Raw genomic sequence first — 230,686 nt, 5'->3', positions numbered from 1 at the left:
GTCCCGCTGCGAGTGGGAGGTGGTTCGGGGGGTGGTGCTCATGGCTTCAGTAAACAGTTGTGCGCCGGGCCCCGCAATGCTGTAGTGTCGAACTCAGTGAACAATTGTCACCACACTTGTTCACCCACTGCTTCTACGAGTTGGGAGAAAGAGGAACTGATGATCTTCCTCGTCGCAGCGTTCCTCCTGCTGGGCGTCCTGGTCGGGCCGCCGGCCCAACTGCCGCCCGCCGTAACCGTCTCCGCAGCCGCGGTCATCGCCGCCTGGCTGCTGGTCTTCACCGTCCGCGAGCGCACCCGCCGCAACCGGAAGAGGAGCTGACCATGAGCACTGTCCTGCTCCGCAAGGGCCGTACCCGGACCGGGGACGCCGACGACATGGCCGTGGCTTCGTTCGTCATGGGCCTGGTCGGACTGCTGGTCTTCAACGTCGTCCTCGGCCCCTGTGCACTGGTGCTGGGCGGGCTGGCACTGGCCCGCGGCACGAACCGGCGCGGCCGCGCCATGCTGGGCACCGCGTTGGGCGCCGCCGATTTGCTCGTGCTCGCCGTACTGGTGACGGCGAACGGCACCGTCTCCTGGAGCTTCACGGGCTGACGGCGCCCTGCTGGCCGTCGTCATTGCGCGCACCGCCGAAGCGGCGGTCGCGCTGGGCGTACTCCAGGCAGGCCGCCCACAGGTCGCGCCGGTCGAAGTCCGGCCACAGGGTGTCCTGGTAGACCATCTCCGCGTAGGCGCTCTGCCAGATCAGATAGTTGGACGTACGCTGCTCGCCCGACGGCCGCAGGAAGAGATCCACGTCCGGCATGTCGGGGTAGTACAGATACTTCGCGAACATCTTCTCGCTGACCTTGGCCGGATCCAGCCGGCCCGCCGCCACCGCCTCGGCGACAGCACGCGCCGCGTCCGCGATCTCGGCACGGCCGCCGTAGTTGACGCAGAAGTACAGCGTCATCGCGTCGTTGTCCTTCGTCTGCTCCTGGGCTACCTGGAGCTCCTGGACGACGGACTTCCACAGCTTCGGCATCCGCCCCACCCAGCGGATGCGGATACCCAGCGCGTCCATCTCGTCCCGCCGGCGGCGGATCACGTCGCGGTTGAAGTTCATCAAGAAGCGCACCTCTTCCGGGGAGCGCTTCCAGTTCTCGGTCGAGAAGGCGTACAGCGACAGGTTCTTCACGCCCATCTCGATGCAGCCCTTGAGCACGTCCATGACGACGCCCTCACCGACCTTGTGGCCCTCCGTGCGCGGCAGCCCCCGCTGCTTGGCCCACCGGCCGTTGCCGTCCATGACGACCGCCACATGGTTCGGGACCAGCTCGCCCGGGATCTTGGGCGGCCGGGCACCCGACGGGTGCGGCTCGGGCGTCGCGTACTCGCGCTGCTGCGACCAGGACAGCATTCCGCGGCGTGCCATTCGGTACTCAACTCCAGCGGGCGGGACTCGCAGGGACAGTGCTGACCCGCCCGAGCCTAACCGCTACTGGCCGCCCGCCGCCTGCCGGACGTAGCGCAGCGAGCGCAGCCCGCGCTCCAGATGCCAGTGCAGATACGCCGAGACCAGCCCCGAGCCCTCCCGGCAGTGCCGGGCCTCGGCGGCGTCTGCGGTCTCCCAGTCGCCGGTCAGCAGTGCGCCCAGCAGCCGCAGCGCCTCCGGGGACGGCACCACACTGCCCGGCACCCGGCAGTCGACGCACACCACACCGCCCGAGGCCACGGAGAAGAACCGGTTCGGCCCCGGCAGCCCGCACTTGGCACAGTCCGCGAAGCTGGGCGCGTAGCCGCCCATCGCCAGGGACCGCAGCAGAAAGGCGTCCAGCACCAGACCCGCGCTGTGCGCCCCCGAGGCGAGGGTGCGCAGGCCGCCGACCAGCAGCAGATACTGCTGCACATTCGGCTCGCCCTCGTGGTCGGTGAACCGCTCGGCCGTCTCCAGCATCGCCGTCCCGGCGGTGTAGCGGTCGTAGTCGGCCACGATGCCCTGGCCGTACGCGGCGATCGTCTCCGTCTGCGTACAGAGCGGGAGGCCGCGCCCCACCAGCTCGCTGCCCCGTGCGAAGAACTGCACGTCGACGTGGCTGAAGGGCTCCAGCCGCGCGCCGAACTTCGACTTCGTCCGCCGGACGCCCCGCGCCACGGCACGCACCCGCCCGTGCCCCCGGGTGAGCAGCGTGATGATGCGGTCGGCCTCGCCGAGCTTCTGCGTGCGCAGGACGATGCCGTCGTCGCGGAACAGGCTCATGGCCTCATTCTCGCGTACCCGGTGTGATGAGTCCGGACTCATAGGCGGCGATCACCAGCTGTGCGCGGTCCCGCACGGAGAGCTTGCCCATGATCCGGCTCACATGGGTCTCCGCCGTGAGCGGCGACAGCGAGAGGGTCTCGGCGATCTCCGTGTTGTTGAGGCCCCGCCCGACCAGGGCGAGCACCTGCCGCTCGCGGGCCGAGAGCGCGCCCAGGGCCTCGGGACACGGCGCCGTCACGGCACCATCCGCGGGGGCGCGCAGCACGCGGGCGATCAACCGGGCCGTCGGTCCGGGCGAGAGCAGCGCATCCCCCGCCGCGACGGTACGGATCGCCTCCAGCAGCTCGGCGGGCCGGGTGTCCTTGACCAGGAACCCGGAGGCCCCGGCGCGCAGCGCGTCGACCACGTGCTCGTCGGTGTCGTAGGTGGTCAGGACGATCCGGATGGGGCCCGCGCCCTCGCGGAGCCTGCTCGTCGAAGCGGTTTCCGTCATGACAGGGCTCCCCTCGGTGCGGCGGAAGACGCGAGTGCGGAGGTGGACGGCCGGGCGGGCAGCAGGGCGGTGACGGCGAACCCGGGCCCTGGAGCGCGCGGTCCGGCCTCCACGGTGCCGCCGACGCTGCGGGCCCGCTCCCGCATCCCGGCGATGCCGAACCCGCCGGGACCGCCGGTGTCCTGTCCCGGAGCGGGAGCGGCACCGTCCGGGCCGTCGTCGACGACGGAGACCCGCAGCGCCTCTCCCACGGCCTCCACCACGGCCCGTACCCGGACGGCGGGCCCGGCGTGCCGCACCGCGTTGGTCAGCGCCTCCTGCGCAGCGCGATGAGCGACGCCGCGGCGACGGGCACGCCGCGCAGCGACTCCTCGCGGGTGCGGTGCATCAGGAAGATGCCGTAGTCGACGCCGAGCGCGACGAGGAGGACGAACGTCATCAGCGGTATGCCCGGGTCGAGCCCCTCGAAGCCCAGCAGCGGCCCGAAGGCCAGCCCGCCCAGGCCCAGTGCCGCGCCCCAGGTGGAGACGACGGCGGCCGTCAGGATGAGCGGCGCGACCAGGCTCTCCGCCGCTCGCCTCCCCTTCGTCGCCCGTGCGACCGAACCCGGCGCTTCCGCCCCGGAAGGCCCGGGGCCCCGGTTACTCCCGCTGTCGTACTCCCGCCGACGCACCTGCGGCGCGCTGGGCGCTCAGTGCGCGGCGGAACCAGTGGAACGAGGCTCTCGGGGTGCGCTCGAGAGTCGTGTAGTCCACATGGACCAGGCCGAACCGCCGGCTGCAGCCCTCGGCCCATTCGAAGTTGTCCAGCAGCGACCAGACGAAATAGCCGCGTACGTCGATGCCTTCGGCCAGCGCGGTGTGCAGCTCGCGCAGATGGGCGTCCAGGAAGGCGATACGGGCGCTGTCCTCGGTACGGTCCGGATACGCGCAGCCGTTCTCCGTGATCATGACGGGCGGCAGCCGGTCGCCGTACCGCGCGCGGAGAATCCGCAGCGTCTCGGGGAGCCCTTCGGGTACGACGGCCCAGCCGAACCCGGTGCGTTCCCTGCCGGGCATCTCGTGGAGGGCGAAGGGGAGTTCGGCGGGGATGTCGACGCCCGCGAACCCGGCGCCGGGACCGTCCGCGATCCCGTCGCCCGGGCCGTCCGCCGGCCCGCCGGTGGACTCCGCGGCGCCGACCAGGGTTGGCTGATAGTAGTTGACGCCGTACCAGTCGAGCGGTTCCGCGATCGCCCGCAGGTCGTCGTCGACCGGCCCGGGCAGCAACTCGGCCAGCCCCTCGGGATAGCGCCCCAGCAGCAGCGGGTCGGCGAAGAGCCGGTTGGTGAGGGTGTCGTAGAAGTCGGCCGCACCGGTGTCGGCCGTACTGTCCGAGCACGCGTGTACGGGACCGTGCGAGTTGGCGACGCCGATGGAGCGGGCGCCCTCGGCCCGCAGGGCGCGCACGGCCAGGCCGTGGCCGAGCAGTTGGTGGTGCGCGGCGGGCAGCGCCTCGAACAGCAGCCGCTTTCCGGGCGCGTGCACCCCGAGGCCGTAGCCGAGCAGGGTCACCTCGGCGGGCTCGTTGAGCGTGGTCCAGTGCGCGACGCGGTCCTTGAGCCGGGCGGCGACCTCGGCTGCGTAGTCCGCGAACCGCAGCGCGGTGTCACGCAGCAGCCAGCCGCCGCGCTCCTCCAGCGCGAGCGGGGTGTCCCAGTGGAAGAGGGTGGGCACCGGCTGGATGCCGGCCTCGCACAGGGCGTCCACGAGCCGGTCGTAGAAGTCGAGCCCCGGCGCGTTCAGCGGCCCCGTGCCGGTGGGCAGCAGGCGGGGCCAGGAGAGGGAGAACCGGTAGGCGCCGACGCCCAGTTCCCGCAGCAGCGCCACGTCCTCGGGCCAGCGGTGGTAGTGATCGGTGGCGACGGCCGCGTCGCTGCCGTCCTTGATCCGGCCGGGCTCCCTGGTGAAGGCGTCCCAGGACGACGGCCCGCGCCCGTCCTCCGCCACGGCGCCCTCGATCTGGAAGGCGGAGGTGGCCACACCCCACAGGAAGCCGTCGGGGAAGGCGGGGAGCGGCTGAGAGGGCGTCATCGGCGCTTCAGGAGGGGGTGCGGGCCTGGGCCAGCAGCCGGTCCACGTCCTCGGCTCCGATCTCCAGCGCCCGTCCGATGGTGGCCAGCACCTCGCGCTCGGCCGCGCAGTACACCCCGTCGGCGAGCGCGATCCGCGCACCTTGCAGCAGCAGGCTCTCCCGGCCGGGCACGGCCAGATGCGGGGTGAGCGGCGCCAGCACCTCGTGCAGTTCGATCTCCAGGGAGATCCTGCCGTGGCCCTGCTGTCTGCTCTCCGCGGTGAGCGCGGCGAGCAGCGCGGTCAGCTCCTCTTCGGTGCAGCCGGGGAAACCGGCGGCCCGCACCGTCTCGGCGGCCGTCTCGCGGGCCGCCCGCGCGTCCGAACCGCCGGCAGCCAGCACGGCGAGCGCCACGCTGTGCACCGCCTCGCGCAGCATGCCGGCCAGCCGCGAGGTGGTGGGCCGGTCCAGGGCCTCGGCGCCGAAGTGGCCCCGGCAGGCCACGCATTCGACCACGGGCCCGGCCGGGCCGCGCGGCAGAAGGGGAAGGCCCAGGACGACGAACCGGCGCCGTCCCGCACGCCGGCGGTAGCGGCGGTCGCCGCCGCAGCCGGGGCAGAAGAAGTCGCCGTCGTCGAGGGTGCGCCAGCTCGTGCGGACCCCTACGAGACGTACACGGAAGGGTCGTTGGCGCATGGCCTCGCACCTCCATCACGATTCGGCAACGTCGCCGGGTGACGTGATATTAACCACAGCCGGGCGCCGGAGACAGCCCTTGGAGAGTTTTTCAGCCCCGCACGTCACATACCCCCACACCCGCCGCCCCAACAGCGGCGCGGGGAACTGCGCGAGCGACCACGACGCACCCGCAGCCCGCAGACGCCGCAAGGGGCACCCCTCACCGGAACAAGCCCCCGGGCGGGCCGCCACCGGAATGCCGGCCGGCCCGCCCGAAGAACGTGCGGCTCAGCCCCGATACGCGCGGTTGACCGCCGACACAGCGGCCTTGATGGAGGCCCGCACGATGTTGGCGTCGATGCCCACACCCCACAGCACCTGGCCGCCGATGGCGCACTCGATGTAGGCGGCGGCCTGCGCTCCGACGCCCTCGCTCATGGTGTGCTCCACGTAGTCCAGCAGCCGCACGTCCACGTCGATGGCGTGCAGCGCGTCGAAGAAGGCGGCCAGCGGGCCGTTGCCGGTGCCGCTGAGCACCACGGGCTCGCCGTCGACCACGGCCTCGACGGTCAGCGCGTCGGCGCCCTCGCTGGTGGTGGAGGTCTGCGCGCCGCGCAGCGCGATACGGCCCCAGCTCTTCTGAGGGGTCGGCAGGTACTCGTCCTGGAAGGCCGCCCAGATGTCGGCGGGTGTGACCTCGCCGCCCTCGGCGTCGGTCTTCTCCTGGATGATCTTGGAGAACTCCACCTGCATGCGGCGCGGCAGGTCCAGGTGGTGCTCACCCTTGAGGACGTAGGCGATGCCGCCCTTGCCGGACTGCGAGTTGACGCGGATGACGGCCTCGTAGGAGCGGCCGACGTCCTTGGGGTCGATGGGCAGATAGGGGACGGCCCACTCGATGTCGTCCACGCTGCTGCCCGCCTTCGCCGCGCGGGCCTCCATGGCGTCGAAGCCCTTCTTGATGGCGTCCTGGTGGGAGCCGGAGAAGGCGGTGTAGACCAGATCGCCCACGTACGGGTGGCGCGGGTGGACCTCCATCTGGTTGCAGTACTCGTAGGTGCGGCGGATCTCGTCGATCTGCGAGAAGTCGATCATCGGGTCGACGCCCTGGCTGAACAGGTTCATCCCCAGCGTCACCAGGTCGACGTTGCCGGTGCGCTCGCCCTGTCCGAACAGGCAGCCCTCGACGCGGTCGGCGCCCGCCATCACGGCCAGCTCGGCGGCGGCCACCGCCGTGCCGCGGTCGTTGTGCGGGTGCACGGACAGGCACACGTGCTCGCGGCGGGACAGGTGACGGCCCATCCACTCGAACCGGTCGGCGTGGGTGCTGGGCGTGGAGCGCTCGACGGTGGCGGGCAGATTGAGGATGATCTCGCGGCCGTCCTCGGGCTGCCATACGTCCATGACGCCCTCGCAGACCTCCAGCGCGAAGTCCAGCTCGGTGTCGGTGAAGATCTCCGGGCTGTACTGGTAGCCGAAGGCGGTCCGGTCGTCCAGCAGCTTCTCGGCGTACTCCATCACCAGCCGGGTGCCGTCCACGGCGATCTGCTTGACCTGGTCGCGGGTGCCGCGGAAGACGACCTCGCGGAAGACCGGCGCTGTCGCGTTGTACAGGTGGACCGTGGCGTGGTGGGCGCCCTTCAGCGACTCGACGGTCCGCTCGATCAGCTCCTCACGGGCCTGGGTGAGGACGGAGATCGTCACGTCCTCGGGGATCGCGTCCTCCTCGATGATGGAGCGCACGAAGTCGAAGTCGGTCTGGCCCGAGGAGGGGAAGCCGACCTCGATCTCCTTGTAGCCCATCCTCACCAGCAGGTCGAACATCTCCCGCTTGCGGGCCGGGGACATCGGGTCGATCAGCGCCTGGTTGCCGTCCCGCAGGTCGGTCGACAGCCAGCGGGGGGCCTTGGTGATCCGGTTGTTCGGCCAGGTGCGGTCGGGCAGGTCGACGGCCTCGTACTGGCCGTACCTGTGGACCGGCATTCCGGAGGGGCGCTGGCGTACGGAAGCCGCGGTCAGCGGGGTGGCGCGGCCGATGGGGGCCTGTGTGGCGCGGGCAGGCCGGGCGGGCTGCTGGGATGTCATGGCGTTCGGGCTCCTGTGAGGTAGCTGTTCCAAGACCGACGACAGCACTCGACTCCGCGGGGAGGGGGTCGGCCTTGTGGTGGCTACAGACCCTCGCCGCGGCAGCTAAGAAGAAGCAGCCCGAAACGCATGATGTTCGCAGCATAACGGAGGTCCGGCGGGCAGCCGGGGGCGTATCACCATGCGGGATACCGGAGGGCACCACCGGGGCGCCGGTGAGCGGGGTTCCGGTCGCGCTGTGCAACACGTTCAACACCGTTTCGCCACCGTTTTGCGCGAATCATGGCCGCCACCGGTGACAGGTCGGTAACTCAGTGCCACATTGCTCAGTATGAACGCACACCGCGCGCACTCACCGCAGATCCATCCCGTCTTCTGCACGATCGTGCCTCCGCACCTCCTCGACCAGGTGTCCAGAAACAGCGACGACGTCCTCTCCCGGCCGGCTCGGCGCACTCTGGAGCGGGACGCGACCCAGCGCACCCGGCGCCAGATCACCACAGTGCGTTACGGCCTCCTCGCCTCCGCGCCCGCCGCGCCGGACGTCGACCCCGCCGACCGCAAGCCGCAGCGCACCATCTCCGACGCGGAGCACAAGGAGCAGCTCCCCGGCGAGACGGTCCGCGAGGAGGGCAGCGAGGCGGTCCAGGACGCCTCGGTCAACCGGGCCTACGCCGGGCTGGGTGCCACCTTCGAGCTCTTCCTGACCGCCTTCGACCGCTACTCGATCGACGGCGCCGGGCTGCCCCTGGACGCGACGGTGCACTATGGCGACGAGTACGCCAACGCCTTCTGGGACGGCGAGCGCATGGTGTTCGGCGACGGGGACGGGGAGATCTTCCGCGACTTCACCCTGCCGGTCGACGTCATCGGGCACGAGTTGACCCACGGAGTGACGCAGTACACCGCCAATCTGGAGTACCAGGGCCAGTCCGGGGCGCTCAACGAGTCGGTCTCCGACGTCTTCGGCTCCCTGATCAAGCAGCACAGCCTGGGCCAGGGTGCGCAGGAGGCAGACTGGCTGATCGGCTCCGGGCTGTTCACCGACCGGGTGGAGGGCGAGGCGCTGCGCTCCATGAAGGCCCCCGGCACGGCCTACGACGACGATGTGCTCGGCAAGGACCCGCAGCCGGCGACGATGGACGACTACGTCAACACCGGCGCCGACAACGGCGGCGTGCACATCAACTCGGGCATCCCCAACCACGCCTTCTACAAGCTCGCCGTCGACCTGGGCGGCAACGCCTGGGAGCGTGCGGGCCAGATCTGGTACGACACCCTCACCGGCGGCTCGCTGCAGCCGGACACCGACTTCGCGGCATTCGCCGCGGCGACCACCGAGGCCGCCAAGTCCCGCTACGGCGACGGCAGCGACGAGCACGAGGCGGTACGCAAGTGCTGGTCCGAGGTGGGTGTGACGGCAGGCTAGGAGCCCGCTGAAGCACTCGGCCGAATCCGGCCCGTCGGCACTTAACGTTCGGGCGGATCGCCGGGAAGATGGATGTATGCGTATCACTGTCATCCGCACGGGTGGCTTCGGCGGGCTCACCCGCCGGGCCACCCTCGAGACCGCGGGCCGGCCCGACGCCGGGGAACTTGCGCGCCTGGCCGACCAGGCGGTGCGCGAGGGCCTCGGCGAGGCGCCGATGGGCGTGCCCGACGGGTTCCACTACGAGGTGCGTACCGAGACCGGGGACTCGGTCGCCACCGCCCACTTCGCCGACCCCAAGCTCACCGAGGCACAGTCCGCGCTGGTGAGAAAGGTGCTCAAGGAAGGAGCATGACGCCCCTGCCCTGAGGGCGCCGGTCAGGGCGGGTAGTACCTCAGGTCAGGGCAGGTAGTACATGGGGTTGGGGAGCTTGACCCTGCGGTCGGCGTGCCCGCCCTTCAGGTCGCTGTACTGGTCGCCGAAGTTGGCCAGGATGTCGTAGCCCTGGTCCTCGATGTGCTCGCGTGTGCCCGACTTGTACTCGACGGTGGTGCAGTCGCTGCCGCAGTCGAGGTAGGGGGGCGGGTTCTCCTCGTTCTTGAGGAAGAAGTGCTCCTTGTCGACCGGGTTCTTGTAGCCGACCTTCTTGAGGTTCCGCACGCTCCAGTCGCGCTGGTACTCCTTGCGCCCGGTCACCAGGAACACCGTGATGCCCTTGCTGTCCGCCCAGTTGACCAGCTTGCGCATGCCGAAGACCGGGTCCATGTTCGTGGTGCGCAGGTACTCGTCCTGCGCCTGCGGCGTGAAGTGGTAGCCGATCTCGCGCTCGAAGTTGTAGGTGAGCAGCGTGGTGTCGTCCACGTCGAACACCACGGCGGGCTTCTTGTGCGGCTTGTGAGCAGACTTGTACTTGTGCAGATCGCTTTCGAGGTCCTTGCGGGCCTTCGCGGCGATGCGGCGCGTCTGCTTGGCGTAATTGCTGTGCGGGGAGGCGTAGTGCTCGCCGTCCTCGGTCTCGATGTCGCCGTAGTACGCCTCGATCTTGGTCTTCACCTGATCGAGGTTGGGGATCTCCTTGTCGGTCCTGGGCACCGAGTGCTCGGCCGTCGCCTGGCCGATCCCGAGGAACGCCGTGCTCGCCACGGCGGTGACGGCCACGAGGGGCAGAACTGTACGGAGGGAACGGGACATCGGGGCGGCTCCTCGCGGCGACTCGGCACGGGCAAGAGATCCCCGGGAACGTAGCAGCGCGCCCAACAGCGCATCTACGCGCGAAGATTCAATGATTCGCAAAATCCCCTGTCGCCCCGTAAGGGGCGCGGGGAACTGCGCGAGCAACCACACACCACCCGCAGTCGGATACACCGGACAGGGCACAAGATCTCGTCCGGACACGGAAGAGACACAGGCCGCACGCCCGGAAGCACTATGGTCGGTGACACGCACGCGCGCAGGCGCAGGCGCCAGAAGGCAAGTCAGTCACGGGGAAGGCACGGTGAGCACGGTGAGCACGCGCAGGCCCCCGGCGGCCGGTCAGCACCCAGGTGCCCCCGGCCGTATCGCACCGGCGAAGGGCTCCCCGCGGCAGCCGCCCCGTGCGGCGCTCTCCCGCCCGCTGTTCGACCCGTTGGCGGCGGTCCGCGCCGCAGGCGACCCGCGCTGGGACGTCTATCTGACCGGCACCGTCTTCCTCGACATCATCTTCACCGGGCTCGACTCGGCACCCGTACGCGGTACCGAGTCCTGGGCCCGCGGTATGGGCTCCTCGCCCGGCGGCATCGCCAACATGGCCACCGCGCTCGCCCGGCTCGGCCTGCGTACCTCGCTGGCCGCCGCGTTCGGCGACGACATGTACGGCGACTACTGCCGCGAGGAACTGGAGGCGGGCGAAGGCATCGACCTCTCCCTCTCGCACACCGTCCCCGGCTGGCACTCGCCCGTGACCGTCTCGATGGCGTACGAGGGCGAGCGCACGATGATCTCGCACGGGCACGAGGCGCCACCCAAGAACGCCGCCACCGCCTACGACCCGGACGCGCCCGAGTGCCCGCCCCCGGCCACCGCCTGTGTCTCCTCGCTGGTGCCCGGCCGCGCCCAGGAGTGGATCGCGACGGCCGCCCGGCGCGGCAGCCGGATCTTCGCCGACGTCGGCTGGGACGAGACCGGCCGCTGGGATCTGGCAGCCCTGGCGGAGCTGCCCCACTGCGAGGCGTTCCTGCCCAACGCCGTCGAGGCCATGCGCTACACCCGCGCCGAGACCCCGCAGGCGGCCGCGCACGCCCTGGCCGAGCGGGTGCCGGTGGCCGTCGTCACCATGGGGGCCGACGGCGCCTACGCCGTGGACGCGGGCAGCGGAGAGACGGCCACCGTGCCGGGCATCGCCGTTGAGGCGCTGGACACCACGGGCGCCGGTGATGTGTTCGTGGCGGGCTTCGTCACCGGCAGCCTCGCCGGCTGGCCGTTGGCCGACCGGCTCGCCTTCGCGGGGCTGACCGCCGCGCTGTCCGTGCAGGAGTTCGGCGGTTCTCTCTCGGCGCCCGGCTGGCCCGAGATCGCGGCCTGGTGGCACCGGGTGGGCTCCCAGGAGCCCGGCTGCCGCCACTACGGCTTTCTGAGCCGCATCCTCACGGATTGCTCCGCCTCGAGGCCGCCCCGCCGCGCGGTGCCCACGCTGGGCTTCCGTGAGCGGGAGGGCTGACGGCGTCCGCCGGGTGTGACAGCGGGCAGCGCCCTCACCAGCCCGTACGAAAACCAGGCCGGGCCGGCCCGGAGCGCGTCGTACCCTGGAGCCGTAGTGGAAGTACGGCGCAGCGAGGGAGATGAGCAGGCCCCAGAGGCCGCCCATGACGCAGACAACCCCATCCCAGGCCGGATCCGGGCAGGAGACAGCCCGCTTCACCGTGCCACCCAGCCACCCCATGGTGACGGTGCTGGGCTCCGGAGACTCTCTGCTGCGCGTGATCGAGGACGCGTTCCCCGGTACGGACATCCATGTCCGGGGCAACGAGATCAGCGCCACCGGTAACGCCGCGGAGGTCGCCCTTGTCCAGCGCCTTTTCGACGAGATGATGCTGGTGCTGCGCGCCGGCCAGCCGATGACGGAGGACGCGGTGGAGCGCTCGATCTCCATGCTGCGCGCTCAGGAGAACGGCACGGGCGCCGTCGACGAGACGCCGGCCGAGGTGCTCACCCAGAACATCCTCTCCAACCGGGGCCGCACGATCCGTCCCAAGACGCTCAACCAGAAGCGCTATGTGGACGCCATCGACAAGCACACGGTGGTCTTCGGGATCGGCCCGGCCGGCACCGGCAAGACGTATCTCGCGATGGCCAAGGCGGTGCAGGCCCTCCAGGCCAAGCAGGTCACGCGCATCATCCTGACCCGGCCCGCGGTCGAGGCGGGCGAGCGGCTCGGCTATCTGCCGGGCACGCTCTACGAGAAGATCGACCCATATCTGCGGCCGCTGTACGACGCGCTGCACGACATGCTCGACCCCGACTCGATCCCCCGCCTGATGGCGGCCGGCACGATCGAGGTGGCACCACTGGCCTATATGCGGGGTCGCACCTTGAACGATGCGTTCATCATTCTGGACGAGGCGCAGAACACCAACCCCGAGCAGATGAAGATGTTCCTCACCCGGCTCGGCTTCGACTCCAAGATCGTGATCACGGGCGATGTGACGCAGATCGACCTGCCGGGCGGGACCAAGAGCGGGCTGCGCCAGGTGAGGGAGATCCTGGAGGGCGTGGAGGACGTCCACTTCTCGCAGCTGACCAGCACGGACGTGGTCCGGCACAAGCTGGTGGGCCGTATTGTCGACGCGTACGACCGCTACGACAACGCCCAGCAGCAGGCTGGCCCCGCCGAGGGCGACGGCGCGAGCGGCAGTGCGACCGCAGGCCGTGGCCACCGCAAGAGGAAGTGACCGGCAGACACCATGTCGATCGACGTCAACAACGAGTCCGGCCGCAGGGTCGACGAGGAGGCGGTGCTCGACATCGCCCGCTACGCTCTGGCCCGGATGCGTATCCATCCGCTGTCCGAGCTGTCGGTGATCGCGGTCGACGCGGACACCATGGAGCAGCTGCACCGGCAGTGGATGGAGCTGCCGGGGCCCACGGATGTGATGTCCTTCCCGATGGACGAGCTGCGCCCGCCGTCCCGGGACGAGGAGGAGCCCCCGCAGGGCCTCCTCGGTGACATCGTGCTGTGCCCCGAGGTGGCCGAGAAGCAGGGCGCCGACGCGCCGACGAAGCACTCCATGGACGAGGAGCTGCAACTGCTCACCGTGCACGGGGTGCTGCACCTGCTCGGGTACGACCACGAGGAGCCCGGCGAGCGGGCCGAGATGTTCGGCCTGCAGTCCGCGATCGTGGACGGCTGGCGCGCCGAGCGCGGCCTGTCCGGGCCCTCCCCCACACCCACCACGACGTCGTGAGTGCTCCGCTCGCCGCCGCCGTCTTCCTGCTGGTGATCGTGGCGTGGCTGGCCGCCTGCGCCGAGGCGGGACTGGCGCGCACCACCAGCTACCGGGCTGAGGAGGCGGTACGCCAGGGCCGGCGCGGCGGCGCCAAGCTGGCCGCGGTCGCCGCGGAGCCCACCCGCTACCTCAACCTGGCACTGCTGCTGCGGGTGGCCTGCGAGGTGGCGGCCGGCGCGCTGGTGACCTACGCCTGTCTGCGGGCCATCGACGGCACCTGGGAGGCGCTGGCCGTCGCCATAGGGGTGATGGTCTTCGTCTCCTATGTCGCCATCGGGGTCTCGCCGCGCACCATCGGCCGCCAGCATCCGCTGAACACCGCGACGGCCGCCTCGTACGTCCTGCTGCCGCTGGCCCGCATCCTGGGCCCGGTGCCGCAGTTGCTGATCCTGCTCGGCAACGCGCTCACGCCGGGGAAGGGGTTCCGCAAGGGACCGTTCGCCAGTGAGGCGGAGCTGCGCGCCATGGTGGATCTCGCCGAGCGGGAGTCGCTGATCGAGGCGGAGGAGCGGAAGATGGTGCACTCCGTCTTCCAGCTCGGCGACCGGCTGGTGCGCGAGGTGATGGTGCCGCGTACGGACCTGATCACCATCGAGCGGTTCAAGACGATCCGGCAGGCGCTGACGCTGGCGCTGCGCTCGGGTTTCTCGCGTATCCCGGTGGTCGGGGAGAGCGAGGACGACGTGGTGGGCATCGTCTACCTCAAGGACCTGGCGCGGAAGGTGCACATCAGCCGGGACGCGGAGAGCGAGCTGGTCTCCACGGCGATGCGGCCCGCCACCTTCGTCCCCGACACCAAGAACGCGGGCGATCTGCTGCGGGAGATGCAGAAGGACCGCATCCACGTCTCCGTGGTGATCGACGAGTACGGCGGCACGGCCGGGATCGTCACCATCGAGGACATCCTGGAGGAGATCGTCGGGGAGATCGCCGACGAGTACGACCGAGAGCTGCCGCCTGTCGAGGAGCTGGGCGAGGGCCGCTACCGGGTCACCGCGCGGCTGGACATCGGCGACCTGGGCGAGCTGTTCGGGCTGACGGGGCTGGACGACGAGGACGTGGAGACGGTCGGCGGACTGCTGGCCAAGTCGCTGGGCCGGGTGCCGATCGCGGGTGCGACCACCACGGTCGATGTGTCCCAGGACCACTCCGACCCCACCCTGACGGGGCTGCGGCTGACGGCCGAGTCCCCGGCGGGCCGCCGGAACAAGATCGTGACGGTGCTCGTGGAGCCGGTCCGCGAGCCCGTGCTCGCGGACGGCGGGGAGGGCGCGGCGGGCTCTGCCCCCGGCGAGGGCTGAGGCCCCGGCGGTCGATGTCCGGGCGGTTGCCGTCCGGGCGGTCGGTGTCAGAGGCGGCACCTACGCTTTTCGACCATGACGCCGGACGAGCTGAAAGCCTGCTGCCTGGAACAGAACGCCGCATGGGAGGACTTCCCGTTCCCCGGGAATCCGGAGCTTTCCACATTCAAGGTGGGGGCGAAGATCTTTGCCATCAGCGCCCTGGACCAGGCCCCGCTCCGGGTCAGCCTCAAATGCGATCCGGAGATCGCCCTCCAGCTGCGTGAGACCTACCCGGCGGTGCGTCCCGGCTGGCACCTCAACAAGCGCCACTGGAACACGGTGACCCTCGACGGAAGCATCCCCGACCGCGCCGTACGGGAGATGATCGAGGACTCCTACGACCTGGTGGTCGCCGGGCTGCCCCGGTGGGAACGGCTGCGGCTGGGGCAGGCGTGAGGGGGCGGATGAGCGGTGCCGTCCGCCACCTGTTCGGGGGCCGTCGGCTCGCGGGCCGGCGCTGCGGCTGATGGGTTGGGGGCAGAGGCCGTCCGAAAGGCGATCCGATGCGCGCTGCACGCTGCTCCCCCCTCGTCGGCGCCCTGGCCGCCGCCACCCTGCTGGCCCTGGCGGGCTGCGGCGACGGCGACGGCGGGAGCTCCGGCGAGACACCGTCGCCGTCACCCCCGCCGTCGAAGTCCGACGCCAGCCCGACAGGTTCGCCCTCGCAGGCGGACGGGCCGCTGAGCGAACAGCAGACCCGCGCCGCACTGCTGGCCGAGGGGAACCTGCCCGCCGGATGGCACCACGCGGACCTGGACGACACCACCGCGGCGGGCGACGCACCCGACGATCTGAGCACCAAGGACCGCAACTGCAAGCAGCTGTTCGACACGCTCGGCGGCGACCTGGACCGCCACGAGGCACGGACCGACGCCTCCCGCGACTACCGGAAGAGCGCGAACGGCCCGTACCTGGCCACCGAGGTCGCCTCCTACGACGAGGAGGGCGGCGACGGCTCGAAGCGGGCCCTGAGCACCTTCAAGAGCGTGCGCGCCAGCTGTGAGAAGTTCACCGCGAAGAACAACGCGGTCACCGTCGACTTCACCGTCTCCCGGCTGCGGGTCGATCCCGGTACCGACAGCGCCTGCGCCCGGCTGCGCGGAACCGCCCAGGGCGGCCCGGCCGACGGAGAACAGCTCACTCTCGACCTGGTGCTGGCGCGGGTGGAACAGTCCACGACCGGCCTTGCGCTGCTGTCCGTCGGGGACGGCGACAAGTCCCTGACCACACGGGCGGCAAGAACCGCCACCACACGCCTCAAAGCCGTCGCACAAGGCCGCACCCCTTCCCCGACGGTGCCCCCGCCGGAGGGCGACTGAGCGGCTGGGGGCGGGGTGCCTCTTGCCCCTTAGCTGCTGCCCCGCGAAGCTCGCCGGCGCCGGGCCAGGGTGAGGGTCACCAGGAGGGCGGTGGCCAGGAGGACGAGCGTGTCGGCGGCGAGGCCCAGTTTGATGCCGCCCAGGGTGGCGGCGTCAGCGGGGGTGCCGCTGCTGCGCAGGGCGCCCGCCCAGCCGACGGACAGGGCGCTCAGCAGCGGGATGCCCAGGGCCAGGCCGAGCTGCATCGCGCTGGTGACCAGGGAGGTGGCGCGGCCCTGGTCGGCGTCGTCGAGGCCCGAGGTCGCGGTGACGCCGTAGGTGACGACGGCCACCAGGTGCAGGCCGCTCGCCAGCGAGACGGCGACCACGACCAGCCACAGCCCGCTCCCGGTGCCCAGGCCCAGCAGCGCCGCCGTCAGCGCGCCCTGGCCGAAGAGGCCCAGCGCGAGGGTGCGCGGGGCACCGATTCGGCGCGCTATCCGGGGTGCGAGGGCGCCGCCCGCGACGGAGGCGAGGCCCTGTACGCCGAAGACGAGCCCGGAGACGAGCGCGGAGACGCCCAGCAGATCCTGGAGGTAGAGCGTCATCAGGAAGACGACTGCGGTCATCATCGAGACGGTGACGAGCCCGGCGAGGTTGCCGAAGGCGACCGAGGGGCGGCGCAGCATCCACAGCGGCAGCAGCGGCTCGGCACTGCGGGACTCCACCCGCACGAACAGGACGAGCAGCAGCAGGCCCGAGACGATCGCGACCAGCACATCGGGCCGCGAGAAGCCCTCCTCGGCCGCGGTGGACAGCCCGTAGACGATGCCGAAGAGCCCACCGGTCACGGTCAGTGCCCCGGGCACGTCCAGCCGGGTGCGCTCACCGCGGCTCTCGGTCAGCAGCCGTGGTGCGGCCAGCAGCACCAGTACGCCGCCCACCCCGAGCAGGCCCATGGTGGAGCGCCAGCCGAGGGTGTCGGTGAGGACGCCGCCGACGACCATGCCGACGGTGAAGCCCAGCGCCATCAGGGAGCCGTTGATGCTCAGCGCCTTGGTGCGCTTGGGGCCCTCGGCGAACGAGGTGGTGATCAGCGCCATGCCGGTGGGCACCAGCGCGGCCGCGCCGAGCCCCTGCAGGGCGCGCCCGGCCAGGAAGAGCGGCGCGGTCGGCGCGAGTGCGGCCAGTACCGAGGCGCCGGTGAAGAGGGCCAGCCCGGTCAGGAACGTACGGCGACGGCCCAGTTGGTCGCCGAGGCGGCCGAAGAGCAGCAGGAAGCTGCCGGTGGGCAGGGCGAACGCGGTCACGGCCCACTGGAGTCCGGCCTCGCCCAGTCCCAGGTCGGGGCCGAGGACGGGCAGCGCGACATTCAGTACCGAGAAGTCGAGCGCGACGAGGAACTGCGAGGCGCACAGCACCACCAGCAGCAGGATCTCGCGCGGGGTGAAGCGGTGGGACACGGGCGCGGGTTCGGAACGGACGGAGGAGGTGTCGGTGACGGTTTCGGTGACCGGCGCGGGCGCGGTCGTCTCCGGTACGGAAGCGGTCGTTGGCATGATCACAGCCTGCTGGCGCGGAACACCCCGTGGGGAGCTGCTGTTTATGGTGGTGCCCGCACCACCAGTCAGGAGGGGGATCAGGTGGCCAGTGCCACGAGGAGTCGAGCGGAGCGGAACCGGCGCGGTGAGGAACTGCGCACGTTCCTGCGCTCCCGCAGAGCCCGGGTCTCCCCGGCGGAGGCCGGACTGCCCGAGGGCGGTCCCCGGCGCAGGACGCCCGGGCTGCGCCGGGAGGAGGTGGCCGTACTCGCCGGGGTGGGTGCCTCCTGGTACCAGTGGCTGGAACAGGGCCGGGACATCACCGTCTCGCCGCAGGTGCTCGACGCGGTGGCGCGGGTGCTGCGGATGAACCCCGCCGAGCGCCGCCACCTGTACGTCCTGGCGGGGCTGAACCCGCCGCTGCCCGAGTCCGAACACGACCGCGACCACCTGTGCGCCGGGATGCAGCGGCTGATGGACGGCTGGATGCCGTACCCGGCGCACATCATGGACCCGTACTACAGCGCCGTCGGGCTGAACGAGTCGGCACGGCTGGCGTTCAATCTGGAAGTGCAGAACAACTGCATCATCAACTTCTTCTGCGACGAGCGCTACCGCGCCCGCGCCGTCAGCTGGGAGGAGAACGCGCCGGTCGTCGTCGCCGAGCTGCGTGCCTCGCTGGCCGAGTGGCCCGAGGACGAGGGGTTCCAGCTGCTGCTGGAGGAGCTGCTGGAGAACAGCACCGAGTTCCGCGCGCTGTGGGAGCTGGGGGATGTGTGCCGCCCCGGTCAGCGGCTCAAGGAGCTGGACCATCCGGTGGTGGGCGCGCTGTACTTCGAGTCGACCACGCTCCAGGTGCCGGCCCGGCCCGACCTCAGGCTCATCCTGCACAACCCGGTGCCCGGCACCGGCACGGCGGAGAAGCTCCAGCGGCTGGCGGAGCCGGGTGTACGGCGTGCGGCGATGCGCCAGGTCGCGGGCTGAGCCACCCGGCAGCGCTGTCGGTGGCACCGCATATGCTCGCCGTCATGAGTGACCAGAGCACCGCCGGGCTGGACCCGGAAGACCGCAAGATCGTCACCCTGGCGCGCAGTGCCCGCGCGCGCAACGCCGTCCCGGAGGGCGCCGCCGTACGGGACGAGACGGGGCGCACCTATGTCGCCGGGTCGGTCGCGCTGCCCTCGCTCCGGCTGTCCGCGCTGCGCACGGCCGTGGCGATGGCGGTGGCCTCGGGCGCCACGTCCCTGGAGGCGGCGGCGGTGGTCTCCGACGCCGAGCAGGTCCCGGCCGAGGATCTGGCGACCGTACGGGACCTGGGCGGCCCGGCCACCCCCGTACTCCTGGCGGGGCCGGACGGGGAGGTGCACACCACGGTGACGGCGGGCTGAGGCCTCACCCCGCACACCCCGCGCCGCCGTCAGGGACAATGGTCGTCATGAACGCATCTTCCGCCCCCGCCAGCAAGACAGAAGGCGGCCTCCCTCACGAGGACCGACCGCACCGGTCGGGCTTCGCCTGCTTCGTCGGCCGCCCCAACGCGGGCAAGTCGACGCTGACCAACGCGCTGGTGGGCACGAAGGTCGCGATCACCTCCACCCGGCCGCAGACCACCCGGCACACGGTGCGCGGCATCGTGCACCGCCCCGAGGCGCAGCTCGTCCTCGTGGACACCCCCGGTCTGCACAAGCCCCGCACGCTGCTCGGCGAGCGCCTCAACGACGTGGTGCGCACCACATGGGCCGAGGTCGACGTCATCGGCTTCTGCGTGCCGGCCGACCAGAAGATCGGCCCGGGTGACCGCTTCATCGCGAGTGAGCTTGCCGAGCTGAAGAAGCGCACGCCCAAGGTCGCCGTGGTCACCAAGACCGACCTGGTCACCAGGGAGGCGCTCGCTGAGCAGCTGCTCGCCGTTGACCAGCTCGGGCGGGAGCTGGGCATCGAGTGGGCTCAGATCGTCCCGGTCTCCGCCACCGAGGGCTCGCAGGTGGACCTGCTGGCCGAGCTGCTGGTGCCGCTGCTACCCGAGGGGCCGCCGCTGTACCCGGACGGCGATCTTACGGACGAGCCCGAGCAGGTCATGGTCGCCGAGCTGATCCGCGAGGCGGCGCTGGAGGGTGTACGGGACGAGCTGCCGCACTCGATCGCGGTGGTGGTCGAGGAGATGGTGCCCCGCGAGGACCGCCCGGCGGACCGTCCGCTGCTGGATGTGCACGCCAACATTTTCATCGAGCGGCCCAGCCAGAAGGGCATCGTCATCGGCCCCAAGGGCAAGCGCCTCAAGGAGGTCGGCAGCACCTCGCGGCGGCATATCGAGGCGCTGCTGGGGACGCCCGTCTTCCTCGATCTGCATGTCAAGGTCGCCAAGGACTGGCAGCGCGACCCCAAGCAGCTGCGCCGGCTCGGCTTCTGAGCCCTTAAGAGTGCTGCCCCGCGCAGGGGGTGTCAGGCCCGCTTGGGCACCGGGATGCGCATCAGGTCCCGCGCCGCCGTCAGTTCGCCCTCGAACCCGGCGGCCCGGGCCTCGGCGGCGAACAGCGCGGTGTCCTGGTAGCGCTGCGAGAAGTGGGTCAGCACCAGGTGCCGTACGCCGCACTCGGCGGCGACCCGACCGGCCTGAAACGCCGTCAGGTGACCGGAGACCTCGGCCAGTTCCGTGTCGGCCTGCAGGAACGTCGACTCGATGACGAGCATGTCGCAGCCGTCGGCCAGCTCGTGGACCCCCTCGCACAGCCGGGTGTCCATGACGAAGGCGAAGCGCTGTCCCCGCCGTGGCTCGCTGACCTCCTCCAGCCGTACGCCGCGCAGCTCGCCCTCGCGCTGGAGACGGCCGACGTCCGGGCCGCTGATACCGTGCGCCGCCAGCCGCTCGGGCAGCATCCGGCGTGCGTCCGGCTCCGTCAGCCGGTACCCGAAGGTGTCGATCCGGTGCGAGAGCCGCCGCGCCTCCAGGGTGAAGGGCACCTGCGGCTCATCGGCGCCGCCGGCGAGTATCCCGGGCTCGCTGATGGGCGCCTCGCGCAGCCGCACCGTGTCGTGGAACGGCGTGGCATGGCGCAGCCGCTCGAAGTAGGAGCGCCCGCTCGCCGGAAAGTACGCCGTCACCTCGTGCGGCACTCCGTCGAGGCTCATGTGCTGGATGACCCCGGGCAGTCCGAGCGTGTGGTCGCCGTGGAAGTGCGTCAGACAGATACGGGTCAGATCGTGGGCGGCGACGGAGGTGTGCAGCATCTGCCGCTGGGTGCCCTCACCCGGGTCGAAGAGGATGCCCTCGCCGTCCCACAGCAGCACATACCCGTTGTGGTTGCGCTGCCGGGTGGGCACCTGACTCGCGGTGCCCAGTACGACCAGCTCGCGGACCGACACCCGGGCTCACCGCCCCGTCTCGACGGACCTCACCCGGGCGGCCATTCGAGGCCACGGCCCCCGAGCACGTGCGCATGCGCGTGGAAGACCGTCTGGCCCGCGCCCGAACCGGTGTTGAAGACCACCCGGTACCCGGTGCCGGGGCCGCCGTCCGCCACCGCGATCTTCTCCATCGCCGCGACCTCACCGGCCTCCCGCACCACATCGGCCATCAGCTGGGGCGCGGCGGTCGCGAGGGAGGCCGCGTCCGGGTAGTGCGCCTTGGGAATCACCAGCACATGGGTGGGCGCCTGCGGGTTGATGTCCCGGAACGCGACGGTCGTGTCGGTCTCCCGCACCAGCGTCGCGGGCACCTCACGCGCGACGATCTTGCAGAACAGGCAGTCCGGCTGCGGTTCTCCGTTGGAAGCCATGCCGGGATGTTACCCGAGCACCCGTCAGCGCCCCGGCGTGCGGCTCGGGGCCCGCCGCGCCCCGCCCTCGTCCCCAGGACCGGTTCCGGGTCCGGGTCCCGGGCCCAGGACCGGGTCCGGGCCCAGGACCGGGTCCGGGCCCAGGACCGGGTCCGGGCCCAGGACCGGGTCCGGGCCCAGGACCGGGTCCGGGCCCAGGACCGGGTCCTGGGCCCAGGTCCGGCCCGCGCCCGGTCGCTCAGCTCCAGCGGCCGCAGCGGGCGAGCACAACGGCGGCGGCAGCCGTACCGGCCGTCGAGGTCCGCAGCACGCTCGGCCCCAGCCGGAACGGCGCGGCACCCGCCTCGGCGAACAGCTCCAGTTCCTCCGGGGCTACCCCGCCCTCGGGGCCCACCACCAGCACGATCTCCCCCGCCACCGGCAGCTCGGCGGTGGCCAGCGGGGTGCTGCCCTCCTCGTGCAGCACCCCGGCGAAGTCCGCGGACTCCAGCAGCTCGGCGACCCGGCGCGACGAGGCGAGCTCGGTCACCTCGGGAAAGCGGAGCCGACGCGCCTGCTTCCCGGCCTCCCGTGCCGTGTTCCGCCACTTGGCGAGCGCCTTGGCCGCCCGCTCGCCCTTCCACCGGGTCACCGCGCGCGACGCGGCCCACGGAACGACGGCGTCCACGCCCGTCTCCGTCATCGTCTCCACCGCCAACTCGCCCCGGTCGCCCTTGGGCAGCGCCTGGACGACGGTGAGGCTGGGGCGGGGTTCCGGCTCGTGGCGGACCTCGCGGACGTCGACCGTCAGCCGGTCCTTGCCCTCGGCGGCTGTCACGCTCCCGTACGCGCCCGTTCCCGCGCCGTCCGTCAGCACGACCTCCTCGCCCGGCCGCAGTCTGCGTACCGAGACGGCGTGCCGCCCCTCCGGCCCGTCCAGCACCACCGGGCCCGGACGCAGAAGACCGGAGTCGGCGAGAAAGACCGGCGCGCTCACGAAGCCGCCTCCGAGAGTGCGGCACGCGCCTCGGCGAGCTCCGCCACCAGCACCTCCACCAGTTCCCCGGCGGGCAACTCCCGTGCCAGCCGGTGCCCCTGACCCGCCCACAGCGCCATCGCCTGCGGGTCCCCCGCCTTCGCCGCCGCCCTGCGCAGGTCCGCCGTCAGATAGTGGAGCTGCGGATAGGCGGCGGGCGCGTACGGGCCGTGCTCCCTGATGAAACGGTTGACCAGCCCTCGCGCCGGGCGTCCGGAGAACGCCCGGGTCAGCTCGGTGCGGGTGAAGAGCGGATCGGTCAGCGCCCGCTTGTGCAGCGGATGTGCTCCGGACTCCTCGGTGGCCAGAAAGGCGGTGCCCAACTGCGCAGCCACCGCACCGGCGGCCAGGACGGCGGCGATCTGCTCTCCGCGCATCAGCCCGCCCGCGGCGACCAGTGGGAGCCGCACCGCCTCCCTGACCTGTGTGAGGAGTGACAGCAGCCCGATACCGCCGCTCCCCCGGTCACCCTGCGCGTCGTCGCGGTGGGTGCCCTGGTGTCCGCCCGCCTCTATGCCCTGCAGGCACACGGCGTGCGCACCGGCCGCCTGCACGGCCCGCGCCTCGGCGACCGACGTCGCGGTCACCATGGTGCGGGTGCCCAGCTCCGCGAACCGCTCCAGCGCCCGGGGGGCGGGGCAGCCGAAGTGGAAGGAGACGACGGGTACCGGGTCGTCGAAGAGGATCGCCAGCTTCGCCTCGTACGCGTCGTCCGTCATGCAGTCGGTGTCGCCCAGCTCCGTCTCGTACCAGGCGGCCTCACCGGCGAGCTGTTCGCGGTAGACGTCGACCGCGGACGGGTCGGTGGTAGGGGGCTGCGGCATGAAGAGGTTGACGCCGAACGGACGCCCCGTCAGCTGCCGGAGCTGCCGGATCTCCTCGTACATGGCCTCCGGCGTCTTGTAGCCGGCGGCCAGGAAACCCAGACCCCCCGCCTCGCTCACCGCGGCGACCAGCTCGGGACGGGAGACCCCGCCTGCCATCGGCGCCTGGATGACGGGATGCGCAGTCAGCTCGGAGATCGAGGGCGACGAGTTGGCCATGGCCACATCCTGTCACGCCCCCACCACGACCCGACCGCACCCATCCAGGGCGACCCCCGGACCCCCGGCCGGGTCAGCGGCAGCACCTCACCGCCCGTTGAAGGCATCCTTCAAACGGGAGAACAAGCCCTGCTGGCCCGGCTGACCCCACCCCCGGGGGACAACCCCCGGGCCCCCGGCCGAAACAAACAGCCGCCCCTCACCGCCCGTTGAAGGCATCCTTCAGACGGGAGAACAAGCCCTGCTGGCCCGGCTGGAACTGGCCCGTCGGGCGCTCCTCGCCACGCAGCTTGGCCAGCCGACGCAGAAGCTCCTCCTGCTCCGGCTCCAGCTTCGTCGGCGTCGTCACCTCCACGTGGACGATCAACTGGCCACGACCGCCCCCACGCAGGTGGGTGATACCCCGCTCATGGAGCGGAATCGACTGTCCGGACTGGGTGCCGGGCCGGATGTCCACCTCTTCCATGCCGTCCAGCGTCTCCAACGGCACCTTGGTGCCGAGAGCCGCAGCCGTCATGGGGATCGTGACAGTGCAGTGCAGGTCGTCACCACGGCGTTGGAAGACCGGGTGGGCGTTCTCGTGGATCTCCACATACAGGTCACCGGCCGGTCCGCCGCCCGGGCCGACCTCACCCTCGCCGGCGAGCTGGATGCGGGTGCCGTTGTCCACCCCGGCGGGGATCTTCACCGTCAGACTGCGCCGCGAGCGCACCCGGCCGTCGCCCGCGCACTCCGGGCAGGGGGTCGGCACCACGGTGCCGAAGCCCTGGCACTGGGGGCACGGCCGGGAGGTCATGACCTGGCCCAGGAAGGACCGGGTGACCTGGGAGACCTCACCGCGGCCACGGCACATGTCGCAGGTCTGCGCCGAGGTGCCGGGCGCCGCGCCGTCGCCGTTGCAGCTGTTGCAGACGACGGCGGTGTCGACCTGGATGTCCTTGGTGGTGCCGAACGCGGCCTCTTCGAGGTCGATGTCCAGCCGGATCATGGCGTCCTGGCCCCGGCGGGTGCGCGAGCGCGGGCCGCGCTGCGCCGCCGTACCGAAGAAGGCGTCCATGATGTCGCTGAAGTTGCCGAAGCCCGCGCCGAAGCCGCCGGCTCCGCCGCCCGCCGCGCCCGAGGCCGGGTCCCCGCCCAGGTCGTAGACCTGCTTCTTCTGCGGGTCCGAGAGCACCTCGTAAGCGGTGTTGATCTCCTTGAACCGCTCCTGGGTCTTCGGGTCCGGGTTGACGTCCGGGTGCAGCTCGCGCGCGAGTCTGCGGAACGCCTTCTTGATCTCGTCCTGCGAGGCGTCACGCTGCACGCCGAGGACCGCGTAGTAGTCCGTCGCCACTTATGACTCCGCCAGGATCTGTCCGACGTACCGTGCCACTGCGCGTACAGCTCCCATCGTTCCGGGGTAGTCCATGCGGGTCGGTCCGACCACGCCGAGTTTGGCGACTGCTTCGTCGCCCGAACCGTAACCGACCGAGACGACCGATGTGGAACTCAGTCCCTCGTGCTGGTTCTCATGCCCGATTCGTACGGTCATACCCGGGTCCTTGGCTTCTCCGAGCAGCTTCAGCAGGACCACCTGCTCCTCCAGGGCCTCCAGTACGGGCCGGATGGTGAGCGGGAAGTCGTGCCCGAAGCGGGTCAGATTGGCGGTGCCGCCGATCATCAGCCGCTCCTCGGTCTCCTCGACCAGGGTCTCCAGCAGGGTGGCCAGGACCGTCTGGATCGTGCCTCTGTCGTCGGCGTCGAACGCCTCGGGCAGGTCCTGCACCAGGGACGGGACCTCGGTGAAGCGCTCACCGACGACCCGGCTGTTGAGCCGGGCGCGCAGGTCCGCCAATACCGTCTCCCCGATCGGCGCCGGGCAGTCGATCATCCGCTGCTCGACCCGCCCGGTGTCGGTGATCAGCACCAGCATCAGCCGCGCGGGCGCCAGCCCCAGCAGCTCCACGTGGCGCACCGTCGAACGGGTCAGCGACGGATACTGCACCACGGCCACCTGCCGGGTGAGCTGCGCGAGCAGCCGTACCGTACGGCCGACGACGTCGTCGAGGTCGACGGCGCCCTCCAGGAAGTTCTGGATGGCGCGCCGCTCGGGCGACGAGAGCGGCTTGACCCCGGCGAGCTTGTCGACGAAGAGGCGGTACCCCTTGTCGGTGGGGATCCGGCCCGCGCTGGTGTGCGGCTGGGCGATGTACCCCTCTTCCTCCAGCGCCGCCATGTCGTTGCGGACGGTGGCCGGGGACACCTTCAGGTTGTGACGCTCCGTGAGGGCTTTGGAGCCCACCGGCTCCTCCGTCCCCACATAGTCCTGGACGATGGCGCGGAGGACTTCAAGTCGACGCTCGCTGAGCAAGGCGCACACCTCCCGTCCGGCCGCTGGTCTTCAGTCCCGTTCCTGGCGGTCTGTCTCTGGCACTCTTCGTGCCGGAGTGCCAAGTCCCTGAGCCAGTGTACGGCCGGTCACCACGGCCAGGGCAAGGGCCGCCTGATCGCAGGCCCGACGGTACCGCGCCACCGGGCCCCGCCCGCTCCTTTCGGTGCGCCGAGGGGCGGTGCGCCGAGGGCGCCGTCGCCGGGCTGCGGTTAGCGTCGTCCCATGCAGCCGTTCGGGGAAGACACCAGGCAGAATTCGTCGGCCGGTGACGCCGGCGACCGGCGCTGGGAGCAGCTCGCGCCCGGGGTGCTGCGGCGCAGACTGCCGCAGTGGGACGCGACGGTGGGCGCCGTCAGCGTCGAAGGCAGTGACGGCGGCGACGGCGGCGTGCTGCTGATCGACGCCGGGTCCTCGCTGCGGGAGGGCGCCGAGATCCGCGCGGATGTGCGGGCACGGCTGGGGAACCGGGTGACGCGGGTGGTCCTCACCCATCCGCACTTCGACCACGTCTTCGGCACGGCCGTCTTCTCCGGCGCCGAGGTGTACGCGGCGGTCGGCGCCGCCGAGCTGTTGAGCCGGAGCGCCGAGGTGCTGCGGGACGACGCCGTGGCGAACGGGCTGCTGGAGGACGAGGCCGCGGAGGCCGCCGATGTGCTGGTGCGCCCGCACCACGCGGTCAGCGGGCAGCTCACCCTCGATCTGGGCGGCGGGCGCGAGGCCGTACTGGTCAATGTCGGCCCCGCGCACACCGAGCACGACCTGGCCGTACTGGTGCCCGGCTCCCCCGACGTCGTCTTCTGCGGCGACCTGGTCGAGGAGTCCGGCACGCCCCAGGCGGGACCCGACGCGCACCCCTCACGCTGGCCCGCCGCGCTGGACCGGCTGCTCGCGCTGGGCGGCGAGGACGCGGTCTACGTACCGGGGCACGGGGCAGTGGTCGACGCGGAGTTCGTCCGGGCACAACGGGAGGAGCTGGCACACCGGTTCGCGTCGTACGGGATGTAGCCGCCCGGCACCGGGCGCGTAGCAGAATGTGCGGCATGCGCAGCAGCCGTTACGACAACCCCGACCTCACCCCTCCTTGGAGGCGGAAGCGGGCCGTGCCCGAGGTGGCCGCCGAGCCGGACCTGGTGGTGGAGGAGGTCAGCACCGGGTTCTGCGGGGCTGTCGTGCGGTGTGAGAAGACGGCCGAGGGCCCGACGGTCACCCTCGAGGACCGCTTCGGCAAGCACCGGGTCTTCCCGATGGCACCGGCGGGCTTTCTGCTGGAGGGGCGCACGGTGACGCTCGTACGCCCCCGGACCGGTTCCGGTGGCGGCGCAGCGGCCGCGGCGGCCGGGCCTCGGCTGACCGCCTCCGGCTCCCTGGCCGTGCCCGGCGCGCGGGCCCGGGTGGCGCGCGCCGGGCGTATCTACGTCGAGGGACGGCACGACGCCGAGCTGGTCGAGAAGGTCTGGGGCGACGATCTGCGGATCGAGGGGGTGGTCGTGGAGTATCTGGAGGGCGTCGACGACCTGCCCGCCGTCGTCGAGGAGTTCTCGCCCGGCCCCGATGCCCGGCTCGGGGTGCTGGTCGACCACCTGGTGCCCGGCTCGAAGGAGTCGCGGATCGCCGCCGAGGTGAGCGGGGACCACGTCCTGGTGGTGGGGCACCCCTATATCGACATCTGGGAAGCCGTGAAGCCGGAGTCCGCCGGCATCCGGGCCTGGCCTCGGGTGCCGCACGGCCAGGACTGGAAGACCGGGGTGTGCCGGGCCCTGGGCTGGCCAGAGAACACCGGCGCCGCCTGGCAGCGGCTGCTGGGCCGGGTCCGCTCCTACAAGGACCTGGAGCCCGCGCTGCTGGGCCGCGTCGAAGAACTGATCGACTTCGTCACCGTGTGACGGTGCGCACATCGGCCGCTGCCCCGTAGGACACCCGGCGGTGCCGGACAATGGGAGCATGCCCTCCGCACTTCCCGACGGCGAGCCCGTGCCCCGCGACGGTTCGCTGCCCCCGCAGGCGCTCGACGGCGCCGCCGGCCGCCCGCTCGGCTTCTATCTGCACGTCCCGTACTGCGCCACCCGCTGCGGCTACTGCGACTTCAACACCTACACCGCCACCGAGCTGGGCGGAACCTCCCGTGAGGGCTACGCGGAGCAGGCCGCCTGGGAGATCCGGCTGGCCCGCAAGGTGCTCGGGGACGATCCACGCCGGGTCGAGACGGTGTTCGTCGGCGGCGGCACGCCCACCCTGCTCCCCGCCGCCGATCTGGGCAGGATGCTCGCGGCGGTCAGGGACGAGTTCGGGCTGGCCGACGGCGCCGAGGTCACCACCGAGGCGAACCCCGAGTCGGTGGATCCGGACTACCTCGCCGAGCTGCGCGACCAGGGCTTCAACCGGGTCTCCTTCGGTATGCAGAGCGCCCGCCCGCACGTGCTGCGTGTGCTGGACCGTACGCATACCCCCGGGCGCCCCGAGGAGTGCGTCGCGGAGGCGCGCAAGGCGGGCTTCTCCCATGTGAACCTCGACCTGATCTACGGCACGCCGGGCGAGACGGACGAGGACTGGCGCGCCTCCCTGGACGCCGCGCTGGCCGCGGGGCCCGACCACATCTCCGCGTACGCGCTCATCGTGGAGGAGGGCACCCAGCTGGCCAGGCGTATCCGGCGGGGCGAGGTGCCGATGACCGACGACGACGTGCACGCTGACCGCTACTTGATCGCCGAGGAGCGCCTGACGGCGGCCGGTATGGAGTGGTACGAGGTCTCCAACTGGGCGGCCGGAGGCCAGCAGGCCGCCCGCTGCCGGCACAACGAGCTGTACTGGACGGGCGCCGACTGGTGGGGCGTCGGCCCCGGCGCGCACAGCCATGTGGGCGGCGTGCGCTGGTGGAACGTCAAGCACCCCGCCGGGTACGCGCAGGCCATGGCCGAGGGCCGCTCGCCCGGCGCGGGGCGCGAGCTGCTCACCGCCGAGGACAGGCGCGTCGAGCGGATCCTGCTGGAGCTACGGCTCAGCCGGGGCTGCCCGCTCTCGCTGCTCGCGCCCCAGGGTGCGCGGGCCGCTGAGCGGGCCCGGAAAGAGGGCCTGCTGGAACCGGGCCCGTACGACGAGGGGCGTGCGGTGCTCACGCTGCGGGGCCGGCTGCTGGCGGACGCGGTGGTCAGGGACCTGGTGGACTGAGCGGCGGGCCGGAGTTTCCCGGGGACCGGGGCGCAGCCGTTTCCCGGGGCCGGGGGCGCAGTCGTTTCCCGGTGCGGTCAGCCGTCGAGTACGGCCTCGGCCGGTTCCGGCACCCGCAGCACCAGCATGGCCAGGTCGTCGGCGGGCAGGTCGGGCGCGAAGGCGTACACCGCTCGGCGCAGGTGCTCGGCCGTGGCCGCCGCGTCCAGTCCCGTACAGGCGGCGAACCGGGCCGCGAGACCGTCACCGTCGTCGAACAGCCGGCGGCCGCTGCGGCGTTCGGTCACCCCGTCGGTGACGCACAGCAGGGTGTCGCCGGGACGCAGTGTGAAGGACTGGCACTCGTAGCTGACCTGCTGTGCGATGCCCAGGAGCAACTGGGGCCGCGCGGGCGTCCACACCGTCCCCGCGGCGTCCCTGACGAGCGGCAGCGGGTGCCCGGCGCAGGTGAGCGTGCAGTCCACCAGCCCGTCCCGGAAGGACAGTTCGCCGTAGACGACCGAGAGGAACCGCGCCTGCTCGCCCACCTCCCGGTTGAGCCTGTCCAGGGTCTCGGGAACCGAGTGGCCCTCCCTGGCGAGCAGCCGCAGCACGGGGCGGGCCAGTCCGGTGACCACGGCCGCCTCCGGGCCGTTGCCGCACACATCGCCGAGCGCGAAGCGCCAGCGGCCGTCGGGCAGCCGCAGCAGATCGTAGAAGTCACCGCCCGCCCAGGCGCCCTCGCCCGCCGGCTCGTAGACGAGCGCGGTGTCGAGCCCTGGCACGTGCATCTTCTCGCGGGGCAGCAGCCCGCGCTGGAGGATCTGGCTGATGTTCGCCTGGAGCGCGTAGCGGCGCGCGGAGAGCACGGCGAGCGCCACCCGGCGTGCGAAGTCCTCGACCAGTCCCAGCACTTCGTCCGGTATCCGCAGCAGCCCGGCGCGCCCGATCACCAGCGCGCCCACGGGGCGGCCGCCGACGACCAGCTCGCACAGGACCGAGGCGCCCTGCGGCGTACCGTCCGACGCTTCGCCGGGCCGGCACCAGGGGGACGCCTGGCCGGGCAGCACGCCGGCCGCGGGGACGGGCGGCTGTCCGGCGAGTTCGGCGCGCAGCTCCTCGATACGGCTCTCCTGCGCGTGCCAGACCCGGGCCAGCCGGGGCACCCGGGAGCGCTCGTCGTCCCGCAGCCATACGGCGCACCAGTCCGCGAAGCGCGGCACCATCAGCTGCCCGGCGAGCGAGGCGACCTTGTCCTCGTCGGTGTGCCCGGCCAGCAGGTCGGACGCCTCGGCGAGGAAGGAGAGCGCGCCGTTGCCGGTCCACTCGCGGTACCCGTCCGAGGGGGCGGCCGGGGCTTCGCCGGGGCAGGCCGCTCCGGGACCGGCCCCGCCGGGCGGGAACTCGCACGGCGCGGGGGTTCCGGACGGCGCGGGGAATTCGAGCGGCGGGAATTCGCCATACGCGGAGACTCCGGGCAGGCGCTCGCCGGGCGGGCAGTGGGACGCGATCGTGCCCGGCTCGTCCTCGTCGGCCGGCAGAGCGTGCGGTGCGGGACCGAGTTGGAACCATACGGCCTTACGGTCCCTGCGATAGCTGATGCCCCACTCCTTGGCCAGCGCCCCGACCAGCCGCAGCCCGTGGCCCTCCTCACCGTGCGCGGCCACCCGGCGGGCGGGGTGGCGGTCGGCGACCTCCGCGTAGACGACCCCGGCGGCGTAGCGGCACTCCACCTCGACCGAGGTGCCCGCGTGCACGACGGCGTTGGTCACCAGTTCGCTGACCAGTAACACCGTGTCCTCGGCGCAGGTGCCGCGCACGCCCCATCTGTCGAGCACGGCGTGTGCGAAGCCGCGCGCAGCTGAGGCCGCGAGCGCGTTGCCCGGCAGTTCGGTACGGATGGCGTGCGGCAGTTCACCGCCGGGCTGTAACGCATCCGACGGAGGTGCCGTGGCCGTGCTGTCCGCCCTGTGCTGCCTGTCCGCCGCTGTGGTGTCCGCCTCGTCCGCGCTGTCCATCGCACCCCTCCCCGGGCTCTCCCCCGGGCACTCCCCCCGGCCGTTCCCTCACCGCGCTCGGCGCGGTAGAGCAAGGGTGACAGAAGGGGCCCGGTCATACGCACGGAGTCACGGAAATCGTGGCCGAACACCGCCGTTTTCCGCTGTGAACGGTTGACATCGGGCAACCGCCGGGTACTCTGCTCGCCTTCCCAGGTCCCGTTCCCGGTCCTTGTCCAGGTCCATTCCCGGTCCTTTCCCGGTCCGCGATCGGCGCTCGGTGCGCGACCGGCCCGGAACCACGACAGCCAACGGGGCGGCAATGACCACAGAATCCCCAGCGCATACCGGCGGCGCCGGACATGACGCCGGCATCCTGCTCGTCGACGACATGGAGGACAACCTCGTCGCGCTGGAGGCCGTGCTCGGCGTCCTCGATGTGCCGCTGGTGCGGGCACGGTCCGGCCAGGAGGCGATGCGGGCGCTGCTGCGGCAGGAGTTCGCACTGGTCCTGCTGGATACGGCGATGCCGGGAATGGACGGCTTCGAGACGGCGCAGCGCATCAAGCGGTGCGAGCAGACGAAAGATGTCCCGATCATCTTCCTGACCGGGGACGAGACCGCGCAGGACGCCGGCTACGCCTACCGTGGCTACGCGATGGGCGCCGTGGGCTACTTGAGGAAGCCGTTCGACCCCTGGGTGCTGCGCACCAAGGTCGCGGTGTTCCTCGATCTGTACAGCAAGAACCGCCGGTTACGCCGACTGCTGGAGGAGGAGCAGCACCGGCTGGACGACTTCGCCGGCCGCCTGGCGGCGGTGGAGAGCCACCTGGCGGCCGGCGGTACGGCCGACACCGCCCGGCTGGCCCGCGAGGTCGCCGCGCTGGCCGAAGCGCTGGACGAGCTGCGCGGAGGCTGACAGCACCTCAGCGCTCCCGGGCGCCCTCGTACATCTCCTCGATCAGGTCGCCGAACTCCTTCTCCACCACCGGGCGCTTCATCTTGAGGCTGGGCGTCAGCTCGCCGTGCTCGATGTCCAGGTCACGGGGGAGGACGCGGAACTTCTTGATCGTCTGCCAGCGCTGGAGCCCCGCGTTGAGCTGCTCGATGTAGCCGTCCACCAGGCCGCGCACCTGTTCGGAGGTGACCACCTCGGCGTAGGGCTTGCCCTTGAGATCCTCGTGGTCGGCCGCCCAGGCGGTGATGGCCGGCTCGTCCAGGGTGATGAGCGCGGTGCAGTAGTTGCGTCCCGCGCCGTGCACCAGGATGTTGGAGACGTACGGACAGATCGCCTTGAACTGGCCCTCGACCTCGGCGGGCGCGATGTACTTGCCGCCGGAGGTCTTGATCAGGTCCTTCTTGCGGTCGGTGATCCGCAGATAGCCGTCGTCCGTCAGCTCGCCGATGTCACCGGTGTGGAACCAGCCGTCCTCCTCCAGCACCTCGGCGGTCTTCTCCGGCAGCTCGTGGTAGCCCTGCATGATGCCGGGACCGCGCAGCAGGATCTCGCCGTCCTCCGCGATCCGCACCTCGGTGCCGGGCACCGGCTTGCCGACCGTACCGGTGCGGAAGTTGTCGGTGCGGTTGCAGAAGCTGGCGGCCGAGGACTCGGTGAGCCCGTAGCCCTCCAGTACCGGGATGCCGGCGCCCGCGAAGAAGTAGCCGAGGTCGGGCGCCAGCGCGGCGGAGCCGGAGACGCAGCCGACCATCCGGCCGCCGAACGCGTCCCGCAGCTTGCTGTAGACGAGCCGGTCGGCGATGGCGTGCTTGACCTTGAGACCGGTGGGTGCGTCGGCGACCCCGGTACGGCGCTGGTTGTCCTGCGTCGTCCGCGCGTACTCACGGGCCACCTCGGCGGCCCACTGGAAGATCTTGTACTTGGCCGCGCCCCCGGCGCGCGCCTTCTGCGCGACACCGTTGTAGACCTTCTCGAAGATCCGCGGCACCGCGCACATCTTCGTCGGCTGGACGACCGGCAGATTCTCGATGATCTTGTCGACTCTGCCGTCCACGGCGATGACGTGCCCCGAGTCGATCTGTACGGAGATCAGCATCTTGCCGAACACATGCGCGAGCGGCAGCCAAAGGTACTGCACGTCGTCGCGGTGCAGCAGGCCCGTCTGCGGCACCGCGCGTGCCATGTACGACCAGGCGTCCTGGGCCAGCCGGACGCCCTTCGGCTTTCCCGTCGTACCGGAGGTGTAGATCAGCGTCGCCAGCTGGTCGGAGCGCAGGCCCTCCACCGTCTTGGTGATCGCGTCAGGGTGCTTCTCCCGGTAGGCGGCGCCGCGCCGCTCCAGCTCCGCGAAGCTCAGCACCCAGTCGCCCTCGGCGTCCTCGGCTCCGGGGTCCCCGTCGATGAGCACCACATGCGCCAGATGCGGCAGCTCGTCCCGGTGCGCGCGGACCTTGGCGAGCTGGTCGGCGTCCTCGGCGATCAGCACCCGGCTGTCGGAGTCGGCGAGGATGTAGGCCGTCTCGGCGGCGTTGGTGCTGGGGTAGACGGTGGTCGTGGCGGCGCCGGCGCACAGGATGCCCAGGTCGGAGAGGATCCACTCGATCCGCGTACTGGAGGCGATGGCGACGCGTTCCTCGGGGCGCACGCCCAGGTCCATGAGCCCGGCCGCGATCGAGAACACCCGCTCGGACGCCTCGCGCCAGCTGTAGGAGCGCCACTCGTCGGGCCCCTCGCTCTCGCCCGCGGGCCGGATCACCGGGTAGCGGTAGGCCTCCGCGTCGGGGGTGGCCTCGACCCGCTCCAGGAAGAGCGTGGCCACGGAAGGCGGCCGGTTCTCGATCAGGGACTGTGTGTCGCTCACGACATCCTCCGGGACCCGCGTCCTGCTTGTCGTCCTGCTTGGTGCTTGGCGTCCTGCTGCGTCCTGCTGCGTGCCGGCTCGCGCTTATTGACTCACGAGTAACTACTGAGCAGTGATCAGAGTAAAGGCAGCGGCCCCCTTACGTAAGGGGTCTGCCCTTACGTAAGGGGGCCGGGCCCCGAAGGGGCGCGGGGAACTGCTCCCCCAGCCTTCGGCCGGGAGGTGCCCCCAGCAGCCACAGCACACCGGCGGACTGCGACGCGCCACAAGCGGCAGCCGGGAACCAGCCCGCGCACGGCGGAGCACCCGGCGGAGTACGCCGCAGGCGACGGCGGACTACTTCTTCGCCTTCGCCTTACCGTCACCCGCAGCGTCATCGCTGGACAGCGCCGCGATGAACGCCTCCTGCGGCACCTCCACCCGGCCGACGACCTTCATCCGCTTCTTGCCTTCCTTCTGCTTCTCCAGCAGCTTCCGCTTCCGCGAGATGTCACCGCCGTAGCACTTGGCGAGCACGTCCTTGCGGATGGCGCGGATCGTCTCGCGGGCGATGACGCGGGCGCCGATGGCGGCCTGGATCGGCACCTCGAACTGCTGACGGGGGATGAGCTCCCGCAGCTTGTTGGCCATCCGGGTGCCGTAGGCGTACGCCTTCTCCTTGTGGACGATCGCGGAGAACGCGTCCACCTTGTCGCCCTGGAGGAGGATGTCCACCTTGACCAGGTCGGCCGTCTGCTCGCCCGTCGGCTCGTAGTCCAGCGAGGCGTAGCCGCGGGTCTTGGACTTCAGCGCGTCGAAGAAGTCGAAGACGATCTCCGCGAGCGGCAGCGTGTAGCGCAGCTCGACCCGCTCCTCGGACAGGTAGTCCATGCCCTGGAGGTTGCCGCGCCGCGACTGGCACAGCTCCATGATCGCGCCGATGAACTCGCTGGGAGCGATGAGCGTGGCCCGTACCACCGGCTCGTGCACCGTGGCGAGCTTCCCGGTGGGGAACTCGCTCGGGTTGGTCACCACGTGCTCGGTGCCGTCCTCCATCTCCACGCGGTAGATCACGTTCGGCGCCGTGGCGATCAGATCGAGACCGAACTCGCGCTCCAGCCGCTCCCGGATCACCTCAAGATGCAGCAGCCCCAGGAAGCCCACCCGGAAGCCGAAGCCCAGCGCCGCCGAGGTCTCCGGCTCATAGGTGAGCGCGGCGTCGTTGAGCAGCAGCTTGTCCAGCGCGTCCCGCAGCTCGGGGTAGTCGGAACCGTCCAGCGGATACAGCCCCGAGAACACCATCGGCTTGGGGTCCTTGTAGCCGGGCAGCGGCTCCTCGGCGCCCTTGGCCAGGAGGGTGACCGTGTCACCGACCTTGGACTGGCGGACGTCCTTCACACCGGTGATCAGATAGCCGACCTCGCCCACGCCGAGCCCGTCGGCGGGCGTCATCTCCGGCGAGTTCGCGCCGATCTCCAGCAGCTCGTGGGTGGCTCCGGTGGACATCATGCGGATGCGCTCGCGCTTGCTGAGCATGCCGTCGACGACCTTGATGTAGGTCACGACGCCGCGGTACGCGTCGTAGACCGAGTCGAAGATCATCGCGCGGGCCGGTGCGTCCGCGTTCCCGACGGGCGGGGTGACCTGGCGGACGACCTGGTCCAGCAGCTCCTCGACACCCTCGCCGGTCTTGGCGGAGACGCGCAGCACGTCCTCGGGCTCGCAGCCGATGAGGTGGGCCAGCTCGGCGGCGAACTTCTCGGGCTGCGCCGCCGGCAGGTCGATCTTGTTCAGCACGGGGATGATCGTGAGGTCGTGCTCCATCGCCAGATAGAGATTGGCGAGGGTCTGCGCCTCGATCCCCTGCGCGGCGTCGACCAGCAGGATGCACCCCTCGCAGGCCGCCAGCGAACGCGAGACCTCATAGGTGAAGTCCACGTGCCCCGGGGTGTCGATCATGTTCAGGACGTAGGGGGTGTCCGGATTGTCGGTGGGCGCCCAGGGCATTCGCACGGCCTGGGACTTGATCGTGATGCCCCGCTCGCGCTCGATGTCCATACGGTCGAGGTACTGCGCACGCATCTGCCTCTTGTCCACGACGCCGGTCAGCTGGAGCATCCGGTCGGCAAGCGTGGACTTGCCGTGGTCGATGTGCGCGATGATGCAGAAGTTTCGGATCAGCGCCGGGTCGGTACGGCTCGGCTCCGGCGCGTTCGTTGGGGTCGCGGGCACGCAGTGTCCTGTCGGTTCTGGCCTGTCGGTTTCGGGCTGTCGGCTCTTGCGGCGAGGTCTCGCACGTCCCGGTACGGCCGCACGGAGGCGCCCTCGGGGGCGCTCCCGGACGCGTTCGGGAGCCGGTGCGGGCCCCGTCGAGCCGGTGGTCGGGACGGTGTGTCGTATCCCATGGTCCCATGCGCGCGGGGTACCGCCCGGATTGGGAGGGCCGGTACCCCGACTGGTAGCCTGACCGACTGTGCCTGATGGCACTGGACGGTGCCTTCCGGCACCGAGTGTGAATCTCCGAACCGCAAAGGCTCATTCGTGGCGAACATCAAGTCCCAGATCAAGCGGATCAAGACCAACGAGAAGGCACGGCAGCGCAACAAGGCCGTGAAGTCCGAGCTGAAGACCGCGATCCGTCGCACCCGCGAGGCCGTGGCCGCCGGCGACACCGAGAAGGCGCTCGCAGCCCAGCGGCACGCCGCCCGGAAGCTCGACAAGGCCGCCAGCAAGGGTGTGCTGCACAAGAACAACGCTGCCAACAAGAAGGCGGCGCTGGCCAAGCACGTGGCCTCCCTCAAGGGCTGACCTCAGCTTCTCGGAGCTTCTTCGCGAAGCTCCTCGCAGCTCGTCGGTCTCCGACCGCTCGGACGTTGTGAGGCGGGCCCTCTCTCATCCGCCGTACGCCCGGGCAACCGCTTGAGACAGCGCGCCGCACGCGGCCTGCGTTCGCCACGCGGGTGCGGCGCACCACACAGTACGAAGCGAGGCCCCGTCCCGAGCCCCTCCCCAGGGCCCCGGGACGGGGCCTTCGCCATGTGGGGGCGCGTGGCCCGGGGCCTCGCGGACGGGCGCGACCGGCTCAGCGGGAGCGGGCGGGCCGGGCGCCGACCGGATCAGCGGGAGCGGGCGGCACCGGCGATGGTGACGACGGCCTTCTCCAGCGCGTACTCCGGATCCATCCCGCCGCCCTTGACCGCCGCGTCCGCCTCGGCGACAGCACGCAACGCCGCAGCCACCCCGTCCGGCGTCCAGCCGCGCATCTGCTGCCGTACCCGGTCGATCTTCCAGGGGGGCATGCCCAGCTCACGGGCCAGATCGCCCGGCCGCGCACCGCGCGGTGCCCCGGCCAGCTTGCCGATGGCCCGCACGCCCTGCGCCAGCGCGCTGGTGATCAGCACCGGCGCCACCCCCGTGGCGACCGCCCAGCGCAGCGTCTCCAGCGCCTCGGCCGCCTTCCCCTCGACCGCGCGGTCCGCGACGGTGAAGCTGGATGCCTCGGCCCGGCCCGTGTAGTAGCGCCCGACCACGGCCTCGTCGATGGTGCCCTCGACATCGGCTGTGAGCTGCGTACAGGCCGAGGCCAGCTCGCGCAGATCGCTGCCGATGGCGTCCACCAGCGCCTGGCACGCCTCGGGTGTCGCCGCCCGCCCCAGCGTCCGGAACTCCCCGCGGACGAACGCCAGCCGGTCGGCGGGCTTGGTCATCTTCGGGCAGTCCACCTGGCGCGCGCCGGCCTTCTTGGCCGCGTCCAGCAGCCCCTTGCCCTTGGCGCCGCCCGCGTGCACCAGAACCAGGGTGATCTCCTCCACCGGGGCCGGCAGATAGGCCTTCACGTCCTTGACGGTGTCCGCCGGCAGGTCCTGCGCCCCGCGCACGACGACCACCTTGCGCTCGGCGAAGAGCGAGGGGCTGGTCAGCTCGGCCAGCGTGCCGGGCTGGAGATCGCCAGGCGCCAGATCCCGCACGTCCGTGTCGGCGTCCGCGGCCCGCGCGGCGTCGATCACCGCACGCACGGCGCGGTCGACGAGCAGTTCCTCCTGCCCCACCGCCACGGTGACGGGAGCGAGCGGATCGTCCGAGGTCTTCTTACGCGTACCAGCCATCGCGACCAGCATCCCACGCCGCACCGACACCACGGCCCGTGGAGCTCCCCTGCGGGGCTGCCCTCCGGAGCCACTCTCCGGGGCGCCGTTGAGAGAATGCCCCGGTGAACGACGTACGGCATGTACTGGTGCTGCCCGACAGGGACGCGGCCGAAGAGGTCGCCGCCGAGCTCGAAGTGCGCCTCGGGCTCGCAGAGGAACCCGAACTGGTCCGCGAGGCGCTCGCCGGGGAGGACGACGCCGAGGACGCCCAGTGGCTGGTGGTACTGGAAGACCCGCAGGCCGCCTACGACCCCGCCGTGCTGGACTCCCTCGCCGCCGCCCACGAGGGCTGGCTGGAGCGCGACTGACCGTCCCGACGGCGAGGGGGCTGCCCCGCTGGGTCACCACGGCGGGGGTGCCGTCCGGGCGCCGCGTCAGGGCCAGGGCGCCGTGCCGGTCGGTCCGCGCCACGAGGGCCCCCGAGGCCGTCAGCTCGTTCAGCGTCTCCGGCGCCGGGTGGCCGTACGGGTTCTCCCGGCCGGCCGAGACCAGGGCCACCCGTGGCCGCAGCCGCCGCAACAGCTCCGGGTCCTGGAAGCGCGAGCCGTGGTGCGCGACCTTGAGCACATCGACCCGCGGCAGATCGGGCCGCTGGGCCAACAGCGCCTGCTGCGCCGCGGGTTCGAGGTCCCCAGGAAGGAACAGCCGCAGGCCCGAGGTACGGACGAGCAACGTGACGCTCGCGTCGTTGGCGCCCTCGCCGTCCCGCTCCTCTCCTCCCCCGCCCCCGTGGGCACCGACCCCCGTGCCGCCCGCAGCCGGGGACGGCGGCCACACCACCTCCCAGCGCAGGTCCCCGGCCCGGCGCCGCTCCCCCGCCCGCGCGCCGAGCACCGGGACCCCCGCCCGGCGCGCCGTGCCGCGTACGAACTCCGCCTGGGCCGGCGGCCGCGCCAGACCCGTGGTCTGGATCGCTCCCACTCTCCGTCCGCGCAGCACCCCCGGAAGTCCGGCCACATGGTCGGCGTGGAAGTGGGTCAGCACGACCAGCGGAACCGTGCGCACCCCCAGCTCACGCAGGCATCTGTCGACGGCTTGGGGATCGGGCCCCGCGTCCACCACGACCGCCCCGCCCGAGCCGCCCCGGTCCCCGTCCACGGCCAGCACCAGCGCGTCGCCCTGCCCGACATCACAGGCAACCATCCGCCAGCCCGTGGGCGGCCACCCGGTGAACGGCCGCACCAGCGGCGTCGGCCGCAGCACCACCACCAGCAGCACCAACGCGCAGGCGGCACACAGCCACCGCCGATACGGCGACGTCAGCCGGACCGCCACCACCAGCACCCCGACCAGGGTGGCCGCCAGCGCCAGCGCGCCCGTCCAGGTGGCGGGCCAGCCGATCTCCCCGCCCGGCAGCCCGGCACCCGCCCGCGCGATGCCCGCGATGGCCTCCACCGGCCAACCGGCCAGCCACGCGAGGCCCTTCGCCGCCGGCATCGCCACCGGTGCGGCCGCCAACGCGGCGAAACCCAGGACCGTGGCCGGTGCCACCGCGAACTCCGCGAGGAGATTGCACGGCACCGCCACCAGGCTCACGTGTGCCGCCAGCACCACGACCACCGGTGCGCAGGCCGCCTGCGCTGCGGCGGCGGCCGCCAGCGCTTCGGCCGGTCGGCCAGGACAGCCGCGCCGCCGCAGCGCCGCCGACCAGCGGGGCGCCACCGTCAGCAGGGACGCCGTGGCCAGCACGGAGAGCAGGAACCCGAAGTCCCGCGCCAGCCAGGGGTCGTAGAAGACCAGCAGCAGCACCGCTGCCGCCAGCGCGGGCAGCAGCGAACGCCGCCGCCCGGTACCGATCGCCCACACCGTGATCAGACCGCACACCGCAGCCCGCAGCACGCTCGGCTCCGGTCTGCACACCACCACGAAGCCCAGCGTCAGCAGCGCGGCCACCACCGCGGTAGCGCGCAGGGGAAGTCCCAGCCGGGGCGCGAGACCGCGTCGCTCCGCACGGTGCGCCAGCCCGGGTGGTCCGATCAGAACGAACAGCAAAATGGAGAGATTTGCTCCACTTACGGCCAGCAAATGGCTCATGTCCGTGGTGCGGAACGCGTCGGCCAACTCCTGGCTCAGCCGCGAGGTGTCCCCCACCACCAGGCCAGGCAGCAGCCCTCGCGCGTCCGCACCGAGCCCCGCGCTCGCCTCCCGCAGCCCGGCCCGCAGCTCGCCCGCAGCCCGCTGGACCGCCGTCGGCCCGGCGACGATCTGCGGGGGCCCAGGGCCCGTCCGCAGCACCGCCGCGATGTCCTGGCCCCCTCTCCGGCCGGAGGCGGGCGGCACCAGCTCGGCCCGTACCCGCAGGCGGGTGGAGGGAAGCAGCCGCAGCCATCCCGACCGCGCCGCCTTCGCCGCGCCTTCCCTTCCACCGCCCCCGCCACCGTCCTCCTCCACCCGGACGAGCAGCAGCACCGGGGTACGCAGCCGGGTCCTGGCACCGTCCTCGCCCACCAGCGCGACCGCCTGGGCCGGGGCCACCACCATCCCGGCCAGCTGCCGCGCGCCCCGCGTGCTGGGCCGGGTCAGCCGCGGGTCCTTGGTGAGGGTGACCTCGACGGTGGCCAGCGCGTGGCTGTCGGCCAGCCCGGGCAACGGCCCTCTGTGCAGATCAGCCGCATACAGCGCCGCGCTGCCACCCGCCGCCGCGGCACACAAGCAGGTGACCGCCGCGCCCACCAGCAGCCTCCGGCCCGGACGCCGCCGACGAGGCGCTGGTCGGTCCGGACCCGCGGGGTGGGAGGGGCGCGCGGGGTGGGAGGGGTGCGCCGAAGCCGGTGCGGTCGGCGTTGCGGCTGGAGCTGTGGCATGCGCGGTTGCCGGACGGCTCCCGCCGGCCCGTGCGCTCTTCATCGAACAGGCCAGCAGAGTCAGCCCCACCAGAGCGCAGAGAGCCACACCGATCGCGGCATGCTCCGCCGACGCGCCCAGCGCCAGGGCTGCCGCCGCCCAGGCCGCCAGAGCGGGCAGCACCAGCCGCAGGTCGGAGGGTTCTTCCCGGGGCGGCAGGCCGTCCGTCGCCGGGCCCGGGGACCGGCCCGGACCGGGCACCGGAACCCCGTCCTCCTCCGCGCTCCGTGCGTCCGGCGGCCCGCCGGGGCACGGTCCGGCACGTGCTCCGGCCGTCGGCCCGGCGCCGCTCATGGCGTCACCTGCGGCTTGATGTCCGCGAAGCGCTTCTCCCCGATGCCGTTGACATCCTGGAGCTGGTCGATCGAGCGGAAGCCGCCGTGCTCGGTGCGGTAGTCGATGATGTGCTGCGCCAGCACGGGACCGACGCCCGGCAAGGTCTCCAACTGCTCCTTGGTGGCCGAGTTGAGACTGATCGGCGCTCCCGAGGCGCCCGCCCCGCCCGCCGGTCCCTGCGCGGGGCCCGGTCCGGTGCCCGCGGCGGCCTGGGAGCCGCGGGGAGCGCCCACCACGATCTGCTCACCGTCCACCAGCAGTCGGGCCCGGTTCAGGCCCTTGGTGTCCGCTCCCTCGCGCACCCCGCCCGCGGCCTCCAGCGCGTCCTCAACCCGTGACCCGGCGGGCAGCCGCCGCACCCCCGGATTGCGCACCTTCCCGGAGACGTCGACCACCAGCCGCTTGCCGCTCGCGGCGCCGGTAGCGCCGGGGGCGGCCCCGCCTGCGGCGGGTGTCGCGGAGGCCCCGTTCTCCGTGGGAGGTGCCGAAGCGCCGTCCTCCGGGGCGCTCGGTGCGCTGGGGACCGCGACCTCCTGGGGCCGTCCCGTCCAGAAGTGGTGCACCGCGAAGCCGACTGCGACCAGCAGCACCAGACAGAGCGCCACCAGCGTCTTGGGCTCCATCCCGCACCGCACCCGCAGCCACACCGGCAGCCGCTCCTCCAGAGCGAGCCCCCAGCGCTCCCGCAACGGCAGCCGGCCGGCCGCCTCGTCCTGTTGCTCGGGCTCCTGCCGCTCCTCCCGCTGCTCGGCGAAGAAGCCGCCACCCACCCGCCCCGGCTCCGAGCCGTCCCCGGGCCCCGGCTCAGCGACCGCGTCGGGCCACCCCGGATCGGGCAAGGGCTCGGGGCGAGGACCGGGTCCCCGTACCGATGGCGGTCGTGCGGGCGGAGCCGCAACCGCAGTCGCAGCAGGAGCGGTAGCCGGGGCCGGCACAGGGGCCTGGAGGCCGCCGGAACCCGGCACCGCACGGCTCCGGTGGCCCCCGCGCTCCCTGCTGTCCCGCACAGCCGCACGGGCCGCCGCGATGGCCTCGGCACGCGGCATGACGGGGAGGGGAGCCGAGGCGAAGGCGAGGTCAGGAGCGTGACCTGGCCGTTCCGACCCCGGCAGCGTTTCCGGCACCGTCCTCGCGCGGGGCTCGGGGTCCGGGGGCTCGCTGGGAGGGGGTTCCGTCAGCAGCGAGCGGGCGCGTACCGCCGCGCGGGGCTCCGGAGCCGGCGGGCGCACCCGCCGTGGCCGGCCGTGTGCACCCCGTCGGCCCGGCCCAGGGCCAGGGGCCGCGCGAGGACCCCGGGGCGGCCGACGACGCGGAGGCCGCCTGATCCCGGCGCCGCCCCCGCTGCCGCCACCGCTCCCGGCCCTGGCCCCAGCCCCTGCTCCCGCTCCGGCCGCGCTCCCGCGACGGGCGCCCTCGGCTCCCCCACCCGCCGCGTACTCCGGCACCGCCTGCCCGCCCCGGACACCGGCTGACTCCACCGCTTCGGCTGCTTCTTCTGTCCCCGCTGCGTCTGCTGCTGCTCGTTCGCTCATGCCCACCGACGGTAGGAAGCCGGGCCCCAGCGCAGTGATCTTGCTCGATTCCGGTGGATAACCCGCGAGTTGTGGATAACTCGCTCACTCATCTGAGGGAGAGCACGGCCCCCAGCAGCCCAGGACCTGTGTGCGCGCCGATGACCGCGCCCACCTCGCTCACATGCAGCTCCCGCAGCCCCGGGACCCGCGTACGGAACCGCTCCGCGAGCTGCTCGGCGCGCTCGGCGGCGGCGAGGTGGTGCACCGCGATGTCGACCCGGGCGTCCCCGGCCCGCTCGACCACGATCTCCTCCAGCCGCGCGATGGCCTTGGAGGCGGTCCTGACCTTCTCCAGCATCCCGATCCGGCCGTCCGCCACCTCCAGCAGCGGTTTGACGGCGAGCGCGGAGCCCAGCAGCGCCTGGGCCGCGCCGATGCGGCCGCCCCGGCGCAGATAGTCGAGGGTGTCGACGTAGAAGACCGCCGAGGTGCCTTCGGCGCGCTTCTGCGCCGCCGCCACCGCCTCGTCCAGCGACGCTCCGGCCTCGGCCGCCTCGGCGGCCGCCAGGGCGCAGAATCCCAGGGCCATGGCCACGACACCGGTGTCCACCACGCGCACCGGCACCGGCGCCCGCTCGGCGGCCAGCACGGCGGCGTCGTAGGTGCCGGAGAACTCGGCCGACAGGTGCAGCGAGACAACTCCCGCCGCGCCCGCCTCGGCGGCCGCGCGGTAGGTGCGCGCGAAGGTCTCCGGGCTGGGCCGGGAGGTGGTGACGGGGCGCCGCTCACGCAAGGCGCTCGCCAGCGAGCGGGCGGAGATCTCGGTGCCCTCCTCCAGCGCCTCCGCGCCGAGCACGACGGTCAGCGGCACGGCCTCGATCCCGTGCCGCCGCAGCGCCTCGGGCGGCAGGTAGGCGGTGGAATCCGTGACGATCGCGAGGGGGCCGTGCATGGGACGGAGCGTATCGGGCGGCGGAACCGAGCGGTTCAGGAGGCGCTCCGCGGGCGGCGCTTCTCGAACGCCGTCACCGGGCCCTTCCGCTCGGCGGTGGGATCGGTCAGATCGGCCAGGGACGCCTGGAGACCGTCCTGCTCGGACGGCTCCAGCTCGGGCTTCCCGGGCTCCTCGCGCTGCCCCTCGGCGGGTACGGCGTCCGGCTGGGAGGCCTCAGTGGCCGAGGCCCCGGAAGACACGCCGTCGGCCGACGGGGCGCCGGCCGACGGCCTGTCGCGCGCGGGGTCGGGGCCCGGGGTCCAGTGCCGGAGAGCGCCGGACTCGATGTCGATGTGCTCGCGGAGGGATTTCAGCCCCTCCAGGTCGAACTGCCGTGCCCGGTCCTGGGCCGCGAAGCGCAGCGAGTCCGCCGACTCCTTGATGTGCCGCATCCGCTCCCGCGCCTCGGGCAGTCGGTCGGCGATCCGGGAGTGGTTCGGCTCGCGCTCCATCAGCAGCCGCAGTTCGCCGTCCAGGTGGCGGGCGTGTTCGTGCAGCTTGTCGAGGAGATCGACGGCTTCGGCGAGGCCGGGGTCGTTCCGCGCGCCCGCTTCCAGCGCGGCACGGGTGCCGTCGATCGAGGAGCGCAACTCCAGGCGGATGCGGGCGGCTTCGCCGACCGGGCCGGGCTGCGCCGAGCGGGCCTTGAGCAGCGTCTCCTCGGCCGTGCGCCGCACCTGCGCTCCGGTGCGCTCCACGCCGCGTTTGACGGCCCGGACGACCCGCAGCGTGACGATCGTGCCGAAGATGAGGACGGCCAGCACGAACATCAGGCCGATGACGACTCCCACGTCCACAGATCGCTCCTTCGTCGTCCGTCCGTCACCCGTCTCCGTTCAGCGTAAACGGGCGGGGGCGCCTCCGGGTTCCAGTCGACCCGGAGCCGCCCCCGTAACGTCCCGTAGGGGTCGGTTTTCCGCACGAACCTGCGCACGGACCGGCAGGACCTACGCGGGAACGATGTTGACCAGCTTGGGCGCCCGCACGATCACCTTGCGCACCTCGGCTCCGCCCAGCGCCTTGACGATCGCCGGCTCGGCCAGCGCCAGGGCCTCCAGCTCGGACTCGGAGGCGGAGGGCGACACCTCCAGCCGGGCCTTGACCTTGCCCTTGACCTGTACGACGCAGGTGACGGTCTCGTCCACCAGGTAGGCCGGGTCGGCGACGGGGAAGTCCTCGTGGACGACCGACTCCTCGTGGCCCAGCTTGCGCCACAGCTCCTCCGCGATGTGCGGAGCCAGCGGGGCGACCAGCAGCACCATGGTCTCGACCACGCTGCGTGGCACCTCGGTCAGCTTGGTGACGTGGTTGTTCAGTTCGGTGATCTTGGCGATCGCGGTGTTGAACCGCAGCCCGGCCATGTCCTGGGTGACACCGTCGATCGCCTTGTGCACAGCGCGCAGCGTGGCCTCGTCCGGCTCGCTGTCGACGACCTTCAGCTCGCCCGTCTTCTCGTCCACGGCGTTGCGCCACAGCCGCTGCAGCAGCCGGAACTGGCCGACGACAGCGCGGGTGTCCCAGGGCCGGGAGACATCCAGCGGGCCCATGGCCATCTCGTACAGCCGCAGCGTGTCGGCGCCGTACTCGGTGCAGATCTCGTCCGGTGTGACGGCGTTCTTCAGGGACTTGCCCATCTTGCCCAGCAGCCGGGTGACCTTCTCGCCCTGGTAGTAGTACGCGCCGTCGCGCTCCTCCACCTCGGCAGCGGGGACGGCGATGCCGCGTGCGTCCCGGTAGACGTAAGCCTGGATCATGCCCTGGTTGTACAGCTTGTGGAACGGCTCGGCCGAGGAGATGTGGCCCAGGTCGTGCAGCACCTTCGACCAGAAACGCGCGTACAGCAGGTGCAGCACGGCGTGTTCGGCACCGCCCACGTACAGGTCGACGCCGCCCTTGGGCTGCCCCTCCCGCGGGCCCATCCAGTAGCGCTCGACCTCGGGGTCGACCAGCTTGTCGTCGTTGTCCGGGTCCAGGTAGCGCAGTTCGTACCAGCACGAGCCCGCCCAGTTGGGCATGGTGTTGGTCTCCCGGCGGAAGCGCCGCGGGCCCTTGCCGTCGCCCAGGTCCAGGGTGACGTTGGTCCACTCCTCGTTGCGGGACAGCGGGGTCTCCGGCGAGGTGTCGGCGTCGTCCGGGTCGAAGGTGCGCGGCGAGTAGTCCTCGACCTCGGGCAGCTCCAGCGGCAGCATCGACTCCGGCAGCGCGTGGGCGATGCCGTCCTCGTCGTAGACGATCGGGAAGGGCTCGCCCCAGTAGCGCTGCCTGCTGAACAGCCAGTCGCGCAGCCGGAAGTTGACCGTGCCCTCGCCGATGCCCTCGCGCTCCAGCCACTCGGTGATGCGCGCCTTGGCCTCGGCGACGGTCAGACCGTCCAGGGAGATCTCGTCGTTGGCGGAGTTGATGATCCTCGCGTCGTACGAGCCGAAAGCGGTCTCCCACGTCGAGGTGTCGGTGCCCCGGCCGTCGGTCGGCTCGACGATGCAGCGGATCGGCAGCTCGAAGGCGCGCGCGAACTCGAAGTCGCGCTGGTCGCCCGCCGGGACGGCCATGATCGCGCCGGTGCCGTAGCCCATCAGGACGTAGTCGGCGATGAAGACGGGGATCCGCTCGCCGTTGACCGGGTTGGTCGCGTACGCGCCGGTGAAGACGCCGGTCTTGTCCTTGGCCTCGGCCTGCCGCTCGACGTCCGACTTCGAGGCGGCCTCGGCGCGGTACGCGGCAACGGCCTCGGTCGGCGTCGCATAGCCGCCGGTCCACACCTGGCGGGTGCCCTCCGGCCAGGCGGCCGGGGTGAACTGCTCGACCAGCGGGTGCTCGGGGGCCAGCACCATGTACGTCGCACCGAACAGGGTGTCCTGGCGGGTGGTGAAGACCGGGATGCGCTCGCCGTCGATGGGGAAGTCGACGCGGGCGCCCTCGCTGCGGCCGATCCAGTTGCGCTGCTGCAGCTTGATCGCCTCGGGCCAGTCCAGCTCCTCCAGGTCCTCCAGCAGACGGTCGGCGTAGGCGGTGATCCGCATGTTCCACTGCCGCAGCTTGGCCTTGAAGACGGGGAAGTTCCCGCGCTCGGAGCGGCCGTCGGCCGTGACCTCCTCGTTGGCCAGTACGGTGCCCAGCCCGGGGCTCCAGTTGACCGGTGCGTCGGAGGCGTAGGCCAGCCGGTACTCGCCCAGCAGGTCGGCGCGCTCCCGCTCGCTCAGCTCGCTCCACGGCCCCCAGCCCTCGGGGGTCTCACGGGTGCCGGAGGTGAACTGCTCGACCAGTTCGTCGATGGGGCGCGCCTTGCGGGCCTCGGTGTCGTACCAGGAGTTGAAGATCTGCAGGAAGATCCACTGGGTCCAGCGGTAGTACGAGGGGTCGATCGTCGCGAACGACCTGCGCTGGTCGTGTCCCAGCCCCAGGCGGCGCAGCTGCGCCTTCATCTGCACCATGTTCGCCTCGGTCGAGGCGCGCGGGTGTGTGCCCGTCTGGACGGCGTACTGCTCGGCGGGCAGGCCGAAGGCGTCGAAGCCCAGCGTGTGCAGCACGTTGTGCCCGGTCATCCGCGCGTAGCGGGCGTAGACGTCCGTCGCGATGTAGCCCAGCGGGTGGCCGACGTGCAGACCCGCACCCGAGGGGTACGGGAACATGTCCATGATGAACTTCTTGGGCTTGGCAGCCTGCTCCGGGTCGCCGCCCAGCGGGCCCTCGCCGGGGTTGGGCGCCTCGTAGGTGCCGTGCTTCTCCCAGAAGTCCTGCCAGCGTGCCTCGATGTCGGCGGCCAGCGCCGCCGTGTAGCGATAAGGGGCCGCGGTCTCGGCGGCGGTGGTCGTCTCGCTCATCGTCCTCAAAGCTCCATCGGTCGTCTCTGCCCAGCGCTCCTGAAACGAAAAAACCCCTCGCACAGGAGGGGGAGCCGCGCCGATTCCGGTCCGCGGGAGAGGGACCGGCGTGATTCAGCGCGGCTCGCTAAGCAGAAGGCGTACGGCACGCATAGCGCACAGGGTACCGCACCGACCCCGACCCCCTCACGGGGGAGCAACCCCGCCCCTTCACGAGGGGGAGCACCACCAAGGGGGTGCGGGTGGCGAAGCCCCCACCCGCGCGGCGAAGCCGCGCAAAAACAAAGGAAGCGAGGCAGCCTGCGCTCTCCGCAGGCACACCTCGCCTCTCGCTTCCGTGGAGCTAAGGAGAATCGAACTCCTGACCTCTTGCATGCCATGCAAGCGCTCTACCAACTGAGCTATAGCCCCAGATCTCTGGTCCGCCGGGGGCTTCCCCGCGGCGGCTTCGCCAGCTTACACGGGGTGCACCGCGTTGTGGCAAATCGCTTTCCCGGGCGCCGCCCCGGCGGGCGGTCACTCCCCGCCGCCGCCCACCCGGCGCGGGTCGGTACTGTCGGCCCGTGAGCACGTCGCACCAGGTCGCAGAGTCCAGATGGCCGCCGACGCTCCTGGGACAGGTCGGATTCGCCAGACATCTGCTGCGACGGCCGGTCACCCTCGCGATAGCCGCGTCCATGGTGTCCTTCGCCGCCTTCTGGGCCGCACAGCGCACGGCGAACGTCTCGATGATCGACCTCATGGTCTACCGGGCCGAGGGCTGGGCGGTGCGCAACGGTGACGACCTGTACTCGATGCGTGCCACCTACGCCGGCCTGCCCGCCACCTACCCGCCCTTCGCCGCGCTGCTGTTCCTCCCGCTGACGCTGCTGGACGTGGCCGACATGCGCGGAGCGGCGACGTTCGTCAACCTGGGCCTGCTGGTCGTGCTCACCCAGCTGTCGCTGCGGCTGCTGGGGCGCCCGGCGCGCGTCCCGCGCTGGGCGGCGGCGCTGGCGATCGCCTCGGCCGTGGTGTGGTGCGAACCGGTGTGGACGACGCTGCGCTACGGCCAGATCAATCTGCTGCTCGCCGTACTGGTGCTGTGGGACCTGACGCGCCGCCCGGGGCACCGCTGGGCAGGGGTGGGCATCGGCGTCGCGGCGGGGATCAAGCTGACGCCCGCCATGTTCGCCGTCTTCCTCGCGCTGTACGGGCTGGCCCGTGCCTGGCGTCGGCTCCGGCACACCGGGCGGCCGGCGAGCCTGTGGAACCCGTGGCTGCGGCAGGCGGCGGTCGCCACGGCGACCTTTCTGTGCACCGCGCTGCTGTCCGCCGTGGTGCTCCCGCACGACTCTTTGCGCTTCTGGGGTGGCGCCGTCTTCCAGTCGGGCCGGGTCGGGCGGACGGAGATCACCGACAACCAGTCCCTGAGCGGCGTCGCGGCCCGGCTGCTGCACACCGGTGAGCCCGGCGGGCTGTGGATGGCGCTCGCCTTCCTGGTGGCCGTTCTGGGCCTGGGCACGGCTGTGGCGGCAGCCCTCGCGGGACGGCGCGGGCTGCCGCACGCGAGGGCCTGGGCCGTCGTCGCCTGCGCGGTCACCACGCTGCTGATCAGCCCGATCTCCTGGTCGCACCACTGGGTGTGGTGCCTGCCGCTGATGCTGCTGCTCGGCGCTGAGGCGCAGCGCCGCGGCAGCCTCCGCTGGCTGGCCGGGGCGCTGCTGGCCGGGCTGGTGTTCTGCTCGTACGCGCTGTGGTGGGTGCCCCGGGACGCGGGGTCCGCGCACCCTCCCGAACTGCACCAGAGCGGAAGCGAGATGGTGCTGTCGGCCTGCTATCCCCTGGTGGGCGCCGTCTTCTTGACCGTCACGGCGGTGGTGGCGCTGCGCACACTGTGCGGCAGTGCGCCAGGGGGACGAATGTGAAGGAAACGGCGACGGTGTGACCGGTCTTCAGGCCGTGGTGAAGGACCTTCAGGCTGTCGCGAAGGAGTAGAAACGCTTCAGCGTGCAGTGGGCCTCCAGCAGGCGGCCGTAGATCGGCTCCCCGTCCAACTCGCGGTAGGTCTCGATCGGGTCGCCTTTTATGATCAGCGCCCGAGCGCAGTCCTCACACCAGTACTGGTAGGCACTGTTGACCGGCTCCATGTCACGGACGATCGGGGTGCCGCTGCCGCACCAGTCGCACTTCCTGCTGTGGGCGCCCATCGCTCAGTCAGCTCCAGATGTGGCCGCAAGCCGTGCACACGTAGGACACTCCTCCATTGTCGCCGAGCACTTGGGCGACGTTCGCCGAACCGCAGGACGGGCACTGCAGATTGCACGGGGCCTGACTGGGGTGCTCCGCACGGGGCGGGGGCCACATGGGCGCGGACCCGGGGCCGTCCCCGCCGAGGACCGTCGCCGACATCGCACTCGTCCCTCCCCTTCCCCTGGGCTTCCCCCTTCCAGCCGTCACGATTCTGCCACGTTCCGGCCTCTGGACTAAGGGCCGGTCAGCGATCGTGCGGCAATCCCCTCACCCGGCGCACCAGCGCGTTGAAGGGTCCCGCCGCGGCGCCGATGAGCGATCCGGTGACCAATGCCGCGCAGGTGACGGCGAGCGCGTGTGCCGAGGTGGCGGCCGACGGCACCGTACGCTCCGCGGTCTCCAGGAAGACGGCGCCGAACAGCGCCACCCCGCTCAGCAGTCCGAGTTGCGCGGTGGTCACCAGCAGACCGCTGGCGTCGGCCGCTTCGCTCTGTCGCACACTGGCCAGGGCGCGGGAGAGAACCGGGTTGTACGCGAGGGACATCCCGATGCCGCTGGCGGCCTGACAGACGTACAGCCAGGCGCCGCCGTCGCCACCGTCCGACAGCAGAGCCCCCAGCCAGCCGAAGGAGGCCGCGGCGATCAGGAACCCGGCCGAGGACAGGCGGGGGTGCCAGGACTGCGGCAGCCGCCGCCAGTTCGTACCGACCACCGCGAACAGCACCGCCGTCGGCACCATCGAGAACCCGGCGAGCAGCGCGCTCTTACGCAGGCCGGTCTGCAGATGCAGCATCACCACCAGGACGAACCCGGAGTTGACGGCCATCATGCAGAAGATGCGGACAACGGCGAGCGTCACGCCCGGCGCCCGCAGCACCAGCGGGGAGATCAGCGGCCTGGCGCCGCGCCGGGCCAGCAGCACCTCGTAGCGCCCGAAGACCGGTACGAGCACGGCGCACAGCGCCAGAGCCGCCCAGGCCCACAGCGGCCAGCCCCGCTCCCGGCCGAGCACCACCGGAACGGTGAACAGCAGCAGCACCGCACCGAGCAGCGCCAGACCCGGCAGATCCAGTGCCCGGCGCTCGTCGGCACCGCCCCTGGCCTCCCCTCGCGCGCCCATCAGCCAGGGCCCCAGCGCGAGCAGCACGACGCCCACCGGAACGTTGATCAGGAAGACCGGGCGCCAGCCCCAGCCGAACAGGTCGGCGCTGACCAGCACCCCGCCCAGCAGTTGGCCCGCCGCCGCGCCGACGCCGAGCACGGCGGCGTACGCGCCCAGCGCGCGCCCGCGCGCCTGCCCGGTGAAGGTGCGCTGGATGAGGCTGAGCACCTGCGGCAGCATGGCCGCGCCGCCCGTGCCCTGCGCCAGCCGGAAGGCGATGAGCTGGCCGGTTCCGGTGGCCAGGCCGCAGGCGAGCGAGGCTGCGGTGAACAGCGCAAGACCGGCCAGGAAGACCCTGCTGTGGCCCAGCAGGGCGCCCAGCCGGGCCCCGGTGATCAGCAGCACGGCATAGGCGATGGTGTAGCCGGCGATCACCAGTTGCAGCCCCGCACCGGAGGCGTGCAGGTCGGCGCGGAGGTCCGGGGCTGCGACGTTGACGATGAAGGTGTCCAGCAGCGCCATGAACTGGCCGGTGAGCACGATGGCGAGCAGCCAGCCGGGGCGGGGGCCGCGGCGGACGGTACCCCGGCCGCTGTCAGTGGCGTGCTCTTCACTGAGAATCCGACCGGCGAAGGGACGGCGTCCGGTGGCGGTGACGGCCACAGACGCAGCCGCGGCGGGATTCGGGACGGGAGACGGAGAAGCCGAAGACGAAGGAGCAGAGGTCATGCGCAGAGCCTGGCCGGGCCGGACCAAAGATCCCGAGAGCCCGGTGATCCTGGTACTGACAGCACCTGGCAGCCGGTGTGCGGCGGCCGGACGATGGAGGATGTGACAGTCATCGCCGAGACAGCAGCGGAGCCGCGGGCGGCGCGCAGCGCCGCCGGAACGACACGTCCCGGCGGGCGGCGCCGCAGGTCCGAACTGGCCACGTTCCTGCGCAGCCGCCGCGCCCGGGTCTCGCCCGCCGACGTCGGGATGCCTCCGGGGCCCCGCCGCCGTACCCCGGGGCTGCGCCGCGAGGAGGTGGCCCAGCTCTCCGGGGTGGGGGTGACCTGGTACACCTGGCTGGAGCAGGGCCGCCCGATCAACGCGAGCGCGCAGGTCCTGGACGCCGTGGCGCGTACGCTGCGGCTCGACGAGGCCGAGCGCGAGCATCTGTACCACCTGGCGGAGGTGCCCCACCCGCCGTCCCCCGAGCGGATCGCCGAGGCCGTCGATCCTGAGGTGCACCGCGTCCTGGACGCGATGGACCCGATGCCGGCCGTGGTCTACAACGGCCGGTACGACGTGCTGGCCGCCAACTCCGGCTACCGCCGGCTCTTCCCCGTCCTGGATCTGGTGGACCAGCCGGAACGCAATGTGCTGTGGCAGCAGTTCGTGGCGATGCCGCCGTGCTGCTGCGCGCTGCTCAACCGGGAGGCGGAGCTGTCGCTGATGGTGGCGACGCTGCGCGGCACCTACGGCAGGCATGTCGGCGAGCGGCCCTGGGAGGAGTTCATCAGCCGCATGTGCGAGGCGAGCGCCGAGTTCGCCGGGCTGTGGCGCAGCGGGGATGTCGCCCCTCCCGGTGCGCGGATCAAGCTGGTGCAGCACGCCTCGGTGGGCCGGCTGCGGCTCAGCTCGACCTCGCTGCAGATCAGCGGCGCCCCCGAGACGCGGATCGTGGCCTATGTGCCGCACGACGACGAGACCGAGAAGCGGCTCGCACGGCTGCGGAAGGTGGAGGACCCGTTGATCGGCTGCCCGGAGCACGCCCAGCCGCTCTCCCTCGTACAGGAGCGGCTGCTGCGCGCGAGCCGGCGCAAGGCGCGGGAGCTGGGTGGGGAGCCCGTGGCGGAGTGAGCGCACAAAAAATCCCGCCCTCCGCGTGGGAGGGCGGGATTCGAGAGGTCCGCGTGGAGCTAAGGAGAATCGAACTCCTGACCTCTTGCATGCCATGCAAGCGCTCTACCAACTGAGCTATAGCCCCGAGGACCGGCGCCGGAGCGCCGCGAACGAGATGCAGCTTAGCGCGTGGCCAGGCCGAATGAGAAATCCGCCCGCCCGCGGCCGGCCGCAGCGGCGTTCGGCGTTCTCCGTCCGCCCGCCGTCGGCCGGTCTCAGTCGTCGTCGCCGAGCACGGGCTCGGGCAGGCTGCCCGCGTTGTGCTCCAGCAGCCGCCAGCCGCGCACCGTCTCGCCCAGGACCGACCAACTGCAGTTGGACAGTCCACCCAGGGCCTCCCAGGTGTGCGACGGCAGTCCGATGAGCCGTCCGATGGTGGTGCGGATGGTGCCGCCGTGACTGACGACCACGAGAGTGCCGCCGTCCGGCAGCTTCTCCGCGCCACGCTCCACCACAGGGGCCGCCCGCTCCGCGACCTCGGTCTCCAGCTCGCCGCCGCCCCTGCGCACCGGCTCGCCCCGCTTCCAGGCGGCGTACTGATCGCCGTACCGGGCGACGATCTCCTCGTGGGTGAGGCCCTGCCAGTCGCCCGCGTACGTCTCGCGCAGACCCTCGTCGTGGGTGACGTCGAGCCCGGTGAGGGCGGCCAGCTCGGCTGCGGTGGCCGCGGTGCGCTTCAGGTCCGAGGCGAGGATGGCGTCCGGGCGCAGGGCCGCCAGCAGCCGCGCTGCCCGCCGCGCCTGGTCGAGTCCGGCCTCGGTGAGCGGGATGTCCGTCGAGCCCTGGAAGCGGCGTTCGAGGTTCCACGCGGTCTGGCCGTGCCGCCAGAGAACGATCTTGCGGTTCCTCACCGCCCCCGTGCCGTTCAGCGCAGCTCTCCGTCCAGCTCGTCCGCCGTCCCCGGCACCTGCTCCTCACCCGCGGCCACCGTGCTCGCGTGCTCGGCTGCCCTGCCGTGGGTCGCCTTGGCGTCCTCGGGCAGCTCCAGCTGGGGGCAGTCCTTCCACAGCCGCTCCAGAGCGTAGAAGACCCGCTCCTCGCTGTGCTGGACGTGGACGACGATGTCGACGTAGTCGAGGAGGACCCACCGGCCGTCCCGCTCGCCCTCGCGGCGGGCGGGCTTGGCGCCCAGCTCCTTGTTCAGGCGCTCCTCGATCTCGTCGACGATGCCCTTGACCTGCCGGTCATTGGGCGCCGAGGCGAGCAGGAAGGCGTCGGTGATGGCGAGCACGTCGCTGACGTCGTAGGCGACGATGTCGTGCGCGAGCTTGTCGGCCGCCGCCTGGGCGGCGGTGTTGATCAGCTCGAGGGAACGGTCCGTGGCGGTCACAGGCAAGGCTTTCGGGTCGGAAACATCTCGTCTTCCAGGGTCTCACGGCCGCGCACGGCATTTTCAGCCCTCGTAGTCGGCACCCAGCACCACCGTGACGTCCGCGTTGGCGGCGCCCTTGGCCTTGCGCACAGCGCTGCCGGGCAGCTCCAGCGTCTTGGCGATCTCCTCGGCCTTCGCCTTCTGCGCGGCCTCGGCGTAGGTCACCAGCGACCTGGTGCGGGCGGCTCCTGTGCCGCCCTTGACGACGGTGTAGCCGCCGTTGACCAGCGCGACGGAGGCGGCGTTGTACAGGCCCCGCTTGCCGGTGGCGTTCTTCAGGCTCACCCGGGGCGCCGCGTCGGGGTCGGAGTTCTTGACGCTGCCGCCGAGGATCTTCTTCACGATCTGTTCGCTGACCTGCGGGCTGAGCGTGCCATCGGCGCGCACGGGCAGCGTCCGGGTGCGGTAGTCGCCCTTCTTGGCATGGGTCGCCAGTTTCGCCAGCGAGGCGCCCAGCTGGGACTCCGACAGCGAGGGATCGGGGACCTGCCCGAGGGACTCGACGGTCTTGGTGGCCGCCCCCGCGTCGGTGGAGAGCTTCTTGAGGACCGCCTGCATGACCTGCCCGAACCGGGCCAGCTGCTTGGTCTGCGGCTCGCCAGGGGCGCGGTAGGTGGAGTAGGCGACGGCGGCACGCCCGTCCAGATCCCGCGCGCTGCCCTGCTCGACCTGCGGCCCTTCGCCGCGCTTGGCGCCCGGCACGGTGGTGTCGGCGTCCACGGAGATCCCGCCGACCAGCTCCACCAGGTTCTCCAGGAACGGGGCGTCCAGCCGCCAGGTTCCCTTGATGCCGGAGCCGAGCAGGGTGTTCAGGGAGTCGCGGGTCGGCCCCGCGCCCTGGTCCTCCACGGACCTGCCCAGCGTGGTCGTCTTCCCGTCCTCCGTGGAGACGGCCAGCGAGTTCGGCAGCAGCACGGTGGAGCCCTGGCCCGCGCCCTCGTTGTCCACGAGCAGCGCCGTCGAGCCGGCCTCGCCCCGCTTGCGCAGGTGCACCACGATCACGTCCCGCTGCTCACCGGCCGCCGCGCCGCCCTTGCCGCCGTCGTCGCCGGTACCGGGCAGCATCCCCGCGTACCAGAGGTAGCCCACGCCGCCCGCCAGCAGCAGGGCGAGGACGACCACGAGTGCGACGACGCGGTTGCGGCCCTTGCGCCTGGCCTCCTCGCGGCGCTCGGTGCGGCTCTCGGTGAACTTGAGCCAGTCGATGACGTCCTCGGTCTCGTCGGTGCTCTCCTCGACGAACGAGAACTGCTCGGTGCGGTAGTCGTCCTCAGCGCCGGAGGACGGCTTCGCGGGACCGGGGGCGGCTGCGGCTGGTCCGGACGGCGCCTCGGCCGCCGGGTCCCCGTACGGCTGCTCGTTGTACGACTGCTCGCCGTAAGACCGCTCGCTGTACGGCTGCTGCGCTGCGGGTCCGGTCTGCTGCGCTGCCGTCCCGTACTGCTGTCGGCCGTACTGGTCCTGCTGCGGGCCGTACTGCTCCTGCTGCGGCGGTCCGCCCTGCGTGGGCATTCCGGGCGCCCAGTCGGTCTGCTGCGCGGACTGCTGCTGTGCGGCCTGCTGCTGCGCGTAAGGGTCGTACGCGCCGGGGTGGGCGCCCTGCTGCTCCTGGTAGCCCGCGTAGGGGTCGTACCCGGGCTGCTGCTGGACGGGGGGCTGGGCGTAGGGGTCGTAGGACGGGTACGCGTCCTGACCGGCGTACGTGCCCTCCTGCGGGGCCTCCGGCCGGCGGTATACGGGCCGACCGTACTCGTCGTAGCCGATGATCTCGGGCTGCGGGCCGTACGGGTCGTATCCGTAGCCGTCGCTCACGCTCGCGAGTCCCCCTCCGTGCCGTCCCGGTACAGCGCGCGCTTGTTGATGTACCGCACGACGCCGTCAGGGACCAGGTACCAGACCGGATCGCCGCGTTCCACCCGGGCGCGGCAGTCCGTGGAGGAGATGGCCAGCGCGGGGACCTCCACCAGGGAGACGCCGCCCTGCGGCAGCCCCGGGTCGGCCAGCGCGTGGCCCGGACGGGTGACACCGATGAAGTGAGCCAGCGAGAACAGTTCTTCGGTGTTGCGCCAGCTGAGGATCTGCGAGAGCGCGTCGGCGCCGGTGATGAAGAACAGATCCGTGTCCGGATTGGCCTCGGCGAGCTCGCGCAGGGTGTCGATGGTGTACGTCTTGCCGCCGCGGTCGATGTCGATCCGGCTGACCGAGAACTGGGGGTTCGACGCCGTCGCGATGACCGTCATCAAATAGCGGTCCTCGGCGGGCGAGACCTGTTTGTGGCTCTTCTGCCACGGCTGCCCGGCCGGCACGAACACCACCTCGTCGAGGTGGAAACGCGCCGCCACCTCGCTCGCGGCCACCAGGTGACCATGGTGGATGGGGTCGAAGGTCCCACCCATCACGCCGAGCCGCCGCTTACCGGTCCCGGGCACTATGTCCTCTCCCATACGGGACGACTTTACGCTCAGCGATCCCTGCCGGGTCAGCGATCCCGGTTGAACCGGGTGGTGATCCACAGCAGCAGGAAGAGCGCGAGGAGCGCGCCGCCACCGGTCAGGTACGGGCTCAGGCTCTCGTGCTGACCGCCTTCACCGTGCTCGCCCCCCGAGGCGAGGGTCAGCAGGGCGTCGTGTGCGGTGCTGGGCAGAGTCATCGTCGGCGGTACCTATCCCTGAAGGCGCGGACAGTTGGCGTGCACCCGTCCCGGCGCCGCACACGGGTGCGGCGCGGAAGTGCGCAGCCACATCGTAAGCGGGGACCCTGAGGCGCCTCACGCCGACTCATCCGGAACGCAACGGGAAGGCCCCGCTCCGCGTCCCACCCTCTAGTGTGGACAGCCCAGTCGAAGAGGGGGATACACCATGACAGACGGCACAGGCGGCACGGAGCGCCTGCCGGGCCGCGAAAGGCGGCGTTTCGAGGGCATCTCGTCCCGCGCGTACGAGCACCCGACCGACCGCTCGGCCCTGGTCGCGCTGCGCAAGCTGAGCGGTTTCGACACCGCGGTCAAGGCGCTGAGCGGTCTGCTGCCCGAGCGGAGCATGCGGCTGTTGTTCCTCTCCGACTCGGTGCGGGTCAGCGACCAGCAGTTCGCCCATCTCAACGCGATGCTGCGGGATGCCTGTTACATACTGGATCTCGAGAAGATCCCACCGATGTACGTCACGCAGGACCCGAAGCCCAACGCGATGTGCGTCGGTATGGACGAGCCGATCATCGTGCTCTCCACCGGCCTGGTGGAGCTCCTGGACGAGGAGGAGATGCGCGCTGTCATCGGCCACGAGGTCGGACACGCGCTCTCGGGCCACGCGGTCTACCGGACGATACTGCTGTTCCTGTCCAACCTGGCCTTCAAGGTCGCCTGGATCCCGCTGGGGAACGTCGCGGTCATGGCGCTGGTGACGGCGCTGCGCGAGTGGTTCCGCAAGTCGGAGCTGTCGGCCGACCGCGCCGGGCTGCTGGTCGGCCAGGACCTGCAGGCGTCGATGCGCGGGCTGATGAAACTGGCGGGCGGCAACCACCTGCACGAGATGAACGTGGACGCCTTCCTGGCGCAGGCCGAGGAGTACGAGGCGGGCGGCGATCTGCGCGACTCGGTGCTGAAGATCATGAATGTGCTGCCGCGCTCCCACCCGTTCACCACCGTGCGCGCGGCGGAGCTGAAGAAGTGGGAGGCCAGCCGCGACTTCCAGCGGATCATGGACGGCCACTACCCCAAGCGCACCGACGACAAGGACACCTCGGTACGGGACTCGTTCAAGGAGTCGGCGAACCACTACTCCGAGACGGTGCGCAACAGCAAGGACCCGCTGATGGGCTTCGTCCGCGACCTGGCGGGCGGCGTGGGCGACGTCGGCGGCAGGCTGCGCGACACCTTCACCGGCCGGAGCGGCGGCGGCCAGGACGGCGGCAACGGCGGCAACGGCGGGGCTAACGGCTCGGGCGGGAAGGATGGTCCGGGCTCGGCTGAGCGCTAGCGGCCAGCAGCCCGCACGCCGAGGCGGCGGACCTGCCCCGCTCGAAGGGGTCGGTCCCCGCCTTGCCCGCGTCCTTGGCCCGCTCGCCCGCCAGCAGCGGCGTCAGCGCCTCGGCGGAGTCCCCGCCGCAGTTCATCGGGCCGGCCCGCATGGCGACCTGCCGCACGGTGACCTGGCGCTCGCGCAGGTCCTCCCGCTCGAACCGGAAGTGCACCTCCCGTCGTACGGAGAACAGGGACGCGCTCTTGCGGGCCTCCTCGCCCTTTTTCGCGCCGGCCGGGCGCAGGGCGTAGACGAACACATGGTCGGCGGTGACCTCGAGTCCGTCGCCGACCTCCTGCACCGCGAGCGTGCCGTCGACCCGTACCTTGGGGCTGGCAAGCGCCGCCTTGCCGCGGTCGAAGCGCACCATCCAGGCGGTGGCCGCGTGCCGCCCGTCGCTGCGCGGCTTCTCGACGCTGCGGTCGAACTGGTTCTGCTGACGCGGGTTCAGCAGTACCCGCACCGGCCGCACGGTGCCCCCGGTGAGCACCTTCGGGTCCAGCGAGCTCTCCACCACGTACTCCTTGGCCATGGTCAGCGCTGCCAGCACCTGGCTCTCGGAGAAGTGGTCACTGCTGCGAACGGGTGGCAGCGCCACTCCATCGGCCCCCGTCGCGAACCGGTCGGCGGGGCTGTTGTCGAACAGGTCCGCGGGGGTGCTGCCGGGCACCGGTGCGGTGGGTGCCAGCGGCAGTATTTCGCTGTGCAGGGGTTCAGCGCCGGCCCGTACGGGAGACCGGTACGGATTCCGTATGCCCATGTAGATGGCGGTGCCGAAGGCGAGCGCGGTCAGCAGCACCAGAACCAGGCCCTGCCGGGAGAAGCCCAGGCCCGTCCTGCCGTGGCGTTCCGCTTCCGGGCGGGCGCGGACCGCGGCGTGCTCCTCGTCCTGGAGGCGCTCCTGTGCCGAGAACTCCTGGAGGTGCGCAGCGTTGACGAACGACTCGTCGAACACCAGCGACCGGTATTCGTCGTCGCCGCCATTGCCGCCGTCGGGACCGCCGTCGGACGTCCCGTCGGGAGGATCTGCTCGCCCGGCCATGAGAACAGGGTAGGACCGACCGGGCGGAGGTGAACGGCGTGGCCCCGGCCAACTTGCGGGAACCGGGAGGGTCTGTTCCGAACCGTCCACCCGACGGCGGGAAGGCCGGGCGTGCTCAGCCGCCGGGTGGCTGGGCCGAGACGGTGGGCGGCGCTGCCGGTCCGTTCCGCTCAACGCCGGTGGTGGCCGGTGGCGGGGTGGGTTGCTGCCGCTGGTTGGAGGTGCCGCGGTAGACGGCCGAGAAGGCGAGCGCGACCATGCCGATCCCCATCACCACGGCGAGCACCCAGGCGACGGGCCGCTGCCAGCTGCGATGGCCGCGGTAGGGGCGCGGGCCGTCGCGGTAGGGCGCGTGGCGACCGTAGGCGCCGTGCGCGTAGCCGAAGTCGGCGCCGTGCTCGTAGGCGGGGTCCAGCTCCGGCGGGAAACCGTCGGAGCGCTCGTACTCCACGCGGTACTCGGAGCGGTCGAAGCGGCCCTCGTCGTCGTCCGGGTCGTCGTCGAAGCCCTCGTCCGCTTCGATCAGCTCGTCGGGCGGGAACTCGCCCTCGCCGCGCGCGTAGCCGACGTCCTCCAGCGCGCGGGGGTTCTCGCTCTCCGCGTGCGACTGGGCCGAGGCGAGTATCCGTTCGGCCGCGGTCGGCTCGTGGACCTCGGCGGCACGTACGAAGTCCTCGTCGAGTACCACGGAGGCGAACTCGTCGTCCGCTGCCCCGTGGTCGCGGTACTCGGGCTCCTCACCGTCCGGGAACGGCCCGCCCCCCACCTCGTCCGGCACGCGACCAGCGTAGACCTGCGCGGACGTTTTGGGCAGGGCCCGCGGGAAGCGGACGGAAATCCGCCCCTCCCCGCCCGGCGGGCGCTCAGTCGCGGATGTGGCCGTCCCCGGTGACCACGTACTTGGTGGTGGTGAGCTCGGGCAGCCCCATGGGGCCGCGCGCGTGCAGCTTCTGCGTGGAGATGCCGATCTCGGCGCCGAAGCCGAACTGGGCGCCGTCGGTGAACCTGGTGGAGGCGTTGACCATGACGGCGGCGGAGTCGACCAGGGCCGTGAAGCGGCGGGCAGCAGCGGTGTCGGTGGTGACGATCGCCTCGGTGTGTCCGGAGGACCAGGTGCGGATGTGCTCGACGGCCGCGTCCAGCGAGGGCACGACGGCGGCCGCGATGTCGTACGACAGATACTCGCTCGCCCAGTCCTCGTCGGTGGCCGGCAGCACGGTGCGCGCCGAGGCCCCGGCCACCGTCTGCCAGGCATCGTCGCCGTGCACGGTCACACCGGCCTCGGAGAGGGCTTCGAGAGCGCGCGGCAGGAAGGCGTCGGCGATCCCCGCGTGCACCAGCACCGTCTCGGCCGCGTTGCAGACGCTGGGGCGCTGCGCCTTGGAGTTGACGAGGATGGCGAGCGCGGTGTCGATGTCGGCGCGCTCGTCCACATAGACGTGGCAGTTGCCGGTGCCGGTCTCGATCACCGGCACTGTGGACTGCTCGACCACGGTCTTGATCAGCGAGGCGCCGCCGCGCGGGATGAGCACGTCCACCAGGCCGCGGGCGCGCATCAGCTCGGTGACGCTCTCCCGGCTCTCGCCGGGCACCAACTGCACGGCGTCCGCCGGGAGTCCCGCCTGCGCGACAGCGTCCCGCAACACGGCGACCAGCGCCGTGTTGGAGGCGTGCGCGGACGACGAGCCGCGCAGCAGTACGGCGTTGCCGGACTTGAGGCAGAGCGCCGCGGCGTCGACCGTGACGTTCGGGCGGGCCTCGTAGATGATCCCGACGACGCCCATCGGCACCCGCACCTGGCGCAGCTCCAGCCCGTTGGGCAGCGTGGAGCCGCGCCGCACCTCGCCCACCGGGTCGGGCAGCGCGATCACGTCGCGGACGTCCGAGGCGATGGCCGCGACCCGCTCGGGAGTGAGCGTGAGCCGGTCGACGACGGACTCGGCCACCCCGGCGGCGCGCGCCTTGGCGACGTCGTCGGCGTTGGCGGCGACGATCTCCGCCGTGCGGGCCGTGAGCGCCTCGGCGATGGCCAGCAGCGCGCTGTCGCGGGTGGTGCGGGGGGCCGGGGCGAGGTCGGCTGCCGCAGTCCGCGCGCGGCGGGCCGCCTGGCGGACGGGGGTGTCCGTGGTCTCGGATGCGCTCATGGCGCGCATGGTAGCCGGGGTGCGAGGCGGCCGCCTCGCCGTCTCAGAACGGGTGCACCCCCACCGGGCTCGCGGGTGGCGGACCGTAGCCCTCCGCGACGCGCTGCTGGTAGGTCTCGCGCCCGATCACCTCCAGCCCGACGATCTCCCAGGGCGGCAGTTTGGCCGAGGCCCGGTGCTCGCCCCACAGCCGCAGCGCCACAGCGGCGGCGTCGTGCAGGTCGCGGGCCTCCTCCCAGTAGCGGATCTCGGCGTGGTCGTTGGCGTAGCGGCTGGTGAGCAGGAACGGGTGGTCGTGCGCGAGCTGTTCGAGCGCGCGCCGTACGTCGGCCAGCGGCGACTCCCGCCCGGCGACGCTGAGCGTGATGTGCCAGAGCCGGGAGCCGACTCTTTCCTCGGGCTGGGGAGAAGACGCCATGTCGACGCTGGCCAGTCGTCTCACCGGTGGCCTCCTGGAGTGGTGCTGGTGCTGCTCGGGTGTCCGTGTGTGGTTCCTCGGGGACGCTGCGTGCACGTGCGGGTGCACGTGCCGCTCGCGGCGCCCGCGTCAAAGTTGACCAGTCCGAGGGCCGGCGCGGGGCCGTTTTGCGGAAGGTGTCCGTGGAAAGGCTGGACTTTTTCTCGTACTGCAACCGTCTGCAACCGCCCGGCCCGAAACAGCGGCGCGGCGGACGGCTCCTGTCAGTTGCGCAGCAGCACCAGGTCGTCGCGGTGTACGACCTCACGCTCGTAGGCGGGGCCCAGCTCCCTTGCCAGCTCGTGCGTGGTGCGGCCGAGCAGCCGCGGCAGCTCCTTGGCGTCGAAGTTCACCAGTCCGCGCGCGACGGCCCGTCCCTTGGCATCCCGCAGCTCCACCGGATCGCCCGCCGAGAAGTCGCCCTCCACCCCGGCGATCCCCGCGGGCAGCAGCGAGGTGCGGCGGTCCACCACGGCCCGTACGGCGCCCTCGTCCAGGGTGAGCGCCCCGGTGGGCGTGGAGGCGTGCGCGAGCCACAGCAGGCGTCCGGCCGCGCGCCGCCCGGTCGGGTGGAAGTAGGTGCCCGTGTCCCGGCCCGCCAGCGCGTCCGCCGCGTGCACGGCGGAGGTCAGTACGACGGGCACTCCGGCACCTGCCGCGATGCCCGCGGCCTCGACCTTGGTGACCATGCCGCCGGTGCCCACCCCAGCGCTGCCCGCGCTGCCGATGTCGATGCCCTCCAGATCGGCGGGGCCGCGCACCTGGGCGATCCGGCGGGTGCCGGGGGTGGCGGGGTTGCCGTCGTAGAGGCCGTCCACGTCGGAGAGGAGCACCAGCAGATCGGCGCGGACCAGGTGGGCGACGAGCGCGGCGAGCCGGTCGTTGTCGCCGAAGCGGATCTCGTCGGTGGCCACGGTGTCGTTCTCGTTGACGATCGGCACGGCGCCCATGGCCAGCAGTTGGTCGAGGGTGCGGTAGGCGTTGCGGTAGTGGGCACGGCGGCTGGTGTCGTCCGAGGTCAGCAGCACCTGGCCGACGCGGCGGCCGTAGCGCGCGAAAGAGGCCGTGTAGCGGGCCACCAGCAGCCCCTGGCCGACGCTGGCGGCCGCCTGCTGGCGTGCCAGGTCCCGGGGGCGCTTGGCCAGCCCCAGCGGCGCGAGACCGGCGGCGATGGCGCCGGAGGAGACCAGCACTGTCTCCCGGCCGGGAACCCCGCCCGGCTCGCCCTCGGGGCGCTGCGCGCCGATGTGCTTGGCGAGTACGTCGACGAGGGCGTCCACCCGGTCGGCGTCCAGCCCGCCCGCCGCGGTGGTCAGTGAGGAGGAGCCGACCTTGACGACGACGCGGCGCGCCTCCCGCACGGCCCTGCGCGCCGCGCGGTCACTCTCCGTGGCGCTCCCGGGCCCCTGGTGGCCGTCCCCCGCCGCGCCCGCCGCACGCCCTGTTCCGCTGTCTCCTGCCACGCCCGTACGTACCCCTCGCACCTGTGCCGCCGCGGCGGGCCGTGGGGCGCCGCTGTGCGCCCGCGGCCCGGGACCCGCCGCGCTCTTCTGTCGCAATCTACGTCAGCGCCGCTGAGCGCCGCTCATCCGTTTCGCGCAATGGACGCGTGAGGATGGTTACCTTTGACCAGGTAAGCACGTATCCAGGGCCGACGAAGATTGTCACTTGACCCGCGGGCGTCATACGGTCAGTGGTCGACCTTGGCCACCGCCACCGGCCACCCCTGAAGCCAGTTCCCCTGCGAACTTCGATCTCCACGCCAGGAGCCCAGCCCGTGCCCTCTGCCGGACTCTCCGCACGACGCGCCGTGCAGCTCGCGGCCCTGCTCGCACTCGCGGTGTTCTACACCGTGCAGCTCGCCGGCGCCCTGCTGCCGAACGTGCCCGTCTTCGTCACCGCCTCGCTGGCGGGACTCGCCCTCGACCTCTACCTGACGCACAAGCAGCCCGGGCTGCTGGCACTGCTCGGTAAGGTCCGTTTCGATGTCACCACGCGGCAGCTGCTGCGCGACATGCTCGTCGTCATCGGCCTGGTGCGCCTCCCCGAGGTCCCGCCGGACATCGAGCGCCCGCTCACCCTCCTGCTGCTGGCCGCCTACGCCGCGCACTTCCTGTGCCAGGCCGTGGCCCAGCTCGTGCGCCGCTCCCGCACGCTGCCCGTCGTGACGCGCAACATCGACACCTCCTCGCTCGACCTCACCCACGCGCCCTCCCGGCTGCTGGCCCGCCAGCCCAGCCGCCGGCTGCTGCGCTTCTCCATCCCGGGCACTGTGGGGCTGATGCTCAGCGCGGGCCTCTCGGCGCAGGAGTGGGGTCTCATCGGCGTGACGTGCACCCTGCTGCTGTCCCTGGGCAGCGCCGTCTACCTGGGCACCTGGCTGCTGCCCAAGAAGCGCTCCAAGAGCGAGCAGGAGGTGCTGGCGTGGCTGGACAAGTGGCTCGAGCGGTACCAGCCCACGGTCGGGATGTACTTCTCCGGCGGTGCGTCCTCCGCGTACCAGGCGAACATGTGGCTGAGCACGCTGGCCCAGCTGGACGGGCGGCCGCTGATCGTGCTGCGTGAGCGGTTCATGGTGCAGAAGATCGACGCCACCGACATCCCCATCGTCTGCATCCCCAAGGTCGCCCACCTGATGCGGCTGGAGCACTCCGCGCTCAAGGTGCTGCTGCACCCGGCCAACTCCGGCAAGACCTCCCAGGTGCTGCGCATCCCCACCCTCAAGCACGCCTTCATCAACCACGGCGAGTCCGACAAGCTCTCCTCCTGCAACCCCTACGCCAAGGCCTACGACCAGGTGTGGGTCGCCGGTGAGGCCGCCCGCGAGCGCTACCAGCTCGCCGAGGTCGGGGTGGACGACAAGGACGTGGTCGAGGTCGGCCGCCCCCAGCTGAGCCCGATCCAGCACGCCGACGAGCGCGCCGGAGCGCGCAAGAGCGAGTACACGACGGTGCTGTACGCGCCCACCTGGGAGGGCTGGGACGGCAACCCGGGCAACACCTCGGTACGGCTGGCGGGCGAGAACATCGTCAAGGCACTGCTCGCCGACCCGAAGGTGCGGCTGCTGTACAAGCCGCACCCCATGACCGGCTCGGTCGACCCCCGCGCGGGCGCCGCCGACCAGCGCATCCGCTCCCTGATCACCCAGGCCAACGCGGCACGCGGCGGCTCGCGCCGCGCCCCGGAGGCGGTCGCCGAGCTGGAGCGGCGCACCGCGGAGCTGGACCGGGTCTCCACCGCCGCCTTCCGCGGCAGCGCGGACGAGATGGAGCGGATGAAGATCCAGGGCACGCCCGAGGAGGGCAACGCCGAGCGGGTGCGGGCCGCGACCGAGGCGTGGGAGGCGGCCTACTGGGCGTCCTTCCCCGAGTCGGAGCACCAGATCATCGACGGCCCCCGGCCGGCCATCTTCACCTGCTTCAACCAAGCCGACCTGCTGATCTCGGACGTCTCGTCCGTCGTCTCGGACTACCTCAGCAGCGAGAAGCCGTACGCGGTGGCGAACACCAGCGGGATGACCGAGGACGAGTTCCGCGGCACCTTCCCGACCGTACGGGCCGGCACGGTGCTCACCCCGGACGCGGAGCAGATCCCGGCGCTGCTCGAGTCGGTGCGCCACCCGGAGAAGGACACCCTGGTGCGGGCCCGCAAGGAGCTCAAGACACATCTGCTGGGCCCCTCGGAACCGCCCTCGCTCGCCCGTTTCAACGCCGCGGCACTGGAGTTGGCGGACGAGGCAGAGGCTCGCAACGAGCGCGTGGCGCGGCGTACGACGGAGATCCCCGGGCAGCGGGAGGCGGAAGAGGCCGCCGAGGAGGCCGAGATGGAGGCTCCGGGCAGCGCCGACCCGGAGGACGCGGTGCCGACCTGAGGCGCCGAGGCGGGCCGCGCACGGCGTCCCGCCATTCCGGGCGGCGGCACGGCGTCCCACCTGTTCGGGTGACGTACGCGCGCTACACCGGCGCATAGGAGCACGAAACGGTGCGGGGCCCCGGGAGGAGATCACCTCTCGGGGCCCTTCCGTGTATCTACGTCACTTCTGTCCCACTCGTACCAGCAATTGGGATCATCGCCTGAAAATCGGGCTTTGCGCTCCCTACGCTCGCTGGCGACCCGGTCCGCACCATCCGCCGGGTTCCGCACCATCAGCCAGGAGGGGACGCACGTGACACGCCTGAGAACAGCCATAACACCCCTGGCCCTTGCCCTGGTGGCGGGGCTCCATCTCATGGCCCCCTCCCCCGCCACGGCCGCCGCTCCCGCGATGGCCGCCTCCCCCATGGCCGCGTCTCCCGGCACCGGCCCCGTCTTCAATCTGCCCAACGGCACCCCCGCGCAGCAGCGCGCCATCCGCAGCGATCTGCTGGCCCGCGTCAAGGCGGCCGCGCCCCGCTCCACGATCAAGGTGGCCCTCTACCACTTCTGGGACGCGGAGGTGGCCCGCGCTCTGGCCAGGGCGCACACCTCCGCCAAACGGCGCGTCAACGTCCAGGTGATGCTGGACGAGTCGAGTGTGAGCGCGATGCCCTCCAGTACCTCGTACGCGATCCTGCGCAAGGCGCTCGGCACCAACCGGGCGAAACGGTCCTTCGTCGGACTGTGCCCGAAGGGCAAGTCCTGTCTGGGCGATCCGGGTGCCGGACCGTCCATCGCGCACAACAAGTTCTGGCTCTTCTCCCGGACCGGCCGGCTGCGGAATGTCGTGGTGCAGACGTCGTCCAACCTGTCCAGCGGCAGCTACACCAAGTTCTGGAACGACGCCATGGTCGTCTCCCAGGCGCGTACCCACACCGCCTACAGCAGGTACTTCGACAAGCTCGCCGCGGCCGACTGGCGCGCCTGGCGCTACACCCGCGCGGGCGCCGGACCGTACACGGGCTACTTCTTCCCGCGCCCCGGGGGCGGCGACACCGTGACCGCCATCCTCGACAACGTCACCTGCCGCTGGAAGGACGCCCTCGGCAGCCATCGCACCAGCGTCCGGCTGGCCATGTTCAAGCTCACCCGGCAGCGCGTCGCCGACAAGCTCGCCGCGCTGCACCGGCAGGGCTGCGCCGTCGACATCGTCTACGCCCAGACCGACAGCGAGGACAGCACCGGCTCACCCGGCACCTGGGAGGCCCTGCACGCGCCCGGCGGCCCGGCGGTGCGGTGCCTGCACTACGACGACGACGGGGACTCGAGGACCTCCCGCGAGGTCCTCCACTCCAAGACGCTGATGATCTCCGGGCGTTACGCGGGCGCCCGGAACAACGTGGTGTGGACCGGCAGCCACAACTACTCGGGCCCGGCGCTCACCAGGAACGACGAGGCGCTGCTGAAGATCGACGACTCCGCCGTGCACGACGCGTATGTGCGGCACTTCCACCGGGTGCGTGGCTCGGCACTGCCCGGTCTGGCCGATGACACCCCCAGTTGCAAGGGGGTGAGCCCACAGCCCGAGCACTGATGACCGGCTGAGGGCCATGGAAGGGGCGCGGGGGTCAGCCCTCGAACGGGTCGAAGTCCTCGTACTCGCCCAGGGCCTCGTCGCGCTCCGCCTCGCGGTCGCGGCGGCGCTGGGCCGCCGGCCGGGGGGCTTCCATGCGGTGGTCCTCGCCCCGGCGGCCGAGCATTTCGGCGCCGGTGACCATGGTGGGCTCCCAGTCGAAGACGACGGCGTTGTCCTCGTCGCCGATGGCGACGCCGTCGCCCTCGCGGGCGCCCGCCTTCAGCAGCTCCTCCTCGACGCCGAGGCGCGCGAGCCGGTCCGCGAGGTAGCCGACGGCCTCGTCGTTGTTGAAGTCGGTCTGCCGCACCCAGCGTTCGGGCTTCTCGCCGCGCACCCGGAAGAAGCCCTCCTCGATACGGGTGACCGTGAAGCCCGCGTCGTCCACGGCCTTGGGCCGGATGACGATGCGGGTGGACTCCTGTACGGGGCGTGCCGCACGAGCCTCGTCCACCAGGCCCGCCAACGCGTAGGACAGCTCCTTGAGGCCCTGCCGGGAGACCGCCGAGACCTCGAAGACAGGGAAGCCGCGCTCCTGAAGGTCGGGCCGGATGATGTCGGCCAGGTCCTTGCCCTCGGGGATGTCCGTCTTGTTGAGGACGACGACGCGCGGCCGGTCCTCCAGACCGCCGTAGCGGGCCAGTTCGGCCTCGATGACGTCCAGGTCGGAGACGGGGTCGCGGTCGGTCTCCAGGGTGGCGCAGTCCAGCACGTGGACCAGCACGGAGCAGCGCTCGACGTGCCGCAGGAACTCCAGTCCGAGCCCCTTGCCCTCGCTGGCGCCGGGGATCAGGCCCGGCACGTCCGCGATGGTGTAGACGGAGCCGCCCGCGGTGACCACGCCCAGGTTGGGCACCAGGGTGGTGAAGGGGTAGTCGGCGATCTTCGGCTTGGCTGCGGAGAGCACCGAGATCAGCGAGGACTTGCCCGCGCTCGGATAGCCGACGAGCGCCACGTCCGCGACCGTCTTCAGCTCCAGGACGACGTCCCGCTCCTCGCCGGGCTCGCCCAGCAGCGCGAAGCCGGGGGCCTTGCGCCGCGCGGAGGCCAGCGCCGCGTTGCCGAGCCCGCCGCGTCCGCCGCGGCCCGCGACGAAGGTGGTGCCGGCGCCGACCATGTCGGCCAGCACCTCGCCGCGCTTGTCGAGGACGACGGTGCCGTCCGGCACCGGCAGCACCAGGTCCTTGCCGTCCTGCCCGGACCGGTGCCCGCCCTCGCCGGGCCGGCCGTTGGTGGCCTTGCGGTGCGGGCTGTGGTGGTAGTCGAGCAGCGTGGTCACATCCGGGTCGACGACGAAGATCACATCGCCGCCGCGCCCGCCGTTGCCGCCGTCGGGTCCGCCGAGCGGCTTGAACTTCTCCCGGTGCACGGAGGCGCAGCCGTGTCCACCGTTACCCGCGGCGACATGCAGCTCGACGCGGTCCACGAAGGTGGTCATAGGGGGTGTGCCTCCAAAGGCGTGCTGGGGGGTGTACTGCGCACGCAGCGCGCGAAGCCGCGCACTACGCACCGAGGGCGGACCCGCTTCCCGTGCGTACGCGGTGCCGTACGCACGGGAGGAGGAGGTCCGCCCTCGAGTGTGGAGAGTGTGCCGTCCGGCTGCTTACTTGGCGGCCGGGACGACGTTCACGACCTTGCGGCCGCGGTGGGTGCCGAACTGCACCGCACCCGCGTCCAGCGCGAACAGGGTGTCGTCGCCGCCGCGGCCGACGCCCTTGCCCGGGTGGAAGTGGGTGCCGCGCTGGCGGACCAGGATCTCACCCGCGTTGACGACCTGACCGCCGAAGCGCTTCACGCCGAGGTACTGCGGGTTGGAGTCGCGACCGTTCCGGGTGGACGATGCGCCCTTCTTGTGTGCCATCTCTCCTCAGTCCTTACTTCTTGGCCGGGGCGGGGATGTCGGTGACCTTCAGCGCGGTGTGGAGCTGGCGGTGACCGATGCGCTTCTTGTACCCGGTCTTGTTCTTGTACTTCTGGATCCGGATCTTGTCGCCCTTGTGGTGGTCCACCACCTCGGCCTGGACCTTCACGCCCGCCAGGACCCAGGGGTCGCTGGTGACGGCGTCACCGTCGACGACGAGCAGGGTGGAGAGCTCGACGGTGTCGCCGACCTTGCTCTCAGAAATACGGTCAACCTCGATGACGTCGCCCACAGAGACCTTCTGCTGGCGCCCGCCGGTGCGCACGATCGCGTACACGCGGAACTCTCTCTCGCTCGAATCGGAGCTCCTGACGCCAGCCGCCCGCCCGCGCCGGAGCGCGGATCTGATCCGGAAGGATTGAGCGGCCTCTCCCGGAGACCCGGGAGGGATTTGCTCAGGAGCAGCGCGCCCGGGTGAGGGCACGCCGACGGTCAAGGGTACCCCATACGGCCCCGGGGTCCGGCCCCGAGGCCCTGGCCGGGGCCCGGTGGGGGGTGGGGAGGGCTACCCTTCCCACCCCCACCGGATCACTCCTCGGAGGCCGAGGCGGAGACCGAGGTTCCGGCTCCGCCTTCCTGCTCGGCGGCGGCCGTCTTCTTGGCGGCGGACTTCTTGGCGGTCTTCTTCGCCGCCGTCTTCCCTGCCGCCTTCGCCGTGGACTTCGCCGCCGACTTGGCCGTCGACTTCGCCGTCGCCTTGGCCGTCGCCTTCGTGGCCGACTTGGCCGTCGTCTTCTTGGCCGCGGTCTTCTTGGCCGCCGCCTTCTTCGCCGGAGCCTTCTTGGCCGTCTTCTTGGCCGCGGTCTTCTTGGCCGGGGCCGTGGCCTCGCCCTCCTCGGCCGGCGCTGTGGTGGTGATCGTTCGGGTCACCCTGCGCCGGGGGCGGCGGGGAGCCACATCGGTGACGACCTCGCCCACCACCGGCTCGGGCTCGGGGGCGGCGGCCTCGGCGGCCGTCTCGTCCGCCGGGACGACCAGCACGGCAGCGGTGTCGTCACCGGCGGGGGGTGCCCCGGCCGGTGCGCTGACCTTGCGCGTGACCCGGCGCCGACGCCGCGCGCCGGTGGCCGGCTCGGCGGCGGCCGGCTCGGGCGCTGACGGCTCCGGGGCGGGCCCGGCCGGCTGCTCCGTGCCCGGTCCGGCGGCCGGTTCCCCGGCCGGTTCCGCCGTCGGCGCCGCCTCGGGGGCAGCGGGCACGGCCGGGGCCTCAGCCGGGGCGGAGACCCGGTCCCGTGCCCGTACCGGCTCGGTCACGGCGGGCTCCGCGGCGGCGCGCTCCGGCGCCACCGGCTCGACCACCTCGGCTGCCGCGCTCGCGGCCTTCGGCGACCCGGCGGGAGCGCCCGCCCTGCGGCTGCCGCGCCGACGGCCGCGCCCACCGCGTGCGGCGGCCGCCGCCTCCGCCTCGGCCGCGCTGTTGAACAGCTCCTCGTCCGGCACGAACTCCACCGGCACCGGTGCCGGGGCCGAGACGTCGGCGACCTCGGCCACCACCTCGGCGGGCTCCACGGCGGCAGCCGCGGGAGCGGTCGCCGGAGAGGGCTCGGGCTCGGCAGGGACGGGCTCGGCGGGAGTGGTCACAGGCTGCGGCTGGGCTGCCTGCCGACCGCCCTTGGCCTCGGCCTTGTCCGCCTTCTCCGCCTTGCCCTTGCCCTTCTTGCCCTTCTTGCCGCCACCGCCGGCGGTCATGGCCTGGTCCAGGTGGACGATGACGCCGCGCCCGTTGCAGTGCACGCACTGCTCGGAGAACGACTCCAGCAGCCCCTGGCCGACCCGCTTACGGGTCATCTGCACCAGGCCAAGCGAGGTGACCTCCGCCACCTGGTGCTTCGTACGGTCCCGGCCCAGGCACTCCAGCAGGCGGCGCAGCACCAGGTCGCGGTTGGACTCCAGGACCATGTCGATGAAGTCGATCACGATGATGCCGCCGAGGTCGCGCAGCCGCAGCTGGCGCACGATCTCCTCGGCCGCCTCCAGGTTGTTCCTGGTGACCGTCTCCTCCAGGTTGCCGCCCTGGCCTGTGAACTTGCCGGTGTTGACGTCGACGACGATCATCGCCTCGGTCCTGTCGATCACCAGCGAGCCGCCGCTGGGCAGCCACACCTTGCGGTCCAGCGCCTTGGCCAGCTGCTCGTCGATCCGGTACGTGGCGAAGACGTCCACCTCCGAGCTCCACTTCTGGAGCCGGTCGCCCAGGTCGGGAGCCACGTGCGAGACATAGCCGTGGATGGTCTCCCAGGCCTCGTCACCGCTGATGATGACCTTGGAGAAGTCCTCGTTGAAGATGTCCCGCACCACGCGGACGGTCATGTCCGGCTCGCCGTAGAGCAGCGTGGGCGCGTTGCCCTTCTGGGCCTTCTTCTGGATGTCCTCCCACTGCGCCTGCAGCCGCTCGACGTCCCGGCGCAGCTCGTCCTCGCTGGCGCCCTCGGCCGCCGTACGGACGATCACACCGGCACCCTCGGGGACGACCCGCTTGAGGATCTGCTTGAGCCGCGAGCGCTCGGTGTCCGGGAGCTTGCGGCTGATGCCCGTCATCGAGCCCTCGGGCACATACACCAGGTAGCGGCCCGGCAGCGAGACCTGGCTGGTCAGCCGGGCGCCCTTGTGGCCGATCGGGTCCTTGGTGACCTGCACCAGCACCGACTGGCCCGACTTGAGGGCCGTCTCGATCCGGCGCGGGCCGCCCGCCATGCCCAGCGACTCGAAGTTGACCTCGCCCGCGTACAGCACGGCGTTGCGGCCCTTGCCGATGTCGACGAAGGCGGCCTCCATCGACGGCAGCACGTTCTGCACCTTGCCGAGGTAGACGTTGCCGACGTACGAGGTCGACTGCTCCTTGTTGACGAAGTGCTCGACCAGCACATCGTCCTCGAGGACGGCGATCTGGGTACGCTCGCCGCTCTGCCTCACGATCATCTCGCGCTTGACGGCCTCGCGGCGGGCGAGGAACTCCGCCTCGGTGATGATCGGCACCCGGCGACGGCCCTGCTCACGGCCCTCGCGGCGGCGCTGCTTCTTGGCCTCCAGCCGGGTGGAGCCCTTGATGGCCTGCACCTCGTCGGAGGGCTCGTCCTTCTTCTTGCGCGGCTCGCGGACCTTGACGACGGTGCGCTCGGGGTCGTCAGCGGTCACCGTCTCGGTCGTCGCGGGCTCCGCGTCACCGGAACGGCGGCGGCGCCGACGGCGACGGCGGGAGCTGCTGCTGGACGGGCCGCCGGAGGGTGCGGTCGCGCTCTCCTCGCCGGCGGCACCGGCCTCGGCGTCCGCCGCGGCTTCACCGGCCTGGGCAGCGGCCGGCTCGGCTGCCTCGGCCTCCCGGTCGGCGGAGCGGTCGCGCTCGGCCTGCTCGTCGGTCTCGGCGCCCTCGGCCTGCTCGGCGCTCTCGCCACGGCGCCGACGCCGGCCGCCCCTGCGACGGCGGCGTGCGGGACGCTCGTCGGCCTGGGCGCTGTCCTGCTCCTCGGCCTCGGTCTCCTCGGCCTGGTCCTCGCGCTCCTCCTGGCCCTCCTCGCGGGCGGCGGTGGGAGCCGGCTCGGCCGACTCGGCGCGGCGCCGACGGCGACGGCGCGGGGCGCCCGCGCCCTCCTCCTCGGCTCCGGCCTCGAGCTCCGGCTCCGCCTCGGACTCCGCCTCGAGCTCGGCGCGGCGTTCCGCCTCCGCGGCAGCGGCTGCCGACTGCGGGGTCTGGAAGGCCGGCTCGGTGAAGACGGGCGGCTGGAACATCGCCATGGGCGGCGCGGTCCGCTTCCTGCGCCCCGCGCGGGCCTCGGACTTCTCGGCCTTCTCCGCCTTCTCGGTCTTCTCCGCCTTCTCGCCCTTGGCGGGCTTTGCGGATTCCTCGCCCGTCCCGGCGGTCTCGGCGGGAGCCTCACTCGCGGGGGCCGCGAAGCCCTTGGCGACCTTCGGCTCGGCGGCCTCGGTGCCCTTGCGGGCCGCACGGCGGCGGGTACGGGCGGGCGCGGGGGCCTGGTCGGCTGCCGCTGCCTGCTCGCCGGTCTCAGCGGTCCCGGGGGCGGCGGTCTTCTCCGCTTCGGTTCCGGTCCCGGTTCCGGCCTCCGCCTCGGCCGCTGCCTCGGTGGCGGCCGCCTTACGGGTGCTGGTACGGCGGCGGCTGCGGGTCTTGGGGGCCTCGTCGCCCTCTTCCGCGCCGGCCGCCTCGGTGGCCTCACCCGTCCCGGCGGGCGCGGCCGTCTCGGCGGGTGCCTCGGTGGCGGGCGTGGAGGCCGCACGGGTGGTGCGGCGACGCCTGGTCGTCGTGGGCTTCTGCTCCGGTGCCGTTTCCTCGGTGCCCTCGGCCTCCCCGGCCTGAGCGGCGGAGTCGGCAGCGGCGGCGGAAGCGGCCTTGCGGCTGGTGGCCCGGCGGCGCGTACGTGCCTTCGGCGCCTCGGCCTCCGCTCCCTCGGCTCCCTCGGTCTCGGCGGGCTGCGCGGTCTCGGCGGACTCCGCCGGGGCAGGCGAACCCGCCGGGGCCGTGGCCTTACGGGTCGCGCGGCGGCGGCCCGCGGCCTTCGGCGGCTCCGTACCGACCTCCACCGTGCCTGCGGCGGCCTCCGGCTGGGCTCCGGTACCGGTCGTACCGGTCTGCCCGGCCTCCGGTGCCTGTGCGGCCTCGGCGGGCTGCGCGGTCTCGGCGGACTCCGCCGGGGCGGGCGAACCCGCCGGGGCGGTGGCCTTACGGGTCGCGCGGCGGCGGCCCGCGGCCTTCGGCGGCTCCGTACCGACCTCGACGGTGCCCCCGGCGACGTCGGGCTGCGCGGCGGCAGCGGGCTGCTCGGTGCTGCCGGGCTGCTCGGCGGGGGTCGCCGGAGGCGGCGAACCGGCCGGTGCCGTCGCCTTGCGCGTGGCGCGGCGCCGGGTGCGGGCCGCGGGGGCCGGAGCGACCTCGGCGGGAGCCTCGGAGGGGGCGTCACCAGCGGCGCCGTCCTGACCGCTGTCCTGGCCCTCGGCGTCCTGGCCCTCGGCGTCCTGGCTCTCGGGGCCATGCGGGGTGTCGGCGGCGCTGTTCAGCACGGGCGGTGTCGCGGCCGTACCCGCCGTCTCGCCCGTGTCGGTGCCGGACGGCGGCCCCGCGGGGCGGCTGGCGGCGCGGCGGCGGCGCGGCGGCAGGGTGTCGCTCGGCGTGCTGAGCGCACCACCGGCGGTCTCGGGCGCACCGGCGGCTCCGCCGCCGACAGTGCTCCCACTGTCGACGACCGATCCGCCGGACGCGGTGGACGATCCGGGAACGCCGGACGTACCGGGTTCCGCTGAAGCGGCGCTACCGACTGCGGGTGCCTCGGCTTCGTTGGATTCAGTTGGTTCGAGCATGCGGGCATGTCTCCCGTCACGCTCCCGGGCGCCGCGCTCGTGGGGTCCGGGGCGGCCCGCCCTTGTGGGTGGGCCGCTCTCCGGGGCGCGGGCGCCGCACGGGAGCTCGTTGTCTCACTCGCCGGTTCCGGCCCTTGTCCGGCCCGGCTACGGCGAAAGTCTGCTGGTCTGTGCGCTCGCCTGCCGTACGGCTGCCCGGGTGGCTCCCTGGCGTGCGTCGTCGGCGGCGGCGCGGCTTCGGCGGCTGTCCTACGCGGTGCCGCCCGGCACCGTCGCGGCGCTGGAGATCCCTGAGCCGATGGGCTCCGGGACCGCGTCGCGGTCAGGTGCGAACGGGTCGGTCACCGTGCCGCTCTCCTCATCGAACGGCCCCTGCGCCAGCCTGGTCACCGCTGCGGGTGACGGCGGCGCCAGGTCGGCCGTAGCGCGGAGACCGGACAGGACGTCGTCGGGTCGTACGGCAGGTGTCACGTGTCGTACTACCAGGCGCAGTATCGCACAGGCCCCCTTGCCGGGCCTATCGGCGCCGGTGGAGGTGTCCGCCTCGGCGCTCGGCGCGGCGACCGTGAGCGAGCGGACGGCGGCCCGCGCGTCGAAGGAGCGGATGCCCTTCTTGGTCTGGCGCTGCACCTCGACCGACTCGGCGGCCAGGAACGCGTCCGCCGCCCCCTGTGCCTCGTGCGGGGTGACGCCGTCGAGGCGCAGCTCCCACACGGACGCCTGGAGGCGGTCGCTGAAGTCGGAGCCGCGCGCCTCGACGGCGTCGACGATGTCGAGGCCGTCCGGCATGCACTGGTCGAGCAGCGTGCGCAGCTGTTCGGGGTCGCGCTGCTGGACGAGGGCGATCTCCAGGTACTCGGCCTCGCTGCCGGTGCCCGTGGGGGCGGCGTTGGCGTAGCTGACCTTGGGGTGCGGGGTGAAACCGGCGGAGTACGCCATGGGTACCTCGGCCCGGCGCAGTGCCCTCTCGAAGGCGCGCTGGAAGTCGCGGTGACTGGTGAACCGAAGGCGGCCTCGCTTCGTGTAGCGCAGGCGGAGGCGCTGCACGGTGGGTGCGGGCGGCGGGCCTTCGGGCTGTCGCTTGCCCAGTGGTTCTCTCCTCGGTGCAGGGCGGCGCGCGGGGCACGGCCGCCCATGTCTTATGGGTCTGCCTTATGGGTCTGTCTTGTGCTCTTGTACGAAGGCGGAAGTCCGCACCGGCCAGGCCCGGCGCTCTCGGTGACGAGGCACCCCACCTGCGGCCGACGCAACCGGACGCCAGGGTTCCGCCGGCGGTGGCCGGGGGGCGTCCGCCCGGGCCGGAGCCCGGAACGCGTGTGCGTTTGTGCGGATGATCCTGCTGCCCAGGGTACGCGGCTGCCCTACGGCAGCGGCTCCCGCTCCTTGGAGCGGGGCGCTCCCCCGGCCTCCGGCCGGGGAGACCCCCACAGGGCACGCCGTATCTCTGCCCGCGTCGCGCGCGCCGATGCACGCGCAGCGCGCAGCGCTTCCCGCACCGGCCGTGCGGCGGCTCGCAGGGCGCGGCCCACCGCACGCGCGGCCTGGCCGAGCGGAATCCACACCCAGTCACGCAGCAGCCTGCCGACCGGCGTGACCACATACCGCCACACGCCCACGAAGGGGGCGATCAGCAGGACGTACAACACTCGTCCGAGGAACCGGAAGAGCGTCACCGTCACCCGTCCGGTCACCCGCCAGGCGACGGCCACGGCGTCCGCGAGCTCCCGTACGGCCAGCACGAGGCCGCGTGCCACGGGGGAGAGCACCCAGCGGTGGAGGGCGAGCGCGGGCACCACGAGCAGATACCGCCCCAGCCACACCAGTCCGGCGCCGACCGCCCGTCCCACCGGGGCCAGCACATACCGCCACAGCAGCACCGAGGGCAGCAGCACCAGGTGCCGGCCCAGCCAGGACAGCGCGCTGCCCAGGCCACGGAGCAGGACCAGCACCGCATGGCCGAGCGGGGTGAGGAGCGTGGCGTACACCCACACCAGCGGCACGACCACCAGGACCCGGACGGCAAAGGTGACGGCGACAGCGAGACCGCGGCCCACCGGCGCCACCACGTACCGCCACAGGGCGACCCACGGCCAGACGAGAAGAGCCCTGGCCGTCCAGGTCAGCACCAGCCCGATGCCGCGGAACAGCGGGGCGAGGACGGCGCGCCACAGCCGGCTCGCCGGGGCCGCCACCAGCGTGCGCCACAGCCACGCCAGCCCGCGTCCCACCGGGAGCAGCACCCCGCGCCGGACCGCACGCCCCGCCAGCACCAGCCCGTCCCACACCAGGCGGACGGGCAGCACCAGCACGACCATCACGACGCGCACCGGCAGCCTGACCGCTGCGATCAGACACCCTTCGGGTTCCTTGGTGCGCGCGGTGGCGCCGTGGCGTGGCTGGTATCCGTTCACGCTGGTGAGGACGGGGGCAGCCACGTCACCGGTTCGGCGGCCGGTGTGCGGATCCGGTGACGGGCCTGACCGAAGAGGGCTACTTGTTGACCACGCTCAGCGGCAGCAGCTTCTTGCCGGTGGGGCCGATCTGGATCTCGGTGTCCATCTGCGGGCACACGCCGCAGTCGAAGCACGGGTCCCAGCGGCAGTCGGGGACCTCGGTCTCGTCCAGGGCGTCCTGCCAGTCCTCCCAGAGCCAGTCCTTGTCGAGGCCCGAGTCGAGGTGGTCCCAGGGGAGCACCTCCTCGTAGGAGCGCTCGCGGGTGGTGTACCAGTCGACGTCCACGCCCGTGCCGTCCAGCGCCTCGGCGGCGGAGGACATCCACAGGTCGTAGGAGAAGTACTCGCGCCAGCCGTCGAACCGGCCGCCGCGCTCGTAGACCTCGCGGATCACCGCGCCGATCCTGCGGTCACCGCGCGAGAGCAGGCCCTCGACGATGCCGGGCTTGCCGTCGTGGTAGCGGAAGCCGATCGAGCGGCCGTACTTCTTGTCACCGCGGATCTTGTCCCGCAGCTTGCCAAGCCGGGCGTCCGTCTCCTCGGCAGAGAGCTGCGGCGCCCACTGGAAGGGGGTGTGCGGCTTGGGGACGAAGCCGCCGATGGAGACGGTGCAGCGGATGTCGTTGGACTTCGCGACCTCGCGGCCCTTGGCGATCACGCGGGTGGCCATGTCCGCGATCTGCAGCACGTCGTCGTCGGTCTCGGTGGGCAGCCCGCACATGAAGTACAGCTTCACCTGGCGCCAGCCGTTGCCGTAGGCGGTGGCGACGGTGCGGATCAGGTCCTCCTCGGAGACCATCTTGTTGATGACCTTGCGGATGCGCTCGCTGCCGCCCTCGGGGGCGAAGGTCAGTCCGGAGCGGCGGCCGTTGCGGGTCAGCTCGTTGGCCAGGTCGATGTTGAAGGCGTCCACCCGGGTGGAGGGCAGGGAGAGGCCGACCTTGTCCTCCTCGTAGCGGTCGGCCAGGCCCTTGGCGATGTCGCCGATCTCGCTGTGGTCGGCGGAGGAGAGGGAGAGCAGGCCGACCTCCTCGAAGCCGGTGTTCTTCAGCCCCTTGTCGACCATGTCGCCGATCCCGGTGATGGAGCGCTCGCGCACCGGGCGGGTGATCATGCCCGCCTGGCAGAAGCGGCAGCCTCGGGTGCAGCCGCGGAAGATCTCCACGGACATCCGCTCGTGCACCGTCTCGGCAAGGGGGACCAGCGGCTGCTTGGGGTAGGGCCACTCGTCCAGGTCCATCACGGTGTGCTTGCTGACCCGCCACGGAACGCCGGAGCGGTTGGGCACCACGCGGGAGATCCGGCCGTCGGACAGGTACTCGACGTCGTAGAAGCGCGGCACGTAGACGCCGCCGGTCTTCGCCAGCCGCAGCAGCAGCTCGTCCCGGCCGCCGGGGCGGCCCTCGGCCTTCCAGGCCCTGATGATCTCGGTGACCTCGAGCACGGCCTGCTCGCCGTCCCCGATCACCGCGACGTCGAGGAAGTCCGCGATCGGCTCCGGGTTGAAGGCCGCGTGCCCGCCCGCCATCACGATCGGGTGGTCCTCGGTGCGGTCCTTCGCCTCCAGCGGGATACCGGCCAGATCGAGCGCGGTGAGCAGATTGGTGTAGCCGAGTTCGGTGGAGAAGGAGACGCCCAGCACGTCGAAGGCGCCGACCGGGCGGTGCGCGTCGACGGTGAACTGCGGGACGCGGTGCTCCCGCATCAGCTTCTCCAGGTCCGGCCAGACGCTGTAGGTGCGCTCGGCCAGCACGCCCTCGCGCTCGTTGAGCACCTCGTAGAGGATCATGACGCCCTGGTTGGGCAGACCGACCTCATAGGCGTCCGGGTACATCAGCGCCCAGCGGACATCGCACTCGTCCCAGTCCTTGACGGTGGAGTTGAGCTCGCCGCCCACGTACTGGATCGGCTTCTGGACGTGCGGGAGGAGGGCCTCTAGCTGGGGGAAGACCGACTCGACGGGCATCACGGGCGCGCTTTCGTACAAAGGGACAGGGCCAGTCGTCCAGCGTAACGGTTGGCCGCGTGAGCCCCGCCGGGCCGCCGGGCGCCGGGAGGCCCGTGCGGTCCCCGGCGCCCTGGCCCGGCCCGGCTCACGCGGCTATGGGGCGCTGGGTGCGGATCGACTGGAGCAGCCCGACCGCGATCCACACCGCGAACATCGAGGTGCCGCCGTACGAGACGAACGGCAGCGGCAGACCGGCCACCGGCATGATGCCGAGCGTCATCCCGATGTTCTCGAACGCCTGGAAGGCGAACCAGGCGATCACACCGGCCGCCACGATGGTGCTGTACAGCTCGGTCGACTCGCGGGCGATCCGGCAGGCGCGCCAGATCAGGATGCCGAGCAGCACGAGGATCAGCCCGCCGCCCACGAAGCCGAGTTCCTCGCCCGCGACCGTGAAGACGAAGTCGGTCTGCTGTTCGGGGACGAACTGGCCGGTCGTCTGGGTGCCCTCGAAGAGGCCCTTGCCGGTCAGACCGCCGGAGCCGATGGCGATACGCGCCTGGTTGGTGTTGTAGCCGACGCCCGCGGGGTCGAGCGCCGGGTTGGCGAAGGCCGCGAACCGGTTGATCTGGTACTCGTCCAGCAGCCCCAGCGTCCACACCAGCACCGCTCCCCCGGCGCCCGCCAGGCACAGCCCGATGACCCAGCGGTTGGAGGCGCCGGAGGCGAGCAGGACGGCGAGCACGATGATGACCAGCACCATCACCGAGCCGAGGTCGGGCATCAGCAGGATGACCGCGATCGGCAGCGCCGCGAGGCCGAGCGCGTGCAGGACGGTGCGGTGATCGGGGTGCTCCCGGTCACCGGCGTCGACCTTGGCCGCGAGCAGCATCGCCATACCGAGGATCACGGTGATCTTGATGAACTCGGCCGGCTGGACGGTGAAGCCCCCGCCGAGGTTCAGCCAGGCGCGGGACCCGTTGATGGTGGCGCCGAGCGGGGTGAGGACGCAGACGGCGAGCAGCACGGTGATGCCGTAGAGCACCGGTACGGCGCTGCGCAGTCTGCGGTGGCCGAGCCAGACGGTCCCTATCATCAGCGCGAACCCGATGCCCAGGCTGATGACGTGCCGCACCAGGAAGTACTGCGGATCGCCCTGGTTGAGCTCGGTGCGGTTGCGGGTGGCGGAGTAGACCAGGAGCGAGCCGATGATCGCGAGCGCGACACCGGACAGCAGGATGACCCAGTCCATCCGCCACACGATCGAGTCACGCGCGGTCAGCCGGTCCCAGGCCGAGCGCCGGCGGGGGCCGTAGCCGCCGAGTGCGAATGTCCGGCTGCTCATGGGCGCTGACCTCCGGCGAGCACCCGGGTGTCGCGGGCCTGCTGGGCCCCGTCCCGGCGGCGCTGCTGCCGCTCGCCCTCGTTGCGTACGGCCTCGGCCTCGCCGCGGGCCCTGGGGGTCTCGCCGGGGGGCGAGGCGGACGGGCCGCCTCCGGTGGGCGAAGCGGACGGGCTCGCGGACGGGCTCGCTGACGCGTCCCGACCCCGCCGCTTGTCGCGCTCGGCGACGATGGTGCCGTCCTTGGAGATCTTCGGCAGCTTGGCCTGCGGCTTGGGCAGCAGCGCTTTCTTCTTGTCGATGCCGCCGTCCTCGCCCACGCCGTACATGGCGTCGTAGATCTTGCGTACGGCCGGTCCCGAGGCGCCGGAGCCGGTGCCGCCCTGGGAGATGGTCATCACGATGGTGAAGTCGTCGGTGTAGGTGGCCAGCCAGGAGGTGGTCTGCTTGCCCGCGACCTCGGCCGTACCGGTCTTGGCCCGCATCTTGATCTTGTCCTGCGGCCAGCCGGCCTCGCCGAAGCGCCAGGCCGCCGTGCCGTGGGTGGCCACGCCCTGGAGGGCCTTGTCCATCTGCTTGAGGGTCTTCTTGCCGAGCGGCAGCTTGCCGTGCGACTGCGGCTTGACCTCCTTGACCGACTTGCCGTCCGCGCTGACGACGGCCTTGCCCAGAGTGGGGTCGTAGAGGGTGCCGCCGTTGCTGAGGGCCGCGTAGATGGTGGCCATCTGGATCGGGGTGACGAGGGTGTCGCCCTGGCCGATGGAGTAGTTCACGCTGTCACCGGCGCGCATCTTCATACCGGATACGCAGTTCTCCTTGGCGATCCGCTCGGCGTAGCTGGGCCGGCCCTTGGCGTTGTCAGCCTGCTTGCACCAGGCGTCCTTGTTGGCCTCCCAGTAGTTCTTCTTCCACTTGCGGTCCGGGACGCGGCCCTCGACCTCGTTGGGGATGTCGATCCCGGTCTTCTCACCGAGGCCGAACTGGTGCGCGGTCTTGTAGAACCAGTCCTTGGCGCCCTTCTTGGGCAGGTTCCCGCCGTCCTTCTTCCACTCCTTGTAGGCGAGCCGGTAGAAGACGGTGTCGCAGGAGACCTCCAGCGCGCGGCCCAGGTTGATGCTGCCGTGGCCCTCGGACTCGAAGTTCTTGAAGACCTGGCCGCCGATCTTGAAGCTCGGGGAGCAGTCGTACCGGCCGTTGAACGGATAGCCCGCGTTGACGGCGGCCGTGGTGGAGACGACCTTGAAGATGGAGCCCGGTGCCGCGAGCCCCTGGACGGCGCGGTTGAGCAGCGGGTAGTTGGACTTCTTGCCGGTGAGCTCGGCGTACTCCTTGCCGGAGATGCCGCCGACCCAGGCGTTGGGGTCGTACTCCGGGTTGGAGGCCATGGACACGACGCGCCCGGTCTTGTTCTCCATCACGACGACGGCGCCCGCGTCGGCCTTGTAGTTGCGGCCGGTGTTCTTGTCGAACTTCTTGCGCGCTTCCTTCATCGCCTTGTCGAGCTGCTTCTCGGCCACGGCCTGCACCCGCGCGTCGATCGAGGTGATCAGGCTGGAGCCGGGGCGGGCCTTGTCGCTCTCCGCCTCGCCCATCACCCGGCCGAGGTTGTCCACCTCGTAGCGGGTCACCCCGGAGGAGCCGCGCAGCACGCTGTCGTAGGAGCGCTCCAGCCCGTTGCGGCCCACCTCGTCGGAGGGCAGGAAGGGCGAGTCGGTGTCCTTGGCCTTCTCGATCTCCTCGTCGGTGACGGGCGAGAGGTAGCCGAGCGCCTGCGCCGTATTGGCCCCGTACGGCGCCGGGTAGCGGCGGACGGCCTCCGGCTCGGCCGTGATCCCGGGGAAGTCCTCGGAACGCTCCCTGATCTGCAGGGCCTGCTTGGGCTTGGCGTCGTCGGTGATCGGGATCGGCTGGTAGGGCGAGCCGTTCCAGCAGGGCTGCGAGGTGTCGGCGTCGCAGAGCCGGACCTTCTCCCTGACGGTCTTGGGCGACATTCCCAGGACCTTGGCGAGCCGTTCGAGAACGGCCTTGCCGTCGTCGTCCTGCTTCATCAGCTCGGTGCGGGAGGCGGAGACCACCAGCCGGGCCTCGTTGTCGGCGATGGGCACGCCCCGCGCGTCCAGGATGGAGCCGCGCGTCGCGGGCTGGACGACCTGCTGGACGTGGTTGCCCTTGGCCTGCTTCTGGTACTCGTCCCCGTTGCGGATCTGCAGATACCACAGCCGGCCGCCCAGGGTCAGCAGCAAGGAGAGCACCAGGATCTGGATGGCGACCAGCCGGATGGTCACCCGGGAGGAGCGGCCGGTCTCAGGAATGTTTGTCACAGCCGCTTGACCCCCTTGATCTTGCCTGCCTTGCCGCCGCCCAGGTTCACCGTGTTGTTGCGCGAGGTGCGCTTGCCGGCCTTCAGCCCCTTGGCGGTCTTGCCGCTCTTCCCGCTCTTGCCGAGGAGGGTGCTGCCGGACGAGGCGCTCAGCCCGGTGCCGGAGGTCAGCCAGCCGTAGGCGCGCATTCCCCCGTCCGCGCTGCCGCCGCCGGGCTCGGCGCCGATCGGGTCCTTCTCACCGCGCCGCGCCAACGACATGATCAGCGGGACGACGAACGGCGCCAGCAGCAGGTCGTAGACCGTGGCGGTGATCAGCAGCCCGCCGAGGCCGACCTGGCGGGCCACGGTGTCCCCGACCAGCGCGCCGACCCCCGCGTACAGCAGCGTGGAGCCGATGGCGGCGGAGGCGACCACCAGCATGGGCACGGTCGCCGAGCGGTGCTGGCCGGCCTCCGGCTTGGTCAGCCCGGCGGCGTAGCCGATCAGGCAGAGCACCAGCGCGTAGCGGCCCACGGCGTGGTCGGCGGGCGGCGCGATATCGGCCAGCAGACCGGCGGAGAAGCCGACGAGGGCCCCCGCCGTGTGGCCGTAGACCAGGGCCAGGCCCAGGACGACGAGCAGCAGCAGATCCGGTACGGCGCCGGGCAGTTGGAGTCTGGCCAGAACGGTGACCTGGAGCATGAGGGCGACGACCACGAGAGCGGCCGAGAGCAGCATCCGGTTGAGGTGCACGGGGATCAGCTCCTGGGCGAGGGCGTACCGCTGGGCGTCTTGGTCACGGTCACCGTGGGGGCGGGTTTGGGCTTCGGCGGTTTCCTGGTCTTGAGGACCTCGTCGCGCGGGTCCTTGCGGGGCGGCTTGACGACGACGCCGACCACATCCAGCCGGGTGAAGCCGACATAGGGCCGCACCCGGACCGTGCGGGTCAGATCGCCCTTGTTGCGGTTGACCTTGACGACCTCGCCGACGGGCACCCCTGGTACGAACGGCTTGTCCTTGCTGGAGCCGAAGGTGACCAGCCGGTCGCCCTTCTTCACCTTGGCCTTGCCGTTGAGCAGCTGCACGTTGAGCGCGTTGCCGCCGCGCCCGGTGGCGAAGCCCAGCTCGTTGCTCTTCTCCATCCGGGTGCCGACGGTGAAGTCGGGGTCGTTGGCGAGCAGCACGGTGGAGGTGGAGGGGCCGACCGTGGTGAGGCGGCCGACCAGCCCGTCACCGTTGAGTACGGTCATGTCGCGGCGCAGCCCGTCCTCGCGGCCGGCGTCGATGGTGACGGTCCAGGAGAAGCCCTGTGCGGCACCGATCGCGATGACCTGGGCGCCCTTGACGCCGTAGCCGCCCGCGCCCGCGGTCTTGAGGAGCTTGTCCAGCTCCCTGGCCCGGGAGCGGTTGCGGTCGCTGGAGCCGAGCTTCTGGCGCAGCGCCGCGTTCTCCTGCTCCAGGCGGCTGATCTTGTCGTGGCGGGCACCCGAGTCGCGGACGGCGGCGATGGCGTTGCCGACCGGATCGACCGCCGAGGCCATGCCGTTCTCTACCGGGCCCAGGACGGAGGCGGCCGAGCGCCGCGCCCCGTCGAGCGGAGACTGCTCGCCCCCTCTGAGATCCACCGTGATCAGTGCGAACGCGATGGCGATCAGCAGGACGAGCAGCAGCCGGCTTTCTCGTGTGTCCCTCACGTGCGGCGGCCGAGCCTTTCTCTGGGGCAGCCCCGCGTCCGCGGGGTGCATGGCGGCGGCCGCCACTGCGTTCGAACGACCCGCCGCGTGAACGGTCAGTTATGGCGAACAGGTGCGCCGCGCGCTCAACGGCGCGGCTGGGCGTCGAGCACCTGCTGGAGAGCCTCGAACTCCTCCACGCACTTGCCGGAGCCCAGCGCGACCGAGTCCAGCGGGTCCTCGGCGATGTGGATGGGCATGCCCGTCTCGCGGCGGAGCCGCTCGTCCAGGCCGCGCAGCAGGGCGCCGCCACCGGTGAGCACGATGCCGCGGTCCATCACATCGCCGGACAGCTCCGGCGGGCACTTGTCGAGGGTGGTCTTGACCGCGTCGACGATCGCGTTGACCGGCTCCTCGATGGCCCTGCGAACCTCGGCCGCGGAGATCACCACCGTCTTGGGCAGCCCGCTGACCAGGTCACGGCCGCGGATCTCGGTGTGCTCGTCCTTGTCGAGGTCGTGCGCCGAACCGATGGTGATCTTGATGCTCTCGGCGGTGCGCTCGCCGAGCAGGAGGCTGTACTCCTTCTTGATGTGCTGGATGATCGCGTTGTCGAGCTCGTCGCCCGCCACCCGGATCGACTGCGCGGTGACGATACCGCCCAGCGAGATCACGGCGACCTCGGTGGTGCCGCCACCGATGTCCACCACCATGTTGCCGGTGGCCTCGTGGACGGGCAGCCCGGAGCCGATCGCCGCGGCCATCGGCTCCTCGATGATGTGCACCTGGCGGGCGCCCGCCTGGGTGGACGCCTCGATGACGGCGCGGCGCTCGACCCCGGTGATTCCGGAGGGCACGCACACCACCACGCGGGGCCGGGCGAGATAGCGCCGCTTGTGGATCTTCAGAATGAAGTAGCGGAGCATCCGCTCGGTGATCTCGAAGTCGGCGATGACGCCGTCCTTCAAGGGCCGTACGGCCACGATGTTGCCAGGGGTGCGGCCGATCATCTTCTTCGCCTCGGCGCCGACCGCCAGGATTCCGCCTGTGTTGGTGTTGATCGCGACGACGGACGGCTCGTTGAGGACGATCCCGCGACCCCTGACGTACACCAGCGTGTTGGCGGTCCCGAGGTCGACAGCCATATCACGGCCGATGAACGACATGTTGGTTCCCATGGATGCGTCTGGCCTTCCAAGTGGGGCGATGTGGTGTGCGGCTACGGAAGGAGGTGGACTACCGCGCTGGCATGCTCAAAGCGCGAGGCTTCCATCGTAGACGCGCTTGCTCGAACACGTGGAGACGGTTCCTCCGCCATTGTCGGCGGAAGTCCGAACCGCCACCGTAATGGTGACGTCGTGTCGGAGCCGAGCCCCCGTCCAATCCGACTCCAGCCCGCTGGTCGCCGTAAAGGCAAGGTGCGGTTCAGGAAAAACCAGGGAAAAAGATCTTCATCTCGCGCTCGGCGGACTCCTCCGAGTCCGAGGCGTGAATCAGGTTCTCGCGCACAATGGTCCCGAAATCGCCGCGCACCGAGCCGGGAGGGGCCGCGATCGGGTCGGTCGGACCCGCCAGCGCACGGATGCCCTCGATCACCCGTTCGCCCTCGACGACCATGACGACGGACGGGCCCGAGACCATGAACTCCATCAGCGGCTCGTAGAAGGGACGGCCCTCGTGCTCCGCGTAGTGCTGCTCCAGCGTGGCGCGATCCAGAGTGCGCAGCTCCATGGCCGCGACGGACCAGCCCGCCTTGCGCTCGATACGGCCGATGATCTCGCCAACCAGGCCGCGGCGGACGGCGTCCGGCTTGAGGAGGACGAGGGTGCGCTGGCTCATGTGTGCGGCTCCTTGGCTGCAAGTCGTACGGTGAGCAGAGGCTACCTGCGGCCTGCGACCAGGGCGTAACCGGGGATCACTTTTCCGCCGCCGCGGGTTCGGCCGGACCCTCGGCCGCGGCAGCGAAGCGGGCCTTCGCCTCGTCGACCTTTCTGCCGAAGTGCACCGAGGCCCACCACAGCCCGGCGAAACAGGCACCCAGGAAGAACATCGCCGGGACCACGAAACCGCTCGCGATCAGGGCGATCTGGAGCGCCCAGCCGAACTGCACGCCGCCCGGACGGGTGATGAGCCCGCACAGCAGTACGCACAGCGCCATGGCGATGCCGCTGACCGTCCAGACGGTCGACGTCGAAAGGTCACTCGTTCGCATCGCGACCAATCCGGCGAAACCGATGACGAAGAACTCACCGATCAGCGTGGACGCGCACAGTGTTCGCATCTAACGCCTCCCTCCCAGCAGCAGCCGGGCCTCGCCCACCGTGATGACCGAACCGGTGACCAGCACGCCGGCCCCCGCGTACTCGCCCTCCTCCTCCGCGAGGGCGACCGCCTCCTCCAGCGCCGCGTCCAGCCGCGGTTCCACCTGCACCCGCTCCTCGCCGAACACCTCGACGGCGACGGAGGCCAGCTCGTCCACATCCATCGCGCGGTGGCTGGAGTTCCGGGTGACGACGACCTCGGCGAAGATCGGCTCGAACGCCTCCAGCAGCCCGCGCACGTCCTTGCCCCCGCTGGCCCCGACGACGCCGACGAGCCGGCTGAAGTCGAACGCCTCGCTGACGGCCTGCGCCGTGGCCTGCGCCCCGCCCGGGTTGTGCGCCGCGTCCAGCAGCACCGAAGGGCTGGTACGCACCAGCTCGAGCCGGCCCGGCGAGGAGACGGAGGCGAACGCCTGACGCACCACGTCGATGTCGAGGGTGCGGGCCTGCTGCTGGCCGATACCGAAGAACGCCTCGACGGCGGCCAGCGCCACACAGGCGTTGTGGGCCATATGGGCACCGTGCAGCGGCAGGAAGACGTCCGGGTACTCGCCGCCCAGCCCGCGCAGGGTGAGCTGCTGGCCGCCGACGGCCAGCTGCCGGTCGACGACGCCGAACTCCATGCCCTCACGGGCGACCGTGGCGTCCACCTCGACGGCCTTCTTCAGCACCACCGACGCGGCCTCCACCGGCTGCTGGGCGAGCACCACGGTGGCGTCGGGCTTGACAATGCCCGCCTTCTCCTTGGCGATCTGCTCGGGCGTGTCGCCGAGCCGGTCGGTGTGGTCGAGGGAGATGGGGGTGAGGACGGCGACGCCCGCGTCGATGACGTTGGTCGCGTCCCAGGTGCCGCCCATCCCGACCTCGACGACGGCCACATCCACCGGCGCGTCCGCGAACGCGGCGAACGCCATCCCGGTCAGCACCTCGAAGAAGGAGAGCCGGTACTCCTGCTGCGCGTCGACCATCTCCACGTACGGCTTGATGTCCTCGTACGTCTCGATGAAGCGCTCGGCGGAGACCGGCGCCCCGTCGATGCTGATGCGCTCGGTGACCGACTGCACGTGCGGCGAGCTGTAGCGCCCGGTGCGCAGCTCGAAGGCGCCCAGCAGGGCCTCGATCATGCGGGCCGTGGTCGTCTTGCCGTTGGTGCCGGTGATGTGGATGGACGGGTAGGAGCGCTGCGGCTCGCCCAGCACATCGACCAGCGCGGCGATGCGCTGCACGGAGGGGTCGAGCTTGGTCTCACCCCAGCGGGTGGCCAGCTCCTCCTCCACCGTGCGCAGCGCACGGTCCACCTCGGGGTCCTCGGGCCTGGCCGGGACCACTTCCGGCTGCGGAGGGCCGGCCTGGGCCCGCAGGGTGCGGCTGCCCGCCTCGATCACCGCCAGGTCGGGGTCGCGGTCGGTCTCCTCCCCGACGATCTCCTCGAAGGAGGAGGGCTGGGACGAGTCGGGCTCGGGTTCGTGCGGCTGGGGCGTGTCGCTCACGCGCCCCAGTCTACGGAAGACCCTCCGGCGGTCGGGCCGGCGACCACTCCCACCGCAACATCGGGACAGGGATCAGGGAAGCCGCTCCAGCTGCTGCGTCAGCCGGGCGATGTCGGCCTCCGCCGCGGCCTTGCGGCCGCGGATCTTCTCCACCACATGGTCGGGGGCCTTCGCCAGGAACGCCTCGTTGGTGAGCTTCGCCCCGGTCTGGGCCAACTCCTTCTCGGCCGCCGCCAGGTCCTTGGTGAGCCGCTTGCGCTCGGCCTCCACATCGATCGTGCCCGACAGGTCGAGGCTGACCGTGGCTCCGGCGACCGGCAGCGAGGCCGTGGCCTGGAAGTCGTCCCCGGCGCGCTGGAGCCGCAGCAGCTGCCGGATGGCGTCCTCGTGGGCGACCAGCGCGGTGCCCTCCAGCTCCAGCGTGGCCGGGACCTTCTGGCCGGGCTGGAGGCCCTGGTCGGCGCGGAAGCGGCGGACCTCGGTGACCGCCTGCTGGAGCGTGGCGATCTCGCGCTCGGCCGCGGCGTCCCGGAACCCGGAGTCCTGCGGCCAGGCCGCGACGACCACGGACTCGCCGCCGGTCAGCGTCGTCCACAGCGTCTCGGTGACGAACGGGACGACCGGGTGCAGCAGCCGCAGCGTCACGTCCAGCACCTCGCCCAGCACCCGGCGGGAGACCTCGGCGGGCCTGCCGCCCTTGGCGAAGGTGGTCTTGGACAGCTCGACGTACCAGTCGAAGACCTCGTCCCAGGCGAAGTGCCGCAGGGCGTCGGAGAGCTTGGCGAACTGGTAGTCGTCGTAGTAGCCGTCGACCTCGGCCACCACCTCGTTCAGCCGGGAGAGGATCCAGCGGTCGGTGGCCGCCATCTCGCTCGCGTCCGGCAGCGGCCCGGCGACCGTGGCGCCGTTGATCAGCGCGAAGCGGGTGGCGTTCCACAGCTTGTTGGCGAAGTTGCGGGACGCCTTGACCCAGTCCTCGCCGATCGGCACATCGGTGCCGGGGTTGGCGCCGGAGGCGAGGGTGAAGCGCAGTGCGTCGGAGCCGTAGGCGTCCATCCAGTCCAGCGGGTCGACGACGTTGCCGAAGGACTTGGACATCTTCTTGCCGTGCTCGTCGCGGACGAGGCCGGTCAGCGCGATGGTGTGGAAGGGCGGCTCCTCCATCACGTACATCCCGAACATCATCATCCGGGCGACCCAGAAGAAGATGATGTCGTAGCCGGTGACCAGGACGTCGGTGGCGTAGAAGTTCTCCAGGTCCGGGGTCTGGTCCGGCCAGCCGAGCGTGGAGAAGGGCCACAGACCCGAGGAGAACCAGGTGTCCAGGACGTCCGGGTCCTGGTGCCAGCCCTCGCCGGTGGGCGGCTCCTCGTCGGGGCCGACGCAGACGACCTCGCCGTCGGGGCCGTACCAGACGGGGATGCGGTGGCCCCACCACAGCTGGCGCGAGATCGTCCAGTCGTGCATGTTGTCGACCCACTCGAAGTACCGGGACGACATGTCGGCGGGGTGGATCCGGACCCGGCCGTCGCGCACCGCGTCACCCGCGGCCTTCGCCAGCGGGGCGACCTTGACCCACCACTGCATGGACAGCCGCGGCTCGATGGTCGTCTTGCAGCGGGAGCAGTGCCCGACGCTGTGCACGTAGGGACGCTTCTCCTCCAGCACCCGCCCCTGCTCGCGCAGCGCCGCGACGATGGCCGACCGGGCCTCGAAGCGGTCCAGGCCCTGGTAGGGGCCGTGCGCCGTGATCACGCCGCGCTCGTCCATCACCGTGAGCATGGGCAGCCCGTGCCGGCGGCCGATCTCGAAGTCGTTCGGGTCGTGGGCAGGGGTGACCTTGACCTGCCCGGTGCCGAACTCGGGGTCGACATGGCTGTCGGCGACGACGGGGATGGAGCGGTCGGTCAGCGGCAGCTTGATCAGCTTGCCGATCAGGTGCTGGTACCGCTCGTCGTCCGGGTGGACGGCGATGGCGGTGTCACCCAGCATCGTCTCGGCGCGGGTGGTGGCCACCACGACGGTGTCCTCGCCCTCGCCGTACTTGAGCTGGACCAGCTCGCCGTCGTCGTCCTGATACTCCACCTCGATGTCGGAGATGGCGGTCAGACAGCGCGGGCACCAGTTGATGATCCGCTCGGCGCGGTAGATCAGCCCGTCGTCGAACATCTTCTTGAAGACGGTCTGGACGGCGCGCGAGAGGCCCTCGTCCATGGTGAAGCGCTGGCGGGACCAGTCGACGCCGTCGCCCAGGCGCCGCATCTGGCCGAGGATCTTGCCGCCGTACTCCTCTTTCCACTGCCACACGCGGTCGACGAAGGCCGCACGGCCGAGGTCCTGCCGGGACTTGCCCTCCTCGCCGAGCTGCTGCTCGACCTTGTTCTGGGTGGCGATGCCCGCGTGGTCCATGCCAGGCAGCCACAGCGCCTCGTAGCCCTGCATCCGCTTGCGGCGGGTGAGGGCGTCCATGAGGGTGTGCTGGAAGGCGTGCCCGAGATGGAGAGATCCGGTGACGTTCGGGGGCGGGATGACGATCGTGTACGGCGGCTTGCCGCTCTTGGCGTCCGCCTCGAAGTAGCCCCGCTCCACCCAGCGCTCGTACAGCTTCCCCTCTACCTCGGCCGGCGCGTACTGGGTCGGCAGATCTGCGGGAATGGCGCTGTTCGGCCCGTTGACTTCCGGGCTCTGCTGAGTGTTGTCGGTCACGACCGCCAGTGTACGGGCGCCCATGTCCCGGTCTCGAATCGGTTTGTGGACCGGTGCACCACGCCCCGGCTCCATCCGTCACTATGAGCCTCAGCGCATTCGGCTACTTGTTCACGGAGGGAAAGCGCCGCTCATGAGTAACAACCAGCCCGGCCCTTATGGCGGGCAGCCAGGGCAGCCCGGGCCGTACGGCCAGCAGCCGGGCCCGTACGGGCAGCCCCCGCAGCAGGGCGGCGCCAACCCGTACGGCGGCGCCCCCGGCCAGCCCGGATACGGCTACCCCCAGCAGGGTGCCCCGCAGCAGCCCCCCGGCCCGCCGCCACAGGCCGGGCAACCCGGCTATGGCTACCCCGGGCAGCCGGGCATACCCGGCCAGCAGGGCCAGCCCGACCCCTACGGCCAACCCGGCCCCTACGGCCAGCCCGGCCCCTACGGCCAGCCGGGCCCGCCGATGCCGCCGCAGGGCGGAGGGGGCAAGGGCAAGACGATCGGCATCGTCGTCGGCGCCCTGGTGGTCGTCGGCGCCATCATCGGCGGCGTCCTGCTGTTCACCGGTGGCGACGACGACAACGGCAAGGGCGGCGGGGGCGGCGGCTCCTCGGTCGCGGACGACGGCAAGAAGTACAAGCTGATCACCCCGGCGACGGTGGCCACCGAGTTCGACAAGAAGCCCGGCTCGGAGAACAGCTCCTCCAACGGGTTCAGCGAGTCCGACAAGGAGAAGTTCGAGCAGTTCGGCGTCAAGGACCCGAAGAACGTCTCGGCCAGCTACGAGAGCGGCAGCGGCTTGAACGCCAAGAAGCTCAGCTTCGGTGGTGTCTACGGCGAGATCGAGAACCCCGAGGCAGTGGTCAACGCCGCACTGCTGATGGTGGCGAACGAGGCCGAGAAGGACCCGAACACCAGCGGAGGCGGCAAGGCCGAGCTGGACGGCAAGCCGCAGGAGGTCCACCCCAGCGGGCTGGGCGACGACGCGGTGATGAAGTGCCAGAACGTGAAGTACAGCGCACCGCCCGGAAGCAGCTCCAGCGTCGACAGCTTCACCATGCCGTTCTGCATGTGGGGCGACCACAGCACCGTCGGCTTCGTGGTGACCGCGTCGGCGGCCGACGCGCTCAGCGGCAAGGGGACCTCGGTCACCGAGGCCGGTGAGACCACCGCCAAGGTGCGCGACGACGTCCGCGTCCCGATCGAGTGACGCCCTCCGGCGCCCGGTGGACCTCCGCCGGGCGCGGGCACCGCCCTGCGCAGGGCATTTGGGAGCTTATCCGGACAACTCGCTGAGAATTTTTCACGATTGGGTCCCCACCCGGCCCCGATTCGGCGCCCGGTGCGGCGCTCTCGTCGTGCATCCGTCAAGATGTGCGAGCGCGTTCAGCACATCAACGGAGGGGAAGCGCCGCCATGAGTCAGAACCAGCCGGGGCCCTACGGCCAGCAGGGGCCGTACGGTCAGCAGCCGCAGCAGCCGGGTCAGCCCGGACCTTACGGTGGCGCTCCGGGCCAGCCGCAGCAGCCCGGTTACGGCTACCCGCAGCAGGGGCAGCCGCAGCAGCCCGGCTACGGATACCCCCAGCAGGGCCAGCCGCAGCAGGGCCAGCCGCAGGGCGGGGCCCCGTACGGGCAGCCGGGTCAGCCCGGACAGCCCGGGATGCCGGGTCAGCCGCCGCAGCCGGGGATGCAGGGGCCGGCGAGCCCGGGCATGCCGATGCCGCCGCAGGGAGGCGGGGGCAAGGGCAAGACGATCGGCATCGTCGTCGGCGCCCTGGTCGTCGTGGGCGCCGTCATCGGCGGTCTGTTCATGTTCGGAGTCGTCGGCGGCGGCACGAAGTACAAGCTGACCACCCCCAGCACCCTGGCGGGCGAGTACCAGCGCGACGGCGACGGCAAGACCCTCAAGGGCAAGAAGGGCGCCTTCGGCCAGAGCAAGGACAAGATCCCCGGGATGTCCGCCGACGAGGGCGTGCAGGCCCGCTACAAGTCCGGCTCCACCAAGCAGCTCCAGTTCACCGGCGCCTACGGCTCGGTGGACGACCCGGAGGAGGCCGTGGACTGGGTCTTCGAGGAGTCGGAGAAGAACATGGGTTCGGCCGGCAGCAAGTCCCCCGGCGACCCCAAGACGGTCTCCCCCTCCGGCTTCGACGGCGACACGATGAAGTGCAAGTCCTACTCGGTGCTGACCCAGAAGGCCGACCTGTGCATCTGGGCCGACGGCAGCACGCTGGGCCAGGTCGTCCTGATGGACCGGAACGGCGGCGGCGACCTGGACAAGGCAGCCGAGACGACCGCGAAGGTCTTCAAGGACTCCCGCAGCGAGAGGTGAGCCGCGGATGAGCCAGCCCCCTGGACCTCCCGGGCCCTACGGCGCCGGCGGGTACGGGCACGGGCAGCAGCCACCGGGTCCCGGTGGCGGTCCATACGGGCCGCCGCCGGGGCCCGGCTACGGCGCTCCCGGCCCGTACGGCGCCTGGCCGCCCCCTCCGGTGCCGCCACGCCGCCGCGGGCTGGGCGGGGGTGCCATCACGGCCATCGTGCTGGGCAGTCTGACCCTGGTGGGCGTGGTGGTGTTCGCGCTGGCCGCACTGGTGCGCGCCACCCAGCCGCTGGGCACGGAGAAGATCGCGTTCCCGTCCACGCTGGAGGACGGGAAGTACCACCGGATGGACAACAACGCCCAGGTCGAGTCGCAGGAGCGGCAGCTGCAGGAGCAGCTGCCCAGCGACGGCACCGCCAAGGTCGCCACCTACTCGACCAGTTCGTCGGGCGACCCGACCGCGGGCGGGCTGGCGATCGCCGGTGCCTACGGTGACATCGACGTCTCCTCGTCCAAGATGCGCGACGACATGCTGGACGGCATGCAGCAGAATCAGGCCGCACAAGTGGTGGGACCGCGCCGCGAGTTCACGCCCGGTTCGGGCGAGGTGGAGATCTCCTGCCAGTTGACGCGGATCAGCCAGGGCGGCGCCTCCATCTACGCGCCGGCCTGCGCCTGGGCCGACGACTCGACGGCGGCCACCGTGCTGGAGATCAAAGTGACCAACACGACGCCGGGCAGCGTCGATCTGGAGGAGTTCGCGAGCGTCACGGCGCGCGTGAAGGACGATGTGACGGTGCCGAAGTAGGCCGAGCCGCAGCAGTGTGAAAGGCCCGCTCCCCCGAAGGGAGCGGGCCTTTCCCAGTGTTCGCGGCGGCGCTCAGGCGCTCTTCTCGTGGCGCTGCTGCTCGCCGTTGCCGCGGGCACGCGGCACCAGGGTCGGGTTCACATTGGAGTGCACGACGTCCTCGGTGATCACCACGCGCTCGACGTCCTTGCGCGAGGGCACCTCGTACATCACCGACTGGAGGACCTCCTCCATGATGGCGCGCAGACCGCGGGCTCCGGTGCCGCGCAGAATGGCCTGGTCGGCGATGGCCTCCAGCGCGGGCCGGTCGAAGTCCAGCTCGACGCCGTCGAGTTCGAACAGCCGCTGGTACTGCTTCACCAGCGCGTTCCTGGGCTCCATGAGGATCTGCAGCAGCGCCTCGCGGTCCAGGTTGTGCACGGAGGTGATGACCGGGAGCCGCCCGATGAACTCGGGGATCATCCCGAACTTCACCAGGTCCTCCGGCATGACCTCCTCGAACTGGTTGGTCGCCTCGATCTCCCGCTTGGAGCGGATGTCGGCGCCGAAGCCGATGCCCTTGGCGCCGGCGCGGGACTCGATGATCTTCTCCAGCCCGGCGAAGGCGCCGCCCACGATGAACAGCACGTTCGTGGTGTCGATCTGGATGAACTCCTGGTGCGGGTGCTTGCGGCCGCCCTGCGGCGGCACCGAGGCCGTGGTGCCCTCCAGGATCTTCAGCAGCGCCTGCTGCACACCCTCGCCGGAGACGTCCCGGGTGATCGAGGGGTTCTCGCTCTTGCGGGCCACCTTGTCGATCTCGTCGATGTAGATGATGCCCGTCTCGGCCTTCTTGACGTCGTAGTCGGCCGCCTGGATGAGCTTCAGCAGGATGTTCTCGACGTCCTCGCCGACATACCCCGCCTCGGTGAGCGCCGTCGCGTCGGCGATGGCGAAGGGGACGTTCAGCATCCGGGCGAGCGTCTGGGCCAGCAGCGTCTTGCCCGATCCGGTGGGGCCCAGCAGCAGGATGTTGGACTTGGACAGCTCGATGCCGTCGTCCCTGCCCTGGCCGTTCTCACCGGCCTGCACCCGCTTGTAGTGGTTGTAGACGGCCACCGAGAGCGCCTTCTTGGCGGCCTCCTGGCCGACGACGTAGCCCTCGAGGAACTCGTAGATCTCCCGGGGCTTGGGCAGCTCGTCCCAGCGCACCTCGGAGGACTCGGCGAGCTCCTCCTCAATGATCTCGTTGCAGAGATCGATGCACTCGTCGCAGATGTACACACCTGGACCCGCGATGAGCTTCTTCACCTGCTTCTGGCTCTTGCCGCAGAACGAGCACTTGAGCAGATCGCCGCCATCACCGATGCGTGCCACGAGGAGCTTCCCCTTCGCCTGGGATCCGTCAGGGTACGGACCGAGGTACGTGCTCTCCGACGGTACCTTGCCGGGCCGCCGGAATGGGCCCCCCTTGGAGCGACGGACCGACACATGTGGCGCGTGCCGGGTCATTCGTGCCGTTCCAAGGGGGCGCGGGTCGTGCGCTGACCCGTCAGACTCCCACGGAGGTCTTCCGGGTGGAGACGATCTGGTCGATCAGGCCGTACTCCAGCGACTCCTCAGCGGTGAGGATCTTGTCGCGCTCGATGTCGTTCGAGATGATCTCGCGGTCCTTGGTGGAGTGCTTGGTCAGCATCTCCTCCAGCTGCTCGCGCATCCGCTGGATCTCGTTGGCCGCGATCTCCAGGTCGGAGACCTGACCGCGCCCGGTCTCGCTGTAGGGCTGGTGGATCAGGATGCGGGCGTTCGGCAGCGCCATCCGCTTGCCGGGGGTGCCCGCGGCAAGCAGCACGGCAGCCGCTGAGGCCGCCTGGCCCATGCAGACCGTCTGGATGTCCGGCTTGACGAACTGCATCGTGTCGTAGATGGCGGTCAGCGCCGTGAACGAACCGCCCGGCGAGTTGATGTAGACCGAGATGTCGCGGTCCGGGTCCATCGACTCCAGGCACAGCAGCTGCGCCATGACGTCGTTGGCCGAGGCGTCGTCGATCTGCACTCCGAGGAAGATCACGCGCTCCTCGAAGAGCTTCGCGTACGGGTCGTACTCCCGCACGCCCTGCGAGGTGCGCTCGACGAAGCGCGGCACGACGTAGCGGGACTCGGGCGCGATGCCGGTGAACTCGGCCCGGGGGCCCGTCTGGAATGAGGTCATCGGGAGGTTCTCCTGAAGATGAGCTGGTGGCTGCGGTAGGGGCGGGTGCCGTACGGCGCTGTGGCGGGGCTCACGCACCCGTGCCGCCACCGCCGGGGAGCTGCGCGGCGTTGCCGTAGACCTCGTCGATGAGGCCGTACTCGCGCGCCTCCTCGGCCGTGAACCAGCGGTCGCGGTCCGCGTCGCGGGTCCACTGCTCGACGGTCTGCCCGCTGTGCGCGGCCGACAGCTCGGCCAGCCTCTTCTTGGTACGCAGCAGCTGCTCGGCATGGATCTTGATGTCGGTGGCCGAGCCCGCCAGGCCCGCGGAGGGCTGGTGGATGAGGATGTCGGCGTTGGGCAGCGCGAACCGCTTGCCGGGCGTGCCCGCGGTCAGCAGGAACTGCCCCATGGAGGCGGCCAGGCCCATGGCGATGGTGACGACATCGTTCTTGATGTACTGCATGGTGTCGTAGATCGCCATGCCCGCCTGGACCGAACCACCCGGGCTGTTGATGTACAGGAAGATGTCCTTGTCCGGGTCGGCGGCAAGGAGCAGAAGCTGGGCGGTGATCTTGTTGGCGATATCGTCGTCCACCGGCTGGCCGAGGAAAATGATGCGCTCGTCGAGCAGCCGGTTGTAGACCTGGTCGCCGAGGCCACCACCGAAGTTGGGCTCGCCGGCGGCGGAAGGCATCGGAAGCGTCACGTGTCCACCTGCTCGTGTCCGGACGGCCACGCGAAGCTGGCCGTCACTGGGGTCTTCGTCTACTGGGGACCCTAACGCGCCGGTCGTCGGCCGCCATCCCGGGCCGAGCGCATTTCGCTGTGAGCGCAGGTCCCCTGCCGGGGGCCACGCCGCCCGGATCCGGGCCCCGGCCCCCGCGGTCCGGCCGCGCGCCGCGTGCCCTGCCTCGGCCGGGCCGTGCGCCCGGTGGGTCCCTGGAGGAGCACCCGGGTGGGGCAGGCCGCCGCGGGCTGCGGCCGAAGCCGAACGGGGGGCGCCCGGGCGTGCACTCGCGCGCCCCGGCGCCCCCCGTTCGTGGGTCAGGCGGGCCGGATCAGCCCTCGGCCTTGTCGGCCTCGGCAGCCTTGTCGGCACCGGCGGGAGCCTCGGCCTCCGCCGCGGCTTCCTCGGCGGTCTCGGCGCCTTCGGCGGACTCGGCGGCCTCGTCCTCGTCCTCGTCGCTCAGGTCGACGACCTCGCCGTTGGTGTCCTTGACGGTGACGGCCTCGACCACGGTGGCCAGGGCCTTGCCGCGGGCCACCTCACCGACGAGGACCGGCACCTGGCCGCCCTCGACGACGGCCTGCGCGAACTGGTCGGGGCTCATACCGGAGGACTGCGCACGGCGCATCAGGTGCTCGGTCAGCTCTTCCTGGCTGACGTTGAGCTTCTCCTTGCTGACCAGCTCGTCGAGGACGAACTGCGTCTTGATGCCCTTCTCGGCCTGCTCCTTGAGCTCGGCGTCGAACTCTTCCTCGCTCTTGTCCTGCATCTTCAGGTACGAGCCGAGGTCCAGGCCGAGCTGGGCGAGCTGGTGGTTGACCAGGTTGTGCTTGCGGCTCTCGATCTCGTCCGCGAGCAGCTTCTCGGGCACGGGGACCTCGGTGAGCTCCAGGAGGGCGTCGAGCACCTTCTCCTGGGCCTGGGTCGCCTGCTCCTGCTTCTTCTGGTCGGTCAGCCGCCTGCGGCTGTCCTCGCGCAGCTCCTCCAGGGTGTCGAACTCGCTGGCGAGCTGGGCGAACTCATCGTCGAGCTCGGGCAGTTCGCGGGAGGAGACGGACTCGACGGTGACGTTGACCTCGGCCTCGCGGCCGGCGCCTGAGCCGCCCTTGAGCTCGGAGGTGAAGGTGGCGGAGCCACCGGCCTCCAGGCCCGTGACGGCCTCGTCGATCCCGTCGAGCAGTTCGCCGGAGCCGATGGTGTAGTCGACGCCCTTGGCGACGCCGTCCTCCAGCACCTCGCCGTCGATCCGCGCCTCGAGGTCGACCTTGACGACGTCACCCTCGGCGGCGGCGCGCTCCACGACCGAGGTCGAGGCGAAGCGCTCGCGCAGCTGCTCGACGGCCGCGTCGACGTCCTCGTCGGAGACCTCGGCGGCGTCGACCTCGACCTCGATGCCGGAGTAGTCCGGGATCTGGATCTCGGGGCGGACGTCCACCTCGGCGGTGAAGGCCAGCAGCTCGTTGTCCTTCAGCTCGGTGATGTCCACCTCGGGCTGGCCGAGCACATTGAGCTCACCCTCCTCGACGGCGGACTGGTAGAGCTTCGGAAGCGCGTCGTTGACGGCCTCCTCCAGGACGGCACCGCGACCGAAACGCTGGTCGATCAGGCGCGCAGGGATCTTTCCCTTGCGGAACCCGGGCACGGTGACCTGCTGGTTGATCTTCTTGTACGCCGCGTCGAGGCTGTCCTTGAGCTCCTCGAAGGGCACCTCGACAGTGAGCCGAACCCGGGTGGGGTTCAGAGTCTCCACGGCGCTCTTCACGGTCGGTCTCCTTGGGGCTGGCATTGGGGGTCTTGCTGATTCTTGGCTGCGCCCCGTATGCATGCAGACACGACACAGGCACGCGCGTCTTTCATAGTACGTGGTCGGGGTGGCCGGATTCGAACCGACGACCTTCCGCTCCCAAAGCGGACGCGCTACCAAGCTGCGCCACACCCCGTCGGTGCGACACGTAGAGTACATGTCGTAGGATGCGGTTCGTGCCGATCCGGCCGCCGAGCCGGTTCACGCGGGCGTAGCTCAATGGTAGAGCCCTGGTCTTCCAAACCAGCTACGCGGGTTCGATTCCCGTCGCCCGCTCGCCAGCACGAAGGCCCGGCCCCCGTTGCGGGGGCCGGGCCTTCGTCGTGGGTGGGTTCGCTGCGTTGTCGGGGCGCGGCACTCGGTGCGCGATGCCGGGGCGCCGCACTCGGTGCGCTGCGTTGTGCGAGTAGACGGTCACACCGGGTGCGGGTGCCGGGGAGCGCCCTGCCCCTGTCAGGCGTGCGGACCGCGGGTGCTCTGTGGCTTGTCGCGCAGTTCCCCGCGCCCCTTTGCCGGGGCGCCTGGGGGCTGATCCGGGCGGTGCCCTAGAGGCTGATCTGGTTGATGGTGTCGGCGACCGAGTTCAGGAACCGGTTGATGGACGGGGCCATGCCGGTGGAGGCGAGGAAGAAGCCGAAGAGTATGGCGACGATGGCGGGGCCGGGCTTGATGGACTTGCTCCGGATCATCACGACCAGGATGACCGCCAACAGCACGACTACGGACAGCGAGATGGCCACAACTGCTCACACCCTCATGGTCGGAACGCCTCACCCGGCCTTGGGGGCCTGCCACCGTGGCCGCACCCCCGCGCGCACAGCGCGCACCCATCGTGCCACCAACTCCCGTACGGGAGGACCCGGCTGAGGGCCCGCCGGTCTCATCATCGGGTAAATACTGATCTCTTAACCGGGGACAGTACGGGACAGTCCGGACGTACGGGGCACCGTCGGCGAGCCGGGGTGCGCTCGGAATTTCAGCCATCAATTCGGCTTGATCAATGCACAGCGGCTTGACGAATGCGGCGAATGCGCCAGCGCCGTGTGAACAAGATGTGCACCTGGTGCATAAAGTCCGGCACCTGGTGCCAACCGGCCCCGGTCCCGTGAATTCCTGGAGAGGGCCTGCGAATTGTGTCCTCCCTCACAGGGGGTGCCCGTCGGCGACCGGAGCCCCGCCACAGCCGCCTCAACGGCCCCGTGTCACACCCCGTCAGCTCCGCTTGGCAAGCGGGGAGGAATAGCGCCCGCAGAGGCGGGAAGGAGCAACGGGACGAGAAATTTACGGTTCACATGTTCAACCGCTATGGTGCGGCAGATGTTGCACGCTGGTTATGAGCGGGCGCCGCTCCCCCCCGTCCGCCAGGAGTCCCCCTCCCAGACGCCACCGGCGTCCGCGGAGCAGCCTGCGAAGACGCAGCCTGCCAAGGCGCAGAAGAAGCCAGCAGCCAAGCAGCGGGACCCGTTCTTCGACAACGCCAAGTACCTGACGATCGTCCTCGTCGGGATCGGCCACGCGTGGGACCCGCTGCGCCACGACAGCCGTACGGCCGAGGCGCTCTACTTCGTCCTCTACACGTTCCACATGCCGGCGTTCATCATCATCTCCGGCTATCTGTCCAGGAGCTTCGAGGGCAAGCCGAAGCAGGTCCAGCGGCTGGTCACCGGGGTCGTCGTCCCCTACCTCGCGATCCAGTTCCTCTACACGTACTTCATGCGGTGGGCCAACGACGACCCCGACCGTGAGTTCCACTTCCAGGAGCCCGGGTTCGCGCTGTGGTTCCTGTGCGCGCTGTTCATCTGGCGGCTGACCACCCCGCTGTGGAAGAGCCTGCGCTGGCCGATGCCGGTCGCTCTGGTGATCGGAGCCGCGGCGAGTGTGACGCCGAGCATCAGCGGCGATCTGAACCTGATGCGGGTCGCTCAGTTCCTGCCCTTCTTCGTCCTCGGCCTCCAGCTGCGCCCCCACCACTTCCAGCTGGTCAAGCGCAAGCAGACGCGGTATCTCGCGGTTCCGGTGACCCTGTGCACGATGGTCTTCGCCTACTGGGCCGTGCCCCGGATGTCCAAGGCCTGGTTCCTGCACGACAAGGCGGCCGCCGACATGGGCGTCCCGTCCTGGGCGGGCGCCGTGATGTATCTCGCGCTGTTCGGCTGCGGCCTGGTGATGACAGCCTGCTTCCTGTCCTGGGTGCCGCGTCGCCACATGTGGTTCACGGTGCTGGGCGCCGGCACGCTGTACGCGTATCTGCTGCACATCTTCTTCATCCAGAGCTCGCGGCAGTTCGACTGGTACGAGATGGACTGGGTGGACCACCCGCTCAGCCGGGTGGCCATCACGCTGCTGGCAGCCGTGATGATGACGGTGCTGTGCACTCCGTGGGTGACCCGGCTGTTCCGGTTCATGATCGAGCCCAAGATGGACTGGTTCTTCAAGCGGGACCCGGGTGCCATGGCCCGCCGCAGGGAGTCCGGCAAGCCCGCCTCCCACCGCAAGAAGTAGCCCCCCACGGCACGTCTCCGGCCCTCTCCCGCAAACGCGTGAGGGGGCCGCTTTGTTGGTCCCTCCTCGTCGGTTCCTTCTCGCCCCCGTTCGGCCGCTCTCACCCCCGTTCGGCCGCGTTTCGCACATCCGGACAGGGGGTGATCCGCGGCCACCCGGTTTGCCGCGCTCGTCAGTCGCGGCAGATCAGCAGCAGCGCCCGGTCGTCGTTGACGTCCCGTGCCACCGACTCGATCAGGTGCCAGGCGGCGCCGTGGAAGCTGGAGGCGACATAGCGGTCGGCCTCGCCCGTGAGGCGGTCCATGCCCTCGGTCAGATCGCGGTCGGCGGTCTCGACCAGCCCGTCGGTGAAGAGCATCAGCACGTCCCCGCGCCGCAGCGTCCCCTTGACCGGGTCGAACTCGGCACCGTCGTACACGCCCAGCAGCGGGCCCTCGGCGGCCTTCTCCTCCCATTTGCCGGAGCCGGCGTTGAGCTGCATCGCGGGCACGTGCCCCGCGGACAGCAGCTCGTAGTCGCCGCTGTCCAGGTCGAGGACGAGGTGTACGGAGGTGGCGAAGCCCTCCTCCCAGGACTGGCGCAGCAGATAGCCGTTGGCGGCCGGCAGGAAGGCGTGCGGCGGCAGGGAGCCCAGCAGGCCGCCGAAGGCCCCGGAGAGCAGCAGCGCCCGGGAGGCGGCGTCCATGCCCTTGCCGGAGACGTCGGTGAGGACGAGCTCCAGGGTGCGGCGCTGCGGTCCGGTACGCGCCGCGACGACGAAGTCCCCGGAGAAGGACTGGCCACCGGCGGGGCGCAGGGCCATCTCGTGGTGCCATCCGGCGGGCAGTTTGGGCAACTTGCTCTGCACCCGGATGCGTTCGCGCAGGTCGAAGAGCATGGTGCCGCCGCGCCGCCAGGGCACGCCGACGCGGCTGCGGAACTGGGCGACGAGCAGCCCGGAGAGCCCGGCCGCCGCCACCACCAGGATGGTGCCCGGTGTGACGCTTCCCGCGCCGCTTGCCGGGTCCCAGGGCCTGAGCAGCAGCGACTCCACCATGAGGCCGATCGCGGCGGCGGCGTACAGCGCCAGCAGGCTGGCGGGCCGCAGCAGCAGGCCGCCCGCGATCAGCGGCAGCACCAGTGCCTCGGGCGCGAACCACAGCGGATCGAGGACGGTGGCGCACGCCAGCGCCGGGACGGTGAGCAGGAGGCCGGCCAGCGCCACCCAGTCGGAGGCACCGCCTCTGAAGTAGTCGACGGCGGACCTGCGCAGGTTTGTACGGACCCGGTGCCATGCCTTGTACGCCTGGTGCGACCGGGCCGTCGCTGCTGAGATTCCCGCGCGGCGTTCCGCCATGCTCACGGAGCCTAGCCACCCCCTCGGCAACCCGTCGATTCCCGGCACTGGTCGGGGGGCGTACGGACGGTGGGCGCGCACAGGGGGCGGCGCGCCCGCGGGTAAAAACGTTCGCCCGCGTTCGAACTGCCTGCTAGTGATGGCGGTATGACAAGTGAGCCCCGGGTTCTCCAACCGTCGGAGTGGGACACCTGGTACGGCGCGCTGCTGAGCGCGTTCGCCTCCCAGCCCACGTCCGAGGAACATGAGCTGTACCGGTCGCTGACCGAGGTCGAGAGGTCGATCGGAGTCTGGGACGAGGACCGTCCGGTGGCGACGGCGGGACTGCTGTCCTTCCGGATGACGGTCCCCGGCGGCGCGGTCGTCCCCACCGCCGGGGTGACGATGGTCAGCGTGGCGCCCACCCACCGCAGGCGCGGTCTGCTGCGGGCGATGATGCGGCGGCAGCTGGACGATGTGCGTACGGCGGGCCAGGAGCCGTTCGCGGTGCTGACCGCCTCCGAGGCGGCGATCTACGGCCGTTTCGGGTACGGGCTGGCCGCCCGCTTCCTCTCCGCCCGTATCGACACCAGCAGGGTCGCGCTGGAGCTGCCCGAGCGGACGGCGGCCGAGGCCGAAGCGCTGTGTCTGCGCCAGTCCGACGAGGCCGCTTCGCTGCTCGCCGAGTGCGAGGCCGTCTACGCGCGGACGGTGCCCCGGCGTCCTGGGATGCTGCAGCGGCGCCCCGGCTGGGAGCGGACGCCGCTGCTCGACCCCGAGCGCAGCCGTGCGGGCGCCTCCCCGCTGCGCTGTGTGGTGGTGCTGCGCGACGGCGAGCCGGTGGGGTACGCGCGCTACGCGGTGAAGCTGCGCTGGACGGAGACGGACGCCGCGGACGGCGAGGTGCAGCTACGGGAGCTGGAGGCCCTCGATCCGGCCGGATATGCCGCCCTCTGGCGGTTTTTGTGGGGTATCGACCTGACGACATGGATCGTTGCCGAGAACCGGCCGCTGGACGATCCATGGCTGCACCTGGTGGACGACCCGCGCCGGTGCGGAACGACGGTGGGGGACTCGCTGTATCTGCGCCCGGTGGACGTCGGTGCCGCACTGGCAGCGCGCTGCTATGCGGCGCCGGTGGACGTGGTGCTGGAGGTCGAGGACGCGTTCTGCCCGTGGAACACCGGGCGCTGGCGGCTGTCGGGCGACGAGAAGGGGGCGGTGTGCGAGCCGACCCGGGACGCCGCCGACCTGTCCTTGTCCGTACGGGAGCTGGGCCGCGCCTACCTGGGCGGTACGTCGCTGACGGCGCTGGCGGGCGCCGGCCTGGTGGACGAGAAGCGCCCCGGCTCGGGGGCGCTGCGGACGGCGGCCGCGGCCTTCGCGAGCGAGACGGAGCCGTGGCTGCCGCACGGGTTCTGAGAGCGGTTCCCCGCGGACCGTGAACGGCGGAGAGGGGCGGCCCCTCAGCGCCGCTGGCAGGTGGGGCACCAGAAGAGATTGCGGGCCACCAGTTCGGCGGTGGCCACAGGCGTGCCGCACACCAGGCAGGGCTGTGCCGCCCGCCGGTAGACGTAGACCTCGCCGCCGTGGTCGTCCACGCGCGGCGGGCGCCCCATGGCCTCGGGGGTGTGCTCGTCCCGCACGGTGTCGATGCGGTTCTTGCGCACCCCATCGGTCATCAGCGCGACCAGATCCGACCAGATGGCTTCCCATTCGGCACGGGTGAGATCACGTCCGGCCCGGTACGGGTCGATCCCGTGCCGGAAGAGCACCTCGGCGCGGTAGACGTTGCCCACTCCGGCGACGATCTTCTGGTCCATCAGCAGCGCCGCCACGCTGGTGCGGCTCCGGGAGATCCGTGCCCAGGCGGCCTCGGGGTCCGAGGCGGGGCGCAGCGGGTCGGGCCCGAGCCGGTCGCTGACCGCCTGCTTCTCCGGCTCGGTCAGCAGCTCGCAGCGGGTGGGTCCGCGCAGGTCGGCGTAGTGCAGCGGGCCCGCGTGCGGCAGCGGGCCCGCGGGGTGCTCGCCGGCGCGGGTGGCCAGGCGCAGCCGGATCTGTCCCACGGGCGCGGGCGGCGGCCCCTCGCCGAAGCGGAAGGTGCCGTACAGGCCGAGGTGTATGTGTACCCAGCCCAGCGGTCCGAAGCCCAGGAACAGGTGCTTGCCGTGCGCCTCGGTCGCGGTCAGTGCCGCGCCGTCGAGCAGCGCGGCGCCGTCGGCGAACTTGCCCTGCGGGCTGGAGGCGTCCAGCGGGTGTCCGGCGAACCGGTCCGTGACATCGCGCGCGAGCCGGTGGATGGTGTGGCCCTCGGGCACGGCTCAGGGCTGGGGGTGGTGCGCCGGCACGGGCGGCAGCTGTCCGGTGCGCTCGTAGTCGGCGAGCATCCCGATACGGCGCTTGTGGCGCTCGCCCTCGGAGAAGGGCGTGTTCAGGAAGGTCTCCACGAAGGAGACGGCCTCCTCGGCGGTGTGCATCCGGGCGCCCACACTGACCAGGTTGGCGTCGTTGTGCTCACGGGCCAGCGCGGCCGTCTCGGTGCTCCACGCCAGGGCGCAGCGGGCGCCGGGGACCTTGTTGGCGGCCATCTGCTCGCCGTTGCCCGAGCCGCCGATGACGATCCCGAGGGAGCCGCTGTCGGCGACGGTGCGCTCGGCGGCGCGGAGGCAGAAGGGCGGGTAGTCGTCCTCGGCGTCGTGGATGTGGGGGCCGCAGTCGACGGGCTCATGGCCCGCGGCCTCGAGCCACTCGACGAGGTGGTTCTTCAGTTCGAAACCGGCATGATCGGAGCCGAGGTACACGCGCATGGGGGAGAGTGTGCCATCCTCGCCCGGCGCCCGGCCGCGCAGGGCGCGGCCAGGAGGGCAGCAGAAGCTGCTTCTCAGCCAAACGGCACTGTTTTCCCGATGTTCCGTAGGCAACAATCGGGATTCACCTCTTCCATAGGGGGCGGTAAGGGCCGTTACATGTGATCGCTCGATTCAAGAACGACGCATAGGAGCCGGCTGCCCCATGAGTTCTCAGCACACCCCGCACACGTCGGGGGAGCCGCCGCAATCACCCCGGAACGGCGGTGACGGCCTCCAGGCGGGCCTCAAGAACCGCCACCTGTCCATGATCGCCATCGGCGGTGTCATCGGCGCCGGGCTCTTCGTCGGGTCCAAGGCGGGCATCGCGGACGCGGGCCCCGGCATTCTGCTGTCCTACGCACTGGCCGGACTGCTCGTCGTCCTGGTGATGCGGATGCTCGGCGAGATGGCCGCCGCACACCCGACCTCGGGTTCGTTCTCCACCTACGCCGATCACGCGCTGGGCCGCTGGGCCGGGTTCACCATCGGCTGGCTGTACTGGTTCTTCTGGTCGGTGGTACTGGCCGTGGAGGCGACGGCGGCCGCGGAGATCCTGGAGGGCTGGGTGCCCTCGGTGCCGCAGTGGGGCTGGGCCCTGCTGGTGATGCTGGTGCTGACCGGCACCAACCTGATCTCCGTCGGTTCGTACGGCGAGTTCGAGTTCTGGTTCGCGGGGATCAAGGTCGTCGCGATCATCGCGTTCATCGCCGTCGGTCTGATCGCGTTCACCGGACTGCCGCCCGCCGACCACTTCGCCGGCGCCGAGAACCTGACCGGGCACGGCGGATTCCTGCCCAACGGGCCGGGAGCGATCCTCTCCGGCATGCTGCTGGTGGTCTTCTCCTTCATGGGCAGCGAGATCGTCACCCTGGCCGCCGCCGAGTCGCCGAACCCGGTCACCGCCGTCCGCAAGGCCGTCAACAGCGTGATCTGGCGGATCGGGCTGTTCTACATCGGCTCGATCTTCGTGATCGTCTCGCTGCTGCCCTGGGACGCCAAGGCGATCGCCACGGACGGCCCGTATGTGGCTGTCCTGGACATGTTGGACATTCCGTACGCGGGCACGGTCATGGACATCGTCGTACTGACCGCCGTGCTCTCCTGCCTGAACTCGGGCCTGTACACCGCCTCGCGGATGGCCTTCTCGCTGGGTGAGCGCAAGGACGCCCCGGCCGCCTTCGGCCGTGCCAACAGCAGGGGCGTGCCCACCGTCGCGATCCTGGCTTCGGTGGCCTTCGGGTTCGTCGCGGTCTTCTTCAACTACATCGCCAAGGACACCGTCTTCGAGTTCCTGCTGAACTCCTCCGGCGCCGTCGCGCTCTTCGTCTGGCTGGTCATCTGCGCCTCACAGCTGAAGATGCGGCGCCGGATCGAACGGGAGACTCCGGAGCGGCTGACGGTGCGGATGTGGCTGTACCCGTATCTGACGTGGGCGACCATCGGCCTGATCGTCTTTGTGATCGGCTACATGTTCACCGACGACGACGGGCGCACCCAGATGATCCTCTCGCTGGCCGTCGCGGCCGTGGTGCTGGTGGCGGCGCTGATCACGCACCGGGGCCGGCGGGGCGCGGGGGCGGCGGCCGTCGCACCGAAGGGTGCCCAGCCGGAGGGCAAGGGGCCGCAGGCCGCCGGGGCGTCCGTGCCGGAGCCCGCAGCCGAGGCGGATCCGGTGGACGCCGCGGGCGAGCCGGAGTCCTCGCGCCGCTGACCCCGCGACCTCCGCACACGGGTGAGGGCCCGGCGCAGTGCACGCCGGGCCCTCACCAGGAGCGGGGCCGAGCCCTCACGGGCGGCCAGGTGTCAGCTCTTGCGGCCCGCGAGCTTCCAGGCGGCGGGCAGCGCGCCCATCGCCAGCGCCGCCTTGACGGCGTCGCCGACCAGGAACGGCACCAGTCCGGCTGCGACCGCCTCACCGGCCGACATCCCGGTGGCGAGCGCCAGGTAGGGGACGCCGATCGCGTAGGTCACCGCCATGCCGACCGCCATCGTCCCCGCCGTACGCAGCGCGCCGCGGTCGCCGCCGCGGCGGGCCAGCGCACCCACGGCGGCGGCGGCCAGCATCATGCCGAACACATAGCCGAGCGAGGGCATCCCGGCCCCGGCCGAGGCGTCCGCGAACCACGGCACCCCGGCCATACCGGCCACCGCGTACAGCGCCAGCGCCAGGAAGCCCCGTGCGGCGCCCAGGCCCGCGCCGACCAGCAGCGCGGCGAAGGTCTGGCCGGTGACCGGCACCGGGGAGCCCGGGATCGGCACCGAGAGCTGGGCTGCTGTACCGGTCAGCGCGGCACCGCCGACGACAAGTGCGACATCCCGGACGCGAGCGCGAGCGGCGCTGGAGGCGGGCAGCAGATCCGCGAGCACGGCTCCCGGACGCGGCGTGGCTGCGGAGGTGAGGGCACTCATCTGGCATCTCCCTGAAGTGTGCGAGCTGGTAGGAGCAGGCACGGGCGCGCAGGACGACGGCCTCGTGCCCGACGACGCTAGCCGAATCGACTCGTGCGCCAAGCGTGAGCGGGGCGTGAGGTTGGCGACAGTACGGGCGCGCGCGGGGCCTGCTCACCCCCCGTTCACCTCGGCACATCCCGTCCGGCCGCGGTCCGCCGGCGAAAAAGGGCTGTCCGCAATGCGGAAACCGCTGCACGATTATTGCTGCTCGGGGGCGCCTCCCCAAGACTGGGCCCCCGGCGGTACCCCAGCAGTCTCCCCGGATGCTGTGGGGCACACGAAACCGCTCTGTTCCCGCTCACCACTTCGAACACACCAGGAACGGCCACTGATGACGCGCACCGAGACCTCCGACGCGCCACACTCCCCCGACGGGCCGGCCCGGCCCGACGCACCGCCGGACGGCACCGACCCCTCCCGTCGCTCCCTCGCGCACGGCCTCAAGCAGCGCCACCTCTCCATGATCGCGCTCGGCGGCGTCATCGGCGCCGGGCTCTTCGTCGGCTCTGGCGCCGGCATCGCGGCGGCGGGCCCCTCGATCGTCCTCGCGTACGCCGCCTCCGGCGCACTGGTGATGCTGGTGATGCGGATGCTGGGCGAGATGTCGGCAGCGCGCCCGGCCTCCGGCTCCTTCTCCGTCCACGCCGAGCGTGCCCTGGGCCCCTGGGCGGGCTTCACCGCCGGCTGGATCTACTGGACGCTGCTGTGCGTGGCCATCGCCACCGAGGCGACGGCGGCAGCCAAGATCATGACCGACTGGCTGCCCGCGACCGACCAGTGGATGTGGGTCGCGCTGTTCATGCTCGCCTTCTGCGCCACCAACCTGGCGCAGGTCCGCAACTTCGGCGAGTACGAGTTCTGGTTCGCCGCGATCAAGGTGCTGGCCATCACCGCGTTCCTGGTACTGGGCGTGCTCGCGATAGCCGGGCTGCTGCCGGGCACCGACTCGCCGGGCAGCAGCAATCTGACGGGTGACGGCGGCTTCTTCCCCACCGGCACCGACGGACTCATCGTGGGCCTGCTCGCCTCGGTCTTCGCCTTCGGCGGCCTGGAGACGGTGACGATCGCGGCGGCCGAGTCGGAGAAGCCGGTCTCCGGCGTGGCCAAGGCGGTACGCACCGCGGTGTGGCGGATCGCGATCTTCTACGTCGGCTCGATGCTGGTGATCGTCACCCTGATCCCGTGGCACGACAAGTCCGTGCTCTCCGGCCCCTACGCCGCCGTACTGGACTACATCGGCATCCCGGCCGCCGCGCAGATCATGAACGTGGTTGTGCTGATCGCGCTGCTGTCCGCCATGAACGCCAACATCTACGGCGCCTCGCGGATGTCCTACTCGCTGGTGGAGCGCGGCGAGGGCCCGGCCTTCCTCAACCGGGTGAGCGCGCAGGGCGTGCCGCGCTACGCGGTGATCGCCTCGTCCCTCTTCGGCTTCGTCGCGGTGCTGCTGAACCTCCTGTGGGAGAAGACGGTCTTCCAGTGGCTGCTGAACATGGTCGGCGCCGCCACGCTGGTGGTGTGGGGCTTCATCGCCGTCTCGCAGCTGATCACCCGGCACCGGCTGGAGCGCGAGGCTCCGGAGAAGCTGGTGGTGCGCATGTGGCTCTTCCCCGGGCTGACCATCGTCGCGCTGGCGGGTATCGCGGCCGTGCTGCTGCTGATGCTGCGCGAGGGCGACACCCGCACCCAGCTGGCCTTCACCGCGGGCCTGACGGTGGTACTGGCTGCCGCCGGTTACCTGCGGCAGCGCCGGAAGCCGCGTACACCGCTGCCTCAGGACTGACGGCTGCCGGGTGCTGGGGTGCCCCGGGCTGCCGGGTGCTGGGCTGCCGGGCTGCATGACGCGCCGCCCCGAAGTCGCCTGAGGGTTCAGGCGACTTCGGGGCGGCCGCTCATTTCTCCCCCTTGAAGCTCACCGGCCGGTCGTACCGCAGCTCGGTGAAGAGCTTCTTCGCCCGGGGCCTGTTCCACTTCACCGCACTGCCCTTGGCCGTTTTGAAACCGAGGCTCGCCACCGGAATCCTGACCTGCTTGCCCCGGCCCGCTGAGACGCCTCTCATCGCCTCGAACAGCGAGGTGAGGTCCCGCAGGCCGGTGTTCTTGTCCACGACGAGCGTCTCCAGTCCGGCGCTCATCGCCGGGTACGCCGTGAACGGGTTGAGCGCGACGCCCGGTTCGGCGGCCTTGTGGGCGAGCGCGGCCAGGAACTTCTGCTGGTTCCTGTTGCGGCCCAGGTCGCCGTCCGCCTCCTGGTGGCGCTGGCGGACGAACGCGAGCGCCTGGGAACCGTCGAGGATGTGGCAGCCCTTGGCCAGGTCCAGGCCCGACTTCTCGTCCTTGATGTGCCGGTCCACACACATCTTGACGCCGCCGACCGCGTCCACCACCCCCACGAAACCGGCGAAGCCGATCTCCGCGTAATGGTCGATGTGCAGACCGGTGTTGTGCTCGACGGTCCGCACCAGCAGGTCCGGGCCGCCCAGCGAGTAGGCCGCGTTCAGCTTGTTGCCCGCCGCGCGGTAGCGCCTGCCCGTCTCGGGGCGGACGAAGGACGGGATCGTCACCCACGAGTCGCGCGGCAGGCTCATCATCGTGGTGCCGTGCGCGCCGGTGTGCAGCAGGATCATCGAGTCGGTACGGCCGCCGACGGCCGCGCCGGTGTGCAGGTTCTTCTTGTCGTCCTCGGAGAGGCCCTCGCGGCTGTCGGAGCCCACGATCAAGTAGTTGGTGCCCTTGCCCCTCGGGGGCCGGTCCGCCACCTTGTCCAGGTCGACCTTGCGGTTGAGCCCGGAGTCGGCCCACACATAGGTGCCGCCCGACGCGACCAGCAGCACGCAGACCGTCAGCAGGAGCAGCCGCGTGATCCGGCGAGGCCGACGACGGCGGGCTCTGGCAGCGCGCGGGGATCTGTTCCTGGACAGGTTTCCAGGGGCGCCCGCTCCGGGGGCTCCGGCTCCCGGGGAGCGGGCTCCGCCTCCCGGGAAGCGGGCTCCGGCTCCCAGCGGGCGGGCCCCGGCGCCCGGGGTGCCGTTCGCGGGGACCCCGGCGCCGTGCTGCTGGTAGCCGCTTCGCTGCCGCGGGATCAGCGGGCGTTCCGCGTCACCCGGGCCGTAGGGTAGCGCGCCCGAGGGCTGCTCCGGATGCGCATCCCGCATGTGCGCGGCATGGCTCGGCCATGCCTCCGCCGGAATGATGCGCGGCGCACCCGCTTCCCCGTCGTAGTGGTGGTCCTCGGGCCACCCACCCAGCGGTTCACTCATGGATCACCTCGCTGTCAGCTCCGGTTCGGGTTGCGGCAGGCGCTGCCCGAGATGCTGGGCAGCGGTGCCGGAGCGGCGCATCCGGCCCCAGGTCAGCCGGCTGCCGAGCAGGATGGCGACCACGGACTGGATGACCACCAGATACATCAGCTGCCGGTAGACCAGGAGCTGGAACGGCATCGCCCACAGGGTCCGCATCCGCTCGCCGTCCAGCCGCAGCGCGTACCCGGCCGCCAGCAGTTGGACGACGAGGAAGCCGATCCACACCCCGGTCGAGCGCACGGGGTCGAGGAAGAGCACCCCGTAGAGGGCGAACAGGTCGACGATCGGCGCGATCAGCGGCAGCACGACCTGGAAGAGGGTGAGATAGCTCAGCGCGCGCCTGCCGAAGCGTCCGGCCGGGCCCAGTTCGACAGCCGCACGGCGGTGCTTCCACATGGCCTGGAGCGTCCCGAAGCACCACCGGTAGCGCTGGCGCCACAACTGGCCCAGCGAGCTGGGGACCTCCGTCCAGGCGACGGCGGACTCCTCGTAGACCACCCGCCATCCGGCCCGCCACAGGGCCATGGTCAGATCGGTGTCCTCGGCGAGGGTGTCCTCGCTGACCCCGCCGACGCCCATGAGCGCGTCCCGGCGGAAGGCCCCGATGGCGCCGGGGACCGTCGGCATGCACTCCAGCACCTCGAACATCCGGCGGTCGAGGTTGAACCCGAAGACGTACTCCAGGTGCTGCCACCGGCCCAGCAGTCTGCGCCGGTTGCCGACCTTGGTGTTCCCGCTGACCGCGCCGACGGCCGGGTGCGCCAGGGGCTGGATCAGCCGGTAGATGGCGTCCGGCTCGAAGACGGTGTCGGCGTCGACCATCACCACGATGTCGTAGGCGGCGTGCGCCAGCCCGGTGTTGAGCGCCGCGGCCTTGCCCGCGTTGGGCTGCCGCAGCACCTGCACGCGCGGATCGTTGATCCAGGTGGCCAGGTCGGCCGTACGGTCCGTCGAGCCGTCGTCGATCACGACGATCTGCAGGTGCGGGTGCGTGGAGGCGAGCAGCGAGTGGATGGTGGACTCGATCCCCGCCTCCTCGTTGTAGGCCGGGATGAGGACGGTCACCGGTTCGTGCACCTCCCTCAGCCAGGGAGAGCCGGGACGGAAGCGCGTCAGCCGCCTCACATGGGTGCGGGCGAAGAGGACGAGCAGCAACAGCCGCAGCAGCCCCAGCGCTCCCGCGATCCCCAGCACCCAGGCCATACCCCGCACGAAGGCGTGGCCGATCCGCTTGACCCAGACCAGCGCCGTGCCCTCCCACTTCTCGACGGTGGAGGCCGATTCGGCCGGTGGCAGCCGCAGCCCGGCCGAGACGGTGGTGAACCGGTCGACGTGCGGGCTCTCGAGCAGCTTCCTCGCCTCGTGGTACGCGAGGTCGGTCTGGCTGTACTGCCGGATCACGCCCTGCGCGGGTTTGCGGGACGCGCGGTCGGCGGCGACCAGGAGATAGCCGTCGGCCGCGGCGCGCCGCGCCGCCTTCCACTCGGCGCCGCACAGGGTGTCCACCGTGGTGGTCTGCGGCATCCGCAACAGCCTGGTGTGGGTACCCGCGGAGTGCGCCAGCGCCTTCCGGGTGAGAGTCAGCTCCATCCCGGCGCGCACCGATGACGAGGCCCCCAGGTCGGCACCCGTATAGGCGTTCGAGCCGATCTCATGGCCTGCGGCGCGGATCTTCCGCACCAGCTCAGGATGCTGGGCGGCCTTGGCGCCGCTCAGGAAGAACGTGGCGTGCGCCTGGTGCTCGCGCAGCAGAGCGAGCAGGCGCGGGGTCCACACCGGGTCGGGGCCGCCGTCGAAGGTGAGCGCGACGGTACGCGCCGGCATCGCGGAGGACTTCACCCGCCCTCCGTCGATACGCAGCACGGGACCGCCCTCGGCCACCGCGTCGGGTACGGGTTTGGTGCAGTCGCGGCGCGTCTTCGCGGCGTCGACCTCGTGATTGGTCCAGCCTTCGAACAGCAGCGCGGCGAACATGGCGGGCAGCACGAGGCACAGCAGCAGCCAGTGCGCGCGCGGGTCTCGGGATCGGGCGTGCCGACCTCGCGTCGGGCGGCTCATGCCCTCGGGGCCGGGGTGGGGGCCGTCACAGGCCGTCCGGCATGTCCCGGCCCGGGGCGGGGGCCGTCCGCCCCGGCAACGCGGAGGACGTCCGCACTGGTCCGGTACGAGACCTTTACGTACCGGCCGAAACCGTGCGGGCACGGCTGCTGGCGGCGAATTCTCTGCCGGCTTGTCTTCCTGCTGGCCTTGAACATGGTGGGCGAGTGTAGCCATGCTCGCGCCCGGGTATGACCACAAGCCGTTTGCGGCGCGGGGATCTTGTGGGTGCTGTAACACAAAAACTCCTCGTGACGCTGGAACAGTCAGAGGCAGCACTCCAAGGGCTGTGCCACCCCCTGACTAGTCATCGGCCAGTGGGCGCTTCCGCGCCGGAAAGGCGGTCGAGGACGCGGACCGAGCAGGAGCAACGGGTTGGCCTTACTCCGGCCTGCCCGAAATCGTCCTGAGTCCTGCCTGAATTCGCGCCTTCCAGGATGTTTCAGCAGGTCAGAAGGGTTCGACGGCGCGGATAACGGGATTGCGGCAGCTTTTTTACGCCAGCAGTACAGGCCCGTTGCGCCGGAATACGCATACTCGGCTGGGAATTACGGGGTGACGGAAGCACGGGCGAGCAGAGTGAGAATGCTGACACGGCCTCAACTCGTACCAGCAAGTAGCGAGTGAGGGGTTTCTCACTGCCACTCAGCGCCTTTCGCACCGCCTTCGCCGCCCCCTCCTTCCTCTCTCTCCGGCGCCGCTCTCACCGCCGCTTCCTCGCCACTTTACCCTTTTTCGCCGCGCTTACCGAGCTTTGGCTTTCAACGAACCGGCGGCGCATTCCCGTGCGACCAGAGGCCATTTCGCCTCGCCCCGCACCCCCGTGCCCCCATGCCCGGCCCGTCGCACCCCGGCTCCGCCCTCTCGCGCCCTCTTGCTGCTAACTTCTTGTTGCAAGTAATATGCAATAGCGAGTGAAGGGCGGGAGCATGTCGACAGCGACCTACACCTTGCCGGAGCTGCCGTACGACTACTCCGCACTGGAGCCGGTCATCAGCGGCGAGATCATCGAGCTGCACCACGACAAGCACCACGCCGGGTATGTGAAGGGTGCCAACGACACCCTCGAACAGCTCGCCGAGGCCCGCGACAAGGAGCAGTGGGGGGCCATCAACGGACTGGAGAAGAACCTGGCGTTCCATCTGTCCGGGCACATCCTGCACACCATCTACTGGCAGAACATGACCGGCGACGGCGGCGGTGAGCCGTTGGAGAAGGACGGCACGGGCGAGCTCGCGGACGCCATCGCCGAGTCCTTCGGCAGCTTCGCCAAGTTCAAGGCCCAGCTGTCCAAGGCGGCCGCCACCACTCAGGGTTCGGGCTGGGGCGTACTGGCCTACGAGCCGGTCACCGCGCGGCTCATCGTCGAACAGGTCTACGACCACCAGGGCAATGTCGGTCAGGGCTCGGTGCCCATCCTGGTCTTCGACGCCTGGGAGCACGCGTTCTATCTGCAGTACCGCAACCAGAAGGTCGACTTCGTCGAGGCGATGTGGCGCGTCGTCAACTGGCAGGATGTCGCGGCCCGCTACACCGCCGCCAAGGAGCGCGCGCACAACCTGCTGCTGGCCCCGTAGCCGTACGGAGCCGCCACCGCTTCCCCCCTCGTGATCGTCTTCTCACCGTTCCGGGGGCGGAAGACGACGGGGCCCCTTGTGTGGACGTGACACACAAGGGGCCCGTGCTCGGGGAACCGCGGCGGGGTCAGTCGAAGACGGGACCCACGTCGCGGGTGCGCTTGATCTCGAAGAAGCCGGGGGTCGAGGCCACCATCAAGGTGCCGTCCCACAGCTTGGCGGCGGCCTCCCCCTTGGGCGCCGGGGTCACCACCGGGCCGAAGAAGGCGATCCGCGAGCCGTCCGCGCCCGGTACGGCGATGACCGGGGTTCCGACCTCCTGCCCCACCAGGCCGATCCCCTCCTCGTGGGAGGCCCGCAGCGCGGCGTCGTAACGGTCGGAATCGGCGGCGTCCGCCAGCGAGGCGGGCAGCCCGGCCTCCTCCAGCGCCTCCAGGATCACCTCACGGTCCAGCTCCCGCCCGCCCGGGTGGACGCGGGTGCCCAGGGCCGTGTAGAGCGGGCCGAGCACCTCGCTGCCGTGCTCCTGCTCGGCAGCGATGCAGACCCGGACCGGGCCCCAGCCGCGCTCCAGCATCTCGCGGTACTGCTCGGGCAGCTCGTCCACCCGCTTCTCGTTGAGCACGGACAGGCTCATCACATGCCAGCGGACCTCCACCGGCCGGACCTTCTCCACCTCCAGCATCCAGCGGGAGGTCATCCACGCCCAAGGACACAGCGGGTCGAACCAGAAATCTGCGGGCGTCTTGTCCGTCATGTCTTCTCCTCGGCAGAGTGCTCGTGATCGGTACTGCTTGATCAATGCGGGGACAGCGATGGTGTGCAAGCGTGCGCGCACCGCGGCGCGAACCGCAGTGCGACTGTGATCTCGAACACCGACAACGTACGGGGCGGTCGACGGCATTCCCGGGTGTGCCCGCCGCAGGGCGCATGCGATCCTGAGCAGGTTGTCGACCAGGCGATCCGACCTGCGGCCGAGCGGCCGCGGCCGAACGGAGAGGGAGCGGCGTGCCCGGAGAGAACCTGACCCGCACCGAGGCCCGCGAGCGGGCAGCGCTGCTGACCGTGAACGGGTACGACGTGGCGCTGGACCTGCGCTCCGCCGTCGAACCTCCGCCCACCACCGGACCACGCACCTTCCGCTCCACGACGACGATCACCTTCGAGAGCGCCGAGGAGGGCGCCACCACCTTCGTCGACCTGGTGGCCCCGCACGTGCACTCCGTCACCCTCAACGGCGAGTCGCTGCCGGTGGACGAGGTCTTCGACGGCACCCGCGTCACCCTGCCAGGACTGCGGGCCTCCAACGAGGTGACGATCGACGCGCAGTGCGCCTACAGCCGCACCGGCGAGGGCCTGCACCACTTCCTCGACCCCGAGGACGGCGAGGTCTACCTCTACACGCAGTACGAGCCGGCCGACGCGCGCCGCGTCTTCGCCAACTTCGAACAGCCCGACCTCAAGGCGCCCTTCGACTTCACCGTCACCGCGCCCGCGAGCTGGACGGTGCTGAGCAACGGCGCCCAGCGGGGCGAGCCGCGCCCGGTCGACGACGGGAGGTGGGCACTGTGGCGCTTCGAGCGCACCCAGCCGATCTCGACGTACATCACCGCCGTGGTCGCAGGCCCGTACCACTACGTCACCGACACCTACCGGCGCACCCTCGAGGACGGAAGCGAGCTGGAGATCCCGCTGGGTGCGCTGTGCCGCAAGGGGCTGGCGCGCCACTTCGACCCCGAGGACATCTTCACCGTCACCAAGCAGGGCCTGGACTTCTTCCACGACCACTTCGACTACCCGTACCCGTTCGGGAAGTACGACCAGGCGTTCGTGCCCGAGTACAACATCGGTGCCATGGAGAACCCCGGCTGTGTGACCTTCCGCGAGGAGTTCGTCTTCCGCGGCAAGGTCACCGACGCCTCCTACGAGGGCCGCGCCAACGTCATCCTGCACGAGATGGCCCATATGTGGTTCGGCGACCTGGTCACCATGGAGTGGTGGGACGACCTGTGGCTCAAGGAGTCCTTCGCCGACTTCATGGGCGCCTTCGCGCTGGTGGGCTCCACCCGCTTCCGCGACGGCTGGATCACCTTCGCCAACCGCCGCAAGTCCTGGGCCTACCGCGCCGACCAGCTGCCCTCCACGCACCCGATCACCGCCGACATCCGGGATCTGGAGGACGCCAAGCTCAACTTCGACGGCATCACCTACGCCAAGGGCGCCTCGGTCCTCAAACAGCTCGTCGCCTACGTCGGCGAGGACGCCTTCCTGGAGGGTGCCCGCCGCTATTTCAAGCGCCACCAGTGGGGCAACACCCGGCTGGAGGACCTGCTGTCCGCGCTGGAGGAGACCTCGGGGCGCGACATGGCCGAGTGGTCCAAGGCCTGGCTCCAGACCGCCGGGGTCAACACCCTCACCCCGCAACTCACCTACGACGCGGACGGCCGCGTCACCGAGCTCGCCGTCCTCCAGGAGGCCGGGTCCGAGGCGCACCCCACCCTGCGCCCGCACCGCGTCGCCGTCGGCCTCTACCGCCGCGACGCCGCCCACGGCACCCTGGAGCGCTACGCGCGCGCCGAGGCCGATGTCGCGGGAACGCGTACGCCGGTCCCCGAACTGGCCGGAGCCGAGCGGCCCGACCTGGTGCTGGTCAACGACGCGGACCTGACGTACTGCAAGATCCGGTTCGACGAGGTCTCGCTGGCGACCCTGCGCGACCACCTGGGCGAGCTCACCGACCCGCTGGCGCGCGCGTTGTGCTGGTCGGCCGTGTGGAACCTGACCCGCGACGGGCTGATGCCGGCGCGGGACTTCATCTCCCTGGTGCTGCGGTTCGCCGGGCGGGAGACCGAGATCGGCGTGCTGCAGATGCTGCACGGTCAGGCCAGGCTCGCCCTCCACCAGTACACGGCACGTGACTGGCGCGCGGAGGGCGCCCGGCTGCTGTCCGAGGGAGCCGTCACCCAGCTGCGGCAGGCCGAGCCGGGCAGCGGCCACCAGCTGGCCTGGGCCCGCTTCCTGGCCTCCGTCGCCTCCGGCGAACAGGAACTGCGCCTCCTGCAGGGGCTGCTGGCCGGTACGGCCCGGATCGACGGCCTGGAGGTGGACCAGGAGCTGCGCTGGACGTTCCTGGAGCCGCTCGCCGCCGAGGGCCTCGCCGACGAGGCCGCCGTCGAGGCGGAACTGGCGCGGGACGACACCGCCTCCGGCAAGCGGCACCAGGTACGGTGCCTGGCCGCACGGCCCTCCGCCGCGGTCAAGGCCCAGGCGTGGGCCTCCGTCGTGGAGTCCGACGCGCTGTCCAACGCGCTGGTGGAAGCGACGATCTCCGGCTTCGACCAGCCGGGACAGGCCGAGCTGACCGCACCGTACGCGCCCCGGTACTTCGAGGTGCTGGAGTCCGTGTGGGCCTCGCGCTCGATCGAGATCGCCATGGCCATCGTGCGCGGCCTCTTCCCCGCGACACAGGGCGACCAGGCCACGCTGGACGCCGCCGACGCGTGGCTTGCGGGGCATCCGGACGCCGCACCCGCGCTGCGGCGCCTGGTCGCGGAGTCCCGCGACGACCTGGCCCGCGCGCTGCGGGCCCAGCGCACGGACGCGCCGGGGGTCTAGGGGCGGTCCGGCGGCGTCCGGGTGGGCGCCCCGAAGGCTGGGGAACTGCGCTCCCCCAGCCTTCGGCGGGCGCCCCGGGAGGTGCCCCCGAGCCACAACCCACCCGCACCCTGCGGCGGACCGCAAGGGGGCCGGGCCGGTGACGCTGCGGGCCGTCAGGCCACCGCGGGCGGCGGCCCTCAGGCCATCGCGGGGAGCGCTGGGCTGTGCCGGGCGGCCAGCCAGCGGGCGTAGGCGGGGCTGCCCCAGGCCACCTCCTCGTACGAGGCCCGCAGGTCGTCGAAGACGGCGTCCCCCTCCGCGCCCCGCCCCCAGCCGGTGCGGAATCCCACCAGCAGCCGGACACCGAGCGGGTCCCCGGCCAGCGGGACGATGGACATGCCGGGGCGCGGCCGGGACGTCGGCTGACAGGGGGTCACCACCTCCCCCGCGGCGACCAGATCGCTCGCCGACAGATAGTCGCCGTAGACCACCCGCGGATCGACCCGCGCGGCGGCGAACACCTGCCGCAGCCCGTCCCAGTCGCCGTCGACGGACGGGTCGACCATCCACTTCTCGTCCGCGAGCTCCGCGACGGCCACGGCCCGCCCGGCCCGCGCTGCTGGGTGGGTGGCGGGCACGGCGACGAACTGGGGCTCGCGCTGTACCAGGACGCGCAGTTCGATCCCGTCGGGCACCAGCAGCGGCGCGCCCTCGACCTCGTGCACGAACGCGGCGTCCAGCTGGTTGTCAGCGACCATCCGCAGCAGGGTGTTGGCGGAGACGTCGGTCTGGAAGGTGATGTCGAACTCCGGCAGCCGGCTGTGCAGTCGGCGCAGCCAGCCGGGAACGGCCCGGCTGCCGGTGCTGCCGAGCCGCAGCCGCGCTCCGGGTCCCGCCTGGCCGAGCCCGGCGGCGTCCTTGGCCTCCCGGATCAGCTCGGACATCTGCGCGACGATGGGCCTGGCGCGGGTGAGGACGGTACGGCCGAGCGGGGTGGGCCTGCTTCCGGTGCGCTCCCGGTTGAAGAGCCGGCCCCCGACGGCCTGTTCGATGCGCCTGAGCTGCGTCGTCAACGAGGGCTGCGTCATGCCGAGCTGACGGGCCGCCTTGTGCACGCTGCCCGTGTCGGCTATCGCACACAGCGCACGAAGGTGCCTCACTTCGAGCTCCACAGGCGGAGCATAACGGCGGTGTCGCACGTCCCACCAGACAGCGGCGGGCTGGTGAACGCGTCGCGAACCCCTGTGCGGCGGCGGGGGATTCACCGGTCCTATCGGCAGTTGGCATCATTCCGGTACGCCGTGCGCTCGAACAGACTCTCCCGCAGCAGAAATCCGTCCCAAGGGACCGGCGGCGCCCCCCACACGCCAACATCCCAGAGCGGCGCCGGTTCCCTCGGAATTCGAGGAGAGACCCCCCATGAGATACCGCAGATCGGCTCTTTCGGCGGCGCTCGGCCTGGGCGTGACCGTCGCTCTCGGAGTGGGCGCCGCACCGGCCACGGCCGCTGCCCCCGCCTCCCCGGCCGCGCACTCCAGCACCTCCTCCCACAGCACCACCGCCGGTTCCTCCAGCACACAGGGCTTCACCGGCGAGAAGCAGCGCGACAACGAGAAGTTCTTCAAGTTCATCGTCAAGGAAGCGCTCAAGAAACAGGCCGCCAAGCCCGGCATCCAGCAGGTCACCATCAACTACGACGCCAGCCGTGCCCCCTCGTTCCGCAACCAGATAGCCAACAGCACCGCTGTGTGGAACTCGGCCGTCTCCAATGTGAAGCTGGCCGAGGGCGGCAACGCCACCTTCGACTACCGCGAGGGGAACGACCCGCGCGGCAGCTACGCGTACACCGACGGGCACGGCAGCGGCTACATCTTCCTGGACTACGCGCAGAACCAGCAGTACGACTCCAACCGCGTGGTCGCGCACGAGACCGGCCATGTGCTCGGGCTGCCGGACCACTACGAGGGACCGTGCAGCGAACTGATGTCCGGCGGCGGCCCCGGCCCGTCCTGCACCAACGACCAGCCCGACGCCAACGAGCGGGCCCGGGTCGAGCAGCTGTGGGCGAACGGTGTGGCCGACGTCGTCTTCGAGAAGGCCGCCTTCAAGTGAGCAGCCTGAGCGGCACCGCCGTGTGAACCGCCCCCCGCAGGGTCGGCCCCCGGTCAGCACCGGACCGGGGGCCGACGCGTGGCGCGAGGGCGGGCGCCCACGCGTCCCCGCGTGAGGAGGTCAGCCCGCGGCGCCCGCCGCCTCGTCGGCGGCCTGGGCGCGCAGCGCCCGCTCGACACCCGCCCTGGACTCGGTCACCAGGCGGCGCAGCGCCGCGCCGGGCTCGGCCGAGGCCAGCCAGGCGTCGGTGGCGTCGAGGGTCTGCTGCGAGACCTGGAGCGCCGGATACAGGCCGATGGCGACCTGCTGCGCCATCTCGTGGCTGCGCTGCTCCCACATGCCCTTGACGGCGGCGAAGTAGCGCTCGGTGTAGGGCGCCAGCAGGGTGCGCTGGTCGGTCTGGACGAAGCCGGAGATGACGGCCTCCTGGACCGCGTTGGGCAGCGTGTCGCTCTCCACGACGGCCCGCCACGCCTCCGCCTTGGCCTCCGGGGTGGGGCGCGCCGCGCGGGCCGCCGCTGCGTGCCGTTCGCCCGCCGAGGTGGAGTCCCGCTCCAGCTCGGCGCCGATCTCCGCGTCGCCGGCCCGGCCCGTGGCCGCGAGCCGCTCCAGGAACGCCCAGCGCAGCTCCGTGTCCACGGTCAGGCCCTCGATGGCCGTGCTGCCCTCCAGCAGCCCGGCGAGTAGGTCGAGCTGCCCGTCGGTGCGGGCGGCGGCGGCGAAGGCGCGCGCCCAGGCGAGCTGGTGGTCGCTGCCGGGAGCCGCGGCACGCAGCTGCTCCAGGGCTGCCTCGGCCCAGCGGGTGAGCCCGGTCTCGCGCCAGGCCGGTGCCGCGTACAGGTCCAGGGCGAGCTTGACCTGGCGCTGCAGGGACTGGACGACGCCGATGTCGGACTCCTTGCCGATCCCGGAGAGGACCAGGTCGAGGTAGGAGCGCGCGGGCAGCTCGGCGTCCCGGGTCATGTCCCAGGCCGACGCCCAGCACAGGGCGCGGGGCAGCGGGTCGGCGAAGTCGCCCAGGTGCCGGGTGACGTTCGCCAGCGACTCGGGGTCGAGCCGGACCTTGGCGTAGGTGAAGTCGCCGTCGTTGAGCAGCAGCACATCGGGGCGCTTGCGCTCGCGGGGCAGCGGCACCTGGGTCAGCTCGCCGTCGACATCGAGCTCGACGCTGTCGGTGCGCACCAGCTTGCCGTCCACCAGGTCGTAGAACCCGACGCCGAGCCGGTGCGGGCGGAGCGTCGGCTCTCCGGTGGCTCCCGCCGGCAGCGCGGGGGCCTCCTGGCGGATGGCCAGCGCGGTGAGGGTGCCGTCCTGGGCGCAGGTCACCTCGGGGCGCAGGACGTTGATGCCCGCGGTCTCCAGCCACGCCCTGGACCACGCCTTCAGGTCGCGGCCCGAGGTCTCCTCCAGCGCTCCGAGGAGGTCGCTCAGCCGGGTGTTGCCCCACTCGTGGCGCTTGAAGTAGGCGCGCACCCCCTGGAAGAACTCGTCCATGCCGACGTAGGCGACCAGCTGCTTGAGGACGGAGGCACCCTTGGCGTAGGTGATGCCGTCGAAGTTGACCAGGACGTCGTCCAGGTCCCGGATCGGGGCCATGATCGGGTGGGTGGAGGGGAGCTGGTCCTGGCGGTAGGCCCAGGTCTTCATCTGGTTGGCGAAGCTGGTCCAGGCGTGCGGCCAGCGGCTGCCCGGGGCGTGCGCCTGGCAGGCGACGGAGGTGTAGGTGGCGAACGACTCGTTCAGCCACAGGTCGTTCCACCACTCCATGGTGACCAGGTCGCCGAACCACATGTGGGCCAGCTCGTGCAGGATGGTCTCGGCGCGGCCCTCGTAGGCGGCGTCGGTGACCTTGGAGCGGAAGACGTACTGGTCACGGATGGTGACCGCGCCGGCGTTCTCCATGGCGCCCGCGTTGAACTCGGGCACGAAGAGCTGGTCGTACTTCTCGAACGGGTAGGGGTAGTCGAACTTCTCCTGGAACCAGTCGAAGCCCTGCCGGGTGACCTCGAAGATCGCGTCGGCGTCCAGGTACGCGGCCAGCGAGGGGCGGCAGTAGATGCCCAGCGGCACGCTGCGTCCCTCGCCCTCCCAGCTGCTGTGCACCGAGTGGTACGGGCCGGCGATGAGCGCGGTGATGTAGCTGGAGATCCGCGGGGTGGGGGCGAACCGCCAGACGTTGTCCTGCGGCTGCGGGGTGGGCGAGTTGGAGATCACCGTCCAGCCCTCGGGGGCGCGCACGGTGAACTGGAAGGTGGCCTTGAGGTCGGGCTGCTCGAAGGTGGTGAAGACGCGGCGCGCGTCCGGCACCTCGAACTGGGTGTAGAGATACGCCTGGTCATCGACCGGGTCGACGAAGCGGTGCAGGCCCTCGCCCGTGTTGGTGTAGGCGCAGTCGGCGACCACACGCAGCTCCTGCGGGCCGGGCCGCAGCCCGCGCAGGGCGATCCGGGAGTCGGCGAAGACCTCCGCCGGGTCGAGCGACTCACCGTTGAGGGTTACCTCGTGCACCGTGGGCGCGACCAGATCGGCGAAGGTGTCGCCCGCCCCGGACGCCTGGAAGCGGACCGTCGTCACGGAGCGGAAGATGCCCCCGCCACCGTCCTGCGCACCGCTGATGTCCAGCTCGATCTCGTACGAGTCCACGGTGAGCAGCCGGGCCCGCTCCTGGGCCTCTTCGCGCGTCAGATTCGTGCCAGGCACTTGGTTGATCTCCCCACTCTCGCGGATCTCGTCGCTGTCGTGCTGAAGCCATACTTGCACGCGGTTGTGACACCTGGTGGCGGGCGTTCCCGCGCAGTTCAGACAGAGGTCATCCAAGGCGCCAAGAACGGAGGAGAGGGGCATACCCCGCCCCTGCGAAACCTCCGTACCGGGAGACCGAATGCCCCGTCGCAGCCGCTCTCTGCCTGCCGACTCCACTTCCCCGTCCCCTTCCACTCCCGCGTCCCCCACCGACTCCCCGGCCTGCTCCCCGGGCTCCCCGCCCCCGTCGTCGGCCTCGTCCCCTTCCTCTCCCCCGGCCCGCGGTCCGTTCCCGTCCCTGGCCGCCTCCGTCGCCTCGGCCGCCGCCCGGCTCCGCCCGCCCGCCGCCGGCTCGGTGCGCCGGTCCGTGTCCGGCCCGGGGCGCCGCGGTGTGCTGGCGCTCGCCGGTTCCGCCGGGGCCGCGGCTGCGCTCGGGCTGGTGACCGCACCGGCACCCGCGCGTCCCCCCGCTTCCGCGCCCTTGGCCCGCGCTTCCGTACGCCCCCGTCAGGCCGCGCACGCTCCTGCCCCCGTCAGCGCGCCGCACAAGGGCGCGACCACCCTCACCGAGGTCGCGGTGCCCTCCGGGGACGGGCCGTTCAAGCGGCTGGTGACCGGTCCCGGCTGGCGCCGTGTGGTGCGCACCGAGCTGGCGGAGGCCGGGCACGGGCGCGCGGCGAAGGCAGTACCGCTGGCGGCTCTCGTCCAGTTCACCGATCTTCATCTGGTGGATGTGCAGCACCCGCTGCGCTACGAGTACCTGCGCGCACAGACGGCGAGTGCATGGCGCCCGCAGGAGGCGCTGTCGGTCGCCGGTGCCGTCTCGCTGGTGGAACGGGTCAACGCGCTGACCGGCGGACCCGCCACCGGCTCCCCGCTCTCCTGCGTGGTGACCACGGGTGACAACACCGACAACAACTCGCACGCCGAACTGGACTGGTTCGTCGAGGTGATGAGCGGCGGCCGGATCACTCCCGACACCGGGGAGCCCAGACTGTACGAGGGTGTACAGGACTCCGGGCTGCCGGACTACTGGCAGCCGGACTCGGACCTGCGCGACCGCGACAAGACCGCGGCAGGTTTCCCGCGGATGGACGGCTTCCTGCGAGCAGCTGTGCAGCGGGTGACCAGCCCGGGGCTGAACGTGCCCTGGTATGCGACGGTCGGCAACCACGACGCGCTGCCGGGCGGCTGTTTCGCCGCCGCCGACACCCGGGGCTTCTTCGCGGACTTCGCCACCGGTGACCGCAAGCTGATGGACCTGCCCAAGGAGCAGGCCGCACAGCTGTGGCGGGCCGTGGACAAGGGCCTCGACCCGAAGGGCGAGCTGTTCAAGGAGATGCTGCGCTCCGAGCGCCACCGGATGCGCGTGGTCACCCCCGACCCCCGGCGCGCTCCGGTCACCCCGCGCGACTACGTACGCGCGCTGTCCCGGCCGCACGCGAAGGGGCACGGACCGGCCGGGCACGGGTACACCGAGGCGAACGCCGAGGACGGCACGCTGTACTACACCTTCCGGATATCCACCCAGGTGATGGGCTACAGCCTGGACACCACCCGGCGTGACGGGCACTACAAGGGCCATCTGGGCGCCGCGCAGCTGCGCTGGCTGAAGCGCAAGCTGGCCGAGCACGACGACATGTACGCGATCGTCTTCAGCCACCACACCAGTACGACCACTCCTGAGGGCGGTCAGGAGCTGCTGGAGCTGCTGCGGGAGACCCCGCACGCCGTGGCGTGGGTCAACGGGCACAGCCACCGCAACCGGATCACTCCGCACGAGACGTTCTGGGAGATCAGTACGGCCTCCCACATCGACTTCCCGCAGCTGGCGCGCACCGTGGAACTGGTGGACAACAAGGACGGCACGCTCTCCCTGTTCACCACCCTGATCGAGTCGGCGGCACCGCACCGTACGGATTTCACCGACCTGTCGCAGACCGGGCTGGCGTCCCTCTACCGGGAGCTCGCCTTCAACGCACCCGGGACGCGGCGGGGGCTGGAGGGTGCCGAGGGCGACCGCAACACCGAGCTCCTACTCCGCAAGCCGTGACGGGCCGCCGTCCCGGTCCTCGCCGTCCCGGTCCTCGGCGGTCAGCGCGGCCAGGCAGGCGCGCACCGAGGGGCTGTCACCGCCCGTCCGCCAGGCGGCCCGCACCTCACGGGTCAGCGGCGGGCGCACGGAGAGGAACCGCACGCCGGGCGGACAGGGGGTCTGCGCCATCTCGGGGACCAGCGCGGCGGTCAGCCCACGCGCGACGAAGGCGAGCTGGGTGGCGTACTCGGTGAGGGTGTAGCGGACCTGCGGCTCGACCCCGCGCGCCCGCAGGGCCTGCACCAGCGCCTCGTACGGCTCGGTGCCCACCGGGCAGCTCGACCAGACGGCGTCCGCGAGTTCGGCCAGGTCCAGTGTGTCCCGGCCGGCCAGCGGGTGCCGGTCCTGAAGCGCCACTTGGACCTCCTCCAGGGCGAGGGTCCGGACCCGGACGCCCTCTGGCAGCGGCATGGGGCGGCTGTGCCAGCTCTCGACCAGCAGCAGGTCCAGTTCGCCGGTCAGCAGCAGCGGCACCATGTCGGCCGCCTCGCCGTCCACCACGGTGGGCCGCAGCCGGGGGTGCGCCTCGGTGAGGGTGGCGAGCACCCCGGGCAGCAGGCTGCGGAGGGAGCTGCCCACACCGCCGAGCCGCAGCGGGCCGAGGATCTCGTCGCCGAGGCGGGCCAGGTCGGACTCGGCGGCAGTCAGTTGGGCGACGACACGGGCCGCGTGCTCGGCCAGCACCCGGCCCGCGTGCGTGAGGCGGACGCCGCGCCCCTGGGGCTCCAGCAGTTTGTGGCCCGCCTCGCGCTCCAGCTTGGCCAGCTGCTGGGAGACACCGGAGGGCGTGATGTGCAGGGTGGCCGCCGCCCGGGCCAGGGAGCCGTGCACGGCGACGGCGTCGAGGGCGCGGAGCCTGTCGGAGCTGAACACCCAAGCAATGCTAATGAGTATCCCGTACGAATCCTCGCTTTTACTTGAGAGTCACGGCAGGCAGAGTGACTGTCATGACCACCACCGGGGAGGGAACGCAGCGGACCGGTTCGGCGCGGCTGGCCGAACGCAGCCCCGTCGCGCTGGCGGTGACGGCGTCGGCGTGCATCTCGGCGTCCGCGATGTTCGTGAAGCTCTCCGGGGTCAACGCGGGCACCGCAGCTTTCCTGCGCTGCGCGCTGGCGCTGGTGGCGCTGGTACCGCTCGCACTGGCCGAACGCCGTCGGCTGGGGCCGCGCCCGGCCCGCGCCCGGCTGTTCGATCTGACCGCGGGCGCGCTGCTGGGTGTGGACTTCGTCTGCTGGGCGCAGAGCATCCACGATGTGGGCTCGTCCATCGCCACGGTGCTGCTCAACATCCAGATCGCGGTCTTCCCGCTGCTCGCGCTGGTGGTCACCCGCACCCGCCCCGGCGCACGCTACTGGCGCACCCTGCCCTTGCTGCTGGCCGGTGTCGCACTGGCCAGCGGTGCGATCGGCCATCCGGAACCCGGCAGCAGCCCGGTCTCCGGAGTGCTCTACGGAACCGCGGCGGGCGTGGCCTTCGCGGGCTACTTGTTCCTGACCCGGCTGGGCGGCGGCGCGCACACCGTCCACCCGGTGTGCCTCTCGACGCTGGCCGCCGGGATCACCTCCGGTGCACTGGGAGCGCTGTGGACGGGCGTCGACCCGGCGCCCGGCTGGGGACCGCTCGGCTGGCTGGCGGTGATGGCGCTGTTCGGGCAGGTGCTGGCGCTCGTCCTGATGGGGCCCGCGCTGGCGCGGCTGGCGCCGGTGACGAGCGCCGCGCTGCTGCTCCTCCAGCCGGTGCTGGCCCTCCTGTTGGGTGTCGTCTTCCTCGGTGAACGACCCACACCGACCCAGTTCGCCGGGTGCGTCCTTGTCGTCCTCGCCGTCTGGCACACCAGCCGGGACGCTCACTAGAGTCACCGCCCATGCACCTGCCGCGCGCCCTCCTCAGCGGGCTGATCACCCTGGTGACCGTGACCGGGCTGGCGGTGAGCTCCTCCTCGGCCGCCGACCGGGGCCATGCTCGCACCCGCGAGGCGATGGAGGCGCTGGTCGAACAGGACGGCGCCCCCGGCGTGCTGGCGCAGGTCGAGGACGGCGCCGGAGTGTGGGTCGGCAGCACAGGCACCGGCGACTACAGAAGAGAGCGTCCCCGGCTGGCGCATGACCGCTTCCGGATCGGCAGTGTGACCAAGCCGTTCCTGGCGACAGTGCTGCTGCAACTGGAGTCGGAGGGCAGACTGCGGCTGGACGACCCGGTGGCCCGCTGGCTGCCCGGCCTGCGGCTGGGCGCCTACGGCGGAACCACCGGCGGGCGGGCGCACGGGGTGACGCTGCGCCAACTGCTGGGCCACACCAGCGGAATTCCGGACTACACCACCGATCCCGCGCTGCGGGCCGACTACTTCAGCCCTCGCTTCCTGACGCACCGCTGGACCACCCACACTCCCGAACGGCTGGCGGCGCGCAGCCTGTCCAGGCCGCCGCTGTTCCCGCCGGGAACGGACTGGAGCTACTCCAACACCAACTATCTGCTGGTCGGCATGGTCATCGAAAGTGTCACCGGGCACTCCTACGCGACAGAGGTCGAGAACCGGGTCCTGCGCCCGCTGAAACTGCGCGACACCTCGCTGCCGGGCACCTCCTCGCGTATCCCCGGGCAGCACGGCAGGGAATACTCCACGCTGTTCGCCCCGGGGGCAGATCCGCCGGTACGGGACGTCACCTCGCTCAACCCCTCGCTGGCCGGCGCGTCCGGCGAGATGATCTCCTCGGACCGCGATCTGGTGCGCTTCGTCCGCGCCCTGGTGACCGGAGAGTTGCTGCCGCCCCGGCAGCTCGCCGAGATGCGGACGACGCGCAGGGCCGACGCCACCGACCGCTACGGACTGGGCCTGGCGGAGCGCACCCTGCCCTGCGGCGTCACGGTCTGGGGCCACGACGGAACCATCCACGGCTCCACCACGGCCGTCTTCACCACACCGGACGGCACGCACACCGCCGCCTTCAACGTCAACGGCGACTGGTCGGGCGACACCCTCGGCCTGGTCGAGGCGGAATTCTGCGACTGATCTGCGATTGATCTGCGACCGAACGGTCAGCGCGGCAGGACGGTCACGTACTCGGCGGGCTCCATTTCGCAGGCGGCCATCAGCGCCGTCCGGACCACGGCTGCCTGCTGGGCGAGGGACTCGTGCAACTTCTCGGCGGTGACGTGGACGACGGTGATGCCGAGCTGTTCCAGGGCCTCCCGCTTGCGGGTGTAGGCGTCCCAGGCCGCCTCCGCGCCGGTCCTGGGCGTTCCCGCGTCGATCTCCACCGCCACGGCCTGGTCCGGCCAGTAGGCGTCGACGGCGCCCAGGTGCGGGCCGCCGGGGACGCGCAGTTCGACGTTCCAGCAGGGGTCGGGCAGACCGTGGCCGAAGACCATCTCGTACAGCAGGCCCTCGGTCAGCGCGCGCCCCTCCGCCAGCAGGCTCTCCACCGCGTCCGCGACGTGCGGCAGCGCCAGCAGCCGGGCTCTGGTCAGCTCGCGCACCACGGGCTGCGGCTCGCAGTGGCCGCCGCGTACCGCCTCGACCAGCAGCCGCCGTACGTGCTCCCCGTCCGGGAGCTGGGCGACCGCGTCGGCGAGCGCTCGCGGCACGGGCGCCACGGGCAGCCCGGTGATCTCCTCGGGTTCGGGCAGAACGCGGGTCCGCACCAGATGTGCCGAGGTGTAGGCACAGGCGGCCGGAAGCGGCGCGTCGGCCCCGGGCCCGGTGGGTTCGCCGAGGTCGGGTACGAGGACGTCGATCCGCTCCAGGTCCAGCAGGGACGGAGCGGCGGAGAAGCAGTTCAGGGCAAGCGCTGCCATGCCTGTGATCATCGCGCAGCGGTCCACGCCCGGCAGAGCGCCCGGGGGCGCTGCCGCGTCGCTCTGTGCGTACAGCAGCGCGGCGCGCAGCCTCTCCTCGCTGGTGGGCAGACCGGTACGGGGCGGCAGTGGTACTTCGTGCGTCATGCTGTGGGCGATTCCCCGCTGCCCGCCGGGTGCCAACGTGTGTGACAGAGCTGTCGCAGAACGCGGACAACCCTGTACTAAAGCACGGGAGTTCGAGTGCCGATAACCGGCCGGCGACCGGGGCCCCGCGCGGCTACCGCTCGGACGGTCCGTGCGCCGCGCTCTCCTGCGGCGTCAGCTCTTCTTCCTGCTCTTGTCGCCCACCATCACCAGACCGGCGATCAGCAGGAAGAGCACGACGGGCGCCGCGACGTAGAGCCCCAGCGTCTCGGCGACGCTCAGGCCGGAGCCCGGCTGGTCGCCGTCGTCACGGGTGAGCGCGAAGGCGGGGGACGACAGCAGCATCAGCAGCGTCGCACCAGCGGTGACAGTGCCTGCGCGCAGGGCGTTCTTGTTGACCTTGTTGCTCACACTGCAAACATATCGGACGCCTGAACGGCCCGCGCGCCCGGGTGCGCTTATCGGGTTGTCACTCCTGCTCTCCGTGGTCGCTGCCGTCGCTGCCCCGCGCGCGGGCTCGGGCGCTCAGCCCACGGCGCGGCGCACCTCGGCGAACAGGGCATGGGCGCGCGGCGAGGCTGCGAGCTCTTCCAGGGTGAGGGGCCGACCGTCGGCGTCGGCAAGGGGCAGCCGCCAGTTGGGGTACTCGTCGGTGGTGCCCGGCACGTTCTGCGCGCGCCGGTCCCCCACGGCGTCCGGCAGCCAGACGCCGACCATCCGCGCCGGTGTCCGGGCCAGGAAGCGGTACACCGCCTTGAGCACGCCCTCCTCGTCACCCCAGCCCTCCGGCAGCAGCCGCAGCCGCTCGAACAGGGCCAGCCACTCGGTGAGTTCGGCCCGCTCGGCGGCGTGCTCGGCCTCGGCGCCGCCGGGGAGCATGCCGAGCCGCTCCCGCAGTTCGACGTGTGCCCCGGTGAAGCGCGCCGCGGTGCTGGGCAGGTCGTGCGTGGTGGCGGTCGCCAGACAGTCGGCCCGCCACCGCTGTGGCGGCAGTGGCGCGGCCCGCCCGGACGGCAGGCGCCCGCCGGACCCCGGGGCTCCCTCGTCGCCGTGCGCGGCGCCGCTCCCGCGGGATGCGGAGCCGCCGCCGTAGTCACGCTCGAACCACAGCACCGAGGTGCCCAGCACCCGCCGGGCCGCCAGTTCCTCGCGGACACCCGGCTCCACCGTGCCCAGGTCCTCCCCGATGACGGCGGCGCCCGCGCGGTGCGCCTCCAGCGCGAGGACTCCGTGCATGGCCTCGGTGTCGTACCGCACATAGGTGCCCTCGGTGGGCGGGCGGCCCTCGGGGACCCACCACAGCCGGGAGTGGCCCATGACGTGGTCCAGCCGGAGGGCGCCCGCGTGCCGGAAGAGCCCGGCGAGCACGTCGCGGTAGGGCTCGTAGCCCTGCTCGGCCAGTGCGTCGGGGCGCCAGGGCGGCAGCCCCCAGTCCTGGCCGCGCGCGTTGAACTCGTCGGGCGGGGCGCCGACCGTGATGCCCTGGGCGAGGATGTCCTGGTGCGCCCAGGCGTCGGCGCCGCTGGGGTGTACGCCGACGGCCAGGTCGTGCACCAGCCCGATCGCCATGCCGCTCGCGCGTGCGGTGTGCTGGGCCGCGGCCAGCTGGCAGTCGGTGAGCCACGCGGCCCAGCAGTGGAAGTCGATCCGGTCCATGTGCGCGTCCCGGGCGCGTGCCGTACGGGCCGAGCGGGGGTCGTCCAGACCGGCCGGCCAGGAGCGCCAGTCGGGTCCGTGCACCTCGGCCAGCGCGCACCAGGTGGCGTGGTCCTCCAGCGCCTGTCCGCGCTCGGCGAGGAAGTCGCAGTAGGCGGCCCGCCGCCCTGGGCTCATCGGAACCGTACGGACCAGCTCCAGCGCGGCGCGCTTCAGCTCCCAGGTGGCGTCCCGGTCGATGTTCGCGCCCCCGTGCAGCACGCTCCCGCGCAGTGCCGCGGCGCGCGCCAGCAGGGCGTCGGCCGCACGGCGCTCGGCGCTGCCGAGGTAGGCGTACTCGGGGATCTCCTCGATACGCAGGTGCACCGGGTCGGGGAAGCGGCGCGAGGAGGGGCGGTAGGGCGAGGGGTCGGTGCGGCCGCCCGGCGCCGCGGGTACGGCGCTGTGCAGCGGGTTGAGCTGGACGAAATCGGCACCCAGGCAGCGTCCCGCCCAGCCGGCGAGCTCGCTCAGGTCGGCGAGGTCGCCCATGCCCCAGGAGCGGGAGGACAACAGCGAGTAGAGCTGCACGAGCAGGCCGTGACCGCGGGTGGCTCCGGGCCGGGTGCGGGGCGCGGGGAAGATCTCGGGCGCGACGATCAGGGTGCTGTGCGCCGAGCGCTCGTCGGGCGCGTGGGCCAGCAGCGTGTGCACGCCGGGCGGCAGCTCGGTCCCGGGGCCCCAGTCGAGGGCCTCACCGCTCTCCGTGGCGACCCGCAGCACGGTGCCGTCCGGGAGTACGGGGCAGCCCGGCAGGCCGGGCGAACCGGATAAGCCGGGGGAGCCGGATAAGTCGGCGCTGGTGGCCGAGCCGGAGTGCGCACCGGAGCGCAGCACGACGGTGGGAGGCAGCAGTCTGCGGCTGTCCCACTCGTGCTGCTCCAGCGCGGCACGGACGGCGCGCGGCGTCGAGGCGTCGACGCCCAGGGCCGCGAGCACGGCGACGACCGTCTCCTCGGGCACCCGGACCTGGCGGCCAGGTGCGGGCTCGTAGCGGAGCGAGACCCCGTGGGCGGCGGCGAGCCGCGCCAGGGAGCTTCCCTCCGACGAGGCCGGGCTCGAGGTGCCACCGGTCGGAGGCTGGATGGGGGTACCCCCGGACGGAGTCTGGGGGAGGGCCATCAGATGTCCGCCGGCTCCGTGCCGTAACCGACCCCGGTGGGTTCGCTGGTCAGCGGCGCCTCGGCGAGCGGGGGCTCACTGGTCAGCGGGGTGGCGTCGGCGAGCGGGGGCTCGCTGGTGAGCGGCGCGTCGGCACAGCCGCAGGTGCACGAGCCGTCAAGTCCGGAGTCGGGGTCGGACACACCGGACAGGTCTACCGGCTCGTGCCCTCGTTTGGAGAGTGCGCGCTGTTGCGGGAGCGGAGTGAGAGCGGAGATGAGGAGTTCAGCGGACGCGGCCACGGTGGGCCTCCGTTCGTTGACGAAAGGGCGGACAGCCTTCGCCCTACCCAGTCGACGGACATGCAGACGTGTGCGGGGACGGAACGTGTCTCAGCTCACGTCGCTTCCCGCGGCGAATCGGCGACAACGCACGCCAGGGAAAGAAGAATCAACGGACAAAACGGTCAACGATCGTGAGTATTTGCGGCCCCTACCGGAGGGGCGGGTGACTGCCGTCAAAGCCCGGGACGTCCGCGCCGCAGAACCATAGAATCCGCAGGCGCCCGTGTTTCGCGGCACAGCTGTGGCCTTTCCTCGGTGCGAACGGTGCGGCCCGGCACCCCGTCGTGCGGGCGCGGTTCACAGCGGCACGTACGGTACGCAGCACGGCGTCACACCGTGTACACCGATGTACGCGGAAGAGGTACGCGAAGAACGACGGCACGCGGTGTACGCGGAACGTGGGCCCGCGGCAGCGCCGCAGGGGAGCTGGACGGAGGGATTCCGGTCGGACATCGGGAGGTAGCGGTGGGGACAGCGCGCGGTGCGAAGGGCCCGGCGGCCGCGGCCGGCACGGGCGCCACTGCGGCCGGCCGCCCGGGCGCGCCGGGCGGCTGGAGCCGGATGAGCGCCGCCGCGCTCACCGCCGCGGTCGTCTCCGGCCTGCTCGGCGGGGTGCCCGCCCAGGCCGCCACCCCGGCCGCGCCCGACGGCCCGGCCGCGGGCAACCCGGACGACGAGAGCTCGCGCGAGGGACTGCCGCCGGTCTGGCCGCGCCCCCAGTCCATGCGCGCCCAGGGCGACTTCGTCCCGGCGGGCACGGAGGCCACCCTGGTCGCGGACGAGGACGCGGACGAGGACGCACTGCGAGTCGTCCGCGAGACGCTGCACGGGGCAGGTGTGCGCACGGTCCACCGGATACACCCGGGCCGGGACGGACGCCCGGCCGGGACGGTGCCCCCGGGCACTCTCGTCGTACGGGCCGGCTCCGAGGCGGCCGGGCCCGCGCTGCGTGAACTGCGCGCCCCCGCGCGCGACGATCTGCCGGCCGGCGGCTACCGCCTCGCCACCGGGCAGGTGGCCGGGCACGCCACCGTGGCGCTCGAAGGGACGGACGGGGACGGGCTGTTCAACGCCGCGCAGACGCTGCGACAGCTCGCCACCGAGCGCAACGGCCGGCACGGCTTCCCCGGCGTCGCCGTGCGCGACTGGCCGGCCGCCGCCGTACGCGGCACCACAGAGGGCTTCTACGGCCAGCCCTGGACACACCAGGAGCGGCTGTCCCAACTCGACTTCCTGGGCCGTACGAAGCAGAACCGCTATCTGTACGCACCGGGCGACGACCCGTACCGCCAGGCGCCCCGCTGGCGCGACCCGTATCCCGCGGCACAGCGCGCCGACTTCCGCGAACTGGCCGAGCGCGCCAGGCGCAACCACGTCACGCTCGGCTGGGCGGTCTCGCCGGGGCAGGGGCTGTGCTTCTCCTCGCAGGACGACCGCAAGGCGCTGCTGCGCAAGCTCGACGCCATGCGCGCACTGGGTGTGCGCGCCTTCCAGCTGGGGTTCGAGGACGTCAGCTACAGCGAGTGGCACTGCGACAAGGACGCCGACACCTACGGCACGGGCCCCGAGGCCGCGGCACGCGCCCAGGCCGAGCTCGCCAACGCGGTGGCCGCCCACCTGGCCGAGCGCCATCCGGACGCGGCGCCGCTGTCGGTGGTGCCGACGGAGTTCTACCAGAAGGGCCGCACCTCCTACCGGGCAGCGCTCGCGCGGAAGCTGGACGACCGGATCGAGATCGGCTGGAGCGGGGTCGGCGTGGTCCCCCGGACCATCACCGGCGCCGAGCTCGCCCGCGCCCGCCGGGCCTTCCCCCGCCACCGCCTGATGACCATCGACAACTACCCGGTCAACGACTTCGCCTCCGACCGGATCTTCCTCGGCCCCTACCAGGGTCGCGAACCGGCCGTCGCCCACGGTTCGGCCGCGCTGCTGACCAACGCCATGAAGCAGCCGACGGCCTCCCGCATCCCGCTGTTCACGGCCGCCGACTACGCCTGGAACCCGCGCGGCTACCGGCCCAAGGAGTCCTGGCACGCCGCCATCGACGACCTGGCCGAAGGGCGCGGCAGCACCGAGGCCACCCGGGCGGCCGTGCACGCGCTGGCGGGCAACGACGCCTCCTCGGTGCTCGGCTACGACGAGTCGGCGTATGTGCGCCCGCTGCTGGACGCCTTCTGGAGGGCCTACGGGCAGGGCGACGGGCCCGAGCTCGACCAGGCCGCCGAAAAGCTGCGCAGCGCCTTCACAACGATGCGCACGGCGCCCTCCCGGGTACCGGGCGACCTCCGCGAGGAGGTGGAGCCGTGGCTGACCAAGCTCTCCCGACTCGGCGCCGCGGGTGAGCAGTCGGTCGACATGCTGGTCGCGCAGGCGCGCGGGGACGGTCCGGCCGCCTGGAAGGCGCAGCTGGAGGCACGGCGACTGCGCACCGAGAGCGCCAAGGGCAAGGTGACGGTCGGCAAGGGCGTACTGGACGAGTTCACGGACAAGGCGCTGGACCTGTCGGACGGCTGGACGGGCGCCCAGCCGCCCAAGCCCGACCCGACAACGGAAGACGGCGCGAAGGCCGAGCCGAAGAACGGCTCGAAGGCCAAGTCCCAGGACGGACACGGCCGCAAGCCGGATGTGGACGGCGGCCCGGCGGGCGCCCCGCACCACCCGGTCTCCGCCGCGGCGGACGGCGACCCGAGCACCTCCTACCGGGCGGCGGCGAGCCCGGTCGCCGGGACCTTCACCCCCCGGAACCCGCCCATGCTCGTCCCGCCGGCCACCGCCGGGAGCCACGGGAAGCACTCAGCCGAGGCGCTGACCGTGCGGCTGCCCGAGCCGCGCTCCCTGCGCGCCGTCACGGTGCTGACCGGACCGCACTCGGGCACCCGGGGAGCGGTGGAGATGCACCTGCCCGGCAAGGGCTGGCAGCGGCTGGGCGCGCTCTCGCGGACCGGCTGGACGCAGCTGACCACCGGTCGGCAGGGCGCGGCGGAGGCCGACGCGCTGCGGCTCGTGTGGAGCGACCAGACGAAGCCGCCGGTCGTCCACGAGATCACGCCTTGGTACGCCGACACCCCCGCGGCCTCGCTGTCGCTCCCCCGTACGACCGTGGACGCGGCGATCGGCGGGGACGCGACCCGGGTCACGGCGCGGCTGACCGGGAACCGGCCCACGGATGTGCGCGGAAAGGTCACGGCCAAGGCACCCGAAGGCTTCACCGTGCGGACACCGCTGCGCACCACCGTGCGGCGGGGCAGCACGGTGGACGTGCCGCTGCGGATCACCGCCGACAGCACGGTCAGGACGGGCAGTTACCGCATCCCCGTCTCGTTCGGCGGGGAACGCGTCACGCTCACCGTACGGGCCTACCCGCGCACCTCGGGCCCGGATCTGGCGCGGCACGCGCGGGTGACCTCCTCCGCTGACGAGACGAAGGATTTCCCCGCGGCCGCGGTGGCCGACGGCAAGCGCGGCACCCGGTGGTCCTCGCCCGCCGAGGACGGCGAGTGGGTGCAGCTGGAGCTGGCCGAACGGGCCCGCGTGGGGCAGGTCGTACTGCGCTGGCAGGACGCCTACGCCTCGCGCTACCGCATCCAGGTCTCCCCCGACGGCAAGCGCTGGCGCACCGCTGCCACGGTGCGGGACGGCGAGGGCGGCAGGGAATCGGTCCGGATGGACACTCCCAGGGACACCCGCTATGTGCGGGTGGTCGGCGACAAGCGCGCCACCCGCTTCGGGATCTCCCTGTGGTCGGTGGAGATCTACGGCGTGGACACCGCAGGCCAGGCCAAGCACGCCCGGCGCGATGGCGGCAGGGGCGCCGGCTCCCGCGCCGACTAGCCACCCGGAGCGGGCGCGGGGGCGCCGCGTGGCGCCCCCAGGGGTCGTCCGGTCGTCACAGGGCGCCGCACGCGCTTCGGGGCGACCGTGCGGGCATAACAAAGCCCGGGTCTCAGGCAGTGGATCTGCCGTCGATCCGGGCGAGGTCGTCGTCCGCGCCGTATGGCTGGAGGTAGGGCAGCCAGCGCGGGTCCCTATGCCCCGTTCCGATGATGCGCCAGGCGAGGCCGGAGGGCGGGGCTGGTTGGTGTCGCAACCGCCAGCCCAGCTCGGCGACATGGCGGTCGGCTTTCACATGGTTGCAGCGGCGGCAGGCGGCCACCACGTTCTCCCAGGCGTGCGCCCCTCCCCGGCTGCGCGGGATGACATGGTCGACGCTGGTTGCGACGCCACCGCAGTAGGCGCATCGGCCGCCGTCCCTGGCGAACAGGGCGCGGCGGGTGAGGGGGACACTGCCCCGAAAGGGCACCCTCACGAACCGCTTGAGGCGGACGACACTGGGGGCGGGTATGACACGGGTTGCGCTGTGCATCAGGGCGCCGGAGTCCTCCAGGCTGATCGCCTTCCCATTGAGGACCAGTACGAGCGCGCGGCGAAGCGGTACGACGCCGAGCGGCTCGTACGACGCGTTGAGGACCAGGACATGCGGCACGGTGCCTCCTTGTACGTCGGCGGCGCGTGGCTCGCGCCGTGACGATCTCCCCTCAGTGTGTCCCGTGCCCTGGTGACTTCGCCACCACGACCGGGCAACGAGCTGAGCGTGTTTTGGACCACACCTGCCACCTCCCCCGTGGAACAGTCCTCTCACTCGAACGCTCGGCCTCATACTGCTCTGGAGCACCAAATGTGAAGTCATTGCGCCGTTAGTGTGGTCCTGGCATTCAAACGGGTGCCTTGCGGATGTGTCTCGCACGGAAGGTCGACCTGTGTACTGGCTGCTCAGCGCATCCCCCTCACCCGACGGCCCCCAGCCGCCGAGGTCCCTGGAGGACGCCCAGGACAGCGCGGGAGAAGCTGCCGGATGGGTGCAGGAGAACTGGTCGGACTGGCTGGCCACGGGTGTACGCATCGTCTTCGTCTGCGTCGTCGCCGTGGTGCTGCGCTACCTCATCCGGCGCGCGATCACCCAGCTGATAACGCGGATGAACCGCAGGGCCGAGATCGCCGACAGCGGCAACGCGCTGCGCGGACTGCTGGTCAGCGGGGAGCGGCGCAGACAGCGCTCCGCGGCGATCGGCTCCATCCTGCGCAGCGTGGCCTCGTTCGTGATCATGGGCACCGCCGCGATGACGGTGCTCTCCGGGCTGGGCATCAATCTCGCCCCGCTGCTGGCCAGCGCCGGCGTCGCGGGCGTAGCACTCGGCTTCGGCGCGCGCGACCTGGTGAAGGACGTACTGGCGGGTATGTTCATGCTTCTGGAGGACCAGTACGGGGTCGGCGACCGGGTGGACGCCGGAGAGGTGTCGGGCGTCGTCCTGGAGATCGGCCTGCGGGTGACGCAGCTGCGCGGCGACGGCGGCGAGATCTGGTACCTGCGCAACGGCGAGATCAAGCGCATCGGGAACCTCAGCCAGGGCTGGTCGATGGCCTCCCTCGACGTGAGGGTGCGCACCGAGGAGGACCTGGAGGAGGTCCGGGCCGCCATCCTCGCCGTGGGCGAGGAGATGGGCAAGGAGAGCCCCTGGGACGAGGTCCTGTGGGAGCCCGTCCAGGTGCTCGGTCTGGACGAAGTGACGCTGGACTCCATGGCCCTGCGGGTGTCGGTCAAGACCATGCCCGAGAAGAACCTGCCCGTCGAGCGGGAGCTGCGCTGGCGCATCAAGAAGGCGCTGGACGAGCGCGGCATCCCGATCGTGGACGAACCGTCCCTCGCACTGCAGGCCGTGCGGCCCCAGGCGCCCTCGCTGGAGAAGTAGGCCGGGGCGGCGGGCCCTTGCGGCTCCGCCACGGCCACGCCCGTCCCGGTCACCGTCGCTGGGCCGCGTGGGCGTGCCTCACAGCACGCCCACGCGCCGCCCGGCCGGTGACTACCGGCGCACCAGCGTGATCGTCGTCCAGGCGCCCACGTGGACCCGGTCGCCCTCCTTGAGGGGGACGGGTACGAACGGCTGGATCGGGTCCTCGGCACCGTTGATGGTGGTGCCGTTGGTCGAGTCCTGGTCGACGACCGACCAGCTGCCGTCCGGCTGCTGCACCAGCACCGCGTGCTGGTGCGAGACGCCCGGGTCCTCCGGGGGGCGGCCCAGGTCGATGTCCGGGGCCTCACCGGTGGAAGCACGGCGGCGGCCGATGGTGATCTGCGGCCCGGTGAGCGGCAGCTGCTGTTCGGGGGAGTACGCGGGAAGGTTCAGCGCCGCCGCCTCGGGGCCGCTGCGCTGCATCATCGCCGCGAAGTACTCCCGGTCCGGCGCGATCATCGCCGTCCACGCCCCACCGCTCTGCGGTGCGCCGGGGTCCTGTCGGGCGTAGTCCTGTCCCTGGCCGTGGCCCTGCCCTTGCCCGGGCGGTGGGCCCGGCTGCCGGCCGTAGTCCGGCGGGGCCGGCTGCTGGCCGTAGTCCGGCGGGGCCGGCTGCTGCTGGCCGTAGTCCGGCGAAGCGGGGTGCTGTTGGCCGTAGTCGGGCGGAGCGGGCTGCTGCTGGCCGTAGTCCTGGCCCGGCTGGGACGGTCCCGGCTGGGGCTCGCCCGGCTGGTGGCCCGGCCCCGCGGGGGCGGGCTGGGACGGGACGCCAGGTGCCGGGGGCGCGCCCATACCGGGCGGCGGGGGCGGGCCGGGAGGCCCGTCCGGCGCCTGCGGTGGTGCGGGCGGACCCGCCATCTGCTGGTGCTCGGCAGGGCCCGGCGGGGAGAGCTCCCAGTCACCGCTGGCGGGCGGCGCCTGCGGCGCGGGCGGCCCGCCGTACGGCGCGGCATCGGGCCCGGCGGGGTAGGGCCGCTCCTGACCGGGGAACCCTCCGGGGGCGCCCGCGCCCTGGCCGTCGAACGGGCCGGGACCGCCGGGGCCCGCAGCGGGGCCGCCGGGACCGGCCGGACCGCCGGGCCCTGGAGGCGGGAAGCCCGGGGCGCCCGGCTGGGGCTGCTGGCCCGGGGGTACGTAGTTGGTCGGCGAGTGGGTCAGGAAGTTGTAGCGGCACTCCTCGCAGAAGGGCGCCTGGGACTCGCGGGGCGTCCGGCACTGGGGGCACAGCTCGGGCGGGCCCGCGTCGGGCCCCGGGTAGCCGTAACCGTGGCCCGGCCCCTGGCCGGGCTGCTGTCCCTGGCCCGGCTGCTGTCCGGGGCCGGGTGGCTGTCCGGGGCCGGGCTGCTGCGGGTGCTGTCCAGGTCCGGGGGGCTGGGGCGGCCCCGGCGGGCCCGGATAGCCGTAGCCGCCGGGTGCGGCCGGCTGAGGGGGCGGCGGTACGGCACCAGCGGGCGACGCCGGCGCGCCGGTCATGCGGTGACCGCAGACCTCGCACCAGTCGTCGGCCGCAGACTGGTGGCCGTTCGGGCAAGTCGGCATGGTGAGTGCCTCCCCCTCCGTGCTCCTGCTCTTCGGTACCTGGTGGTACGGATCGTGCCGGTTGTGCGGGCTGTGTGGGCTGTGAAGTTCGTTACGGGCCACCGCGACCGGTGCGGCTAGCGCTTCACCCGGACCGTCTTGGTGGACCGCGTCTCCAGCGTCATCTCATCGGCCTCGGCGACCTTCGCCTTCAGTCGAACAGTACCCGTCGCGGCATCCACCACGTCGACCACCTTCGAAAGCAGTTTCGCAGTATCCGCGTTCCCCGAGGCGTTCGCCAACTGTACGGCTCGCCCCAGTTTGGCCGTTGCGCCCGCTTCGTCCCCCGCCTTCCGGAGATCGAGGCCCGTCTGGATGGCCTGGGCCAGTTCGGCCTGCCCCGTGTAGTGCGCGACCTGCGGGTTGATGGAAGTCGTGGCGACCATGTCGTCCGTCCACACCGCCCGCACGAGCCCCTGTCCGAGGGTGTCCGGAGTGCCGCCGCCGGGCGCCGGGCGGATCAGCGAGACCCGCGCCGCGAGCATCTCCCGGCCGACCTCGGCGGCCGGCACCTCCACACAGACGTGGTAGTCGCGGGACTCGTCGCCCCATGACCCTGTCGGGTAGTCACCGGCGCGCGGCCCGGCCTCCGTACGGCGGTCCGTCAACTCCTCGACCGTGGGCGCCACCTGCTTGACGAACTTGATCCGGGAGCCCTGCGGGGTCCACAGCCGCAGCGCCACATCGGCGACCTCCTTGCCCATGGCGTTCTCCATCATCTGTGTGAAGTCCGCCGCCAGTCCGCCCGGATCGGCCACGATGTCGGCGCTGCCCAACAGCGCGGAGGCGATCGAGGTGACCTCCTTGACCTCCCAGTCGGTGCCCACTCCCCGTGCGTCACAGGTGAAGCGGCCGGCGCAGGCGTCCAGCGCGTCGCGCAACTGCTGGGGCTCCTCGTGCTCGTTGCGCCCGTCGGTGAGCAGAATCCCGTGCCGGATGGGGACGTCGGCCGAGCTCAGCAGCTGGTCGGCCAGGCGCAGCCAGGTGCCGATGGCGGTGCCGCCGCCGGCGGACAGTCCGCGCAGCGCGTCCTTGGCCTGGGCGCGTGTGGTGGGGTCGGCGACGGCCAGCGCACCGTTGCCGGGGAAGACTTCCCTGGCCTTGTGGGTGCCGGCCACGACGGCGAAGCAGACGCCGTCCCTGAGGGTGTCGACGGCCGCCGCTGTGGCGTCCCGGGCGTTGCGCATCTTGGTGGGCGGATAGTCCATCGAGCCGGAGCAGTCGACCATGATGACCACCGCGGCGTTCGGACCGTCCTGCGACCGGACCTGCGCCGGGTCCGTCACCGGCAGCGGCATGCCGCCTGTGGTGCCGCCGCCCGTGGCGGTGACGGTGACGATGGCGTTGACCTCTTGCGCGCCCTCGGGCAGGTACTCGTTCTGGTAGACGTCCACCGAGAAGCGCGGCGCATGGGACTTGGAGAAGTTGGCCATCTGTTCCGCTCCTGTTTGCTCTACAGCGACAAGTAGACAAAGGGGCGGGTGGAGGTGCGGTGGTTCTCGCGGCCCTTCCCCCCGGACAGCGTTCTCGTCGTCCCCGGCACCCGTCCTGCGGTGTCCCAAGGCCCCCCGCGGCGTGCTCGACTCAGGCCGATCCTGCCCCTCCCGGCGGCAGCGGGAACGGCACCACCGCCACCGTTACGTTGTCGTGCCCGCCGCCGTCCAGCGCGTAGCCGACCAAGTGCTGCGCCGACTGCAGCGGCCGGGTGAGCGCGTCGGGCGGCACCGCGGCGGCCATCTCCTCGGCGGACTCGGCGTAGTTCCACAGTCCGTCCGTGCACACCACCACGACGCCCGGCTGGTCGGGCTTGAACGAGGCGGTGTGCGGGTCGATCTCGTAGGCGTCCGCACCCAGCCAGCCGGTGATGGCGTGCGCACGGGGGTCGGCGTACGCCTCCGTCTCGCTCATCAGCCCCGCCGCGACCATCTGCGCCGCCCAGGAGTCGTCCTCGGTCAGCCGCGCGGGAGGCGCCGAACGGTCGTCGGGCACCCAGTAGGCCCGGCTGTCCCCGATCCAGCCGACGGTCAGGATGCCGTCCGCGCTCAGCGCGCCCACCACGGTGCAGGCCGGCGCGTTCTTGGACGGCTCGACAGGCGCGTCGGCCGCCAGTGCGTTGACCGCGTCGGAGGCCGCCACCAGCGCCTCGTGCATCGCCTGTTGCGGGTGGCGGCCCTGTGGCAGCGCCTGGCACAGCGAGGTACTGGCGGCCTCGGCGGCCGCCGCTGACGCCTCGTCGGGGCGGGTGGCCGAGGAGACACCGTCGCAGATGACGGCGAAGGTGGCGGGGGTGCCCTGCGACGTGGTGGTCTCCGCGATGGCGAAGAAGTCCTCGTTGCGGTGGTGCCGCAGCCCGCGGTCGCTGGCCGCTGCGACGGTGTCCAGCGCGCGCTCCATGTGGTCGCGGTCCCGGGGCTGTTTGTGACCGCAGTGCTCGCAGTAGCCGTCGCTGTCGATGGTCCCGGTGCCGCAGGCCACACAGACGGGACCGGACGGCTCGTCGGCCGTTCCGCTGTCGCCTGCCATTCCCCCGCCGCCTGCCGCCGCTTGGACGCTCCCGGCTGCGGAGGCCCCGCCGGGCTCGTCCAGGACGGTGCGCGGGTCGGGACCGGTGGGCGAGTCGGTGCCGGTGCGGGGATCGGGACCGGTGGGAGCCGAGGCCTCGGGCGGCACCGGCCCTGCGTGCGGCGCCGGGGCTTCAGGCGGCGCCGGGGCCGCGGGTGGCGGCGGAGGTACGTCCAGCGGTGCCGGGGTGCCCGGCAGCGGCGGTGTCCCGGGCTGTTCCGCGGCGGGCGGCAGCGCGTAGTCGGGCTCGGCCTCCGTGGGCGCCTGCGCGGACGCGGGCGCGGCCGTCGGCGGGGCCGCGGGGGGTGGCGACGGAGGCGGGGGCGGATACCCCGGCCCGGCCGGGCCTGCCGCCGGGAGACCGTCGGGGAGGGTGGGAGTGCGCGGGGCGGGCGGCGCGTCGCCGTGCCCCGCACGGCCCTGTGCGGCGGCAGCGGCGGCAGCGGATTCGAGATCCGCGCCGCACGCGCCGCAGAAGCGGTCACCCTCCTCGAGCGGTTCCGCGCAGCTCGGGCAGGCGGAGAGTTGGTGCAGCTGAGGCATGGTCACACCCACGTCCGGGGGCGGAGACGGTTGGCCCGTTCCACCAGTTCGATCCTCTCGGTTCCGCTCTGCGCGAGCCGGGCGAGCAGCCGGTAGGAGCGCTCCAGGCCGAAGCGCAGCCCCTCCTCGGTGAGCGGACTGTCCAACAGCCGTACCCCGGCACCGGGTGGTGCCCCCGGCGCTCCCGCAGGCGCGGGCCCGGGGGCGGCCCCCCGGGCGGGGACAGCCTGGCACAGCAGCCAGTCGAGTGCGCAGCCGAGCACCTCGCAGGTCAGCTCGTGGCGGCGGACCGCGTCCAGTCCGACGTGTTCCAGCTCGGCCACCTGCCGCGCCGCCGCCTGGAGGTCCTCCAGCAGCGGCTCGTGCGGTGAGCGCTGCCGCAGGCGTGCCCGTACCGCCGCCACCCGGGCCGCGGTGTAGTGGATGGACGCCTCCGGCACGGACTCCAGCACCTGTACGGCGCCTTCCCTGTCGCCCGTGGCGAGCCGCACCCGCGCCAGGCCGAACGCGGCACTCACATACGACGGGTCGGCCGTCCACACCAGCCGGAAGTACTCGGCCGCGTTGTCCAACTGGCCGAGCAGCTCGGCGCAGACGCCCAGGGCGAGCTTGGGCGCGGCCTCGCCGGGGAAGGCGTCGTAGACCGCGTCGAAGGACAGCGCGGCACTCTCCCGGTCACCCGTCACCAAGGACGCCAGGCCGCGGTACCAGACCACGCGCCAGTCGTCGGCGTGACGCGCCTCCAGGGCTTCCAGCGCGTCGAGGGCCGCCCCCGCGCCCTCCAGACCCTCCCCCTGCTCCAGGAGCGCGCGCAGCTTGCGCAGTCGCAGCTCCAGGGACTCGTGCGGCGCCCCCTCCAGCGCGGTGAGCAGGTCGGCGGGTGAGGAGGCCATCAGCCCGGCCAGGAGACCGGCGTTGGGGTCGGTGGGATCGACGCGCGGTACGGGCAGCGCCAGCGCCGTCGGCCGCGTCCGGAGCGGCGCCAGCGCGATGCCGCCCGTCGCGGCGGCGGGCGGGGTGCCGTCCGGGGCGCCGTTGGCCGGGGCGGGGAACGAGGCGAGCGGCGCGGGCTTGGCCGTGACCGTGGCCGTCGCTGTGGCGGACGCCGTGGCGGACGCGGGCCGGGCCTGTAGCGCAGCCGGCTCCTTGGCGGTGCGACGTTTCTTCACGCCGGGGTCCCGCGCTCCCAGCAGCGAGGCCCGACCGGAGTGCTGCGCGAACAGTTCGCTGTCCACGACCCGCGCTTCGGGCCCGAAGAGGGTGGACAGCGCGGGGCGCGGCTTTCCGGTCTGCAGGGCCACCACCTCGCGCAGCACGCCCAGCAGTTGGTCGGACATCTCCTGCGCCGAGGCGAACCTGCGCCCCGGGTCGGGGTCGGTCGCGCGCACCAGGAGCCGGTAGAAGGACTCGTACCGCTGGAAGACCTCGATGTTCTCCGGGTTGGGCAGGCTGTCGACGTACACGTTGGTGTAGCCCTGGAAGTCGAAGGTGAGGACGGCCAGGGTCCGCGCCACGGTGTACAGGTCGGAGGCGACCGAGGGGCCCTCCTCCGCGACCTCCGGGGCCTGGTAGCCCACGGTGCCGTAGATGGCGCTGTCGTCGTCGTCCACCCGGCGCACCGCGCCCAGGTCGATCAGCTTGAGCTGGTCGCCCTGCTGTATCGCGTTGTCGACCTTGAAGTCGCAGTAGAGCAGATTGCGGCTGTGCAGATGTCCGAGGGCCTCCAGCGCCTCGATGCCGTAGGCGCACGCCTGCTCGACCGGGAGCGGGTCGCGCTTCCCTTCGGGGGTGCGGCGACCGTTGGCGATCTGTTTGAGGGAGCTGCCGCCGACGTACTCCATGACGATGTAGCCGTCGAGGCTCCCGGTGCGCTGGTCGAGGTGTTCGACGAAGTTGTAGATGCGCACGATGTTGGCGTGCTCGATCTGGGCCAGGAAGCGCCGCTCGGCGATCGCGGCGGCCATCGCGTCCTGGTCGCCGGTGTCCAGCAGGCCCTTGAGGACGACCCACCGGTCGGAGACGGCACGGTCGACGGCCAGATAGACCCAGCCCAGGCCGCCGTGCGCCAGACAGCCGGCCACCTCGTACTGGCCGTGCACGATGTCGCCGGGGCGCAGCTTGGGCACGAACGAGTAGGGGTGGCCGCACTGGGTGCAGAACCCCTCCGTGCGGCCCGGCCTGCCACTGCGTGCGCGGCCGACGGGCGCGCCGCAGTCGCTGTTGCTGCAGAACCGCTTGCGCTCGGGGACCTCGGGGTTCTCCAGTACGACGCCTGCCGGGTCCGGTTTGGGCACCAGGGGGATCTGCACCAGGCCGGCGCCCAGCCTGCCCCGGGACGAGCTCTTGGCGGAGGAGCGGCCGCTGCGGACGGAGACCGAGCGTTCGGTGCTGCGGCCGGACAGCGAGCGGGAGAGCCGCCCGGAGACGGAGCGGCGGGAGGAGTGGGAGCGCCCCGAGGAGCGGGAGGAGGCCCGTGAGGAGGAGCCGGAGCGCGCGGAGCCCGAGGAGCGGCCCTCGCGCCCCGGGCTGGTCATGCCGGTCGGTGCCGAGCCCAGTACGCCACCGGGTGCCACCACGGGCGCGAGTCCGCAGGTGTTGCAGTACAGCTCGCCCGCTCCCATGTCCTCGTAGACGCCCTCGCACTGCGGCCGCTGGCACGGCCGGTTCTGCTCGCTCGACTGCTCGCTCACTCTGCCCCCATGTTCATCGCTCCGCCGGCGGCGTCCTGAGCGTCCCGCTGCCGCTGCCGGAGTGCCTCCTGTGCCGCCGCCTGGTAGCGCAGTACGGCGTCCTCCGCGGCCCGCAGGTCGCAGGGCGCGCTCCACAGCATCCGGCGTGCCACGTCGTAGCGCTCGATCAGGAGGCGGTCCTCGGCCAGGCCGTTCTGTGCCACCTTGGCTTTGTACGCGTCCAGACGGCCGCGCAGTTCCGCGCGGACGGCCAGTGGTGCGGTGACGGCCGTCAGCTGGGCGCGTGCGCGCTCCAGTTCGTCCTCGGCGCGCTCCTCCAGGCTCTCCAGCAGCGGGGAGAGCCGGTGCCACTGTGCGTGCCTGCGGTACTCGGCGGCCGTTGCGAGCTGTTCCTGCAGCACGGTGGGCGGGCCGCTGACGGCGGGCACCTCCGAGGCGGCGATCTTCGCCAGCACCTCGCCGCGCGCCGCACGGGCCTCGGCGAGGGTGCGGTCGGCGCGGGTGAGCAGGTCGCGCAGTCTCATCAGCCGGGTCTCGGCGTCCTGCCGCACGGCGAGCACGGCGTCGATCTCGCGCCGCACCTCCTCCAGGGCGCGCGCCGCACTGTCGTAGCGGGTGGTGTCGGGTCTGCCGCCGCCCGGTGCGCCGCTGCCTCCGGTCGGGGTCCAGAAGGCGAGCGGGTCCTTGAGCACCTCCTCGCGCAGGGCCTTGAGTTCGGCCGTGGTGCGTTCCAGGTCGTCGGCGGCCGGGTGCTCGCCGGGGCGCACGCCCACCGAGTGCGCCAGGGAGCGTACGCGGCCCAGTTCGGCGGCGAGCAGGTCGATACGCGCCGGAAGCGCCGACCACACGGAGTCGGCCGCCGCCACCACGTCGAGGGCCTGCGCGTACCACTCGTTCATCCGCTCGACGAGCCGGCTCAGCGTCATCTCCTCGGCGAGCCTGGGGGTTTCGGTGAGGCTCGCGCCCGGGGTACCCGGCAGCGCCCCGCCGGGCACGGTGAGGGTGCCGCGCAGCAGCCGGGTCAGCTCCACCAGGTCGTCGCGGCTGGGCCAGCGGCGGCGGGCCCGCAGCTCGCGGGCCTGGTGCAGGGTGCGCGAGTAGAACTCGAACCCGTTCCACAGCGCGGTGATGGCCGCCTCGGCCCGTGCCCAGCGGTGCGCTGTCGTCCCGGCGAGCTGCGCTCCCTCCAGCAGCCTGCGTCCGGCGTGGTCCTGGAGCGCCAGCAGGGAGGATTCGACCGCCTCGTGCTCGGCCTCCAGCCGCTCCAGCACGCGGTCGGTCTCCTCCCGGCTCATCACCTCTCCGGCGGCACCCGCGGGCCCCATCGATCACCTCGCTGTTCGACTCGTACTCACGGACCGGTACATCGGCAACACGACCACGGCAACCGGTTCAGTCACGGTAGAGCGGTTTGGGCGGTGCGGGCTTCTTTCCTTCCGTACCCATCATGTCGTCGGCCAGCCAGCGGTCGTAGGCAGACTTCCACTTCTCCTTGCGGTAGTCCTCCAGAACCTTGTTGACCCTGCGGACGAGATCCTTGTCCTCCAGGTTCATCGCGATGCCGTAGGGCTCCACCGTCTCCGGCTCCCCGATGAGTTCGACGGAGGGGTCCTGAGCGGCCAGTCCCGCGCCCAGCGCGCTGTCGGTGACCGTGGCGTCGGCCTCCCCGAGCTGGAGACGCACCAGGCAGTCGAGTTGGCTGGGCACCACGACGGGCTTGGCGCCCAGGGCCGCGTACCGGGGGGACTTCATCATCTCCTCCGCCGTGGAACCGGACGAGTAGCACACACGTTTCCCGCGCATGCTGCTGTCGAAGCCCTTGACGCGGGCCCGTTTCTTCGGCACGACCAACTGCTGTCCCGCCTGGAAGTACGCCGTGGAGAAGGCGACCTGGCCGAGGCGCTCACAGTTGATCGTCATCGTCCGTACGACCATGTCCACATCGCCGCCGCGGATCGCGGGGATGCGCTGGTCGGTGGGGATGGTCCGGTAGGTGATCTTGTCGGGTCCCGCCCCGCCGAGCAGATCGCGGGCGATGGCCTTCACCAGATCGATGTCGAAGCCCTCGATCTTGCCGGTTGCCGGATCGCGATAGCCCCACAGATAGCTGTTCTGGTCGACGCCGACGACCAGTTTGCCCTTCTTCTTGATGCGCTTGACCGCGTCGCCCGAGGCACCCGACGGCTTGAGACTCTCGGCCGGGTTGTGCCCGTCCTCGCACTTCTCCGGCTCGGGCTCGGCCCCCGGCACGGAGGCGGAAGCGGGCCTGGCCGGCGCCGCGCCGGTACCGCCCCGCGCCACTTCATGCGCCGCGGTGCCCGTGGTACCGGTCGGGCCGGTGTGCGGCACCGTTTGGACGAGTACCGCGGCCGTCACCGCCAGGCCGCCCGCGGCGACGGCCCACGGCTTGCGGCGCGGCCAGCGGCCCCGGCTCCGACCCCGGTCCGGGCCCCTGTCCCGGCTCCGCTCGTCCGCACTGTCCCGCGCGAAGTCCCGCTCCGTCATGACCTTCCCCCTCCTCACCGGTACTCCGCGAGCCTGCGCCCGATGCCCAGCACAGCGGCGGCGGCGCCCAGCACGGCCAGCGCCAGCGCTCCGGCCACCAGTCCGTCGAACCAGTCACGTCCGGCATCCGCGGCCTTCTCGAACTGCCGCTGCTCGTGCGCCGTTGCCCTGCTGAGGCTGTCGTCCACCGCGTCGAAGCTCTCGCGCGTACTGTTCTCGGCGCCGATCACGCGGTCCACCGCGTCCTCGTAGTCGCCCCCGTCGTCCTCGGCGCGCGCCTGCTTGTGCCGCTGCTGCCAGGTGCGGACGGCGCGCTGGGCGTCCTCCACCGCGCTGCGGCCCGTACGGTCGTCCGCCACCTCGTGGGCGTCCGCCAGCAGGCCGCCGCGTTTGTCGCCGCCATGGTCGCCGCCCTTTTCGCCGTCCTTGCCACCACCCTTGTCGCTGGATGCGCTGTTGCCCGCGACCTTCGCCATCTGCTTCCGGTAGCTCTCCTCGTACGCCGCGCCGCCGCCGCGCGCCACCAGCGTCATGTTCTCGTCGCCGCGCGCCTGGAGGGTGCCTATCCGCGCCTCGTTGAGAGCCTGCAAGGAGCGGGCGCCGGTGGCTTCCGACTCGCTCAGCCCGGAGCGCGCCCCCACGTGCCCCGCCGTCAGCCACACCAGCAGCGCCAGCGCCGCGGCCGTGGCGCCGAGCAGCCCGCGGTTGAAGACCCGGTTGGTGCGGCGGTAGTTGCGGCGCTGCGCCCAGCCGAGCGCGGCGAGCGCCACCACACCGCAGCCGACGGCGAGCAGCGGCCGGCTCCTGGCGTCGTCCAGGTCGCCGCCCAGCCGCCTGGTCTCCGCCGTGTACAGCTTGCGGGCCGCCGGCAGCAGTTCGCCGCGCATCTTCTCGTTGGCGTAGCGCAGATAGGCGCCGCCCAGCGGGAGTCCCTGCCGGTTGTCGGCGCGTGCGGACTCCACCAGTCCGGTGTAGACCGGCAGGCCGCGGTTGAGGATCGCGATCTGCCGCCGCGCCGTGGGCGAGCCCCCGGAGTTGGCGGCCGCTTCGGCGAGCAGTTCGGACGCCTCGCGGATGTCCTTCTCGTAGCGGCGCCGCTCGGAGCGGGGCTCGTCGCCGCCCGCGAGGAAGCCGCTGGAGGCGGAGGTGTCTGCGTCGGCCAGCGAGCGGTAGATGTGCGCCGCGTCCGCGCTCAGCGGCTGGCTGTGTTCGACCACGGCGTCGGCCGCGGTGACCCGCTCGGAGACCTGCCACGCCGAGACGGCACCGAACAGCACCAGGAGCGCGGCCAGTACGGCGCCGATGGCGCGCAGCCGCCCGGGCTCGGTGGTCGCGGCCGTACGCACTCGCTGTACGCCCTCGGACCACGCCGTACGGCGCGGAGGGCCGGAGGCGCCGAGAGCGGCCTCGTCGGGCTCGGGGGCCGTGCTCCCGGCGGCGACCGGGGCGGTGCCCTCACCGGGCCCGTCCGGCGGCACCGCCGGGACGGGTGGTGGGGTCGGTGGCGCGGTCGGCGGCTGTGTCACGGCTGGAGCCCTCCCCCTCGGTCGCTGGCAGACACCTGGCCGGTGCGCTCTTCCCGCTCCCTTCCGTGCGGCCCCCGGCTCCCCTGCCCGGGTCCGCGGGCGACAGGCCGCCCCGGTGGTGTGGTGCCCAGGCCAGCAGTATGGCCGTCGCGGCCGCCGCCCACAGGGGCTTGACCGGGATCTTGTTCCGATCGCGACCAAATGTCCGGCTTGCCGTGCGGCTGTCGAGCCGACTGTTCTCCTGTCCTCCCTCACGCCTGGGGCGGGAGCGACGGTTCCCAGGCCGGTCCCCAGGGCGGCCTGTACGGTGCCGCAGCGTGTCCGTACGGTGACGTTTCCTGCCCGGGCCCCCACTGATGGTCATGCGAGACCGAACAGATGGTCACGTGAGACCGGAATATCGGATTCAGCCGCTACTCTCCGCGCATGTCCAACGCGATCACAGCCGACGGGCTGCGCAAGCGCTACGGGGAGACGCAGGCCGTCGACGGTGTCTCCCTCGAAGTACGGCGCGGCGAGTTCTACGGCATCCTCGGCCCGAACGGTGCCGGCAAGACCACCACCATGGAGATCCTGGAAGGGCTGCGCGAGCCCGACGAGGGAACAGCACACCTGCTGGGACACCCCTCCTGGCCGCGCGACCCGGCGCTGCTGCACCGCATAGGCGTCCAACTGCAGGCCTCCGCGTTCTTCGAGCGGCTGACCGCCCGTGAGCAGATACGTACCTTCGCCGCGCTCTACGGACTCGACGAGTCCCGCGCCGACGAGATGCTGGAGACCGTCGGACTGACCGAAAAGGCCCACACGCGGGAGGACAAGCTCTCCGGCGGCCAGGCGCAACGGCTGTCCATCGCCTGCGCCCTGGTGCACGATCCGGAACTGGTCTTCCTGGACGAACCGACCACCGGTCTTGATCCGCAGGCCCGGCGCAACCTGTGGGACCTGCTGCGCCGCATCAACGCCGAAGGCCGCACGGTAGTGCTCACCACGCACTACATGGACGAGGCCGAGACCCTGTGCGACCGGGTGGCCGTCATGGACAACGGCCGGGTACTGCGGGTGGGACCGCCCCGCGCGCTCGTGGAGGAACTGGGAGTCGACACCCTGGAGGACGTCTTCCTCCAGCTGACGGGGCGGGAGTACCGCGAGTGAAAGCCTTTCTCAGCCTGTCGCTGGCGATGGCGCGCGGCCTGGCCCGCGACCGCGCGGCAGTGTTCTTCACGATGATCTTTCCGCTGATGTTCCTGATGCTCTTCGGCGCCCTGTTCAAGGACCAGGGGGTCGGCAAGTCCGAGATCGTGCAGGTCGGCGCCGTCAAGGTGCTCGACGACATGCCGGACAAGGAGCGCGCGGGGCTGCGGGACGTCCTCGAGGTCGAGAAGACCGACGGCTCGGCGGCGGCCCGCAAGGAGGCGCTGGAAAAGGTACGCAAGGGCGACGCGGACGCCGCCGTCTTCCAGCGCGACGGCAAGGTCCAACTGCGCTACTCCGCCGCCGACCAGGTGCGCTCGGGCACCGTGCAGGGGCTGCTCGACAGCATCGTCCAGCAGGCCAACCAGCGTGCCACCGGTCAGCCGCCCGCCTTCGCGATGCACTCGGGCAGCGTGGAGGACGAGAGCACCAAACCGATCCAGTTCCTCACCCCCGGGCTGCTGGGCTGGGCGGTGGCGATGGGCGGCGTCTTCGGCTCCGCCTTCAATCTCGTCAGCTGGCGCAGGAAGCGCATCCTGCGCCGCCTGTGGCTCGCCCCGATCAACGCGCGCGCAGTCGTGGGCGCCCGCATCGGCGTCAACCTGATCACCGCCTTCGCGCAGACCGCGATCTTCCTGACGGTCGCCTCACTCCCGTACTACGGGCTGAAGCTGACCGGCCACTGGTGGCTGTGTCTGCCGCTGGTCGCCTGCGGAACCCTGGCGTTCATGTCCATAGGGCTGCTGGTCGGCTCGTTCGCCAAGACGGAGGAGGCCGCCAACGGGCTGGCGCAGATCGTCATCCTGCCCATGGCCTTCCTCTCCGGCGCCTTCTTCCCGCTGGACAGCGCACCGCAATGGGTGCGCACGGTCAGCGAGTTCCTGCCGCTGAAACACCTCTCCCAGGCGATGCAGGACGTCCTCAGCCGCGGCGAGAGCTGGGGCGCTGCACTGCCCGTGATGGGCGGCCTGCTGCTGTTCGCCGCCGTACTGACGCTGATCGCCTCCCGGCTGTTCCGCTGGGACGCGGCGTAGCGGTCGGTCCGGAGAGGGCGGGGTGGCTGTGGGCTCGTCCCAGGGCCACCCCGGGTGGTGGTCCTAGGACCACAGACCTCGCCCGCCCCGTCTGCGACCATGGACGGGTGATGGAGATTCCGCGCGGCAGTCTGGAGACGCAGACCTTCTACGAGCAGGTCGGCGGCGAGGAGACTTTTCGACGTCTGGTGCACCGCTTCTACCAGGGCGTCGCCGAGGACCCTCTGCTGCGGCCCATGTACCCGGAGGAGGACCTGGGCCCCGCAGAGGAGCGGCTGACGCTCTTCCTGATGCAGTACTGGGGCGGCCCCCGCACCTACAGCGACGCGAGGGGGCACCCCCGGCTGCGGATGCGGCACGCGCCGTTCAAGGTCGACCAGGCGGCGCACGACGCCTGGCTGCGGCACATGCGCGACGCCGTCGACAGCCTGGAGCTGCCCGAGCACCTCGAGGCCCAGCTGTGGAAGTACCTCGTCTACGCGGCCGGATCGCTGATCAACTCGGCGGACTGAGCGCCCGGGCGGCCGAGCAGCCCGCCTGAGCGACGGGGCGCCTGAGCGAACGAGCCGACGGGCCGGCCCCCACCGGAGACCGGCCCGTCGGAACGCCTCTGCGCCGCGTAAGTCAGGCGCCCAGGTCCATGCGCGACGCCCCGGACGCCCTCACACCGGAGTGACGCTCAGGCCGCCGCCCGCACCCGGGCGCTCACGGCGCCGTACGGCCACCGAGCCGTACGCCGTCCGCAGCCGCAGCCAGGCGCCGGACTCCAGCAGCACCGCGGGCTCCGTGCCGCGCAGAAAGCCGAGCGCGTGCGCCGCGTGCGCGGCCCGCAACGGCAGCCGCGTACGCCCCAGCGGACGGGACCAGATCTCCTCGGCGAGCGCGTCCAGCGTCTGCCTGCCGCGCCGCTCGGGCGGCAGCTTCTCGGCCCGTTCGCGGAACTCGCCGACGGCGGCGGCAGCCACCGAGCCCACCGCGTCCACCGGTACCCGGGCGAACTCCTGCCAGCCGCCGCGCGGCGGCAGCACGCCCGCCCAGGACGGCCCGGTCACGGCCTTCGGCACGCCGACGGCCTCCCGCTCCTCCTCGACCAGTTCCAGCAGTTCACCGGCCGCCACCGTCACATCCAGTTCGACCGGCTCCAGCAGCCTGCCCGTCCGCACGGCGAGCACCTCGAACCGGGCGGGTTTGGCGAACACCGCGGCCACGCCGCCGCCCGCCTGGATGCGCACGGCGGCGTTCTTCTCCCAGCGCACCAGCCGCTCCAGGAAGGCGGCCAGCCCCGCCGCCTCCCCCGGGTCGGCGAAGACGAGCCGGTCAGCCGCTGTGGCTGTCATCGAAATAGCCCTCCAGGAAGGAGCGCTCGGCCGCCGACAACCGCCGCAGATGGCCCTCCTTCAGGTTGTACGGAACCACGACCGTCCGCGCCCGCACATACGGGCCCGACTCGGCCGCCTCGTCCTTGATCTCATAGCCGAACGTGACCGAAGCGGCGGTCAGCTTCTCCACCCACAGCTGCACCGTCACCGGGTCGGCCTGGTGGACGAGCTGCCGCAGATAGTCGATCTCGTGCCGGGCGACGACGGTGCCGCCGGTGAACGCCTCCGGGTCCGTCCCACGCGCGGCCCGGGTCAGGAAATCGATCCGGGCCTCCTCCAGATACCGGAGGTAGACCGCGTTGTTGACGTGCCCGAAGGCGTCCATGTCCGACCAGCGCAGCGGGCACCGGTAGCTGTGCCGCACCCGCTCAGCTCCGGGTGAGCTTCTTGTACGTCGCCCGGTGCGGACGCGCCGCGTCCGGACCCAGCCGCTCGATCTTGTTCTTCTCGTACGACTCGAAGTTGCCCTCGAACCAGAACCACTTGCTCTCGCCCTCGTAGGCGAGGATGTGGGTGGCCACCCGGTCCAGGAACCAGCGGTCGTGGGAGACGACGACGGCACAGCCCGGGAAGTCGAGCAGCGCGTTCTCCAGCGAGGAGAGCGTCTCCACGTCCAGGTCGTTGGTCGGCTCGTCGAGCAGCAGCAGGTTGCCGCCCTGCTTGAGGGTGAGCGCCAGGTTCAGCCGGTTGCGCTCACCGCCGGAGAGCACACCGGCGGGCTTCTGCTGGTCCGGGCCCTTGAAGCCGAACGCGCTCACGTAGGCGCGCGAGGGCATCTCGACCTGGCCGACGTTGATGTAGTCCAGCTCGTCGGAGACGACCGCCCACAGCGTCTTCTTCGGGTCGATGTTGGCGCGGGTCTGGTCCACGTAGGAGATCTTGACCGTGTCGCCCACCTTGATGGTGCCCGAGTCGGCCTCCTCCAGCCCCTGGATCATCTTGAACAGGGTGGTCTTGCCCGCACCGTTCGGCCCGATCACGCCGACGATGCCGTTGCGCGGCAGCGAGAAGGACAGGTCGTCGATGAGCACCTTGTCACCGAACGCCTTGTGCAGGTTCTCGACCTCCACCACGACGTTGCCCAGCCGCGGCCCCGGCGGGATCTGGATCTCCTCGAAGTCCAGCTTCCGCGTCTTCTCCGCCTCGGCCGCCATCTCCTCGTAGCGGGTCAGCCGGGCGCGGGACTTGGCCTGCCGCCCCTTGGCGTTGGAGCGGACCCACTCCAGCTCCTCCTTGAGGCGCTTCTGGCGCTTGGCGTCCTTCTGCCCCTCGACCTTGAGGCGGGCCTGCTTCTTCTCCAGGTAGGTGGAGTAGTTGCCCTCGTAGCCGATGGCCCGGCCGCGGTCCAGCTCCATGATCCAGCCGGCCACGTTGTCCAGGAAGTACCGGTCGTGGGTGATGGCCACCACGGTGCCCGGGTACTTCGCCAGGTGCTGCTCCAGCCACTGCACCGACTCGGCGTCCAGGTGGTTGGTCGGCTCGTCCAGCAGCAGCAGGTCGGGCTGCTCAAGCAGCAGCTTGCACAGCGCGACGCGGCGCTTCTCACCACCGGAGAGGTTGGTGACCGGCCAGTCGCCGGGCGGGCAGCCCAGCGCGTCCATGGCCTGCTCCAGCTGCGCGTCCAGGTCCCAGGCGTTCGCGTGGTCGAGCTTCTCCTGGAGCTTGCCCATCTCCTCCATCAGCTCGTCGGTGTACTCGGTCGCCATCTGCTCGGCGATCTCGTTGAACCGGTCGAGCTGCTGCTTCGTCTCCGCGACACCGTCCTGGACGTTCTCCAGCACCGTCTTGGACTCGTCCAGCGGCGGCTCCTGCAGCAGGATGCCCACGCTGTAACCCGGCGAGAGCATGGCGTCACCGTTGGAGGGCTGCTCAAGACCCGCCATGATCTTGAGCACGGTGGACTTGCCCGCGCCGTTGGGGCCCACGACACCGATCTTCGCGCCGGGCAGGAAGCTCAAGGTGACGTCGTCGAGGATCACCTTGTCGCCGTGCGCCTTGCGCGCCTTGCGCATGGTGTAGATGTACTCAGCCAAGAGGAACCGTCCGGCAATCTGTAGGTAGTCGTACGCGGCCAGGCCGCGCGGGTCGTCATGCGGCAGCGCGCCGCGGGTTGAAGTGCGGCCGCACCACGTAAGGCATACGCACCCCATCTTGCCGCACCGGGGCCCCGCCCCGGAAACCGCATCTGGGCCGGGGACCGGGAACGGCCACCGGGGCCGGTGTCGGGAGGGGCCTGCGAACCGCTCCCGGGTTGTGCGGGGACGACTCGAGGGTAGTCGGAGGCGGCTCGGGGGTGCGCGGAGGCGGCTCGGGGGCTGCGCTGGAGACGGCGGGGAAGCGGTGACGGACGCGGCTCGGAGCAGCAGTCCGTCACATGCCGTCGTAGCCTCGTCACCCGGCTTCCGCCGTACACCCGTCACACGCGGCGGGACAGGGCGGGCCGCCGCCGTCAGTGGCGGCGGCGCAGGATACGGAGGGTGGTCACCCCCACCGCGAGGAGACCGATCGCCAGGGCCGTCAACAGCCGGGTCCCGCCACCGCCCGTCTCGGCCAGGTCGCCCGTCCCCGCCGCGGCGGCACCCCCGCCGACCGTCGCGGGCCGCTCCACCGTCGCGGCCGCCTTCTGCTGGGTGATCCCGCCCCCGGCTGCGGACGTCGTGCAGTCCAGGACACCGCTGAACGTCTTCGCGTACCCGTTGGGCCCGCGCACCGGAATCCGGTACGGCTGGTCCTCGGCCACCGGCACCGTCACCGTCCCGCGCTTGCCCTCCGCGATGTCCTCCCGCTGCTTGCCGACGCGCAGCGGGAAGGCGGCGTCACCGCTGTTGACGACGGTGATGTCCACCCCGGACCCGTCGCAGTTCTCCGAAGCGGTGGTGGCGAGCAAGGGTCCGTGTGCGGCCCAGTTGACGGCGGCGGTCGCGGAGACAGTGGACTGGCTCGACCCGGCGACGATCTGGGCCTGCCCCCGGCCGCGCTCCCCCGCGCCGGTCAGCACGCGGCCCACCGGCACCTTGGTGGCCGTCTGCGCGGTCAGCGAGGCACTCCCGGCATCGACCCCCTCGGGCAGGTCGAAATAGAGCTTCGTCCCGTTGTGGGCGGTGCGGACCCGCTTGCCCTTCCCGTCGACGATCCGTACCCCCCGGGAGGCGGCGCGCGGCCCGGGGGCCACGCTCACCGCGGCGGCCCTGGTGCGGACGGTCACAGGTCCTGGGCGCTCGCCGCTCTTGCCGGAGACCTCGGCCTTGTCGAACGTGAGCGACGGCCCCGGCTCGCGCATGGAGCGGGCCTTCTTCACCAGGTAGGCGGCGAGCTTCTGGGCGGAGGGGTCGGCGGCGGTGATGAGGGGGCGCTTCGGGGGGCCCTCCCCCCTCCCCCCTCCCCCCGCAGCCCCCCGTGCCCCGTTCTCGGCGAACCTCCAGATGGCGACCTGCGTTCCGGCAGCGGCCGTCTGCGGCGTGAGCCGCTTGGCACCCGCTGACTTCGCCAGCGCCTGGAGGTCGTTGCGCCGCGGATAGGAGTGCTCCACTATCCAGCGGATCTTCCCGGCGTTGCGGTTGCCCGACAGCGACGAGGACTTCCACTCCCCTTCCGCGTAACGCGACTGCTCTCGTATCGGGTTGAGCGCGTCGAGCCCGTAGGTCTGCAGCGTGCCGCCCCCGTCGACGGACATCTCGAACAGCCCGGCGCCGACCTTCTGCTTCTCCCCTCCCACGGTGACGACCGCCTGGTCGCTGGTCCGAAGGCCGTTGAGCGTGGCCATCGCTCCGCTGCGCTGCTCGGATATGGCCCCGGCGAACGCTCCTTGGGCGGCGGGCGCGGCGGCAGACCGCGTCGTCGCATCGGCCGCGGCCGCCGGCCCGCCGCTCCCCGCCACGCCGGTCGCACACAGCCCGGTGGCCGCCGCGACAACGGTGAGACGGCGGACCGCCCGCGCGCGTACAGAAGTCATGGTCTTCCCCTCTTGGCAGAACCTCCCCCCGGCCGCGTCGCCCACGTACCGCTGGTCCACCGCAAAGCTCTGAACCCCCTGGTCAATACGGGTGGGATCGTAAGGAGGGGAACGGCGCGCAATCCCCAGGATTCACGGTGGCCACACATTCCGACTCGCAATCGTTATCGCCGAATCCGGCGGACCGGGACGATCAAGACGCACCGCGCTGAGCTGGAACGCCTCCTTCCACTCCCTCTTCCGCCTCCCCTTGGGGCACCTCGACCGGCGCCCCGGCCAGCGCCCCGCGCGGCGAGACGGCCGGCTCGTCGCCGGGCGCCCCGAACGGGGGCGGCCCGACCGTGTCGACCGGCGGCCAAGCCGGTGCCGGACCCCGGGTCAGCTCCGGGTTCGCCCTGGAGACGCGTACGAAGGCGGAAGTTCCGCGCGCCAGGTCGTGGCCGACCGTCGAGGCCATCAGATCCGCCGTCAGATACCGCCTCCCCTCCCGTTCGTCCTCCACGATCCGCAACTGCCCCCTGACGACCACCGGTTCGCCGCGCGCCACGGAGGAGGCCACATTGGTGGCCAGCCCCCGCCAGGCCCACACGGTGTAGAAGCTGGTGGACGCGTCGGTCCAGCAATCCCTGTGCTTGTCGAACCGCCGGACGGTGCTGGCCAGCCGGAACCTGGCGACGGGCACCCCCGACGGTGATGTCCAGTGGTCGACCTTCGTCGCCACGTTTCCCGTCACCGTCACATACGTCTCGTTCATCCGGACCTCCCCCGGGCCGCAGCCGGTTGCTGCCTCGGGACACCGCCTCGGTGTCCCGTGCGGATTCCAGAGTGGGGGCGGAAGCGAGGGCGTGGGGGAAGAAATTCTCAGCTGTGGATTACTCGGAGGTTGTGCACAACTCGGTCACTCCTGTGGGTGAGTCGTTCCCGGAGTGCACCGGCGCGCCGCCCGCGTCCCCGGCGACCCGCACCGCGCCCGTCTCCGCGACGGCACCCGTCGGGCCTGTGACTCCAGTGGCCCCTGCGGCCTCTGTGACTCCTGTGATGCCTGCGCCCGCCGCGCCCGCGCCCGCACCACCCGTCACCCCGGCTGCCGTGCCCGTCCCACTCGCCGTCCCGGCCGTGCCCACGGAGCCAGCCGTGCCCGCGGTGCCCGCGCCCCCAGCGACCAGGTCGCCCGCGGCAGCCGCGACGGCCGCGGCCGCGGCATCCAGCGCGCTGACGGCCTCGGCGACTTCGGCGACTCCCGCAGTCCCCGCGGCGGCCGCAGCCCCTGCCGCTCCCACGGTTCCGCCGCCGTCCACCGGCTGCTCCGGCACGGCGGTGCCCACCGCGCCGGCCGCGACCGCGTACTGCTCGCGCACCTGCCGGTACCGCAGCAGTTCGGCGGCCACCGGCTCCAGCACCCGGGTCCGGCCGCAGCACGCGGCCAGCTGGCGCAGCCTGCGCTCTTCCTCCAGCCCGTACGTCCGCGCGGGGCCACGCGCGGCTCTGCGGCACGCCCACGCGAGCACAGGACCCGCCAGGGTGGCTGTCAGGAAGAACGCTCCGGGCAGCAGCACGGTTCGGTCGACTCCGCCTGCGAGGACCACGACCACCACCGCCCAGACGGCTCCCACCGCCTGGAGGGCGAACAGCAGCCACTGGCCGGCGAGAGCCGCGGTGTGCCAGGTCGGGCGCGGCACCCGGGCCAGTGCCCCGCCGACACGCCTGCCCGCGCCCGCGCTCCCGTGCGCGCCCCCCTCCGCACTCGCCTCCGCGTGCTCGCCCGTGCCCAAGCCCGCGCCCGCGCCCGCACCAGGGTCCGCGCCGGCCCCGCTGCTGTACGGCGCCTGGTCCGCTACGTTCGCCGACGCCGTCTCGGAGGCGCCCGGCGCCCCGGCGCCCGCCTCCGACAGCGCACCCCCCGGCCCGGGGACGGCGGCGCCGTCCGCCCGCCGCTCGTGACCGCCGCTCCAGCCGGCCGATGCTTCGGCAGAGGGCTGCTGGCTGGGCACGCTCGGCACACCTGCCGTGGCTGCGGCCGCGGACGCGGACGCGGCGGTCCTCGACGGCGAGGCGGCGTCCATCCCCAGGGCGACGTCCGTCATCGACGCCGTGATGGCCGCCGTCCGCGCCGCATCAGGACCGGAGGCGCACGCCTCCATGACCTCGTCCAGCACCTCGGGCAGCCCGGCGGCGCCGCGCCGCGCCGACTCCCGTACGGTGCGCGCCCAGGGGGCGGGGAGCCCGCTCGCCGCCGCGTCCGCGAGCTCCCGTACGGCCTGCGCCACCACCGGCCGGGCGGCCAGAGGCTGCTGCAGCGTTCCACGGCGGGCCGAAGGCCGGGCGTCGGCGGCCTCCGTCCGCTCCCCGGCAGCGGCCTGTGACGGCTCGTCCTTCTCCTGCTCCGGGGACGGCTCGGCGGGTTCCCGCTCCTGGGTCGGCCTGGAGGCGTACCAGCGCAGTGCACGCACCCAGGGGATGCCGGAAGAGTGCTCGGCCTGGCGCAGCCACGCCCGTTCGGCGGCCTGCCCGGCGGCGGCCGCGCCCACGGCGACGGCGAGGCGGTCCTCGAAGTCCTCCCGGGCGTACTCCGTCAGCCCGATGGGTCCCTCCTCGATACCGGGCCCCGGCTCGACGTAGACGGGACGCAGCCGCTCCATGGCACGGTCCAGGTCGGCGGTCAGCCGCAGGACTGCGGCGCGCTGCTGTGCGACGAACTCGCCCAGCTCCTCCCGCAGTACGTCGATGCCCTCGTGGGTGAGGGACGAGGCGGACAGGACGACCGCGCCCGGCTCGCCGTGCTCGCCCAGCGCCATTCCGTCCTCGTCCAGCAGCCGCCGCAGGTCGTCCAGGACCGCGTCGACGGCGTCCCGGGTGAGCCGGTCCGTCTGGTTGAGGACGAAGAACGTGACCTCGGCGTGTCCGGCGAGACTGCGCAGATAGCCCTCGTGCAGCAGCGCGTCGGCGTACTTCTCCGGGTCGACCACCCACACCACCGCGTCGACCAGTTCCAGCATCCTGTCGACCTGTTCGCGGTGCCCCGGTGCGACGGAGTCGTGGTCGGGAAGGTCGACCAGGATGAGGCCGCTCAGTGTGCCGTCGTGCGTACGGTGACGTGCGTGCTGCGGGATGCCCAGCCTGTCGAGCAGCCCGTCCGGCCCGCCGTCGCTGTACCGTCCCGCCTCCCAGGTGCAGGCCACCGGAGCCGCGGTGGTGGGGCGGCGCATCCCGACCTCCGAGAGCCGTCCCCCTGTCAGCGCGTTGAACAGGGACGACTTTCCGCTGCCTGTCGCACCCGCCAGAGCGACCGTCGTGTAGGAGCGGGGCAGCCCTCTGCGGGCCGCCGCCTCGTCCAGCACCTTCCCCGCTTCCGCGAGCACCTCGGCGTCGAGCCTGGTGCGGGACAGTCCGACGAGTTCGCTCAGCGCGGCGAGTCGCTGCCGCAGCACGTTCTCTCCCGCGTCACAGCGGGGGTCTCTGCGGATGTCCCTGCGCAGATCGCGGCAGATGTCCCGTTCGACGCTCCTGGGGGGAGCGGTTTCGGCAGTGGTTTCGGCAGTACGCGCGGCTCCCTTCGCCTCGCCTTCCTGCGCCTCGCCTCCTCGCGCCTCTGTTCGCTCGGCCGGACCGACGTCCTGGGCGGTGGCGAAGCCGGGCCCGGGGTGGTCCGCTCCTCGCTCCGAAGGGTCCGTCTCCGGAGCGTGCCCCTGCGGATCCGGCGCCCGGAACCGGTCATCCGGGACGGCAGCACGCTCAGCGGGCTCCGCATGGCTGAGGCGCTCGGCGGGCTCCGCGTAGCTGTGCTGTTCGGGGGGCTCCGGGTGGCCGCCGTGCTCCGTACGCTCCGCGTAGCCGCCGTGCTCGGCGCTTTCCGTGTACGCCCCCTGCTCGGCGGGCTCCCTCCGCATGCCGCACTCGGGGGACGGATCGGCGTGCTCCGCGTGCGTCCCGTGCTCGGCATACGACGTGTCGTGCTCGGCGTACGGTGCGCCGTGGTCGTCGTGCTCGACGCGTGCCCTGCGAGCGATGACGCCGTCGTCCCAGGCGGGTTCAGACGCGAGCGCGTATGCGGGTACGGCCGGTACGACAGGTGCGGTCGTCGGCCCGTCCTGCCGCGCCTCCCGCCGTTCATCCTGTCGTTCGTCCCGACGGGGGGTTCCGGGACCGTCGCCCTGTTCGCCGGGCGTTCGCGGCTCACCCTGCCCGACCGGTTGTCCGCCCGATCGGCCGACCGGTTGCCCCGGTACGCGTCCGTTCTCGTACGGGTCGGGGTCGGCAGGTGCGGTCTCGGACTGCTGGCGCGGCAGGTCGGCGGTGGCGGGGTGACGGGCCGCAGCTGTGTCCGTCTCGTTCCGCTCGGGGGACTGCCGGGGCGGGGTGTCCTCGCCGTCCAGGCTGAGTTCGAGCTGGCCTTCAACGGGCTCGCTGTGCGGACCGACCCAGACGTCGGGCCAGTTGACGCGCCAGCGCTCGAACCGCTCGGGCGGCTCGCCCGCCGCCGGGTTGGTGGCATCGGTGGACGTCACTGCGGTCACCTCTCCATGTGCGCGCTTTGCAGACCGCGCGCGCCGTCCTGGCCGAGCGGGGCGCGCGTCGGCGGGAATTCACGGGCGGTCACGTCCGTCCTGTTCAGCTCCTGCGGCTGGTGGAGATCGCGCAACTGGTGCGGCTCGTGCAGCCCGTGCGTTCTGGTGAGCTTGTTCAGTACGGAGAACGCGGCGATCAGTTCCATCTGTGGTTCGGGCCCGGCGTTGAGCGCCCGCAAGGGGCCGAGGCGGATGTCGCGCTCGCCGTGCAGCACGCGCTGCACACAGTCCTCCAGTAGTTCCGCGCACTGTTCGCGCAACTCCTGGGCGCTCTCCTCGCCGAGCAGTTCCTCGAGCGCGTCGTCGGCGCCGGCTGCCCGCAGGCCGCCGAGGAGGGAGGCGGCCAGCAGCCCGGCGGCACGTTCCACGTCCTCTTCCGAGCAGGTGGCGCGGGCGGCGGCCTGGGTCTCCTCCTCGGCCAGCTCCTCGACGCAGCGGCGCCATCTGCGCACCATCACACCGATCCGGCCCGTTGCCTCGTCGCGCTCGCTCTGGCCACCGGGGAGGAGCTGGGCGCAGCCCTCCACACCGGGTACGCCGCGGCCCAGTTCGGCGATCCGTTCGTCGGCCGCCGCGACCGCGCCGGACAGCAGGGCGGTCAGTCCGTCGGCGAAGGCGTCGAACAGTTCGTCGCCCGAGCTGTCGGTGGGGAAGCTGCGCCAGTGCTCGGCGGCGTCGCCCGCCAGCAGCTCCCCGGTGGCGATACGGGTACGCAGCCGTTTCCCGGCGGCCTCGTAGGCGGTCTCGATGTACCGGGTGAGCCGCTGTGCCGCCGCGTGCTGTGCGGCGCAGGAGCCCGCGAGTGCGGTGATCCGCGGGCGCAGCGAGGCCAGCGTTCCGTCGGCGGTACGGCTGGCGGCCGCATAGCGGGCGTCGGCGTCCCTGGCGCGCTCTTCCAGCCATTCGCGGAGTCCGCAGACGGCGGAGACGGGCAGCAGCCCGGAGCCGCCCGCGGACTCGGGCAGCTCGGGGATGGTGAAGCGGGGCACCTGTCCGAGGCCCTCGCGTTCCAGCAGCAGTCCGTACTGCGCGGTGACCTCGGCTGCCAGCTGGTGCGGCACCCGGTCGAGAACGGTGGCGAGGGTGACGTCGTACTCCCTGGCGGTGCGCAGCAGATGCCAGGGGATGGCGTCGCCGTAGCGCGCCGCGGTGGTGACGAGCACCCAGATGTCGGCCGCGCAGACCAGCTCGGCTGCCAGGTCGCGGTTGTGCGCGACGAGGGAGTCGATGTCGGGCGCGTCGAGCAGGGCGAGCCCCCGGGGGAGGCCGCTGTCGGTCTCCAGGCGCAGGACACGCCGGGGCTCGCCCCGGTCGGCGTCCCACTCGGACTCCCAGTCGGCGTCCGGACCGGCGTCCCAGCCCGGCTCCCAGCCGGCGTCCCGACGGGTGCTGTCCCGGCGGGCGTCCCGGCCGGTGTCCCGTCCTGCGCCGTGGACGGCGCCCTGGGCGGTGCCCTCGCCGGAGCCCCATTCGGTGCTCCAGTCGTCCCCCCAGCCGCCGGTCCTATCGGCCGCCGTCCGGTCGCCGCGCCCGTCACCGAACCGGTCCCCGCACCCGTCACCGAACCGGCCTCCGAAGCGTCCACCGAACCGGTCGGCGGCGTCGGCCGTACCGTCGCTGTTTCCGTGCGGGCCGGGAGAGCCGTGCGCGCCCCCGCCGCCGAGCGCTCCTCCGCCGCCGTAGGAGCCACCGGCGCCGTGCGTGTCGTGGGCCCCGCCGTTCGGGCCGGACATGCCCGGCGCCCCGAGCATGCCGGGCGTGCCGGTTGACGCGTCCTGCCGGGGCATCCAGACCCGTTCCAGCCGGGGAAGCACCCGCTGCCCTACGAACCAGCCCCGGTCGTCCGGGTGACAGACCAGCACCGGCGTGCGGGTAGTGGGCCGCAGCACTCCGGCCTCGCTGACCTTGCGCCCCACGAGCGAGTTCACCAGCGTCGACTTGCCCGCGCCCGTGGAGCCGCCGATCACCGCGAGCAGCGGCGCCTCGGGGGTGCGCACGCGCGGGACGAGGTAGTCGTCGAGCTGGGCCAGCAGCTCGTCCCGGGAGCGGCGGGCGCGCTCGGCGCCCGGCAACGGGAGGGGGAAGCGCGCGGCAGCGACGCGCTCCCGCAGTGCGGTGAGCGCATCGAGCAGTTCGAGCCGTACGTCCAAGATCGCCACATGGGCAGAATGCCCAATTTTGCGGCAGTTTTGAAGCTTATTCGCTGTTGCGGACGATGGAAATGGGTGCTTTCACCATCGAATGACCCCTTTCGCACCATTCACACCGCATGACCCACCTGCCACCCGGCCGCCCCCATAACGACTGCGCAACACCCGTCTCCCACGCCGCCAAAACCGCTGCGTGAATCGCACCCGCCTGCGATTATCGGGACCGCTTCACGGAACCTCCACATAGCGTCGCGGACGTGAAGCGCGCAGGACGAGCCGCACGGCCCCCTATCCTTGACCCCGCCGTGGTCACGGGGGGCGGCGAGCCCGCCCACCCGCGACGGAGGCCGGCCCCCGTAGCTCAGTGGATAGAGCAGGCGCCTTCTAAGCGCTTGGCCGCAGGTTCGAGTCCTGCCGGGGGCGCGCACCACCCGCCCCTCCCCGGAGGGGCCTTTTTGCTGCTCAGAGCACCTGTGGCCGGAAACGCCATTGCCCGGGCCCTCCCCATATCGCTGCGGGGTGGGTCCGGGGCTGTCCGGCTGTCACCGGGTCTCTGCGGGTGGCCGCGTCGCATACGTGTCGAAGAACGCCGGGCCCTGGCTCAGGTGTCCGTCGGAACGGCCAGGAGATCCCCGCCGGCCTCGATGCGCTTCTTCAGGTCCTGGAGCCAGCCGGAGACACAGCGGGCGTAGATGGAGAGCAGGACCGGGACGCTGTGGGTACGCCGTCGTTCAGCCAGTTCGTGAGGCACGTGTGCCGCAGGTCGTACACCCGCTTGCCGCGCGGGGACGCGTGCTGTTCGGGCGTGAGGATCTCCGCCCGTGCTCTCCGCGGCGCGCGGCGGATGACGGAGCCCGCGAGGATGCTGCCCCGTTCTCCCTGGAACAGCAGATCGCTGGGGTTCAGCTCCTCGGCTTCGATGTGCTCGCGGAGAAACCGCGTGAGGGCGGGACGGCACGGCGCCGGCCGCATGTCGTCCTCCGCACGCCCGCTGCGATGCCCTTCGGCTTCGTCCACATCGCGGCCCGTGACGTGGAGAACGCCGTCGGCCTTCGCGGGAGCGCTTCAGCACGAGCGTGGCGTCAGCGGCACCGGCCAGGCCGTTGGTGCCGGAGGCTTCCGAGAGGAAGTAGTCGGAGCCCGCCTTGCGCACGTGGTGCACGAGGACGCCGGCGACGCCGTAAGGGTCGGCGATGGGTTTTGCGTGGCCGACCGAGGCGTAGTCCGCGTCGCATGCCGGTGCACCCGGGACGGACGGACCACGCATCTCGGCGAAGACGTCGATGACGACCATGCGCGCGTCCGGGTTGCGCTCCAGCCACTGGCAGATGGCTTCGTTCCCGCCCTGCGGCAGCGGCGGGAAGGTGGTCGCCGGCGTCAGCCCCGGAGGGGCCGGACGACCGCCGAGGATCTTGCCCATGCGGGTCTTCAAGCGGCGCGAGGTGTCCTCCAGCGCGAGGCAGAGCACCGGTCCGCCCTCCACGGGCACGGTGTCCATGGCTTGCCTCCGGCCGCCACGGACAGGACCGGCCCCAGGGAGAGCCAGGACTTGCCCACCTCGGGTGGCCCGGCCAGCAGGTTGAGGCCCTCGGAGAGGATGCCGGGCACCGCCCGACTCCGGGTGCGCAGCGGCGCGAGCGGATGAGTTCCCAGCTGGTGGTCCGGCTCAGGTCGAGCACAGGCATGGCGTCCTGCCTGGGACAGTCCTCCAGTCACGAGGGCCGTGTGGGTCAGTCGTACAGCTCTGGCTCCTCGGCAAGGATGTCACGTGCCGCGTACCTGTGAGATTGTCAGCCGACTGAGGTTGTCAGCCGACCCAACTGCGCATCAGCTGTCGCAGTTGCTCATCGATCAGTGCACCATCGTGCACCGCGGTAATCACTACGCCCCAGCAATTGACCGCGCGGGAAATTGATGTCGGGCTGGGAGTGGAAGGGACGCCGGCGAAGCTGTCCACTCGCACCAGGCCGGAAGGAACTCGCGGCGGCTCCCTCAGCAACGCTTCCATGGCTTCGTGGGCGCTGCTCGGGGAGAGCCCTACGGCGAGTCGGGTCTGGTCGAAGAGGCTGAGGCAGCTGGCACTGCTCAGCCGCTCATGTTCTTCAGGCTGCTGACAAGGCACTTCGAATTCCAGAGGGCCGGGCTCCCCTGGGATGTAGGAGCCACCGACCAGCAGTGACTCGATGACCCCCTCGGCCCCCGTCCGCCTCACTTCCGTCAGCCATCGAATGCTCACCCTGGACGGAGCAATCGCAGAATCTGCCGGCCTGCTGTTCCGGAGTGACCGAGAGAATCCGAGACGAGCCCTCTCGTCATACTTCTTCACTGCGATTTCGAAATCGCCAGTATGCACAGTCAATACGTTCTTCTTGCGTTTCCATGCGAGGACTGCCAGGGAGGCACGCAGGTCGCTCTCGATCACAACGAGACACTCCCAGCCCGATGTCTGCACAACAAAGAACGAAACCTGTCGTCGGCCAACCCCCTTCAAGCTGCGAAAAAATCGATCAGAATCAAGGGTCTGACCCGCGACGTCCTCAAGCCCCTGAAGCTTGGCTTCATAGATTCCAGCCAGGTAGTTCGCCTCGGCCTCGGAAACCGGGATCATGCCGCTGCCGGCGCCGAGTGCGTCAATGGCAATGCCGGCCGACTCCCAGCCTGCTTCAGCCAGTTGCGTGCACAGCTGCAAGGCATCGCTGAGAAGTATGTTTCGACTTGGTCGGGTCGCCACTGCAGAACTCCCTCCTTCCTCGCTCACCGCGGTGGGACATGCCACACGGTTGCCCCGGAAGCCGATCCCTCGACCAAATGCTCACTGACTTCAAAAACGTCGTCAAGGTAGAGGTAGGTGGGATGGAGGGGTTGTCCGAGGGGAAGCCGGTGCTGGAGGACGACCCCTCCGAGGTCACCGCGGCCTTCAGCTGCTCCCCGCGCATATCGCATCGCTGTCTCTGGATTGGTGTCCCAGGACGTGTACTCACTTCGAGTATTACCGCGGTGATGCTCAACAATGTCCGCGGGCCCGCCACGTGGGTGTGCTGTGCCATCGAGAGCGTCCGGGTAACCTGGATGCTCTGTCGACACTCCGCGATAAATATATCGAGCTCCGGCCTCTTCGGTTATGTCACTCGCCGAGTTCGCCACTCTCCCGGACGGATAGTCCGGTGCAAGGCCGTACGGGTCAGCCCAGATGTGCGGATTGTTGACGTAGGTATCCGGATTGGGCGCTGGGGCGAGCCCCAGGGGGTCGGAAGTGGTGTACCGGGCGGTGGCGGGATCGTAATACCGGTGGAAGTTGTAGTGAAGGCCGGTTTCGGGATCGTGGTACTGGCCGGGAAAGCGAAGCGGTGTGGAGGCGATGCTGGAGCGGTGAGTCGCCGTGTTGCCCCACAGGGTGATCCGGGTGCGCCAAGCTATCTCGCCCTCAGGTGTGATGAGTTCGCGCGGTGTGCCGACGAGGTCGGTGACGATGGCGTAGAAGCGGGCGTCTGTCTCCGTCTGAGCAGTGCTGTCGAGCAGCCGCTCGGTCTGCGACAGAGGGCTGAGGCCGTCGTGGTCCCAAGTGGTGGCCACCGGTTGCGGCATCGCGTCGCCGGTGGTGGTCTGCTCGATGAGGAGAGGGCCGTCCCAGGTGAACTCCACCCGCTCCGTCGGCGTTTCACCGTCCGACGTCAGGCGTTCCTTGGCGATGCGGCGGCCCAGCGGATCGTAGCGGTATCGCCACCGGGTGCCGTCCGGGGTCGTGACCTGGGTCAGGTGGTCTTCGGCATCGTGGGCGAAATGCCAGGTGTCCGGACGCTTGGACAGGCGCTTGTGCCGGCGCACGACCAGGCGGCCTGCCTGGTCGTACTCGTAACGCACCGCACCGGCGCGCCGGATGCGCGTGCCCGTATACCTTCGTTCGCCCTCCAGTTCCGGCGGGAACGGTTGCGGCCAGTGGGCCGAAGCCTGGTTGCCGAGTTCGTCGTACGCGTACGACTCGCTCCATCCGTGTGCCGAGACCTGTGTCACCCGGCCCACGGGGTCGAGGTCGAAGCGGTACGAGCCGTTGAGATGATCGTCCAGGCCGGTGAGGTGGCCGTCCTCCCTGTAGTGGTAGCGGCGCTGCTGCAAGAGGCGGGCTTCGGGGCCGGCGGTCAGAGTCTGGGCCGACAGGCGGCCTGACGCGTCCCTCTCGGCCGAGATCTCCAGTGTGTCGCCGATGTGGCGGGAGGTTTCGCGGCCCGCCGCGTCCCGGGTGAAGGTCAGGTGGTGGCCGCCTGTGGTCAGGTCGCTGCGGTTGCCGGCGGCGTCGTAGCCGTAGGTGGTCACTGCCCCGGTCGGCGTAACCCGGCGGGTGCGTCTGCCCAGCGCGTCGTAGGAGAAGGTGGTCACCCGGCCGTTGACCACCTCGGCCTTGATACGGCCGAGTTTGTCGCGCTGGTGGATCAGTTCGGCATCCGGGCCGGTCGCCGACAGCAGCCGTCCCGCTGGGTCGTAGTCGAATCGGGTGATCTGCCCGGCGGCGTCCTTGGCCGTCACCCGGCCGAGCTCGTCCCGCTCGAAAGCGATCACCTCGCCCAGCGGCGTCATCCTTTCTGCCAGCCGGCCGGCCGCGTCCAGCCGGTAGGACACTTCGCGGCCGTCGAAGTCCGACTCCGCCACCAGCCGCCCGGCCGCGTCGTAGATGTAGTCCCAGGTGAGCCCGGTCGGGCCGGTGACCCGGGTCAGACGCAGCTCGCGGTCGTGGTCGAACTCGTAGCGGGTGCCGTCCGGCTCGATGCGGGCGGCGATCAGGTCGAAGTGGGTGTATTCGTAGCGGGTCACCGCGCCGGTCGCGTCCGCCTTCGTGCGGCAGTTGCCTTCGCCGTCGTACGTCCACGACGTGGTGGCCCCGTCCGGTGTGATGCGTCGGGAGAGTTTGCCTTCGGCTGTCCATTCCAGGCGGGTGGTCGCACCCGAGGGGTCCGTGGTGGCCACCACCCGGCCGAAGGGGTCGCGCTCGTGGCGGGTCACCCCGCCCAGGGGGTCGGTGATCTCGACCGGCAGCCCTGCGGCGTCGCAGCGCACCGTCGTGGTGTTTCCCAAGGGGTCGGTTTTCGACGCCAGGTGGCCGGCAGCGTCGTAGCCGTAGCTGGTGGTCCGGCCTGCCGGATCGGTCACGGCCGTGCGCAGGCCGCGGTCGTCGAATTCCTGCCGCCAGCGGGCGCCGTCGGCCGCGACGAATTCGACAGGCAGGCCGAGCTCGTTGCGTACAACGCGTGTCTGCCGTCCGTCGGGCCGCGTCACCGCAAGGCATCGGCCCTGCTCGTCGTAGGTGTAGCGGGTCGTACGCCCCAGCGGATCGACGATCGCCGTGACGTGGCTGCTGTCGTCGTATTCAGTGCGGGTGGTGTGGCCCAGGGGATCGGTGATGGCGACAACCCGGGCTGAGTCGTTGACCAGGTGGCGGGTGACGTGGCCGTCCGCGGTGGTCAGCGTCGTGACCTTGTGGCCGGTTGCCCGATCGATGTCATCGTAGGTCAGGCGGAGCTGGAAGTGCCCGCCGGTGCCGCCTTCGGCGATGACCCGGCCCTGGTCGTCGTAGACGTAGTCGAAGCGGCTGTCGTTGGTGTCGGTCCAGGAGATGACGCGGTTCTCGTCGTCGTACTCGAAGCGCAACGGCATGCCGGAGGAGTTGGTGACTTCGGTGAGGTTGCCGTCGGTGTAGCCGTAGCGCAGGACCGTCGTGTCGGCGTCCGGGCCGGCCAGGGCCAGTTCTGTCACGCGGTCGTCGTCGACGGTCAGCTTCACCACGTAGCCGCCGCTGTGCACCAGCCGTGCGGGGGCTCCCGTCCCGGCGTCGTACTCGAAGGTGATGCTGTGGCCGTTGCGGTCGGTGAGCTGTTCGAGCCGTGCGGTGCCGTCCTCAAAAGCCCCGCTGTGCGGAGGAGCGAAGTGCCGCACCCAGCCGGTGTCCGGGTCCGTGAGGGTGTAGCCGCCGTCCGGTGTCCGCTCCAGCGGCATACGGGACGAGCCCGCCGAGGGCAGGGTGGGGACGCCGGGTGCCGGATGTGCGTACGAGAGCAGTCGGCCGTCCTCCGCGACGAAGACGACGCCCTCCGCATCGACCTCCAAGCGCTGGTCCACCGTTGAGCTCCACGACGGCCCGAACCAGTGGCCGAGGCGGTAGCCGGACTCGACGCGGCGGGTGAAGACGAGGGGCAGGGAGCCGGGCAGGGACAGGTCGGTCTGGGGGAGGTACATCCTGCCCGTGGCGAGGTCGACCGGGTCGGTCCTGCCGGAGGTGATTTCGTCGCCTCTCCGGGCGGACTGGCTCGGCCCCTTCTCGCCGAGCATCCTGCGCGCTTCCGCCGCCTCCTTCGCCAGCTTCCCGGCGCGCCCGGCCTTCGTCGCCATGCCGAGGCCCTTGGTGCCGAGCAGTTCGGGGAGAAGGCGGCCGACGCCCTCCGAGGGGTCCTTCTGGAAGGTGTCCCACATCTGCTTGCCCGTGCCCACAGGGTCATTGGCGACGCGGGCGATACCGGTAACGGTGGAGTTGAGGTTGGTGACGTACTCCGCCGGGTGCATGACGTTGTACGGATCGAGCGGGTTGATGCCGCGGACGAAGTTGTTGAGGCCCGCCAGTCCTTTGACGACGCCGCCGGTGAGGTGGGTGGCGTCCAGTTGCAGCCCTTGAAGGCCGTCGCCCGCCTGGTCCCAGTAGTCGGGCTTGGGCGGGGCCGCGTCGCGCGCTGCCTTGACCGCGGTCTGCGCGATACCGGCGGCCGTGTTGCGCTGGGAGCGGGCCCGGTCCAGCTGCTCCTGGGCCTCGTCCTTCTTGCCGGCCTTGTACTTGGCCACGGCCTCCCGCGCCTGGCCCTGGGCTCGTTCCACCGTGTGGGCGAAGTCCTCCAGCGCTCCTGCCGCCTTCTCGAAGGCATCGGCAGCCTTGGCCCACTTCGCCGGTTCCAGACCGATCTTCTCCCAGAAGGCGTCCGCCGCCTTACCCGTCAACGTGCCCTGGGGAAGCTTCTTGAGGCCCCGGAAGACGTTGTTGAAGTCGGTCCTGAAGTCCCTGAGGTGCTTGGCCGTTGAGCGGATCCTGCCGGGGCTGCCGAAGACCAGCTTCGTCGGGTCCTCGGTCTCGTCCAACTGGAACTCGGCCGTCTCGGCGCCCATCGCGTTCGCCGCCGAGCGGGACTTGTCCCGTACCCAGTCCCCGCCGCTCTCCCAGCCGACATCGTCCAACCGGTCGGCGCTCCAGTTGCCCGCGCCCTCGACGACGTCACCGGCACCCTCGACGAGGTCCTCGCCCTTCTCCTCGATGGAATCCGGTACGAAATCCCGCCAGCCCATCAGCCCTGGCCCCCCTCCTGTTGCTGCTGTGCTGCCGCCCGCTCCTCAGGAGAGGGGCCGAAGACCCTGTCCCGGCCGGCCTCGATCTGCTCGTCACTCAATCCGGTGACATCCTGGGCCATGTCCATGTACATGCCGCCGCGGCCCTTGGAGGTCAGCTCCCGGCCGGTGTCCTGCCAGTCCTGCTTGATGTCCCGGCCCGCCTGCTGCCAGGACTCGGCGCTCCAGTCCGGTGCGTCCGGGGTGAGGATGTCGCCGTAACCCTGCTTGGCGACCTCCTCCTCACTGGCGTGCGGGTTGCCGGTGCAGAGAACGGAATTGAGCGCGACCTTCATCGTTCCCGCCCGGTACCGGTCCTCCTCGTACGCCATACCCGCCGACAGGCCGAGCTTCTGGGCCAGCGCGTTGGCGTTCTGCACCAACGCGCGTACGCCCCACTCCCACTTCTCGCAGAAGTCCTCGAAGTCGCCCGCCAGCCCGCCATGACCCATCTCCATACCGGACATGGACAGTCCCTCGACACCCGCACCCTGGAGAGAAGAAGTCGCCGAGCTGCCCGACTGCTTCAGCTCATCGATGGCACCCCCGAGCCCCTTCTCGATCAGGCTCAGGGACTCCTTGCTCCACTGGACCCCGTCACCCTTGCCGCCCTCACCCATCAGAGCTCCCCTCGCCGGTGTCGTCGGCCACGGCCACCTCGTCCGGCACGATGCCCGGTGCGGGCGGGAGGAGCATCGAGCCTTCTTGTCCGCGACGTTCACGGCGACGCCCGTGGTTCCACCGAGCGCGGGGACGACCGTATCCAGCAGCCGGCACGCGTCGCGGCTGTCTCCGCGATCGAAAGACAGCTGCCGGAACGCGTCACTGTAGCCCCCAGCAGTGGCTCCGTAACCGCCATTGGCAGAACACTTATGTGCCGTGCTGGAAGCCCCTCCGCCTCCGACCCCGCGAAAGCGCTGCCGATGCCGGTGGGGGCTTCCAGGGTCGCGGCCATGTGGAGCCGGTTTCAGACGATCGTTGATGTGGAGGCCACGCCGGACGATGCCGCTGTGCCGGCGGCTCGTGGGCTCGAGTGGCTCGTCGGGGAGGGGATGGGGACAGTCCGCCGCTGCCCCTCTCGTGTCGACCGCCCCTCCCCGGGGAGGGGCTTCTCTGTGCCGGGAGAGGCGGCGTGAGGCGGGTGGTCAGCGGCGGAGGTCGTTGTAGACGGTGGCGCGGGAGACGCCGAGAAGGCCGGTGAGGGTCCGCACGGCGCCCTTGAGTTCGAGGAAACCCTGGTCCTTCAGGGTGCGGACGAGGGTGGTCCGGTCGGTGGTGGTCAGGGCGCGGGGAGTGGTGCCGCGGGCGGCGGCGAAGGACTCGGTGACCGTGCGGAGTTCGTCCACCGTGCGGGCGTGCAGGGTCTCGTGGACGGGCGGCCGGTGCTCCTGGGTGCGCAGCAGTTCGGTGAGGCCGTGGTTGAGGGTGGACAGCAAGGAGACGTCCAGGTTGAGGCAGACGGCGGCGACATAGGTGCCCTCGCCGTTCTTGATACCGATCGAAGTGCTTTTGGCGGGGCGGCCGTCGGGGAAGCGGTTGGGGTAGTTCTGGAGGACCTCCGGGTAGGCGGGGTCCGCGATACGGGCCAGGCCGAGTTCGGTCGCCGGATCGCCGGTCCGGCGCCCCGAGAGGTTGTTCTCCACGGTGCGCACCGCGTGGTCGGGGTGGCGCAGGTCGTGCAGCACCGCCTCGCACAGACCGGGGAACATCCGGCCGATCGCGGTGACGATCTTCTCCGCCTCCCGCAGCAGCACCTCGTCCTCGGGGCTGCTCCGCGCGGCACTGTGCGGGTCGTCCTCGGCCATGTGCCCGGCGGCCTCGGCGCTGCTCACCGCGCATCCTCCAGGATGCGGGCCGTCGCCGTGGGGGCCTTGAGGGCTGAGCCGGTGAGGATCACGACCGTGGTTGCGCCCGGCCGCAGGTCGCCGCGGGCTGCGAAGAGGTCGACGGCGGCAGCGGCGGTGGCGCTGGTGGGTTCCGCGTACAGGCCGGCGGCCGCGAGGCGGCGGACGGCGGAGGCGATGTCCTCCTCCGGGATCGCGGCCATGGTGCCGCCCGAGCGGCGTACGGCGGCCAGCACTTCCGGAAGCCGGACCGGTTCCTTGATGGCCGTGCCCTCGGCCACCGTCGGCTGCCATCCGCCGGGCGGTACGGGCACCGGTGCCTCGGCACCGGCGTGGAACGCGGCGTGCAACGGGGAGCAGTTGGCGGGCTGGGCGACCAGGAGGCGGGGCAGTGCCGCGATCCGGCCCGCGGCCAGCAGCTCGCCGAAGCCCAGGTCGCAGCCGAGTACGGTGCTGCCCGCTCCAGCCACCGTGACCACCGCGTCCGGGGCCCGGAAGCCGAGGTCCTCCCAGATCTCGTACGCCAGGGTCTTGGTGCCCTCCAGGAAGTACGGGTGCCAGTTGTGGCTGGCGTAGATGGTGTGCTCCGCGCGGCGCAGCGCCTCGGCGGCTGTCGCGTCCCGGTCGCCCGGCACCGGCGTGACCTGGGCCCCGTAGGCGGATGCCTGCAACGTCTTGGCCGGCGACGTGTGTTCGGGCACCAGGATGGTGGCGTCGATACCGGCGGCCGCACAGTACGCGGCCACCGACGAGCCGCCGTTGCCCGAGCTGTCCTCCAGGACCGCGCCGACACCGTGGGCCGCCAGCGCCGAGATCATCACGCTGCTGCCCCGGTCCTTGAAGCTTCCGCTGGGGTTGAACCACTCCAGTTTGAAGGCGACCTCCAGCCCGGCCCACCTCCGCCGCAGCAGGGGCGTGCACCCCTCCCCCAGGCTGATGCCGGGCGCCTCGGGCGGGAGGGGAAGTGCGGCGCGGTAGCGCCACAGCGAGCGGTCGGCCGTCTCGATGTCGGCAGGGGCCGGTACCTGTGCGGGCGGCGTCGGCGAGACGAGCAGCGGGCTTCCGTCGGCACCGCGCCAGCGCAGCGGGTCGAGCGGGTAGCGGCGCGCCGAGCGCGGGTCGTGCAGTTCTCGCAGCTCGGTGCGGGGTGAAGCGTCCACGGTGGTTCTCCTCGGCTCGGCCGTCCGCCACTTTACGGAGAGACCAAATTTAGACGCATCGTCCACTCGGACAGTTGGTGGGGTGCCGTCATCAACCCACGTACTGGCGGGCCGTCGAGCGGCGTTGGGCCCTCTCCAGGGTGGCCAGCCGCGCCTCGACGGCAGGCGGGACGGGACGGCGGTGGGCCAGGACCCAGGGGAAGGCCGCGGCCGCCCTGGTGAAGGCGCGGGCGCTGGCCGCGTCGCGGGGCACCGTACGGGCCAGATACCAGGTACGGCGCAGCGCGGCCGGGAGCGGGCGGCGCAGCCAGGTGTACCAGAGGGTGTTGCGCAGCCCGTCGGTCCGCCTGGCCGTGGCGTCCCGTACCCGGGAGGGTGCGTGGTGGACGGTCAACTCCTCGGCGAAGGCCAGCCACCAGCCCTGGACGGCCAGGTCGGTGGCGAGCAGTTCCTCCTCGCCGCCGAGCCACAGCCTCGGCTCGAAGCCGCCCACCGCACGGAAGGCGGAGACCCGCAGACAGGTGGCGGCGGCCAGGAACGAGCCCAGCGCGGGGCCGGGCAGCCAGTCGGGCCCCTCCACCGGGGAGTCGCGCAGCTCCGCCACCACCGGGTCCTCCGTGCCGTGCGGCTCGACGACGATCCGCGCGACCACGCCGGCCAGCCTCGGGTGTACGTCCAGCCGGTCAGCGGCGCCCCGCAGCGAGCCGGGCTCCCACCAGGAGTCGTCGTCGCAGAAGGCCACATACGGGGTGGTGACCTGGCGCACGGCGAGATTGCGGCCCACCGCGCCCGTGTTGCGGCCCGGGCACAGCAGCTTCACCTGCGGGTGCGCGGCCCGTACGGCGGCCGCGGTGCCGTCGGTCGAGGCGTTGTCGACGACGATGACCCGCGGCCGCTCGGGCAGATCCGCCAGCAGGTCGAGCGTGCGCAGCAGTTCGTCCTTGCGGTCGCGGGTGATGACGACGACCGTGACGCGCGGGTCCGGGCCATGTCCGGCCCGGCTGCCGTCGGCCTGGTCGCGGGTGGCGGCCTCGGCGGGGTGCCCGTGCGCCTCCGTCATGCCGCTGGTCCCTGCGCTGTTCCCTCCGCTGGTCCCTCCGCCTGGGGGACGGCCTCCTCCACAGCTGCCTCCACCCGGCGGGCTGCCTCCTCCACCGCGCGCGGCAGCGGACGGCGGAGGCGGAGCGCTGCCGGGAGGCGGGGCAGCAGGCCACGCGCTGCGCTGCGGGCCTGCTCGTCCCGCAGCGCAGCCGCGCACAGGGCCGCCGTCCGGGACAGCGCCACCGGCAGCGGCCGGCGCAGCCAGGCGATGAGCAGTTCGTTGCGGCGGATCAGCGCCCGGCGGCCCGGCCTGGGCGCGTCGGCCGGTGTCCCGTCCGGGCCACCGGCCGGGGAGTGCGAGGGGCCGTGCGTGTGGGCGTGCGTGGGGGCGTGCGCCGGGGAGTGCCGGGCGACGACATCGGGGTGGTGGACGACCTCCCAGCCCGCCGCCGTCAGGTCGTAGGCGAGCAAGGTCTCCTCGGCTCCGAAGAACAGCAGCGGGTGGTAGCCGCCGACGTCCAGGTATGCCTGCCTGCGGGCCACGGCGGCGCAGCCGAGGAAGCCGAGGACCCTGCGGCTGCGCGGCGGGGCGCCCTCGCCCAGCGGGGAGGTCGCCAGTGCGGCGTTGAGGGGGTCGGGGCGGCCCTCGGGACCGACGGTGATGCCCGCGGCCAGCAGTCCCGTGCGGGGGTGGGCCGCGAGGAGGTCTACCGCCTTGCGCAGAGCGCCGGGCTCCCACCAGGAGTCGTCGTCGCTGAAGGCGATGTAGGGGGTGTGCAGGGCGCGGACGCCGTCGTTGCGGGCCAGCGCTCCGCGGTTGACGGGCAGCCGCAGCAGCTGCACCGCCGGAAAGCAGCGCGTCACCATGTCCGGCGTTCCGTCGGTGGAGGCGTTGTCGACCACCAGGATGCGGGGCCGCTCCGGGAGGGCCAGCAGCTTGTCGAGGGTGCGGGCGAGGGTGTCACGCCTGTCGCGGGTGGCGATGACGACGCCGAGCCGGTCGTACAGGCCCGGTTCGGCGTCGGACACACTGCGCGGTGCGCTGCTGCTGGTCGGAGCCGGGTCCATCGCGCCTCGTCTTCCACGCCTGTGCGCTGGTCTGCCGCGCCTGTCTTCGCCGTCCGCCCTGGGCGCCCCGCCGTGAACGCTGCCCCGCGCACCCACCTGCGCGCCCCGCCGCGCGGCTCACGGGCCAGCCCCCCGGGCCCTCGGGTCAGCCCCGGAACATCTCCTTCTCGACCTGGTCGGGGCCTTCGATGCGGTCGCTCTTGAGGTGGGCGATCTTGTCGACGACCTTGTCACTCGCCTTGTTCTTCTTGGCGAGGTCGGTGAGGGTCTTGCGGTCGGTCGGGTAGGAGGCTCCCTTGAGGGCCCGCTGGACCTCGATGGGGTTCATCTCGCTCATGGCATCCTCCGATCCGGTGTGCCGCATGAGGCTGAATACCCCTTTGTCTGTCTTGCTCACTTCATGGTGGAAGGCCCCCGTATGGCCCGCAACGCAAGCCCCGGCACGCAGCGGGGCCGTCGTCGGCTCTCAGACGGTCGCGGGTTCCGGTTCGGGCGCGGCCACAGCAGCGGTCGGCGCCGTACGCGGGGCGGGCACGACGTGCAGCTTCTCCAGGGAAGGGCCACCGGCAGGCTCGGTCCGCGCGGCCACGGCGCCAACCGGCTCCGCCTGCGCGGCCACAGCACCCGCAGGCTCCGTCGCCGTGCCGTACGCCGCGCGGTTCGCCGCGCCGTACGCCGTGCCGTTCGCCGGCCGCAGGCGCGGCATGCGGACCGGGCGCTGCTGCGCCAGCTGCGCGGCGGCGGTGACCACGACGATGGCCAGACCGCCCACGACCAGTCCGCCCCGGGCGCCCGCGGTCTCCATCAGGAGGCCGAGCAGAGGCGGGCCGATCAGGCCCCAGCCGGTGCTGGCGCTGCGCCACACGCCGAGCACCCGGCCACGCAGATGGCTCGGCGGCTCGGTCTGCAGCACGGTGGTGCCCGCGGTGTCGGAGACCGACTCCACGACGGCCATGGGCGCCACCAGCAGGATCAGGAAGACCAGCGACGGGGAGAGGCCCGCCACCGCCTGCAGCAGCGCGCCGGCGGCGGCCAGCAGCGCCACATGCCGCACGGAGGGCTTGCGCAGACAGCCGGCGATCACGGCGCCGACCATGCCGCCGACCGCCAGGACGGTGGAGACGGTGGAGAACGAGCCGGCTCCGGCCGCCAGCGGGCCGGTCACCAGGACGGCCAGGGTCAGCTGGTAGTTACGGCCGAAGATCGCGGAGATCCCGGTGATGGAGGCAAGGGCGACCAGGCGCGGGTTGCGGACGAAGTAGACCAGGCCCTCGCGGCTGCCGCCCCGTCCCGGGGCGCGCTTGCTCCCGACGGAGGCGGAGGCGGAGCCGGAAGCGGAGGCGGCGGCCCGGGCGGGAGCGGAACGCTCCCGCGCCGTCTGCGGCTCGCGCTCCTCCTTGGGCACCAGCTTCAGGAACGGGATCACCGCGGCGACCGCGAGGAACGACAGCCCGTTGACGACATAGGCGGACGCCATGCCGAACCAGGCCACGGTGGCACCGGCCGCGGCCGTGCCCAGCAGCCTTCCGGCGCTGTGCACCACCGAGCCCAGGGCGATGGCCGACGGCACGTCCTTGCGCTTGACCAGGTCGTTGCCGAGCAGCGAGCAGGCGGGGTTGTCCACCGTGGCGATGGAGCCCGTGACGGCCGCGAGCACCATCAGCAGCGGCACGGTCAGCATGCCGAAGGCGACGAAAGCGGCGGTGCTGAAGGCGACCAGGCCGAGCAGCGCCTGGCTGACCGAGGCGGTCAACTTGCGCGGCCAGGAGTCGACGAGGCTGCCGCCGACCAGGCTGAGCAACAGGCCGGGGGCCGCCTGCACGGCCAGCGAGAGACCGGTGGTGGCGGCGGACCCGGTGAGCTGGAGCACCAGCAGGTTCTGCACCGTCAGCTGCATCCAGGTGCCGACGTTGGAGACGAGGTTGGCCGCCGACCACCAGCGCATGCTGGGGTAGCGCAGGGAACGCCACGGGCTGCGCTCGGATCGGCCGGAGCGGTCGGAGCGGCCCGAGGGCGCTGAGCCCGCGGAGCCCGCAGGCTCAGCGGACCGGCGTCGGAAACGCTCGGCCCAGCGAGTGGCAATCGAGTGAAGAAAAGGCATGGGGAATCCGCGCAGGAAGGCAGGGGGCGGGGGCAGGAGAGCGGAGAACGAGAAGGCGGGGAACAGGCGGAAAGGCTCGGCGCCTGCGGCCCTCAGCCATATTCACAGACCGCTTACGCCGGCCCGTCGGCCAGTGCGGTCCGCATCCGCGGAACAGCCCGTTTCCACCCGGGCTGAGCTGGGATGAAAAGGCCCGCGTTGCCTTGCTCACAGGGCGGAGCCGAGCCCGGCGGCTGGTCACGGTGCGTCAATAATTGACCGCCCTGTACAGCGGTCAATGACAACAAGTGACGGCTTCGTATGCGAATTGGACCGGTCAGGCACTCGACCACGGTCCGCAGCGCTCGACAGCTCCTCGGTTGCGACTCTGCAGGGCCCCCCGCACGCTGAGAGAGCGAACGAGGAGCACCGGAGAAGGAGACGGCGCTCCAACTCCGACCCCGCTCCGTCTCCCCGGGAAACCCCCGAGAAGGACCCCCAGTTCCCCGGGAACGTCTGTGCCCGAAGAGCACGGTGACCGTGACCGTAGGAGGGTTCATGGATTCACCCACCGCTGCCATACCGCAGTTCCGGCATGCCGTTGTGACCGGCGGCGCGGGCTTTCTCGGCTCGCATTTGTGCGCCGCGCTGCTGGAGAGCGGCTGTGCGGTCACCTGTGTGGACGACTTCTGCACCGGTCGCCGGGAAAATGTGGAGCATCTGACAGGACAGCCGGGATTCAGGCTGCTGGAATCCGATATCAGCCACCCGTTCGAGGTGGACTCCCTCTCTCCCACCCCGCCGGATCTCGTGCTGAATTTCGCCTCCCCGGCCTCTCCCGCCGACTATCTGCGCATGCCCCTGCACACGCTGGAGACGGGGAGTTCCGGCACCCGGAACGCCTTGGCGCTGGCCCGCAGGCACGGGGCGCGCTTTGTGCACGCCTCGACCTCGGAGGCGTACGGGGACCCGCAGGAGCACCCGCAGAGCGAGCGGTACTGGGGGCATGTGAACCCGGTGGGGCCGCGCAGCGTGTACGACGAGGCCAAGCGGTTCGGCGAGGCGCTGACGGCGGCCGAGGCGCGCACCCATGGCAGCAACGTGGGCATCGTCCGCCTCTTCAACACCTACGGCCCCCGGATGCGCGGCTACGACGGGCGGGCCGTCCCCACCTTCGTACGGCAGGCGCTGGCCGGTGAGGAGCTCACCGTGACGGGCGACGGGCGGCAGACCCGCTCCCTGGCCTACGTCGACGACACGGTGCGCGGCGTCCTGGCCATGGCCGGCTCCGAGCTGCTGGGGCCCGTCAACATCGGCAACCCGGACGAGATCACCATGCAGGAACTGGCGGAGCTGGTCATCGAGCTGACCGGCTCCCCCTCCGGTGTGCGCTTCATCGAACGGCCCAGCGACGACCCGGCCGTGCGCTGCCCCGACATCACGCTGGCCCGCGGAAAGCTCCAGTGGGAGCCCCGCGTGACGGCCCGCGACGGGCTGGAGAGGACGATCCGCTGGTTCCGCGCCCACCCGCGCACCGGCGACTGACCCGCGCCCTCCCCCGCCCGCCCCGTCCCGCTCCGGCTCCTCCCGGCGAAAGGCAGACCATGCGCGTTCTCGGTATCAACGCCCTCTTCCACGACCCGGCGGCGGCGCTCGTCATCGACGGACACACGGTCGCCGCGGCGGAGGAGGAACGGTTCTCGCGCCGTAAGCACGGCAAGCGGCCGGTGCCGTTCGCCGCCTGGGAGCTTCCGTACAAGTCCGCGGCGTGGTGTCTGGCCGAGGCGGGGCTGCGGCCGCAGGACCTGGACGCGGTCGCCTACTCCTTCGACCCGGACCTGGCCAAGCCCGCCGTCGACATGGGCCTGGACGACCCGTGGGACCCGCTGCGGCTGACCTACGCACGCGAGGCGCCGTCCTTCCTGTGTGACGCGCTGCCGGGGCTGGAGCACGAGAAGGTGCAGTTCGTCCCGCACCACATGGCGCACGCGGCCTCCGGCGCGTTCGCCGCGCCGCAGGCGGAGCGGTCCTCGGTGCTGGTGGTGGACGGGCGCGGGGAGTCGACGTCCCATCTGGCGGCGCGGCGCCGCGGCACCGCCGTCGAGCCGCTGCACAGCCAGCAGTTGCCGCACTCGCTGGGCCTCGTCTACGAGGAGCTGACCGAGCACCTGGGGTTCCTGCGCTCCAGCGACGAGTACAAGGTGATGGCACTGGCCTCCTACGGGCGCCCTCGGATGGCAGCCGAGCTGGCCAGGTATGTGCACTCCACCGGGGACGGCGGCTTCGTCGCCAAGGACGTGCCCTGGGAGAGCTTCGCACCGGCGGCCCGGCCCGGCCGGGGCTGGTCGCAGGAGCACGCCGATCTGGCGGCCAGCGCCCAGCGGTGCCTGGAGGACACGCTGCTGGACATGGTCCGGTGGCTGCACGGCCAAACGCACGACGAGCTGCTCACCATGGCGGGCGGCGTGGCACTCAACTGTGTGGCCAACTCCCGGCTCGCCGCGGAGGGGCCCTTCGCCCGCGTATGGGTGCAGCCCGCTGCCGGGGACGCCGGTACGGCGCTGGGCGGCGCGCTGGCGCTGGCCTCCCGGGGCGGGGACGCGACCGAGCCGATGTCCGGCGCCGATCTGGGGCGGCAGTGGGACGACGCCGAGTTGCGCGAGTGGCTCACCACGGCCGGGGTGCCCATCGAGCGGCCCGACGACGTGGCCGAGACGGTGGCGCAGGCGCTCGCCGACGACGCGATCGTCGCCTGGTTCCAGGGGCGCTCGGAGTACGGGCCGCGCGCCCTGGGCCACCGCTCGCTGCTGGCCCACCCCGGACGGGCCGCCAACCTGGAGCGCCTCAACGATGTGAAGGGCCGTGAGCAGTTCCGTCCGGTGGCGCCGATGGTCCTCGCCGAGCGCGCACCGGAGATCTTCGAGGGACCGCTGCCGAGCCCGTACATGCTCTTCGTCCACGACGTGCGGCCCGCCTGGCTGGAGCGCATCCCCGCCGTGGTGCACACCGACGGCACGGCGCGCATCCAGACCGTCGACCGCGAACGCGAGCCGCTGGTCGCCCGGATGCTGGCGGCGTTCGAGCGGCGCACCGGGCTGCCGGTCGTCGTCAACACCAGCCTGAACACGGCGGGACGGCCGATGGTGGACGATCCGCGCGACGCGCTGGAGTGCTTCGGCTCCTCCCCCGTCGACCTGCTCGCGATCGGCCCGTACGTGGTACGGCGGGCCGGCTTCTTCCAGCAGCCGGAAGAGTTCGCCATCAAACGCCCCGAGAGGACCCCGCCCCCCGAAGGACGGGACGCCGTGCGAGGGGAGCCCACGTGAGCGCCCGGCACCCCGGCTCGACGCCGCAGTTCGCCGTCGTCGTCCCCACCCTGGGCAGGCCCTCGCTGGCCGGGACGCTGCGGGCGCTGGCCGAGGCGGGCCGGCCGCGGCCGAGCCGGATCGTCCTGGTGGACGACCGCCCCGCCCGCGAGTGCGGCCCGCTCCCGGTGGAGGTGCCCGAGGAGCTGGCCCCGCTCGTCGAGGTGGTGCCGGGCGCGGCCGCCGGGCCCGCCGCCGCACGGAACGTGGGCTGGCGGGCGGTCGAGGAGGAGTGGATCGCCTTCCTGGACGACGACGTGCTGCCGGGCGAGCGGTGGACACAGCGGCTGGTCGCCGACCTGACGGCCGCCGGGCAGGACGCGGCGGGCAGCCAGGGCCGCATCACCGTGCCCCTGCCCGAGCACCGGGCACCGACCGACTGGGAGCGCAACACGGCGGGACTGGCCGAAGCGCGCTGGATCACCGCCGACATGGCCTACCGGCGGGCGGCGCTGGAGGCCGTCGGCGGATTCGACGAACGCTTCCGCCGCGCCTTCCGCGAGGACGCCGATCTGGCGCTGCGGCTGCTGGACGCCGGGTGGCGGCTGGCGGAGGGCGAGCGCCACACCGTGCACCCGGTACGCCCGGCCGACCGCTGGGTCTCGGTGCGCGCCCAGCGGGGCAACGCCGACGACGTGCTGATGAACCGTCTCCACGGCCCCGGCTGGTGGCGGCGAGCCGGAGCCGACCGCGGCCGGCTGCCGCGCCATGCGGCGGTCACGGCGGCCGCCGGCGCGGCGCTCGCCGGGCTGGCCGCCGGGCACCGCCGTACGGCCGCCGCACTGGGCGGGCTGTGGCTGCTGGGAACCGGCGAGTTCCTTCGCGCCCGGCTGCGCCCGGGGCCGCGCACCCTGGACGAGAGCCTGACCATGCTGCTGACCAGCCCGCTGATCCCGCCCGCCGCCACCTTCCACTGGGCCCGCGGCCGGCTGCGGCCCGTACCCGAGGAGGGCGCGCCGAACATCCGGAGCGCTCCGCGCACGCGCGGCGCACCCGGCTCCTACGGCGCGCGCCCCACGCAGCAGTCGTACAGCACCGGCAGCCGGGAGGTGCGGGCATGAACAGCCAGGCATCCGTGGAGTCTGCGCCCTCGCCCGGGGCGCGCAGCGCGCGCCCGGCCGCGGTGGTGCTGCGGTCGGCGACCGCCACGTGGTACCAGGACGGACCCCATGAGCCACTGGTGCGGATCCCCCACACCAGCGCGACCCCCGGCGCCGCGGTGCCGGGATGCGGGCGGCCCCGCGCGGTCCTCTTCGACCGGGACGGCACCCTCGTCGAGGACGTACCGCACAACACCGACCCGGGGCGGATCCGGCCGCGGCCCTCCGCACGGGAGGCGCTGGCGACACTGCGCGCCGCCGGGGTGCCGGCGGGTGTGGTGAGCAACCAGCCCGACGTCGGGCGCGGCATCGTCGCACTGGCACAGCTCGACGCCCTGCACGCGCGGATGGAGGCCCTGGTGGGCCCGATCGCGGTGACCGCCGTGTGCCCGCACCTGCCGCAGGACGGCTGCGGATGCCGCAAGCCGCAGCCCGGGCTGGTGCTGGCCGCCTGCCGGGTGCTGGGGGTGCGCCCGCCGGAGACGGCCGTGGTCGGGGACATCGCCGCCGACCTGGGCGCAGCGCACCGGGCCGGGGCCACCGGCGTCCTGGTGCCCAACCCCGCCACCCGCGCGGCGGAGACCCGCGCGGCACCCCGCACCGCCGCGCACCTGGCAGCCGCCGTCCGCGCGCTGGTCGGTATCCCCACCCGGCCGGGAGGCCGGACATGACCGACCCGAACCCGCACCCGCGCACCGGCCCGCGCGATCCGCACGATCCGCGCGGCCCGCACACGCTCGTCGTACGGCTCGACAGCGTCGGTGACGTGCTGCTGGCCGGGCCCGCCGTCCGGATGGCGGCGGCCGGCTCACGGCGCGTGACACTGCTGGCCGGACCGCTGGGCGAGGGCGCGGCGCGGCTGCTGCCCGGGGTGGACGAAGTCCTCACCTTCGACGCGCCCTGGGTGGGCCGGGAGCCCGCCGCCGTGGACCGCGCCGAGACCGCCGCGCTCATCGAAGCCCTGGCGCGGCGCCGCTTCGACCGCGCACTGGTGCTCACCTCCTACCACCAGAGCCCGCTGCCGATGGCGCTGCTGCTGAAGCTGGCCGGAGTGGCGTGGGTGGGGGCGGACAGCGAGGACTACCCCGGCTCGCTGCTGGAGCTGCGGCACCGGCGGGCGGCAGGACGGCACGAGGCGGAGGCGGCCATGGACCTGGCGGCCGCCGCCGGGTTCGCACTGCCCGACGGCGACCACGGGGGCCCGGCGATCCACCCGCCGCCCGACACCGGGCCGCTGACCGGGACGGACCCGTATGTGGTCGTCCACCCCGGGGCCTCGGCACCGGCACGGGCCTGGAGCCGCGAACGGGCGGCGCGCGCGGTGGCGGCGCTCGCCGGGGCCGGGCACCGGGTGGTGGTCACCGGCGGCGCCTCGGAGAAGGAGCTGACGGCCGCCGTCGCCGGGGAGCATGCCCTGGATCTGGGCGGCCGCACCGGGCTGCACGAGTTGGCGGGCGTCCTCGCGGGCGCCCGCGCCGCCGTCGTCGGCAACACCGGGCCCTCCCATCTGGCGGCCGCCGTCGGCACCCCGGTGGTGTGCCTGTTCTCGCCCGTCGTACCCGCGGAGCGGTGGGCGCCGTTCGGGGTGCCGCATGTGCTGCTGGGCGATCAGAGCGCGCCGTGCGCCGGCACCCGCGACGTGCGCTGCCCGGTGCCGGGCCACCCGTGCCTGGACGCGGTGGCCGACGACGAGGTGCTGACGGCGCTCGACCGGCTGCCGCCCGCCTCCCCGGCGGACCGGACGACCACCGACCGGACCACCACCGACCGGACGGCTCTGGAGGCCCCCGCATGAGGATTCTGCTGTGGCACGTGCACGGCTCCTGGACGACGGCGTTCGTCCAGGGCCCGCACACCTATCTGGTACCGGTGCTGCCGGACCGCGGCCCGGACGGTCTCGGCCGCGCGGAGACCTTCGCCTGGCCGGATTCGGTACAGGAGTTGAGCCCCGAGCAGCTGGCCGGGACCGAGGTGGACGTCGTCGTCCTCCAGCGCCCGCACGAGGAGGAGCTGGCGGCACGCTGGCTGGGCGGGCGCCGACCGGGCCGCGACATCCCGGCCGTCTATCTGGAGCACAACGCGCCCGACGGCGAGGTGCCGAACACCCGCCACCCCTGCGCCGACCGCCGCGATCTGACGCTGGTCCACGTCACCCACTTCAACCGGCTGTTCTGGGACAACGGCTCCACCCGCACCACCGTCATCGAGCACGGCATCGTCGACCCAGGACACCGGTGGACCGGTGAGCTGGCCCGCGCGGCAGTCATCGTCAACGACCCGGTACGGCGCGGCCGGTACGTCGGAACCGATCTGCTGCCCGCACTGAGCGAGGCCGCACCGCTGGATGTCTTCGGGATGCGTACCGCCCAGCTCGCCGAGCACCTGGGGCTGCCCCGGGAGCGCTGCCGCGCCCAGGATCTGCCGCAGGAGCAGCTGCACTCGGCGCTGGCGCTGCGGCGCTGCTATCTGCACCCGGTGCGGTGGACGTCGCTGGGTCTGTCGCTGCTGGAGGCCATGCATCTGGGCATGCCGGTGGTCGCCCTGGCCACCACGGAGGCCGTCGAGGCCGTCCCGGAGGGCGCCGGGGTGCTCTCCACCCGCGCCGAGGTGCTGGCCGAGGCGGCACGCCGATACGTCCACGAACCGCAGGCCGCCGCCGAGGACGGCGCCCGCGCCCGGCGCGCCGCGCTGAGCCGCTACGGGCTCAAACCGTTCCTGCACCGCTGGGAGCAGCTTCTGGAGGAGGTGACCCGCAGATGACGGCCCGGAAGAAGGAGCAGTTGCGCATCGCGCTCGTCTCCGAGCACGCCAGTCCGCTGGCTGCGCTGGGCGGCGCCGACGCGGGCGGCCAGAACGTACATGTGGCACGGCTGGCCGAGACGCTGGCCGAGCAGGGGCACCGGGTGACCGTCTACACCCGACGCGACTCCCCCGACCTGCCCGAACGGCTGCCGCTGCGGCACGGCGTGGACGTCCACCATGTACCGGCCGGCCCGGCACGCCCGGTACCGAAGGATGAACTGCTGCCCTGCATGGGACTGTTCGGCACCTTCCTGTCGACCCAGTGGGCCGCTGAGCGGCCCGACCTGGTGCACTCGCACTTCTGGATGTCGGGCCTGGCCACCCTGCAGGCCGCGCAGGACAGGGCGCTGCCGTTCGTGCACACGTACCACGCGCTGGGCACCGTCAAGAAGCGGCACCAGGGCGCTGCGGACACCAGCCCCGGCGAGCGCATCCCCTGCGAGACGGCGATCGGCACGTCCTGCGACCGGATCATCGCCACCTGCCGGGACGAGGTCACCGAGCTGGCCGCGATGCGGGTGGGCGCCGACCACGTCTCCGTCGTCCCCTGCGGCGTCGACCCGGAGGTGTTCACCCCGACAGGGCCGCAGTGGCAACGCCCCGGGCACCGCCCGCTGCTGGCGCACATCGGCCGGCTGGTGCCCCGCAAGGGCGCCGCGCTGTCCATCGAGGCGCTCAGCCGGATACCCGAGGCCGAACTGGTCGTCGCGGGCGGCCCGGCAGGCGCCGGGCTGGACCACGACCCGGAGGCGGTACGGCTGCGCAGGCTCGCCCACGAGCTCGGCGTCGCCGACCGGGTGCACCTGACCGGCGGGCTGAGCCGCGACGAGGTGCCGCGGCTGATGCGCGCGGCGGACGCCGTGCTGTGCCCCGCCGACTACGAGCCGTTCGGCATCGTCCCCCTGGAGGCGATGAGCTGCGGAACGCCCGTGGTGGCCACCGCCGTCGGCGGCCAGTGCGACACCGTCTCCCACCGCTCCACCGGGCTGCTGGTGCCGCCCCGCGACCCGGAGGCGCTGGCGCACGCCGTACGGACGCTGCTGGCGATGCCCGCACGCGGCCGGGCCTACGGCGCCGCCGGGCGGCGACGGGTGCTCTCCCGCTACAGCTGGGCGCGCGTGGTGGCGCAGACCGAGGACGTCTACCGCCGCGTACTGGAAGCGCGGGCGGCGCGGGCCGCCGCACAGCCGACCGCCGTGCCGGTGACACCGGCCGTCCACTGAGGAGTCCGAGATGCTCTCTGCCGACCCCGCACACGCCCACTGCCAGGCGCTCGAAAAGGCCGTGGCCGCCTTCCGCGAACAGCACACCGCGCAGGTCACCGCCTGGGGTGAGCGGCTTGCCGAGACACTGCGCGCCGGCGGTCGGCTGCTGGCCGCCGGCAACGGCGGCAGCGCGGCCCAGGCCCAGCATCTGACGGCCGAACTGGTGGGCCGCTACCAGGGCGAGCGCAGGCCGTACTCCGCCATCGCCCTGCACGCCGACACGTCCGCTGTGACCGCCATCGGCAACGACTACGGCTTCGCCGACCTGTACGCGCGTCAGGTCACCGCGCACGGACGCCGGGGGGACGTGCTGATGCTGCTGTCCACCTCGGGGCGGAGCGAGAACTTGGTGAACGCCGCGATGGCGGGCCGCGAGGCGGGCCTGGAGGTGTGGGCGCTGACCGGGCCGGTACCCAATCCGCTGGCGGCCGCGTCCGACGCGGCGCTGTGCGTGGCCGCCGCTTCGACGGCGACCGTGCAGGAGGTGCACTTGGTTGCCGTGCACTTGCTGTGCGAGGCGTTCGACGCGGCGCAGGGGCCGGCCGAGGGCCTGCTTTCAGCTGTCGAGGCCCCGTAAGAAGGCACCCCTCCCCGAAGCGATGGAACAAAGGACGCACCAATGCCTCGCAACCGCCCGCTCGTCGTCGTCGGTGACACGTTGTTGGACACCGATGTCGAGGGCCAGGCCAGCCGGCTGGCTCCGGACGCGCCCGCACCGGTGCTGGACGTGTCCGAGGAGCACAACCGGCCCGGCGGGGCCGGGCTCGCGGCGACGCTCGCCGGGACCTTCCCCCGGGACGCCGCAGAGCACCCGGAGATCGTCCTGGTGACCGCGCTGGGCCGGAGCAGGTCCGATCAGACCGTCCGCGACCTGCTCTCCTCACGGGTGCGGCTGCTGGAGCTGCCGCTGCGCGGCAGTGTGCCCGTCAAGACGCGACTGTGCGCCGAAGGGCGGCCGCTGCTGCGGGTGGACCGGGGCGGCGGCACCGTCGGGCCGGTCACCGACGAGGTGCGCGCCGCGCTCGCCGGGGCGCACACGGTGCTGGTCTCCGACTACGGGCGCGGCGTCGCGGCGCGGCTGCGTGCCGAACTCGCCGTGCTGGCGGGCCACACCCAGGTGGTGTGGGACCCGCACCCGCGCGGCGAACCGCCCGTGCCGGGGGTCCGCCTGGTCACCCCGAGCGCGGCCGAGGCCATGGCGCTGTGCTCCGAGGAGCACCCGGAGACGGGCGGGGACAGCGACGGGCTGCACGGGCACGGCAGGCGCGGTGCGGCGCTCGCCGCCGAGTGGCGCAGCGCCGCCGTCGCGGTGACGCTGGGCCGGCGCGGCGCGGTGCTGGCCCGGCCCGGGGACGAGGCGCCGCTGTACTTCCCGCCGTCCCAGGAGACCGAGGGCGACCCCTGCGGCGCCGGTGACTGCTTCGCGGCGACCGCGGCGCGGGCGCTGGCCGACGGCGCCCTGCCGGAGGAGGCCACCCATGAGGCGGTGCGCCAGTCCGGCGCCTTCGTGGCCGCCGGAGGGGTGCGCAACCCGGCGCTGTGGGGCGGGGTGCCCAGCTCCCCGCCGACGGTGCCGCAGGTGACCAGGACGGACGACGCGCGCGCCCTGGCGGCCTCCGTACGGGCACGCGGCGGCACGGTGGTGGCCACCGGCGGCTGTTTCGACCTGCTGCACGCCGGTCACGTCGGCATGCTGCAGAACGCGCGCCGCACCGGCGACTGCCTCATCGTGTGCCTCAACTCGGACTCGTCCGTACGCCGCCTCAAGGGCGAGGGGCGCCCCATCACCCCCGAGGCCGACCGCGTCTCGGTGCTGGCCGGGCTCGACTGCGTGGACGCGATCGCCGTCTTCGACGAGAACACGCCTGAGCGCCTGCTGCGGGAGCTGCGCCCGCATGTGTGGGTCAAGGGCGGCGACTACGGAACCGAGCGGCTCCCGGAGGCCGCGACGCTGGAGGAGTGGGGCGGCCGGGTGCTGCTCCTGCCCTATCTGGACGGCCGCTCCACGACGGCGCTGGCCCGCCGCGCCGCGGGGCAGCACGGCACGGCGGCGTCCGGTCTGGAGCAGTCGCCGTGAGCCCGCGGCCGGACGCCGGAAGGGAGCGGCCGCGCGCCCTGGTGCTGCGCGCCCTGGGCCTCGGCGACCTGCTGACGGCCGTACCGGCGCTGCGTGCGCTGCGGCGTGCGCTGCCGGGCCATGAACTGGTGCTGGCCGCGCCGGGGTGGCTGGCCGACGCGGTGCGGGAGCTCGACGCGGTCGATGTGCTGCTGCCCGCCGGAGCGGCGCACCGCGAGGTCCCGGACCGGCTGGAGTGGCCGTGGGCGCCGCCCCGCCTCGCCGTCGACCTGCACGGCAACGGGCCGCAGAGCCGCGCGGTGCTGGCGCGGCTCGCGCCCGGGCGGCTGCTGGCCTACGCGGACGGTTCGGCGCCCCGCCGGCGGGCCGACGAGCACGAACGGGCGCGCTGGTGCCGCCTGCTGACCTGGTACGGCATCCCCGCCGACGCGGAGGACCTGCTGCTGCCACGGCCCGCTGCGGCCTCTCCCGCGCCCGGGGCCGTGGTACTGCACCCGGGCGCCGACGCGGCCTCGCGGCGCTGGCCGCCCGAGCGCTTCGCCGCCGTCGCCCGGCAGTTGCGGGCGCGCGGGGAGGAAGTGGTGGTCACCTGCGGGCCCGGCGAACGGAAGCTGGCCCACGGCGTCGCCGAAGCCGCCGGTCTGCCGCCCGCGCAGGTGCTGGGCGGACCGTCTGGGCTGCCGTTCAGCACGCTGGCGGCGCTGGTGGCCGGCGCTCGCCTGGTGGTCGTCGGTGACACGGGGGTGGCGCATCTGGCCTCGGCCCTGGCCGCTCCTTCCGTCGTCCTGTTCGGCCCCGTCTCCCCCGCCTTGTGGGGGCCGCCTGCCCAGCCGCGGCACCGTCCCCTGTGGCGCCCGCTGCCCGGTGACGGGGTGCGCCCAGGGGACCCGCACGGCACGCGGCCCGATCCCCGGCTGCTCCGGCTCAGCCCGCAGGATGTGGTGGATGCCTGCGCAGCGCTGCTGGGCGAGGTGCCGCCGTCCGTGCGCGGAGCGGTCTCCCTGGTGCCGGCCGCGCCCCGTCAGGGGGCTCCGTGAGCGGTCGGCGGGCCCTGCTCACCGGGTGGTTCAGCTTTCTGGAGGGTGAGGCCACCGCGGGCGACGTGCTGGCGCTGCAGCGGGTCGAGCGGGTGGTGCGGGAGGCCGGACTGGCCTACGACATCGCCTGGAGCCCGGGGTTCCGGCCCGGTGAGCTGTCGCTGGAGACGGTGCGGCCCGCTGACTACGGCCTGCTGCTGTTCGTCTGCGGCCCGTGCAGCGGCCCGCAGACGGTTGCGCTGCACGAGCGTTTCGCGCACTGCCGGCGCATCGCCGTCGGCGTCTCCGTCGTCGATCCGGAGGAGACGGCGGTACGGGGGTTCCACGAGGTGATCGCGCGGGACGGGCCCTCGCTCAAGCCGTCGCCCGACCTCTCGGCGGGCATCCGGCCGCGAGCGGACCGGCTGCCGCCCGTGGTGGCGACGGTCCTGACGACGGGCCAGCACGAGTACGCGGGCCACCGGCGGCACGAGGAGACGGTGCGCCGCGTCACCGCCTGGCTTGGTGCGCGGGACTGTGCGCGGCTGGAGGTGGAGACGCGGCTGGACACCGGCGACTGGCGGCTGTGCGGCACCCCGGAGCAGTTGGACGCCGTGCTGGCCAGGGTCGATCTGGTGGTCACCAACCGGCTGCACGGGCTGGTGCTGGCGCTGCGCTCCGGCGTGCCGGTGATCGCCGTCGACCCGGTGGCCGGCGGCGCGAAGGTGAGCGCGCAGGCACGGGCGCTGGGCTGGCCTGCGGTGATCCCCGCGGAACGGCTCGACGAGGACACGCTGTCGCACTGGTGGGGGTGGGCGCGCGGGGAGGGCGTCGCCCGTGCGGCCGCGTACGCCGACGCGCCGCCGCCGGAACCGCTCGTCGAGGCGCTGCGCAGCCGGCTGGAGGACGCCGAGCACACCGCCACAGGGGATATTCGCCCCATTTGACACTTTTTCCAGGCGTGAGAGTCTGAGGGGAGGGAGCTGTGGTCGGGGCCGTATCGGACCGCGCTCGGCACGCGCACAGGGCGAACGCCGGGGGCTGAAGGGAGCCGCGTCATGACCGCCGTACTGCACGGCACGAGGGTGGCTCTGCTCGCCACCGACGGCGTCGAGCGCGTCGAACTGGAGCAGCCGCGCGGCGCGTTGCACGGTGCCGGGGCCCAGACGGAGCTGCTCTCGCTGCACACCGGAGAGATCAACGCCCGCCAGATGGACATCGACCCGGCGGGAACCCTGACCGTCGACAGGACGGTCGCCGACGCGTCCGCCGACGACTACGACGCGCTGGTGCTGCCCGGCGGCGCGATGAACCCCGACCAGCTGCGCACGGACCCGGACGCGGTCGGATTCGCACGGGAGTTCATGCGCGCGGACAAACCCGTCGCGGCCATCTGCCACGGCCCCGTGCTCCTGGCGGAAGCGGATGTGGTCCGTGGCCGCCGCCTCACGTCTTGGCCCAGCATCCGCACGGATCTGCGCAACGCGGGTGCCGAGGTGGTCGAGGAGGAGGTCGTCATCGACCGGAACCTGCTCACCAGCCGCGGCTTCCCCGACGACTTCGCGCCGTTCTGCGCCGCGCTCGTCGCGCAGGTGGCGAGGGCCACCAACCGCGCCCCCCAGCCCGCCTGACCGGCACCGCCTGCCGACCAGGGAGCCGTGGTCAGGCCGGCGCCTGGCCGGGGCCTCCGGAGAGGAAGTCGACCGCTCTGGCGTGCCGGAGGCGGGTACGCATCAGCGCGGGGAAGCGGGGCGCCGGGACGGTAAGCACCGGGCACCGCGCGTGCGTCAGGACGCGGCGCGTCGTACCGCCGGCCGCGAACAGGCCGCGGCGGGCGGCGCGGACTCCGATGACCAGGCGGTCGTCCGGCCGGTCCGCGGTCGCGCACAGGGCGCGCCAGGGGCGGTCGCGGACCAGTCGCCGCTCCACCGCTGCGACCCCGGGCGGGTCACCGCCGAACGCCTCGTCGAAGGCGCGGTCGAGCCGCGCGCGGGCCTCCCGGCGCCAGTTCTCCGCCCAGATCCGGTCCGGCCGCAGCATGCGGCCCGCCTCTCCGTCCGGCGGCTGCCAGGCCAGTACCGCCAGCAGCGGGCGGCCGAGGCAGCGCGCCTCGCGGGCCGCCGCCTGCAGGGCTGCGAGGCTGGCGAGCGATCCGCTCACGCCGACGACCAGCCGCCCTTGCCGGTCCCCGTCTCCACCGCTGCCGCCCGTTCCCGTTCCTCTCCATCCTGTGGCGCCACCGCTGTCGTTCACCGCGCGCCCCCTTCTTCGACCAACTGCTGCGAGAACCGCTGATGGCAGGAGGATGACTCTGATTGGACCGGCGCGAAAGAGCCAATGAGAAGTAATTGGCCCACAGTGGCCTCGCCGGGCGGGCGGCCCACGAGAGCCACCCGCACGGCGAGGCCAGAAGGACAGGGAGCAGCCGGGGAATGTGCAGGGAAGCCGGGGTCAGGCGGCCGACATCTGCCGGGCTGACCGGTCGAGCAGCGAGTCGTCCTCGGGCCGGGCCCCTGGCAGGCGGTGCCGGGCCGCGACGAGCGCCGAGTCGATGTCGCTGGTGCCGGTGGCCACGCAGAGCGAGTACTCGAGGTCGTTCATCCGCTGCCGCACCTGGGGCGACCCGTACTCGGCGTGCAGAACGGCGAGTGCGTCGTACTCTTCGACCAGGTTGCGGAGGACGGCGGGGTGTGCGAGCAGCATGCTCGTGCTCCTTTCGGGAGTCCGGAAGCGGGGCGGCGCGGGCCGCTGAGAGCAGCGCTGTGCCGCGCCGGTGGTGCCAGACGATGTCGGCGTGCGGGTTCAGGCGGCGGCAGGGTGGACGCGCTCCGGGCGGCGACGGCCGCCTCCGGCGGTGCGGTGCCGTTCGGTGGCACGGTGCCGTTCGGTGCGCCCGCCTCCGCGCTCGACGCGACGGTCGCGCTCGACCTGTTGCCGGACACGTTCGCAGCTCTTGGACAGCAGCCGGGAGACATGCATCTGGGAGATGCCCAGCTCCTGGCCGATGCGCGACTGGGTCATATCGCGGAAGTACCGCAGGTAGAGCACGCGCCGCTGCCGCTCGGGCAGTTCGCGCAGGCACGGCTTGACGGCTTCGCGGGCCACCACCGTGTCGTACTCGGGCTCCGGCTCGCCGAAGGTGTCGGCCAGCGAGAAGCCGTCGTCGGAGTTGGGCACTGTGGCGTCCAGGGACAGGGACCGGAAACTGTCCAGTGCCTCCAGCCCGGTGGCCACGTCCTCCTCGGACATACCGGAGTGCTCGGCGATCCGCTCCACCGACGGAAGGCCGTCGTCCAGGCCGGTGTTCAGCTCCCTGATGGCGCTGCGCACCCGGTTGCGGAGCTCCTGCACCCGGCGCGGCACATGCACATCCCAGGTGCGGTCCCGGAAGTGGCGGCGGATCTCCCCGGTGATGGTGGGGATCGCGAAGGGCACGAACGGGGTTCCCTGCGCCGGGTCGTAGCGGCCCACGGCCTTGACCAGGCCGAGTGCGGCGACCTGCTCCAGGTCTTCCAGGGTTTCGCCGCGGTTGCGGTACTTGGCGGCCAGCCGGTGGGCCATCGGCAGCCATGCCTCGACCAGGCGGCCGCACAGCTCTTCCCGCTCGGGACCCTCCGGCAGCGCGGCCAGTCGTTCGAAGTCCGCTGTGGTGTCGGGGGCGTCGTCGTGGCTGTGGCGGGCTCGCTGGGGGCGGTAGCGGACTGCGCACATGCTGGCTGCTCCTCCCGTCTCGCTGATGCTGTCAGGCTCGCGAGAGAGGAACGGCTCAGGAGAGGAGACACACCTCGGGGGCTTGAGCGCTCGTCTCCCGCGATGTGCCTGTTCTCCCAAGCACTGACGGTTCTGTTAACCAGCTCCGGAGCCGTCAAACCTCTTGATCACATTTTTGTCGATCCCCCTCCCGTCGCCCCCTCCCACAGACGCGGCCGGGAGCCACGGCGGGGACCCGGCGTGGTCAGGCGCCGCCGCGGCGGGTGTCACTGGTGTCCTGGCGGAGCCGCCCGGTGTGGCAGGCGAGCGTGTCGACGCGCTCGGCCAACTCCGGGTGGCTGCCGGTCAGATGCCGCTGGGTTCCGATCAGCGGGCCGACGAGCCGGGCCGCGTCGTCGTCGGCCAGCGCGCCGGCGAGATGGGCCCGCGGCTCGGCGGGCAGGTCGGGCAGCGCGGTGATCTGACCGGCGAGCTGGCGCAGGTCGGAGGCGTTGCGCCGGGCCCAGGCCGCCACGGTGCGGTCGGCAGCGCGGCGGTCCCGGGTGGCCCGCACCCGCTGTTCGCCTGTCTCGCCCGGGGTGCCGGGCCGGCCGCGCAGATAGCGGCGCTCGGCCGCCTGTCGGCTGGCGACGCCGAGCGGTCCGGCCAGGTCGGCCCAACTGGCGCCTGCCGTGCGGGCGGTCTCGATCAGCGTCGTCTCCCATCCGGCGAGCTGGTCGCGCACCTGGCGCAGCGCGAGGAGCGCTGCCAGCGCTTGGTCGCAGCTGGGTGCGGATGCCGGGCTGTCGGGGTGCCGGGGACCGTCGGCCGGGGCCTGCGCGGTGCGGACCGCCTCCTGTATCCGGTTCAGCGCCGCGGCGGCGGCGAGAAAGGAGGCGGGCGCCGGGCCGGTCTCGGCGCTCGGCAAGGGCTGGTCTTCGGGTGTGGGCACGGGGATCCTCCCCTCGGCGACGTCGTCCAAAGGGCGACAACCACGCTTGTCATCGTTCCGACGACATGGTACAAGGAATGGCAGGTGCAGCGCATTGGCAGACACAGATACTGCCCAGGCTCATCGGAGGTGTTTCGTAATGTTGATGCGCACCGACCCCTTCCGCGAGCTCGACCGCATCGCCCAGCAGTTTCTGGGCACCGGCGGCACCTGGTCCCGGCCGTCCGCGATGCCGATGGACGCCTACCGGGACGGCGACGACTACGTGCTCGCCCTCGACCTGCCGGGCGTCTCCCCGGAGGCCATCGACATCGACGTCGAGCGGAACATGCTCACCATCAAGGCCGAGCGCCGCCCGGTCGCCGGGAACGACGACGTCCACATGGAGCTCGCCGAACGGCCGCTGGGCGTCTTCTCCCGCCAGGTGATGCTGGCCGACACGCTGGACACCGAGAACATCAGGGCCGACTACGACGCGGGCGTGCTGACCGTCCGCATCCCCGTCACCGAACGCGCCAAGGCCCGCAAGATCACCGTCCGCGGCGGGGCCGACCACAAGCAGCTCAGCGGCTGAGCCGGCCCGGCACCCGCGGAGGGCGCCCGGCCCCTCACGTATCGGCCGTCGTACGCGCACTCCCGTCCGCCTTCGCGCACCCGCCCTCCTGCGCACCGCCCTCCGCGCGAGCAACAGCCCCCGGGACCGGCCCTCGGGACAGGCCCGGCCCCGGGGGGAGCGCCTGTTCCCCAACCACAACCGGAGACTGAAACGTGTCACTGACGCATATGAAGCCCCAGGCCGGCGCCGACGCGGAAGGGATGACGTACGACCAGCTGGTCGAACGGGTCAGATACGACGGCGCCTACCCCACCCGCGAACGAGCCGAGGCCGTCATACACGCCGTCCTCGCAGCGCTCGGACGGCGCCTCTCCGGTGACGAACGCGTCGAACTCGCCGCCGTCCTCCCCACGGAGGCCGCCCGCACCTTCACCGCGCAGATCCCCGAGACCGAGCAGCTCACCGGCTGGGAGTTCGTGAAGGACCTCGCCTCCCGGACCGGCGGCACGGCGGCCACCACCCGCTGGGACACCGGCACCGTTCTCGCCCTGGTGGCCCGGCTGGCCGGTGAGGACCTGCTCGCCCGCGTCATCGACCAGCTGCCCGCCGGCTACGCGCTGCTGTTCGGGCGCGCCGAACTCACCCAGCCCACCATGCCGCGGCCCGCCCGCGCCCCTCAGGCGGCGCGAGCCGCCTGAAGCCTCGGCCACCCACCGGGGCGAGCGCGCCGCACCGAGGGCGGGCGCCGCAGGCGCCCGCCCTCACTTCTGCGCGCCGACCCTCACCTCTGCGCGCCTGCTCCCTTCTTTGCGCGCTCACCCCCGGATACGCATGCCACCCGGCTCCGCGCGCCCGCCGCGCCGCATGTCCACCCGCTGCCGCGACCGTCCGCCCCCTGGCATCAGGTGCGAGAAGACCGGCTCCGCGCACAGCATGTGCTCACCGCAGGAACTCGACGTCCTGCTCACGTTCCGCATTCATGCTCTCTACACACTGTTCACGCTCACTGTCCGTGCACTTGACAAGCTTTGCATAATGCAAAAGTAAGAAGGGAGCAGTGATGACGGGCACAGGGGCAGTCAGCAGCAGGGGCACGAGTGCACGGATGCGTTCCGCGCCATGGGGGCTGATGCTGCTCGCCCTGATCACCGGCGCCGGAGCGGGCGTCGGCTCGATCGTCTTCCGCTGGTGCATCCAGCAGTTCACCCGCCTCTTCTCCGGGCACGAGGACTACGCCGCCGACCCCGGCTCCGCCCACCCGCACCTGTCCTGGCTGGGCCCCTTCTTCGTGGTGCTGGCACCTGTGGTGGGCGGGCTGCTGTACGGGCCCCTGGTGCAGCGCTTCGCCAAGGAGGCGCGCGGGCACGGAGTGCCCGAGGTGATGCTCGCCGTGGCACAGCGCGGCGGGCGGATCAGCCCGAAGGTCGCCGTCGTCAAGACACTCGCCTCGGCGCTGACCATCGGCTCGGGCGGCTCGGTGGGCCGCGAGGGGCCGATCGTGCAGGTCGGCTCGGCCCTGGGCGCGACGCTGGGCCGCCTGATGCGGGCGGGCGAGGGGCGGATGCGGCTGCTGGTGGCGTGCGGCGCCGCGGGCGGTATCGCGGCGACGTTCAACGCCCCGCTGGCCGGGGTGTTCTTCGCCATGGAGCTGATCCTGATGACGTTCAGCGCCGAGGCGTTCGGCGCCGCTGTGGTCTCCAGCGTCACCGCCAGCGTGATAGGCCGGGCCGCGTTCGGGGACGTGGCCTTCCTGGACCTGCCGCCCTTCCACGTCGACCACCTGAGCCAGTACGGCTTCTTCGCCCTGCTCGGCGTACTGGCCGGGGCCGTGGGCGTGGGCTTCTCGCGCGTGCTGTACCTGATCGAGGACGCCTGCGACTGGGCGTGGCGCGGCCCCGAATGGCTGCGGCCTGCGGCAGGCGGACTGATACTCGGCCTGCTGCTGCTCGCCCTGCCCGAGATGTACGGGGTGGGCTACCCGGTGCTGGAGAACGCCACCGAGGGCGAGTACGCGATCGGCTTCCTGCTGGTGCTGCTGGTCGGCAAGATCCTGGCGACCAGCGTGACCATAGGCATCGGCGGGTCCGGCGGCGTCTTCGCGCCCGGCCTGTTCATGGGCGCCATGCTGGGCGCCGCCTACGGCTCGGCGCTGCACCACCTGGTGCCCGGCACCGCCGGAGCCGCCGGTGCCTACGCGCTGGTCGGCATGGGCGCGGTCTTCGCCGGGGCCTCACGCGCCCCGATCACGGCCGTCGTCATCCTCTTCGAGCTGACCGGCCAGTACTCGATCATCCTGCCCATGATGCTGGCGATCGCACTGGCCACGGCGACCGGACGGCTGCTGTCCCGGGACACCATCTACACACTCAAGCTGCGGCGGCGCGGCATCGACCTGGAGGGCCCGGCGCGGGGCGCGCGGCTGGGCGGCCAGCCGGTCGGCGAGGTGATGGAGCCGCTGCCCGAACCGCTCTCCACCCACACCTCGCTGTCCGAGGCCGCCGATGTGCTGGGCCTCTCCGGCCAGGGGGCGCTCCCGGTACTGGACCCCACCGGGCGGTACGCGGGCGTGGTCACCAGCCGGGACGTGGCCGAGGCGCTGGCCGAAGCGCCGGACGGCGCCCCCGCGACGGTGAGCGACCTGGCCCGGCGGACGCCTGTCGTCAATCCCGACGAGCCCCTGGCCACGGCGCTGCATCTGCTCTCCGACTCGGTGGAGGGCGGAATGCCGGTACTGGACGCGGACAAGGGGGTGCCGGTCGGCTGGCTCAGCCACCGCAGCGCGCTGCGGGCCCTCCACGCCCCTCAGCCCCCCGCCTCCCGGTCAGCGCTGGTCTGACGGCAGCGGCGGCGCCGCCAGGTCGGCCCAGCCCAGCGGGTAGGGCACGTCGATGTCCGTGGGCGGCACCGGCGGCTCCCCGCCCGCCTCGTTGAACGCCGTCAGCGCCTCGATCAGGGCCGCCCGCCGGTCCGGGGAGAGCCGCTCCACCACGGCTGCCAGCTCCCGGCGGCGGCGCGAGGTGACGCTCCCCACGATGCGGCGTCCCTCGTCGGTGAGGGTCAGCAGGGTCTCGCGGCGGTTGTGCGGGTTGGTCTGACGGTCCACCAGCCCGGCCGCGATCAGCCGGTCCGCCATCCGCATCGCGGTCGAGGGCGCCACCCGCAGCAGCTCGGCCAGCGCGACCAGCTTGGTCGTACCGCGCGAGGAGAGCGCCACCAGCATCCGGAACTGCGGCAGCGTGACCCTGTCCTCCACCTCGGCCAGCGAGCTGGCCGAGACCGCCACCAGTACCCGGGACGCGGTCAGCACGGCCCGCGTGACCGCGTCCACATCGTCCAGACCCGCCACCGGGTCTCCGTGCTCGGCCATGTCCCCTTTTTACCGCTTCCTTCGTCTTCCCTGCGCACCGCCCCGTGGTCGCACGGCCCGGCCGTCTCAGTCACGCCCCGGGCCGCGCCCGTGGCGGTAGCGCACCAGGAGCATCGCCGCGTCGTCGTCCTGGACCCCGCTCGTATAGCGGTCCACGTCCTCGCGCAGCGTGTCCAGCGCGGTCTGCGCGTCACCGGTGCGCAGCAGCGCGCTCTTGTCCTTGAGCGGGTAGAAGTCCCCTTCCCCGTTCCTGGCCTCGGTCACGCCGTCGGTGTAGAGGAGGAGTTGGTCGCCCGGCGCGAACGCGGCACTGAAGAGGCCGGGCGGCTCGCCGCCGTGTGCGGCCAGCCCGAGCGGCAGCGCGTAGGCGTCCGGGCTGGGGAAGTCGACGGTGCCGTCCCGGCGCACCAGCATCGGCGGCGGGTGCCCGTGGTTGAGGAAGTGGACGGTCCGCTCCTTGGGCCGCACCTCGGCGAGGATGGCCGTCACGAACTTCTCGTCCTCCAGTTCGCGTGCGACGCTGCGCTCCAGCCGGGAGCCCAGCGCCGCCAGGTCGGGCTCCTCGTAGGCGGCCTCCCGGAAGGTGCCGAGGACCACGGACGCGGTCTCCACGGCGGCCAGCCCCTTGCCCTGCACATCGCCGACGATCAGCCGTATGCGGTCCGGCGCGGCCGCCACCTCGTACAGGTCGCCGCCGATACGTGCCTCGGCGACGGCCGAGGTGTAGGAGACGGCCACCCGCAGCGGGCCCGCGCTGCGCGGAACCGGCCGCAGCAGCACCCGCTGGGCGACCTCCGCGATGGACCGGACGCTGGCCAGTTCCTCCTCCCGCCGCCCCCGCATGATCGCCGCCACCACACCGGCGACGGTGACCCCGGCGACGGACGCCAGCGCCGTGTAGCCGCGCCGCCCGTCGAGCAGGCCGTCGTAGAGCCCCAGCCCGGTGCACAGCAGCATCGCCAGCGCCCCGACCACGACGGTGCGCCGCCAGGTGCCGACCAGTCCGGCGAAGGCGGGGCCGAGCGAGACCAGCGGCAGGAACCCCACCTCGGGACCCGCCAGCACGTCGACACCGGCCACCAGCGCCATCACCAGAACAGGCAGCAGGACCAGCACGATGTAGGTCCGCTGCCCGCGTCCCTCGGCCATGGCGCTCCCTTGCGACGTCTTACGAAACCGCTGCCGCTGAGGGCTTCGCTTGGAGCTTCACCCTAAGCAACGGCCTCCGGCGGCTTTGGTCGCCCCGCCCGTCTCGTTATCCGATCGCATTCCTGCTCGTGAGGGCTCCGCCCTCGGGGCACCCCGCTTGTGGACGCACGCCCCGTTTGTGTCCCGGCTCGCGCCGACAGGTCGTGTCGGGGGGCTCCGCCCCCCAACGGCCCCCCGCCAGGTGGGCTTCGCCCTCCTAGGACCCCCCTGCCGCATGGGACCACCCCATTGCCTTTCAAGCATCCCCTCATTGGTGCGGGTCCTTGGACCGGCCGGTGACGACCCTGCGGGAGTCACCGACAGGTCCAAGGGCCTGGGGCATGAGCCGGGACGAGGGAACGTGAACAGGGGTGCCCTTTTGCGGAAGGGGGCTCCTAGGGGGGCGAAGCCCCCGTAGCGGGGGGTGGTTGGGTGGGGGTCCCCCCGGACGGAGTCTGGGGGAGGAGCCCCCCAACGCCCGTCCGGCGAGGACCCGGGGGTTTGGGGGCGGGAGCCCCCATAAACGACAGGCGGTCAGAGGGCCGGGCCCTCAGCCATTGGTGGCGGCCTCAGCCATTGGTGGCGGCGCGGACGATGGCCGCCTCAACGGCGGCGAGCCGGTCCGCGACGAGACCGAGGGCAACAACCGCGCGGGCCATGGGATCGCCGTCGCCCAGCGACTGGGCCCGGACATACCCCTGCTTGACCTCCCCCCACCGAGCGGCCTCATCAGCGGTGAGCGCCCCACGCAACTCAGCAAGCTTCAGCAAATTCGCCTCGGCACCCCCCGAAAGGGCCCGCGCCTCCGCAGTGTAGTGGTCCACCACGAGCGCCGCGACCTCGGCGTCATCCATGACACCCCGCACCCGCTGCACGATCTTGTTCATGGTGCGGTAAGACCCCTGCAGCCGGAACGGCGGCTCGGTGCGGCTCTCATCGGTCTGCCCCGCGGAAGCGATGTACGCGCGATTGACGGCGAGCACCGTCTCACGCACCGTCAGCACATGGCGCAGCACGGCGAGCACGCGCTCCAGCTCGGCGGGCGCACAGGGCTGGGACAACTGGTCGGGCCGCGCATCGCCGTCGCCCCGCGCGAGAGCGATCAGCAGCTCCAGGTCCGTACGGGGCCGACCCGCCAGCGGGGCCAGCTCGGGGTGGGAGGTCAGCGCGTTCTCCACGAAGCTGAGCGCGAAAGCCTCCTGCTTGCCCGTCAGCACCTCGCCCAGGTTCCATACGTCGGCCCGGTTGGCCAGCATGTCGGGGACGCGGAAGCGGCTGCCGGACTCGGTGTAGGGGTTGCCCGCCATGCAGACGGCGAACCGCTTGCCCCGCAGGTCATAGGTGTGCGGTTCACCGTCCCACACGCCCTCGATGCGGCGGGTGCCGTCGCACAGCGGGATGAACTTCTCCAGGAACTGGGCCGAGGTGTGCTGGATGTCGTCCACGTACAGCAGCGTGTTGTTGCCGGCCTTCAGTGCGAAGTTGACCTTCTCGACCTCCTGCCGCGCCGCGGCGTCGGGCGCCTGCGCGGGGTCGAGTGAGGTGACGGCGTGGCCGAGCGCCGGGCCGTTGACCTTGACCAGCAGCAGGCCGAGCCGTTCGGCCACGTACTCCAGCAGTGTCGTCTTCCCGTAGCCCGGCGGGGAGAGCAGGAGCAGCAGGCCGCCGAGGGCGCCCGTGCCCGCTTCGGTGCCCAGTTGCTTGGCCAGGTTCTCGCCGATCAGCGGGAGCCAGACCTCGTCGATGAGCCGGCTGCGGACGAACCCGGGCAGGGCACGCGGCCGGTAGTCGGCCGGCCGCAGCCGCTCCCGCTCCTCGGTGACCAGCTGCAGGCGGCGACGCTGGTGTGCGCGGTAGGCGGGTACGGCGTGCGTGCGGAACGCGGTGGTGCGGGCGAGGAACTCGTCCAGCCGCACGGTGAGTTCGCCGTCCTGGACACGGGGGTGGGTGCCGAGCAGTCCGGTCACGGTGGCGGACGGCGGCGCGTCGGCGTCGTAGCGCTCCAGCCGCGGGCACAGCTGCGCGGCGACGGCCTCGGCCAGCTCTCCGGGTGCGAGCTCGGTCCCGCTGGAGCGGGCGTAGGAGCCCAGCCACGCGGTGGCGAGCTGGTGCCGCTCGGCAGGGGTGTCGAGCGCCGCCAGATCGGCGGTGTACGCCTCATGGGCGTCGGTGCCGACCGCGTGCCGGAACTTCTCCAGCACCGTGCGGGCCTCCGCGCCGAGGACGAAGCCGCCGGGCTCGCAGGTCAGCTCCTCCAGCAGGTAGGCGGCCGCCTGCGCGTGCCGCGTGCCGGGGCTCTCGCCCAGCGGCACCGCCCGGGTGAACGCCTCGATGGCAGCGGCCAGTTCGTCCGCCAGTCGTGCGACGCCCCGCACCGGGCCGAAGGTCTCGCCCGCGCGGGCCAGCGAGACGGCGCGCCGGCTCCAGGCGGCGCGCTGCGCGGGCTCGGTCCCGTGCGCCCAGAACAGCTGCGCGACGGCACGCGCCGCGGGCTCGTGGCGCAGCGTTCCCGCGCCCTCGCCGAGCCGCAGCAGCGTCCTCAGGACGAGGGTGGCGTCGTGGTCGTGGACGCCGCGCTCGTAGCCCTCGTCGTAGGCGTCGCGTGCGGCCTGCCGTACCAGCCCGGCCAGGTCCTCGGTCGCCTCGAGGGCCTGCGGTCCGTGCTCGTCCAGCAGCCGGGCCGCCAGGTGTTCGGCGCGGTAGACCTCCGGGGACTCGGACACCAGCGGCCGCTCCCCCAGGGCACGCTCTGCCAGCAGTCCGGGATCGGTGACGGGCACCCGGTAGTCGGTACCGGTGAGGGCGAGCGCCAACCCCTCGCCGCCCTCGCCGTCGGGGACGAGGGTGAGGTCGATCGGCTGGGTGTTGACCGCGAAGCGGTGGCGCCCCAGACGCAGCACGCTGCCGCCGTCCAGATAGAGCTCACTGCGGTCCCGCAGGGCGCGCGCCGCCTCCTGGCGGGCGGTCACCAGCCGGTCCTCCAGCTCCTGTGCCCGGGCGGGCTCGCCCAGCTCCCGCAGCGTGGCGGCGGTGCGCCGAACGGTGCCGGTCATCGGGTCGGAGGTGAAGAACGCGGCCAGCGCGTCGCTGTCGGCCAGTTCACCGGCGCGCCGGGCGAGGGTGGCCAGGGTGCGTTCGGCGGAGGTGACGAGCTGCTGTGTGCGGCGTGCCCGGGCTTCGGCCAGGGCGTGCTTGCGTGCGGCGAAGGCGTCGTTGATCTCGGTGCGTTCGGTGTCGAGCTCGGTGAGGCAGTCCGGCGACTCGGCGAACCGCCGCTCCAGGTCCTCCACCTTCGCCAGCAGCCGCGCGTGCTGGGTGTCGCACTGCTCCGGGGTGTCGGCGGCGGTCAGCGCAGCGGTGAGGGTCTGGCCGAGCAGGGCGAACTCGGCGGCGAACTCCGCCTTCGACTCGCCGGCCAGCAGCGTGCGGCGGCGCGCCTGAAGCGTGGCGCGGGCCCGGTTGAGGCCGCCGGCCACCTCGGAGACCCGCTCCAGCACGGCGGTGCGGACGGTGGCGTCCCCGGCCTCCAGCCCGCCGATCACCTCGGAGACGGTGCGCAGTCCGTCGTCCAGCTCACCGAGCCGGTCGGCCACCGGCTCGGCCTCGGCAGCCGTCTGAATGCCCTGTGCCTGCCCGATCAGCTCCTCGATGTCGCGGTGGTAGCCGGCGAAGGCATCCTCGCCGCGGAGCTGTTCGACGGCGCGCAGCGCGAAACCGTCCAGTTCCCGCTCGGCTTCGGCCGCCAGTTCGGCCGCGCGCACGGTGTCGGCGTACCGCAGCTGAGCGCAGCCCAGCAGCTTGCCCTGGGCCGTGCGCAGTTCGGTCAGCCCCTCGATCCACTCGGCGGCCGAGCGCGGCGTCTCGCCGCGCAGCCGCCGCAGCGCGGAGGCCAGCCGTTCCGCCGCTGCCTCCAGCGCTTCGGCTGCCTGCCGGGCCAGCTCCCGTACGGTCTCGTACTCGGCGAGCACCTGCCGCGCGGTGCCGCGCACCTGGGCCAACGGGGTGCGCAGGTCGCCGGTCTCCTGGTCGCCGAGCCACGGGTGGCTGTCGGCGGTGCGTTCGCAGGCGGCGACCAGGGCGCGGTAGCTCTCGGCGGTCGGCTCGATTTCGGCGGGAGCCGCACTGCGGGCGACGGCCAGGCAGGCGGAGATTCCGCCCACCAGCTCCCGGTTCCCGATCCGGGCCAGCGGCCCGGCCGCGGCCTGCCGGTCCGCCTCGGCGGTGTCGGACAGGTATGGGGAGACCCAGGTCTGCAGCGTGTGCACCCGTGCGGGCTCGGCACGCAGGTCGCCGTCCGCGCGCAGCACGGCGAGCGTCCCGTCGCCGAAGAGGGCGTGCCCCTTGCACACCAGCGGCGCGGCGACCTGCTGGCGCAGCGTGTTGTACGACAGCAGCAGATCGCGGCCGCCCTCCTGCGGCGCGTGGAAGGCGTAGAGCACGTCCTCGCCGTTCGGGGCGTGCACGGCGGACTCGAAGCGGAAGCCTGTGGTGTCGACGGCGTCGAAGGTCTTCCACTCTCCGGAGGTCAGGTAGTAGCCGCCGGGGAAGACCAGCCCGCTGTCACCGGGCAGCCGGCGGCAGGCCGCACCGATCCCGTCCACCCTGACCACCTGCCTCGTCAGGGTGTTGACGACCAGATAGCGCCGCTCCTCCTCCTTGTACGGCCTGACCCGCAGCAGCTTGAGCGGCCCGACCCGGGCGTGCGCGATCTCGGCGTCGGCCAGCGACTGGAGGGGGTCGGTGACGGGCTCGCGGTGCAGCCCGTCACCGCTCTCGGTGTCGTTCTCGTCCTTGACGGTGAGGAAGCCGCCGACGGTCGAGACGTAGCAGCCGTCGCCGACGTCGACATGCGGATGGCGCCCGGGAACGTGTCCCTCGCGAGTGGCCTCGGTCCACTCCAGGTCCTGCGCCGGCGGAAAGGCGTGGTCGCGCTCGCCGCGCGCGTCCAGGAACCGGGCGCTGCCGCCGTCCTGGGCGAGTGCCCAGCGCAGTACGCGGATGTCGGTGGGGCTCTCGCCGGTCTGGAAGACGGCCAGCAGTTTGCCCTCGACCGGGCGCAGCCGCAGGAGTCTGGCGTGCCGGTAGTAGCGGTGCAGGGCGGCGAACTCGCGCTGGAAGTCCGGGTCGTCCAGCAGTCCCGGTACCGCGTCGGCCGGGAGCGGGTCGAGCTCACGGTCGTGCAGGGACAGTACGTCGGCGACGCCTGTATGGCCTTCCGCGTGGTACCCGAACAGCAGCCGCTCTCCTACGGCCACGATGTCGCGGGGCAGGCTCGGGCGCTCGGTGTGCAGCCGCGCGGTGTCCTCCAGCTCCAGCCGCCGGGCGCCGAACTGTTCGGTACGCAGGGTGTTGAGCTCCTCCGCCCGCCGGGCGAGCGTTTCGGCTTGCGCGGCGAGCCGGTCCCGCAGCACCTCGTACGTACCGGTCTCCATTGCTGACTCCCTCTCGTTTTCGTTCGGCACCAAGGGGCTGCGCTTGCCCACCCTGCGCCCCGTCAGGGGCGCGGGGAACTGCGCGAGCAACCACAGCGGACCCGCAGACTGCAGCGGCGGAGCAGGGGCACCCCCTCCCCAGAAGTCACCCTTGCGGCGAACCGTTCTTCATCAGCTTCGCCATCAGCGCGGAAGCGCTCAGGTTCTGGACGTCACCCGTGGTGAGCGAGCCCAGCACCTTCGTCAGGTCACCCGTGAAATCCCCGGTACCGTCCAGCCACGGCCCCGCAAGGGCCTGCACCGTCTCCGAGTTGCCCGCGAACGCGTCCACGCTCTTGCCGAGCGAGACGGCGGAGACGAGCCGGTCGAAGAAGACGGACTCGCCGCCGACGATGTTGATGTCGGCGCTCTCCAGCCCCTTGGAGACCACGGCGGCCTGTGCCTCGGCGAGCTGCCGCTGGACGTCCAGCCCGGCCAGCCGTACGTCCTTGTCGGCCTCCAGCCGCAGCCGGTACTCCTCGTGCTCCCTGGTCGCCTCGTCCAGCGCCGCCATGGCCTCGGCCTTCTCCTTGAGCCCCTCGGCCTCCGCCAGCGCCTTGGTGCGTGCGCCCTCCGCCTCGGCGCGCAGCCGTGCGGCGACGGCCTCGGCCTCGGCGCGCCCGGCCTTCTCCAGGACCTCGGCCTCCTTGTCGCGCACCTGGACCTCGGCGAGCCCGGCGGCGGCGTTCTCGGCCTGGGTGCCCTCGGCGAGCCGGGCCTTGGCCTTGGCGTCCAGGTCGGCCGCCTTCAGCCGGGCCTCGGAGAGGGTGATTTCCTCGGCGGCCTTGTGCGTGGCGGCCTGCTCGGCGGCCTCCGCGGCCTTGATGTCCTTGACCAGCTTCTCCTGCGCCTCGGCCTCGGCGGCGATGATGACGGCCTGGCGCTCGCGCTCGGCCTCCTCGACAGCGCGCAGCTTCTTGATGGACTCCTCCTGCTCGGCGACGGTGCGGTCGACTGCGACGCGTTCGCGGATGACCTCGGCGATGTCCCGCTTCTGCGCCTCGACCTCCTTCTCGGCGGAGATCCGGGTCAGCTCCGTCTCGCGGTCGCGCGCGATGACCTCCAGCAGCCGGTCCTTCTCGATGCGCTCGTTCTCGATGGCGATGACCCGCTCGCGGTTCTTCTGGGCGACGGCGATCTCGCGGTTCTGGTTCTCGCGCTGCACTCCGAGCTGTTCCTCGGTGCGCAGGAACGCGGCCTGCGCTCGCAGCCGCTCCTCCTCCACGACGCGTGCCGTCTCGGCCTCCTCGCGGGCCCGTACGGTCTCGATCTCGCGCTTCTGCTTGATCTCGGCGTCCGCCTGCCGCCGCTCCAGCTCCAGGATGGCCTCCCGGGCGTCGACGTTCTGCCGGGTGATCTCCTTCTCCTCGCCGCGCTGGAACTCGTTGGTGCGCACGTGCTCGGCGGCTGTCAGCTCGGTGATCTTGCGGATGCCCTGCGCGTCGAGGACGTTGGCGGCGTCCAGTTGGGCGAGCGGGGTCTGCTCCAGGTAGTCGATGGCCGCGTCTTCGAGGCTGTAGCCGTTCAGGTCGGTGCCGATGACCTGGATGATGCGGTCGCGCAGTTCGTCGCGCTTGGTGTAGAGGTCGGCGAAGTCGAGCTGTTTGCCGACGGTCTTGAGCGCCTCGGAGAACTTCGCGTTGAACAGCTCCTGGAGGGTGCCCTTGTCGCTGGCCCGCTCGGTGCCGATGGCCTGTGCGACCTTGATGACGTCCTCGACGGTCTTGTTGACGCGGACGAAGAACGAGATCCGGATGTCGGCGCGGATGTTGTCCTTGCAGATCAGCCCGTCCCGGCCGGTGCGGGAGATGTCGATCGTCTTCACCGAGATGTCCATGACCTCGGCCTTGTGCAGCACGGGCAGGACGACCTGTCCGGTGAAGGTCACATCGACCTTCCGCATCTTGGAGACGATCAGCGCACGGCCCTGTTCCACCTTGCGGAAGAGCCGGGAGACGACCAGCAGCGCGGCGAGCGTGATCAGCAGGACGGCGGCGACGAGCACGCCGAGGCCCAGCGAGAAGGTATCCATGTGACGACCTTTGCGAAGAAGAGGTGATAGGCGGAGCTGTGCCGACCGTCGGCGCCGGGCGGTGCCGGTGCCGGTCAGTCGAGGGCGCGGCGCGGATCGAGCGCCGCTTCGTAGGGCGCGATCCAGAAGAACTCGCCCTCGTCGTCGTACGCGTACAGCAGGCCGGTACTGCCGAGCGTCAGCCGGCCGGTGCCGTTCTGCCGCACCTGCACCAGCGCGCTGGAGCCGTCCTCGGCGGTGACCTCGGCCTGGCCGAACCGCTCGTCCACCCAGCGGGTGCGCACGGTGCACGTCAGGCCGACGAAGTCCTGCCGTGAGGGGCCGGAGTCCGCGGGCAGGAATCCGGCCACCCCGCGCGCGGCCGCCCGGGCGAGCGGCCAGGTGGCCAGTGGGGCGGCGACCAGCAGCCCGGCGCCCGCCGCCGAGTGCTGTGCCGGCGACAGCCGGGCTTCGTCCAGCAGCGCCCCTCCGGTCAGGCTCAGCAGCCATGCCCCGGCCGTCAGCAGGGAGAACCCCACGGCGACGGGCAGGCCGCCCAGCCCCCAGACGCGGGACCCGAGCGGGCCTTCGAAGCCCTCCGGGTACGCGGCGCCGACGGCGACGAGAAGCCAGCAGAGGAGGACCACGAGCAGAGCGGCGGAGAATACGACGGTGGGGAAGGCCAGAGCCGCTCGAACGAACGCTCCCATGGCCATCCCCTCCGTCGTCCCCCGTTGCCTCAGTGCCGCGACCTGCCGGTGCACGGCACCCCCCTGCCGGTTCGCGGCACTGAGGCGTCCCCCGGTTCCCCCCGGATTCCCCCCGGATTCCCCCGTGGTGTCCCCCTCGGGAAGAATTCTGACCTCGGGAGCACCACCCCCGCATTGCCGGAACCCGGCAGAGTTCTCTAGTGTCTCCGTGCCGGACGGCGTCAAGGGACCGTCAACGGAGCATCAGGAGAGCGGAGATACGGGTGAGTGGCGCTGCACGCATACCGGAGACCTACTTGGACGGCTACGTCGCTCTCCTGGCCGACGTCTGCGCGACCGGCCGCCGCCTGAAACGGGACGAGCTGGAGACCCGACGGGAGTTGGGGGAGCGCGCGGCCGACGCGGGGCACGGGCTGCGCGACCTGGTCAGCGCTCATCTGACGGCGGCGCGCACCGCCTGGCCGTCCCTGCCGGGCGACCCGGACAGCCTGCTGGCCGGGATGCACCAGGTGGTCGACGCGGTGGCCGAGGGATACGAACGCGCGCAGCGCCAGGCGGTCCGCCAGGAGGAGGCCACCCGGCGGGAGTTCATCGACGATCTGCTGCACGGGCGCAGCGACCTGGGGCGGCTCGCGGAGCGCGCCGAGCGCTTCGGGCTGCGGCTCTCGCACACCCACGCGGTGGCCGTCGCGCACGGCCCGGCCGCCTACGACGAGGGGCATCCGGTGGCGCGGCAGGTCGAACGCGCGCTGATCGCCCGCTTCCACGACCGCGGCATCCTGCTGACCACCAAGGACGGGCGGCTGCTCTGTGTCGGCCCCGGCGATCAGCCGGAGGTCCTCACCTACTTCGCCAAGCAGTGCTACGCGGCGATGGACGGCGGCCAGGTGGCGATCGGACGCGTCCAGCCGGGTCCGGGCGGCGTGGTGCAGTCGTACGAGGAGGCCCTCAGCGTGCTCGATCTCGGGGCCCGTCTGGAGCTGCGCGAACCGGTGCTCTACGCCGCCGATCTGCTGGTCTACCCGGTGCTGACCCGCGACCGGCAGGCCATGGCCGATCTCGTCCAGGCGACGCTGGGCCCGCTCACCGCGGCGCGCGGCGGGCCCGAGCCGCTGCTGGAGACGCTCACCGCCTATTTCGACTCCGGCTGTGTGGCGGCGGAGGCGGCACGCCGGCTGTCGCTCAGCGTGCGGGCCTTCACCTACCGGCTGGAGCGGATACACCAGCTCACCGGGGCCAGCCCCACCGACCCCTCGCACCGCTACATGCTGCAGACCGCCGTGATCGGCGCACGGCTGCTCGGCTGGCCCGCCACCCCGCTGGGCGCGGCCTGACGGCGGGTAGCGTTCCGCCCATGAGCACTCAGACCTCCCCCGAGGCGCCCGGCTTCTGGGAGGAGCGCCGTATCGGCTTCCTCACCACGCCGCGCCCCGACGGCACCCCGCACCTGGTCCCGGTCGGGGTGACCTACGACCCCGCGAAGCGGATCGCGAGGGTCATCAGCAGCCGCTCCAGCAAGAAGGTGCGCAACGTGCTGGCCGCGGGTCCCGGGGGCGCACGGGTGGCGGTGAGCCAGGCCGAGAGGCGGGACTGGTGCACCCTGGAGGGCATCGCGGTGGTCCGGGACGACCCCGAGTCGGTCGCGGACGCCGAGGAGCGGTACGCCCGGCGCTACAAGCCGCCGCGGCCCAACCCGGACCGGGTCGTCATCGAGATCGCCGTCACCCGCGTACTGGGCAACGCCAGGCCGCCGGGCTGGTGACAGCACCCGGCCGGCGCCGCGTTCAGCCCCAGAGCACCTGGGCCGCCGTCACACCCGCGTAGGCGGCGCCCAGCCCGGCCGACAGGCTCGCCGCCGCATTGAGCAGCGCGTACCGGCCCGCGCCCTGTTGGGCGAGCCGCAGCGTCTCGTACGAGAAGGTCGAGTAGGTGCTCAGCGCCCCGCACAGCCCGGTGCCCAGGAACAGCTGGACGGTGGAGGAGGCGGCTCCCGCGAGCGCCGCGCCGGTGACCAGGCCCAGCAGCAGACAGGCGGCGATGTTCACCAGGAACGTGCCCCAGGGGAAGACCGCGTCGTGCCGGGCCTGCACGGCCCGGTCGGTCAGATAGCGCAGCGGCGCCCCAGCGGCCGCTCCGACGATCACGAACAGCCAGTTCACGCGCCTGCCCCGCCCCCGGCCCCGCCGTCCTCCGCTCCGGCGTTCTTCGTCCCGCCGTCCTCCGCCCCGGCGTCGCGGGCCGGGAAGCGGACGACCTCCACCTCGTCCAGCAGCACCAGCGCCTCGCGGGTCAGCTCCGCCAGCTCGGGGAGGAAGGCCCGCACGCGGGCGGCCTCGTCCACGATCACGACGGCCACCGGCAGGTCCTCGCTCAGCGACAGCAGCCGGGTGGTGTGCACCAGGGACGAGGCGCCGAAGCCCTCGACGCCGCGGAAGACGCTGGCGCCCGCCAGTCCGGCCGCGTGCGCCCGGTGCACGATCTCCGCGTACACGGGCCGGTGGTGGTGCTGGTCGTTCTCACCGACCAGCACCGTCAGCCGCAGCGCGTGCGCCTGCGCCGGTCCGGGTTCCGGCGCCGGTCCGGGTGCCGAGTCCGTCATCGCAGCCTCCCTGTGAGCAGGCGGCGGGTGACCGTCGCCGTGAGCCAGACCGCCGCGACGGCCCCCACCAGCGTCAGCCCGAGGTAGCCCAGCGCGGTGCCGGGCTCCCGCACTTCCAGCAGCCGCTGGGTCTCCACCGCGTAGGTCGAGAAGGTCGTGAAGCCGCCCAGCACGCCGGTCCCGAAGAACGGCCGTACGAGAGGGAGCGCCGCCCATACGTCGGTGATCAGCACCATGAAGACCCCGATGACGGCGCACCCGGCGACGTTCACCGCCAGGGTCGTCCAGGGGAAGGCGCCGGGCGGGGTGGGCCACAGCAGGGCGGCGCCGTAGCGGGCGCAGGCTCCCAGAGCGCCGCCGAGGGCCACGACGGCGACGACCCGGCCCTGGCCGCGCAGCACCACGGGCGTACGCGGGCGCCGCACCGGTTCTCGCAGTGGCCGCGCGGGGCGCCGCGACACCTTCTCCACACCTGTCTCCTACTCGCCGGGCACCCCACGGGCGCGCGTCATCGCAAGCAGGGACCGTTGGCGGCACCGTGGCCGCGGTTGGCTTACGGCGAGCCCCACCGCCGTGCGGGGACCGAGGGCCACCGCACCCCCAGATTAACGCCCGCCCCAGGCGCCTCGCACCCGCAGACGGCGGGACCACGCGGCGCCGAGGGAGAGGGCCCGGACGTTCGACCCTCTTGCGCGTGTTCGAAAATCTGGCAGGCTCCCCCCGTCCCATGCCAACACGGGGCGCACTCGGGGGAGTTGACTCCGGGGGCGGCCCGTGCCATCGAGAGGACCCCCCATGCGTGCTACTCGCGCTCCTCTGGCCGCCGCCGTCGGCACCGCCGCACTGCTGGCGCTGTCCCCACAGGCGCCGGCCACGGCAATGCCCCTCACCCCCGACTCACCGACCGCCCCCACCTCCCCCACCTCCGCGAACGACGCGCCCGCCGACTACTACAAGGACGCCGAGGGCAAGACGGGCCCGGAGCTGAAGTCGGCGCTGCACGGCATCATCGAGAAATCCGACGCGCTCTCCTACGACCAGGTGTGGGACGCGCTCAAGGCCACCGACAAGGACCCGGACAACTCCTCGAACGTCGTCCTCCTCTACTCCGGCCGCTCGCAGAGCGCGGACGACAACGGCGGCGGTGCCGACCAGTGGAACCGCGAGCACGTATGGGCCAAGTCACACGGTGACTTCGGCACCGCCACCGGACCCGGGACCGACATCCACCACCTGCGCCCCACCGACGTCTCGGTCAACAGCACCCGGGGCAACAAGGACTTCGACGAGGGCGGCGGTGAGGTCGAGGAGGCGCCCGGCAACCACACCGACGACGACTCCTTCGAGCCACGCGACGCGGTCAAGGGCGATGTGGCCCGCATGGTCCTCTACATGGCCGTCCGCTACGAGGGCGAGGACTCCTTCCCCGACCTGGAGCCCAACGACAAGGTGGACAACGGCTCGGCGCCCGCCATGGGCCGGCTGTCGGTGCTGAAGAAGTGGAACGAGCAGGACCCGCCCGACGCCTTCGAGAAGCGCCGCAACGACGTCATATACGACCAGTTCCAGCACAACCGCAACCCGTTCGTCGACCACCCGGAGTGGGTCGACGCCATCTGGTCCTGAGCCGTACCCGCGGGTGGGGGCGCCCCCGGCGGCCCCACCCGCGGCCGATCCCCGGCAAAACGCCCATACCTGTGACGCTTGTCGCAGGCGGCCGGCCCGCACCCGGCCGGAACGATCTTCCCTGTACACCTGTTACCAGCACAGATGCCCCCGTTGGGTGTCAAGCGGCTTTAACGATCTTCGCCGCCCCTAATTGGAGCATTCGGGCAGCTGTGCTTACGGTCGCTCCCGCTCGACCCCGTTCGCCCGAACTCCTGGGTGAACAGCCGCGACCGTAAGGAACGAAAGACCATGCTGTTCTCCGGCAAGGGCCGTCACCGTCGCCCCGGCAAGGCCGCCCGTATCGCAACCGTGACCGGTGTCGCGGGCGCCGCAGTCGCCATCCCGCTGGTCTCCGCCACGGGCGCACAGGCCGCCTCGGTGGACACCTGGGAGAAGGTCGCCCAGTGCGAGTCCTCGGGCGACTGGGACGCCAACACCGGAAACGGCTACTACGGCGGCCTCCAGTTCAACAACTCCAGCTGGGCGGCGGCAGGCGGTACCAAGTACGCGCCGCGCGCCGACCTGGCCACCAAGGACCAGCAGATCGCCGTCGCCGAGAAGCTGCTGAAGATGCAGGGCCCGGGCGCCTGGTCCTGCGCCGGTGCGGGCGGCCTGACCTCCGGCGGCCCCGCCGCCGACGTCGACCCGGACGGCGGCAACGCCCAGCCGCAGCAGCAGTCGGCGCCCCGGAAGGCCGCCCCGCAGAAGCCGGCCCAGCCGAAGCCCGCGCAGTCGAAGCCCGCACAGCCCCAGCAGGCCCCCGCGACAGGCCACGGCAACTACACCGTCGAGCCGGGCGACACCCTCGGCGAGATCGCCGAGGCGCACGACACCACCTGGCAGAAGATCTACGAGGACAACAAGTCCACCGTCGGCGGCGACCCCGACCTGATCCTGCCCGGCCAGAAGCTGCGGGTCGGCTGATCCCGGCTCCTGACAGGACCGCCATGGCCCGCGCCTCTTCCCCCGAGGGCGCGGGCCATGGCCCTTCCATCGCCTCGTTCAGCGCGCGCTGCGAGCCCGGCTGATGTTCTTCGCCAGCCCGGCGGCCGAACGCAGCCCCGGCTCCTCGGCGAGCCGGTCCGCCTGGACGCGGAGCTTCTCCAGCGACGGCGCGCCCGGCACCGGCTCGGCCTCAGCGCGCGCGGGCCGCGGCTCGGCCCCGGACTCGGCGCCGGACTCGGCGCCGCCCTCCCCGGTGCGCAGGGCGTCCGCGAAGTAGGCGGCGACCGCCGCCAGCCGCAGATACGGCGAGACCTCCTCGCCCGTCCACAGGGCCGCACTGCTCAGCGCGGCCGCTGAGACCTCACGTGACTCCTCGTGGGGCTTGCGGTTGTCGGGGTCCAGCCACCGGACCGTCGCGGTGGCCGCCCGTCCGGTGGCGCCGTGCTTCAGCCGCACCGCGTACAGCGCCGTGACCGTGTGGCCGGGGCCGATCTCGCCGCCGTCCACCGAGTCGTCACGGAAGTCCTCGTCGGCCACCGCCCGGTTCTCGTAGCCGAGCAGACGGAAGTCGTCCACCGCCTTCCGGTCGAAGACCACCTGCGCCTTGGCGTCGCGGGCGCGCAGCTGGATGTTGCGGGGAAGCTGCCCGACGAAGACCTCGCGCGCCTCCCTCCTGGTGGAGACGTAGACGGTGCTGCCGTCGCCCTTGTTGGTGAGGCGCTCCATCAGAGCATCGCCGTAGTCGCTGCCCACACCCACCCCGAACAGGGAGATGCCCTGCTCCTTACGGTGCCTGGCGACGTCGGCCAGGATCGAGTCGGCGTCGGTCTCGCCCGTGTTGGCGAGCGCGTCGGACATCAGGACGACCCGGTTGGTGGCGCCCGGGCGCCGATGCTCGGCCGCCTGCCGGTAGCCCTCCTTCATCCCGGCCCCGAGGTTTGTGCTCGACTGCGGCTCCAACTCGCCGACGGCCGCCTTGAGCCTGGCCCGGCCGCCGTCGTCCAGCCGCGTCATCGGCAGCACCGTCTCCGCTTCACCGCTGAAGGTCACCAGCGAGACGGAGTCGCTGCCGCGCAGCTGTTCCGCCGCCGTCCGCAGTGCGCTCTTGACCAGGTCCAGCCGTCCCGGCTCCGCCATCGACCCCGAGACGTCCAGGACGAAGGTGAGCGCGGCCGGGCGGCGCGGCGCCTTCGGATCGCTCTTCTTGGTCGCCAGCCCGATCCGCATCAGCGACCAGCCCTCGGCGCCGGTGCGGGCGCCGTCCGCCGAGACGGAGAAGCCGTCGCCATTCGGCCGCCGGTACCCCTGCGGAAAGCTGTTGACGAACTCCTCGGTGCGGACGGTGCGCGGCGCGGGCCGCGCACCGTCGCGGAGGGTTCGCTGGGCGTAGCTGTAGGAGGCGGTGTCCACGTCCAGTGCGAACGTCGAGCGGAAGTCCCTGGGCGCGGAGGGTTTCGACGGGGCCACCTCCCCCGGCGCCGTTGGGGCGCCGCCCTCCGCGTGGCCGGGTGCGCCGGGGGCGCCCTTTGCCGAGTCGGCCGTCTCCGTGCTGTGTGAGCCACCGCCGGTGCATCCCGCCAGCATGGCCGCCGCCACCATTGCGGCTCCCGCCGCCCATCCCCGTCTCATCGCATCCCCTCACACCGTTGTTCGGCTCCGTGCCCCGATGTGACGGTCCTCGCCCCGTTCCCCGTTCCCCGTTCCCGTTGTGGGCGGCGGTTCCGCCGAGGGCGGAACGGGCGGGCACAACGGGCCACCGAGCCGCAGACGGCAACGCTCCTGCCTGGCGGGCGGCCGCTACCGAGTGCACGCCGGTGGCCGGTTTGTGCCCACCCGTTCCGCCTTGCGGAACGCCTGCCCACAAACCGTCAACGCAGGTACGCCCCCGGGGCGAGCTCTTCCAGGAGGGCTCGGGTGCGGGGCGGGAGGCCCCGCTCGGGGCCGTGGAGTTCGGCGGCGCGGTCCGCGACCCAGCGGACCGCCTCGTCCAGGTCGCCCCGCTCACCCGTGGCGTGCGCCGCCCGCAACAACGCGTCCCACAGCCGCTCGTCCGCCGAAGCGCTCCGCAAGGCGGCCCGCACGGCGTGCACCGCTGCTTCCGGTTCCCCGAACCTGAGGTGCTCGGCGCACAGCGCCAGCCCGATCTCGGCGACGAGCAGCGGGTGCTGCGCCTCCACGACGTCGTACGCCAGCCACCCGTACCGCCCCTCGGGGCGGTCGGCCAGCAGCGGTCCGCGCGCGAGCTCCAGCGCCTCGGCCAGTTTCTGGCGCCGCACCTGCGGCGCCAGCTTCGCCCCGCGCTCCCCGGTGCAGCCGTGGTGCAGGGTGCGCAGCACGTCCCAGTCGGAGACGACGGAGGGGCGCAGCACCAGCCGCCCGTCCTTGTCGGTGGACAGCCGGGGCGTGCCGTCGGTCTCGATGCCCAGCCAGCCGCGCAGCCGCTCGACCAGCGCGTCCCGCACATCGTCGGTGACGCCCTTGGGCCACAGCGCGGAGGACAGCACGCGGGGGTGCACGCCGTCCCGGTTGAGCAGCAGCAGTGCCAGCGCCTCGTGCAGCAGGGCGGCGCGCGACTCCTCGGGCGGCTCGATGCCGGTGACGTCGTAGCTGCCCATGATGCGCGCGTACACCGCGGGGCGGCCGCCTTCGCTCAGGTCCACGCGGAAGCCGGGGCCCTGGCCGCCTTCGGTGCGCTCGTCATCGGTGTCGGCGAACAGCTCCACCACAGCGGCGCGCAGCTGTTCGGGCAGCAGCTGCGCCCGCACCTCGAGTCCCATCCGGGGTGCGGCCAGCGTCCCTTCGGCGTCGACGGTGAACTCCCACACCACGCTGGGCAGCCGTCCGCCGGACACCCCGACGACGAAGCCCACGCGGGGTCCCCCGCTCTCGGTGGCGAGGGCCGCCAGCCGGCGCGCCTCGGCCGCGCCGGGCTCCACACCGACCAGCACCACCTGCGGCGCGGCGTTCCGGTGGCGCGACGGCGCGTCGGCGCCTTCCCGCTCCCGCAGCAGTTCCGCCACCCCGGGCAGGTACCGCACCCGCTCGGGCGCCAGCGCGGTCAGCTCCTGTCCGAAGCCGACGAGGGTGACTTCCATGCCCTGGGACCAACTGCCGGTGGCGAGTTCGGCGGCGACAGAGGCCAGTACGGCGGTACGCCGCTCCTCGTCGCCCGCCACCGAGACCAGCCCCGGCACCGACTCCAGGTTGAGCAGCAGCCGCGCCTGGCCGCGCAGGCCGAGGCTGACGAGCGCCGGGTAGGGCGAGGGGCCGCTGGTGTCGACGTCGAAGCGGGTGTGGGCGCGCTGGATGGTCCAGAAGCTGGTGTTCTGGCCGTACCGCCAGGGCGACGGCGGCTGTTCGGACTCCTCGGCGAGCTGCAGGTGCAGGTCCTGCCCGGTCAGCCAGGCCGCGTAGACGACGGGCAGCTCCCGCCCCTCGTCGGCCAGGTCCTCGGCCAGTCCGCGCAGGGCACGGTCGAGGAAGCGTACGGCGGCTGGGTCGGCCCCGGCCAGGAGGGCGTCACGGGCCTGCGCCGCGGGGTCGGACGGGGGCGAGAAATCGTCTCCGGGGGAGCGCCGTCCGCTGCCGGTGACAGCGCGCCACAGCGCCGACCGCCGCCGGCGGCCCAGCGCGGCCAGCACCCCGGCAGCCAGCAGCGGCGCCCCGAGCAGCGCTTCGGGCAGCCCGACGGGGCCGAGCGCGCCGTTGTCGTCCGCCGCTTCGGAGGAGCGGTCGAGCTGACTGGTGCCGTCGCCGTCCGGGAGTTCGGCGTTGTCGAGGTCGGTCGAGGTGCCGGCGCCCTTGCCGTCGCCCTTGCCGCCACGTTCGCCCTTGCCGCCACCGTCGCTGTCGCTGTCGCCGTCACTGCCGTCGTCGCTGTGGGTGCCGCGGTCGCTGTCGCTGTGGGTGCCGCGGTCGCCCGGAGTCCTGTCGTCGACGTCGCCGTCGGAGGCGTCGCCCGGCCGGGTGTCCTGGGCGCCGGGGCGGATGTCGGAGGGCTGGGAGATGCCGGGGCCTGGCAGCCCGTCGTCGTCCTCCGAGTCGCCGAGGTCGTCGGTGCGGGTGGGCTGCTGCTCGGCGGGGGTCTCGGGCACGGACTGCTCCTGCCGGTCGGGCGAGTGCGCCCCTGGCGGAACCTCCAGCTTCTCCTCCGAGTCGGGCCTGACTTCGACATCGGAGCTGCCCCCGCCGTCCTGGTCCTGCTCCCGCTGACCCTGGTCGTGCCGGCCTTCCTGAGTGTCCTTGCCGCCCGGACCGGTGGCGTCGGGGGTCTCCGGAATCTCCTGGTCCGGCTGGGTCGGCGCCTGGCTGTCGGCGCCCTTGTCACCGTCCTGGCTGCTGTCGCTGCTGTCGTTCCCTTCCGGAACGCTCGGCTCCAGCGCGGGGTTGTCGTCGGCACCGTCCTCGGACGCGTCGCTGTCAGGGGTGGTGGGCTCGTCCTGGGCCGACCGGTCCCGCTCCTTGTGCGACGGCCTCTCCTGCCGCTGCCCGCCGTCGTCGCCAGGGCCGTCGTCACCACGACCATCGTCACCACGACCATCGTCACCACGGCCGTCGTCGCCACGGTCACCCGCATCACGGCCACCCGCGTCGCGGCCCGAGCCGTGCTCCTGGTAACGCTCGTACTGGGCACGCTCCTTGGGGCTCAGCTCCTGAGCGTCATCCGGCATCTCGACCAGTTCGCCGCCGTGTGCGTCGGCGGGCATCTCCATGATCCAGCCCGGCCGGATGAGGCTGGCCTCCGACAGCCGGGAGCCGTCCGGCTGCACCCGGTCCTTGTTGAGGCGGTAGATCTCCTTGTAGCGGCGGCCGTCGTCCAGGTGCCGCTCGGCGATCTCCCACAGCGAGTCGTGGTGGCGGCCCACGGGGGGCTGGATGCGGTAGAACTTCGTCTGCCCGGCCCGGGAGGTGTCACCGTGCGCCGACGCCTGCCGCGCCGTGCCCGCGCGCTCGCCGCCGCTGCCGCCCCCGGCCAGTACGACCGTGTCCGAGCCGCCCCCGCCCATCACATGCATACCGCCCGCGTCCGGCTGCCCTTCGGCACCGGCCGGACGCTGCTGGCCGGGCAGGAGTTGGGCGCTGGCCACGGTCTGCGAGGGATGGTGCGGCTGTACGGTGTGGCCGAGGTGGGTCAGGCCCGGCGCGAAGCTCGCCGTGCTGGAGCCCAGCAGCAGTATCGCGGTGATCAACTGGCGGGCCAGCAACTGGCTGGGGCCCGCGCCCGGCACCCGTGCGGGCAGCCCGACCCCGGAGAGCGCGGCCTTCGCCTCGACCAGCACACACGCCGTGAACTGCGCCCAGGCCAGCCAGACCACGACCGTCAGGACGTTGATGAAGACGCCGACGCTCACCTCGTCCCGCAGCATGTCCAGGGACGGCATCCGGTGCGGCAGCGGCCAGCCGATGAAGTACGCGAGCGCCAGCGGCACCCCGGCCACCAGCACGGCCAGCGCGACGAACGCGCAGAACGCCTTGAGCACGTCCCCGAACGTGCGGCGGGTGCGCACCGGCACGGGCGTGCGCGAGCGCGAGCGGGACCTGGGCCCGCCGGGGGCAGGTGCCGGTGTCGAACTGCGGCGCGCCATGTCGTGTGCTCCCAGGGTGAGAAGTGCGGACGTGGAGGAGGGGCGGCGTGTGCCGGGCCGGTCACCCGGTCACGGACTCCGCCGTCGCCGTGCCGTGGACGGTCAGGGGTGCGCTGTAGAACAGGCCGGTGAGCACCGGACGGTAGGTGAGACGGATCCGGACCTCGACCTGCTGGGCGCTGGCGGACACACAGCCCGATGCGGCCACATCGGCTGCCGAGAGTCCGGACCGGGTGGCGAACTCGTGGACGCGGGAGGGACAGTTCTCGTAGTTGATGGGCGCGTTGCGGCCCTGGCTCTCGCGCAGGGCCTCCTCGTCGATGTCCTGGGCCGCGTAGCGTGCCGCCTGTTCGGCGATGTCGGCGGCGCGCTCGCGCTGCGAGATGGACAGCCCGCCGTCCACCACGAACGCGGCCAGCACCATGAACAGCAGCGCGAACATGATGACCGCCGCCGCACCGGACCCGCTGTCGTCGCAGGCAGCGCGCCTGGCACGCAGCAGGCTTCCGGCGCTCTCCGGCAGGGAGCGTCTCCCCCGGTTCATCCGGTCCTCCGGTTCATCCGGTTCATCCGGTCCTCCGGTACGGATCGATCGGCGAACTGGAGCGGCCCGTGATGTCCTTGGCGATGTCCAGGCCCAGGATGCCCAGGCCGCGTACCCGGCAGCTGACCTCGACGGTGAACAGCCCGCCGGAGCGGTAGTCGCTGCCCGCGTCCCGTACGGTCACATTCCCCGCGCAGGTGCCCTTGAGGGTGGCGGTGGCCGCCTGCTGTGCGGCCGTCATCGCCGCAGCGTGGCTGCCGTGCTGCAGCGATCCGGCGCGCGCGGCGTCCCGTGCCGCGCTGTCCACGGCCCCGCGCCCGTCCACCAACTGGCCGAAGGCGACCAGGACGAGGATGAACAGGATCATCACCGGCGCGAGGATGACGACCTCGATCGTCGAGAGCCCGGCGTCACCGCAGCAGCGGCGGCTGCGTCTCAGGGACGTCATCAGCTTTGTCATCAGCCGCCTCCGTCCGGTACGAACCGTTCCACCGGCCCCTGGGAGATCGCATACACGTCCATGTCCAGGCCGGGGAAGACGGAGGGGACCCGGGCGCGGATCTCCACGCCTACGGTGTTGTCGTGCGGCCCGAGCAGCTTCACATCGGGGTTCAGGATCAGTTCGGGGCCCAGCTGTTCGATGTACTCCCCCGAGGTCTGCCGGGCCTTGGCGCGCCACCCGCCCGGGTCGGCGTCGGCCTCCTGCCGGGCCTTGCGCGCGCCGGCCTGTGCGGCCGCCTGCGCCACATGGTCGGCGAAGAAGTACAGCGCGAACTGCACCGTCGCGAAGATCAGGAAGAACAGCACCGGGGTGAGGAGCACGAACTCGATCGCGGTCATGCCGCTCTCACCGCGCTGGGAGGCGGCCTCCCATCTGCGGCGTGCCCATGCGACGTACCGTCGCTCCGCTCTCACCTTCGCTGCTCCTACTTGTGCTGCTCCTACTTGCAGGTGCCGTCCTCGTCAGCACCGTCGATGCAGTCGCTCACCTTGTCGGCGCCGTTGCGCAGCGCCAGGTTGATGATGGCGGCGACCACGCCGACGATCGCCACCACGACCGCCGAGATGATCACCCACTCGACGGCGGAGGCGCCCCGGTCCAGCTCTCCGGAGCGGGCGCGCTGGATACGGCCGCGTAGATAGGTCACGAGGAACGCGACTGCGGGATGACTGACCGAGCGAAGCGGATTCGGCATCGTTCTCAGTCCTTTCTGGCTTTGAAGTGGGGGTCAGATCTGGAAGACGCGCATGGCCGCCGGATAGATGAGAAAGACGAGGAAGCCCGCGCAGAGCATCAGCTGGGCCACGAGCATGGACTGGGACTTCTCACCCGCGCTGCCCTCGATCTCGGACAGCTCCCGGTGCCGCATCGTCTCGGCGCGCGAGGAGAGCGAGGCGCGGACCTTGGCGCCGTCGTCGGCGACCAGCGCCAAGGATGCCGACAGGTCCTTCAGTTCGTCGACCCCGAGGCGGACTCCGAGGTCCCCCAGCGCCGCCCACTGGCTCTGTCCGGTGATCCGCGCGTCGGAGAGCGTGTCGCGGATACGGCGCAGCGCCCAGCCGTCGCTGACCTCGCTGGCCGCCTTCAGTGCCTCGGGGAGGCCGCGCCCGCCCGCCAGGTTCATGGCCACCAGGTCGAGGTAGGCGCCGACCACCCGCCGCAGGTCCCGCCGCTTGGCCGCGGCGTCCCTGCGCACCTCCAGGTCCGGCAGCATGAAGAACAGCCCGGCGAAGAACAGGGCGAGCCACAGCGGGATCAGCGGGCTGCGGCCGAAGCCGATCAGCCAGCCGATCGAGAAGAGGAACGGTCCGAAGAACAGCCCGGCGGCGCCCAACAGCACCTTGGTCGCAAGGAAGTTCTCCCAGCGGCGCTCCAGCACATCCAGGTCGGAGCGGAGGCTGCGCTGCTCCCAGCCCTGGCGCAGATACACCTCGGCGACACGGGCACCGACCTGAGCCCGGAAGCCGGCGAAGCGTCCGCTCTCCTCCGGGTTTCCGGTGCCGCCCGACTGGTGCGCAGCGGTACGGGCGCGCAGCGCGTCGATCTCGGCGACGGAGGCGACGGAGCCCCGCTTGCCGGGGGCCAGGGCCCGGACGAGCAGGAAGAGACCGAGGCCGATGAGGGCGCCGGTGAGCGCGGTGAGGGTGAGGGTGTTCATCGGCCCAGCGCTTCCCTTCCGCCGCCGGGCGTCTCCCCTGGCCCGCCCGGCAGTCCGGGTGCGCCGTGGACGCCCTGGGCACCGGGTGGGCCGTGGATGCCGACGGCCGGCTGGCCGGTGCGTTCGGCGGGGTGCCCCGCGCGGTCAGCCGGAGCCGGCTGGTCGGCGCGGACCAGGAAGCGCTGCGGGGTCTCGATCCGGGAGAGCTTGCGCAGCCACCAGAAGCCGCAGGCGAACATCGCGCACACACAGGCCAGTACGACCTGGCCGAGCGGGCTGCCGTACGGCTCGACGAAGTCCCGGTTGAAGACGGCGAGCCCCAGCACGAAGGCCACGCTGACCCCGACCACGATCTGCACGCTGCGCCGCGTCGAGGCGCGCTGCGCCATCACCCGCTGCCGCATGTCCACCTCCTCACGCGCCGACTTGGCCAGCGCGCCCAGCACCTCGCGGAGCCCTGGGCCGCGCAGCCGCGAGTTGAGGATCAGGGCCGCGACGACGATGTCGGCCGAGGGGTCGTCCAGCTCGTCCGCCAGATTCTGCAGCGCGGTGGGCAGCGGGGTGCGGGCCCGCAGCCGGTCGATGAGCGCGTCCAGGTGCGGGCGGAGCGACGGCGCTGCGGCGCGTGCCGATGCGGGGATGGCCTGTTCGAGGCCGACGGCGCCCGCGATCGTGTCGCGCAGCGACTCCGTCCACGCCGCCAGCGCCTCCACCCGCTTCATCGCGGCCCGCTCCTCCGCCGCGCCGCCGAAGAGCCGGTCCCACAGGAAGACGAGGATGCCGGTGGCGACGGCCGCGACCGGCCAGCGCGTCAGCAGCAGCACCAACAGCCCGGCACACACCGCGACGGAGCCGCGCCGGCTCATGAAGCGGGCCAGCTCCGAGGCGCGTCTGCCGGCGTCCCGCCGCTCGTCCGGCGCCTTGGCCGGCAGCCCGCGCAGCGCGACGATCAGCAGCGCGACACCGCCGCCGACGGCAACGCCGCAGGCGAGCGCGTAGAGGGTGGGCAGGGAGAAGATGCCGCCCGTACCGCCGTCGAGAGGCACGGTCTCACCCCCAGTTTCCGGTCGGCTGGTATCCGTGGGCGGCCAGCTCCCGCGTACAGGAGACCGGCGCGTGTGCCAGCAGCCGCCCGTCGGGTGCCTCGGCGAAGACCTCGCTGGAGAGCACCCGGCCGTCCACGCCGTTGATCTCCCGTACGGACGTCACCGAGCGGGACAGTCGTCCGCCGCTGGCGAAGGCGTTGCGGCGCTCGATGAAGACGACGAAGTTGATGGCCCCCGCGATGAGCATCTGGGTGGCCTCGATGGGCAGCCGCTCGCTCGCCTGCAGCGCGTAGGTGGAGATGCGGTTGAAGACCTCGCTGGAGCTGTTGGCGTGGATGGTGGAGAGCGAGCCGTCGTTGCCCTGGGACATGGCGTTGAGCATGGTGACGATCTCGTCGCCGAGCACCTCGCCGACGATCACCCGGGAGGGGTTCATCCGCAGCGAGCGGCGCACCAGTTCGGCCATGCTGATGGCGCCCTGCCCCTCGGAGTTGGGCAGCCGCTCCTCGAACGCGACCACATTGGGGTGCAGTTCGGGGAACTGGTCCAGGCCCAGCTCCAGCGCGCGCTCGACGGTGATCAGCCGCTCGTGCGGCGGGATCTCGTTGGCGAGGGCGCGCAGCAGCGTCGTCTTGCCGGCGTTCGTCGCACCCGCGATCATGAGGTTCTTACGGGCCCGCACCGCCGCCGTCAGAAAGCTGCCGAGCTCCGGCGTCAGCGTCCCGTTGCCCACCAGATCGGAGATGAAGACCTTGCCCATCCTGGCCCGCCGGATGGACAGCGCGGGGCGCCTGGTGACATCCATGACGGCCGAGAGCCGGGAGCCGTCGGGCAGCCGCAGGTCCAGCTGCGGATTGGCGGAGTCGAACGGGCGGGAGGACAGGCCCGAGTAGGCGCCGAGGATCTGGATCAGCTCGATCAGTTCCTCGTCCGACTCGGCGACCGGCTCGCCGCGCACCTCGCGGCCGTCGGCGTAGCCGACGAACACCTGGTCGTAGCCGTTGACGTCGATGTTCTCGACCTCGGGGTCGTCCAGCAGCGGCTGGAGCCGCCCCACGCCGAACAGCGCGGCGTGCACGGCCGCCGCGTACGCCTCCTCCGACTGGGCGTCCGGCGGGGTGCGCCCGGAGGTGATCTCGGAGCGCGCGTGCTCCTCCAGGATCTGCGCGATCACCGCGCGGGCGAACTGCCGCTCGTCCTCGGTGGTCATCGGTGCCACACCGGACGCCTGGTCTATTCGCCGCTGCTCGGCGATCCGGTCCCCGGCCTCCTGCCGGAACCGCTTCACCAGTTGGTGGTCGACCATGCTCGCACTCATGAGGCAGCCCCCTCGTCCCGCGGCTGCTCCCCGCTGCCGGGCAGCGGCACCGGCGGGGTGGGAGCGGGTGCGGGCGCCGGCGGCCTGTGCCGCCCGCGGAGTCCCTTGAGCCCACCCCCGATCCCCCGCGCGCGCTCACCCTCCCCGGGGCGCCCCTGCGCGGAACCGTCCGGTGTGGCCGCCTGTACCGACGGCGCCTGCACGGGAGGCAACGCACCCGGCACCCGAGGACGCGGCCCCTCCACGGGCGGCACCTCCCCGGGCGGCGTCGGTGGCCCGGCCGTGACGTGGGTTCTGGTTGCGGCCTGCGGACCGGCCGTGGTCTGCGGGCCGGTCGCAGCATGCGGGCCCCGCGTCGGGTACGGGGACCCGGCAGGTGGCGGTGGTCCCTGTCGAGGCGGCCCCTGTGGCGGGGGTGCCGTCGGGCCGGGCGCCGCGCCGGGGCGGTCCGCCGCGCCGGGGCGGCCCGTCGGGGTGTGCGGGGGCGGGGGGTTGGGCGTCTGGGCTTCCGCTGCCGGGCCGGGTGGGAGCGTCTCGGCGGGGCCGGTCGGTCGGCCCGCGGCCGGTGCGGGGCCGGCCGACCGGCCCTGCCGCTGGTCGTGGCCCGGCCCCTGGGCCGGGCGGCGGGAAGGCGGCTGGACGGCGGCGGACGCCCAGGCCGCTCCGTACTGCTGGTGCAGGTCGGTGGCGATCTTGCGTACCGAGCGGACGAGGAGTGAGCGCTCGACGCGCCCGCGGCGGCGGCCCGCCAACTGTTCGGCGCCCAGCGGGTCGTGGGCGAGCACGCCCATCACCTGGGCGCCGGCCCGGGAGGCGACCAGCATGTCGTTGACCTGACCCGCCACCTTGGCGGCACCCTGCGCCTGGCAGACCAGCAGCACGCCCAGCAGCGGCTGGGCGAGTGGCGTCATCCCGCGACCCGCGCCGTGCAGCCGGTTGGTGAGGGCCAGGGCGCGGTCCCGTACGCGGGCGATCTGCTCCGGCTCGTCCCGTGCGACCAGCAGCACCAGCGCGGCGTGCGGGAAGAGCGCGACCGAGGCGGCCTCGGGCCCGATGCGCCCGCAGTCGGCGATGACGTCGGCGGCCAACTGCGGGTGCGGGGAGTCCCCGAGGGTCGCGAAGGCGCGGCCCAGGGTGTCCCACTGCCCGGCCAGCCCCGCGGACTGCTCGGCGTTGCCGAGCCCGACGAGCACTTCGAGCCCTCCGGAGAGCCGCTGCGCGTGGTCCCACAGCTGTTCGGGGGCGAGTCCTCTGCGTGCCGTGGCGGCGAGCGAGAGCAGCCCGGTGTTGGGGTCCAGCGGACGGCCGTCCGTGGCGGGGCTGCGGTAGACGAGGTCGCCGCCCGCGGTGTCCATCTCGGCCAGCAGCGCGCGGCGCGGCCACACAGCCGAGAGGGCGACGGCGGCCGTGGTGACCCCCGGTGCCCCTTTGTCGGCGGCGAGTGCGATCAGCGCCATCCGGCTACGCCTTTCCTTGGTGTCCGAGTGGTGTCGTCCCTGCCGTGGTGCCCCTCGTCGCTGTGCTGTCATAGCCGACGACGATGCTCCGCGGTGGACGGTTCCACGGTGCGTCCCCGGCGTCCACGGTCACGGCGTACTCATCCGCGCGGCCGCTGCCGGGTCGGCGCGGGTGTGCCGCGTCAGCTTCCGCCGTCGGAGTCGAGGACGAGGGAGACTTCCCCGTTGGACGCGGCTGCTGTCAGCTCCGCCGCGTCGCTCTTGTCCACGACGACGGAGACAGGGAGGTTGCCGCTGGAGGCGAGGGAGTCGTCCGAACCGGACTTGATCGACTGCACCTTGGCGCCCTCGGCGATCGTCGCGTTCCCCGCCGAGCCGCTGCCGCGGTCCCTCCCGCTGCCCGAGTCGTCCCCGGAGCTGTCGCTGCCGCCCGAGGAGGTCTCGCGGCCCACGCGGTAGGCGGAGACCGTGTCGCCCTCCTTGAGGCGCGGCGGGTACTGGCCGCTCTTGAGCGAGAGCCCCACCACGGCCTTGCCGGGGCCCAGGCCCTTCTCCTTGGTGAGCATGCTGCCCACCAGCACGGTGCCGTCGACCAGGTCGGTGGCCGAGCGGTACTTCTTGAGCAGTCCGCGCTGGTCCCAGCGCACGTACTTGATGTCGCTGTCCTCGGCGACCAGGACCGATCTGATGGCCGAGTCCGGAATCGGCTGCCCCCGCGGTACCCGCTTGGTCAGGGCGACGGCCTCGACGCGGTCGCCCGCGCGCATCACCAGGACGGTCGCCCCGAGCGCGCCGAGCAGGACGAGGAGGACGGCCAGCGCGGCCAGCGCCGGCTTGCGTTCGCGTGGCGGGGACGGCAGCCGGTCCCCGGCCGGTGCGGTGAGTGCCGCCCCGCGACCGACCCCGGCGGAGCTCCGCTCCTGGGTCTTCACCTCACCACCCCCGTGTTGTGGTCTTTCCCCGTTTTCAGGTCTGTGTACGTCTTCAGAGCTGTGTACGTCTCACGTCGTGTCACGTCGGGAAACCTGCCCCCTGCCGCCATGCCGCACCCGCCATGCCGGACATGCCCCCGCGTACCGACAGGTCACTGCGCCATGTAGATCCCGGGCACAGTATCAACACCCCCCGACCCCCTCAAGGCGGATCCGAAGGCCCCGGAAGCCGGTGGTCCGGGGCCTTCGGATCCGGAATCAGGGGCCTCGGCGGCCCGGGAGACACCCCCGGAGAACGCCGGAAGAACACCGGAGGAACACCGGACGGGCCGGCCGCACCGCCGCCCGAGCTGCACCCCAGCGGGGCCCCAGGCGGTGCGGTTCCCGGTTGTTCGAGTACGGTGTCAGAAAGGCGTCAAGATCGCGCCGAGTTCGTTACAGGTGTGCCGGGAAGTCTGGTCGGCGGTACGGGGTCCTCCCCGTATCCCTGTACGCGCCGATCCGGGGAGCCGCCCATGACACCGCCCGCCGCAGACGAGGGCCGCACCGCCGCAGACGGCCACGACCACCAGCAGGACCAGCGACAAGACCAGCGACAGAACCAACAGGGCGAGGTCGGCGCCTCGCTGTTCGCCCGCCCCTCGGCACGTGAGCGCAGGCTGCTCTCGGACGCGCTGCGCACCGAGACCGTCGGTGGCACGGTACTGCTGGTCGCCGCCGTGGTGGCGCTGATATGGGCGAACACCCCGCTCGCACATCTGTACGAGACTGTGCGGTCCTTCCACTTCGGCATCCCGGCGCTGGGCCTCGATCTGTCCGTCGAGCACTGGGCCTCGGACGGCATCCTGACGATCTTCTTCTTCGTCGCCGGTATCGAACTGAAACGCGAGCTGACCGTCGGCGAACTACGCCGCCCGGCCGCGGCGGCGCTCCCCGTGGTGGCGGCGGCGAGCGGGATGGTCGTACCGGCGCTCTGTTACGTCGTGGTGAACCTGCTCGACCACGGCAACCTCAACGGCTGGGCCGTTCCGATGGCCACCGACATCGCCTTCGCACTCGGCGTGCTCGCGGTGATCGGCACCAACCTGCCCTCCGGAATCCGCGCCTTCCTGCTCACCCTGGCCATCGTCGACGACCTGGGCGCGATCCTGGTCATCGCCGTCTTCTACACCTCCACCCTGAACTGGGCGGCCTTCGCCGGTGCGATGGCCGGGCTGGTGCTCTTCCGCGTCCTCCACGTCAACCTGCGGCTGCGCGGCTGGTACGTGTACGTGCCACTGGGCGTGGTCGTCTGGGCACTGATGTACAACAGCGGCGTACACGCCACCATCGCGGGCGTCGCGATGGGTCTGCTGCTGCGGGTGAAGCCCGACGATCCCGACGACCCGGAGAGCGTCTCCCCCGCCGAGCGCATCGAGCACCTGGTCCGCCCGCTCTCGGCGGGCTTCGCCGTGCCCGTATTCGCCCTGTTCGCCGCGGGCGTCGGCGTCTCGGCCTCGGCACTGAGCGAGACCTTCCGGCAACCCGAGGCGCTCGGCGTCATGCTGGGCCTGTTCGCGGGCAAGTTCATCGGGGTCTTCGGCGGCACCTATCTGGCGGCCCGCTTCACCCGGGCGCGGCTCAGCTCCGACCTGGCCTGGGCCGATGTGGCCGGGGTCGCGATGCTCGCGGGGATCGGGTTCACGGTCTCCCTGCTGGTGTCCGAGCTCGCCTTCCAGGGCGCCGCCGTCACCGAGCACACCAAGGCCGCCGTCCTGCTCGGTTCGCTGTTCTCCGCGCTGGTGGCGTGCGTGCTGCTGAAGCTGCGGGACGCGAAGTACCGCGCGCTGTGGGAGGAGGAGACCCGGGACGAGGACCGGGACACCATACCGGACATAGATCAGGAACTGGACCCGATCCGCCGTCCCACGGAAGCCGCCCGGCGCGCCCGCGAGCAGGAGCGCGGCAGGGAAACCGATTGACCAGCGGCAGCGCCTCATTAGGCTCGGCCGCATGAACGAAGCACAGCGCGTGGTCAAGGAACTGCGCGAACGGGGAGCGAACGGGGAGATCCGCGAGTTCTCCGCACCCGTGCCCACGGCCGCCGCGGCGGCCGAACAGCTCGGGTGCGAGGTGGGAGCGATCGCCAACAGCCTGGTGTTCGCCGTCGACGGCGAACCGCTGCTGGTGGTCACCAGCGGCGCGCACCGGGTGGACACCGGGCTCGTGGCCGCGCTGCTCGGCGTGGGGCGGCGGAAGGTCCGGCGGGCGAGCCCCGAGTTCGTCAGCGAGGCGACGGGGCAGCAGGTGGGCGGGGTGGCCCCGCTCGGGCACGGGAAGCCGCTGCGCACCCTGGTCGACGTACGGCTCGGGGAACACGACGTGGTCTGGGCCGGAGGCGGCGACGAGTACACCATGTTCGCCACCGATTTCGACGAGCTGGTACGCCTGACGGACGGCCTGGCGGCGCAGGTCGGTGCCTGAGGGAGACACTGGTCGGTGCCTGCGGAGGCGCAGGTCGGCGCCCTGGGGAGCGCGCCCGGCGCCGGGCGGCGGTGCGTGGGTCAGCGCGCCGGGCCGAGGGTCAGGCGGAGGAAGCGCGGCCGGTAGTAGGCCACGTTCCGCTGTATGGCACCGCCCGCGTCCAGCACGTTGACGTCATAACTGACCAGTAGGCCCTTCCCCGCCCCTGTCCCCGTCCCCGCCCCGAACTCCGGATGGCCCTGCGGGTTGTACGGCACAGCGCCGACGCCTGCCGCGCCCTGCGGCAGCGGCGGCTTCGCCACCTGCCCTGGCCCGCGCCAGGGGCCGGTCGGCGCGCACGCCCAGTACGAGACGATGTCGGTGACCCCGCCGCCGTCCGGAGCCCCGGCGTCCATGGTCAACAGCAGCCAGCTGTCCCCGTGCCGTACGACGGAGTAGGTGCCGGTCGCGCCGCGCTGCACGGTCTTGCCGACGAGTATCGGCTCGGAGCGCTCGGGATCGTCCTGCCAGCCGCCGCCCGTGCCTCCCCCGTTCCCGTCCCCTTCTCCGGATTCTGAGGAACCTCCGTCTCCGGAGCCTGCCCAGAACTGCCATGCGTCGGCGTCGTCCAGCCTTCCCCGGGGCGCGCGGGCCAGATGCGCCCGGGACGCCTTGCCGTCCACGCTGCCCTCGTCGGCGCCGAAGATGTAGGTCCAGTCGCCCTGGGTGACCGCCGAGGTGCCGTACAGCACGCGCCGCTCGATGTCGTCGTGGCGCGGACGGTGGATCGGATCGATGCCCTCCAGCCGCAGGCCGGGCAGTGACAGGGTCGCCACCTGGGAGGCCCGGGGCACCCCGAAGATCCAGGGCGGCCGGCCGGCCTCGCGCTGCCACAGCAGCACCCGCACCACCTTTTCGGAGGAACCCGGCCGGCGCGGCTCCACCACCGCCTGCACCGGCCACCGCCACACCTCGCGCCCGTCGGCGGTCGCGGTCCCCGGGAAGAGAGCGGCGGGGCGCATCCCGGTGCCGCCGAGCAGCGTCCGCTCGAACCGACCGTCCCTGGACATCACCAGCGCCGCGTTGCGCACCCAGACGGGGTTGGGCTTGCGGCCCCGCACACCGGGCGCCTGATCGAACACCTGGTCGAGAAAGGTGTCGGCGGACAGCCACAGCGTCCGGCCGTCCGGGAGCCGCACCGAGCGGGTGCCGTCCCCGCCGGTCCAGTCGTCGAACCGCGCGTTGTCGTCGCCGTACCGGGCCAGCTCCCGCGTCATCTGTTCATCGGTACGCCAGCCGGTCACCTTGGCGCCGGAGCAGCGCTGCGGGCGCTGCTCGCCGTCCGGCACCGCGAGCGCCACCCCCACCAGCACCAGCCCGGCCAGCGCCCCGGCGCCGAGCCGCCGCCGGGTGCCGCGGAGCAACCCCGCGCCCCGACTCCCACTCCCCTGGCCCGCCATCGGCCACAGGCTAGTGCGTGTGCCGCCGCCCGGCACCGGGATGTTGACCGGACTGCCGAGCGAGTTCGGCTCGGCGAAGACCGCGGAACACCTCCGGGGTCGTCCATCCGCGCAGCGTGGCGTGAATCGTCGAGTGGAATGCGGCGTCGGACGTGGTTGCGTCCAGGGCACCGGCCAGTTCGAGAGTCACGAGCCCGTGCAGGGTCGCCCAGATCGACAGGGCGATCTCCGTTGCGTCGCCGGCGAGGACGGACGCCGTCACGGCGCGATCGATCGCCGCGAGGAGCGGACGGATCGGATCACGGGCACCGACCTCTCCCGACGGGTCGAAGGACTGCACGCCACCGAACAGCACCATGTACAGGTGGCTGTGTCCGCGCCCCCACTGACGGTAGGCGGCGGCCAGCGCGTAGAGATCGGCGAGAGGGTCCGCGGAGGTCTGCACCGCCGACACGTCCTGGAAGAGGCCGGCGACGGCTCTGTCGCGCACCGCACCGATCAGCCCGTCCTTGCCGCCGAACAACGAGTACACCGCCGTTGTCGACGCCTCGGCGGCTGCGGCCACCGCGCGGACCGTGACCGATTCCCGGGGGCTGGTGGCGAGCATCTCGGTCGCGCACGCCACAAGCCGCTCCTTGACGGCCTCGTCGTTCGTTCTCGGCCTACCCACGGTCAGCAGCTTACTCCCTCTGATAACGTCGTTTTGAAACAACGTTCCGAAACCGTTGGAGGTCCACCGTGCCC

The 230,686-nt window shown here is 72.1% G+C and carries 180 protein-coding genes, 5 tRNA genes and 9 pseudogenes (2 of these 194 running past the window's edge); 66 read left to right on the top strand and 128 right to left on the bottom strand.

Features of this window, described 5'->3' with window-relative positions:
• Positions 1 to 42, bottom strand: the beginning of a protein-coding gene (locus HC362_RS22665; protein ID WP_243085824.1) for a TetR family transcriptional regulator. 621 nt of this gene lie to the left of the window's left edge; only the first 42 of its 663 coding nucleotides appear in the window; it begins with the start codon at positions 40 to 42; the stop codon falls past the left edge of the window.
• 117 nt (positions 43 to 159) lie between these two features.
• Between HC362_RS22665 and HC362_RS22660 the strand changes: the two genes are divergently transcribed.
• On the top strand, positions 160 to 321 hold the full coding sequence (locus HC362_RS22660) for a hypothetical protein (RefSeq protein ID WP_243085823.1): 162 nt from the start codon (positions 160 to 162) through the stop codon (positions 319 to 321).
• Positions 322 to 323: 2 nt separating this feature from the next.
• A complete protein-coding gene (locus HC362_RS22655; RefSeq protein ID WP_243085822.1) occupies positions 324 to 596 on the top strand; it encodes a DUF4190 domain-containing protein in 273 nt (90 codons plus the stop codon).
• Here the strand turns inward: HC362_RS22655 and HC362_RS22650 are convergent.
• The 8 genes and pseudogenes from HC362_RS22650 to leuA all read right to left on the bottom strand — a co-directional run bounded on the left by HC362_RS22650 (position 586) and on the right by leuA (position 7,552).
• Positions 586 to 1,416, bottom strand: coding sequence for an isoprenyl transferase (locus tag HC362_RS22650; protein ID WP_243085821.1), 831 nt, complete (start codon positions 1,414 to 1,416; stop codon positions 586 to 588). The genes HC362_RS22655 and HC362_RS22650 overlap by 11 nt on opposite strands.
• A 63-nt stretch (positions 1,417 to 1,479) precedes the next feature.
• Positions 1,480 to 2,241 (bottom strand): DNA repair protein RecO, encoded by a 762-nt coding sequence (gene recO / locus HC362_RS22645; RefSeq protein WP_243085820.1) that lies wholly within the window; start codon positions 2,239 to 2,241, stop codon positions 1,480 to 1,482.
• Between the two features lie 4 nt (positions 2,242 to 2,245).
• A pseudogene (locus HC362_RS22640) lies at positions 2,246 to 2,683 on the bottom strand (response regulator transcription factor); the annotation flags it as partial.
• 50 nt (positions 2,684 to 2,733) lie between these two features.
• Positions 2,734 to 3,072: pseudogene (locus tag HC362_RS22635) on the bottom strand (ATP-binding protein); the annotation flags it as partial.
• Positions 3,045 to 3,410 carry an MMPL family transporter gene (locus HC362_RS22630; protein WP_347568468.1) on the bottom strand — a complete coding sequence of 122 codons (366 nt, stop codon included), beginning with the start codon at positions 3,408 to 3,410 and terminating at the stop codon, positions 3,045 to 3,047. The gene HC362_RS22630 and the pseudogene HC362_RS22635, both read right to left, overlap by 28 nt.
• Positions 3,379 to 4,809, bottom strand: a complete 1,431-nt coding sequence (locus HC362_RS22625; protein ID WP_243085819.1) for a family 1 glycosylhydrolase — start codon at positions 4,807 to 4,809, stop codon at positions 3,379 to 3,381. Before HC362_RS22625 ends, HC362_RS22630 begins: the two co-directional genes overlap by 32 nt.
• Before the next feature lie 7 nt (positions 4,810 to 4,816).
• Complete coding sequence (locus tag HC362_RS22620) at positions 4,817 to 5,485, bottom strand: TerB family tellurite resistance protein (protein ID WP_243085818.1); 669 nt, start codon at positions 5,483 to 5,485, stop codon at positions 4,817 to 4,819.
• Positions 5,486 to 5,755: 270 nt separating this feature from the next.
• On the bottom strand, positions 5,756 to 7,552 hold the full coding sequence (leuA, locus tag HC362_RS22615) for a 2-isopropylmalate synthase (protein WP_243085817.1): 1,797 nt from the start codon (positions 7,550 to 7,552) through the stop codon (positions 5,756 to 5,758).
• A gap of 331 nt (positions 7,553 to 7,883) precedes the next feature.
• Here leuA and HC362_RS22610 point away from each other — a divergent pair, with 331 nt between their 5' ends.
• Both HC362_RS22610 and HC362_RS22605 read left to right on the top strand, forming a co-directional pair.
• Complete coding sequence (locus HC362_RS22610; RefSeq protein ID WP_243085816.1) at positions 7,884 to 8,981, top strand: M4 family metallopeptidase; 1,098 nt, start codon at positions 7,884 to 7,886, stop codon at positions 8,979 to 8,981.
• A 76-nt stretch (positions 8,982 to 9,057) separates the two neighbouring features.
• A complete protein-coding gene (locus HC362_RS22605) occupies positions 9,058 to 9,336 on the top strand; it encodes a protealysin inhibitor emfourin (RefSeq protein ID WP_243085815.1) in 279 nt (92 codons plus the stop codon).
• 45 nt (positions 9,337 to 9,381) lie between these two features.
• Here the strand turns inward: HC362_RS22605 and HC362_RS22600 are convergent, their stop codons facing one another.
• On the bottom strand, positions 9,382 to 10,173 hold the full coding sequence (locus HC362_RS22600) for an HAD family acid phosphatase (RefSeq protein WP_243085814.1): 792 nt from the start codon (positions 10,171 to 10,173) through the stop codon (positions 9,382 to 9,384).
• A gap of 424 nt (positions 10,174 to 10,597) precedes the next feature.
• On the opposite strand from HC362_RS22600, the gene HC362_RS22595 reads away from it, so the two are divergent.
• From HC362_RS22595 to HC362_RS22570, 6 genes are all read left to right on the top strand, one after another.
• On the top strand, positions 10,598 to 11,680 hold the full coding sequence (locus HC362_RS22595) for a PfkB family carbohydrate kinase (protein ID WP_229375130.1): 1,083 nt from the start codon (positions 10,598 to 10,600) through the stop codon (positions 11,678 to 11,680).
• 145 nt (positions 11,681 to 11,825) lie between these two features.
• On the top strand, positions 11,826 to 12,911 hold the full coding sequence (locus tag HC362_RS22590; RefSeq protein WP_243085813.1) for a PhoH family protein: 1,086 nt from the start codon (positions 11,826 to 11,828) through the stop codon (positions 12,909 to 12,911).
• A 12-nt stretch (positions 12,912 to 12,923) separates the two neighbouring features.
• Positions 12,924 to 13,424 (top strand): rRNA maturation RNase YbeY, encoded by a 501-nt coding sequence (gene ybeY / locus HC362_RS22585; RefSeq protein ID WP_243085812.1) that lies wholly within the window; start codon positions 12,924 to 12,926, stop codon positions 13,422 to 13,424.
• Positions 13,421 to 14,767: a hemolysin family protein gene (locus HC362_RS22580; protein ID WP_243085811.1), complete on the top strand. Its 1,347-nt coding sequence runs from the start codon at positions 13,421 to 13,423 to the stop codon at positions 14,765 to 14,767. Before ybeY ends, HC362_RS22580 begins: the two co-directional genes overlap by 4 nt.
• Positions 14,768 to 14,842: 75 nt before the next feature.
• A complete protein-coding gene (locus tag HC362_RS22575; RefSeq protein ID WP_243085810.1) occupies positions 14,843 to 15,205 on the top strand; it encodes an MmcQ/YjbR family DNA-binding protein in 363 nt (120 codons plus the stop codon).
• 107 nt (positions 15,206 to 15,312) lie between these two features.
• Positions 15,313 to 16,128, top strand: coding sequence for a hypothetical protein (locus HC362_RS22570; RefSeq protein ID WP_243085809.1), 816 nt, complete (start codon positions 15,313 to 15,315; stop codon positions 16,126 to 16,128).
• A 29-nt stretch (positions 16,129 to 16,157) separates the two neighbouring features.
• Here the strand turns inward: HC362_RS22570 and HC362_RS22565 are convergent, their stop codons facing one another.
• On the bottom strand, positions 16,158 to 17,666 hold the full coding sequence (locus HC362_RS22565; protein WP_243085808.1) for an MFS transporter: 1,509 nt from the start codon (positions 17,664 to 17,666) through the stop codon (positions 16,158 to 16,160).
• Positions 17,667 to 17,750: 84 nt separating this feature from the next.
• Here HC362_RS22565 and HC362_RS22560 point away from each other — a divergent pair, with 84 nt between their 5' ends.
• The 3 genes from HC362_RS22560 to era are packed head-to-tail and all read left to right on the top strand — an operon-like array spanning position 17,751 to position 20,058.
• Positions 17,751 to 18,632: a helix-turn-helix transcriptional regulator gene (locus HC362_RS22560; protein ID WP_243085807.1), complete on the top strand. Its 882-nt coding sequence runs from the start codon at positions 17,751 to 17,753 to the stop codon at positions 18,630 to 18,632.
• A gap of 44 nt (positions 18,633 to 18,676) precedes the next feature.
• A complete protein-coding gene (locus HC362_RS22555; protein ID WP_243085806.1) occupies positions 18,677 to 19,036 on the top strand; it encodes a cytidine deaminase in 360 nt (119 codons plus the stop codon).
• A 47-nt stretch (positions 19,037 to 19,083) separates the two neighbouring features.
• On the top strand, positions 19,084 to 20,058 hold the full coding sequence (era, locus tag HC362_RS22550; RefSeq protein ID WP_243085805.1) for a GTPase Era: 975 nt from the start codon (positions 19,084 to 19,086) through the stop codon (positions 20,056 to 20,058).
• A gap of 32 nt (positions 20,059 to 20,090) precedes the next feature.
• Here the strand turns inward: era and HC362_RS22545 are convergent, their stop codons facing one another.
• From HC362_RS22545 to hrcA, 6 genes are all read right to left on the bottom strand, one after another.
• Positions 20,091 to 21,011 (bottom strand): ribonuclease Z, encoded by a 921-nt coding sequence (locus HC362_RS22545; RefSeq protein ID WP_243085804.1) that lies wholly within the window; start codon positions 21,009 to 21,011, stop codon positions 20,091 to 20,093.
• Positions 21,012 to 21,040: 29 nt separating this feature from the next.
• Complete coding sequence (locus tag HC362_RS22540) at positions 21,041 to 21,424, bottom strand: histidine triad nucleotide-binding protein (protein WP_243085803.1); 384 nt, start codon at positions 21,422 to 21,424, stop codon at positions 21,041 to 21,043.
• 238 nt (positions 21,425 to 21,662) lie between these two features.
• Positions 21,663 to 22,400, bottom strand: a complete 738-nt coding sequence (locus tag HC362_RS22535; RefSeq protein WP_243085802.1) for a 16S rRNA (uracil(1498)-N(3))-methyltransferase — start codon at positions 22,398 to 22,400, stop codon at positions 21,663 to 21,665.
• Complete coding sequence (locus tag HC362_RS22530; protein ID WP_243085801.1) at positions 22,397 to 23,482, bottom strand: nitronate monooxygenase; 1,086 nt, start codon at positions 23,480 to 23,482, stop codon at positions 22,397 to 22,399. The genes HC362_RS22535 and HC362_RS22530 overlap by 4 nt, the downstream gene beginning before the upstream one ends.
• Before the next feature lie 199 nt (positions 23,483 to 23,681).
• On the bottom strand, positions 23,682 to 24,815 hold the full coding sequence (gene dnaJ, locus HC362_RS22525; RefSeq protein WP_243085800.1) for a molecular chaperone DnaJ: 1,134 nt from the start codon (positions 24,813 to 24,815) through the stop codon (positions 23,682 to 23,684).
• Complete coding sequence (gene hrcA / locus HC362_RS22520; RefSeq protein WP_209263198.1) at positions 24,816 to 25,832, bottom strand: heat-inducible transcriptional repressor HrcA; 1,017 nt, start codon at positions 25,830 to 25,832, stop codon at positions 24,816 to 24,818.
• A gap of 243 nt (positions 25,833 to 26,075) precedes the next feature.
• Between hrcA and HC362_RS22515 the strand changes: the two genes are divergently transcribed.
• From HC362_RS22515 to hemW, 3 genes are read left to right on the top strand one after another with little or no spacing between them, the layout of a single operon-like run.
• The gene (locus tag HC362_RS22515; RefSeq protein ID WP_243085799.1) at positions 26,076 to 26,858 is read left to right on the top strand and encodes an MBL fold metallo-hydrolase; all 783 of its coding nucleotides are present in this window, start codon (positions 26,076 to 26,078) and stop codon (positions 26,856 to 26,858) included.
• Between the two features lie 35 nt (positions 26,859 to 26,893).
• On the top strand, positions 26,894 to 27,736 hold the full coding sequence (locus tag HC362_RS22510) for a DUF3097 domain-containing protein (protein ID WP_243085798.1): 843 nt from the start codon (positions 26,894 to 26,896) through the stop codon (positions 27,734 to 27,736).
• A gap of 58 nt (positions 27,737 to 27,794) precedes the next feature.
• A complete protein-coding gene (gene hemW / locus HC362_RS22505) occupies positions 27,795 to 29,018 on the top strand; it encodes a radical SAM family heme chaperone HemW (protein WP_243085797.1) in 1,224 nt (407 codons plus the stop codon).
• Positions 29,019 to 29,095: 77 nt separating this feature from the next.
• Here the strand turns inward: hemW and HC362_RS22500 are convergent, their stop codons facing one another.
• Positions 29,096 to 31,015, bottom strand: coding sequence for a SpoIIE family protein phosphatase (locus tag HC362_RS22500; protein ID WP_243085796.1), 1,920 nt, complete (start codon positions 31,013 to 31,015; stop codon positions 29,096 to 29,098).
• A gap of 301 nt (positions 31,016 to 31,316) precedes the next feature.
• On the opposite strand from HC362_RS22500, the gene HC362_RS22495 reads away from it, so the two are divergent.
• Positions 31,317 to 31,913: a response regulator gene (locus HC362_RS22495; protein WP_243085795.1), complete on the top strand. Its 597-nt coding sequence runs from the start codon at positions 31,317 to 31,319 to the stop codon at positions 31,911 to 31,913.
• A 7-nt stretch (positions 31,914 to 31,920) separates the two neighbouring features.
• On the opposite strand, the gene HC362_RS22490 is transcribed toward HC362_RS22495, so the two are convergent.
• Both HC362_RS22490 and lepA read right to left on the bottom strand, forming a co-directional pair.
• The gene (locus HC362_RS22490; RefSeq protein WP_243085794.1) at positions 31,921 to 33,813 is read right to left on the bottom strand and encodes a long-chain fatty acid--CoA ligase; all 1,893 of its coding nucleotides are present in this window, start codon (positions 33,811 to 33,813) and stop codon (positions 31,921 to 31,923) included.
• A 336-nt stretch (positions 33,814 to 34,149) separates the two neighbouring features.
• Positions 34,150 to 36,024, bottom strand: a complete 1,875-nt coding sequence (gene lepA / locus HC362_RS22485; RefSeq protein ID WP_243085793.1) for a translation elongation factor 4 — start codon at positions 36,022 to 36,024, stop codon at positions 34,150 to 34,152.
• A gap of 309 nt (positions 36,025 to 36,333) precedes the next feature.
• Between lepA and rpsT the strand changes: the two genes are divergently transcribed.
• Positions 36,334 to 36,600 (top strand): 30S ribosomal protein S20, encoded by a 267-nt coding sequence (gene rpsT / locus HC362_RS22480; RefSeq protein ID WP_243085792.1) that lies wholly within the window; start codon positions 36,334 to 36,336, stop codon positions 36,598 to 36,600.
• Between the two features lie 308 nt (positions 36,601 to 36,908).
• Here rpsT and holA read toward each other — a convergent pair.
• Positions 36,909 to 37,832: pseudogene (gene holA, locus HC362_RS22475) on the bottom strand (DNA polymerase III subunit delta); the annotation flags it as partial.
• Positions 37,833 to 38,002: 170 nt separating this feature from the next.
• Here holA and HC362_RS22470 point away from each other — a divergent pair.
• A complete protein-coding gene (locus HC362_RS22470; protein WP_243088761.1) occupies positions 38,003 to 38,248 on the top strand; it encodes a hypothetical protein in 246 nt (81 codons plus the stop codon).
• A gap of 64 nt (positions 38,249 to 38,312) precedes the next feature.
• Here the strand turns inward: HC362_RS22470 and HC362_RS22465 are convergent.
• From HC362_RS22465 to HC362_RS22440, 6 genes and pseudogenes are all read right to left on the bottom strand, one after another.
• Positions 38,313 to 40,985 (bottom strand): annotated as a pseudogene (locus tag HC362_RS22465) (ComEC/Rec2 family competence protein); the annotation flags it as partial.
• 89 nt (positions 40,986 to 41,074) lie between these two features.
• Entirely contained in the window at positions 41,075 to 41,959 is an 885-nt protein-coding gene (locus HC362_RS22460; RefSeq protein WP_347568466.1) for a ComEA family DNA-binding protein, read from the bottom strand.
• Positions 41,960 to 42,740: 781 nt separating this feature from the next.
• On the bottom strand, positions 42,741 to 43,586 hold the full coding sequence (locus tag HC362_RS22455) for a DegV family protein (protein ID WP_243085790.1): 846 nt from the start codon (positions 43,584 to 43,586) through the stop codon (positions 42,741 to 42,743).
• A gap of 35 nt (positions 43,587 to 43,621) precedes the next feature.
• Positions 43,622 to 44,425, bottom strand: coding sequence for a hypothetical protein (locus HC362_RS22450; RefSeq protein ID WP_243085789.1), 804 nt, complete (start codon positions 44,423 to 44,425; stop codon positions 43,622 to 43,624).
• Between the two features lie 150 nt (positions 44,426 to 44,575).
• Positions 44,576 to 47,449, bottom strand: coding sequence for a leucine--tRNA ligase (leuS, locus tag HC362_RS22445; RefSeq protein ID WP_243085788.1), 2,874 nt, complete (start codon positions 47,447 to 47,449; stop codon positions 44,576 to 44,578).
• Between the two features lie 338 nt (positions 47,450 to 47,787).
• A tRNA-Ala gene (locus tag HC362_RS22440) sits at positions 47,788 to 47,860 on the bottom strand.
• Positions 47,861 to 48,087: 227 nt separating this feature from the next.
• Here HC362_RS22440 and HC362_RS22435 point away from each other — a divergent pair.
• Entirely contained in the window at positions 48,088 to 49,356 is a 1,269-nt protein-coding gene (locus HC362_RS22435; RefSeq protein WP_243088760.1) for a glycosyltransferase 87 family protein, read from the top strand.
• Positions 49,357 to 49,404: 48 nt separating this feature from the next.
• Here the strand turns inward: HC362_RS22435 and HC362_RS22430 are convergent, their stop codons facing one another.
• Together HC362_RS22430 and HC362_RS22425 are read right to left on the bottom strand one after the other, a co-directional pair.
• A complete protein-coding gene (locus HC362_RS22430) occupies positions 49,405 to 49,638 on the bottom strand; it encodes a hypothetical protein (protein WP_019358162.1) in 234 nt (77 codons plus the stop codon).
• A 287-nt stretch (positions 49,639 to 49,925) separates the two neighbouring features.
• Positions 49,926 to 51,404, bottom strand: a complete 1,479-nt coding sequence (locus HC362_RS22425) for an MFS transporter (RefSeq protein ID WP_243088759.1) — start codon at positions 51,402 to 51,404, stop codon at positions 49,926 to 49,928.
• A 201-nt stretch (positions 51,405 to 51,605) separates the two neighbouring features.
• On the opposite strand from HC362_RS22425, the gene HC362_RS22420 reads away from it, so the two are divergent.
• Complete coding sequence (locus tag HC362_RS22420; protein WP_243085787.1) at positions 51,606 to 52,628, top strand: helix-turn-helix transcriptional regulator; 1,023 nt, start codon at positions 51,606 to 51,608, stop codon at positions 52,626 to 52,628.
• A 54-nt stretch (positions 52,629 to 52,682) separates the two neighbouring features.
• Here HC362_RS22420 and HC362_RS22415 read toward each other — a convergent pair.
• The 6 genes from HC362_RS22415 to HC362_RS22390 all read right to left on the bottom strand — a co-directional run bounded on the left by HC362_RS22415 (position 52,683) and on the right by HC362_RS22390 (position 56,692).
• Positions 52,683 to 52,755: transfer RNA gene (locus tag HC362_RS22415), tRNA-Ala, on the bottom strand.
• Between the two features lie 130 nt (positions 52,756 to 52,885).
• A complete protein-coding gene (locus HC362_RS22410; protein ID WP_243085786.1) occupies positions 52,886 to 53,521 on the bottom strand; it encodes a histidine phosphatase family protein in 636 nt (211 codons plus the stop codon).
• A 14-nt stretch (positions 53,522 to 53,535) separates the two neighbouring features.
• Complete coding sequence (rsfS, locus tag HC362_RS22405) at positions 53,536 to 54,000, bottom strand: ribosome silencing factor (protein ID WP_243085785.1); 465 nt, start codon at positions 53,998 to 54,000, stop codon at positions 53,536 to 53,538.
• Positions 54,001 to 54,063: 63 nt separating this feature from the next.
• Positions 54,064 to 55,854, bottom strand: a complete 1,791-nt coding sequence (locus HC362_RS22400; RefSeq protein ID WP_243085784.1) for an LCP family protein — start codon at positions 55,852 to 55,854, stop codon at positions 54,064 to 54,066.
• On the bottom strand, positions 55,851 to 56,486 hold the full coding sequence (gene nadD, locus HC362_RS22395; protein WP_243085783.1) for a nicotinate-nucleotide adenylyltransferase: 636 nt from the start codon (positions 56,484 to 56,486) through the stop codon (positions 55,851 to 55,853). The genes HC362_RS22400 and nadD overlap by 4 nt, the downstream gene beginning before the upstream one ends.
• Before the next feature lie 35 nt (positions 56,487 to 56,521).
• The gene (locus HC362_RS22390; protein ID WP_209263181.1) at positions 56,522 to 56,692 is read right to left on the bottom strand and encodes a hypothetical protein; all 171 of its coding nucleotides are present in this window, start codon (positions 56,690 to 56,692) and stop codon (positions 56,522 to 56,524) included.
• A 208-nt stretch (positions 56,693 to 56,900) separates the two neighbouring features.
• Between HC362_RS22390 and HC362_RS22385 the strand changes: the two genes are divergently transcribed.
• Positions 56,901 to 58,016, top strand: a complete 1,116-nt coding sequence (locus HC362_RS22385; RefSeq protein WP_243085782.1) for a M48 family metallopeptidase — start codon at positions 56,901 to 56,903, stop codon at positions 58,014 to 58,016.
• Here the strand turns inward: HC362_RS22385 and HC362_RS22380 are convergent.
• The 5 genes from HC362_RS22380 to proB all read right to left on the bottom strand — a co-directional run bounded on the left by HC362_RS22380 (position 57,970) and on the right by proB (position 63,062).
• Complete coding sequence (locus HC362_RS22380; RefSeq protein WP_243085781.1) at positions 57,970 to 59,100, bottom strand: hypothetical protein; 1,131 nt, start codon at positions 59,098 to 59,100, stop codon at positions 57,970 to 57,972. The genes HC362_RS22385 and HC362_RS22380 overlap by 47 nt on opposite strands.
• A gap of 115 nt (positions 59,101 to 59,215) precedes the next feature.
• Positions 59,216 to 59,878 (bottom strand): hypothetical protein, encoded by a 663-nt coding sequence (locus HC362_RS22375; RefSeq protein WP_243085780.1) that lies wholly within the window; start codon positions 59,876 to 59,878, stop codon positions 59,216 to 59,218.
• Positions 59,879 to 59,963: 85 nt separating this feature from the next.
• Positions 59,964 to 61,244: a glutamate-5-semialdehyde dehydrogenase gene (locus HC362_RS22370; RefSeq protein ID WP_243085779.1), complete on the bottom strand. Its 1,281-nt coding sequence runs from the start codon at positions 61,242 to 61,244 to the stop codon at positions 59,964 to 59,966.
• Positions 61,245 to 61,287: 43 nt separating this feature from the next.
• Positions 61,288 to 61,662, bottom strand: a complete 375-nt coding sequence (locus tag HC362_RS22365; protein ID WP_229375117.1) for a hypothetical protein — start codon at positions 61,660 to 61,662, stop codon at positions 61,288 to 61,290.
• A gap of 263 nt (positions 61,663 to 61,925) precedes the next feature.
• The gene (proB, locus tag HC362_RS22360) at positions 61,926 to 63,062 is read right to left on the bottom strand and encodes a glutamate 5-kinase (protein ID WP_243088758.1); all 1,137 of its coding nucleotides are present in this window, start codon (positions 63,060 to 63,062) and stop codon (positions 61,926 to 61,928) included.
• Positions 63,063 to 63,478: 416 nt separating this feature from the next.
• Here proB and HC362_RS22355 point away from each other — a divergent pair, with 416 nt between their 5' ends.
• A complete protein-coding gene (locus tag HC362_RS22355; RefSeq protein ID WP_243085778.1) occupies positions 63,479 to 65,572 on the top strand; it encodes a hypothetical protein in 2,094 nt (697 codons plus the stop codon).
• Between the two features lie 294 nt (positions 65,573 to 65,866).
• Positions 65,867 to 67,150 carry a phospholipase D-like domain-containing protein gene (locus HC362_RS22350; RefSeq protein ID WP_243085777.1) on the top strand — a complete coding sequence of 428 codons (1,284 nt, stop codon included), beginning with the start codon at positions 65,867 to 65,869 and terminating at the stop codon, positions 67,148 to 67,150.
• 34 nt (positions 67,151 to 67,184) lie between these two features.
• On the opposite strand, the gene obgE is transcribed toward HC362_RS22350, so the two are convergent.
• From obgE to HC362_RS22270, 16 genes are all read right to left on the bottom strand, one after another.
• Entirely contained in the window at positions 67,185 to 68,627 is a 1,443-nt protein-coding gene (gene obgE / locus HC362_RS22345; RefSeq protein ID WP_243085776.1) for a GTPase ObgE, read from the bottom strand.
• 165 nt (positions 68,628 to 68,792) lie between these two features.
• A complete protein-coding gene (gene rpmA, locus HC362_RS22340; protein ID WP_099880750.1) occupies positions 68,793 to 69,050 on the bottom strand; it encodes a 50S ribosomal protein L27 in 258 nt (85 codons plus the stop codon).
• 13 nt (positions 69,051 to 69,063) lie between these two features.
• Entirely contained in the window at positions 69,064 to 69,387 is a 324-nt protein-coding gene (gene rplU / locus HC362_RS22335) for a 50S ribosomal protein L21 (protein WP_030886289.1), read from the bottom strand.
• Between the two features lie 251 nt (positions 69,388 to 69,638).
• Positions 69,639 to 74,420, bottom strand: coding sequence for a ribonuclease E/G (locus tag HC362_RS22330; RefSeq protein ID WP_243085775.1), 4,782 nt, complete (start codon positions 74,418 to 74,420; stop codon positions 69,639 to 69,641).
• Positions 74,421 to 74,669: 249 nt separating this feature from the next.
• A complete protein-coding gene (locus HC362_RS22325; RefSeq protein WP_243085774.1) occupies positions 74,670 to 75,467 on the bottom strand; it encodes a TIGR03936 family radical SAM-associated protein in 798 nt (265 codons plus the stop codon).
• 314 nt (positions 75,468 to 75,781) lie between these two features.
• Positions 75,782 to 76,831 (bottom strand): hypothetical protein, encoded by a 1,050-nt coding sequence (locus tag HC362_RS22320; protein WP_243085773.1) that lies wholly within the window; start codon positions 76,829 to 76,831, stop codon positions 75,782 to 75,784.
• Positions 76,832 to 76,910: 79 nt separating this feature from the next.
• On the bottom strand, positions 76,911 to 78,839 hold the full coding sequence (locus tag HC362_RS22315; RefSeq protein WP_243085772.1) for a TIGR03960 family B12-binding radical SAM protein: 1,929 nt from the start codon (positions 78,837 to 78,839) through the stop codon (positions 76,911 to 76,913).
• 127 nt (positions 78,840 to 78,966) lie between these two features.
• Positions 78,967 to 80,166, bottom strand: a complete 1,200-nt coding sequence (rodA, locus tag HC362_RS22310; RefSeq protein WP_243085771.1) for a rod shape-determining protein RodA — start codon at positions 80,164 to 80,166, stop codon at positions 78,967 to 78,969.
• Positions 80,163 to 82,484 (bottom strand): penicillin-binding protein 2, encoded by a 2,322-nt coding sequence (gene mrdA / locus HC362_RS22305; RefSeq protein WP_243085770.1) that lies wholly within the window; start codon positions 82,482 to 82,484, stop codon positions 80,163 to 80,165. Before mrdA ends, rodA begins: the two co-directional genes overlap by 4 nt.
• Positions 82,481 to 83,218 (bottom strand): rod shape-determining protein MreD, encoded by a 738-nt coding sequence (mreD, locus tag HC362_RS22300; RefSeq protein WP_243085769.1) that lies wholly within the window; start codon positions 83,216 to 83,218, stop codon positions 82,481 to 82,483. The genes mrdA and mreD overlap by 4 nt, the downstream gene beginning before the upstream one ends.
• A 5-nt stretch (positions 83,219 to 83,223) precedes the next feature.
• Positions 83,224 to 84,159, bottom strand: coding sequence for a rod shape-determining protein MreC (gene mreC / locus HC362_RS22295; protein WP_243085768.1), 936 nt, complete (start codon positions 84,157 to 84,159; stop codon positions 83,224 to 83,226).
• A gap of 125 nt (positions 84,160 to 84,284) precedes the next feature.
• Positions 84,285 to 85,304, bottom strand: a complete 1,020-nt coding sequence (locus HC362_RS22290) for a rod shape-determining protein (RefSeq protein WP_026004902.1) — start codon at positions 85,302 to 85,304, stop codon at positions 84,285 to 84,287.
• Positions 85,305 to 85,563: 259 nt separating this feature from the next.
• The gene (gene ndk / locus HC362_RS22285; RefSeq protein WP_243085767.1) at positions 85,564 to 85,977 is read right to left on the bottom strand and encodes a nucleoside-diphosphate kinase; all 414 of its coding nucleotides are present in this window, start codon (positions 85,975 to 85,977) and stop codon (positions 85,564 to 85,566) included.
• 76 nt (positions 85,978 to 86,053) lie between these two features.
• Entirely contained in the window at positions 86,054 to 86,419 is a 366-nt protein-coding gene (locus tag HC362_RS22280; RefSeq protein WP_243085766.1) for a DUF4233 domain-containing protein, read from the bottom strand.
• Positions 86,420 to 87,949 carry a folylpolyglutamate synthase/dihydrofolate synthase family protein gene (locus HC362_RS22275; protein ID WP_243085765.1) on the bottom strand — a complete coding sequence of 510 codons (1,530 nt, stop codon included), beginning with the start codon at positions 87,947 to 87,949 and terminating at the stop codon, positions 86,420 to 86,422.
• Between the two features lie 72 nt (positions 87,950 to 88,021).
• On the bottom strand, positions 88,022 to 90,655 hold the full coding sequence (locus HC362_RS22270; RefSeq protein WP_243085764.1) for a valine--tRNA ligase: 2,634 nt from the start codon (positions 90,653 to 90,655) through the stop codon (positions 88,022 to 88,024).
• A 133-nt stretch (positions 90,656 to 90,788) separates the two neighbouring features.
• On the opposite strand from HC362_RS22270, the gene HC362_RS22265 reads away from it, so the two are divergent.
• From HC362_RS22265 to HC362_RS22255, 3 genes are all read left to right on the top strand, one after another.
• Positions 90,789 to 91,853 carry a hypothetical protein gene (locus HC362_RS22265; protein ID WP_243085763.1) on the top strand — a complete coding sequence of 355 codons (1,065 nt, stop codon included), beginning with the start codon at positions 90,789 to 90,791 and terminating at the stop codon, positions 91,851 to 91,853.
• A gap of 206 nt (positions 91,854 to 92,059) precedes the next feature.
• Positions 92,060 to 92,977: a hypothetical protein gene (locus HC362_RS22260; protein WP_243085762.1), complete on the top strand. Its 918-nt coding sequence runs from the start codon at positions 92,060 to 92,062 to the stop codon at positions 92,975 to 92,977.
• A gap of 7 nt (positions 92,978 to 92,984) precedes the next feature.
• Positions 92,985 to 93,776 (top strand): hypothetical protein, encoded by a 792-nt coding sequence (locus HC362_RS22255; protein ID WP_243085761.1) that lies wholly within the window; start codon positions 92,985 to 92,987, stop codon positions 93,774 to 93,776.
• Positions 93,777 to 93,848: 72 nt separating this feature from the next.
• Here HC362_RS22255 and clpX read toward each other — a convergent pair whose 3' ends face one another.
• From clpX to HC362_RS22230, 5 genes are all read right to left on the bottom strand, one after another.
• The gene (gene clpX, locus HC362_RS22250) at positions 93,849 to 95,132 is read right to left on the bottom strand and encodes an ATP-dependent Clp protease ATP-binding subunit ClpX (protein ID WP_209263157.1); all 1,284 of its coding nucleotides are present in this window, start codon (positions 95,130 to 95,132) and stop codon (positions 93,849 to 93,851) included.
• Positions 95,133 to 95,307: 175 nt separating this feature from the next.
• A complete protein-coding gene (locus HC362_RS22245) occupies positions 95,308 to 95,967 on the bottom strand; it encodes an ATP-dependent Clp protease proteolytic subunit (RefSeq protein WP_209263156.1) in 660 nt (219 codons plus the stop codon).
• A gap of 70 nt (positions 95,968 to 96,037) precedes the next feature.
• Positions 96,038 to 96,643, bottom strand: a complete 606-nt coding sequence (locus tag HC362_RS22240) for an ATP-dependent Clp protease proteolytic subunit (RefSeq protein WP_209238803.1) — start codon at positions 96,641 to 96,643, stop codon at positions 96,038 to 96,040.
• Positions 96,644 to 97,007: 364 nt separating this feature from the next.
• The gene (tig, locus tag HC362_RS22235) at positions 97,008 to 98,438 is read right to left on the bottom strand and encodes a trigger factor (RefSeq protein WP_243085760.1); all 1,431 of its coding nucleotides are present in this window, start codon (positions 98,436 to 98,438) and stop codon (positions 97,008 to 97,010) included.
• Positions 98,439 to 98,539: 101 nt separating this feature from the next.
• Positions 98,540 to 98,616 (bottom strand) — tRNA-Pro (locus tag HC362_RS22230).
• A 69-nt stretch (positions 98,617 to 98,685) separates the two neighbouring features.
• On the opposite strand from HC362_RS22230, the gene HC362_RS22225 reads away from it, so the two are divergent.
• Positions 98,686 to 98,756: transfer RNA gene (locus HC362_RS22225), tRNA-Gly, on the top strand.
• Positions 98,757 to 99,025: 269 nt separating this feature from the next.
• Here HC362_RS22225 and HC362_RS22220 read toward each other — a convergent pair.
• Positions 99,026 to 99,220, bottom strand: a complete 195-nt coding sequence (locus HC362_RS22220) for a hypothetical protein (protein ID WP_243085759.1) — start codon at positions 99,218 to 99,220, stop codon at positions 99,026 to 99,028.
• 565 nt (positions 99,221 to 99,785) lie between these two features.
• Between HC362_RS22220 and HC362_RS22215 the strand changes: the two genes are divergently transcribed.
• A complete protein-coding gene (locus HC362_RS22215; RefSeq protein ID WP_243085758.1) occupies positions 99,786 to 100,982 on the top strand; it encodes an acyltransferase family protein in 1,197 nt (398 codons plus the stop codon).
• Positions 100,983 to 101,154: 172 nt separating this feature from the next.
• On the opposite strand, the gene HC362_RS22210 is transcribed toward HC362_RS22215, so the two are convergent.
• Positions 101,155 to 102,318, bottom strand: a complete 1,164-nt coding sequence (locus HC362_RS22210; protein ID WP_243085757.1) for a PP2C family protein-serine/threonine phosphatase — start codon at positions 102,316 to 102,318, stop codon at positions 101,155 to 101,157.
• 147 nt (positions 102,319 to 102,465) lie between these two features.
• On the opposite strand from HC362_RS22210, the gene HC362_RS22205 reads away from it, so the two are divergent.
• Entirely contained in the window at positions 102,466 to 103,719 is a 1,254-nt protein-coding gene (locus tag HC362_RS22205) for a GNAT family N-acetyltransferase (RefSeq protein ID WP_243085756.1), read from the top strand.
• 44 nt (positions 103,720 to 103,763) lie between these two features.
• Here HC362_RS22205 and HC362_RS22200 read toward each other — a convergent pair whose 3' ends face one another.
• Together HC362_RS22200 and HC362_RS22195 are read right to left on the bottom strand one after the other, a co-directional pair.
• Entirely contained in the window at positions 103,764 to 104,615 is an 852-nt protein-coding gene (locus HC362_RS22200) for a DNA-formamidopyrimidine glycosylase family protein (RefSeq protein WP_243085755.1), read from the bottom strand.
• 3 nt (positions 104,616 to 104,618) lie between these two features.
• Entirely contained in the window at positions 104,619 to 105,104 is a 486-nt protein-coding gene (locus HC362_RS22195) for a ribose-5-phosphate isomerase (protein ID WP_243085754.1), read from the bottom strand.
• A 205-nt stretch (positions 105,105 to 105,309) separates the two neighbouring features.
• Here HC362_RS22195 and HC362_RS22190 point away from each other — a divergent pair, with 205 nt between their 5' ends.
• Positions 105,310 to 106,857: an amino acid permease gene (locus tag HC362_RS22190; RefSeq protein ID WP_243085753.1), complete on the top strand. Its 1,548-nt coding sequence runs from the start codon at positions 105,310 to 105,312 to the stop codon at positions 106,855 to 106,857.
• A gap of 92 nt (positions 106,858 to 106,949) precedes the next feature.
• Here the strand turns inward: HC362_RS22190 and HC362_RS22185 are convergent, their stop codons facing one another.
• Complete coding sequence (locus HC362_RS22185; RefSeq protein WP_243085752.1) at positions 106,950 to 107,555, bottom strand: biotin transporter BioY; 606 nt, start codon at positions 107,553 to 107,555, stop codon at positions 106,950 to 106,952.
• A 373-nt stretch (positions 107,556 to 107,928) separates the two neighbouring features.
• Here HC362_RS22185 and HC362_RS22180 point away from each other — a divergent pair, with 373 nt between their 5' ends.
• The gene (locus HC362_RS22180; RefSeq protein ID WP_243085751.1) at positions 107,929 to 109,380 is read left to right on the top strand and encodes an amino acid permease; all 1,452 of its coding nucleotides are present in this window, start codon (positions 107,929 to 107,931) and stop codon (positions 109,378 to 109,380) included.
• A gap of 109 nt (positions 109,381 to 109,489) precedes the next feature.
• On the opposite strand, the gene HC362_RS22175 is transcribed toward HC362_RS22180, so the two are convergent.
• Positions 109,490 to 110,857 (bottom strand): LCP family protein, encoded by a 1,368-nt coding sequence (locus HC362_RS22175; protein WP_243085750.1) that lies wholly within the window; start codon positions 110,855 to 110,857, stop codon positions 109,490 to 109,492.
• Positions 110,858 to 110,860: 3 nt separating this feature from the next.
• Positions 110,861 to 112,957, bottom strand: coding sequence for a glycosyltransferase (locus HC362_RS22170; protein ID WP_243085749.1), 2,097 nt, complete (start codon positions 112,955 to 112,957; stop codon positions 110,861 to 110,863).
• Positions 112,958 to 113,925: 968 nt separating this feature from the next.
• Here HC362_RS22170 and HC362_RS22165 point away from each other — a divergent pair.
• Positions 113,926 to 114,573, top strand: coding sequence for a superoxide dismutase (locus tag HC362_RS22165; protein WP_243085748.1), 648 nt, complete (start codon positions 113,926 to 113,928; stop codon positions 114,571 to 114,573).
• Between the two features lie 127 nt (positions 114,574 to 114,700).
• On the opposite strand, the gene HC362_RS22160 is transcribed toward HC362_RS22165, so the two are convergent.
• Positions 114,701 to 115,330, bottom strand: coding sequence for a DsbA family protein (locus HC362_RS22160; RefSeq protein WP_243085747.1), 630 nt, complete (start codon positions 115,328 to 115,330; stop codon positions 114,701 to 114,703).
• 251 nt (positions 115,331 to 115,581) lie between these two features.
• On the opposite strand from HC362_RS22160, the gene pepN (HC362_RS22155) reads away from it, so the two are divergent.
• Positions 115,582 to 118,188 (top strand): aminopeptidase N, encoded by a 2,607-nt coding sequence (gene pepN, locus HC362_RS22155; RefSeq protein ID WP_243085746.1) that lies wholly within the window; start codon positions 115,582 to 115,584, stop codon positions 118,186 to 118,188.
• Positions 118,189 to 118,367: 179 nt separating this feature from the next.
• On the opposite strand, the gene HC362_RS22150 is transcribed toward pepN (HC362_RS22155), so the two are convergent.
• Positions 118,368 to 119,330 (bottom strand): LysR family transcriptional regulator, encoded by a 963-nt coding sequence (locus tag HC362_RS22150; protein WP_243085745.1) that lies wholly within the window; start codon positions 119,328 to 119,330, stop codon positions 118,368 to 118,370.
• A gap of 259 nt (positions 119,331 to 119,589) precedes the next feature.
• Here HC362_RS22150 and snpA point away from each other — a divergent pair, with 259 nt between their 5' ends.
• The gene (gene snpA / locus HC362_RS22145; RefSeq protein WP_243085744.1) at positions 119,590 to 120,282 is read left to right on the top strand and encodes a snapalysin; all 693 of its coding nucleotides are present in this window, start codon (positions 119,590 to 119,592) and stop codon (positions 120,280 to 120,282) included.
• A 120-nt stretch (positions 120,283 to 120,402) separates the two neighbouring features.
• Here snpA and pepN (HC362_RS22140) read toward each other — a convergent pair whose 3' ends face one another.
• On the bottom strand, positions 120,403 to 122,982 hold the full coding sequence (gene pepN / locus HC362_RS22140; RefSeq protein ID WP_243088757.1) for an aminopeptidase N: 2,580 nt from the start codon (positions 122,980 to 122,982) through the stop codon (positions 120,403 to 120,405).
• A 409-nt stretch (positions 122,983 to 123,391) separates the two neighbouring features.
• On the opposite strand from pepN (HC362_RS22140), the gene HC362_RS22135 reads away from it, so the two are divergent.
• Positions 123,392 to 125,077 carry a TIGR03767 family metallophosphoesterase gene (locus HC362_RS22135; protein WP_243085743.1) on the top strand — a complete coding sequence of 562 codons (1,686 nt, stop codon included), beginning with the start codon at positions 123,392 to 123,394 and terminating at the stop codon, positions 125,075 to 125,077.
• Here the strand turns inward: HC362_RS22135 and HC362_RS22130 are convergent.
• The gene (locus HC362_RS22130) at positions 125,060 to 125,992 is read right to left on the bottom strand and encodes a LysR family transcriptional regulator (RefSeq protein ID WP_243085742.1); all 933 of its coding nucleotides are present in this window, start codon (positions 125,990 to 125,992) and stop codon (positions 125,060 to 125,062) included. The genes HC362_RS22135 and HC362_RS22130 overlap by 18 nt on opposite strands.
• A gap of 74 nt (positions 125,993 to 126,066) precedes the next feature.
• Here HC362_RS22130 and HC362_RS22125 point away from each other — a divergent pair, with 74 nt between their 5' ends.
• Together HC362_RS22125 and HC362_RS22120 are read left to right on the top strand one after the other, a co-directional pair.
• Positions 126,067 to 126,975: a DMT family transporter gene (locus HC362_RS22125; protein WP_243085741.1), complete on the top strand. Its 909-nt coding sequence runs from the start codon at positions 126,067 to 126,069 to the stop codon at positions 126,973 to 126,975.
• 11 nt (positions 126,976 to 126,986) lie between these two features.
• Positions 126,987 to 128,132 (top strand): serine hydrolase domain-containing protein, encoded by a 1,146-nt coding sequence (locus HC362_RS22120; protein WP_243085740.1) that lies wholly within the window; start codon positions 126,987 to 126,989, stop codon positions 128,130 to 128,132.
• A 26-nt stretch (positions 128,133 to 128,158) separates the two neighbouring features.
• On the opposite strand, the gene HC362_RS22115 is transcribed toward HC362_RS22120, so the two are convergent.
• From HC362_RS22115 to HC362_RS22100, 4 genes are all read right to left on the bottom strand, one after another.
• The gene (locus HC362_RS22115) at positions 128,159 to 129,064 is read right to left on the bottom strand and encodes a hypothetical protein (protein ID WP_243085739.1); all 906 of its coding nucleotides are present in this window, start codon (positions 129,062 to 129,064) and stop codon (positions 128,159 to 128,161) included.
• A gap of 174 nt (positions 129,065 to 129,238) precedes the next feature.
• Positions 129,239 to 129,475, bottom strand: a complete 237-nt coding sequence (locus tag HC362_RS22110; protein WP_243085738.1) for a hypothetical protein — start codon at positions 129,473 to 129,475, stop codon at positions 129,239 to 129,241.
• A gap of 114 nt (positions 129,476 to 129,589) precedes the next feature.
• A complete protein-coding gene (gene malQ, locus HC362_RS22105) occupies positions 129,590 to 131,881 on the bottom strand; it encodes a 4-alpha-glucanotransferase (RefSeq protein ID WP_243085737.1) in 2,292 nt (763 codons plus the stop codon).
• Positions 131,881 to 132,162 carry a hypothetical protein gene (locus tag HC362_RS22100; RefSeq protein WP_243085736.1) on the bottom strand — a complete coding sequence of 94 codons (282 nt, stop codon included), beginning with the start codon at positions 132,160 to 132,162 and terminating at the stop codon, positions 131,881 to 131,883. The genes malQ and HC362_RS22100 overlap by 1 nt, the downstream gene beginning before the upstream one ends.
• 603 nt (positions 132,163 to 132,765) lie before the next feature.
• On the opposite strand from HC362_RS22100, the gene HC362_RS22095 reads away from it, so the two are divergent.
• Entirely contained in the window at positions 132,766 to 136,035 is a 3,270-nt protein-coding gene (locus HC362_RS22095; RefSeq protein WP_243088756.1) for a beta-N-acetylglucosaminidase domain-containing protein, read from the top strand.
• A gap of 112 nt (positions 136,036 to 136,147) precedes the next feature.
• Here the strand turns inward: HC362_RS22095 and HC362_RS22090 are convergent, their stop codons facing one another.
• Complete coding sequence (locus tag HC362_RS22090) at positions 136,148 to 136,687, bottom strand: HNH endonuclease (RefSeq protein ID WP_243085735.1); 540 nt, start codon at positions 136,685 to 136,687, stop codon at positions 136,148 to 136,150.
• A gap of 274 nt (positions 136,688 to 136,961) precedes the next feature.
• Between HC362_RS22090 and HC362_RS22085 the strand changes: the two genes are divergently transcribed.
• Positions 136,962 to 137,951: a mechanosensitive ion channel family protein gene (locus tag HC362_RS22085; RefSeq protein ID WP_243085734.1), complete on the top strand. Its 990-nt coding sequence runs from the start codon at positions 136,962 to 136,964 to the stop codon at positions 137,949 to 137,951.
• A 111-nt stretch (positions 137,952 to 138,062) separates the two neighbouring features.
• On the opposite strand, the gene HC362_RS22080 is transcribed toward HC362_RS22085, so the two are convergent.
• The 7 genes from HC362_RS22080 to HC362_RS22050 form a co-directional block, all read right to left on the bottom strand.
• Entirely contained in the window at positions 138,063 to 139,532 is a 1,470-nt protein-coding gene (locus HC362_RS22080) for an FHA domain-containing protein (RefSeq protein WP_243085733.1), read from the bottom strand.
• Between the two features lie 116 nt (positions 139,533 to 139,648).
• The gene (locus HC362_RS22075) at positions 139,649 to 141,004 is read right to left on the bottom strand and encodes a VWA domain-containing protein (protein ID WP_243085732.1); all 1,356 of its coding nucleotides are present in this window, start codon (positions 141,002 to 141,004) and stop codon (positions 139,649 to 139,651) included.
• A 151-nt stretch (positions 141,005 to 141,155) separates the two neighbouring features.
• The gene (locus HC362_RS22070; protein ID WP_243085731.1) at positions 141,156 to 142,676 is read right to left on the bottom strand and encodes a PP2C family serine/threonine-protein phosphatase; all 1,521 of its coding nucleotides are present in this window, start codon (positions 142,674 to 142,676) and stop codon (positions 141,156 to 141,158) included.
• A gap of 2 nt (positions 142,677 to 142,678) precedes the next feature.
• Positions 142,679 to 145,297, bottom strand: coding sequence for a serine/threonine-protein kinase (locus tag HC362_RS22065; RefSeq protein ID WP_243088755.1), 2,619 nt, complete (start codon positions 145,295 to 145,297; stop codon positions 142,679 to 142,681).
• Positions 145,298 to 145,362: 65 nt separating this feature from the next.
• Complete coding sequence (locus HC362_RS22060) at positions 145,363 to 146,691, bottom strand: hypothetical protein (RefSeq protein WP_243085730.1); 1,329 nt, start codon at positions 146,689 to 146,691, stop codon at positions 145,363 to 145,365.
• A 67-nt stretch (positions 146,692 to 146,758) separates the two neighbouring features.
• Positions 146,759 to 147,871: a glutamate ABC transporter substrate-binding protein gene (locus tag HC362_RS22055; RefSeq protein ID WP_243085729.1), complete on the bottom strand. Its 1,113-nt coding sequence runs from the start codon at positions 147,869 to 147,871 to the stop codon at positions 146,759 to 146,761.
• A 14-nt stretch (positions 147,872 to 147,885) separates the two neighbouring features.
• Positions 147,886 to 149,397 carry a hypothetical protein gene (locus HC362_RS22050; protein WP_243085728.1) on the bottom strand — a complete coding sequence of 504 codons (1,512 nt, stop codon included), beginning with the start codon at positions 149,395 to 149,397 and terminating at the stop codon, positions 147,886 to 147,888.
• A gap of 426 nt (positions 149,398 to 149,823) precedes the next feature.
• Between HC362_RS22050 and HC362_RS22045 the strand changes: the two genes are divergently transcribed.
• The 3 genes from HC362_RS22045 to HC362_RS22035 all read left to right on the top strand — a co-directional run bounded on the left by HC362_RS22045 (position 149,824) and on the right by HC362_RS22035 (position 152,134).
• Positions 149,824 to 150,549: an ABC transporter ATP-binding protein gene (locus HC362_RS22045; RefSeq protein WP_243085727.1), complete on the top strand. Its 726-nt coding sequence runs from the start codon at positions 149,824 to 149,826 to the stop codon at positions 150,547 to 150,549.
• Complete coding sequence (locus tag HC362_RS22040) at positions 150,546 to 151,622, top strand: ABC transporter permease (RefSeq protein ID WP_243085726.1); 1,077 nt, start codon at positions 150,546 to 150,548, stop codon at positions 151,620 to 151,622. The genes HC362_RS22045 and HC362_RS22040 overlap by 4 nt, the downstream gene beginning before the upstream one ends.
• 110 nt (positions 151,623 to 151,732) lie before the next feature.
• Complete coding sequence (locus HC362_RS22035) at positions 151,733 to 152,134, top strand: globin (protein WP_209263782.1); 402 nt, start codon at positions 151,733 to 151,735, stop codon at positions 152,132 to 152,134.
• A gap of 150 nt (positions 152,135 to 152,284) precedes the next feature.
• On the opposite strand, the gene HC362_RS22030 is transcribed toward HC362_RS22035, so the two are convergent.
• The 8 genes and pseudogenes from HC362_RS22030 to HC362_RS35085 all read right to left on the bottom strand — a co-directional run.
• The gene (locus tag HC362_RS22030; RefSeq protein WP_209263781.1) at positions 152,285 to 152,959 is read right to left on the bottom strand and encodes a hypothetical protein; all 675 of its coding nucleotides are present in this window, start codon (positions 152,957 to 152,959) and stop codon (positions 152,285 to 152,287) included.
• Positions 152,940 to 153,365, bottom strand: coding sequence for a thioesterase family protein (locus HC362_RS22025; protein WP_243085725.1), 426 nt, complete (start codon positions 153,363 to 153,365; stop codon positions 152,940 to 152,942). Before HC362_RS22025 ends, HC362_RS22030 begins: the two co-directional genes overlap by 20 nt.
• A gap of 4 nt (positions 153,366 to 153,369) precedes the next feature.
• Positions 153,370 to 155,034 (bottom strand): energy-dependent translational throttle protein EttA, encoded by a 1,665-nt coding sequence (ettA, locus tag HC362_RS22020; protein WP_243085724.1) that lies wholly within the window; start codon positions 155,032 to 155,034, stop codon positions 153,370 to 153,372.
• A gap of 416 nt (positions 155,035 to 155,450) precedes the next feature.
• On the bottom strand, positions 155,451 to 156,953 hold the full coding sequence (locus tag HC362_RS22015) for a thioester domain-containing protein (RefSeq protein WP_243085723.1): 1,503 nt from the start codon (positions 156,951 to 156,953) through the stop codon (positions 155,451 to 155,453).
• Positions 156,954 to 157,146: 193 nt separating this feature from the next.
• Entirely contained in the window at positions 157,147 to 157,707 is a 561-nt protein-coding gene (locus HC362_RS22010; protein WP_243085722.1) for a single-stranded DNA-binding protein, read from the bottom strand.
• 1,387 nt (positions 157,708 to 159,094) lie between these two features.
• A pseudogene (locus HC362_RS22005) lies at positions 159,095 to 160,378 on the bottom strand (GTPase); the annotation flags it as partial.
• A gap of 1,085 nt (positions 160,379 to 161,463) precedes the next feature.
• Complete coding sequence (locus HC362_RS22000; protein WP_347568542.1) at positions 161,464 to 163,251, bottom strand: ATP-binding protein; 1,788 nt, start codon at positions 163,249 to 163,251, stop codon at positions 161,464 to 161,466.
• A gap of 39 nt (positions 163,252 to 163,290) precedes the next feature.
• Positions 163,291 to 163,668 (bottom strand): annotated as a pseudogene (locus tag HC362_RS35085) (dynamin family protein); the annotation flags it as partial.
• A gap of 350 nt (positions 163,669 to 164,018) precedes the next feature.
• Here HC362_RS35085 and HC362_RS21995 point away from each other — a divergent pair.
• Positions 164,019 to 164,091 (top strand) — tRNA-Arg (locus HC362_RS21995).
• A gap of 178 nt (positions 164,092 to 164,269) precedes the next feature.
• Here HC362_RS21995 and HC362_RS34940 read toward each other — a convergent pair.
• From HC362_RS34940 to HC362_RS21945, 11 genes and pseudogenes are all read right to left on the bottom strand, one after another.
• A complete protein-coding gene (locus HC362_RS34940; protein WP_279240184.1) occupies positions 164,270 to 164,419 on the bottom strand; it encodes a hypothetical protein in 150 nt (49 codons plus the stop codon).
• A gap of 447 nt (positions 164,420 to 164,866) precedes the next feature.
• Positions 164,867 to 165,276 (bottom strand): annotated as a pseudogene (locus tag HC362_RS34935) (AAA family ATPase); the annotation flags it as partial.
• 199 nt (positions 165,277 to 165,475) lie between these two features.
• Positions 165,476 to 166,399 (bottom strand): hypothetical protein, encoded by a 924-nt coding sequence (locus tag HC362_RS21985; RefSeq protein WP_243085721.1) that lies wholly within the window; start codon positions 166,397 to 166,399, stop codon positions 165,476 to 165,478.
• A gap of 23 nt (positions 166,400 to 166,422) precedes the next feature.
• Positions 166,423 to 170,985: a putative T7SS-secreted protein gene (locus HC362_RS21980; protein WP_243085720.1), complete on the bottom strand. Its 4,563-nt coding sequence runs from the start codon at positions 170,983 to 170,985 to the stop codon at positions 166,423 to 166,425.
• On the bottom strand, positions 170,985 to 171,644 hold the full coding sequence (locus tag HC362_RS21975; protein WP_243085719.1) for a hypothetical protein: 660 nt from the start codon (positions 171,642 to 171,644) through the stop codon (positions 170,985 to 170,987). The genes HC362_RS21980 and HC362_RS21975 overlap by 1 nt, the downstream gene beginning before the upstream one ends.
• A gap of 525 nt (positions 171,645 to 172,169) precedes the next feature.
• Entirely contained in the window at positions 172,170 to 172,829 is a 660-nt protein-coding gene (locus HC362_RS21970; RefSeq protein WP_243088753.1) for a PAS domain-containing protein, read from the bottom strand.
• 23 nt (positions 172,830 to 172,852) lie between these two features.
• The gene (locus HC362_RS21965; protein WP_243085718.1) at positions 172,853 to 174,028 is read right to left on the bottom strand and encodes a threonine synthase; all 1,176 of its coding nucleotides are present in this window, start codon (positions 174,026 to 174,028) and stop codon (positions 172,853 to 172,855) included.
• Positions 174,029 to 174,119: 91 nt separating this feature from the next.
• On the bottom strand, positions 174,120 to 175,088 hold the full coding sequence (locus tag HC362_RS21960) for a glycosyltransferase (RefSeq protein ID WP_243085717.1): 969 nt from the start codon (positions 175,086 to 175,088) through the stop codon (positions 174,120 to 174,122).
• On the bottom strand, positions 175,085 to 176,137 hold the full coding sequence (locus HC362_RS21955; protein WP_243085716.1) for a glycosyltransferase: 1,053 nt from the start codon (positions 176,135 to 176,137) through the stop codon (positions 175,085 to 175,087). The genes HC362_RS21960 and HC362_RS21955 overlap by 4 nt, the downstream gene beginning before the upstream one ends.
• A gap of 145 nt (positions 176,138 to 176,282) precedes the next feature.
• Positions 176,283 to 176,474 carry a DUF2795 domain-containing protein gene (locus HC362_RS21950; protein ID WP_243085715.1) on the bottom strand — a complete coding sequence of 64 codons (192 nt, stop codon included), beginning with the start codon at positions 176,472 to 176,474 and terminating at the stop codon, positions 176,283 to 176,285.
• A gap of 129 nt (positions 176,475 to 176,603) precedes the next feature.
• Positions 176,604 to 178,115 (bottom strand): annotated as a pseudogene (locus HC362_RS21945) (MFS transporter); the annotation flags it as partial.
• A gap of 660 nt (positions 178,116 to 178,775) precedes the next feature.
• Here HC362_RS21945 and HC362_RS21940 point away from each other — a divergent pair.
• The 12 genes from HC362_RS21940 (at position 178,776) to HC362_RS21885 (ending at position 191,473) form a co-directional block, all read left to right on the top strand.
• The gene (locus HC362_RS21940) at positions 178,776 to 179,762 is read left to right on the top strand and encodes an NAD-dependent epimerase/dehydratase family protein (RefSeq protein WP_243085713.1); all 987 of its coding nucleotides are present in this window, start codon (positions 178,776 to 178,778) and stop codon (positions 179,760 to 179,762) included.
• 59 nt (positions 179,763 to 179,821) lie between these two features.
• Positions 179,822 to 181,543, top strand: a complete 1,722-nt coding sequence (locus HC362_RS21935; RefSeq protein WP_243085712.1) for a carbamoyltransferase C-terminal domain-containing protein — start codon at positions 179,822 to 179,824, stop codon at positions 181,541 to 181,543.
• A complete protein-coding gene (locus HC362_RS21930) occupies positions 181,540 to 182,643 on the top strand; it encodes a glycosyltransferase (protein ID WP_243085711.1) in 1,104 nt (367 codons plus the stop codon). The genes HC362_RS21935 and HC362_RS21930 overlap by 4 nt, the downstream gene beginning before the upstream one ends.
• Entirely contained in the window at positions 182,640 to 183,353 is a 714-nt protein-coding gene (locus HC362_RS21925) for an HAD-IIIA family hydrolase (RefSeq protein ID WP_243085710.1), read from the top strand. Before HC362_RS21930 ends, HC362_RS21925 begins: the two co-directional genes overlap by 4 nt.
• Positions 183,350 to 184,477: a glycosyltransferase family 9 protein gene (locus HC362_RS21920; protein ID WP_243085709.1), complete on the top strand. Its 1,128-nt coding sequence runs from the start codon at positions 183,350 to 183,352 to the stop codon at positions 184,475 to 184,477. Before HC362_RS21925 ends, HC362_RS21920 begins: the two co-directional genes overlap by 4 nt.
• Entirely contained in the window at positions 184,474 to 185,442 is a 969-nt protein-coding gene (locus HC362_RS21915) for a glycosyltransferase (protein ID WP_243085708.1), read from the top strand. Before HC362_RS21920 ends, HC362_RS21915 begins: the two co-directional genes overlap by 4 nt.
• Positions 185,439 to 186,707 (top strand): glycosyltransferase, encoded by a 1,269-nt coding sequence (locus tag HC362_RS21910; protein WP_243085707.1) that lies wholly within the window; start codon positions 185,439 to 185,441, stop codon positions 186,705 to 186,707. Before HC362_RS21915 ends, HC362_RS21910 begins: the two co-directional genes overlap by 4 nt.
• Before the next feature lie 10 nt (positions 186,708 to 186,717).
• A complete protein-coding gene (locus HC362_RS21905) occupies positions 186,718 to 187,326 on the top strand; it encodes an SIS domain-containing protein (protein WP_243085706.1) in 609 nt (202 codons plus the stop codon).
• Positions 187,327 to 187,368: 42 nt separating this feature from the next.
• Entirely contained in the window at positions 187,369 to 188,826 is a 1,458-nt protein-coding gene (gene rfaE2, locus HC362_RS21900) for a D-glycero-beta-D-manno-heptose 1-phosphate adenylyltransferase (RefSeq protein ID WP_243085705.1), read from the top strand.
• Positions 188,823 to 189,863, top strand: a complete 1,041-nt coding sequence (locus HC362_RS21895) for a glycosyltransferase family 9 protein (protein WP_243085704.1) — start codon at positions 188,823 to 188,825, stop codon at positions 189,861 to 189,863. Before rfaE2 ends, HC362_RS21895 begins: the two co-directional genes overlap by 4 nt.
• On the top strand, positions 189,860 to 190,789 hold the full coding sequence (locus tag HC362_RS21890) for a polysaccharide pyruvyl transferase family protein (RefSeq protein WP_243085703.1): 930 nt from the start codon (positions 189,860 to 189,862) through the stop codon (positions 190,787 to 190,789). The genes HC362_RS21895 and HC362_RS21890 overlap by 4 nt, the downstream gene beginning before the upstream one ends.
• A gap of 111 nt (positions 190,790 to 190,900) precedes the next feature.
• Complete coding sequence (locus HC362_RS21885; protein WP_243085702.1) at positions 190,901 to 191,473, top strand: DJ-1/PfpI/YhbO family deglycase/protease; 573 nt, start codon at positions 190,901 to 190,903, stop codon at positions 191,471 to 191,473.
• Positions 191,474 to 191,504: 31 nt separating this feature from the next.
• On the opposite strand, the gene HC362_RS21880 is transcribed toward HC362_RS21885, so the two are convergent.
• The 4 genes from HC362_RS21880 to HC362_RS21865 form a co-directional block, all read right to left on the bottom strand.
• Entirely contained in the window at positions 191,505 to 192,095 is a 591-nt protein-coding gene (locus tag HC362_RS21880; protein ID WP_243085701.1) for a universal stress protein, read from the bottom strand.
• A gap of 198 nt (positions 192,096 to 192,293) precedes the next feature.
• The gene (locus HC362_RS21875; RefSeq protein ID WP_243085700.1) at positions 192,294 to 192,545 is read right to left on the bottom strand and encodes a DUF5133 domain-containing protein; all 252 of its coding nucleotides are present in this window, start codon (positions 192,543 to 192,545) and stop codon (positions 192,294 to 192,296) included.
• A 99-nt stretch (positions 192,546 to 192,644) separates the two neighbouring features.
• Complete coding sequence (locus HC362_RS21870) at positions 192,645 to 193,553, bottom strand: SigB/SigF/SigG family RNA polymerase sigma factor (protein ID WP_243085699.1); 909 nt, start codon at positions 193,551 to 193,553, stop codon at positions 192,645 to 192,647.
• Positions 193,554 to 193,797: 244 nt separating this feature from the next.
• A complete protein-coding gene (locus tag HC362_RS21865) occupies positions 193,798 to 194,484 on the bottom strand; it encodes a type III effector protein (protein WP_243085698.1) in 687 nt (228 codons plus the stop codon).
• 139 nt (positions 194,485 to 194,623) lie between these two features.
• On the opposite strand from HC362_RS21865, the gene HC362_RS21860 reads away from it, so the two are divergent.
• The 3 genes from HC362_RS21860 to HC362_RS21850 all read left to right on the top strand — a co-directional run bounded on the left by HC362_RS21860 (position 194,624) and on the right by HC362_RS21850 (position 197,876).
• Positions 194,624 to 195,058 (top strand): Hsp20/alpha crystallin family protein, encoded by a 435-nt coding sequence (locus tag HC362_RS21860; RefSeq protein ID WP_243085697.1) that lies wholly within the window; start codon positions 194,624 to 194,626, stop codon positions 195,056 to 195,058.
• Positions 195,059 to 195,267: 209 nt separating this feature from the next.
• Positions 195,268 to 195,738 carry a DUF2267 domain-containing protein gene (locus HC362_RS21855; RefSeq protein WP_243085696.1) on the top strand — a complete coding sequence of 157 codons (471 nt, stop codon included), beginning with the start codon at positions 195,268 to 195,270 and terminating at the stop codon, positions 195,736 to 195,738.
• Between the two features lie 431 nt (positions 195,739 to 196,169).
• Entirely contained in the window at positions 196,170 to 197,876 is a 1,707-nt protein-coding gene (locus HC362_RS21850; protein ID WP_243088752.1) for a chloride channel protein, read from the top strand.
• Here HC362_RS21850 and HC362_RS21845 read toward each other — a convergent pair.
• The 5 genes from HC362_RS21845 to HC362_RS21825 form a co-directional block, all read right to left on the bottom strand.
• Positions 197,862 to 198,407, bottom strand: a complete 546-nt coding sequence (locus tag HC362_RS21845) for a MarR family transcriptional regulator (protein ID WP_243085695.1) — start codon at positions 198,405 to 198,407, stop codon at positions 197,862 to 197,864. The genes HC362_RS21850 and HC362_RS21845 overlap by 15 nt on opposite strands.
• Before the next feature lie 66 nt (positions 198,408 to 198,473).
• Positions 198,474 to 199,556 carry a PP2C family protein-serine/threonine phosphatase gene (locus tag HC362_RS21840; protein ID WP_243085694.1) on the bottom strand — a complete coding sequence of 361 codons (1,083 nt, stop codon included), beginning with the start codon at positions 199,554 to 199,556 and terminating at the stop codon, positions 198,474 to 198,476.
• A 608-nt stretch (positions 199,557 to 200,164) separates the two neighbouring features.
• Positions 200,165 to 205,027, bottom strand: coding sequence for a DNA repair ATPase (locus tag HC362_RS21835; RefSeq protein ID WP_243085693.1), 4,863 nt, complete (start codon positions 205,025 to 205,027; stop codon positions 200,165 to 200,167).
• A 145-nt stretch (positions 205,028 to 205,172) separates the two neighbouring features.
• Positions 205,173 to 207,098 carry a flotillin family protein gene (locus HC362_RS21830; protein ID WP_243085692.1) on the bottom strand — a complete coding sequence of 642 codons (1,926 nt, stop codon included), beginning with the start codon at positions 207,096 to 207,098 and terminating at the stop codon, positions 205,173 to 205,175.
• Between the two features lie 74 nt (positions 207,099 to 207,172).
• Positions 207,173 to 207,787 carry a hypothetical protein gene (locus HC362_RS21825; RefSeq protein ID WP_243085691.1) on the bottom strand — a complete coding sequence of 205 codons (615 nt, stop codon included), beginning with the start codon at positions 207,785 to 207,787 and terminating at the stop codon, positions 207,173 to 207,175.
• Between the two features lie 263 nt (positions 207,788 to 208,050).
• Here HC362_RS21825 and HC362_RS21820 point away from each other — a divergent pair, with 263 nt between their 5' ends.
• Together HC362_RS21820 and HC362_RS21815 are read left to right on the top strand one after the other, a co-directional pair.
• Complete coding sequence (locus HC362_RS21820) at positions 208,051 to 209,121, top strand: helix-turn-helix domain-containing protein (RefSeq protein WP_243085690.1); 1,071 nt, start codon at positions 208,051 to 208,053, stop codon at positions 209,119 to 209,121.
• Positions 209,122 to 209,141: 20 nt separating this feature from the next.
• Positions 209,142 to 209,549 carry a TIGR03618 family F420-dependent PPOX class oxidoreductase gene (locus tag HC362_RS21815; RefSeq protein WP_243085689.1) on the top strand — a complete coding sequence of 136 codons (408 nt, stop codon included), beginning with the start codon at positions 209,142 to 209,144 and terminating at the stop codon, positions 209,547 to 209,549.
• A 22-nt stretch (positions 209,550 to 209,571) separates the two neighbouring features.
• Here the strand turns inward: HC362_RS21815 and crcB (HC362_RS21810) are convergent, their stop codons facing one another.
• Genes crcB (HC362_RS21810) through crcB (HC362_RS21800) form a run of 3 tightly spaced genes read right to left on the bottom strand, consistent with a single transcriptional unit; the run spans position 209,572 to position 210,823 of the window.
• On the bottom strand, positions 209,572 to 209,946 hold the full coding sequence (gene crcB, locus HC362_RS21810) for a fluoride efflux transporter CrcB (RefSeq protein ID WP_243085688.1): 375 nt from the start codon (positions 209,944 to 209,946) through the stop codon (positions 209,572 to 209,574).
• Entirely contained in the window at positions 209,943 to 210,386 is a 444-nt protein-coding gene (locus HC362_RS21805; protein ID WP_243085687.1) for a DUF190 domain-containing protein, read from the bottom strand. Before HC362_RS21805 ends, crcB (HC362_RS21810) begins: the two co-directional genes overlap by 4 nt.
• Positions 210,383 to 210,823, bottom strand: a complete 441-nt coding sequence (gene crcB / locus HC362_RS21800; RefSeq protein WP_243088751.1) for a fluoride efflux transporter CrcB — start codon at positions 210,821 to 210,823, stop codon at positions 210,383 to 210,385. The genes HC362_RS21805 and crcB (HC362_RS21800) overlap by 4 nt, the downstream gene beginning before the upstream one ends.
• A 358-nt stretch (positions 210,824 to 211,181) precedes the next feature.
• On the opposite strand from crcB (HC362_RS21800), the gene HC362_RS21795 reads away from it, so the two are divergent.
• Both HC362_RS21795 and HC362_RS21790 read left to right on the top strand, forming a co-directional pair.
• Positions 211,182 to 212,012 carry an endonuclease gene (locus HC362_RS21795; protein WP_243085686.1) on the top strand — a complete coding sequence of 277 codons (831 nt, stop codon included), beginning with the start codon at positions 211,182 to 211,184 and terminating at the stop codon, positions 212,010 to 212,012.
• A 291-nt stretch (positions 212,013 to 212,303) separates the two neighbouring features.
• Positions 212,304 to 212,978 (top strand): transglycosylase family protein, encoded by a 675-nt coding sequence (locus tag HC362_RS21790; protein ID WP_243085685.1) that lies wholly within the window; start codon positions 212,304 to 212,306, stop codon positions 212,976 to 212,978.
• A 78-nt stretch (positions 212,979 to 213,056) separates the two neighbouring features.
• Here the strand turns inward: HC362_RS21790 and HC362_RS21785 are convergent, their stop codons facing one another.
• The 11 genes and pseudogenes from HC362_RS21785 to HC362_RS21735 all read right to left on the bottom strand — a co-directional run bounded on the left by HC362_RS21785 (position 213,057) and on the right by HC362_RS21735 (position 226,040).
• Entirely contained in the window at positions 213,057 to 214,628 is a 1,572-nt protein-coding gene (locus HC362_RS21785) for a von Willebrand factor type A domain-containing protein (protein WP_243085684.1), read from the bottom strand.
• 239 nt (positions 214,629 to 214,867) lie between these two features.
• Complete coding sequence (locus tag HC362_RS21780) at positions 214,868 to 218,584, bottom strand: bacterial transcriptional activator domain-containing protein (RefSeq protein ID WP_243085683.1); 3,717 nt, start codon at positions 218,582 to 218,584, stop codon at positions 214,868 to 214,870.
• Positions 218,585 to 218,645: 61 nt separating this feature from the next.
• Positions 218,646 to 219,128 carry a pilus assembly protein TadG-related protein gene (locus HC362_RS21775; protein ID WP_243085682.1) on the bottom strand — a complete coding sequence of 161 codons (483 nt, stop codon included), beginning with the start codon at positions 219,126 to 219,128 and terminating at the stop codon, positions 218,646 to 218,648.
• 22 nt (positions 219,129 to 219,150) lie between these two features.
• Positions 219,151 to 219,588 carry a TadE/TadG family type IV pilus assembly protein gene (locus tag HC362_RS21770; RefSeq protein ID WP_243085681.1) on the bottom strand — a complete coding sequence of 146 codons (438 nt, stop codon included), beginning with the start codon at positions 219,586 to 219,588 and terminating at the stop codon, positions 219,151 to 219,153.
• On the bottom strand, positions 219,588 to 219,968 hold the full coding sequence (locus tag HC362_RS21765) for a TadE family protein (protein ID WP_229375262.1): 381 nt from the start codon (positions 219,966 to 219,968) through the stop codon (positions 219,588 to 219,590). The genes HC362_RS21770 and HC362_RS21765 overlap by 1 nt, the downstream gene beginning before the upstream one ends.
• Positions 219,969 to 220,069: 101 nt before the next feature.
• Positions 220,070 to 220,324, bottom strand: coding sequence for a hypothetical protein (locus tag HC362_RS21760; protein WP_209263728.1), 255 nt, complete (start codon positions 220,322 to 220,324; stop codon positions 220,070 to 220,072).
• A gap of 33 nt (positions 220,325 to 220,357) precedes the next feature.
• Entirely contained in the window at positions 220,358 to 221,287 is a 930-nt protein-coding gene (locus tag HC362_RS21755) for a type II secretion system F family protein (protein WP_243085680.1), read from the bottom strand.
• Positions 221,284 to 222,333 (bottom strand): type II secretion system F family protein, encoded by a 1,050-nt coding sequence (locus HC362_RS21750; RefSeq protein WP_243085679.1) that lies wholly within the window; start codon positions 222,331 to 222,333, stop codon positions 221,284 to 221,286. The genes HC362_RS21755 and HC362_RS21750 overlap by 4 nt, the downstream gene beginning before the upstream one ends.
• A gap of 4 nt (positions 222,334 to 222,337) precedes the next feature.
• On the bottom strand, positions 222,338 to 223,651 hold the full coding sequence (locus tag HC362_RS21745) for an ATPase, T2SS/T4P/T4SS family (RefSeq protein ID WP_243085678.1): 1,314 nt from the start codon (positions 223,649 to 223,651) through the stop codon (positions 222,338 to 222,340).
• A 650-nt stretch (positions 223,652 to 224,301) separates the two neighbouring features.
• Positions 224,302 to 225,108: pseudogene (locus HC362_RS21740) on the bottom strand (hypothetical protein); the annotation flags it as partial.
• Between the two features lie 182 nt (positions 225,109 to 225,290).
• Positions 225,291 to 226,040, bottom strand: coding sequence for a hypothetical protein (locus tag HC362_RS21735; RefSeq protein ID WP_243085677.1), 750 nt, complete (start codon positions 226,038 to 226,040; stop codon positions 225,291 to 225,293).
• A 515-nt stretch (positions 226,041 to 226,555) separates the two neighbouring features.
• On the opposite strand from HC362_RS21735, the gene nhaA reads away from it, so the two are divergent.
• Positions 226,556 to 228,001, top strand: coding sequence for a Na+/H+ antiporter NhaA (gene nhaA / locus HC362_RS21730; protein WP_243085676.1), 1,446 nt, complete (start codon positions 226,556 to 226,558; stop codon positions 227,999 to 228,001).
• A 31-nt stretch (positions 228,002 to 228,032) separates the two neighbouring features.
• On the top strand, positions 228,033 to 228,503 hold the full coding sequence (locus HC362_RS21725; protein ID WP_243085675.1) for a YbaK/EbsC family protein: 471 nt from the start codon (positions 228,033 to 228,035) through the stop codon (positions 228,501 to 228,503).
• A gap of 80 nt (positions 228,504 to 228,583) precedes the next feature.
• On the opposite strand, the gene HC362_RS21720 is transcribed toward HC362_RS21725, so the two are convergent.
• Both HC362_RS21720 and HC362_RS21715 read right to left on the bottom strand, forming a co-directional pair.
• A complete protein-coding gene (locus HC362_RS21720; protein ID WP_243085674.1) occupies positions 228,584 to 229,942 on the bottom strand; it encodes a DUF4185 domain-containing protein in 1,359 nt (452 codons plus the stop codon).
• A gap of 10 nt (positions 229,943 to 229,952) precedes the next feature.
• Positions 229,953 to 230,612 (bottom strand): TetR-like C-terminal domain-containing protein, encoded by a 660-nt coding sequence (locus tag HC362_RS21715; protein WP_243085673.1) that lies wholly within the window; start codon positions 230,610 to 230,612, stop codon positions 229,953 to 229,955.
• A 68-nt stretch (positions 230,613 to 230,680) separates the two neighbouring features.
• Between HC362_RS21715 and HC362_RS21710 the strand changes: the two genes are divergently transcribed.
• Positions 230,681 to 230,686: the start of an alpha/beta hydrolase gene (locus HC362_RS21710; protein WP_243085672.1), read on the top strand. It continues 1,329 nt past the right edge of the window; 6 of the gene's 1,335 nt are visible here — the first part of the coding sequence; the start codon lies at positions 230,681 to 230,683; its stop codon lies off the right edge, out of view.

The sequence above is a fragment of the Streptomyces sp. 891-h genome, from assembly GCF_022760275.1.
GTDB lineage: Bacteria > Actinomycetota > Actinomycetes > Streptomycetales > Streptomycetaceae > Streptomyces > Streptomyces spirodelae.
The sequence above is the reverse complement of the archived record's forward strand: the minus strand, read 5'-3'. Positions and strand labels throughout refer to the sequence as shown.

What these genes read in the sequence shown, in the direction of transcription:
- HC362_RS21775 (WP_243085682.1), bottom strand. Translation starts at nt 219,128, where the DNA reads ATGAACCGGGGGAGACGCTCCCTGCCGGAGAGCGCCGGAAGCCTGCTG.
- HC362_RS21920 (WP_243085709.1), top strand. Translation starts at nt 183,350, where the DNA reads ATGACCGACCCGAACCCGCACCCGCGCACCGGCCCGCGCGATCCGCAC.
- HC362_RS22175 (WP_243085750.1), bottom strand. Translation starts at nt 110,857, where the DNA reads ATGAGTGAACCGCTGGGTGGGTGGCCCGAGGACCACCACTACGACGGG.
- HC362_RS21765 (WP_229375262.1), bottom strand. Translation starts at nt 219,968, where the DNA reads ATGACCGCGATCGAGTTCGTGCTCCTCACCCCGGTGCTGTTCTTCCTG.
- HC362_RS22385 (WP_243085782.1), top strand. Translation starts at nt 56,901, where the DNA reads ATGACAGACGGCACAGGCGGCACGGAGCGCCTGCCGGGCCGCGAAAGG.
- HC362_RS22610 (WP_243085816.1), top strand. Translation starts at nt 7,884, where the DNA reads ATGAACGCACACCGCGCGCACTCACCGCAGATCCATCCCGTCTTCTGC.
- recO (WP_243085820.1), bottom strand. Translation starts at nt 2,241, where the DNA reads ATGAGCCTGTTCCGCGACGACGGCATCGTCCTGCGCACGCAGAAGCTC.
- HC362_RS22245 (WP_209263156.1), bottom strand. Translation starts at nt 95,967, where the DNA reads ATGACCTCATTCCAGACGGGCCCCCGGGCCGAGTTCACCGGCATCGCG.
- leuS (WP_243085788.1), bottom strand. Translation starts at nt 47,449, where the DNA reads ATGAGCGAGACGACCACCGCCGCCGAGACCGCGGCCCCTTATCGCTAC.
- nadD (WP_243085783.1), bottom strand. Translation starts at nt 56,486, where the DNA reads ATGGGAGAGGACATAGTGCCCGGGACCGGTAAGCGGCGGCTCGGCGTG.
- HC362_RS22255 (WP_243085761.1), top strand. Translation starts at nt 92,985, where the DNA reads ATGAGCCAGCCCCCTGGACCTCCCGGGCCCTACGGCGCCGGCGGGTAC.
- HC362_RS22075 (WP_243085732.1), bottom strand. Translation starts at nt 141,004, where the DNA reads ATGGCCAACTTCTCCAAGTCCCATGCGCCGCGCTTCTCGGTGGACGTC.
- HC362_RS22590 (WP_243085813.1), top strand. Translation starts at nt 11,826, where the DNA reads ATGACGCAGACAACCCCATCCCAGGCCGGATCCGGGCAGGAGACAGCC.
- HC362_RS21915 (WP_243085708.1), top strand. Translation starts at nt 184,474, where the DNA reads ATGAGGATTCTGCTGTGGCACGTGCACGGCTCCTGGACGACGGCGTTC.
- HC362_RS21935 (WP_243085712.1), top strand. Translation starts at nt 179,822, where the DNA reads ATGCGCGTTCTCGGTATCAACGCCCTCTTCCACGACCCGGCGGCGGCG.
- HC362_RS22260 (WP_243085762.1), top strand. Translation starts at nt 92,060, where the DNA reads ATGAGTCAGAACCAGCCGGGGCCCTACGGCCAGCAGGGGCCGTACGGT.
- HC362_RS21870 (WP_243085699.1), bottom strand. Translation starts at nt 193,553, where the DNA reads ATGTGCGCAGTCCGCTACCGCCCCCAGCGAGCCCGCCACAGCCACGAC.
- HC362_RS22565 (WP_243085808.1), bottom strand. Translation starts at nt 17,666, where the DNA reads ATGCCAACGACCGCTTCCGTACCGGAGACGACCGCGCCCGCGCCGGTC.
- HC362_RS21725 (WP_243085675.1), top strand. Translation starts at nt 228,033, where the DNA reads ATGAACGAAGCACAGCGCGTGGTCAAGGAACTGCGCGAACGGGGAGCG.
- HC362_RS22065 (WP_243088755.1), bottom strand. Translation starts at nt 145,297, where the DNA reads ATGGGAGCGGGCGAGCTGTACTGCAACACCTGCGGACTCGCGCCCGTG.
- HC362_RS22035 (WP_209263782.1), top strand. Translation starts at nt 151,733, where the DNA reads ATGGAGATTCCGCGCGGCAGTCTGGAGACGCAGACCTTCTACGAGCAG.
- HC362_RS21850 (WP_243088752.1), top strand. Translation starts at nt 196,170, where the DNA reads ATGCTGCTCGCCCTGATCACCGGCGCCGGAGCGGGCGTCGGCTCGATC.
- ndk (WP_243085767.1), bottom strand. Translation starts at nt 85,977, where the DNA reads ATGAGCCAGCGCACCCTCGTCCTCCTCAAGCCGGACGCCGTCCGCCGC.
- HC362_RS22575 (WP_243085810.1), top strand. Translation starts at nt 14,843, where the DNA reads ATGACGCCGGACGAGCTGAAAGCCTGCTGCCTGGAACAGAACGCCGCA.
- HC362_RS21970 (WP_243088753.1), bottom strand. Translation starts at nt 172,829, where the DNA reads ATGGCCGAGGACGACCCGCACAGTGCCGCGCGGAGCAGCCCCGAGGAC.
- HC362_RS21790 (WP_243085685.1), top strand. Translation starts at nt 212,304, where the DNA reads ATGCTGTTCTCCGGCAAGGGCCGTCACCGTCGCCCCGGCAAGGCCGCC.
- HC362_RS22125 (WP_243085741.1), top strand. Translation starts at nt 126,067, where the DNA reads ATGACCACCACCGGGGAGGGAACGCAGCGGACCGGTTCGGCGCGGCTG.
- HC362_RS22655 (WP_243085822.1), top strand. Translation starts at nt 324, where the DNA reads ATGAGCACTGTCCTGCTCCGCAAGGGCCGTACCCGGACCGGGGACGCC.
- HC362_RS22170 (WP_243085749.1), bottom strand. Translation starts at nt 112,957, where the DNA reads ATGAGCCGCCCGACGCGAGGTCGGCACGCCCGATCCCGAGACCCGCGC.
- HC362_RS22010 (WP_243085722.1), bottom strand. Translation starts at nt 157,707, where the DNA reads ATGAACGAGACGTATGTGACGGTGACGGGAAACGTGGCGACGAAGGTC.
- HC362_RS21720 (WP_243085674.1), bottom strand. Translation starts at nt 229,942, where the DNA reads ATGGCGGGCCAGGGGAGTGGGAGTCGGGGCGCGGGGTTGCTCCGCGGC.
- HC362_RS22015 (WP_243085723.1), bottom strand. Translation starts at nt 156,953, where the DNA reads ATGACTTCTGTACGCGCGCGGGCGGTCCGCCGTCTCACCGTTGTCGCG.
- HC362_RS21835 (WP_243085693.1), bottom strand. Translation starts at nt 205,027, where the DNA reads ATGGAGACCGGTACGTACGAGGTGCTGCGGGACCGGCTCGCCGCGCAA.
- HC362_RS22180 (WP_243085751.1), top strand. Translation starts at nt 107,929, where the DNA reads ATGACGCGCACCGAGACCTCCGACGCGCCACACTCCCCCGACGGGCCG.
- HC362_RS22555 (WP_243085806.1), top strand. Translation starts at nt 18,677, where the DNA reads ATGAGTGACCAGAGCACCGCCGGGCTGGACCCGGAAGACCGCAAGATC.
- HC362_RS22515 (WP_243085799.1), top strand. Translation starts at nt 26,076, where the DNA reads ATGCAGCCGTTCGGGGAAGACACCAGGCAGAATTCGTCGGCCGGTGAC.
- HC362_RS22080 (WP_243085733.1), bottom strand. Translation starts at nt 139,532, where the DNA reads ATGCCGACTTGCCCGAACGGCCACCAGTCTGCGGCCGACGACTGGTGC.
- HC362_RS21955 (WP_243085716.1), bottom strand. Translation starts at nt 176,137, where the DNA reads ATGGACCCGGCTCCGACCAGCAGCAGCGCACCGCGCAGTGTGTCCGAC.
- HC362_RS22455 (WP_243085790.1), bottom strand. Translation starts at nt 43,586, where the DNA reads ATGCACGGCCCCCTCGCGATCGTCACGGATTCCACCGCCTACCTGCCG.
- HC362_RS22625 (WP_243085819.1), bottom strand. Translation starts at nt 4,809, where the DNA reads ATGACGCCCTCTCAGCCGCTCCCCGCCTTCCCCGACGGCTTCCTGTGG.
- leuA (WP_243085817.1), bottom strand. Translation starts at nt 7,552, where the DNA reads ATGACATCCCAGCAGCCCGCCCGGCCTGCCCGCGCCACACAGGCCCCC.
- HC362_RS21830 (WP_243085692.1), bottom strand. Translation starts at nt 207,098, where the DNA reads ATGGATACCTTCTCGCTGGGCCTCGGCGTGCTCGTCGCCGCCGTCCTG.
- HC362_RS21805 (WP_243085687.1), bottom strand. Translation starts at nt 210,386, where the DNA reads ATGACGGACTCGGCACCCGGACCGGCGCCGGAACCCGGACCGGCGCAG.
- HC362_RS22600 (WP_243085814.1), bottom strand. Translation starts at nt 10,173, where the DNA reads ATGTCCCGTTCCCTCCGTACAGTTCTGCCCCTCGTGGCCGTCACCGCC.
- HC362_RS21825 (WP_243085691.1), bottom strand. Translation starts at nt 207,787, where the DNA reads ATGGGAGCGTTCGTTCGAGCGGCTCTGGCCTTCCCCACCGTCGTATTC.
- HC362_RS22330 (WP_243085775.1), bottom strand. Translation starts at nt 74,420, where the DNA reads ATGCTCGAACCAACTGAATCCAACGAAGCCGAGGCACCCGCAGTCGGT.
- HC362_RS21845 (WP_243085695.1), bottom strand. Translation starts at nt 198,407, where the DNA reads ATGGCCGAGCACGGAGACCCGGTGGCGGGTCTGGACGATGTGGACGCG.
- HC362_RS21795 (WP_243085686.1), top strand. Translation starts at nt 211,182, where the DNA reads ATGCGTGCTACTCGCGCTCCTCTGGCCGCCGCCGTCGGCACCGCCGCA.
- nhaA (WP_243085676.1), top strand. Translation starts at nt 226,556, where the DNA reads ATGACACCGCCCGCCGCAGACGAGGGCCGCACCGCCGCAGACGGCCAC.
- HC362_RS22030 (WP_209263781.1), bottom strand. Translation starts at nt 152,959, where the DNA reads ATGACAGCCACAGCGGCTGACCGGCTCGTCTTCGCCGACCCGGGGGAG.
- HC362_RS21815 (WP_243085689.1), top strand. Translation starts at nt 209,142, where the DNA reads ATGAGCACTCAGACCTCCCCCGAGGCGCCCGGCTTCTGGGAGGAGCGC.
- HC362_RS21875 (WP_243085700.1), bottom strand. Translation starts at nt 192,545, where the DNA reads ATGCTGCTCGCACACCCCGCCGTCCTCCGCAACCTGGTCGAAGAGTAC.
- HC362_RS22430 (WP_019358162.1), bottom strand. Translation starts at nt 49,638, where the DNA reads ATGGGCGCCCACAGCAGGAAGTGCGACTGGTGCGGCAGCGGCACCCCG.
- HC362_RS22620 (WP_243085818.1), bottom strand. Translation starts at nt 5,485, where the DNA reads ATGCGCCAACGACCCTTCCGTGTACGTCTCGTAGGGGTCCGCACGAGC.
- HC362_RS22060 (WP_243085730.1), bottom strand. Translation starts at nt 146,691, where the DNA reads ATGGGGCCCGCGGGTGCCGCCGGAGAGGTGATGAGCCGGGAGGAGACC.
- HC362_RS22650 (WP_243085821.1), bottom strand. Translation starts at nt 1,416, where the DNA reads ATGGCACGCCGCGGAATGCTGTCCTGGTCGCAGCAGCGCGAGTACGCG.
- HC362_RS22280 (WP_243085766.1), bottom strand. Translation starts at nt 86,419, where the DNA reads ATGCGAACACTGTGCGCGTCCACGCTGATCGGTGAGTTCTTCGTCATC.
- HC362_RS21905 (WP_243085706.1), top strand. Translation starts at nt 186,718, where the DNA reads ATGCTCTCTGCCGACCCCGCACACGCCCACTGCCAGGCGCTCGAAAAG.
- obgE (WP_243085776.1), bottom strand. Translation starts at nt 68,627, where the DNA reads ATGACCACCTTCGTGGACCGCGTCGAGCTGCATGTCGCCGCGGGTAAC.
- malQ (WP_243085737.1), bottom strand. Translation starts at nt 131,881, where the DNA reads ATGGCCCTCCCCCAGACTCCGTCCGGGGGTACCCCCATCCAGCCTCCG.
- HC362_RS21980 (WP_243085720.1), bottom strand. Translation starts at nt 170,985, where the DNA reads ATGGGCTGGCGGGATTTCGTACCGGATTCCATCGAGGAGAAGGGCGAG.
- HC362_RS22045 (WP_243085727.1), top strand. Translation starts at nt 149,824, where the DNA reads ATGTCCAACGCGATCACAGCCGACGGGCTGCGCAAGCGCTACGGGGAG.
- HC362_RS22495 (WP_243085795.1), top strand. Translation starts at nt 31,317, where the DNA reads ATGACCACAGAATCCCCAGCGCATACCGGCGGCGCCGGACATGACGCC.
- HC362_RS21760 (WP_209263728.1), bottom strand. Translation starts at nt 220,324, where the DNA reads ATGCCGAATCCGCTTCGCTCGGTCAGTCATCCCGCAGTCGCGTTCCTC.
- HC362_RS22055 (WP_243085729.1), bottom strand. Translation starts at nt 147,871, where the DNA reads ATGACGGAGCGGGACTTCGCGCGGGACAGTGCGGACGAGCGGAGCCGG.
- HC362_RS22530 (WP_243085801.1), bottom strand. Translation starts at nt 23,482, where the DNA reads ATGGCCAACTCGTCGCCCTCGATCTCCGAGCTGACTGCGCATCCCGTC.
- HC362_RS22265 (WP_243085763.1), top strand. Translation starts at nt 90,789, where the DNA reads ATGAGTAACAACCAGCCCGGCCCTTATGGCGGGCAGCCAGGGCAGCCC.
- HC362_RS21855 (WP_243085696.1), top strand. Translation starts at nt 195,268, where the DNA reads ATGAAGCCCCAGGCCGGCGCCGACGCGGAAGGGATGACGTACGACCAG.
- HC362_RS22210 (WP_243085757.1), bottom strand. Translation starts at nt 102,318, where the DNA reads ATGGCGGAACGCCGCGCGGGAATCTCAGCAGCGACGGCCCGGTCGCAC.
- HC362_RS21840 (WP_243085694.1), bottom strand. Translation starts at nt 199,556, where the DNA reads ATGGCCGAGGGACGCGGGCAGCGGACCTACATCGTGCTGGTCCTGCTG.
- HC362_RS21780 (WP_243085683.1), bottom strand. Translation starts at nt 218,584, where the DNA reads ATGGCGCGCCGCAGTTCGACACCGGCACCTGCCCCCGGCGGGCCCAGG.
- HC362_RS21860 (WP_243085697.1), top strand. Translation starts at nt 194,624, where the DNA reads ATGTTGATGCGCACCGACCCCTTCCGCGAGCTCGACCGCATCGCCCAG.
- HC362_RS21755 (WP_243085680.1), bottom strand. Translation starts at nt 221,287, where the DNA reads ATGAACACCCTCACCCTCACCGCGCTCACCGGCGCCCTCATCGGCCTC.
- rodA (WP_243085771.1), bottom strand. Translation starts at nt 80,166, where the DNA reads ATGAGCAGCCGGACATTCGCACTCGGCGGCTACGGCCCCCGCCGGCGC.
- HC362_RS22120 (WP_243085740.1), top strand. Translation starts at nt 126,987, where the DNA reads ATGCACCTGCCGCGCGCCCTCCTCAGCGGGCTGATCACCCTGGTGACC.
- HC362_RS21770 (WP_243085681.1), bottom strand. Translation starts at nt 219,588, where the DNA reads ATGACAAAGCTGATGACGTCCCTGAGACGCAGCCGCCGCTGCTGCGGT.
- HC362_RS22605 (WP_243085815.1), top strand. Translation starts at nt 9,058, where the DNA reads ATGCGTATCACTGTCATCCGCACGGGTGGCTTCGGCGGGCTCACCCGC.
- HC362_RS21745 (WP_243085678.1), bottom strand. Translation starts at nt 223,651, where the DNA reads ATGAGTGCGAGCATGGTCGACCACCAACTGGTGAAGCGGTTCCGGCAG.
- hemW (WP_243085797.1), top strand. Translation starts at nt 27,795, where the DNA reads ATGCCCTCCGCACTTCCCGACGGCGAGCCCGTGCCCCGCGACGGTTCG.
- HC362_RS22160 (WP_243085747.1), bottom strand. Translation starts at nt 115,330, where the DNA reads ATGACGGACAAGACGCCCGCAGATTTCTGGTTCGACCCGCTGTGTCCT.
- HC362_RS22000 (WP_347568542.1), bottom strand. Translation starts at nt 163,251, where the DNA reads ATGTCCGGCCCGAACGGCGGGGCCCACGACACGCACGGCGCCGGTGGC.
- HC362_RS22370 (WP_243085779.1), bottom strand. Translation starts at nt 61,244, where the DNA reads ATGAGCGCATCCGAGACCACGGACACCCCCGTCCGCCAGGCGGCCCGC.
- era (WP_243085805.1), top strand. Translation starts at nt 19,084, where the DNA reads ATGAACGCATCTTCCGCCCCCGCCAGCAAGACAGAAGGCGGCCTCCCT.
- HC362_RS22190 (WP_243085753.1), top strand. Translation starts at nt 105,310, where the DNA reads ATGAGTTCTCAGCACACCCCGCACACGTCGGGGGAGCCGCCGCAATCA.
- HC362_RS22240 (WP_209238803.1), bottom strand. Translation starts at nt 96,643, where the DNA reads ATGCCTTCCGCCGCCGGCGAGCCCAACTTCGGTGGTGGCCTCGGCGAC.
- HC362_RS22510 (WP_243085798.1), top strand. Translation starts at nt 26,894, where the DNA reads ATGCGCAGCAGCCGTTACGACAACCCCGACCTCACCCCTCCTTGGAGG.
- HC362_RS22165 (WP_243085748.1), top strand. Translation starts at nt 113,926, where the DNA reads ATGTCGACAGCGACCTACACCTTGCCGGAGCTGCCGTACGACTACTCC.
- HC362_RS21940 (WP_243085713.1), top strand. Translation starts at nt 178,776, where the DNA reads ATGGATTCACCCACCGCTGCCATACCGCAGTTCCGGCATGCCGTTGTG.
- HC362_RS21885 (WP_243085702.1), top strand. Translation starts at nt 190,901, where the DNA reads ATGACCGCCGTACTGCACGGCACGAGGGTGGCTCTGCTCGCCACCGAC.
- HC362_RS22570 (WP_243085809.1), top strand. Translation starts at nt 15,313, where the DNA reads ATGCGCGCTGCACGCTGCTCCCCCCTCGTCGGCGCCCTGGCCGCCGCC.
- HC362_RS21785 (WP_243085684.1), bottom strand. Translation starts at nt 214,628, where the DNA reads ATGAGACGGGGATGGGCGGCGGGAGCCGCAATGGTGGCGGCGGCCATG.
- HC362_RS22215 (WP_243085758.1), top strand. Translation starts at nt 99,786, where the DNA reads ATGGTGCGGCAGATGTTGCACGCTGGTTATGAGCGGGCGCCGCTCCCC.
- HC362_RS22070 (WP_243085731.1), bottom strand. Translation starts at nt 142,676, where the DNA reads ATGCCTCAGCTGCACCAACTCTCCGCCTGCCCGAGCTGCGCGGAACCG.
- HC362_RS21950 (WP_243085715.1), bottom strand. Translation starts at nt 176,474, where the DNA reads ATGAGCGAGATGAACCCCATCGAGGTCCAGCGGGCCCTCAAGGGAGCC.
- HC362_RS22500 (WP_243085796.1), bottom strand. Translation starts at nt 31,015, where the DNA reads ATGGACAGCGCGGACGAGGCGGACACCACAGCGGCGGACAGGCAGCAC.
- HC362_RS22205 (WP_243085756.1), top strand. Translation starts at nt 102,466, where the DNA reads ATGACAAGTGAGCCCCGGGTTCTCCAACCGTCGGAGTGGGACACCTGG.
- HC362_RS22420 (WP_243085787.1), top strand. Translation starts at nt 51,606, where the DNA reads ATGGAGGATGTGACAGTCATCGCCGAGACAGCAGCGGAGCCGCGGGCG.
- HC362_RS22315 (WP_243085772.1), bottom strand. Translation starts at nt 78,839, where the DNA reads ATGCCCGTCGAGTCGGTCTTCCCCCAGCTAGAGGCCCTCCTCCCGCAC.
- HC362_RS22095 (WP_243088756.1), top strand. Translation starts at nt 132,766, where the DNA reads ATGAGCGCCGCCGCGCTCACCGCCGCGGTCGTCTCCGGCCTGCTCGGC.
- HC362_RS22540 (WP_243085803.1), bottom strand. Translation starts at nt 21,424, where the DNA reads ATGGCTTCCAACGGAGAACCGCAGCCGGACTGCCTGTTCTGCAAGATC.
- ybeY (WP_243085812.1), top strand. Translation starts at nt 12,924, where the DNA reads ATGTCGATCGACGTCAACAACGAGTCCGGCCGCAGGGTCGACGAGGAG.
- HC362_RS21960 (WP_243085717.1), bottom strand. Translation starts at nt 175,088, where the DNA reads ATGACGGAGGCGCACGGGCACCCCGCCGAGGCCGCCACCCGCGACCAG.
- HC362_RS22365 (WP_229375117.1), bottom strand. Translation starts at nt 61,662, where the DNA reads ATGGCGTCTTCTCCCCAGCCCGAGGAAAGAGTCGGCTCCCGGCTCTGG.
- HC362_RS21925 (WP_243085710.1), top strand. Translation starts at nt 182,640, where the DNA reads ATGAACAGCCAGGCATCCGTGGAGTCTGCGCCCTCGCCCGGGGCGCGC.
- rfaE2 (WP_243085705.1), top strand. Translation starts at nt 187,369, where the DNA reads ATGCCTCGCAACCGCCCGCTCGTCGTCGTCGGTGACACGTTGTTGGAC.
- snpA (WP_243085744.1), top strand. Translation starts at nt 119,590, where the DNA reads ATGAGATACCGCAGATCGGCTCTTTCGGCGGCGCTCGGCCTGGGCGTG.
- HC362_RS22195 (WP_243085754.1), bottom strand. Translation starts at nt 105,104, where the DNA reads ATGCGCGTGTACCTCGGCTCCGATCATGCCGGTTTCGAACTGAAGAAC.
- HC362_RS22380 (WP_243085781.1), bottom strand. Translation starts at nt 59,100, where the DNA reads ATGGCCGGGCGAGCAGATCCTCCCGACGGGACGTCCGACGGCGGTCCC.
- rpmA (WP_099880750.1), bottom strand. Translation starts at nt 69,050, where the DNA reads ATGGCACACAAGAAGGGCGCATCGTCCACCCGGAACGGTCGCGACTCC.
- HC362_RS22390 (WP_209263181.1), bottom strand. Translation starts at nt 56,692, where the DNA reads ATGACTCTGCCCAGCACCGCACACGACGCCCTGCTGACCCTCGCCTCG.
- HC362_RS22290 (WP_026004902.1), bottom strand. Translation starts at nt 85,304, where the DNA reads ATGTCGTTCATCGGCCGTGATATGGCTGTCGACCTCGGGACCGCCAAC.
- HC362_RS22660 (WP_243085823.1), top strand. Translation starts at nt 160, where the DNA reads ATGATCTTCCTCGTCGCAGCGTTCCTCCTGCTGGGCGTCCTGGTCGGG.
- HC362_RS21975 (WP_243085719.1), bottom strand. Translation starts at nt 171,644, where the DNA reads ATGGGTGAGGGCGGCAAGGGTGACGGGGTCCAGTGGAGCAAGGAGTCC.
- HC362_RS21910 (WP_243085707.1), top strand. Translation starts at nt 185,439, where the DNA reads ATGACGGCCCGGAAGAAGGAGCAGTTGCGCATCGCGCTCGTCTCCGAG.
- HC362_RS22185 (WP_243085752.1), bottom strand. Translation starts at nt 107,555, where the DNA reads ATGAGTGCCCTCACCTCCGCAGCCACGCCGCGTCCGGGAGCCGTGCTC.
- HC362_RS22115 (WP_243085739.1), bottom strand. Translation starts at nt 129,064, where the DNA reads ATGACGCACGAAGTACCACTGCCGCCCCGTACCGGTCTGCCCACCAGC.